Source organism: Pseudomonas sp. 3MA1 (genome assembly GCF_029237275.1).
In the GTDB taxonomy this organism is placed as follows: Bacteria; Pseudomonadota; Gammaproteobacteria; order Pseudomonadales; family Pseudomonadaceae; genus Aquipseudomonas; species Aquipseudomonas fluorescens_AP.
Genome location: NZ_JAACFX010000005.1, coordinates 226,771 through 399,143, shown reverse-complemented (window position 1 = coordinate 399,143; position 172,373 = coordinate 226,771). Strand labels below are relative to the sequence as shown.

At 61.9% G+C, this 172,373-nt stretch carries 164 protein-coding genes, 4 tRNA genes and 1 riboswitch (1 of these 169 running past the window's edge); of the genes, 91 read left to right on the top strand and 77 right to left on the bottom strand.

The features are described 5' to 3' along the window. Positions 1-508 precede the first annotated feature (508 nt). Genes GWQ44_RS17435 through GWQ44_RS17425 form a run of 3 tightly spaced genes read right to left on the bottom strand, consistent with a single transcriptional unit; the run spans position 509 to position 4,738 of the window. Entirely contained in the window at positions 509-1,168 is a 660-nt protein-coding gene (locus GWQ44_RS17435; RefSeq protein ID WP_275927865.1) for a DUF1266 domain-containing protein, read from the bottom strand. Positions 1,169-1,175: 7 nt separating this feature from the next. Continuing rightward, entirely contained in the window at positions 1,176-2,417 is a 1,242-nt protein-coding gene (locus GWQ44_RS17430; RefSeq protein WP_275927864.1) for a hypothetical protein, read from the bottom strand. After that, complete coding sequence (locus GWQ44_RS17425) at positions 2,408-4,738, bottom strand: hypothetical protein (protein ID WP_275927863.1); 2,331 nt, start codon at positions 4,736-4,738, stop codon at positions 2,408-2,410. The genes GWQ44_RS17430 and GWQ44_RS17425 overlap by 10 nt, the downstream gene beginning before the upstream one ends. Before the next feature lie 522 nt (positions 4,739-5,260). Here GWQ44_RS17425 and GWQ44_RS17420 point away from each other — a divergent pair. The 4 genes from GWQ44_RS17420 (at position 5,261) to GWQ44_RS17405 (ending at position 10,576) form a co-directional block, all read left to right on the top strand. Further along, positions 5,261-6,865, top strand: coding sequence for a tetratricopeptide repeat-containing response regulator (locus tag GWQ44_RS17420; protein ID WP_016967551.1), 1,605 nt, complete (start codon positions 5,261-5,263; stop codon positions 6,863-6,865). Then, complete coding sequence (locus GWQ44_RS17415; protein WP_016967553.1) at positions 6,862-7,551, top strand: HAMP domain-containing sensor histidine kinase; 690 nt, start codon at positions 6,862-6,864, stop codon at positions 7,549-7,551. The genes GWQ44_RS17420 and GWQ44_RS17415 overlap by 4 nt, the downstream gene beginning before the upstream one ends. Positions 7,552-7,889: 338 nt before the next feature. After that, entirely contained in the window at positions 7,890-9,131 is a 1,242-nt protein-coding gene (locus GWQ44_RS17410) for a glutamine synthetase family protein (RefSeq protein ID WP_275927873.1), read from the top strand. 74 nt (positions 9,132-9,205) lie between these two features. Then, positions 9,206-10,576 (top strand): MFS transporter, encoded by a 1,371-nt coding sequence (locus tag GWQ44_RS17405; RefSeq protein ID WP_016967555.1) that lies wholly within the window; start codon positions 9,206-9,208, stop codon positions 10,574-10,576. Positions 10,577-10,634: 58 nt separating this feature from the next. Here GWQ44_RS17405 and GWQ44_RS17400 read toward each other — a convergent pair whose 3' ends face one another. The 4 genes from GWQ44_RS17400 to flgA all read right to left on the bottom strand — a co-directional run bounded on the left by GWQ44_RS17400 (position 10,635) and on the right by flgA (position 13,224). Further along, positions 10,635-11,381, bottom strand: a complete 747-nt coding sequence (locus tag GWQ44_RS17400) for a flagellar brake protein (protein WP_016967556.1) — start codon at positions 11,379-11,381, stop codon at positions 10,635-10,637. Between the two features lie 96 nt (positions 11,382-11,477). Further along, positions 11,478-11,945 carry a flagellar protein FlgN gene (locus GWQ44_RS17395; RefSeq protein ID WP_016967557.1) on the bottom strand — a complete coding sequence of 156 codons (468 nt, stop codon included), beginning with the start codon at positions 11,943-11,945 and terminating at the stop codon, positions 11,478-11,480. A gap of 48 nt (positions 11,946-11,993) precedes the next feature. Beyond that, positions 11,994-12,311 carry a flagellar biosynthesis anti-sigma factor FlgM gene (gene flgM / locus GWQ44_RS17390; protein WP_016967558.1) on the bottom strand — a complete coding sequence of 106 codons (318 nt, stop codon included), beginning with the start codon at positions 12,309-12,311 and terminating at the stop codon, positions 11,994-11,996. Positions 12,312-12,462: 151 nt separating this feature from the next. Then, the gene (gene flgA, locus GWQ44_RS17385) at positions 12,463-13,224 is read right to left on the bottom strand and encodes a flagellar basal body P-ring formation chaperone FlgA (protein ID WP_179600263.1); all 762 of its coding nucleotides are present in this window, start codon (positions 13,222-13,224) and stop codon (positions 12,463-12,465) included. A 75-nt stretch (positions 13,225-13,299) separates the two neighbouring features. Here flgA and GWQ44_RS17380 point away from each other — a divergent pair, with 75 nt between their 5' ends. From GWQ44_RS17380 to flgE, 6 genes are all read left to right on the top strand, one after another. Then, on the top strand, positions 13,300-14,232 hold the full coding sequence (locus GWQ44_RS17380) for a chemotaxis protein CheV (protein WP_016967560.1): 933 nt from the start codon (positions 13,300-13,302) through the stop codon (positions 14,230-14,232). Positions 14,233-14,276: 44 nt separating this feature from the next. Then, positions 14,277-15,104 carry a protein-glutamate O-methyltransferase CheR gene (cheR, locus tag GWQ44_RS17375; protein ID WP_016967561.1) on the top strand — a complete coding sequence of 276 codons (828 nt, stop codon included), beginning with the start codon at positions 14,277-14,279 and terminating at the stop codon, positions 15,102-15,104. A 247-nt stretch (positions 15,105-15,351) separates the two neighbouring features. Continuing rightward, positions 15,352-15,759, top strand: a complete 408-nt coding sequence (gene flgB / locus GWQ44_RS17370) for a flagellar basal body rod protein FlgB (protein WP_016967562.1) — start codon at positions 15,352-15,354, stop codon at positions 15,757-15,759. A 3-nt stretch (positions 15,760-15,762) separates the two neighbouring features. Then, positions 15,763-16,206 (top strand): flagellar basal body rod protein FlgC, encoded by a 444-nt coding sequence (flgC, locus tag GWQ44_RS17365; protein ID WP_011062742.1) that lies wholly within the window; start codon positions 15,763-15,765, stop codon positions 16,204-16,206. A 15-nt stretch (positions 16,207-16,221) separates the two neighbouring features. Next, positions 16,222-16,953, top strand: coding sequence for a flagellar hook assembly protein FlgD (gene flgD / locus GWQ44_RS17360; protein ID WP_047305647.1), 732 nt, complete (start codon positions 16,222-16,224; stop codon positions 16,951-16,953). A 29-nt stretch (positions 16,954-16,982) separates the two neighbouring features. Further along, positions 16,983-18,326: a flagellar hook protein FlgE gene (flgE, locus tag GWQ44_RS17355; protein ID WP_275927862.1), complete on the top strand. Its 1,344-nt coding sequence runs from the start codon at positions 16,983-16,985 to the stop codon at positions 18,324-18,326. A 256-nt stretch (positions 18,327-18,582) separates the two neighbouring features. Here the strand turns inward: flgE and GWQ44_RS17350 are convergent, their stop codons facing one another. Continuing rightward, positions 18,583-21,474, bottom strand: a complete 2,892-nt coding sequence (locus GWQ44_RS17350) for a ribonucleoside-diphosphate reductase subunit alpha (protein WP_016967565.1) — start codon at positions 21,472-21,474, stop codon at positions 18,583-18,585. Positions 21,475-22,230: 756 nt separating this feature from the next. On the opposite strand from GWQ44_RS17350, the gene GWQ44_RS17345 reads away from it, so the two are divergent. Together GWQ44_RS17345 and GWQ44_RS17340 are read left to right on the top strand one after the other, a co-directional pair. Further along, positions 22,231-22,953, top strand: coding sequence for a response regulator (locus GWQ44_RS17345; RefSeq protein WP_103741343.1), 723 nt, complete (start codon positions 22,231-22,233; stop codon positions 22,951-22,953). Beyond that, positions 22,950-24,560 carry an ATP-binding protein gene (locus GWQ44_RS17340; RefSeq protein WP_016967568.1) on the top strand — a complete coding sequence of 537 codons (1,611 nt, stop codon included), beginning with the start codon at positions 22,950-22,952 and terminating at the stop codon, positions 24,558-24,560. Before GWQ44_RS17345 ends, GWQ44_RS17340 begins: the two co-directional genes overlap by 4 nt. A gap of 36 nt (positions 24,561-24,596) precedes the next feature. On the opposite strand, the gene GWQ44_RS17335 is transcribed toward GWQ44_RS17340, so the two are convergent. After that, positions 24,597-25,322 carry a 4'-phosphopantetheinyl transferase superfamily protein gene (locus GWQ44_RS17335; protein ID WP_275927861.1) on the bottom strand — a complete coding sequence of 242 codons (726 nt, stop codon included), beginning with the start codon at positions 25,320-25,322 and terminating at the stop codon, positions 24,597-24,599. A 222-nt stretch (positions 25,323-25,544) separates the two neighbouring features. On the opposite strand from GWQ44_RS17335, the gene GWQ44_RS17330 reads away from it, so the two are divergent. The 3 genes from GWQ44_RS17330 to GWQ44_RS17320 all read left to right on the top strand — a co-directional run bounded on the left by GWQ44_RS17330 (position 25,545) and on the right by GWQ44_RS17320 (position 28,287). Next, positions 25,545-26,147 carry a membrane protein gene (locus tag GWQ44_RS17330; protein ID WP_016967570.1) on the top strand — a complete coding sequence of 201 codons (603 nt, stop codon included), beginning with the start codon at positions 25,545-25,547 and terminating at the stop codon, positions 26,145-26,147. A 119-nt stretch (positions 26,148-26,266) separates the two neighbouring features. After that, positions 26,267-26,944 carry a response regulator gene (locus tag GWQ44_RS17325; RefSeq protein ID WP_016967571.1) on the top strand — a complete coding sequence of 226 codons (678 nt, stop codon included), beginning with the start codon at positions 26,267-26,269 and terminating at the stop codon, positions 26,942-26,944. Then, positions 26,941-28,287, top strand: coding sequence for an ATP-binding protein (locus tag GWQ44_RS17320; RefSeq protein WP_016967572.1), 1,347 nt, complete (start codon positions 26,941-26,943; stop codon positions 28,285-28,287). Before GWQ44_RS17325 ends, GWQ44_RS17320 begins: the two co-directional genes overlap by 4 nt. Before the next feature lie 14 nt (positions 28,288-28,301). Here the strand turns inward: GWQ44_RS17320 and GWQ44_RS17315 are convergent, their stop codons facing one another. Then, positions 28,302-29,300: an AraC family transcriptional regulator gene (locus GWQ44_RS17315; RefSeq protein WP_275927860.1), complete on the bottom strand. Its 999-nt coding sequence runs from the start codon at positions 29,298-29,300 to the stop codon at positions 28,302-28,304. 333 nt (positions 29,301-29,633) lie between these two features. Between GWQ44_RS17315 and GWQ44_RS17310 the strand changes: the two genes are divergently transcribed. Both GWQ44_RS17310 and GWQ44_RS17305 read left to right on the top strand, forming a co-directional pair. After that, positions 29,634-30,965, top strand: a complete 1,332-nt coding sequence (locus GWQ44_RS17310) for a dicarboxylate/amino acid:cation symporter (RefSeq protein WP_016967574.1) — start codon at positions 29,634-29,636, stop codon at positions 30,963-30,965. A 147-nt stretch (positions 30,966-31,112) separates the two neighbouring features. Then, complete coding sequence (locus GWQ44_RS17305) at positions 31,113-32,294, top strand: CaiB/BaiF CoA-transferase family protein (protein WP_016967575.1); 1,182 nt, start codon at positions 31,113-31,115, stop codon at positions 32,292-32,294. A gap of 34 nt (positions 32,295-32,328) precedes the next feature. Here GWQ44_RS17305 and GWQ44_RS17300 read toward each other — a convergent pair whose 3' ends face one another. Both GWQ44_RS17300 and GWQ44_RS17295 read right to left on the bottom strand, forming a co-directional pair. Further along, positions 32,329-32,823: a SprT family zinc-dependent metalloprotease gene (locus GWQ44_RS17300; RefSeq protein ID WP_016967576.1), complete on the bottom strand. Its 495-nt coding sequence runs from the start codon at positions 32,821-32,823 to the stop codon at positions 32,329-32,331. A 149-nt stretch (positions 32,824-32,972) separates the two neighbouring features. Continuing rightward, positions 32,973-33,575: a Yip1 family protein gene (locus tag GWQ44_RS17295; protein WP_016967577.1), complete on the bottom strand. Its 603-nt coding sequence runs from the start codon at positions 33,573-33,575 to the stop codon at positions 32,973-32,975. Positions 33,576-33,866: 291 nt separating this feature from the next. Between GWQ44_RS17295 and ttcA the strand changes: the two genes are divergently transcribed. After that, a complete protein-coding gene (ttcA, locus tag GWQ44_RS17290; protein ID WP_016967578.1) occupies positions 33,867-34,691 on the top strand; it encodes a tRNA 2-thiocytidine(32) synthetase TtcA in 825 nt (274 codons plus the stop codon). Between the two features lie 59 nt (positions 34,692-34,750). Here ttcA and GWQ44_RS17285 read toward each other — a convergent pair whose 3' ends face one another. The 7 genes from GWQ44_RS17285 to arsC form a co-directional block, all read right to left on the bottom strand. Further along, positions 34,751-36,286, bottom strand: coding sequence for a glycosyltransferase family 39 protein (locus tag GWQ44_RS17285; protein WP_275927859.1), 1,536 nt, complete (start codon positions 36,284-36,286; stop codon positions 34,751-34,753). A gap of 111 nt (positions 36,287-36,397) precedes the next feature. After that, positions 36,398-38,050, bottom strand: coding sequence for a lipid IV(A) 4-amino-4-deoxy-L-arabinosyltransferase (gene arnT / locus GWQ44_RS17280; RefSeq protein ID WP_275927858.1), 1,653 nt, complete (start codon positions 38,048-38,050; stop codon positions 36,398-36,400). A gap of 340 nt (positions 38,051-38,390) precedes the next feature. Then, positions 38,391-39,071 carry a histidine phosphatase family protein gene (locus GWQ44_RS17275; protein WP_275927857.1) on the bottom strand — a complete coding sequence of 227 codons (681 nt, stop codon included), beginning with the start codon at positions 39,069-39,071 and terminating at the stop codon, positions 38,391-38,393. 461 nt (positions 39,072-39,532) lie between these two features. Beyond that, positions 39,533-40,204 carry a DNA-3-methyladenine glycosylase I gene (locus GWQ44_RS17270; RefSeq protein ID WP_016965680.1) on the bottom strand — a complete coding sequence of 224 codons (672 nt, stop codon included), beginning with the start codon at positions 40,202-40,204 and terminating at the stop codon, positions 39,533-39,535. A 98-nt stretch (positions 40,205-40,302) separates the two neighbouring features. Continuing rightward, positions 40,303-40,725, bottom strand: a complete 423-nt coding sequence (locus GWQ44_RS17265) for a DUF2069 domain-containing protein (protein ID WP_016965679.1) — start codon at positions 40,723-40,725, stop codon at positions 40,303-40,305. Further along, on the bottom strand, positions 40,718-41,323 hold the full coding sequence (gene wrbA / locus GWQ44_RS17260; RefSeq protein ID WP_016965678.1) for an NAD(P)H:quinone oxidoreductase: 606 nt from the start codon (positions 41,321-41,323) through the stop codon (positions 40,718-40,720). The genes GWQ44_RS17265 and wrbA overlap by 8 nt, the downstream gene beginning before the upstream one ends. After that, a complete protein-coding gene (gene arsC / locus GWQ44_RS17255) occupies positions 41,320-41,673 on the bottom strand; it encodes an arsenate reductase (glutaredoxin) (protein ID WP_047305636.1) in 354 nt (117 codons plus the stop codon). The genes wrbA and arsC overlap by 4 nt, the downstream gene beginning before the upstream one ends. A 138-nt stretch (positions 41,674-41,811) precedes the next feature. Between arsC and GWQ44_RS17250 the strand changes: the two genes are divergently transcribed. Beyond that, positions 41,812-42,276: a TlpA disulfide reductase family protein gene (locus GWQ44_RS17250; RefSeq protein WP_275927856.1), complete on the top strand. Its 465-nt coding sequence runs from the start codon at positions 41,812-41,814 to the stop codon at positions 42,274-42,276. A 124-nt stretch (positions 42,277-42,400) separates the two neighbouring features. On the opposite strand, the gene GWQ44_RS17245 is transcribed toward GWQ44_RS17250, so the two are convergent. From GWQ44_RS17245 to GWQ44_RS17230, 4 genes are all read right to left on the bottom strand, one after another. Continuing rightward, positions 42,401-42,805 (bottom strand): META domain-containing protein, encoded by a 405-nt coding sequence (locus tag GWQ44_RS17245; RefSeq protein WP_016965675.1) that lies wholly within the window; start codon positions 42,803-42,805, stop codon positions 42,401-42,403. Further along, positions 42,802-43,239 (bottom strand): hypothetical protein, encoded by a 438-nt coding sequence (locus GWQ44_RS17240; protein WP_092311726.1) that lies wholly within the window; start codon positions 43,237-43,239, stop codon positions 42,802-42,804. The genes GWQ44_RS17245 and GWQ44_RS17240 overlap by 4 nt, the downstream gene beginning before the upstream one ends. 87 nt (positions 43,240-43,326) lie before the next feature. Next, complete coding sequence (locus GWQ44_RS17235; protein ID WP_016965673.1) at positions 43,327-44,316, bottom strand: 2-hydroxyacid dehydrogenase; 990 nt, start codon at positions 44,314-44,316, stop codon at positions 43,327-43,329. Positions 44,317-44,379: 63 nt separating this feature from the next. After that, positions 44,380-47,133, bottom strand: a complete 2,754-nt coding sequence (locus GWQ44_RS17230) for a response regulator (RefSeq protein WP_016965672.1) — start codon at positions 47,131-47,133, stop codon at positions 44,380-44,382. 219 nt (positions 47,134-47,352) lie between these two features. Between GWQ44_RS17230 and GWQ44_RS17225 the strand changes: the two genes are divergently transcribed. From GWQ44_RS17225 to GWQ44_RS17195, 7 genes are all read left to right on the top strand, one after another. Continuing rightward, positions 47,353-48,075: a response regulator transcription factor gene (locus tag GWQ44_RS17225; protein ID WP_179600287.1), complete on the top strand. Its 723-nt coding sequence runs from the start codon at positions 47,353-47,355 to the stop codon at positions 48,073-48,075. Next, on the top strand, positions 48,062-49,417 hold the full coding sequence (locus GWQ44_RS17220) for a sensor histidine kinase (protein ID WP_179600289.1): 1,356 nt from the start codon (positions 48,062-48,064) through the stop codon (positions 49,415-49,417). Before GWQ44_RS17225 ends, GWQ44_RS17220 begins: the two co-directional genes overlap by 14 nt. Before the next feature lie 118 nt (positions 49,418-49,535). After that, on the top strand, positions 49,536-50,438 hold the full coding sequence (gene cysM / locus GWQ44_RS17215; RefSeq protein WP_016965669.1) for a cysteine synthase CysM: 903 nt from the start codon (positions 49,536-49,538) through the stop codon (positions 50,436-50,438). Beyond that, positions 50,438-51,790: a 23S rRNA (uracil(1939)-C(5))-methyltransferase RlmD gene (rlmD, locus tag GWQ44_RS17210; protein ID WP_275927855.1), complete on the top strand. Its 1,353-nt coding sequence runs from the start codon at positions 50,438-50,440 to the stop codon at positions 51,788-51,790. The genes cysM and rlmD overlap by 1 nt, the downstream gene beginning before the upstream one ends. 122 nt (positions 51,791-51,912) lie before the next feature. Then, on the top strand, positions 51,913-54,156 hold the full coding sequence (gene relA, locus GWQ44_RS17205; RefSeq protein WP_016966214.1) for a GTP diphosphokinase: 2,244 nt from the start codon (positions 51,913-51,915) through the stop codon (positions 54,154-54,156). A gap of 24 nt (positions 54,157-54,180) precedes the next feature. Further along, complete coding sequence (gene mazG / locus GWQ44_RS17200) at positions 54,181-55,014, top strand: nucleoside triphosphate pyrophosphohydrolase (RefSeq protein WP_042941670.1); 834 nt, start codon at positions 54,181-54,183, stop codon at positions 55,012-55,014. 26 nt (positions 55,015-55,040) lie between these two features. Continuing rightward, complete coding sequence (locus GWQ44_RS17195) at positions 55,041-55,580, top strand: DUF2058 domain-containing protein (protein ID WP_016966216.1); 540 nt, start codon at positions 55,041-55,043, stop codon at positions 55,578-55,580. A 96-nt stretch (positions 55,581-55,676) separates the two neighbouring features. On the opposite strand, the gene GWQ44_RS17190 is transcribed toward GWQ44_RS17195, so the two are convergent. From GWQ44_RS17190 to purM, 4 genes are all read right to left on the bottom strand, one after another. Beyond that, positions 55,677-55,865, bottom strand: a complete 189-nt coding sequence (locus tag GWQ44_RS17190; RefSeq protein WP_016966217.1) for a hypothetical protein — start codon at positions 55,863-55,865, stop codon at positions 55,677-55,679. Between the two features lie 284 nt (positions 55,866-56,149). After that, the gene (locus tag GWQ44_RS17185) at positions 56,150-56,863 is read right to left on the bottom strand and encodes a DUF3108 domain-containing protein (protein ID WP_047305628.1); all 714 of its coding nucleotides are present in this window, start codon (positions 56,861-56,863) and stop codon (positions 56,150-56,152) included. 8 nt (positions 56,864-56,871) lie between these two features. After that, on the bottom strand, positions 56,872-57,534 hold the full coding sequence (purN, locus tag GWQ44_RS17180) for a phosphoribosylglycinamide formyltransferase (RefSeq protein WP_047305627.1): 663 nt from the start codon (positions 57,532-57,534) through the stop codon (positions 56,872-56,874). Beyond that, positions 57,534-58,592 (bottom strand): phosphoribosylformylglycinamidine cyclo-ligase, encoded by a 1,059-nt coding sequence (gene purM, locus GWQ44_RS17175; RefSeq protein WP_275927854.1) that lies wholly within the window; start codon positions 58,590-58,592, stop codon positions 57,534-57,536. Before purM ends, purN begins: the two co-directional genes overlap by 1 nt. 371 nt (positions 58,593-58,963) lie before the next feature. Between purM and GWQ44_RS17170 the strand changes: the two genes are divergently transcribed. The 6 genes from GWQ44_RS17170 (at position 58,964) to GWQ44_RS17145 (ending at position 64,277) form a co-directional block, all read left to right on the top strand. Then, positions 58,964-60,004 carry a DUF2066 domain-containing protein gene (locus tag GWQ44_RS17170; protein WP_275927853.1) on the top strand — a complete coding sequence of 347 codons (1,041 nt, stop codon included), beginning with the start codon at positions 58,964-58,966 and terminating at the stop codon, positions 60,002-60,004. Between the two features lie 38 nt (positions 60,005-60,042). After that, positions 60,043-61,116 carry an AI-2E family transporter gene (locus GWQ44_RS17165; protein WP_016966221.1) on the top strand — a complete coding sequence of 358 codons (1,074 nt, stop codon included), beginning with the start codon at positions 60,043-60,045 and terminating at the stop codon, positions 61,114-61,116. Between the two features lie 228 nt (positions 61,117-61,344). Continuing rightward, positions 61,345-62,049: a DnaA regulatory inactivator Hda gene (gene hda, locus GWQ44_RS17160; RefSeq protein WP_007898944.1), complete on the top strand. Its 705-nt coding sequence runs from the start codon at positions 61,345-61,347 to the stop codon at positions 62,047-62,049. A 223-nt stretch (positions 62,050-62,272) separates the two neighbouring features. Beyond that, positions 62,273-62,893 carry an NlpC/P60 family protein gene (locus GWQ44_RS17155; RefSeq protein WP_016966222.1) on the top strand — a complete coding sequence of 207 codons (621 nt, stop codon included), beginning with the start codon at positions 62,273-62,275 and terminating at the stop codon, positions 62,891-62,893. A gap of 165 nt (positions 62,894-63,058) precedes the next feature. Then, positions 63,059-63,592, top strand: a complete 534-nt coding sequence (locus GWQ44_RS17150) for a C40 family peptidase (protein WP_016966223.1) — start codon at positions 63,059-63,061, stop codon at positions 63,590-63,592. 22 nt (positions 63,593-63,614) lie between these two features. Next, positions 63,615-64,277 (top strand): class I SAM-dependent methyltransferase, encoded by a 663-nt coding sequence (locus GWQ44_RS17145; RefSeq protein ID WP_275927852.1) that lies wholly within the window; start codon positions 63,615-63,617, stop codon positions 64,275-64,277. A 1-nt stretch (position 64,278) separates the two neighbouring features. Here GWQ44_RS17145 and GWQ44_RS17140 read toward each other — a convergent pair whose 3' ends face one another. Beyond that, positions 64,279-65,598: a sorbosone dehydrogenase family protein gene (locus GWQ44_RS17140; RefSeq protein WP_275927851.1), complete on the bottom strand. Its 1,320-nt coding sequence runs from the start codon at positions 65,596-65,598 to the stop codon at positions 64,279-64,281. Positions 65,599-65,668: 70 nt separating this feature from the next. Beyond that, positions 65,669-66,250, bottom strand: a complete 582-nt coding sequence (locus tag GWQ44_RS17135; protein ID WP_179600300.1) for a hypothetical protein — start codon at positions 66,248-66,250, stop codon at positions 65,669-65,671. Between the two features lie 167 nt (positions 66,251-66,417). Continuing rightward, a riboswitch (cobalamin riboswitch) is annotated at positions 66,418-66,651 on the top strand. Between the two features lie 79 nt (positions 66,652-66,730). Between GWQ44_RS17135 and cobO the strand changes: the two genes are divergently transcribed. The 14 genes from cobO to GWQ44_RS17065 all read left to right on the top strand — a co-directional run bounded on the left by cobO (position 66,731) and on the right by GWQ44_RS17065 (position 78,024). Further along, on the top strand, positions 66,731-67,342 hold the full coding sequence (gene cobO / locus GWQ44_RS17130; protein ID WP_016966227.1) for a cob(I)yrinic acid a,c-diamide adenosyltransferase: 612 nt from the start codon (positions 66,731-66,733) through the stop codon (positions 67,340-67,342). Between the two features lie 10 nt (positions 67,343-67,352). Further along, positions 67,353-68,675: a cobyrinate a,c-diamide synthase gene (locus tag GWQ44_RS17125; RefSeq protein WP_275927850.1), complete on the top strand. Its 1,323-nt coding sequence runs from the start codon at positions 67,353-67,355 to the stop codon at positions 68,673-68,675. Further along, entirely contained in the window at positions 68,668-69,318 is a 651-nt protein-coding gene (gene bluB / locus GWQ44_RS17120) for a 5,6-dimethylbenzimidazole synthase (RefSeq protein WP_016966229.1), read from the top strand. Before GWQ44_RS17125 ends, bluB begins: the two co-directional genes overlap by 8 nt. Next, a complete protein-coding gene (gene cbiB / locus GWQ44_RS17115; RefSeq protein ID WP_016966230.1) occupies positions 69,315-70,223 on the top strand; it encodes an adenosylcobinamide-phosphate synthase CbiB in 909 nt (302 codons plus the stop codon). The genes bluB and cbiB overlap by 4 nt, the downstream gene beginning before the upstream one ends. Then, a complete protein-coding gene (cobD, locus tag GWQ44_RS17110; RefSeq protein ID WP_047305618.1) occupies positions 70,216-71,208 on the top strand; it encodes a threonine-phosphate decarboxylase CobD in 993 nt (330 codons plus the stop codon). Before cbiB ends, cobD begins: the two co-directional genes overlap by 8 nt. Continuing rightward, a complete protein-coding gene (locus GWQ44_RS17105; RefSeq protein WP_047305617.1) occupies positions 71,205-72,656 on the top strand; it encodes a cobyric acid synthase in 1,452 nt (483 codons plus the stop codon). Before cobD ends, GWQ44_RS17105 begins: the two co-directional genes overlap by 4 nt. Before the next feature lie 36 nt (positions 72,657-72,692). Continuing rightward, positions 72,693-73,214, top strand: a complete 522-nt coding sequence (cobU, locus tag GWQ44_RS17100) for a bifunctional adenosylcobinamide kinase/adenosylcobinamide-phosphate guanylyltransferase (protein WP_103742308.1) — start codon at positions 72,693-72,695, stop codon at positions 73,212-73,214. Beyond that, positions 73,211-74,266: a nicotinate-nucleotide--dimethylbenzimidazole phosphoribosyltransferase gene (cobT, locus tag GWQ44_RS17095; RefSeq protein WP_275927849.1), complete on the top strand. Its 1,056-nt coding sequence runs from the start codon at positions 73,211-73,213 to the stop codon at positions 74,264-74,266. Before cobU ends, cobT begins: the two co-directional genes overlap by 4 nt. Then, positions 74,263-74,835, top strand: coding sequence for an alpha-ribazole phosphatase family protein (gene cobC, locus GWQ44_RS17090; RefSeq protein WP_275927848.1), 573 nt, complete (start codon positions 74,263-74,265; stop codon positions 74,833-74,835). Before cobT ends, cobC begins: the two co-directional genes overlap by 4 nt. A 1-nt stretch (position 74,836) precedes the next feature. Beyond that, positions 74,837-75,568: an adenosylcobinamide-GDP ribazoletransferase gene (locus GWQ44_RS17085; protein WP_275927847.1), complete on the top strand. Its 732-nt coding sequence runs from the start codon at positions 74,837-74,839 to the stop codon at positions 75,566-75,568. A gap of 70 nt (positions 75,569-75,638) precedes the next feature. Continuing rightward, the gene (locus GWQ44_RS17080; RefSeq protein ID WP_016965798.1) at positions 75,639-76,043 is read left to right on the top strand and encodes a MarR family transcriptional regulator; all 405 of its coding nucleotides are present in this window, start codon (positions 75,639-75,641) and stop codon (positions 76,041-76,043) included. Positions 76,044-76,104: 61 nt separating this feature from the next. Further along, complete coding sequence (locus tag GWQ44_RS17075; RefSeq protein WP_161799188.1) at positions 76,105-77,298, top strand: MFS transporter; 1,194 nt, start codon at positions 76,105-76,107, stop codon at positions 77,296-77,298. Beyond that, complete coding sequence (locus GWQ44_RS17070; protein ID WP_256596705.1) at positions 77,295-77,417, top strand: hypothetical protein; 123 nt, start codon at positions 77,295-77,297, stop codon at positions 77,415-77,417. The genes GWQ44_RS17075 and GWQ44_RS17070 overlap by 4 nt, the downstream gene beginning before the upstream one ends. 55 nt (positions 77,418-77,472) lie before the next feature. Next, complete coding sequence (locus tag GWQ44_RS17065; RefSeq protein WP_103741907.1) at positions 77,473-78,024, top strand: redoxin domain-containing protein; 552 nt, start codon at positions 77,473-77,475, stop codon at positions 78,022-78,024. A 77-nt stretch (positions 78,025-78,101) separates the two neighbouring features. On the opposite strand, the gene GWQ44_RS17060 is transcribed toward GWQ44_RS17065, so the two are convergent. The 3 genes from GWQ44_RS17060 to GWQ44_RS17050 all read right to left on the bottom strand — a co-directional run bounded on the left by GWQ44_RS17060 (position 78,102) and on the right by GWQ44_RS17050 (position 80,505). Next, positions 78,102-79,382, bottom strand: a complete 1,281-nt coding sequence (locus GWQ44_RS17060) for an outer membrane protein transport protein (RefSeq protein WP_275927846.1) — start codon at positions 79,380-79,382, stop codon at positions 78,102-78,104. Between the two features lie 144 nt (positions 79,383-79,526). Next, positions 79,527-80,009: a hypothetical protein gene (locus GWQ44_RS17055; RefSeq protein ID WP_016967458.1), complete on the bottom strand. Its 483-nt coding sequence runs from the start codon at positions 80,007-80,009 to the stop codon at positions 79,527-79,529. Positions 80,010-80,280: 271 nt separating this feature from the next. Further along, complete coding sequence (locus GWQ44_RS17050) at positions 80,281-80,505, bottom strand: hypothetical protein (RefSeq protein WP_016967457.1); 225 nt, start codon at positions 80,503-80,505, stop codon at positions 80,281-80,283. An 878-nt stretch (positions 80,506-81,383) separates the two neighbouring features. Between GWQ44_RS17050 and GWQ44_RS17045 the strand changes: the two genes are divergently transcribed. Together GWQ44_RS17045 and rmuC are read left to right on the top strand one after the other, a co-directional pair. Beyond that, entirely contained in the window at positions 81,384-81,707 is a 324-nt protein-coding gene (locus GWQ44_RS17045; RefSeq protein WP_080963128.1) for a hypothetical protein, read from the top strand. Between the two features lie 175 nt (positions 81,708-81,882). Next, a complete protein-coding gene (gene rmuC, locus GWQ44_RS17040; protein ID WP_199011134.1) occupies positions 81,883-83,250 on the top strand; it encodes a DNA recombination protein RmuC in 1,368 nt (455 codons plus the stop codon). 12 nt (positions 83,251-83,262) lie between these two features. On the opposite strand, the gene GWQ44_RS17035 is transcribed toward rmuC, so the two are convergent. Both GWQ44_RS17035 and GWQ44_RS17030 read right to left on the bottom strand, forming a co-directional pair. Continuing rightward, the gene (locus tag GWQ44_RS17035; protein WP_016967455.1) at positions 83,263-86,736 is read right to left on the bottom strand and encodes a PAS domain-containing hybrid sensor histidine kinase/response regulator; all 3,474 of its coding nucleotides are present in this window, start codon (positions 86,734-86,736) and stop codon (positions 83,263-83,265) included. A 133-nt stretch (positions 86,737-86,869) separates the two neighbouring features. Continuing rightward, complete coding sequence (locus GWQ44_RS17030; protein WP_016967454.1) at positions 86,870-87,415, bottom strand: TetR/AcrR family transcriptional regulator; 546 nt, start codon at positions 87,413-87,415, stop codon at positions 86,870-86,872. A 92-nt stretch (positions 87,416-87,507) separates the two neighbouring features. On the opposite strand from GWQ44_RS17030, the gene GWQ44_RS17025 reads away from it, so the two are divergent. The 4 genes from GWQ44_RS17025 (at position 87,508) to GWQ44_RS17010 (ending at position 92,503) form a co-directional block, all read left to right on the top strand. Continuing rightward, a complete protein-coding gene (locus GWQ44_RS17025) occupies positions 87,508-88,710 on the top strand; it encodes an MFS transporter (RefSeq protein ID WP_275927845.1) in 1,203 nt (400 codons plus the stop codon). Between the two features lie 265 nt (positions 88,711-88,975). Next, positions 88,976-89,287 carry a cupin gene (locus GWQ44_RS17020; protein WP_103741781.1) on the top strand — a complete coding sequence of 104 codons (312 nt, stop codon included), beginning with the start codon at positions 88,976-88,978 and terminating at the stop codon, positions 89,285-89,287. Positions 89,288-89,393: 106 nt separating this feature from the next. Continuing rightward, positions 89,394-90,545: a TDT family transporter gene (locus tag GWQ44_RS17015; RefSeq protein WP_275927844.1), complete on the top strand. Its 1,152-nt coding sequence runs from the start codon at positions 89,394-89,396 to the stop codon at positions 90,543-90,545. A gap of 83 nt (positions 90,546-90,628) precedes the next feature. Next, the gene (locus GWQ44_RS17010; protein ID WP_275927843.1) at positions 90,629-92,503 is read left to right on the top strand and encodes an MFS transporter; all 1,875 of its coding nucleotides are present in this window, start codon (positions 90,629-90,631) and stop codon (positions 92,501-92,503) included. A 62-nt stretch (positions 92,504-92,565) separates the two neighbouring features. Here GWQ44_RS17010 and sugE read toward each other — a convergent pair whose 3' ends face one another. From sugE to rdgC, 3 genes are all read right to left on the bottom strand, one after another. Then, on the bottom strand, positions 92,566-92,883 hold the full coding sequence (gene sugE, locus GWQ44_RS17005; RefSeq protein WP_047305603.1) for a quaternary ammonium compound efflux SMR transporter SugE: 318 nt from the start codon (positions 92,881-92,883) through the stop codon (positions 92,566-92,568). 112 nt (positions 92,884-92,995) lie between these two features. Then, positions 92,996-93,967: a bile acid:sodium symporter family protein gene (locus GWQ44_RS17000; protein ID WP_103741784.1), complete on the bottom strand. Its 972-nt coding sequence runs from the start codon at positions 93,965-93,967 to the stop codon at positions 92,996-92,998. 75 nt (positions 93,968-94,042) lie between these two features. Beyond that, complete coding sequence (rdgC, locus tag GWQ44_RS16995; RefSeq protein WP_016967448.1) at positions 94,043-94,963, bottom strand: recombination-associated protein RdgC; 921 nt, start codon at positions 94,961-94,963, stop codon at positions 94,043-94,045. Positions 94,964-95,123: 160 nt separating this feature from the next. On the opposite strand from rdgC, the gene GWQ44_RS16990 reads away from it, so the two are divergent. From GWQ44_RS16990 to GWQ44_RS16975, 4 genes are all read left to right on the top strand, one after another. Next, a tRNA-Val gene (locus GWQ44_RS16990) sits at positions 95,124-95,199 on the top strand. Between the two features lie 19 nt (positions 95,200-95,218). Beyond that, a tRNA-Asp gene (locus GWQ44_RS16985) sits at positions 95,219-95,295 on the top strand. A gap of 187 nt (positions 95,296-95,482) precedes the next feature. Beyond that, positions 95,483-95,558 (top strand) — tRNA-Val (locus tag GWQ44_RS16980). Positions 95,559-95,577: 19 nt separating this feature from the next. Further along, positions 95,578-95,654 (top strand) — tRNA-Asp (locus GWQ44_RS16975). A gap of 139 nt (positions 95,655-95,793) precedes the next feature. On the opposite strand, the gene GWQ44_RS16970 is transcribed toward GWQ44_RS16975, so the two are convergent. Next, positions 95,794-96,963 (bottom strand): catalase family protein, encoded by a 1,170-nt coding sequence (locus GWQ44_RS16970; protein ID WP_016963893.1) that lies wholly within the window; start codon positions 96,961-96,963, stop codon positions 95,794-95,796. Continuing rightward, positions 96,960-98,768 (bottom strand): di-heme-cytochrome C peroxidase, encoded by a 1,809-nt coding sequence (locus GWQ44_RS16965; RefSeq protein WP_275927842.1) that lies wholly within the window; start codon positions 98,766-98,768, stop codon positions 96,960-96,962. Before GWQ44_RS16965 ends, GWQ44_RS16970 begins: the two co-directional genes overlap by 4 nt. Positions 98,769-99,037: 269 nt before the next feature. On the opposite strand from GWQ44_RS16965, the gene GWQ44_RS16960 reads away from it, so the two are divergent. From GWQ44_RS16960 to GWQ44_RS16940, 5 genes are all read left to right on the top strand, one after another. Next, positions 99,038-99,751 (top strand): FKBP-type peptidyl-prolyl cis-trans isomerase, encoded by a 714-nt coding sequence (locus tag GWQ44_RS16960; RefSeq protein ID WP_016963891.1) that lies wholly within the window; start codon positions 99,038-99,040, stop codon positions 99,749-99,751. 292 nt (positions 99,752-100,043) lie between these two features. Then, positions 100,044-100,499 carry a YkvA family protein gene (locus GWQ44_RS16955; protein ID WP_016963890.1) on the top strand — a complete coding sequence of 152 codons (456 nt, stop codon included), beginning with the start codon at positions 100,044-100,046 and terminating at the stop codon, positions 100,497-100,499. Positions 100,500-100,612: 113 nt separating this feature from the next. Then, positions 100,613-100,954, top strand: a complete 342-nt coding sequence (locus tag GWQ44_RS16950) for a helix-turn-helix transcriptional regulator (protein ID WP_047305658.1) — start codon at positions 100,613-100,615, stop codon at positions 100,952-100,954. Further along, the gene (locus GWQ44_RS16945; protein WP_003179080.1) at positions 100,951-101,322 is read left to right on the top strand and encodes a hypothetical protein; all 372 of its coding nucleotides are present in this window, start codon (positions 100,951-100,953) and stop codon (positions 101,320-101,322) included. The genes GWQ44_RS16950 and GWQ44_RS16945 overlap by 4 nt, the downstream gene beginning before the upstream one ends. Continuing rightward, complete coding sequence (locus tag GWQ44_RS16940) at positions 101,323-101,739, top strand: sel1 repeat family protein (RefSeq protein WP_253128086.1); 417 nt, start codon at positions 101,323-101,325, stop codon at positions 101,737-101,739. On the opposite strand, the gene GWQ44_RS16935 is transcribed toward GWQ44_RS16940, so the two are convergent. Both GWQ44_RS16935 and GWQ44_RS16930 read right to left on the bottom strand, forming a co-directional pair. Next, positions 101,690-103,516 (bottom strand): bifunctional diguanylate cyclase/phosphodiesterase, encoded by a 1,827-nt coding sequence (locus GWQ44_RS16935; protein WP_275927841.1) that lies wholly within the window; start codon positions 103,514-103,516, stop codon positions 101,690-101,692. The genes GWQ44_RS16940 and GWQ44_RS16935 overlap by 50 nt on opposite strands. 134 nt (positions 103,517-103,650) lie before the next feature. Further along, on the bottom strand, positions 103,651-105,735 hold the full coding sequence (locus tag GWQ44_RS16930; RefSeq protein WP_177435187.1) for a carboxy terminal-processing peptidase: 2,085 nt from the start codon (positions 105,733-105,735) through the stop codon (positions 103,651-103,653). 138 nt (positions 105,736-105,873) lie between these two features. Here GWQ44_RS16930 and GWQ44_RS16925 point away from each other — a divergent pair, with 138 nt between their 5' ends. Next, positions 105,874-106,836: an NAD(P)H-quinone oxidoreductase gene (locus tag GWQ44_RS16925; protein WP_103739890.1), complete on the top strand. Its 963-nt coding sequence runs from the start codon at positions 105,874-105,876 to the stop codon at positions 106,834-106,836. Positions 106,837-106,928: 92 nt separating this feature from the next. Here GWQ44_RS16925 and GWQ44_RS16920 read toward each other — a convergent pair whose 3' ends face one another. The 6 genes from GWQ44_RS16920 to GWQ44_RS16895 form a co-directional block, all read right to left on the bottom strand. Next, on the bottom strand, positions 106,929-107,582 hold the full coding sequence (locus tag GWQ44_RS16920; protein WP_047305598.1) for an HAD family hydrolase: 654 nt from the start codon (positions 107,580-107,582) through the stop codon (positions 106,929-106,931). A gap of 40 nt (positions 107,583-107,622) precedes the next feature. Next, positions 107,623-108,612 carry an ABC transporter ATP-binding protein gene (locus GWQ44_RS16915; RefSeq protein ID WP_016963884.1) on the bottom strand — a complete coding sequence of 330 codons (990 nt, stop codon included), beginning with the start codon at positions 108,610-108,612 and terminating at the stop codon, positions 107,623-107,625. Next, positions 108,609-109,409, bottom strand: a complete 801-nt coding sequence (locus GWQ44_RS16910) for an ABC transporter permease (protein ID WP_275927840.1) — start codon at positions 109,407-109,409, stop codon at positions 108,609-108,611. The genes GWQ44_RS16915 and GWQ44_RS16910 overlap by 4 nt, the downstream gene beginning before the upstream one ends. Then, positions 109,396-110,241: an ABC transporter permease subunit gene (locus tag GWQ44_RS16905; RefSeq protein WP_275927839.1), complete on the bottom strand. Its 846-nt coding sequence runs from the start codon at positions 110,239-110,241 to the stop codon at positions 109,396-109,398. Before GWQ44_RS16905 ends, GWQ44_RS16910 begins: the two co-directional genes overlap by 14 nt. Beyond that, a complete protein-coding gene (locus tag GWQ44_RS16900; RefSeq protein ID WP_016963881.1) occupies positions 110,238-111,044 on the bottom strand; it encodes an alkaline phosphatase family protein in 807 nt (268 codons plus the stop codon). Before GWQ44_RS16900 ends, GWQ44_RS16905 begins: the two co-directional genes overlap by 4 nt. A 136-nt stretch (positions 111,045-111,180) precedes the next feature. After that, entirely contained in the window at positions 111,181-112,248 is a 1,068-nt protein-coding gene (locus GWQ44_RS16895; protein ID WP_275927838.1) for an ABC transporter substrate-binding protein, read from the bottom strand. Between the two features lie 363 nt (positions 112,249-112,611). Between GWQ44_RS16895 and GWQ44_RS16890 the strand changes: the two genes are divergently transcribed. Next, positions 112,612-113,325, top strand: coding sequence for a UTRA domain-containing protein (locus GWQ44_RS16890; RefSeq protein WP_275927837.1), 714 nt, complete (start codon positions 112,612-112,614; stop codon positions 113,323-113,325). A 39-nt stretch (positions 113,326-113,364) separates the two neighbouring features. Here the strand turns inward: GWQ44_RS16890 and GWQ44_RS16885 are convergent, their stop codons facing one another. The 7 genes from GWQ44_RS16885 to minC all read right to left on the bottom strand — a co-directional run bounded on the left by GWQ44_RS16885 (position 113,365) and on the right by minC (position 120,055). Further along, complete coding sequence (locus GWQ44_RS16885) at positions 113,365-115,521, bottom strand: mechanosensitive ion channel domain-containing protein (RefSeq protein ID WP_047305594.1); 2,157 nt, start codon at positions 115,519-115,521, stop codon at positions 113,365-113,367. Positions 115,522-115,600: 79 nt separating this feature from the next. Beyond that, positions 115,601-115,807 (bottom strand): hypothetical protein, encoded by a 207-nt coding sequence (locus GWQ44_RS16880; RefSeq protein ID WP_016963878.1) that lies wholly within the window; start codon positions 115,805-115,807, stop codon positions 115,601-115,603. Positions 115,808-115,888: 81 nt separating this feature from the next. Beyond that, on the bottom strand, positions 115,889-117,178 hold the full coding sequence (locus GWQ44_RS16875; RefSeq protein ID WP_016963877.1) for a M18 family aminopeptidase: 1,290 nt from the start codon (positions 117,176-117,178) through the stop codon (positions 115,889-115,891). A gap of 145 nt (positions 117,179-117,323) precedes the next feature. Further along, positions 117,324-117,959, bottom strand: a complete 636-nt coding sequence (locus GWQ44_RS16870) for an RluA family pseudouridine synthase (protein WP_016963876.1) — start codon at positions 117,957-117,959, stop codon at positions 117,324-117,326. A 91-nt stretch (positions 117,960-118,050) separates the two neighbouring features. Beyond that, the gene (gene minE, locus GWQ44_RS16865; protein ID WP_007898843.1) at positions 118,051-118,305 is read right to left on the bottom strand and encodes a cell division topological specificity factor MinE; all 255 of its coding nucleotides are present in this window, start codon (positions 118,303-118,305) and stop codon (positions 118,051-118,053) included. Next, the gene (minD, locus tag GWQ44_RS16860) at positions 118,305-119,117 is read right to left on the bottom strand and encodes a septum site-determining protein MinD (RefSeq protein ID WP_011062650.1); all 813 of its coding nucleotides are present in this window, start codon (positions 119,115-119,117) and stop codon (positions 118,305-118,307) included. Before minD ends, minE begins: the two co-directional genes overlap by 1 nt. A 200-nt stretch (positions 119,118-119,317) precedes the next feature. After that, complete coding sequence (minC, locus tag GWQ44_RS16855) at positions 119,318-120,055, bottom strand: septum site-determining protein MinC (protein WP_016963875.1); 738 nt, start codon at positions 120,053-120,055, stop codon at positions 119,318-119,320. A 122-nt stretch (positions 120,056-120,177) separates the two neighbouring features. Here minC and GWQ44_RS16850 point away from each other — a divergent pair, with 122 nt between their 5' ends. Both GWQ44_RS16850 and GWQ44_RS16845 read left to right on the top strand, forming a co-directional pair. Further along, entirely contained in the window at positions 120,178-121,110 is a 933-nt protein-coding gene (locus GWQ44_RS16850; RefSeq protein WP_275927836.1) for a lipid A biosynthesis lauroyl acyltransferase, read from the top strand. A 49-nt stretch (positions 121,111-121,159) separates the two neighbouring features. Next, complete coding sequence (locus GWQ44_RS16845) at positions 121,160-122,353, top strand: patatin-like phospholipase family protein (RefSeq protein ID WP_199010653.1); 1,194 nt, start codon at positions 121,160-121,162, stop codon at positions 122,351-122,353. Between the two features lie 86 nt (positions 122,354-122,439). On the opposite strand, the gene GWQ44_RS16840 is transcribed toward GWQ44_RS16845, so the two are convergent. From GWQ44_RS16840 to puuE, 6 genes are all read right to left on the bottom strand, one after another. Continuing rightward, on the bottom strand, positions 122,440-123,225 hold the full coding sequence (locus tag GWQ44_RS16840) for an outer membrane protein OmpK (RefSeq protein ID WP_275927835.1): 786 nt from the start codon (positions 123,223-123,225) through the stop codon (positions 122,440-122,442). A gap of 640 nt (positions 123,226-123,865) precedes the next feature. Next, positions 123,866-125,224, bottom strand: coding sequence for a nucleobase:cation symporter-2 family protein (locus GWQ44_RS16835; protein ID WP_275927834.1), 1,359 nt, complete (start codon positions 125,222-125,224; stop codon positions 123,866-123,868). 172 nt (positions 125,225-125,396) lie between these two features. Further along, the gene (locus tag GWQ44_RS16830) at positions 125,397-126,719 is read right to left on the bottom strand and encodes a urate hydroxylase PuuD (RefSeq protein ID WP_275927833.1); all 1,323 of its coding nucleotides are present in this window, start codon (positions 126,717-126,719) and stop codon (positions 125,397-125,399) included. A 51-nt stretch (positions 126,720-126,770) separates the two neighbouring features. After that, a complete protein-coding gene (locus GWQ44_RS16825; RefSeq protein ID WP_016962791.1) occupies positions 126,771-127,274 on the bottom strand; it encodes an ureidoglycolate lyase in 504 nt (167 codons plus the stop codon). Positions 127,275-127,371: 97 nt separating this feature from the next. Beyond that, on the bottom strand, positions 127,372-127,887 hold the full coding sequence (gene uraD / locus GWQ44_RS16820) for a 2-oxo-4-hydroxy-4-carboxy-5-ureidoimidazoline decarboxylase (protein WP_275927832.1): 516 nt from the start codon (positions 127,885-127,887) through the stop codon (positions 127,372-127,374). Further along, positions 127,884-128,810, bottom strand: coding sequence for an allantoinase PuuE (gene puuE / locus GWQ44_RS16815; protein WP_016962789.1), 927 nt, complete (start codon positions 128,808-128,810; stop codon positions 127,884-127,886). The genes uraD and puuE overlap by 4 nt, the downstream gene beginning before the upstream one ends. A 425-nt stretch (positions 128,811-129,235) precedes the next feature. On the opposite strand from puuE, the gene uraH reads away from it, so the two are divergent. After that, positions 129,236-129,589 carry a hydroxyisourate hydrolase gene (gene uraH / locus GWQ44_RS16810; protein WP_016962788.1) on the top strand — a complete coding sequence of 118 codons (354 nt, stop codon included), beginning with the start codon at positions 129,236-129,238 and terminating at the stop codon, positions 129,587-129,589. A 246-nt stretch (positions 129,590-129,835) separates the two neighbouring features. Here the strand turns inward: uraH and GWQ44_RS16805 are convergent, their stop codons facing one another. Both GWQ44_RS16805 and GWQ44_RS16800 read right to left on the bottom strand, forming a co-directional pair. Then, positions 129,836-131,185: an NCS2 family permease gene (locus GWQ44_RS16805; RefSeq protein ID WP_179600358.1), complete on the bottom strand. Its 1,350-nt coding sequence runs from the start codon at positions 131,183-131,185 to the stop codon at positions 129,836-129,838. A 284-nt stretch (positions 131,186-131,469) separates the two neighbouring features. Further along, positions 131,470-131,913 (bottom strand): MarR family transcriptional regulator, encoded by a 444-nt coding sequence (locus GWQ44_RS16800; protein WP_047305586.1) that lies wholly within the window; start codon positions 131,911-131,913, stop codon positions 131,470-131,472. Between the two features lie 82 nt (positions 131,914-131,995). Here GWQ44_RS16800 and GWQ44_RS16795 point away from each other — a divergent pair, with 82 nt between their 5' ends. Both GWQ44_RS16795 and GWQ44_RS16790 read left to right on the top strand, forming a co-directional pair. Beyond that, the gene (locus tag GWQ44_RS16795; protein ID WP_199010650.1) at positions 131,996-133,162 is read left to right on the top strand and encodes a PLP-dependent aminotransferase family protein; all 1,167 of its coding nucleotides are present in this window, start codon (positions 131,996-131,998) and stop codon (positions 133,160-133,162) included. Positions 133,163-133,172: 10 nt separating this feature from the next. Beyond that, entirely contained in the window at positions 133,173-133,775 is a 603-nt protein-coding gene (locus GWQ44_RS16790; protein WP_275927831.1) for a glutathione S-transferase family protein, read from the top strand. A 55-nt stretch (positions 133,776-133,830) separates the two neighbouring features. Here GWQ44_RS16790 and GWQ44_RS16785 read toward each other — a convergent pair whose 3' ends face one another. From GWQ44_RS16785 to GWQ44_RS16765, 5 genes are all read right to left on the bottom strand, one after another. Further along, positions 133,831-134,202, bottom strand: a complete 372-nt coding sequence (locus GWQ44_RS16785) for a glutathione S-transferase N-terminal domain-containing protein (RefSeq protein ID WP_275927830.1) — start codon at positions 134,200-134,202, stop codon at positions 133,831-133,833. Positions 134,203-134,303: 101 nt separating this feature from the next. Continuing rightward, positions 134,304-134,849: a GTP cyclohydrolase I FolE gene (folE, locus tag GWQ44_RS16780; protein WP_011062625.1), complete on the bottom strand. Its 546-nt coding sequence runs from the start codon at positions 134,847-134,849 to the stop codon at positions 134,304-134,306. A 77-nt stretch (positions 134,850-134,926) separates the two neighbouring features. Then, positions 134,927-135,484 (bottom strand): Smr/MutS family protein, encoded by a 558-nt coding sequence (locus GWQ44_RS16775; protein WP_103739899.1) that lies wholly within the window; start codon positions 135,482-135,484, stop codon positions 134,927-134,929. A 74-nt stretch (positions 135,485-135,558) separates the two neighbouring features. Beyond that, the gene (locus GWQ44_RS16770; protein WP_016962782.1) at positions 135,559-135,879 is read right to left on the bottom strand and encodes a hypothetical protein; all 321 of its coding nucleotides are present in this window, start codon (positions 135,877-135,879) and stop codon (positions 135,559-135,561) included. 129 nt (positions 135,880-136,008) lie between these two features. Beyond that, complete coding sequence (locus GWQ44_RS16765; RefSeq protein WP_016962781.1) at positions 136,009-136,599, bottom strand: cysteine hydrolase family protein; 591 nt, start codon at positions 136,597-136,599, stop codon at positions 136,009-136,011. 240 nt (positions 136,600-136,839) lie between these two features. Here GWQ44_RS16765 and prmB point away from each other — a divergent pair, with 240 nt between their 5' ends. Then, on the top strand, positions 136,840-137,748 hold the full coding sequence (gene prmB / locus GWQ44_RS16760) for a 50S ribosomal protein L3 N(5)-glutamine methyltransferase (protein WP_016962780.1): 909 nt from the start codon (positions 136,840-136,842) through the stop codon (positions 137,746-137,748). Positions 137,749-137,798: 50 nt separating this feature from the next. On the opposite strand, the gene GWQ44_RS16755 is transcribed toward prmB, so the two are convergent. Together GWQ44_RS16755 and GWQ44_RS16750 are read right to left on the bottom strand one after the other, a co-directional pair. After that, positions 137,799-138,590 (bottom strand): hypothetical protein, encoded by a 792-nt coding sequence (locus tag GWQ44_RS16755; protein WP_103739901.1) that lies wholly within the window; start codon positions 138,588-138,590, stop codon positions 137,799-137,801. A 98-nt stretch (positions 138,591-138,688) separates the two neighbouring features. Beyond that, positions 138,689-139,687 carry an alpha/beta fold hydrolase gene (locus GWQ44_RS16750; RefSeq protein ID WP_199010660.1) on the bottom strand — a complete coding sequence of 333 codons (999 nt, stop codon included), beginning with the start codon at positions 139,685-139,687 and terminating at the stop codon, positions 138,689-138,691. Positions 139,688-139,784: 97 nt separating this feature from the next. Here GWQ44_RS16750 and aroC point away from each other — a divergent pair, with 97 nt between their 5' ends. Genes aroC through GWQ44_RS16735 form a run of 3 tightly spaced genes read left to right on the top strand, consistent with a single transcriptional unit; the run spans position 139,785 to position 142,604 of the window. Beyond that, a complete protein-coding gene (gene aroC / locus GWQ44_RS16745; protein WP_253128109.1) occupies positions 139,785-140,876 on the top strand; it encodes a chorismate synthase in 1,092 nt (363 codons plus the stop codon). Between the two features lie 28 nt (positions 140,877-140,904). Beyond that, positions 140,905-142,062, top strand: a complete 1,158-nt coding sequence (locus GWQ44_RS16740; protein WP_275927872.1) for an MFS transporter — start codon at positions 140,905-140,907, stop codon at positions 142,060-142,062. Beyond that, the gene (locus tag GWQ44_RS16735; protein ID WP_275927829.1) at positions 142,059-142,604 is read left to right on the top strand and encodes an acireductone dioxygenase; all 546 of its coding nucleotides are present in this window, start codon (positions 142,059-142,061) and stop codon (positions 142,602-142,604) included. Before GWQ44_RS16740 ends, GWQ44_RS16735 begins: the two co-directional genes overlap by 4 nt. Positions 142,605-142,676: 72 nt before the next feature. Here GWQ44_RS16735 and GWQ44_RS16730 read toward each other — a convergent pair whose 3' ends face one another. Further along, entirely contained in the window at positions 142,677-142,955 is a 279-nt protein-coding gene (locus tag GWQ44_RS16730; RefSeq protein WP_016964127.1) for a DUF3509 domain-containing protein, read from the bottom strand. A gap of 680 nt (positions 142,956-143,635) precedes the next feature. Here GWQ44_RS16730 and GWQ44_RS16725 point away from each other — a divergent pair. The 9 genes from GWQ44_RS16725 to GWQ44_RS16685 all read left to right on the top strand — a co-directional run bounded on the left by GWQ44_RS16725 (position 143,636) and on the right by GWQ44_RS16685 (position 154,806). Further along, entirely contained in the window at positions 143,636-145,474 is a 1,839-nt protein-coding gene (locus GWQ44_RS16725) for a long-chain-acyl-CoA synthetase (protein ID WP_275927828.1), read from the top strand. A gap of 97 nt (positions 145,475-145,571) precedes the next feature. Next, positions 145,572-146,090: an ankyrin repeat domain-containing protein gene (locus tag GWQ44_RS16720; protein ID WP_016964125.1), complete on the top strand. Its 519-nt coding sequence runs from the start codon at positions 145,572-145,574 to the stop codon at positions 146,088-146,090. A gap of 115 nt (positions 146,091-146,205) precedes the next feature. Beyond that, positions 146,206-146,736: a hypothetical protein gene (locus GWQ44_RS16715; protein ID WP_275927827.1), complete on the top strand. Its 531-nt coding sequence runs from the start codon at positions 146,206-146,208 to the stop codon at positions 146,734-146,736. An 84-nt stretch (positions 146,737-146,820) separates the two neighbouring features. Then, a complete protein-coding gene (locus tag GWQ44_RS16710; RefSeq protein ID WP_047305577.1) occupies positions 146,821-147,012 on the top strand; it encodes a PLD nuclease N-terminal domain-containing protein in 192 nt (63 codons plus the stop codon). A 313-nt stretch (positions 147,013-147,325) separates the two neighbouring features. Continuing rightward, on the top strand, positions 147,326-149,413 hold the full coding sequence (locus GWQ44_RS16705) for an LTA synthase family protein (RefSeq protein WP_275927826.1): 2,088 nt from the start codon (positions 147,326-147,328) through the stop codon (positions 149,411-149,413). A 343-nt stretch (positions 149,414-149,756) separates the two neighbouring features. Beyond that, a complete protein-coding gene (locus tag GWQ44_RS16700; RefSeq protein ID WP_275927825.1) occupies positions 149,757-150,278 on the top strand; it encodes a fimbrial protein in 522 nt (173 codons plus the stop codon). Positions 150,279-150,368: 90 nt separating this feature from the next. Beyond that, positions 150,369-151,109 (top strand): fimbria/pilus periplasmic chaperone, encoded by a 741-nt coding sequence (locus GWQ44_RS16695; RefSeq protein ID WP_275927824.1) that lies wholly within the window; start codon positions 150,369-150,371, stop codon positions 151,107-151,109. Positions 151,110-151,223: 114 nt separating this feature from the next. Further along, positions 151,224-153,833, top strand: a complete 2,610-nt coding sequence (locus tag GWQ44_RS16690; RefSeq protein WP_275927823.1) for a fimbria/pilus outer membrane usher protein — start codon at positions 151,224-151,226, stop codon at positions 153,831-153,833. Positions 153,834-153,840: 7 nt separating this feature from the next. Then, positions 153,841-154,806, top strand: coding sequence for a fimbrial protein (locus GWQ44_RS16685; protein ID WP_275927822.1), 966 nt, complete (start codon positions 153,841-153,843; stop codon positions 154,804-154,806). Between the two features lie 97 nt (positions 154,807-154,903). On the opposite strand, the gene GWQ44_RS16680 is transcribed toward GWQ44_RS16685, so the two are convergent. After that, positions 154,904-155,056 carry a DUF3309 family protein gene (locus tag GWQ44_RS16680; protein ID WP_007945780.1) on the bottom strand — a complete coding sequence of 51 codons (153 nt, stop codon included), beginning with the start codon at positions 155,054-155,056 and terminating at the stop codon, positions 154,904-154,906. A gap of 307 nt (positions 155,057-155,363) precedes the next feature. Between GWQ44_RS16680 and GWQ44_RS16675 the strand changes: the two genes are divergently transcribed. Both GWQ44_RS16675 and GWQ44_RS16670 read left to right on the top strand, forming a co-directional pair. Next, entirely contained in the window at positions 155,364-156,179 is an 816-nt protein-coding gene (locus GWQ44_RS16675; protein ID WP_016964116.1) for an SDR family oxidoreductase, read from the top strand. A 64-nt stretch (positions 156,180-156,243) separates the two neighbouring features. Beyond that, positions 156,244-156,576, top strand: coding sequence for a YnfA family protein (locus GWQ44_RS16670; RefSeq protein WP_016964115.1), 333 nt, complete (start codon positions 156,244-156,246; stop codon positions 156,574-156,576). 35 nt (positions 156,577-156,611) lie between these two features. On the opposite strand, the gene GWQ44_RS16665 is transcribed toward GWQ44_RS16670, so the two are convergent. From GWQ44_RS16665 to mnmC, 5 genes are all read right to left on the bottom strand, one after another. Continuing rightward, positions 156,612-156,839 carry a YheU family protein gene (locus tag GWQ44_RS16665; RefSeq protein ID WP_016964114.1) on the bottom strand — a complete coding sequence of 76 codons (228 nt, stop codon included), beginning with the start codon at positions 156,837-156,839 and terminating at the stop codon, positions 156,612-156,614. An 86-nt stretch (positions 156,840-156,925) separates the two neighbouring features. After that, complete coding sequence (locus tag GWQ44_RS16660) at positions 156,926-158,110, bottom strand: osmoprotectant NAGGN system M42 family peptidase (RefSeq protein ID WP_047305571.1); 1,185 nt, start codon at positions 158,108-158,110, stop codon at positions 156,926-156,928. 126 nt (positions 158,111-158,236) lie between these two features. Further along, positions 158,237-159,982 (bottom strand): N-acetylglutaminylglutamine synthetase, encoded by a 1,746-nt coding sequence (gene ngg / locus GWQ44_RS16655; protein ID WP_275927821.1) that lies wholly within the window; start codon positions 159,980-159,982, stop codon positions 158,237-158,239. A gap of 3 nt (positions 159,983-159,985) precedes the next feature. Next, positions 159,986-161,758 (bottom strand): N-acetylglutaminylglutamine amidotransferase, encoded by a 1,773-nt coding sequence (locus tag GWQ44_RS16650; protein ID WP_016964111.1) that lies wholly within the window; start codon positions 161,756-161,758, stop codon positions 159,986-159,988. A 203-nt stretch (positions 161,759-161,961) separates the two neighbouring features. Beyond that, complete coding sequence (mnmC, locus tag GWQ44_RS16645) at positions 161,962-163,938, bottom strand: bifunctional tRNA (5-methylaminomethyl-2-thiouridine)(34)-methyltransferase MnmD/FAD-dependent 5-carboxymethylaminomethyl-2-thiouridine(34) oxidoreductase MnmC (RefSeq protein WP_275927820.1); 1,977 nt, start codon at positions 163,936-163,938, stop codon at positions 161,962-161,964. A gap of 148 nt (positions 163,939-164,086) precedes the next feature. Here mnmC and pap point away from each other — a divergent pair, with 148 nt between their 5' ends. The 3 genes from pap (at position 164,087) to GWQ44_RS16630 (ending at position 168,017) form a co-directional block, all read left to right on the top strand. Further along, positions 164,087-165,610, top strand: coding sequence for a polyphosphate:AMP phosphotransferase (gene pap / locus GWQ44_RS16640; RefSeq protein ID WP_016964110.1), 1,524 nt, complete (start codon positions 164,087-164,089; stop codon positions 165,608-165,610). A gap of 103 nt (positions 165,611-165,713) precedes the next feature. Next, entirely contained in the window at positions 165,714-166,898 is a 1,185-nt protein-coding gene (locus GWQ44_RS16635; protein ID WP_047305567.1) for a thiolase family protein, read from the top strand. 159 nt (positions 166,899-167,057) lie between these two features. Next, positions 167,058-168,017 (top strand): DMT family transporter, encoded by a 960-nt coding sequence (locus GWQ44_RS16630; protein WP_047305566.1) that lies wholly within the window; start codon positions 167,058-167,060, stop codon positions 168,015-168,017. A 73-nt stretch (positions 168,018-168,090) separates the two neighbouring features. Here GWQ44_RS16630 and GWQ44_RS16625 read toward each other — a convergent pair whose 3' ends face one another. Further along, on the bottom strand, positions 168,091-169,485 hold the full coding sequence (locus tag GWQ44_RS16625; protein WP_016964107.1) for a class II fumarate hydratase: 1,395 nt from the start codon (positions 169,483-169,485) through the stop codon (positions 168,091-168,093). A 193-nt stretch (positions 169,486-169,678) separates the two neighbouring features. Here GWQ44_RS16625 and GWQ44_RS16620 point away from each other — a divergent pair, with 193 nt between their 5' ends. From GWQ44_RS16620 to GWQ44_RS16600, 5 genes are all read left to right on the top strand, one after another. Further along, positions 169,679-170,194, top strand: a complete 516-nt coding sequence (locus tag GWQ44_RS16620; RefSeq protein ID WP_042940787.1) for a DUF2059 domain-containing protein — start codon at positions 169,679-169,681, stop codon at positions 170,192-170,194. Between the two features lie 12 nt (positions 170,195-170,206). After that, a complete protein-coding gene (locus GWQ44_RS16615; protein WP_047305565.1) occupies positions 170,207-170,506 on the top strand; it encodes a BolA family protein in 300 nt (99 codons plus the stop codon). A gap of 104 nt (positions 170,507-170,610) precedes the next feature. Further along, positions 170,611-171,552 (top strand): rhodanese-related sulfurtransferase, encoded by a 942-nt coding sequence (locus tag GWQ44_RS16610; protein WP_016964104.1) that lies wholly within the window; start codon positions 170,611-170,613, stop codon positions 171,550-171,552. Between the two features lie 36 nt (positions 171,553-171,588). Continuing rightward, positions 171,589-172,191, top strand: coding sequence for a DsbA family protein (locus tag GWQ44_RS16605; RefSeq protein ID WP_177435195.1), 603 nt, complete (start codon positions 171,589-171,591; stop codon positions 172,189-172,191). A 28-nt stretch (positions 172,192-172,219) separates the two neighbouring features. Further along, on the top strand, positions 172,220-172,373 hold the 5' portion of the coding sequence (locus tag GWQ44_RS16600; protein WP_275927871.1) for an ABC transporter ATP-binding protein. The gene runs 1,631 nt beyond the window's last position; only the first 154 of its 1,785 coding nucleotides appear in the window; the start codon lies at positions 172,220-172,222; its stop codon lies off the right edge, out of view.

Here is a 172,373-nt window from a genome sequence, read left to right as displayed (position 1 = left end):
CCAGCTTCCTCATGCGCTACAACCGAATCAGGCTCCACAGCTACAACAACTACCTGTCGCCAATAGCTAGGGAGCAGTTGGCGGCTTGATCACCGTAAACGGTGTCCGGAAACACTTGACCAGAACAGGGCCAGCTCTGCCGTCACTGGGGTACATGGTGATGCAGGAAGGGGCGCGGTCGACTGAGTACACCAGAGTCGCTTTTCTCGCTCGCATCGAGCAGGTGGCCGATCAGACGATTGCCACCCAGCACGCACTCATGGAGTCACCCACGATTGTTCAGGTCGCGGTGAGCGGTGTTGTTGCTGATACTCGACGGGGAAGATGGAGGCGGCCTATGTGATGCTGGCCCCGGAACCACCCTGGCGGCTGGTGCGCTGAGCGGTTCATCGCCAACTACAAGGTTCCGAGCAGCGTGGAGTTCGCCCTGACGCCCCCTAGGATACTCAACAGACCTGCCATGCCATTCAATGACGCGTGGGCAGGGCCTCTGCCCACTTGAGTGATTTCAATCCGCCACTGGCGAAAACGCCGGCAACCCCGGCCAGGCGACCCCGGTCCAGGCGCCGCTGCCCGGCGTCAGTAGTCGGCCAAGGCTTGCTTCGTTGAACGCCTGCCCCAGTGAGTCGGCCCTGAATGCCGCTACCCACTGGCTGCGGCCGAGCATGAAGGCTTGGCCGAAGTCCTCCCAGTCGTTGAAGCAGTCCTGGGCTCGCTGGGCGTTGAGGAGCAGGATCCGCCAACCGCTCTCGGTTTCGATCCAGCCCATCAGCATTGCGCAGCGGACGAAGAAGGCGCTGCGCACGCAGGCAAAGGCCATGGCTGCTCGCGGATCGTCGCTGGCGTTCAGGCCGTGCAGGTCAACCCGAAACCATTGGCGTTCCAGGGTGTTGTTCAAGTGCTCACGGACTTCGTCATCTGTGGCATTGCTGCGAAAGCCGATCTGATGCAGCAGTGGGGCCCTGAGCGTGCTTTTCGCTTGATCCATGAAGTGGGTGGTCTCGGGGTCGAAGAAGCCCGTCATCCCCGTTGCGTCGACCATGGGTTGCGCCAGCGTCAATGCCCAGCGTTTACGCGGAGTGAACACCACCAGGGAGGTTGGCGATTGGCGTCGGTAGTAGCGCCAGACCAGCCAGGCGCCGAAGGCTACTGCTATGACTGTCATCATTTGCGGTTCACCGATTCCTGGCCTGCCAGGCCGCTATTTCCTCCGCCTGGAGCGGGGACATATCTGTCCATGTCACGCCTTCGGTCCGGTATGGCGGGGCGTCGACGTGGGGTTGTGGCCAGGGGCTCTTCTTGTAGATATGCCGGGTGGCGTACTTGACCGACGGCGTCTGGGGCGCCACCTCCAGCAGCAGGTCCGACTGACGGGCCGCCACCAGCCATTCGACCATGGCCGACGGGGCATCCAGCCGGTAGAAGAGTTGCGGGTAACGCGCCACCAGGCGCGTCTGGGTCTGGGCGTCGCTGACTTCCTCAATGCGCAGCCAGCCGGCTTCGGTGCGCACGATGCCGATGGCAATGCAATCGGCCGGGGTCTGCAGGTCGGTGTCCAGTGTGTTGAGGAACCGCAGTAAGTCCTGAAAGTAGCGTTCGATGGGGGGACGGTTCTGCTTGCCTTTGACTTGCTCGACGGTCATTGCGCCATCCTCCTGAACGATCAGGCTGACAGTGATGTGAGGCTGGCCTTGGGCATCACGCAGGCTGAACACGCGCATGCTCTGTTGTTCCACGGCTTCGGCGTAATGCTCGCCGTAGCCGCCGGTCAAGGCTCGGCGGTTGGCAAACTGTCCCAGGCAGTGACGCATCACATAGCTTTCGAAGGCCATCTCCGCCCGCAGCAACGGGCTTTGCGGGCGCAGCTCGACCCAGTTGTGATCGGCGCAGGCCAGGGTCAGGTCCAGGGCGTCGGCCGAGCTTTGACGCCAGCCCTGTTCGACCCGGGCTGCCATCTGCGCATGCTCTTTTTCCCACAGTGCCAGGGCCTGGGGGCAGGTGATGCGATCGAGTTTGCCTTCCAGTGCCGTGCCTCTGCGCGACGTCAGGAACTCCACGAGCACAGCCTCCTGGTGCAGCAGCTGTGGTTCCAGTGGATCGATCCATACCAAGGGCGCCACTGCGTTTGGGCTTTCTTCGCTCAGTGCTTTGGCCGCGGCCTTGAAGTGCCCGGCTACCCAGGCGGGCAAGGTATCGCTGCCCAGGGCGCTAGCGGCTTGCTCCAGGCTGAAAATGCGCCGTGCCGGCTCAAAGTTGCCGACCAGATGCCGGTAGAAGTGATTGAGCAACCAGCTCTGCACCGGTCCTTCATCGCCCCGGCCCTGACTGCGCTGGGCGATGCCGGCCTTGAGCTGGTCGGCATTGAGCAGATTGCGCGGGGCATAGCTGGAGGTGCGTGGGTCAGTGCCTATTTCCATATCTGCCACCAGCTTTTCTTGCCGACGGCTTGCGCCGGAGCCTGGAGCTGCGCCAGGAGCTGCTCGGTGCGGGCCCGGCACTTGATGTCGTAGTCGTCTTCGTCATTGCACAGGGCCAGGGTGCGCGTGCAGTAGTCGATGGCTTCGGCGGTGCGTCCCCGGGCGTGGTGGAAGTCCACCGAGGAGGACATCACCGAGACTTCGTTCATGGCCAGCACCAGTGGCTCATAGCGCTGCCAGAGGCTGTCGGCATTATCCGGGTGGGCATGGGCCAGGTAGCGCGCCACCTTGACGCGGGCAAACAGGGCCGAGCTGTCCAGTTGCTGGTCGCTGACGCCTTGTTCTTCCTGCCACGTGAGCAGGCGTTCGAGCCAGATGAGGATTTCGCTGTCGCGATCCAGGGAGTACAGGGCGTAGGCCACCGAGGCGATGTAGTCGTTCGGATCGTGGCGGCTGTAGCCGAACTGCGCCGAGTAGTGCCACAGCTGTTCTGCGGCTTCGACGATGCCGGGCTTGTCGTCCATGCGAATGCGCGCGCTGAGCAGGCCGTTGTAGTGCTCGGCGAACGAGCTGGCGGCGAGGCCCCGCAGGTGCAGGTCAATCGCCTCCTCGTAGCGGTTCTGTTCGTTGTAGTAGCGATAGTTGATCGCCAGGTTGTTGCAGAGCATGGAATACAGGTGGGCACAGGCATCGAACGGATGACCGCTGCCGCTGGCAAAGTAGCGCTCCATATGGGCCTGGCCCTGCTCGTAGGCATCTCTCTGTGCTTCGCGCAGCAACCAGTAGGCTTGGTCGCGGGCTTCTTTGGGCAGTTTGTCGGCCTCGGCTTCCACCAGGTCGTCGATGAACGCCGCGTAGTTGTAGCCATACATGCCACTGGCGAGGATCGGCTTAGGCTGCTTCAGGGCCTCGATCACACCCAGGCTCTTGACCTGCGCCGCAAACAGCGAAAAGGCGCTGCGGTTGTCCTGCATCCGGCCGGCCTGGATGGCCGCCTGCAGTTGGCTGACTTCGCTGGCGGCGTCGATCAGGCCGCGTTCAGCATCATGCACCGCGGCCAGACGGCGGATCCACGGGTGCTCGGGGGCGCGGCGCAGGGCTTCGGCCCGTGCTGCGGCAAACAGTGCTTCCAGCGGCTGCGGATCATCCATGGCTGCCTGCAGTGCCGCGAGCAGCGGGGAGGCGTCGGCCTCGCTGGCATCCAGCTCTGGCAGTGCCGAGAGAAAGCTCTGCAGGACCTCTTCATTGATGCAGGCGCGCATCACGCAAATGGGCCACCAGGGGTTGTGATCCTCGGGATCCTGCAAGCGGTTGAGGATCAGGCGCGCGGTGGCCGGCCACATTTCGGTTTGGCGCTCGTAGACATCGATGAAGGCGCGATGCCCGGCTTCCTCGATGCGTCCGGCCTCCATCAGCCAGGGCAGTTCGTATTCGATGAAGTTGCTACCGCCGTCAGAGTCCAGGCTCAGGGCGGCGGCGTTACAGATCTTCAAGGCTCCGGCCAGGTCACCCTGGGCGTGCAGCGCGCGTGCGGCCAGGCGTGCGGTGCGCACCTCCCATTCGCGACGCCTTGGCAGGGAGAGGTGGGCGGTCAGTTGGGCAATGGGTTGCTCGAACAGTGCCAGGCGCAGCGGGATGATCTCGATCAGCGCATTGCCCAGCCACAGCCAGTCGCCTTCGTCGACGTCCTGATCAGGTCCGGCGCTGCGCAGCGCATTGATCGCTTCCAGGGCGGCGCTACGGGCTTCTTCGTCACGCTGGTGATAGGCCAGGACGCGGGCGCGGCGCTGAAACTGATCGGCGGCATCCCAGGTGCGCAGTGCCACACGAGCAGGGTTGCCCAGGGTCAGGGCGTAGCGCACTTCGATGGTTTTCAAGGCGATTTCGAGGCTGCCGCCCTCTAGTTCGTCGAAGATCCGAAAGCGACGGTAATGCTCGACATTGAAGTCCAGGGTTTGCGTGGCCATCTGCTTGAGCTGTTCTAGTACCTCAAGCAGGGTTGCTTCGTCGTCCAGATAACTGGCGACCCGCAGGCGCAGGATGGCCAGGTTCATCAGCAGCTCGGCGCGGGCCGGTTCGGATGAGGTTTGCAGCAGGGCGTTGCCGTCGTTCTCGATCACCGCCCGGGCCGCCGCTGAGTCGCCGGCCTGCATCCACAGGGTGTGCAGGCGGTCGATGGACGCCAGAGAATCGGCCCGCAGAGCCTGTGCCTGCAGTTGGGCCAACAGGGTATCGCTGTTCTGTTCCTGCTGTTGCGCCTCAAGGCGGTCCATGAACTGTTCCAGTTCGATGCCGGTTATCACGCTGCTGTCATGCGCCATCTTTAACTCCATTTGATAATGACCTGCGCATCCCGTGATGCACTGCCTGGGGGCCGGCATTGCCTCGTCTTGGGTACTGTCTTGGGGTGTCATGCCGATCCTTCGACACCCGGGTAGCCAGCCGTTAGTGCCTGCTACTGATAGACCCTCTGCCTCTGGCCGACCCTGTGGGCAGCGTCGGTATTCCAGGCCAAAAACGATCGAGGCTTCAAGGCGCTGCACGCTATCAGGTGGTGTTTCGGAATCCAAGGTTTGCCCATGCAGCCACGCTGTTTTTCTGCGTGGAGCAGTCTAGGCTGGCAGCTGTTAAATCCTCTCGGGCCTCTATAAGGGATTGGCAAGTCCGGCCGATAACTTCAGTGGACAATTGTGTTCCCAAGCGGCGACCTGCATCACAGGTCGACTTGAAAGTGCTTGATAGCCTGTGGCCAGCAGCTATTATCTGCGCGCCAAAAACAGGCTGCGAAGCCGGGCGGGTCGTGCTGTCCCTGGATTGATCTTCTTACTTGCCTGGAATCTTCGATGCTGGCGTACCACCAAAAGAGCTTTTTGATCGTCGATGATTTCTCGGACTTCCGCAGTTCGGTGCGTTCGATGTTGCGTGAGCTGGGCGTCAAGGACGTGGACACCGCCGACACCGGCGAACAGGCCCTGCGCATGTGCGCGCAGAAGCGCTACGACTTCATTCTTCAGGATTACCACCTGGGCGACGGCAAGAAAAACGGCCAGCAGGTGCTGGAAGACTTGATGCTGGAAAAGCTCATCAGTCACGAGAGCGTATTTCTCATGGTGACTGCCGAGAGCAGTCAGGCGATGGTGCTCAGTGCCCTGGAGCACGAACCTGACGCCTACCTGACCAAACCGTTCAACCGTTCCGGCCTGGCCCAGCGCCTGGAGCGTCTGCAGCAGCGCAAGACCCTGCTCAAACCCATTCTCCAGGCCCTTGACCGCGGCAAGCCGGTGGAGGTGCTCAACGCCTGCATCGCCCTGTGCAAGCAAGACCCGCGTTACGCGCCACTGTGCCTGCGCTACCGGGCCGATGCCCTGCGCGACATGCATCAGAACGAAGCCCTGGAGCGTCTGTACAACAGCATTCTGGCCGATCGGCCGCTGCCTTGGGCCTATGTCGGCCTGGGCCGCTTGCTGTTCAAGCGTGGGCAGATAGGTGAAGCCAAGGCGGTGTACGAAAAAGCCCTGAAGGCATTCCCGATGATGCCGGGGCTGTACGACGGATTGGCCGATGTGCTGGTGGCCGAAGGCGATACCAAGCGCGCCCAGAGCGTGCTTGAAGAGGCCGTGCGCCTGTCGCCGCTGGCGGTGCGCCGTCAGGCGTTGCTGGGCAAGCTGGCCATGGCCAACGAAGATTTTGACAGTGCTTCCAGGGCCTATCGCCAGGCTGTCTCCCAAGGCGCGCAATCGCGCTTCAAGGACCCGGAAAGCAACCTCGGTCTGGCCCATGCGCTGATCAGCAAGGGCAGCGAAAAGGGCCTGGATACCCGCACCCGCCTGGAGATCAACCAGACCCTGAGTGCGGTGGCCAAGGAAAATCCCACCGACCCGGGTCTGCAGATTCGTGCACGTCTGATGAAAGCCACCAGTCTGCTGCTCAATGACGCGGAAACCGCGGAGAAGCTCACCGAGCAGGCGCTGATGCGCCTGGACGGCATGGAGCAGTTCATGAGTCCGGAAGCGGCATTGCTGGTGGCCAAGCAGTTGCAGATGCTCGGGCAGGCCAGTGCCGGCGCGACGATGTTGAAGAACTGTGCGGAGATCTACGGCGACGATCCGAAGGTCATGCAGAACATCGCCAAGCTCACCGACGATCCGACTATTCTCAGTTCGTCCAATGCGGCGGCCGACATCAACCGCCAGGGCGTGCGCAGTTACAAGGCCGGCAATCTGAGCGAGGCTCGCGAGTTGTTCCGCAAGGCCCTGGCCATGCAGCCCAAGAACATCAGTATTGCCCTGAACATGGCGCAGTCGCTGTTGCACGGCACAGACCCGAATACAGACGCGGCACTCCTGGAAGAATGCCAGGCGTGCCTGAAAATGGTCGGCATGATGCCCGATACCGATGCGCGTTATCCGCGCTACCAGAAGCTGCGAAGCAAGGCGTTTGGCGAATGAACGAAGAGCAACAGGCGCTGGATTTTTCCACGGTGATCGCCTCCACCGTACACGACATGAAAAACTCCCTGGCCATGCTGATGCAGGCCCACGACCAGTGGCAGGCTCGACTGTCCGAGGCGCAGCCGGCGCCCGAGCAGGGCGTGATCGACTACCACTTCGCCCACCTCAACGGCATGCTGGTGCAGCTCCTGGGGCTGTACAAGCTGGGTGTCAATCAATTGCCGTTGCAACCGGCCTACCATGAGCTGGACGACTTCATCGAGGCGCAGTTGGTGAGTCACCAGGAGGTGTTCAAGAGCCGCGGCATCTCGGCCACTTATGAGGTCGATCCCTTGAGCCCCCTGGGCTTTTTCGATCGAGAATTGATCGCTTCGGTGCTGGCCAATTGCATCAACAATGCGTTGCGTTATGCCCGTCAAGCGCTTTTGATCACGGTCAGCGACGAAGAGGGGCAGGTGGTGCTGTCCATCAACGATGACGGCGATGGCTACCCGCCGGCGTTGATCGAGCGCCAGGACGATTATGTGCAGGGCATCAACCAGAGCAGCGGCAGTACCGGGCTGGGGCTGTATTTTGCCGGGCGCATCGCCCAGCTGCACCAACGCAACGGTGTCTGCGGACACACCCGGATCAGCAACGGAGGCCCGTTGGGCGGCGGGCTGTTCAAGCTTTATCTGCCTTGAGTGTCTTGTCCGTCGGGGCAGAAGACGTTCTGAAAGGCATGAACTCGGGAGGCAGCGCTTGCAGGGGGCTGCTTTCTTTGTTCTTTGGGTTCGTGCCGAACCTGACTTTATCGGTTGTTCGCCAGGGGCTGGTTCCCTCCCGGGATTTTATTCTTGCCTGCTTGAAATCCTGAACGGGTGATGCGTATTTTGTACGGGTCGCCGTTCGCGGCTCGTATAACAACAAGGATTGAGTCATGACAACCGATGGCCACAGTTCACTCGCCGAGCGATTGACGGGCATTGATGAGATTGAATGCGTCACTGCGGATCTCAATGGCGTGCCGCGGGGCAAGGTGATGACCGCCGAGGGCTTCCTCGAAGGGCGGCGCTTGCAGATGGCTCGGGGGGTGCTGCTGCAATGCATCATGGGCGGGTATCCGCCGGCGCGTTTTTACGGCAGCGACGACGGCGACCTGGCGCTCAATGCCGATCCTCGGCAGATTCATCGCCTGCCCTGGAGCCAGACGCCGCGCGCACTGGCCATCTGCGATGCGGACGAGCTCAGTGGCGAAAGCTCGCGTCTGTCCACCCGGGGCCAGCTCAAGCAGGTGATCTCGCGTTATGCGGCCCTGGGCCTGGCGCCTGTGGTGGCCACTGAGCTTGAGTTCTTTGTGTTTGCGGCCAATGACGATCCCTCCCAGGCCTTCCGGCCGCCGGTTGGCCTGGATGGTCGACGGGAAGAGGGGTATTCGGCATTCAGTGTCAGCTCCAGCAACGGCTTGCGGCCATTCTTCAAGGAAGTCTACGAATGCATGGCGGCCCTGGGCCTGCCCCGCGATACGTTCATGCATGAGATGGGTGTGAGCCAGTTCGAGATCAATCTTCTGCATGGCGACCCGTTGCTGCTGGCGGATCAGACGTTCCTGTTCAAGCACCTGCTCAAGGAAGTGGCGCTCAAGCATGGGTTGATCGTGGTCTGCATGGCCAAGCCGCTGGCTCGCACGCCCGGCAGCTCCATGCATATCCATCAGAGTCTGGTGGAGATCGGCAGTGGGCGTAATGTCTTCAGTGACGAGGCTGGGCAGCCGACGGCGATGTTCCGTCATTTCATCGGCGGCTTGCAGGCCGGCCTGGCGGATTTCACCGCGTTGTTCGCGCCTAACGTGAACTCCTATCAGCGCTTGTGCCATCCTTACGCTTCGCCGAACAATGCCTGCTGGTCCCATGACAATCGGGCTGCGGGGTTGCGCATTCCGGCCAGCTCACCGGTGGCGCGGCGGGTGGAAAACCGCCTGCCGGGCGCGGATGCCAACCCGTATCTGGCGATTGCCGCGAGCCTGGCAGCGGGCTTGCACGGGATCGAGAACGAACTGGAGCCCACCGCGGCGATCCAGGGTGAGTTCGAAGTGCCGGACAATTTGTCCCTGCCTTGTACCTTGCATGCGGCGCTGGAGCGTCTGAAACGTAGTCAGTTGGCCAGGGAACTGTTCGGCACCGAGTTCATCGAAGGCTACATCGCTTCGAAGACCATGGAGTTGACCAGCTTCTTTGATGAAATCACTCCCTGGGAGCGGCGTGTGTTAGCGGCCCAGGCGTAACCTCACCCGTCGCTGGACGGGCCCCGATCTGTCTGGGGCCCGTCACCTCATTCAAGGAGCCGCTCGGAACGCCGATGCGCCAAATCTGGAAATCCTTTCGAGCGCTTTATTTCGCCTCGCTGATGATGTTGATCGGCTCGGGCCTGCTCAGCACTTATCTGGCCCTGCGCCTGGCTGCCGACCATGTCGATGGCCTGTGGGTGGGGGCCCTGATGGCGGCTAACTATTTCGGTCTGGTATTGGGGGGCAAGCTGGGGCATCGGCTGATTGCCCGGGTCGGGCACATTCGTGCTTACGCCACCTGTGCCGGGATCGTCGGTGCGGCCGTGCTTGGGCACGGTCTGGTGGATTGGCTGCCTGCCTGGCTGGTGCTGCGGATGATCGTCGGCCTGGGGATGATGTGCCAGTACATGGTCATCGAAAGCTGGCTCAATGAGCAGGCCGACGCCAATCAGCGAGGACTTGTGTTCAGCGGCTACATGATCGCTTCTTACCTGGGGCTGGTGCTGGGGCAGTTGATACTGGTCATGCACCCGGCGCTGGGACCGGAGCTGTTGATGCTGGTGGCCCTGTGCTTTGCCCTGTGTCTGGTGCCGGTGGCCATGACCCGGCGTATTCACCCGGCGCCTCTGCATCCGGCGCCGATGGAGCCGCGCTTCTTTATCAAGCGGGTGCCGCAGTCCTTGAGTACCGTGTTGGGCTCGGGCCTGATCGTTGGCTCGTTCTACGGTCTTGCGCCGCTCTACGCCTCGCAGCAGGGGCTGAGCACCGAGCAGGTGGGCCTGTTCATGGGCAGCTGTATCTTTGCCGGGCTGGTGGTGCAGTGGCCGCTGGGCTGGTTGTCCGATCGTTATGATCGGGCGCTGTTGATTCGTTGCTTTGCCTTGTTCCTGGCGGTGGTGGCCTTGCCCTTGGCGGTCCTGCCAGCAGTGCCTCTGGAGCTGCTGTTCGTCCTCGGATTCCTCTGTTCGCTGGTGCAGTTCTGCCTCTATCCGCTGGCGGTAGCTTTTTCCAATGACCATGTGGAAAGCGATCGACGGGTGTCGCTGACGGCGATGCTGTTGGTCACCTATGGCGTTGGGGCGAGCGTCGGCCCGTTGGTGGCGGGGGTGCTGATGAAGTTGTTCGGCAGTCAGATGCTCTATGCCTTCTTCAGTTTCTTTGCCTTGGTGCTGGTCTGGCGGATTCGGCCGAAGGCGGTGACCAATCTGCATCAGGTGGACGATGCGCCGCTGCATCACGTGGCGATGCCGGACAGTATGTCCAGTTCGCCACTGGTGGCTGCTCTCGATCCGCGGGTAGACGAGCAGGTGGTCCAGGACCAGATGCAGACCGCTCCCGCGCCGGACGCTGCGCCGGCTGCGGAGCCCGATACGCCGCAAGCGTCGGATGAGGTGCCGCCCGAGGAGTGCGCTCGGGATCACCTGAGCGGGGCCAGGCCCTAGAAACGCAAAACGGGTAGTTGCCGCAAGGCACTGCCCGTTTTCATGGGTGTCTGCTGAATCAGAGGTCGTCTTTGTCGAAGCGCCGTGCTTCGCGCTGCAGCTGATAGACGAAGCGCTCTACCTGGCGCTGGACCAGGCCGCTCATGTTATGAAAGCGCACGCCGGCAAAAGTGGTGTCGATGCGTTCTTCGTGATGCAGGTAACGCAGTTCGACCGGGGCGGTCATGTTGCCGAAGGGCAGGGCAGCAATGAAGCGTTCGTACACCTGGCCCAGTTGCAGGCGCGAGGAAATATCACCATCGAAGCGCAGCTTGCAGCCGGTGGCGGAGATATCCAGCAGCTTGCCGGTCAGCGGGGATTTGAGTTTTTCGCCGCTCAGTTCGATATCCACCAACTGCGCCAGTTTCAGTGCGGCACGGAAAGCATTGCGGCGCTGGTGGTAAACCACTTCGTCCGGCAGCGTGGTGCGGTAGCAGCGGCCGCCATTGGAATCGTCTAGGGTCGGAGTGCCATTGCTGTCCCAGGCGATGCGCACGCCTTCATGAAAGCCTTCAACACGAAATGGCTCGCCTGCCAGCAGGAAGCGCTCACCGTCGCGGGGAATCATTTCATCGAGAGCAATCATGTTGCTGTCGCGGTCCACTTCCACCAGATAGCTCTGGAAACGCTGGCTGCGCTCATGGAAAGTGATGATCAGCGGGTCGTGACTCTCTTGCAGCAACCGCAAGTTGGAGGAAATTTCCAACGCAGTGGTGAACACCTTGGGTGGCTGCGGAGCATCTTCCGCGTTTGAGGCGTTGAACACGGTTCATCAATCTCCAGACAAAATACAACTACACGCAGGAGCTGGCATTCTGCCAGCATGTTTCACGGCTTGGTAGCACGCGCTCATTTTTGGAGTTTAAGCCTGACTGAGTGGGCGGGGCTTCGCAAGCATAGAGGTAGAGCCGCGGGCGTCATAAAGGGCTGGGGGTTCGCCGCCGTTGAGGATTTTCAACTGGTTGGCAGTGGTGGCCTGCTGAATCTGGATCGAGCGGCCATTGAGTTCATTGGTGGCCTGGCAGTCGGCGAGCAGTTGGGTCAGCAGGCTGCCCTGTTCAAGCAACTGATCGCCCACACTCGAGTGACTGGCCAGTTGTTCGAGGCCGGCACGATTGGTTGGCAGGTTCAGGCTGGCGAGGATCTCTGTACGTTTGCGGCCATGCTGTTCCAGCAAAATGACCAGGGCCTGCTTCTGCGCCAGAATATCCTCCAGCAGCGGCATATCACGGCCGTGCAGGGCTACGGATTCGGCTCTGAGCAGTTCCAGCAGTTGTTGCGCTGGAGCAAGGTCATCGTTGATCAGTTGCAGTAGATTGGTGTCGTGCATGGCTGGCCTTGGGGGTTAAGCGTCCAAAAGCCTGGCGCAAGCCTGGGGCTAGCGCTGGGCTTCGAAGTTGAGCAGTTTGCTGGCTACACGGTTGCTGTCGACCTTGTAGCTGCCATCGGCAATGGCTTGCTTCAACTCGGCCACCCGGGCCTTGTCGACAGCAGGCTGATCGCGCAGCTTGTCGGTGATTTTCTGCAACTGTTGAGCCTCATTGCTGAGGTGTACCGATTCCCCGCTTTTGCTGGTCTCGGCTGCAGTTGCCAGCGGCGCGGACTTGCCGGCATCGCCGGTTTCCTTGCTGGTGCCGGTACGCGTACTGCCTGTCAGTAAAGGGGAGCTGTTTAAACGGCTGAAGTCGATGACCATGATGAAGAAAACCTCTGGGTATTTGGACGCTTGCCATGTTTTCGGCCATACCCTGAAAAACTTTAGGCTCGATTGTCGATAAGCCAACGCAGGTATCTGCGACCTTTGATTGGCCACAGTTTAGGGAACGAGCGGGTCGAGCGCCAGTTATCTACATAGCCACTTCCACCTGGCCGGGGGCGGTGACGCGAGCCTTGATCACCCGTTGCGAGTTCAGGTTCTTGACCCGAATCTGCTCGCTCATGCCGCCGTTTGACAGTGCTTCCCCCGGCATTCGTACATTCAAGGTGCCGCTGCGTGCCGAGATCACTACGTGATCGCCTTTGCGCACCACCTCTGCCTGCTCCAGATGACCCAGGGTAATCAGTTGGTCGGCGACCATTGGTCGGACAAGTTTCTGACCAATGGCCTGATCCACCGAGGTCAGGTAGCCCTGATTGCTCTGGCTGATGTCCCGTTCGCGCAGCACGACGTCTTCGGGCTCAATGATGCCGGCGCGCTTGAGTGGCCGTGAGCTGGTAACCACTTCGCGGAACAGTTTGACCTGAGCCGGGACGAACACGGTCCAAGGCGATCCGCCTTCGCAGCGTACCTTGACCGTGACCCTGCCCAGTGGCTGGGCAGGGCTTTCCAGGCTCGCTGTCAATTCCTTGTCGCACGCCGGCATGCGCATGCGGGGATCCAGTTGGTTGACCTGAATTTCATAGCGTCCTTCCGTTTGACTGGTAGCCAGGTAGTCTTCTACCGTGAATTCAAGAAACCCTTGAGTGACGCCGATAAGCAGATCAGGCAGGGTGACCGAATCAGCAACGGCAGGGCCGCCAGGGTTTAAGATACACAAGGCCGACAGCCCGCAGAGCAATGTGCGGTAGGGGGATGTCAGGCGTCGGGAAAATGTCGTTTTGGCGTTCATAACAGTTAAAAAGCAAGCGCCGTGCCGTTTAGCAATGAGCGTGCGTCGGATCTTAAAGCTTTGGGGAGTCTGGGCATGGCTGGTGTAATGGATTCGGTAAACCAGCGCACGCAATTGGTTGGGCAGAATCGCCTGGAACTGCTGCTGTTCCGTCTGGACGGTGAGCAGCTCTACGGGATCAACGTCTTCAAGGTTCGCGAGGTGCTGCAATGCCCCAAGCTGACCTTGATGCCCAAATCCAATCCTGTGGTGTGCGGTGTCGCGAATATTCGAGGGGCGACCATTCCGATCCTGGATCTGGCAATGGCCACCGGTGCTGGTGGACTGAAGGATCAGAGCAGTCCGTTTGTGATCATCACTGAGTACAACACCAAGACCCAAGGGTTTCTGGTGCGCTCGGTGGAACGCATCGTCAATATGAACTGGGAAGAAATTCATCCGCCACCCAAGGGGACCGGTCGCGATCACTACCTGACCGCGGTGACCCGGGTGGACAACCAGTTGGTCGAAATCATCGACGTGGAAAAGATATTGGCGGAAGTTGCGCCGACCTCGGAGTCGATTTCAGCGGGCGTGGTGGATCTTGAAACCCAGCACAAGGCCGTTTCCCTGCGAGTGCTGACCGTCGACGATTCGTCGGTGGCGCGCAAGCAGGTTACCCGCTGCCTGCAGACGGTGGGGGTCGAAGTCGTGGCGTTGAACGATGGCCGGCAAGCGTTGGATTACCTGCGCAAGCTGGTGGATGAGGGCAAGAAGCCGGAAGAGGAGTTCCTCATGATGATTTCCGACATCGAGATGCCCGAAATGGACGGTTACACCCTCACGGCCGAGATACGTAACGATCCACGCATGCAAAAGCTGCATATCATCCTGCATACTTCGTTGTCAGGGGTGTTCAATCAGGCGATGGTGAAGAAGGTCGGTGCCGATGACTTCCTTGCCAAGTTCCGTCCTGATGACCTGGCTTCCCGGGTAGTTGACCGGATCAAAGCAGCAGACCACAGCTGAGGGCATCAGCCCTCGGCGGACATTAGATTTAAGAGGCGGCAGCATTGTCTACGGGTAATTTGGATTTTGAACAGTTCCGGGTCTTCCTGGAAAAAGCCTGTGGTATTTTGCTCGGGGAAAATAAGCAATATCTCGTCTCGAGCCGTCTCAACAAACTGATGGAGCAGCAAGGTCTCAAAACCTTGGGTGAGCTGGTTCAGCGGATTCAGACCCAGCCGCGCAGCGGATTGCGCGAGATGGTGGTGGACGCGATGACCACCAACGAAACCTTGTGGTTTCGTGACACCTATCCCTTCGAAGTGTTGAAGAACAAGGTGCTTCCCGAAGCGATCAAGGCCAGCCCCAACCAGCGTTTGCGGATCTGGTCGGCGGCTTGCTCGTCAGGGCAGGAACCCTATTCGTTGTCGATGTCCATCGACGAGTTCGAGCGCAGCAACATGGGCCAGTTGAAGATGGGGGTGCAGATCGTTGCCACCGACCTGTCCGGAACCATGCTCAACAACTGCAAGACCGGCGAATATGACAGCCTGGCAATTGGGCGTGGCCTTTCTGCCGAGCGCCTGCAGCGTTATTTCGATCCCAAGGGGCCGGGACGCTGGGTGGTCAAGGCACCGATCAAGAGTCGAGTGGAGTTTCGCTCGTTCAACCTGCTGGACAGCTATGCCAGTCTGGGCAAGTTCGATGTCGTGTTTTGCCGCAATGTGCTGATCTACTTCTCGGCGGAGGTCAAGAAGGACATCCTGATGCGCATTCACAGCACTCTGAAACCTGGCGGTTATCTGTTTCTGGGGGCTTCCGAAGCGCTCAATGGCCTGCCGGACCATTATCAGATGGTGCAATGCAGTCCGGGGATCATCTACCAGGCGAAGTGATCGACAGTTGCAACGAAAAGGAGGCCATCGGGCCTCCTTTTTTGTGCGCGTCAGTTTCTTGCACACAGTGGCAAATGCGGCAGGACCCTTGCCGCTTTGTCGGCTATTCGCGGAAGGCCATTGCCGCTTTTCTGGCATTGCCGGCTTGCCGCTGTCGGCAAAGCCTTGATTTACGGGGCTTCAGGACTTGGCACGTAGCTTGCTATATCCAGATTACGAAAAATCAGGTCACCCAAAGGTTTCCGACATGAGCATCAGCTTCGATAAAGCGCTCGGTATCCACGAACAGGCTCTTGGCTTTCGCGCCAAGCGCGCCGAAGTGCTGGCCAACAACATCGCCAACGCCGACACCCCGAACTACAAGGCTCGGGATCTGGACTTTTCCGCCGTGCTCGCCGAGCAGAATGAAAAGGTCAAGAACGGCACCTTCGCGTTGAACATGACCAATACCCGGCACATCGAAGCCCAGGGCCTGAGCAGTGGCGACGAGTCGCTGCTGTATCGGACCCCGATGCAGCCTTCGATCGACCAGAACACCGTGGACGCCCAGCTGGAGCAATCGAGCTATGCGCAGAACTCGGTGGACTTCCAGGCCAGCTTCACGCTGCTCAACAGCAAATTCAAAGGGTTGGTAGCAGCCCTGCGCGGAGAGTAATCCATGTCCCTCGCCAGTGTTTTCAATATTGCCGGTAGTGGCATGAGCGCTCAGACCACGCGTCTGAACACCGTCGCCAGTAACATCGCCAACGCCGAGAGCGTGTCGTCGAGCATCGACCAGACCTATCGTGCGCGTCACCCGGTATTCGCCACCATGTTCCAGGGCGCGCAGAGCGGCGGCAGCGATTCGCTGTTCCAGAACCAGGACGCCGCAGGCCAGGGCGTGCAGGTGCTGGGTGTGGTGGAAGACCAGAGCAATCTGGAAGCTCGCTATGAGCCTAACCATCCGGCCGCGGACGCCAAGGGTTATGTCTACTACCCCAACGTCAACGTGGTGGAGGAAATGGCCGACATGATTTCCGCCAGCCGCTCGTTCCAGACCAACGCTGAAATGATGAACACCGCCAAAACCATGATGCAGAAGGTCCTGACCCTCGGTCAGTGATAAGGGGCGAAGCCAATGAGCGTTACTGATACCACCAGCGGCCCGTCCCTCAAGGACGTATTGGCCAACTCGTCAAAGAAAACCACGACCACGTCCAGTGCCGACGGCCTGGCGGCTGCTACCAACAGCGCCACTGGCAAGCAGTCCCTGGGCAAGGACGCGTTCCTCAAGCTGCTGGTGACCCAGCTGAACAACCAGAACCCGCTGGACCCTCAGGACAACAGTGCATTCGTTGCCCAGCTGGCGCAGTTCTCCACCCTGGAGGGTATTACCACCCTCAATACCTCGGTGAACTCCATCACGGGCAACTACAAGTCGTCTCAGGCATTGCAGGCTTCGTCCCTGGTGGGGCGTTCGGTGATCGTCCAGACCGGCTCTACCCAGGTGGACACCAGCAAGAGCATGACCGGTTCCGTGACCGTACCGTCCAGTGTGAGTTCGGTCAGCGTGACCATCACCGACAAGGATGGAAACACCGTCAAGACCATCGACATGGGCAGTCAGAAGGCCGGCAACGCCAGCTTTGTCTGGGATGGCACCAAGACGGATGGCACCAAGGCGGATCCGGGCACCTACAACTTCAAGGCCAGCACTACCATCGACGGCAAGGGGACTGATCTGATCACCTACCTGCCAGCGACGGTCAACAGCGTCACCATCAGCCAGACCGGCGGCGAGTTGATGTTGAACCTTGCCGGCATGAGCAGTCCGATTGGCCTGTCCAAAGTACAAACCATTGGTATCTAGAGCCGACTAACCGGCAAAAGGAGAGGAATATGTCTTTCAATATCGGCCTTAGCGGTCTCTACGCTGCCAACAAACAGCTGGACGTTACCGGCAACAACATCGCCAACGTTGCTACCACCGGTTTCAAATCCTCCCGTGCGGAATTCGCCGACGTCTATTCGGCCACCAAGCTGGGCAGCGGCACCCAGGTGATTGGTAACGGCGTGCGCCTGGCCAACGTTTCCCAGCAGTTCACCAACGGTGATATCAACAACACCGGCAACGTGCTGGACATGGGCATCCAGGGCCAGGGTTTCTTCGTGCTGAGCACCAACGGCTCCCTGACCTACACCCGTGCCGGTACTTTCAAGACCGACAAGGATGGCTTCATCACCAACAGTGACGGCACTGCGCGTCTGCAAGGCTATGCCGTGGATGCCAATGGCAAGATCATCAACGGTGTGTTGACCGACCTGCGGATCGATACCTCGAACCTGGCGCCCAAGCCAACCGACTCGATCTCCTCGACGATCAACCTGAACTCCGATTCGACACCGATCAATGTGGGCTCGACGTCGCCGGCCTACGTGTTCAATCCGACCGACAACACCACCTACACCAAGCAGTTCAGCACGCCTGTGTATGACACCCAGGGCAACAAGCACGTCATGGATCAGTACATGATCAAGACGCCGAATGCTAACGAATGGCAGACCTACACCCTGATCGATGGTCGCAACCCTGACGGCACCGCGTTCAGCATGGCCAATCAGTCGCCGATCACCATCACTTTCGATTCGTCGGGCAAGTTGCAGTCCGTTGTAGCGCCGACGCCGGCAGGCTCCAGTCAATTCACCGTGACAGGCAACAACATTGTCATGTCGGCCGCAGCCTGGACTCCGGGCACCGTCACTAACGGCGTGTTCACTCCCAATGGCGCCAAGGCTGCACCTAACGGTGTCAGCATCGACATGACCAAAACCGGTTCGGTGTTTGGCGAAAGCACCCGTTCGGTGATCGCGCAGAACGGTTACTCCACGGGCCAGATCTCCAGCCTGACCATCGATGGCACCGGCGTCATGCTGGCCAACTTCAGCAACGAGCAGACCAAGCCGATCGGTCAGATCTCCCTGGCCAGCTTCACCAACGAGCAAGGCTTGCAGCCGGTAGGCGGCACCCAGTGGAAAGAAACCTACTCGTCGGGTATTCCAGGTTATGACGCACCGAAGACCGGAACCCTGGGCGCGGTAGTGTCCAACTCCCTGGAAGAGTCCAACGTCAACCTGACCAACGAACTGGTGAACCTGATCAAGGCCCAGAGCAACTATCAGGCGAACGCCAAGACCATCTCCACTCAGAGCACCATCATGCAGACCATCATCCAGATGACCTGATGCGGGTTGGCTGACACGCTGTACGAAAAGCCCCTCCTTGAGGGGCTTTTTTGTGCCTGTTCGATGGCGCTGTTTACTCTGCAGGAGCCTCTGCCGCAGGAGCTGGCTTGCCAGCGAAGGCGCTCTCTGAAGTATTGCAAGGCTTCGGCCGGCAAGCCGCTTCCTGTAGCTGTGTTGCGGGCAAAAGAAAACCCCCGATAAACCGGAGGTCTATCGGGGGTTGTGGCAGGTGCCCGCGGGCACCTGTCAGCTCAGCTTATTGGCAAGCTTCGCAATCCGGCTCGTCGATGGCGCAGGCCTTCGGCACTGGAGCAGGACCGGCGGGAGCCGCCAGGACCGAGTCGTCACCGTGGTTGCCGCCGCTGGAAACAGCGTTCAGCTTGCCCGTGTTGATAGTCGACTTCTCGGTGCTGGTGGCGGCCAGGGCACGGAGGTAGTAAGTGGTTTTCAGGCCACGGTACCAGGCCATGCGGTAGGTCACGTCGAGCTTCTTGCCCGAGGCGCCGGCGATGTACAGGTTCAGCGACTGAGCCTGGTCGATCCACTTCTGGCGACGGCTGGCGGCGTCGACGATCCACTTGGTTTCCACTTCGAAGGCGGTCGCGTAGAGCTCCTTGAGCTCCTGCGGGATGCGCTCGATCTGCTGTACCGAACCGTCGTAGTACTTCAGGTCGTTGATCATCACCGAGTCCCACAGGCCGCGAGCTTTCAGGTCGCGTACCAGGTACGGGTTGATCACGGTGAATTCGCCCGACAGGTTGGATTTCACATACAGGTTTTGATAGGTCGGCTCGATCGACTGCGACACGCCGGTGATATTGGCGATGGTCGCGGTCGGGGCGATGGCCATGATGTTGGAGTTACGAATGCCTTTCTGCACGCGGGCACGTACCGGCGCCCAGTCCAGGGTTTCGTTGAGGTCCACATCGATGTACTTCTGGCCACGGGCCTCGATCAGGATCTGTTGCGAGTCCAGTGGCAGGATGCCCTTGGACCACAGCGAGCCCTGGAAGGTCTCGTAGGCGCCGCGCTCATCGGCCAGGTCGCAGGAAGCCTGGATCGCGTAGTAGCTGACCGCTTCCATGGACTTGTCGGCGAACTCGACGGCCGCGTCGGAACCGTAAGGGATGTGCTGCAGGTACAAGGCGTCCTGGAAGCCCATGATGCCCAGGCCGACCGGACGGTGCTTGAAGTTGGAGTTCTTCGCTTGCGGCACCGAGTAGTAGTTGATGTCGATCACGTTGTCGAGCATGCGCACGGCAGTGTTCACGGTGCGTTGCAGCTTGGCGGTGTCGAGCTTGCCGTCCTTGATGTGGTTCGGCAGGTTGATCGAGCCCAGGTTGCAGACCGCGATCTCGTCCTTGTTGGTGTTCAAGGTGATCTCGGTGCACAGGTTCGAGCTGTGGACCACGCCCACGTGCTGCTGCGGGCTGCGCAGGTTGCACGGGTCCTTGAAGGTCAGCCATGGGTGGCCGGTTTCGAACAGCATGGACAGCATCTTGCGCCACAGGTCTTTGGCCTGGACGGTCTTGAACAGCTTGATCTTGTTGTACTCGGTCAGGGCTTCGTAGTACTCGTAGCGCTCTTCGAAGGCCTTGCCGGTCAGGTCGTGCAGATCCGGCACTTCCGATGGCGAGAACAGGGTCCACTTGCCGTCGTCGAAGACGCGCTTCATGAACAGGTCGGGGATCCAGTTGGCGGTGTTCATGTCGTGGGTACGACGACGGTCATCACCGGTGTTCTTGCGCAGCTCGATGAACTCTTCGATGTCCATGTGCCAGGTTTCCAGGTAGGCACAGACAGCGCCCTTGCGCTTGCCACCCTGGTTCACGGCGACAGCGGTGTCGTTGACCACTTTCAGGAAAGGCACGACGCCCTGGGACTTGCCGTTGGTGCCCTTGATGTAGGAGCCCAGCGCACGAACCGGGGTCCAGTCGTTGCCCAGGCCACCGGCGAATTTCGACAGCATGGCGTTGTCATGGATGGCGCCGTAGATGCCCGACAGGTCATCCGGAACGGTGGTCAGGTAGCAGCTCGACAGCTGTGGACGCAGGGTGCCGGCGTTGAACAGGGTCGGAGTCGAAGCCATGTAGTCGAAGGACGACAACAGGTTGTAGAACTCGATGGCGCGGTCTTCACGCTGTTTCTCTTCGATCGCCAGGCCCATGGCCACGCGCATGAAGAAGATCTGCGGCAGTTCGAAACGCACGCCATCCTTGTGGATGAAGTAGCGGTCGTACAGGGTCTGCAGGCCCAGGTAGGTGAATTGCTGGTCGCGTTCGTGGTTGATCGCCTTGCCGAGTTTCTCCAGGTCGAACTCAGCCAGTACCGGGTTCAGCAGTTCGAACTCGATGCCCTTGGCGACATAGGCCGGCAGCGCCTTGGCGTACAGGTCGGCCATTTCGTGGTGGGTGGCGCTTTCGGCGACTTCGAGGAAGCCCAGGCCTTCGGCACGCAGGGTGTCCATCAGCAGGCGGGCGGTGACGAACGAGTAGTTCGGCTCGCGCTCGACCAGGGTACGGGCGGTCATGACCAGGGCGGTGTTGACGTCTTTCAGGGCCACGCCGTCGTAGAGGTTCTTCAGGGTTTCGCGCTGGATCAGGTCGCCGTCGACCTCTTCCAGGCCTTCGCAGGCTTCGCTGACGATGGTGTTCAGGCGGCCCATGTCCAGGGGCGCGAGGCTGCCATCGGCGCGAGTGATGCGGATCGATGGGTGAGCTTGTACCGGCTCTTCGCTGCTGGAGCGGGTGGCGCGTTCCTTGGCGCGGGAGTCGCGGTAGATCACGTAGTCGCGGGCCACTTTCTGTTCGCCGGCACGCATCAGTGCCAGTTCGACCTGATCCTGGATCTCTTCGATGTGGATGGTGCCGCCTGAAGGCATGCGACGCTTGAAGGTTGCGGTGACCTGTTCGGTCAGGCGCGCCACGGTGTCGTGGATTCGCGACGAGGCAGCGGCGGTGCCGCCTTCAACTGCGAGGAACGCTTTGGTGATAGCGACGGTGATCTTGTCGTCGGTGTAGGCAACGACAGTGCCGTTACGCTTGATCACGCGCAATTGGCCAGGGGCGGTAGCAGACAGATCCAGATTGGAATCGGCGGCCTGCGGCGCATTGGCCTGCGGGTTCTCGCGAGTTGTGTCGGTTTGCATGGGTGTCTCCACGTTCTCTATGTTTGTTTGGGCACCAATGAGGTGCCCACCGTTCCGTCCTGAAGCACTACAGCCGGCAGAGGCCGGGCATAACGACTTCGGGACAGTTCAGGAAGGGGGCTATGGGCGCCGCTTCCATGCCGAAGTCTTGGGCGTCGAGCCAGAGGCTCGGCACCTTATTCCTGGTGGGTGACAGTATTGTGGCTGCAACACCCGTACCGCTTTCTCCTGGGCAGGGTGGAAAACGATGCCATCCGCACGCGCGGTGTTGGTCTTTTGAAACAGCGATTGGTTCCACCAAACGGGGCAAGAAAAGGGCTTGAGTTTCTCGTCTGAATTGTGTTTGGTTTTTGGTGTAAAACCCTAGATATAGGGATTTTTAGCCGCCGGGCTACAAGATAATGCGTTTTGGGGACTGATTGCAACGTACTGCCTGTGGATAAGGTTGTGCGTAAATTGTGTATGGACTGGGTAAAACTCATGCAGCCCGCAGTCCCAGTGCATGCAACCGTTTGTCACTGTTTTTTATCCCTGGAAATTGCCTTGGGCGGATTTTTGCGGGCGCGAACCCTATCACAAAAAATCGCCCTGACCGAGTCGTTTTAGTCGCTTGTCCGGGGGCGCATGCCGGTTGCTACAATCCGCCGCGGTCCATGTAGTGACGACTGCGTTTTCCACGACACGTTATCCGCCTTTTTCATGACAAAAAAACGGGTGTCTTGTTTTCAATGAGTGCTGGCAATGAAGAGGTCGAGCGTGGAGCAAGAAGCCTGGCAGGTACTGATTGTCGAGGATGACCAGCGTCTGGCTGAGTTGACCCGTGAATATCTGGAGAGCAACGGTCTGCAGGTGGCGATCGAAGGCAATGGCGCCCTGGCTGCCGAGAGGATCATCGCCGAGCAGCCGGACCTGGTGATTCTCGACCTGATGCTGCCCGGCGAAGACGGCCTGAGCATCTGTCGCAAGGTCCGCGATCGCTACGATGGGCCGATCCTCATGCTCACCGCCCGCACCGATGATATGGATCAGGTCATGGGGCTGGATCTGGGGGCCGATGACTACGTCTGCAAGCCGGTGCGTCCACGCCTGTTGCTGGCCAGGATCCAGGCCTTGCTACGGCGCAGCGAGGCGCCTGAGCCCGCCCCGGAGAAAAGCCGGCGCCTGCGCTTCGGACCTTTGCTGGTGGACAGCGCCCTGCGCGAAGCCTGGCTGAGCGACGTGGGTATCGAGTTGACCAGCGCCGAATTCGATCTGCTGTGGCTGCTGGTGGTCAATGCCGGGCGGATTCTGTCCCGCGAGGAAATCTTCAATGCCCTGCGGGGGATTGGTTATGACGGCCAGGACCGCTCCATCGACGTGCGTATTTCACGCATCCGGCCCAAGATCGGCGATGACCCGGAACACCCGCGGCTGATCAAGACCATTCGCAGCAAGGGTTACCTGTTCGTCCCTGAAGCTGCCGCCGACATGCCCTCGTGAACTCGATCTTCCTGCGCATCTATGGCGGCATGTGTGCCGCGCTGATTCTGGTGGCGCTGCTGGGGGTGCTGGCCCTGCACCTGCTCAACCAAGTGCGCAGCGAGCAGTACCGCGAGCGGCTGGCCCACGGCACCTTCTCGCTGATGGCGGACAACCTGCAGCCGATGAGCGAGATCGAACGGCGCCGGGCATTGCTGGTGTGGCAGCGCTTGCTGGGCATTCCGCTGAGCCTGAAGACGTTCAGCCAGACCGACCTGGACAGCAGCCAGCGTGGCCGGGTGCTGCGCGGGCAGGCACTGGTGGAACAGACCGGGCCCTTCGCGGCCCGGGTCTACCGCCTGGTCAGCGAGCGGGAGCAACTGCTGCTCAGCGCCGAGGTGCAGCAGATCAGCGAACAACTGGCCCGGGCCACCATCTACCTGCTGGCGGACGAACTGGTGCGCTACCCGGTGGCCGAGCAGCCACAGCGTCTGGCGGCGCTCAAGCAGGCCAAGGGGTTTGGCTTCGACATGCACCTGGCGACCCTGGATGCCGCGGATATGGACGAGGACCAGCGCCGCCGGGTGGCCGAAGGCGATACGGTGATGGCCCTGGGCAAGGGCGGCGACTCGATCCGGGTCTTTGCCGGTTTGGTGGGCACGCCCTGGGTACTGGAAATCGGCCCCCTTTATCAGATGAACCCCTATCCGCCGCAATGGCTGGTGCTGATTGCCGTGCTCGGCCTGAGCCTGATCGGGTTGATCGTCTATCTATTGGTGCGCCAGTTGGAGCGCCGCCTTAGCGGTCTGGAGTCGGCGGCCACGCGGATTGCCAAGGGCAGCCTGGAAACCCGGGTGCCGGCTCGGGGCGCGGATTCGGTGGGGCGTCTGGCGGCCGCCTTCAATGGCATGGCCGAACACCTGCAACGGCTGCTGGCGATCCAGCGCGAGCTGGTGCGGGCGGTGTCCCACGAATTGCGTACTCCGGTGGCGCGCCTGCGTTTCGGCCTGGAGATGATCGCCTCGGCGAGCACCGATCAGGCCCGGCAAAAGTACCTGGACGGCATGGACAACGATATTCAGGACCTCGATCGGCTGGTGGACGAAATGCTCACTTACGCCCGCCTGGAGCAGGGTTCGCCGGCCCTGAACTTCCAGCGCATCGACCTCGATGCCCTGATCAATCAGGTGATCGACGAACTGGCGCCGTTGCGGGCCAATCTCAAGGTCCATCGTGGCTTGTGTCTGTCCGCCGCCGAGTGCGACGGTGCCTGGGTCGAAGCCGAGCCACGCTATCTGCATCGGGCGCTGCAGAATCTGGTGAGCAACGCCATGCGCCACGCCCATTCCCAGGTGACCATCAGTTATCAGGTGGGGCAGTTGCGATGTCGGGTGGATGTGGAGGATGACGGGCCCGGTGTACCGGAAAGTGCCTGGGAAAAGATCTTCACGCCTTTCCTGCGTCTGGACGATAGTCGCACCCGGGCTTCTGGTGGGCATGGACTGGGGCTGTCCATCGTGCGGCGGATCATTCACTGGCACGACGGCCGGGCCCTGATCAGCAAGAGCATCAGCCTGGGGGGCGCCTGCTTTAGCCTGAGCTGGCCGCGGCATCAAGAGCCCCGTTGAGGAGCTCTGTTGAGGAGCCCCGTTGAGGGGCGCCGTTCAGGGTTTGATGGCGATCAGGCTGAGTAACTGACCCGCCTCGACGACGAACTGCCCCAGCAATTCGCGGCCATGGTGCCATTCCTCGGACAGGTCGGTCAGCAGACGCATGCGCACCTGGCCTGTGGGAGTCCACTCCAGTACTTCGGCGTGTTCGAAATAGAAGCTTTTCTGCACCAGCGGATACAGCGCCTTGTACAGGCTTTCCTTGATCGAGAAAGTCAGGGTCACGGCCAGGGCGTGCTGGTCGGCCGGCAAGCGGTCGCGACGTTGCAGCTCCGCCGGAGTAAGAATCTGCCCGGCCAGATTGGCTGCACGCTCCTCGCCGAGGAGCTTTTCCAGATCCATGCCCAGGGCTCGCCAGTGCCGCTTGTCGGCGACGATGGCGGCGGCCCGTCCGGTGCTGTGGGTGATCGAGCCGCAGATATGTTCCGGCCAGACCGGGGCCCGGTCGGCGCCGATCGGCGGGACCCAGTCCAGCTGTTGCAGTTGTCGCAGGGCCTCCCGGGCACACAGGCGCCCGGCGAGAAATTCCGCCTGGCGCTTGGCGACCGAGCGCTGGATGCTGGGCGGTGCGGCAATGCCGCTGCGCTGGAAATCGTCCGCGGCCAACTGCCCGGGGTCGAACCGGGTGCTCAACCAGCGGGTGTCGGGCAAGGCTTCCGGCAAGGGCCAGGAGGCCTCCGGGTGGCTGCAACAGAGGGGGAGAGAAGGGCGTGCATTCATGGCCGCTAGTTTGCCGGGTTGGCGGGTTCGAGGGTAGCGCTGTGTGGCGCAGAATGAGGAGGTGGAGCTCTGTGGGGAACGCTTGTTGGGGTTAAGCACCGGTAAAAACAGGCGCATGGATCTGGTTCAGGCGAGGTTAAGGAGGTGTTCAGGGGGAGTTCAGGGCGGGCTGTTTACTCTGGCCCGGCACCCAAAAAGCCAATAGCGCAAAGGAAACTTCCTATGACTTCATTGAAAAAACTGATCCTCGCCTTTACCGTGCTCGGCGCCAGCGCCGCCGTTCAAGCCGCTGACAGCAACTTCGCCAGCCTGACTTTCGGCCAGACCAGCGACAAGGTTAAAAAGTCCAGCCAGCTCAACAGCAACCTCGGTCATCCGAATGCCGATGGCGTGATCGGCAAGGACAACACCTGGGGCCTGCGCCTGGGGCAACAGAACGACCAGGGCCGCTACTACGCCACTTACGATTATGTTTCCGGCTCTCACAACGGCATTAAGTTGCGTCAGCAGAACCTGCTGGGCAGTTACGATATGTTCCTGCCGGTGACCCATACCACCAAGCTCTTTGGTGGCGGCACGGCCGGCCTGACCAAGCTGACCCAGGAGTCCCCGGGCTTCAGTCGTGACAGTGACATCGGCTACGCGGTCGGTGTGCAGGCCGGTGTCCTGCAACAGATTTCACAGAACACCTCGGTGGAGCTCGGCTACCGTTACCTGCGCAGCAATGCCGGGACCGAGATGAGCGAACGGGGCGGCAGCAAGCAAGGTTCACTGAGCCTGACCAGCAGCGCCCAGACCTATCTGTCGGCCAACTACGCTTTCTGATAAGCAGCCTGGCCTGAACCACGCCGGACCATGCCTTGGGCAGGGTCCGGCGTTGGTGCATTGATCATCAGGGCGCAGGGGCGCCCCTGGAGATGTCGAATTTTGCCTGGGAGAGCGTTATGAAATTGCTGGTCGTCGAAGATGAGGCGCTGTTGCGCCATCATTTGCAAACCCGCCTCACCGACAGCGGTCATGTGGTCGAGTCCGTGGCGAACGCCGAGGAGGCGTTGTACCAGACCGAGCAGTTCAATCACGACCTGGCGGTGATCGACCTGGGCCTGCCCGGCATGGGCGGGCTGGATCTGATCCGCCAGCTGCGCGCCCGGGGCAAGGCATTTCCGATCCTCATCCTCACCGCTCGCGGCAACTGGCAGGACAAGGTCGAAGGTCTGGCCGCCGGTGCCGACGACTATGTGGTCAAGCCCTTCCAGTTCGAGGAGCTGGACGCGCGCCTCAATGCGTTGCTGCGGCGCTCCAGCGGCTTTACCCAGTCGACCATCGTGGCCGGGCCGCTGTTGCTGGACCTGAACCGCAAACAGGCGTCCCTGGATGAGCAGCCCCTGGCGCTGACCGCCTATGAATACCGGATCCTCGAATACCTGATGCGCCATCACCAGCAGGTGGTGGCCAAGGACCGTTTGATGGAGCAACTGTACCCGGACGACGACGAGCGCGATCCGAATGTCATCGAGGTGCTGGTGGGGCGCCTGCGGCGCAAGCTGGAAGCGCCTTCGGGCTTCAAGCCCATCGATACGGTGCGTGGCCTGGGCTACCTGTTCAACGAGCGCTGCCGATGATTCGATCGCTGCGCCTGCGGCTGATGCTGGCCGCCACCACCCTGGCGGTGCTGTTCATGCTGGCGTTGCTGCCGGCCATGCAGGGCGCGTTCAGCCTGGCGCTGCAGGACTCCATCGAACAGCGCCTGGCCTCCGACGTCACCACCCTGATTTCGGCGGCGCGGATCGAAAACAATCGCCTGCAGATGCCCGCCCAGTTGCCCGACGAGCGCTTCAATCTCGCCGACAGCCGCCTGCTGGGCTACATCTTTGATCGCGAGGGGCACCTGGTCTGGCGCTCCCGGGCCACCCAGGAAGAGAACATCAACTACCGTCCGCGGTACGACGGGCGTGGCAACGAGTTCGCCAGGATCCGCGAAGCCAATGGCCAGGAGTTCTTCGTCTACGACGTCGAGATCAAGCTGCTGGGGGGCAAGAACGCGGCCTTCAGCATTGTCGCGCTGCAGCCGGTGCGCGAGTACCAGCAGACCCTCGAAGGCGTGCGGGAGAACCTCTACCTGGGATTTGGCGCGGCATTGCTGGTGCTTCTGGCGTTGCTCTGGATGGGCCTGACCTGGGGCTTGCAGGCCCTGCGACGCCTGAGTCAGGAGCTGGACCAGATCGAAAGCGGCACCCGCCAGAGCCTGAGCGAGGAACACCCACGGGAGCTGTTGCGCCTGACCGGCTCCTTGAACCGTTTGCTGCAAAGCGAGCGCGAACAGCGCAGCCGCTATCGGGACTCCCTGGATGATCTGGCCCACAGCCTGAAAACCCCGCTGACGGTGTTGCAAGGGGTGAGCGAGGACATGGCGCAGCGGCCTCAGGACCGGGAGCAGGCCTGGGTCCTGCAAGCGCAGATCGAGCGCATGAGCCAGCAGATCAGCTATCAGTTGCAACGGGCCAGCCTGCGCAAGAGCGGCCTGGTGCGCCATCAGGTGCGGCTGCGGCCGGTGCTGCAAAGCCTGTGCGACACCCTGGACAAGGTCTATCGCGACAAACAGGTGCGGGTGTCATTCGATTTGCCCGAGCACTGCTATGTGCCGATCGAGCAGGGCGCCTTGCTGGAGTTGCTCGGCAATCTGCTGGAGAACGCCTACCGCCTGTGCCTGGGCTCGGTGCGCATCAGCGTGCGCGAGACTCTCGACGGCGCCGAATTGTGCGTGGAGGACGACGGTCCCGGCGTGCCGCCGGATCAGCGGGCGCGGATTCTCCAGCGCGGTGAGCGTCTGGATCGCCAGCACCCGGGGCAGGGCATTGGCCTGGCGGTGGTCAAGGACATCATCGAGAGTTACGGCGCGCAGTTGACCCTGGGGGACTCGGCCCTGGGCGGGGCGGCATTTCGCATTCACTTCCCGGCCCTCTAGCGCGAAGCGCTGGGCTAGCGGTCCTGGGCTCGATAGGCGCCCGGGGTCAGGCCGGTCCATTTCTTGAACGCCCGATGAAACGCCGACGGTTCGGAAAAACCCAGGTGCTCGGCGATCTGTTGCAACGACAGGTCGGCGCGGCCCAGGTGGAAGATGGCAATATCGCGGCGCAGTTCATCCTTCAACCCCTGAAAGCTTGAGCCTTCCTCGCGCAAGTGTCGGCGCAGGGTCTGCGGGCTGACGTGCAGGTGCTGCGCGACGCTTTCCAGGTCGGGCCAGCGCTCGCGGTCGTGGCTGAGCAGGCGGCGCAGTTGGCTGCTGAGGCTGTCGCCCTCGTCCGGTCGCGACAGCAGGTCGGCGGGGGAGCGTGCGAGGAAGTGCTTGAGGGTGCGTTCATCCTGCAGCAACGGCATGCCCAGGTAGCGGCTGTGGAACAGCAGGCTGCTGCGTTGCTGGGCGAACGCCAGGGGGCAGGGGAAAAGCAGGTCGTATTCCGCGGCGTGTTCGGGTTTCGGATAGCTGAAGCCGGCCTGCTCCAGGCGAATGCGCTGGCCGATCAACCAACTGCCCAGGCGGTGCCAGATCACCAGCAGGCTTTCGCTGAGAAAGTGCTCGGGGTCCCACAACTCAGAATCATCCAGGCTCAGTCGAGCCATTTCTCCTTCACGCGTCAGACTCAGACGCGGAGCTTCCGGAAACAAGCTATAAAACAATAAGCCGCGCTGCAGTGCTTTTTCCAAGGTGCGGCAGTGGATCAGGGCGTGGCACATCATGGCGAATGTCCCGCGCTTGCTGGGGCCATGGGCGAAGCCGAGGTATTCGTCGTCCAGTTCCAGCCACAGGTGTTGCAGCAGGCTGGTGAACTGCTCGGGAGCGATGCGTGCCTTGGGTTGGTTCAACAGCTCCGGGCTGATGCCCAGTCGCTGCAGCAGCGGCTCGCAATCGTGACCGCGACGGCGCGCCCCGCCTAGGGCGGCGCGGGCAAAGTGGCTGGCGATGGTGCGTTCGCGCATGAGGCTGGTCCGTCCATTGAGTGGCGGATGTTAGCCAGCCCCCTGATGAGGGAACAAGGCGGATATCCGCCAAATTGTAGGACGAGACCTGATGAATGGGCGGATATCCGCCAGCTTCGCCGGGTGCAATCAATGCAAGGATCGGCCCGTCCCCCTGATGTCTAAAGGCCTGCAGGGCTTTTGGGCAAGGTGGCACGGGCTTTGCGATAGAGCCGGAAGATCTGCCAGCACGCAGCTCGACACAACAAATCCCTCCAGTGCAGGAGGGTTCGCACTTTAGGCACCGCATGCATCGATGGAAGCTGCATGCCGGGGCTCTTGAGGAACTTTGCAATGACGACTCGTCAGCCACTGTACAAATCCCTGTATTTCCAGGTGATCGTTGCCATCGCCATCGGCATCCTGCTCGGTCACTTCTACCCTCAGACCGGCGTGGCCCTCAAGCCCCTGGGTGACGGTTTCATCAAACTGATCAAGATGGTCATTGCCCCCATCATTTTCTGCACCGTGGTGAGTGGTATCGCCGGCATGCAGAACATGAAGTCGGTCGGCAAGACCGGCGGCTATGCGCTGCTGTATTTCGAAATCGTTTCCACCATCGCCCTGCTGATCGGCCTGATCGTGGTCAACGTGGTGCAGCCGGGTGCCGGCATGCATATCGACGCTTCGACCCTGGATGCCTCGAAAGTCGCGGCCTATGTGACCGCGGGCAATGACCAGAGCATTGTCGGCTTCATCCTCAACGTGATTCCGACCACCATCGTCGGTGCCTTTGCCAACGGCGACATCCTGCAAGTGCTGATGTTCTCGGTGATCTTCGGTTTCGCCCTGCATCGCCTGGGCGCCTATGGCAAACCGGTGCTGGACTTCATCGACCGTTTCGCCCACGTGATGTTCAACATCATCAACATGATCATGAAGCTGGCGCCCCTGGGTGCGCTGGGCGCCATGGCCTTCACCATCGGTGCCTACGGCGTCGGCTCCCTGGTGCAGCTGGGCCAGCTGATGATCTGCTTCTACATCACCTGCGTGGTGTTCGTGCTGGTGGTCCTGGGGGCGATCTGCCGCGCCCACGGCTTCAGCGTGGTCAAGCTGATCCGCTACATCCGCGAAGAGCTGCTGATCGTGCTGGGTACTTCCTCTTCGGAGTCGGCGCTGCCGCGCATGCTGATCAAGATGGAGCGCCTGGGTGCCAAGAAGTCGGTGGTCGGCCTGGTGATCCCTACCGGCTACTCGTTCAACCTCGACGGTACTTCGATCTACCTGACCATGGCCGCGGTGTTCATCGCCCAGGCCACTGATACCCACATGGACATCACCCACCAGATCACCCTGCTGCTGGTGCTGCTGCTGTCCTCCAAAGGCGCCGCGGGCGTGACTGGCAGTGGCTTCATCGTGCTGGCCGCCACCCTGTCGGCCGTGGGTCACCTGCCGGTGGCCGGCCTGGCGCTGATCCTGGGTATCGACCGCTTCATGTCCGAGGCTCGCGCCCTGACCAACCTGGTAGGCAACGCTGTGGCCACCCTGGTGGTCGCCAAGTGGGTCAAGGAGCTGGACGAAGACAAGCTGCAAGTCGAACTGGCTTCCGGTGGTCGCGGTATCAGCGACACCCGCGAAACGGATGATCTGGGTGTGGCCGAAGGTCCGGCGCCAAGCATCAAGTAAGCCTGGCTCAACATAAGAAACCCGCTGCGGCGGGTTTTTTATTGCCTGGTGCATGAGCGCAACGGTCAGTCCGGCTGAGCGTTGTGGTAATTGTTGCACGGCTTGCGGCTGCCTACTCTCTGGCGGTCGATCAAGAGGAGCGGGCACATGCAAGGGCCGTTGGCGTCACTCAAGGTACTGGATTTCTCCACCCTGCTGCCGGGGCCGTTCGCCTCGCTGCTGCTGGCGGACATGGGCGCCGAGGTGCTGCGCATCGAGTCGCCGACCCGCATGGACCTGTTGCGGGTGCTGCCGCCCCACGATCAGGGGGTGTCCGCCAGCCACGCCTATCTCAATCGCAACAAGCGCAGCCTGGCCCTGGACCTCAAGCGGCCCGAAGCGCTGGAGGTGGTGCGGCAACTGCTGCAGGAGCATGACATTGTCCTCGAACAGTTTCGTCCGGGGGTGATGGAGCGCCTGGGGCTGGGGTACGAAGCCTTGAAGGCGATCAACCCGCGGCTGATTTACGTGTCCATCACCGGTTATGGCCAGACCGGGCCCTACAAGGACCGCGCCGGGCACGACATCAATTACCTGGCCCTGGCCGGGCTGGCCAGCCAGACCGGGCGTCGCGATCAGGGGCCCTTGCCTCTGGGCATTCAGGCGGCGGACATCGCCGGTGGCTCGCTGCACGGGGTGATTGGCCTCTTGGCGGCGGTGATCGCTCGTCAGCACAGTGGCCAGGGCCAGCACCTGGATATCAGCATGACCGACTGTGTGTTCAGCCTGAACGCCATGGCCGGCGCCGGTTATCTGGCGTGTGGGGTCGAGCCGGGGATGGAGCAGCAGGCGCTCAACGGCGGCAGTTTCTATGACTACTACCGCAGTCGGGATGGTCGCTGGCTGTCAGTGGGCAGCCTGGAGCCGGTGTTCATGCAGCAGTTGTGTCAGGCCCTGGGGCGACCGGAGCTGGCGGCCCAGGGCTTGTCGCCCGTTGCGGAGCAGCAACAGGCCCTCAAGCGGGCCTTGCAGAGCGAGTTTGAACAGCGCGACTTCGCCGAGCTCTGCCAACTGTTCGCCGGGCTCGATGCCTGTGTCGAACCGGTCCTGAGTCTGGCCGAGGCGGTGCAGCACCCGCAGTTGCAGGCCCGGCGACTGGTCAGTCAGGTGCCCCGTGAGGACGGCAGTCTCCAGGCGCAGATGGCCTGTCCGCTGAAGTTCTCCGAGGGCTTGCCCGAACCGCGGCATATCGGCGCCCGACTGGGTGCCCACTCCACGCAGGTACTGACAGAGCTGGGCTACAGCGCCGAGCGCATCGAGGCGCTTCGACGCGAGGGGATTGTCGGCTAGGCGCGGGCTTGCCGGCGAAGCTCTTCACCCACGGTCATTCGACTCGGGTTTCCCCGCTGTAAACCAGGGTGTGCCGGCAGCGCCGGCAGAGGTAGCGGCGCCCCTGCGCCACCAGCTTGTGGCGCTGGGCGGAAAACGGGAAATCGCTCTCGGCGCAGGGACAGCGATAGATGTAGCGGGTCACGCTGCGGCGTTTGATCGCATAGGTGTGGCAACGGTTGGGCGGCAGTTCATAGACCCCGCGCATGATCAGTTGCCATTCCTCGCCATGGGGCTGGATGCGCTCGCCGAACAACTGGTGAGCGATCAGGTGCGCGACTTCATGGGCCACCGTCTGCTTGAGGAAGTCTTCGGTGTTTTCCCGGTACAGCTGCGGATTGAAGCGCAGCAGGTTTTCATGCAAATGAGCGACCCCGGCTTTCTGGCCGCGCAACTTGAGGCTGACCACCGGGCGTTTGAAAGGACGTTTGAAAAAGGATTCAGCGAGTAGGAAACAGTCTTCGACGCGGGTATTGAGTTGCTCGGGCATGCTTAACGGCTCTCCAGAGTGGCTGAGTATGCCGCAAAGACCGGCGAATCCGAATCGTCCAGGTGCCGAATGGTCGCAGGATCGCCCATTAAGAAGGCCGCCTTGCGGCGGCCTGTGTTGGCAGATGGAGGATTATTATTGGTGCGGCGTCAGTTGGTGTACACGGGGCCGACGCCCAGGCCCCAGACAATCACGGTGAACGCCATGATCGCGACCAGCACCACCAGTCCCACCGCCAGGACCGAGCTGGAAAACAGGAAGCCCTCGTCGGACGGGATGTTCATGAAGGTCGGCAGTCCGACGTAGAGCAGGTACACGGTGTAGCAGATTGCCGCGGTGCCGATGATCATCCCCAGCCACATGTGTGGATACAGGGCCGCCAGGCCGCCGACGAACAGCGGAGTCGCGGTGTAGGTGGCAAAGGCCACGCAGCGCGCCAGACTCGGGCTGGCATCATAGGTCCGGGCCATCCAGTGAATGAACGCGCCCATTACCGCCACGCCGCAGAGCATGGCCAGGTACGACATGATGGTCATCCACAGGGCGCTTTCCATGGTCAGCATCACCGGCGCGCGGTTGCCGATGACCCAGCCGACCTGGGTGGTGCCGATAAAGGCCGAGACAGCGGGGATCGCCGCCAGAATCAGCGTGTGAGTGAGGTACATGTGACTGATGCTTTCCTCGGCATCGCCACGGATTTCTCGCCATTCCTGATCGGGGTGGGTGAAGAGTCCTACGACATGATGAATCATGGTCAGTCACTCCTTAAATGTTGCCATCGCCCCCCAACGGAGCGCTTACAGCCAAGTGGCACGGTCAGTATAGGTCTATGCGGGTGTGCGACCTTATGTCGCAGTATAGGAAGGAGTTCTCCTCAGATGTGCGCCGCTTTAGAGCAAATTGCGCTGTAAAACACTGGGGTAATCGCGGTCGTGTCTGTTACCCCCGTCCGGCCGGATAGCCCCTTGCGGCGCTTTCACGGGGCTGGGGTTTTGCTTAAAATGCCCGGCTTTTCGTCACATACCTCGCGGATTCCAAGCGCCATGGGCACTCTTACGGTCAACCAGAACAAACTGCAGAAACGCCTTCGCCGCCTGGCGGGCGAAGCGGTCGCCGATTTCAACATGATCGAAGAGGGCGACAAGGTCATGGTCTGCCTGTCCGGCGGCAAGGACAGCTACACCATGCTCGATGTGCTGCTGCACCTGCAGAAGGTGGCGCCGATCAAGTTCGAGATCGTCGCGGTGAACATGGACCAGAAGCAGCCCGGCTTTCCCGAGCATGTACTGCCGGCCTACCTCAAGGAATTGGGGATCGAGTACCACATCGTCGAGAAGGACACCTACTCGGTGGTCAAGGAGCTGATCCCGGAAGGCAAGACCACCTGCTCGCTGTGCTCGCGCCTGCGTCGCGGCACTCTGTACACCTTCGCCGATGAAATCGGCGCGACCAAGATGGCCCTGGGTCACCACCGTGACGACATCGTCGAGACTTTCTTCCTCAACATGTTCTACAACGGCTCGCTCAAGGCCATGCCGCCCAAGCTGCTGGCCGACGACGGGCGCAACGTGGTGATCCGCCCGCTGGCCTACTGCAGCGAAAAGGACATCCAGGCCTATTCCGACCTCAAGCAGTTCCCGATCATCCCGTGCAACCTCTGCGGCTCCCAGGAGAACCTGCAGCGCCAGGTGGTCAAGGAGATGCTTCAGGAGTGGGAGCGCAAGAGCCCGGGGCGTACCGAGAGCATCTTCCGTGGCCTGCAGAACGTGATTCCGTCGCAACTGGCGGATCGCAACCTGTTCGACTTCACCAACCTGCGCATCGATGACAACGCCACGCCGCGTTTCGTCAATGTGCTGAACCTCTGATCCGTAATCGCGGAACCAAGGTTGCGGCGCCATCCATACCGGGGCGCCGCGGCCGGCCTTCAGGCGCTCGGCACCCGCGGCACGAAGGCCACGCTACCCTCTGCGGATTTCTTCGCCAGGCGCTCACCGTGGGTGGGCAGTGTGCGGATCAGCTGATGGTCCTGGCCCAGGTATTCCAGGAGCACGGGCTGATCCTTGTCCTGCTGCACGAATATCAAGGTGCGCTGTGGGTCCCAGTGCTGGCCGCTGGTCTGGTCCAGCCAGGCCATGAAGTCGGCGCTAGTGCCGGTTCGCGGAAAATCCGCGGTTTGCGGCACGTAGTAGAAGGCATCTCCCTGGTTCTGCAGGTACATCGGCAATTTGTTGTCCGCCTCTACCAGCACTATGCGCCATTGATTCCAGGGCGCTATCCGGCTGGCCTCGGTTTTCACCTGGGCGCCGAACTGCATCACGCCGCCGCCGCCATTGCTCCAGGGATAGGCGACCCCCAGCACCAACAGCAGGACCGCCGCCGCGCTGGCAAAGCCCAGGGCCCAGCGCCGATCGCTCGGTTTACCGCTGGCGCGTTTTTGCTGCAGATGCCGGTTCAGCCACCAGGCCCCCAATAGCTGGGCGAAGGGCACCAGCGGCAAGACGTAATAGCTGCGTCGGCTGCCGCTGGCGGTGAAGAACAGGAACAGCAGGCCCAGGGCCCAGACCAGCCAGCGCTCATTGGGCTGCAACTGGCGCCAGTGGCGCACCGCAACCCACAGACCGAGCAGCCAGCAGGGAACCCAGGGCAAGGTATAGGCCGGCAGGTAGATCAGGTAGGTATAGATCGGCCCCTGATGGTCGAAGGGGTCGAAGAAGCGCACCACGTTTTCCCGAAACACCAGGCCCAGGCCACTTTGGCCGTAGGTCGGTGTGCCGTACAGGTGCGAGAGCAGGAACGGCACCATGTACACCAGGCCTGACACCACCACGGCCAGGCATAGACGCAGATTCAGGTGGCGTTTCCAGCGGCCCTGGCTGAGCAGGTGAGGCAGCAGGATCAGTCCCGGCAGGACGAAACCGATCAGCCCCTTGAGCAGCGATGTGGCCGCCAGCAACAGGAAGAACACCGTGTAACGACTCAGGCGGGTGTCGTCCGGATCTCGCCAGTACCACCAGACAGAGGCCAGTACGCCGCATACGGTGAGAATGTCGGCGGTGGCCACCCGCGCCCAGAACGCGAAATAGAAGGTGGTGGCCAGCATCCAGCCGGCGATCAGGCCGGTGCCTTTGTGGAACAGTCGCTCGCCGATCAGGTACACCAGCCAGATGCTCAGCCAGGCGGCGAGGACCGACGACAGGCGCAATGACCAGTGCCCCAGTCCGCCCATCAGCCAGGCACTGGCGGTGATCAGCCAGTAGGACGGCAGGGGCTTGTCGTAATAAGGCGCGCCTTTGAGATACGGGTCGAAGTAGTTGCCGCTCTGCAGCATCTGCAGCGCGATATTGGCCCAGCGGGTTTCCGGGCCCCACAGCTCGCGGGAGCCCAGGCCCAGCAGCAGGATCAGGGCCGATACGCCCAGAAGCAGGATCAGGGCCTTGCGCTCGCTGTGGTCGAGATTCATAGACGGATTTCCATGGGCTGACTCGAAAAGTTGCAGTGGCCCGGAGGGCCGGACAGCTAAAAAAACGTCAGCGCCGAACGGCTCGACGCTGACGCTGGCTCACCGGGCAGGCTAAGGCTGGCTCTGTGGCAGGATCAGGATCAGCAGATTGCCCTCTTCATAGCGCTTGCCCCCGGGTGGCAGCAGTGCGACTTCCTCGTTCTCCACCACGTTCTTGACCCGCATGACCACGCCCACGGAGCCCTGCTTGCGGGCCTCGGTCATCCATTGGCCGACGTCGGCCATGCTCACCTTGCGCTGCTGCGAATCAGGGTAGGCCAGGCCGTATTTCAGTTCGCCCTCGGTGTTGTACAGCGACACCTGCGGACGTTGCAGGCGCCAGGCCAGGGCCGAGGCCGCTCCCAGGTCATTGCTGAGCAGGGTCTTGGTCTGCTTGAGCTCTTCCAGGTGTTCCTTGATGAACTGGTCGGGCATCTCGTTGTGCACGATCATCGCGGGCATGCCGGCGGGCAGCAGCGCCACCAGCAGCCAGATCCCCAGTGCCGGCGCGGGCCAGTATTGCAGCGGCCTGGAGGCCGGCAGCAGGTTGGCGATGATCCAGCCCATCAGCATGATGAACACCAGGGACAGGCTGAGCATTTCGTTGTGACCGTAAACCGGCCGGGTCAGCTGGATCACCAGCAACGCCACCAGTGCCCCTGCGCCGATCAGCAGATTGAGCAGGCTGTTGAGGCGAATGGCTCGGCCCTGGCGCTGACCGATGCGGTCGATCAGGGCGCTACCCATGAGCACCGCCAATGGCAGCAGGCACGGCATGATGTAGGTCGGCAGCTTGCCCCGGCTCAGGCTGAAAAACACCAGCGGCAGCAGCAACCACAGCAGCAGAAAGCCGCTGTTTGCCTGGCGCTTGTCCTTCCAGGCCTGCATCAGTGTGCCGGGCAGCAGCAGTGCCCAGGGCAGGCAGGAGACGACCAGCAGAGGCAGGTAGAACCACCAGGGGCGGGTGTGTTGGGCGTTTTCGGCGGCAAAGCGCCGAATGTGCTCGTGCCAGAAGAAAAAGCGCCAGAAGTCCGGCTCGTGGGCGTGAACGCTGAGCACCCAGGGCAGGCTGATGCCGATGGCCACCAGTACCGCTATTGGCCCGTAGCGCAGCAGTTCGCCCAAGCGACGTTGCCAGAGCATATAGGGCAGGGCGATCAGTACCGGCAGCAGCCAGGCCAGAAAGCCCTTGGTCATGAAGCCCATGCCGCAAGCCGCCCCGAGCATCGCCCAGGCCAGGAGGCGCGCGCGAGTGGTTGAGCTGTCCAGGGCGAACCACAGGGCCACCAGACTCAGGTTGACCCACAGCGTGAATTGCGGGTCGAGGTTGGAGTATCCGGCTTGCCCGGCAATCAGGCCGAAGCTCATGTACAGCAGCGCCGCCGCGAAGCTCTTGCGCGGATCGTTCCACATCCGGCGAGTGATGAGATAAGCCAGCAGCACGCTCAAGCCGGTGCTCAGGGCCGAGGCGATGCGCACCCCGAACAGGTTGTCGCCAAACACCGCCTGGCCGATGGCGATCATCCAGTAGCCGGCAATGGGTTTTTCGAAATAACGGACACCCATGAAGTGCGGCGCCACCCAGTCGCCGCTGAGCAGCATTTCCTGGCTGATTTGCGCGTAGCGGGTTTCATCGGGAATCCACAGGCCATGGCTGGCCAGCGGTAGCAGATAGAACAGGCCGAAGGCCAACAGCAGAAATGGCAACGCCCAACGCTTGATCATGCCGTTGCTACTCCCACGCACAGTGTTGCCTGAAGGTGTGGCGCTCGTTCCATAAGCCGGGTGGGTAAAGTGCGGTGCATTTCTGTCCTCGAAGTCAGGTAAGGATTTCAACGTGCAAGTCTTGTTGCCGGAGCGGATTGATGGTCAGCCGATAACGGCATCGGCAAATCGCTTGGGAAGCTACGAGGTCTGTCCGGCTTTTAATAGCTGAATTTTTTATAACGCTTTTTATAAAAAACACTGCTTTTTAATAGTGCAAGTTGCAATAAAGTCAACTAAATGCGGGCTGTTAGTCTGTCCATTGGCTGAATGAAGTCTGTTGTTTTATTGTCAAAAAAAGTTACAAATTGTTCGGCGCTTCTTTAAGCACTTGTGGCCAGCTCTTTGCGTTCAGTATTCCCAGTATCTGCAGTTTTCCATCGGCACCCAGTGTCAGGAATAACGAGCTGGTGTACTCGGTGGCCAGGGCATGGGCGAAGCCCATGCGGCTCTCCAGATCACTGATGCAGCCGCTGTGGGTGACCAGGATCAGATTGCGCCCCTGAAGCTTGTGGGCCTTTATATCGTTCTCGAAGTTGTCTGCGCAGTTCAGCAACCAATCCTGGGTGCTGGTGGCCTGATTGAACATGGCCTGTGCGGTTTGCAGGGTGCGGGTCATGGGGCTGCTGATGACATCGGTCCGCTCCATGCCGATGGTCCGGAAGGCCTTGCCCAGGTCGGCTGCGGTGGCATTACCCAATCGGGTGATGCCATCTGCGGGGCCCAAGCAGGGGTTGGCCGACCGGTCACAGCGCTCGGCGTGACGCACCAGCGCGATGACTTCTCCGGCCCGCCAGTGTTGATAGATTCCGCTGCGTTGCATCTGCTGATTGCCAGCGAGATCCAGAGGCGTCGCCGGCCACAAGACAAAACCGCTTATCAGGACGATCAGGGTAGTAGTGACCGCACTGATGATGATCTTTCTGGAGCGTCGAATGCGGGCAGTATCAGCTCGGTGGCTGCTTGGTTTGTTGTTGTGCACGTCGCTTACCTGAATCTATTTTTGAGAAGTACTTTTAATTCGGGTTGGAACTAGTGTTCTGCAGCAGACCGACATGCGCACCGGCACCAGAGTAGTCACTGGCCTCAAGTTAAGGGAGTCCAGGTGGCGGATTGGTGAAAGCAATGTGAAAAAAACGAATGGCGCGACGCGTGCCTGTTTAAGAGCAGACCGCAATTGTTCAGCCTATTGGCTTGAAAAAACGTTGTTATTCGCTAGCCGACGGGCTTGGGGAACCTGCGCATGGCGGTTATTTAACGCTGCTGTTCCGGGTGTTTATGACAAGCCGATGAAACTGTAGCTGAGAAAAAAAACCGTGTGGAAAAACTACACATCAGTTCAGCGTTCTGTCAGCCAAAGGAGGGAGAAGGGCGATGCAAGACTGCTTCCAGCCACGGTCCGTGGCAGAAGCAGTCAAGGAGGAGCGGCAGAGGGAGAGGGGATCAGTGGTTGACGGTATAGGCCAGCATCGCTGAAAGCTGGCACAGGGGACGCCCGCTTTCCTCTTGCCACTGGTTGAACACCGACTGCACCAGGGCCTGGTCACGCTTGCTGCTGGGCACCTTGTCGATGATGTTCTGGGCATTCAGGGCGGCCACTACGTCCCAGGTGGGGATGAAGGTGTCCTTGCCCACCATGCGCAGGAAGCGTGGTGCCGACAGGCCGCCCATCTGGTTGCCGTGCTTGGCCAGGTACTGCCAGAGCCCGGTGATGTCCTGCACCGGCCAGTCGGCAATGAAGGCGCCGAAACTGCCGTGCTGTTGTTGCACGTCGAGGATCATCTGCGCATTGCGCGGCACGCTCTTGAGCTTGCCCAGGTGACGAATGATCCGTGTGTCCTGCATCAGCCGTTCCAGATGTTCGGCGCCCATGAGCACCACCTTGTCCGGATCGAAGCCGAAGAACACCTGTTCGAACGCTGGCCATTTGGCGTCCACCAGGCTGTGTTTCAGCCCTGCGCGAAAGACCCGCAATGCCAGTGTCGACAGGTAGCGATCAGCGCTCAATCCACGCAGATACTCGTTGCTTGCCGGGGTTGGCAGTTGGGCTTCCAGGGCTGCGGCGGAGCCGAAGCGGTTGAGACAGTATTCATTCAGCCATTTGTAATCGTGCATGCCTGCTCCTGGAGGGGCGGTCGGAGAGTCGGTTGAACAGGGTTGGGGTCTTGGGTGGCGATACAAGTTCCCCGTGGGGCGGGGAACTTGCGCCTGTGTCAGGCCGGGGTGGCGCCTTCGCCGGCGAGCCGGCGGTTGAGCTGGAAGCGCCAGCGCACGTAGAGCAGCGCCGAGGTGAACACCGCTAGGCTGGCGAACATTTCCAGCAGGCCGAACAGCTGGCGATTCGGATCATAGGCCGCCAGCGCGCCCTTGATGAAGTACAGGTTGACCACGAAACACATCCACGCGTGTCCCCGGGCGCTGCCGCTGAGCATGCCGGGCGCCATCAGCAGCAGTGGCACCAACTCGATCAGCAGGATCACCCAGGGCCGGGCACCGTGCAGGTCGGCCACCAGCAGGTAATACCCGCAGAGCAGCCCCACCAGGCCGAAGAAACAGACCAGGCTGAGGACCCGGGCCCAGCGGACCCGGGGTTCCAGCCATTGCACCGTCGGCAGGATCTTCGGCTTCTTAGCCACGGCCGTTCTCCAACTGCAGGGCGGTTTTCGCCAGGCGCAGGCCCAAGGCTCGGCACAGGGCGATTTCATGCTCGTCCAGCGGGCTCTTGCCGTCAGCTCCGGCGTGATGGCTGGCCCCGTAAGGGGTGCCGCCGCCGCGGGTTTCCAACAGCGCCGATTCGCTGTAGGGCAGGCCGGTGATCAGCATGCCGTGATGCAGCAGCGGCAGCATCATCGACAACAGGGTGGCTTCCTGGCCGCCGTGCAGGCTGGCGGTGGAGGTAAAGACACCGGCGGGTTTGCCCACCAGGGCGCCGGTCAGCCAGAGGTTGCTGGTGCCGTCGAGAAAGTACTTCAAGGGCGCCGCCATGTTGCCAAAGCGCGTCGGGCTGCCCAGGGCCAGGCCCGAGCAATGCTTCAGGTCGTCGAGGCTGGCGTACAAGGCGCCGCTGTCGGGGATGCTCGGGGCCACGGCTTCGCATTCGGTGGAAACCCCCGGGACGGTACGCAGGCGGGCTTCCATGCCGGCCTGTTCGACGCCGCGGGCAATCTGCCGGGCCATCTCGTTGGTCGAACCGTTGCGGCTGTAATACAGGACCAGGATGTACGGCGCGCTCAAGGCAGAATCTCCAGCACATGTTCCGGTGGACGACCGATGATGGCCTTGTCGGCGGTTTCGAGAATCGGCCGTTCCATGAGTTTCGGGTGTTCGGCGATGGCGGCAATCAATTGCTCTTCGCTGAGGCTGCTGTCGGCCAGGTTGAGCGCTTGGTACTCCTCCTCGCCGGTGCGCAGCAGCTGGCGCGCACTGATGCCGAGCTTGCCCAGCAGGCGCTGCAACTGGGCAGCGTCCAGGGGAGTTTCCAGGTAGCGGACCACGGTAGGAGCCAGGCCGCGTTGTTCCAGGAGTTCCAGCGCACCGCGGGATTTCGAGCAGCGCGGGTTGTGATAAAGCGTCAGATCGGTCATGTGCGGGTCGCATCTTGCGTAAGGTGGCGGCTATTCTACCCGCGCGACGGGCTCTCCTGAACCTTGGGAGTCGATAGGTCGCAGCGACCTGGGGTCGGCAGCGTTATTCAAGACATCTTTCAATACAGGACACAGCGCATGGCAAGGCAATTGGCGGCGGCATTGGCGATCATTACAACCCTGCTGCTGAGTGGCTGCGGCAATGACTACGGGGTCGACCAATATGGCCAGAAAGTCGCCGCCGAGCGTATCGACAAGCAGTGGCTGGTGCTCAATTACTGGGCCGAGTGGTGCGGGCCTTGCCGCACCGAGATCCCTGAATTGAACAGCCTGAACGAGCAGCTCAAGGGCCAGTCGGCCACCGTGCTGGGGGTCAATTTCGACAATGTGCAGGGAGAGGAGCTCAAGGGCGCCAGCGAGAAGCTGGGGATCAAGTTCACCGTGCTGGCGCAAAACCCCGCAGAACGCTTCGAACTGCCGCGCAGCGAGGCGCTGCCGGTGACCTACATCATCGACGACAAGGGCAAGGTGCGTGAGCAATTGCTGGGCGAGCAGACCGCTGCCGGCGTGCTGGCCAAATTGCAGGCCCTGCGCGGGCATTGAGAGCGTGGGGGCTGTCGCAGGCTGCGAAGGCCCTGAAGGCGTGCTGGGGGCCTGAAGCTCGCTGGAGATTCAGGCCTCCGGGTGTTGTTCGCAGCCTGCAGGCTCGACAGCCGCGACAGAAATATCAGCCTTCTTCCAGCCACCAGCGCAACGGCTTGCCTTCGGCAGGCCAGAAACGCACTTGCTCGATCGGCGAGACATCCCAGCGTTCGACGTTTTCCAGGGCCTGCAGAAAGCGGCGTTCCTGCTCCATCAAGGCCGGGGCACAGAGTTTGCGCGTGCTGCCGACCTTGCCGAAGCTGAGCTTCTCGCCGTCCAGGGTGTACGGCGCGAACCAATGGTTGCAGCCGCCATTGCCGTAGGCGCGGCCATCCTCGCCCAGGGTGATGGTCAGGTGGCTGTAATCGATCAGCGGACGCTCACCGATCCATTCCAGAACATAGCTGCGGTCCTGCTGCAGCTTCAGCGGCTCGGCGGCGCAGCCCAGCAGGCCGGCCCCCAGTGCCGCGGCCAGCATCAGGCGTTTCATTGGCCGGCCTGCTGGCATTTCGGGCAGCGGTGCTGCTCACCCTCGCTGCGCCAGCCAAGCTCGGCGATCCGCGCGCTGGCGGCGGGTTTCTGGGCCTTGTTGCCCAGCTTGGCATCCACCGCGAATTCGAAGTCGAGGGTGGCGGCGCAGCTGTCGCAGTTGACCTGCCACTGGTGAATCGCCAGTTCGCCGAATACCGGGCCGCGGGCCACGGCGACCCATTGGCCGACGGGATTGATCAGGTGGCGCACAGTCTCCACCGTCAGGCGCATGGACAGGTCCTTGCTGCCTTTGAGGGTGACCAACAGCACGTCGTCGGTGCGGATGGAGCCACCGTTGCCGGTGACTTGATAGCGGCCGGGCACCAGGGCGCGGCATTCGATCAGGGTGTGTTGCGGGTTCATCAGGTTGTAGCGGAAATCGTGTTCGACCATGGGTCCTCCAAATCTGCCGCGTATGCTAGCACGGGCCCCTGCGCCGCAGGTTACGGGCAGGCGACCTTCGATCAGCCCGTGCGGATTTCAGCCCAGGACCCGATTCTGCGCTTGCCCCGCGGCCCAGCTGGCGATGTTGTGCAGGGTGGTCTCGGCGATGGCGGCCAGGGCTTCGTGGGTCAGGAACGCCTGGTGCGCAGTCACTATCACGTTGGGGAAGGTCAGCAGCCGGGCCAGCACGTCGTCCTGCAGGGGCAGGTCGGAGCGGTCCTCGAAGAACAGCTGCGCTTCCTCTTCATAGACATCCAGCCCCAGGTAGCCCAGTTGGCCGCTTTTCAGCGCCTCGATCAGCGCCGGGGTGTCCACCAGGCCGCCGCGCCCGGTATTGATCAGCATGGCCCCGGGCTGCATGTGGGCCAGTGTTTCCTGGTTGATCAGGTAGCGACTGTGGTCATTGAGCGGGCAGTGCAGGCTGATGATCTGCGCCTGAGCCAGCAGTTGCGGCAGCTCCAGATAACGGGCACCGAGGGCTACTACGGCCGGATTGGGGAAGGGGTCGTAAGCCAGCAGTTGGCAGCCAAAACCCGCCATGATCCGGGCGAAGGTGGCACCGATCTGCCCGGTGCCGACAATGCCCACGGTCTTGCCCACCAGGTCGAAGCCGGTCAGGCCGTGTAGGGTGAAGTCGCCCTCGCGGGTGCGGTTGTAGGCGCGATGCAGGCGTCGGTTGAGCGCCAGGATCAGGGCCACCGCATGTTCGGCAACCGCATGCGGGGAATAGGCCGGGACTCGCACCACGTCCAGGCCCAGGCGCTGCGCCGCAGGCAGGTCGACGTGGTTGTAGCCGGCCGAGCGCAGGGCGATCAGGCGGGTGCCGCCGGCGGCCAGTTGTTCCAGCACCGGGGCGCTCAGGTCGTCGTTGATGAAGGCACAGACCACTTCATGGCGCTCGGCCAGGGCCACGGTGTCCAGGCTCAGGCGGGCGGCCTGGAACTGCAGTTCGATACCCGCCGGCAGGTTGGCGCCGAGAAAGCTCTCACGGTCGTAGTTCTGGCTGCTGAATAGAATCGTGCGCATGCTTGCATCCTTGTTCGGGGCGCCCAGCATGCCTGCCGGGCACTGTTCGGGTCTTGCCCTGGGTCAGGCGTTGATCCGCGCCTCGGCGGCCAGGCGGCCGATTGCGTGGTCCAGCTCGTCAAGGGCGGCAAAGGCCTTGGCGTCCTCCTGTTTGAGCAGGGTTTCGCTGCGTTGGCAGGCGGCACGCAACTGTGGCACCCCGCAATAACGAGTGGCGCCGTGCAGACGGTGTACCCGCTCGATCAAGGCGCTATGGTCGTTGGCCGCCCGGGCGGCGTTGATCGCCTCGCGATCGGCTTCGAGAGATGCCAGCAACATGGCCAGCATGTCCGCCGCCAGATCGGCCTTGCCGGCGGCCAGGCGCAGGCCTTCGTCCTGATCCAGCACCTGCAGTTCCAGGCTCACTTCAGAGCGCTCGCTGGCCCGTTCCGGGCCCTGGTTGCGCAGCGCCAGGCCGGTCCATTTCAGCACCACCTGGGCCAGTTGCCGTTCGCTGATGGGCTTGGTCAGGTAGTCGTCCATGCCGCTTTGCAGCAGGGCGCGTTTTTCGTTGGCCATGGCGTGGGCTGTCAGGGCGACGATCGGCAGCGGTGTCCCGTGGCGCTCGCTTTCCCATTGGCGGATCGCCTCGGTACTTTGTCGGCCGTCCATGCCGGGCATCTGCACGTCCATCATCACCAGGTCGAAAGGCTCGTTCTGGATCGCGTTCAGCGCGGCGTAGCCGTTGTCCACCGCCAGCACCTTGGCGCCCATGTCTTCCAGCAAGGTCTGGATCAGCAGCAGGTTGGCCGGGTTGTCATCGACACACAGCACCCGTGGTGCGCGGCTGGAGAGGGTTTCTTCCGGCTCGCTGCGGGGCCGGCGCGGGGTGACCAGATCGGACAGGGCCCGGCGCAGTTTGCGGGTACAGGCCGGCTTGGCCTGCAACTGACTGTGAGGGTTGGGCACCGAGAGGTGGAACAGCGTCTGTTCGGTGGTCGGGCACAGCACCAGGACCTTGCAGCCCAGATGTTCCAGGTCCCAGATGTGCTGGCTCAGGCGCTCGGGAGACATGTCGTTGCTGGTGATGCCGAGCACCGCCAGGTCAATGGCCTGATCGCTCTGGTGCACCCCGGTAATGCCATTGGTCAGGGCTTCCAGTGTGTTGAACGGGGTCACTTCCAGGCCGCAGTCTTCCAACTGGTGCTGCAGGGCCTGGCGGGCCAGTTCGTGATTTTCCAGGACTGCTACCCGCCGTCCCAGCAGCGGCGGGCCGGGCAGGTCCTCGGCGTCGTCGCGGGTCTTGGGCAGGTTCAGGCTGATCCAGAACTCCGAGCCTTCACCCGGGGTGCTGTCGACCCCGATCTCGCCGCCCATCTGTTCGATCAGGCGCTTGGAGATCACCAGCCCCAGCCCGGTGCCGCCGGGTTGGCGCGACAGCGAGTTGTCGGCCTGGCTGAAGGCCTGGAACAGGGCACGCACATCCTGGTTCGACAGGCCGATGCCGGTGTCCTGGATGCTGATGCGCAGTTGCACGCTGTCCTCGTGCTCCTCTTCGAGCATGGCCCGGGCGACGATGGTGCCTTCGCGGGTGAACTTGATGGCGTTGCTCACCAGGTTGGTGAGGATCTGCTTGAGCCGCAGCGGGTCACCGACCAGCGACAACGGCGTGTCGCGATAGACCAGGCTCACCAGTTCCAGCTGCTTGGCGTGGGCGGCCGGGGCGAGGATGGTCAGGGTGTCCTGCAGCAAGTCCCGCAGGTTGAAGGGAATGCTGTCGAGCACCAGCTTGCCGGCTTCGATTTTCGAGAAGTCGAGGATTTCGTTGATGATCCCCAGCAGGCTGTCGGCGGATTTTTCGATGGTGCCAAGGTAATCCAGCTGGCGCGGCGTCAGCTCGCTTTTCTGCAGCAGGTGGGTGAAGCCGAGAATGCCATTGAGGGGTGTACGGATTTCATGGCTCATGTTGGCCAGGAACTCCGACTTGATCCGGCTGGCTTCCAGGGCTTCCTTGCGCGCCAGGTCCAGTTCGATGTTCTGGATCTCGATGGTTTCCAGGTTCTGGCGCACGTCTTCGGTGGCCTGGTCGATGCTGTGCTGCAGTTCTTCCTGGGCATTCTGCAGGGTGCTGGCCATGCGATTGATGCCCGAGGCCAGTTCATCCAGTTCATGGCTGCCCAGGGGCGGCAGGCGGGTTTCCAGGTTGCCGTCCTTGAGTTGCGCCACCGCCTGCTTGATCTGGGTCAGCGGGTTGTTGATGGTGCGGCCCATGCGCACCGCCAGCAGGGCAGCACCGGCCAGGCCGGCGGCAATCAACAGCAGGCTGGCGAACAGGCTGCGGTAGCCACGCAGCAGCATGCCGCTGTGGGACAGCTCCAGTTCCACCCAGCCCAGCAGGCGGTCGGACTCATCGGGGATCAGGTCGCCGGCCAGGTTGCGATGACGGCCGAACACCGGCAGTTGGTAGCGGGTCGCGTCATTGCCGCTGCGTTGCATCATCTGCGTGCCGTTGCCGCTGGGTGGCGGGTTGAGCATGCTCGGTCCCGCGTGGGCCACCAGCGTGCGATCAGGGGCCAGGAAAGACACCGCGCGCACGTCCTGCTGTTCCAGGGCCTGGGTGGCGATGCGTTCGAGCATCGGCGCGTTGTGGTTGCCCATCGCCGGTGCCACCAGCGAGGCCAGTTGTTCGGCAATCATTTCGCCGCGCTGCAGGAGCTGGGCCTGCAGTTCCGAGAGCTGCATCCAGGTGAAATAGCCACCCAGCACCAGCGCCATGAGGCTGGTGGGCAACAAGGTCAGCAACAGTACGCGGCCTTTGATTCCCAGTTTCTTGAGCACGCCACTCTCCTGCTTCCACGCTGTTTTGAAAGGTCTACGGGCACGTCCGTGATGCGCCACCCGCGCAGTGTAACGATTTGCCGGAGGCTGATCTTGGCAAATTGCGCCCTGGCGGTCGGCGGCGCGAATGCCTGCGGCCAGGCTGCGACCAAGGCATTGGTTGCCGCGCTCCGGGCAATCTTGAATAATTGCCCAACTGAGAATGACTTGCAGAAGCTAATGACTCCCGTAGCTGTTGAGCCCCCCCGTATCCTGACCATTGAAGATGACCCGGTGCTCGGCGCCTATGTGCATGAGCAACTGGGTCGCTGCGGCTTCGCCGTGACCTGGTGCCGTAACGGCCAGCAAGGCTTGGGGATGGCCCGCAGCCAGAACTTCGATGTGGTGCTGATGGACATCCTGCTGCCCGGCATGGATGGGCTCACCCTGCTGACCCACTTGCGCCAGAGTCATTCCACGCCGGTGCTGCTGATGTCGGCCCTGGGGGCGGAGGCCGATCGCATCAGCGGTTTTCGCCTCGGAGCCGACGACTACTTGCCCAAGCCCTTCAGCATGGCCGAGTTGCGGGTGCGCATCGAGGCGATCCTGCGACGGGTGGCCCTGGATCGGCGGCCGATGTCGCCGCTGCTGAACAGCAACGCACAGAGCCTGGTTTTCGACGACGAGCTGTGCGATGTGCTGTTTGCCGGGCAGTGGGCCGGGTTGACCCGCAGCGAGTATCGCCTGCTGGAAACCCTGCATCGCAACCTCGATGAGGTGCTGAGCAAGGCCTTCCTTTATCAGCATGTCCTGCAGCGCGGCTACGCGGCCCATGACCGCAGCCTGGACATGCACGTCAGCCAGATTCGCCGCAAGCTCAAGGCGCTGGGCTACAGCGAGCGGGAGTTGCGCACCGTGTGGGGCAAGGGCTACGTCTTGAGTGCCGCCGATGAGCTGGCCTGAACTGCCCGGCCGGCATTCGCTGTTCTGGAAACTGGCCTGCCTGCTGGTGGCGTTCTGTTTGCTGATGATCTGGCTGAGCTGGTCCTGGGGGCGCTATGTGGAGCAGAGGAACCTGTACCTGTCCGATGAAGCCCGGGCGACCCTGGAGCATTACGCCGTCGAGGCCGAGCAAGCCTGGAAGAGCGGCCAGAGTGCCGGCGTCGATGCCTGGCTTGCGCAGATGGCCGGTCGTGAGCAGACCTGGGTTGGCGTCATCGGCAGCGACCTGCAGTCGCTGGGCAGTCAGCCGCTGACATCGGCCGAGGCCCAGCGCCTGACCTTTCTGCGCGGCGCGCACTGGCCGGTGAGCCGGCATGGCCGTGGTCTGCCGTGGCTGAAAATTCCATTCCCCGAGGATCCGTCCCTGGGCAGCCTGGTGATCGAGCTGCCGCAGCGCTTCATGCCCGGGCGCTATCGGGTGTTCTGGCAGGTGATCACCAATGGTGTGATCCCTGGCCTGTTCACCCTTTTGTTGTGTGTCGGTCTGTACCGCTTGCTGGTGGTGCCGCTCAACCAACTGCGCGAGCAGGCCAATGCCTGGCGCGCCGGGCAACTGAGTGTGCGTCTGTCCAGCGCAACCACTGAGCGCAAGGATGAACTGGGAGAGCTGGGGCGGGCCTTCGATCAGATGTCCGAACGCTTGCAGAGCACCGTGGCGGTGCAGCAGCAATTGCTGCGCGATCTGTCCCACGAGTTGCGCACGCCCCTGAGTCGTCTGCGGGTAGCGTGTGACAGCGAGCAGAACCTTTGGGCATTGCGTGAGCGCCTGGCTCGGGAGGTCGATGGCATGCAGCGTCTGGTGGAAGACAGCCTGCAACTGGCCTGGCTGGACACCGAACGCGGGCCATTGCCCGCGGAGCAGATTCAGGTCCAGGCGCTGTGGGAGATGCTCAGCGAGAACGCCTGCTTCGAAAGTGGCTGGTCGGCGGCGCAGTTGCGCTGTGAACTGGACGCCGATTGCTGGGTGCGCGGCCACCTCAATACCCTGGCCCAGGCCCTGGAAAACATCCTGCGTAATGCCATTCGGCATTCTCCGGCCGGCGCCCGGATCACGCTCGCGGGGCAACGGGAAGGCGAGTATTGGCACCTGTGGCTGGACGACCAGGGGCCGGGGGTGGCCGAAGAGGATCTGGAGCGGATCTTCGCGCCGTTCATCCGTCTGGATGGATCGCGGCCGGGGGATGGCGGCTTTGGCCTGGGCCTGAGCATTGCGCGCAACGCGGTGGTGCGTCAGGGCGGGCAGTTGTGGGCGCAGAACACCGCGCATGGCTTGCGTCTTCATCTGCGCTTGCCGGGAGCCTGATCGCGGGCCCTGGCCGGCCTTAGATCAATCAGCCATAAGTCCCGCACTTTGCGTGATATGGCGCTTGGACGTTTGCCGGTATGATAGGCGCCCCCGCAGTCTGGATTGCGAATACGCCATGACCTTGCAGTACCCAACCATCGCCGATTGCGTCGGCAACACCCCGCTGGTCCGTTTGCAGCGCCTGCCTGGCGCCACCAGCAATACCTTGCTGCTCAAGCTTGAGGGCAATAACCCGGCGGGTTCGGTCAAGGACCGTCCGGCACTGTCGATGATCACTCGCGCCGAACTGCGCGGGCAGATCCAGGCCGGCGATACCCTGATCGAAGCGACCTCGGGCAACACCGGCATCGCCCTGGCCATGGCTGCGGCGATCAAGGGCTACAAGATGATCCTGATCATGCCCGACAACTCCAGCGCCGAGCGCAAGGCGGCGATGACCGCCTATGGCGCCGAGCTGATCCTGGTCAGCCAGGAAGAGGGCATGGAAGGTGCCCGCGACCTGGCCGAACGCATGCAGGCCGAAGGCCGTGGCAAGGTGCTGGATCAGTTCGCCAACGGCGACAACCCCGAGGCCCACTACACCGGCACCGGTCCGGAAATCTGGCGCCAGACCCAGGGCAGCATCACCCACTTCATCAGCTCGATGGGCACCACCGGCACCATCATGGGCACTTCGCGCTATCTGAAAGAGCAGAACCCCGAGGTGCAGATCGTCGGTCTGCAACCCATGGAAGGCTCGGCCATTCCCGGCATCCGCCGCTGGCCCGAGCAATACCTGCCGAAGATCTATCAGGCCAGTCGGGTCGACCGCATCGTCGACATGGCGCAGAGCGAAGCCGAAGACGTGACCCGGCGTCTGGCCCGGGAAGAGGGCATTTTCTGTGGCGTGTCGTCCGGTGGTGCGGTGGCAGCGATGCTGCGCCTGTCCCGGGAAGTGGAAAACGCGGTCATGGTTGCGATCATCTGTGACCGTGGCGATCGTTACTTGTCGACCGGCATCTTCGATGCGCCCAACTGATGGCTAAGCAAGAGAGAGGCCTGCGCTTCCAGCCGGCGGGCGGCACTCGGGCTCCACAGATTCCCGTGGGCAAAAAGCAGCGCCTGAACATCCAGCGCCTGGCCAACGACGGTCGTGGCATCGCCTTTGTCGATGGCCGCACCTGGTTTGTCAGCGGTGCCCTGGCCGGTGAAGACGTCGAAGCTCGGGTATTGGGCAGCCATGGCAAGGTGGTGGAGGCCCGTACCGAGCGCATCTTCAACGCCAGTGAACTGCGTCGCCCGGCGGCCTGTGCCCACGCCGGGCGTTGTGGCGGTTGCAGCGTGCAGCACCTGCCCCATGCCGAACAGCTTGCCCTGAAACAGCGCATGCTCGCCGAGCAGTTGTCCAAGGTCGCGGGGGTTGAACCCGAGGTCTGGGCGGCGCCGTTGAGCGGTCCCGAGTTCGGCTATCGGCGTCGCGCCCGGGTGGCGGTGCGCTGGGACGCCAAGGGCAAGCAACTGGAGGTGGGTTTCCGTGCCGCTGGTAGCCAGGACATTGTCGCCATCGACGATTGCCCGGTGCTGGTACAGGCCTTGCAGCCCATCATGAGCCGCTTGCCCGCCATGCTGCGACGCTTGAGCAAGCCTCAGGCACTGGGGCATGTGGAGTTGTTCAGTGGTTCGGCGCTGGCGGTGCTGTTGCGTCACATGGCGCCGTTGTCCGAGAGCGACCTGACGATCCTCAAGGACTTCTGCGATTTCCATCAGGCGCAATTGTGGCTGCACGCTGAAGGCGAGCCGCAACCCTTTGATCCGTCGCAGTCGCTGGGCTATCGCCTGGAAACCTGGGATCTGCACCTGGCCTATCGGCCGGGGGACTTTGTCCAGGTCAACGCCGCGGTCAACGAAGCGATGGTGGCCCAGGCCTTGGAGTGGCTGGCGCCGCAACCTCAGGAGCGGGTGCTGGACCTGTTCTGCGGCCTGGGCAACTTTGCCCTGCCGCTGGCCCGGCAGGTGCGGGAAGTGGTGGCGGTGGAAGGCGTGGCGGCCATGGTGGCGCGCGCCGCTGACAACGCCGCCAGCAACAATTTGCATAACACGCGCTTTTTTCAAGCCGATTTATCCCAGCCTCTGAGTGCTGCCGAGTGGGTTGATGAAGGCTTTTCTGCGGTACTCTTGGACCCACCCCGTGACGGTGCTTTCGAGGTGGTTCGCCACTTGGCGAGCCTGGGTGCCAAACGGTTGGTTTACGTGTCATGCAATCCGGCAACTCTGGCCCGTGACACGGTCGAATTGATCAAGCAGGGCTACAGGTTAAAACGTGCCGGGATCCTCGATATGTTTCCTCAGACGGCGCATGTCGAGGCCATGGCGTTATTCGAAGCGAGCTAGGATGGCTTGTCTAATCCGACTGATCCTTCAGGTGTGGTTCGCTGGCCCCGCGAGCTGCCCCTGAGCGTTGAAGGTCAGCGATTTGACGCATTGAATGTGCGTCGTAGGGAAGGTAAAGCAAGATGGTACAGGTGAGAGCGCACCAGCCGATCAACACCGACGGCAGTATCAATCTCGAGGCATGGCTCGATCATACGGTCAGCGTCGATATGGCATTGGACCGTGAGGCCTTGAAAGAAGCCTGCGAGTTCGCTCGCGAGGCAGAGTTAAAACACATTGCCGCCAAGGGTCTGAGCGCCGAGGACGTGTCGAGTTTCAGCACGGGCCTGGAGATTGCGGAGATCCTTGCCGACCTCAAGCTGGACCAGGATTCCCTGGTCGCCGCAGTGCTGTACCGCGGCGTCCGCGAGGGCCAGATCCAGTTGCCGGCGGTCAGCCAGCGTTTTGGCCCGGTGGTGGCCAAGCTGATCGACGGCGTGCTGCGCATGGCCGCGATCACGGCCAGTCTCAGCCCTCGTCAATCCCTGGTACTCGGCACTCAGGCGCAGGTGGAAAACCTGCGCAAGATGCTGGTGGCGATGGTCGATGACGTGCGCGTGGCACTGATCAAGCTGGCCGAGCGGACCTGCGCCATTCGCGCGGTGAAAAGCGCCGACGAAGAGAAGCGCAACCGGGTCGCCCGCGAGGTTTTCGATATCTATGCGCCTTTGGCCCACCGGCTCGGCATCGGCCATATCAAGTGGGAGCTGGAGGACCTGTCCTTCCGTTACCTGGAGCCTGAGCAATACAAGCAGATCGCCAAGCTCCTGCATGAGCGGCGCCTGGATCGCGAGCGCTTCATCAGCGACGTGATGAACCAGTTGCAGAACGAACTGAAGGCCACCGGGGTCAACGCCGACATCAGTGGGCGGGCCAAGCACATCTATTCCATCTGGCGCAAAATGCAGCGCAAGGGCCTGGAGTTCAGCCAGATCTACGATGTGCGCGCGGTGCGGGTGCTGGTGCCGGAAATGCGCGACTGCTACACCGCGCTGGGCATCGTGCACACCTTGTGGCGGCACATCCCCAAAGAGTTCGACGACTACATCGCCAACCCCAAGGAAAACGGCTATCGCTCGCTGCACACCGCGGTGATCGGCCCCGAGGGCAAGGTGCTGGAAGTGCAGATCCGTACCCACGCGATGCACGAGGAAGCGGAGCTCGGGGTTTGCGCCCATTGGAAATACAAGGGCACCGACGTCAAGTCCGGCTCCAACCATTACGAAGAGAAGATCTCCTGGCTGCGCCAGGTGCTGGAATGGCACGAAGAGCTGGGGGATATCGGCGGCCTGGCCGAACAGTTGCGGGTGGATATCGAGCCGGACCGGGTGTACATCTTCACCCCCGACGGCCACGCCATCGACCTGCCCAAAGGCGCTACGCCGCTGGACTTTGCTTATCGGGTGCACACCGAGATCGGCCACAACTGCCGGGGCGCCAAGATCAACGGGCGCATCGTGCCGCTCAACTACAGCCTGCAGACCGGCGAGCAGGTGGAGATCATCACCAGCAAGCACGGCACGCCGAGTCGTGACTGGCTGAACCCGAACCTGGGCTACGTCACCACGTCCCGGGCGCGGGCGAAGATCGTCCACTGGTTCAAGCTGCAGGCTCGCGATCAGAACGTCGCCGCCGGCAAGACCCTGCTGGAACGCGAGCTGAACCGTCTCGACCTGCCTCAGGTGGACTTCGACAAGCTGGCCGACAAGGCCAACATGAAGACCGCCGAGGACATGTTCGCCGCCCTGGGCGCGGGTGACCTGCGCCTGGCGCAACTGGTCAACCTGGCCCAGCAACTGGTGGAGCCGGAGCGCGGCAACGAACAACTGGAGCTGATCCCGCGCAAGGCCGCCGGCTACAAGCCAGGCAAGCGCGGGGATATCCAGATCCAGGGCGTCGGCAACCTGATGACCCAGATGGCCGGCTGCTGCCAGCCGCTGCCGGGGGACGCGATCGTCGGCTACATCACCCAGGGCCGTGGCGTGAGCATTCACCGCCAGGACTGTGCCTCGGTGCTGCAACTGGCCGGGCGCGAGCCGGAGCGGATCATCCAGGTCAGCTGGGGGCCGGTGCCGGTGCTCACCTATCCGGTGGACATCATCATCCGCGCCTACGATCGTTCCGGCCTGCTGCGTGACGTGTCCCAAGTACTGCTCAACGAGCGGATCAACGTGTTGGCCGTCAATACGCGCTCGAACAAGGAGGACAACACCGCGTTGATGTCCCTGACCATCGAGATTCCGGGCCTGGACGCGTTGGGACGTTTGCTGGGGCGCATCTCCCAGCTGCCGAACATCATCGAGACCCGGCGCAATCGAACCCCGTGATGCCCGCATGAAATGGATGAACTGATGTACAGCCTTGAAGACCTGCTCCACCTGATGGCGCGCCTGCGGGACCCGCAATACGGATGCCCGTGGGACATCAAGCAGAACTACGCCAGCATCGTTCCCCATACCCTGGAAGAGGCCTATGAGGTCGCCGACGCCATCGAGCGCGGCGACTTCGACCACTTGCAGGGCGAGCTGGGGGACTTGCTGTTCCAGGTGGTGTATTACAGCCAGTTGGCCCGGGAGGAGGGGCGGTTCGAATTCGACGCGGTGGTGGACGGCATCACCCGCAAGTTGATCCGTCGGCATCCCCATGTGTTCCCCACTGGCGATCTGTACGCGCCGCTGGATATCCCGCGGCTCGATGAAGAACAGGTCAAGGCGCGCTGGGAGCAGATCAAGGCCGAGGAACGTGCAGAGAAGTCCGACGCTCCGCAGCAGTTGTCCCTGCTCGATGATGTGCCGGTGGCCCTGCCGGCGCTGTCTCGCGCGGCCAAGTTGCAAAAGCGCGCGGCGCAGGTCGGTTTCGACTGGCCGGACGCCCTGCCGGTGGTGGACAAGGTTCGTGAAGAACTGGACGAGGTGCTGGAGGCCATGGCCGACAACGACTCGGCGGCCATCACTGAGGAAATCGGTGACTTGCTGTTTGTCGTGGTCAACCTGGCCAGGCACCTGAAGGTCGACCCGGAAACCGCCTTGCGCGGTGCCAATGCCAAGTTCGATCGGCGCTTCCGATTTATCGAGCAGGCATTGCGCGACACCGGTCGTCCCGTGGAAGATTGCACCCTCGAAGACTTGGATGCCCTGTGGGGTGAAGCCAAACGTCAGGAAAAGAATTTGCCCAGCTGCGGCTGAGGCCGTTGCCTAAGTGAGTAAGCACCATGAGCCTTTCCCTTCGCGACCAGTTGCTCAAAGCAGGGCTGGTCAACCAAAAGCAGGCCAAGCAGGTCAGCAAAGACAAGCAGAAGCAGCAGCGACTGGCCCATAAAGGCCAGATCGAACTCGATGATTCCCAGCAGCGCGCAGCCCAGGAGGCCATGGCTGAAAAGGTCAAGCGTGACCAGGAGCTCAACCGTCAGCAGCAGGAGAAGGCCGAGCAGAAGGCCCGTGCGGCGCAGATCAAGCAACTGATCGAAGTCTCGCGCCTGCCCAAGCTGAACACCGAGGACTACTACAACTTCGTCGACGACAAGAAGGTCAAGCGCCTGTCGGTGAACACCCTGATGCGCAACAAGCTCAGCAGCGGTTCCCTGGCCATCGTCCACCACGCTGGTGGCTATGAGGTGATTCCGCGGGAGGCGGCGCTGAAGATCCAGGAGCGTGACCCGCGGCGCATCGTGCAACTGAACACGCCCACCGAGGCGCCGGATGAGGACGATCCATACGCGGCCTACCAGATCCCTGATGATCTGATGTGGTAAGCATCCAGTAACCACCAACCCCGCTCATGGCGGGGTTGGTGGTTTTTGGGTGGGGGGATTGGCGTGGAATCCCGGCACCGCTGTGTCGAGGTTGAATCAGGAACTCTGGGGCGCGCGGTTCTGCTCGAGTTTTTCCAGTTCGGCCTTGTAGCTGTGGGCGTCGCTCTCGGAGTGGAACATGCCCACCAGCATGCCTTGTTGATGCACATCCCAGATCCGTACACCCGCGGCTACGCCTTCATGGGACATATGTGAATCGTCGCGTTCAGTTACTTTTACAGTCATCTGCTAGCTCCAATCTCGGTTGATCTGCAGCAAGGCGTGTGCAGGCCTCTGTTATATGTTTTGTTAGCTTGCTAAGTAAATTGCCTGGATCTGCAACAGACCTTTGCAGGATTGGCGACAATCCTGCAGCCCGCGAAAACCGTGACATTTCGCCGCAGTCGGCGAAGTTTCATGACAAAAGTTTCATCTTGGAGGGCTTGCACTTGCGTCTGGCAAGCGGGCATGGAGTGGCATTTCGAGCAAAAAAAAGCCCCGCTTTCGCGAGGCTTTGATCGTGCTGCGGCTTAACTGCCTTTGACTGTCTTGCCGTTGACGGTGCCGTTGAGGAGCATGATGTTGTACTCCTTGCCGTCGGTTTCCACCTGCTGCAGGCGGACCAGCAGGTAATCCCAGTCCTTGGCGAACCACATCACGGTGATGCGTTTGCTCTGTGTCGGGTCGCGCACGCGCTCAACCTTGATGGCATCGATCTGGCCGGCCTTGGTGTCGACTTTTTCCGAGCCCAGGACGCGGAAATCGTAGGTGTCGACTTCACCGCCGTCGACCACTTGATAGCTCATGGTCTTCTTGCCGGCGGCCACGTCGTGCTGCAGGGCCAGCTGGTAGGTGGATTTGTCCACCATGCCGGTGTTCAGCGGCAGCTTGACCGCATCGCCACGGTCGGTGCCGGTGACCATCTTGGCGTTCCAGTCGAAATCCAGATCGGCTTTCTTGGCCTTGCCCAGACCGCCGCGCTCGAAGTGATAGGACTGGGGCACCAGGGTGTCCTTGTCCAGGGTCAGGGTGCTTTCCTCGCTCAGGCTGGCGATCATCATCGACGCCTTGAAGCTGAGTTTCCAGGCGCCATTGGCGGTTTTTTCCAGGCTGCGTTCAGCCGTGCCGCTCATGGGCAGTTGCTTCCAGTCGGCGGTGTAGCTGGCGGAGAACGGGTGAAGGTCTGCTGCCTGCACAACCGGCAGGGCGAACAGAGCGCAAGCGAAGAGCAGGGCGCGACGCATAAAATCTCCTAGGTTCGAATCAAATAGCCGCTGGCGGCCAGTAATTGACCATCCAGTAAAGCACCCTGATCGCCGAGCATCAGCCGACCTTCGGCAAACCAGCGTACAGCCATGGGGTAAATCCGGTGTTCCTGGATGTGCACTCGCTGCGCCAGGCTTTGCGGCGAGTCGTGCAACTCTACCGGGATCACAGCCTGTACGACCAGTGGCCCGCCATCGAGTTCCTCGGTGACGAAGTGCACACTGCAGCCGTGCTCAGTATCCCCGGCCTCCAGCGCCCGCTGGTGAGTATGTAACCCTTTGTATTTGGGCAGCAGCGAGGGATGGATATTCAGCAGTCGGCCCTGGTAGTGACGAACGAATCCGGCGCTGAGGATGCGCATGAATCCGGCCAGTACCACCAGTTTCGGTTGGAAGGTGTCGATCAGCTCGATCAACCCCTGATCGAAGGCCTCGCGGCCTTCGAAAGCGGTGTGATCGAGGAAGCGGGTCGGGATGCCCGCTTCCTGGGCACGCTGCAGCCCGTAGGCGTCGGCGCGGTTGGAGATCACGGCAGCGATGCGCACCGGACTGTCGTCGGTGCGCGCGTTGTCGATCAGGGCTTGCAGGTTACTGCCGGTGCCGGACAGCAGCACCACAACATCACAGGTCGGCGACGTCCGCTCTTGCATCAGTGAGCCTTGAGGTTCTTCAGCTCGACCTGGGCCGCGCCTTCGGCTGCGGTGGCGATCTGGCCGATGACCCAAGGCTGCTCGCCCGCTGCACGCAGGACGTTCAGGGCATTTTCAACCTGATCCTGGGCTACGCAGATGACCATGCCCACGCCACAGTTCAGGACGCGGTGCATTTCGTGCTCGTCGACATTGCCTTGCTCTTGCAGCCAGTCGAAGACCGCCGGGCGAGTCCAGCTGGCCACGTCAACCACGGCCTGAGCGCCTTTTGGCAGCACGCGCGGGATGTTGTCCAGCAGGCCGCCGCCAGTGATGTGGGCCATGGCCTTGACGGCGCCGGTGTCCTTGATCAGCTTCAGCAGCGGCTTGACGTAGATGCGGGTCGGGGCCATCAGCAGCTCGGTCAGCGGCTTGCCGTCCAGCTGGATGTTTTCGATGTCGGCACCGGCGACTTCGATGATCTTGCGGATCAGCGAGTAGCCGTTGGAGTGCGGGCCGGAAGACGGCAGGGCCAGCAGGGCGTCGCCGGCGGCGACTTTCGAGCCGTCGATGATCTCGGCCTTTTCCACGACGCCGACGCAGAAGCCGGCCAGGTCGTAGTCTTCGCCTTCGTACATGCCGGGCATTTCAGCGGTTTCGCCACCGACCAGGGAGCAGCCGGACAGCTCACAGCCGGCGCCGATGCCGGTGACCACCTGGGCGGCGGTATCGACGTTGAGCTTGCCGGTGGCGTAGTAGTCGAGGAAGAACAGCGGCTCGGCGCCGCAGACCACCAGGTCGTTGACGCACATGGCTACCAGGTCGATGCCGATGCTGTCGTGCTTGTTCAGGTTCAGGGCCAGGCGCAGCTTGGTGCCGACGCCGTCGGTGCCGGAAACCAGTACAGGTTGCTTGTAGCCGGCCGGGATTTCGCAGAGGGCGCCGAAACCGCCCAGGCCGCCCATGACTTCCGGGCGCGCAGTGCGCTTGGCGACGCTCTTGATGCGTTCGACCAATGCTTCACCGGCGTCGATGTCTACACCGGCGTCTTTGTAGCTCAGGGAGGGTTGCTTGCTCATGATCCAGGCCTTTAGGGGGGATTCAGGGGTATCGACCGAACCAGAGAGCCTGCCCGAGCACTGGGAAAGTGTTTCAGGGTGCCCAGCTGGTGCCGGTCTGCGAAGGCGCGCGATTTTATCAGGCTTGTGGGGCAGCGGCCATCCTCGGGCCGACGGGTAGAGGCATATCCGCCTAAAAAAAACCGCGATTGGCCGTGTTGGTGGTCCTGCCCATGCCTGTATAAGGTATAGCGCTCAAGTGGCTATCGTTATGACAGCGTGAAAACAGTCGGGCGACGGGTGAATGTTTTACCGGGGCTTGTGGTCACAGCCTTGCTCGCAGTGGTTCTTGCGCGCTGTTTCAATCGTTTTTTTGTCGTCGGGAATCTTCCATGCGTCTGGGTCAATTTCTGTTTGTGGGCTGTTTGTCATTGGTCAGCCTGGCGAGTCATGCCGAAACCCTCAATGGCCTGTATCAAGTGCGCGAGCCGGTGAGCAGCCAGTCGCCCGAGGAGCGCGACCAGGCCACGCAGCGTGCCCTGGAGACTCTGGTGCTGCGCCTGACCGGCGATGCCAAGGCGGCTCAGGGCGCGGGGCTGGCGGCAATTCGCAAGGATCCGCAGCAGATCATCAGCCAGTACGGCTATGACGCCGGTCCGCCGGAAAGCCTGCAAGTGGACTTTGATCCGGTCAGCACCGATCGCGCGCTGCGCCAGGCGGGCCTGCCGTTGTGGGGCAGCAACCGGCCATCGATCCTGGGCTGGTGGTTGAGCGACTCCACTGAGGGCTCGAGCCTGGTCGGTGATGGTCAGGCCAGTGCCGCGCCTCTGCGGCGTGCGGCGCAGCATCGTGGTCTGCCGCTGCGCCTGCCACTGGGCGATCTGGATGAGCAGATCGTTGCCACGGCGCCCAATCTTGAAGGCGCCGACCCGGCTCCTCTGCGCCAGGCTTCGGAGCGTTACGGCGCCGATGCACTGTTGGCGGTGCATGCCCGTGAAGAGGGCGGGCAATGGCAGGCCAAGTGGCGTTTGTGGCTCGGCGATCAGAAAGAGCAGGGCACTGTTCAGGGCGCGGATACGGCGGCGCTGGCCGATGGCGTGCTGCTGGCGGTGAGTCAGCGTCTGGCGCCGCGTTTCGTCACGCGCCCTGGAGCCTCCAGCGAGCAATTGCTCGAAGTGCAGGGCATGACCCTGGAGCACTACGCGGCGCTGGGGCATCTGTTGGAGCCTTTCGGTGCGCAGATTCAGAGCATCGACGGTGATCGCGTCATCTATCGGGTCAACGGCAGTGCGGAGCAACTGCGGGCGCAGCTGTCTCTGGCCAAGCTGCAGGAAATTCCTGCGGGCGAGGCGCCGGCCGCTGTGCCGGGGGCTGAAGGGGCGGCGCCGGCGGTGGCTGCGCCGCAGGCCGCGCAATTGCGTTTTCGCTGGTAGCAGATGGGTTTCCTTCTATATAGAAGCTGGAGTGGTTTATGGCTGATACGCGTCGTTGGGTCTGGTTGGGGGGCGTGCTCCTGGTCTGTGGGTTCGTCTATCTGCTGCATCCGATCCTCAGTCCGTTCCTGGTGGCGCTGTTGCTGGCGTATCTGTTCGACCCGCTGGTGGATCGCCTGGAGACGTGGGGGCTGTCGCGCACCTGGGGCGTGGTGGCGGTGTTTGCCTTGTTCACGCTGATCATCATGACCCTGTTGCTGGTCCTGGTGCCGATGCTGGCCAAGCAGTTGCTGCGCCTCTACGAGCTGGCGCCGCAGATGCTCGATTGGGTGCAGCACACCGCCATGCCTTGGGTGCAGGCACGCTTGGGGTTGGCGGATGGCTTCTGGAAATTCGACAAGGTCAAGGCTGCGATCAGCGAGCACATGGGCCAGACCACTGACATTGTTGGCGTGGTGCTGAGCCAGGCCACGGCGTCTGGGCTGGCGCTGATCGGTTGGCTGGCCAACCTGGTGCTGATTCCGGTGGTCAGCTTCTATCTGTTGCGGGACTGGGACCTGATGATGGCCAAGATCCGCAGTCTGCTGCCGCGCAATCGCGAAGAGCGGGTGGTGTCCCTGGCGGGAGAGTGCCATGAGGTGCTGGGGGCGTTTGTCCGTGGACAGTTGCTGGTGATGCTGGCCCTGGGAATGATCTACGCGGCGGGGCTGATGCTGGTGGGGCTCGAGTTGGGGCTGTTGATCGGCCTGATTGCCGGCTTGGCGGCGATCGTGCCGTACATGGGCTTTGTCATAGGGATTGGCGCGGCGCTGATCGCCGGCCTGTTCCAGTTCGGCGGCGACCTGTACCCCATGATCGGCATCGTTGCCGTGTTCATGGTGGGGCAGGCACTGGAGGGGATGGTGCTGACGCCGCTGTTGGTGGGCGACCGTATTGGGCTGCATCCGGTGGCGGTGATCTTCGCCATTCTCGCTGGTGGTGAGCTGTTTGGTTTTACCGGGGTGCTGTTGGCCTTGCCAGTGGCCGCGGTGATCATGGTGCTGGTGCGTCACATGCACGATCTGTACAAGGATTCAGACCTCTACAGCGGTGCCGAAGACCCTGATCTGTAGGCCGGTGGGCAACGAGTGGCGGCAATGAGCGCCTTGCGGGCGTGCGCTGGCTGGCGTTCATTGGCTGTTGCCGGGGCTGTCAAAATTCGCCCCTGAATGCTGTTTTGCTAACGCAAACCTTTGATTTTGCTTGTGGTCTGCTGCATTGTGCGCTCGGCGTCACGGGTATAAACTTTGCAAACTTTACACAGAGGCCACTAACGGTTCCTTTGGAACTGTTCAGTCAGCATGAAACCGATTCAGCTGCCCCTAGGTGTGCGTCTGCGTGACGACGCCACCTTCATCAACTACTACCCAGGCGCCAATGCCGCTGCACTCGGCTACGTCGAGCGCCTATGCGAAGCCGACGCTGGCTGGACCGAAAGCCTGATCTATCTCTGGGGCAAGGACGGCGTGGGCCGCACGCATTTGCTGCAGGCAGCCTGTTTGCGTTTCGAGCAGTTGGGGGAGCCTGCGGTTTATCTGCCGCTGGCGGAGCTGCTGGATCGCGGTATCGAGATTCTCGACAACCTGGAACAGTACGAGCTGGTGTGTCTGGATGACTTGCAGGCGGTAGCGGGCAAGGCTGATTGGGAAGAGGCGCTGTTCCATCTGTTCAATCGCTTGCGTGACAGTGGCCGGCGTTTGCTGATTGCCGCTTCAACCTCGCCCCGTGAATTGCCAGTGAAGCTGGCGGATTTGAAGTCTCGACTGACCCTGGCGCTGATTTTTCAGATGCGCCCGCTCTCCGATGAAGACAAATTGCGTGCCTTGCAACTGCGCGCCTCGCGTCGCGGTCTGCACCTGACCGACGAAGTCGGACATTTTATCCTCACCCGCGGGACCCGCAGCATGAGTGCTCTGTTCGAGCTGCTCGAACGTCTTGATCAGGCCTCATTGCAAGCTCAGCGCAAGCTGACCATTCCCTTTCTGAAAGAGACGCTGGGCTGGTAAAACCAAGGCCTGCAGCCGTTTTCTTGCCGGTCTTCGGCATATTTCAGGCGTCAGAAATCGCGCCTTTGGAAGGGTTTCCAAAGACCGTCGGACTTAAATTGGGCTTAAAGCCTTAGATGTACGGAAGAAACTCATAAGTCACATTCTGATCGATTGAATTTGCAAATGAGGGCGATAGAAGGCATAGTCGCGTCTTCATTTATTTCAAGCCACGGTCGTGCCCATGCTAAATCGCTTCGCACCCCTCGTGCCTCTCGCACTCGTTACCCTGTTGTTTGGTTGCGCTTCCCACACTCCAGTGTCGCAGCAGCAAACTGCCCAGCAGGCTCAAGTCTCCGTCAAAAACCAGTCTTCCGCTGTTTACCAGGAAGAGCTGGCAACTGAAAAGGAACTGGCAGAGTTCTCTGACAGCAAGCCTTACCAGTTGCCAGTTCTGGCTGACAGCATCCTCGAGCGCGGCATGTCCCTGATCGGTACCCGCTACCGTTTCGGTGGTACCTCGGAAGCCGGCTTCGATTGCAGCGGTTTCATCGGTTATCTGTTTCGCGAAGAGGCGGGCATGAATTTGCCGCGCTCCACTCGCGAAATGATCAACGTCAAAGCCCCTCTGGTGGCGCGCAACAACCTCAAGCCGGGTGATCTGCTGTTCTTCAGCACCAACGGTCGCGGTCGCGTCAGCCATGCCGGCATCTACCTGGGTGATGATCAGTTCATCCACTCCAGCAGCCGCCGCAGCGGCGGTGTGCGGGTCGACAGCCTGGGTGACAGCTACTGGAGCAAGACCTTCATCGAAGCCAAGCGCGCACTCGCCATGGCGCCAACCGTGGTCACTGCACGCAAATAAGCGGATAGTTTGTAGGGCGAAGTTAAAGTCTTACTTGAAGTTTGGCGCGTAGACGCTAGAATCCTGATCTATTGTTGAAACTAACCGCGTAAGCCCTGCTTACGCGGTTTTGTTTTCAGTATCAACGGCAGAGAAAGCCGCATCCCGATCAGGATTGTTCAGCTTATGTCGACCTCGGCCCGATTTGCCCTAATTGCCCTCGCCGCGCTGCTCAGCGCTTGCGCCAGCCGTACCCCGCCACCTGCGCCTGTGGTACGTGCACCGGTTTTCAACGCCTCCCAGGCTTTTTCTCCCGTCGCTGAAGATGTGCTGTTCCGCGCCTTGGGTCTGGTCGGCACACCTTATCGTTGGGGCGGCAATACTCCAGACTCCGGGTTCGATTGCAGCGGCCTGATCGGCTACGTCTACCGTGACGCCGCGGGTATCTCCCTGCCACGATCGACCCGGGAAATGATCGGCATGCAGGCGCCGGACGTGGGCAAGAATGCCTTGCAAACCGGTGACCTGATCTTCTTCGCCACCAATGGCGGCTCCCAGGTCAGTCACGCCGGGATCTATGTCGGTGAGGGGCGTTTTGTCCACGCCCCGGCCACCGGCGGCACGGTGAAGCTCGACAGCCTGTCCAAGGCCTATTGGCAGAAAGCCTATCTGAGCGCCAAGCGCGTGCTGCAGCCGGAACATCTGGCGCACAACCCATAATTCCACTCTGCTCGAGGTGTCTGTGACTGCGCGTACGCTCAACCTCGACGATGCCCTGTATAACTACCTGCTGGATGTGTCCCTGCGTGAAACGCCGCTGTTGCGACGTCTGCGGGATGAAACCCAGGCCCTGCCCACTGCCCGTTGGCAGGTGGCGCCGGAGCAGGGGCAGTTCCTTGCGCTACTGATCCAGTTGACCGCTGCTCGCCAGGTGCTGGAAGTGGGAACCTTCACCGGTTACAGCGCCTTGTGCATGGCTCAGGCCCTTCCTGCAGACGGCTCGTTGATCTGTTGCGACCTGCCCGGCGACTACAACGCTACGGCCCGCCGTTACTGGCAGGAGGCAGGTGTTGAGCGGCGCATTGACCTGCGCCTGGCTCCAGCGCTGCAAACCCTGGCTGACCTGGAGCAGGCTGGCCGGCTCGAATCTTTCGATCTGATCTTCATCGATGCCGATAAAGCCAACTACCCGGCCTATCTGGAGTCCGCGTTGCGTCTGTTGCGAGTCGGAGGCCTGGCGGTATTCGACAACACCTTGTGGAGCGGGCGTGTGCTGGAGGTGAATCCTGCCAGCGCAGATACCCGAGCCATCCAGGCGCTCAACCGGGCCTTGAGGGATGACTCGCGAATCGACCTGTCGCTGCTGCCCCTGGGGGACGGTTTGACCCTGTGCCGCAAGCGCTGAATCAGTGCGCTTTGGCGGCTGATACCCGCCAGACCTTGTTGCCGACGTCATCGGCCACCAGCAAGTCGCCTTGCTGGTCGATCACTACGCCAACCGGGCGTCCATAGGCCTTTTCATCGGCGCTGAGAAAGCCGCTGAGCACGTCCACGGGCGGACCCTGGGGCTTGCCGGCCCTAAAGGGGATGAAGATGACTTTGTAGCCGCTATGGGGCTTGCGGTTCCACGAGCCATGCTGGCCGATGAACGCGCCCTCGGTGAACGGTGCCGGGAGCTTGCTGCCCTGGGCAAAGGTCAGTCCCAAAGAGGCGGTGTGCGGGCCAACCGCGTAGTCCGGGGCGATGGCCTTGCTCACCAGGTCGAGGTTCTGCGGTTTGACCCGCACATCCACATGCTGCCCGTAGTAGCTGAAGGGCCAGCCGTAGAAGGCGCCGTCCTTGACCGAGGTGATGTAGTCCGGCACCAGGTCGCTGCCGATCTCGTCGCGTTCGTTTACCGCGGTCCACAGCGCCCCGCTGACCGGCTCCCAGGCCAGGCCGTTGGGATTGCGCAAGCCGGTGGTGAACAGGCGATGCTGCCCGCTGCTCCGATCCACCTCCCAGATCGCGGCGCGGCCTTGTTCCTGGTCCAGGCCATTTTCCCCGACGTTGCTGTTGGAGCCGACGGTGACGTAGAGCTTGCTCCCGTCCGGGCTGGCGATGACGTTCTTGGTCCAGTGGTGATTGAGCGTGCCGCCGGGCAGATCGACGACCTTGGTGCCGGTCGCGGTGATCCGCGTGTCGCCGTTCTGGTAAGGAAAGCGCAGCAGCTTGTCGGTGTCCGCCACATACAGGTCATTGCCGACCAGGGTCATGCCGAACGGCGAGTTCAGGTTGTCCAGAAACACGCTGCGGGTTTCGGCTACGCCATCGTGATCCTGATCCCTTAGCAGGGTAATGCGGTTGGCGCTGGGCACGGCAGCGCCGGCGCGGCCCATGATCTTTCCGGCGATCCAGCCGCGAATGCCCTGATTGTCGTCGGGTTTGGGCGGTGCGTTGGTTTCCGCCACCAGTACGTCGCCGTTGGGCAGGACATAGAGCCAGCGTGGATGATCGAGGTCTTCGGCGAAGGCATTGACCTGGGTGCCGGCTGCCGCCAATGGCTGGGTGCCCTTGGGCCAGCCAATCGCCGGGGCGATGTTCACCGTGGGGATCAGCGTCGGATTGGGCTCCGGCAGCTTGGGGCTGGGGCCGGTGCCATCGGAAACTTGCAGGCTGGAGGTTTCGCCGCAGGCCGTAAGGCCGGCGGCGATGGCGATAAGCAAGGCGTGTCGAGACTTGAGCATGCTGATTTCCCTATGAGTGCACGGACGTCCTAGTCATAGAGGAGCATAGCCGGCGTATGGTTCCGCCTGATCAGCGGGCTTCCTTGAACAGTACCGCGACCCCGGGATGGTAGTGGCCGGCTTCGTTGTGCAACTTGCGATAGGCGTAGGGAAAGTACCAGGCCACCGCGCAGCAGTGTTCCTTTTGCAGCTCGTCGAGCATGTCCTGGAGTTCTTCCGGGGTGGCGCTGTGCTGGGCTTTTTGCGGGCTGACGAACAGGCAGCCGAGCCGCAGGTCGCTGGGGTAGCTGATTGTTCTAGCGTCACTGGCAATGTCGAGCAGGGCCTGGGTCAGGCGCAGGCCGTTGACCTGGGGCCAGCGCTGGGTGGCCTGAATGTAGGCGCGCTCTTCCCGGGTGGCCAGGTACAGATCGGTGCGTGCGTTGCGGGCGCCTGCCTCCTGCTGTTTTTTGCTGGGGCTGTGTTCGAGGCTGACCATCTCCGCCATCCAGGCGGCGGCGGAAAGCAAACCCAGGTTGGCTTGTTCGTCGAACCAGTAAGGGGTTTCGCCATCGCCACGAACAGCGTTGTAGCGGTCAATGCAATCAAACCAGCGTTCCAGCATCGGGCGCAGGAATTCCAGCTTGGGATTGCTGATGATCATGCCTTGCATCGGGATCCGTCCTTGTTGTTGTCTGGTGGTGGGTGGGCTGAAATATGGCTATTTGATATCAATGTGCTCAGTGTGGCACAAGATTGGCGTCAGTTTGTTGATGCGGTGCAGTTTTGTGTGTCGCACGCCGGCTGGCTTTAATTGACGCTCCACCCCCAACCCTCTAACCTTCGCGACTTGTTTCAGGTGCTCTGTGGCCGCTGGTCGACAGAGTGAAACAGGGAAGCCGGTCAGGGCCTGTGCCAGCGATGGACATGGCTACGATTCCGGCGCTGCCCCCGCAACGGTAGATGAGTCAAGGCTGCGCCAGATGCCACTGTGTCCACGACATGGGAAGGCGCGCAGTCCGGCAGCAATGCCCCTCATGAGCCCGGAGACCGGCCTGATCCATCCAACGGCATCACGGTGGGCGATGCCAGGCTTGCGCCGTCTATTCCTTTTCCTGCCCGCCGTTCCCCAGCCCCAACGGAGAGCTGCCCCATGAGTGAATCCCCCGATCGTGACGAGCGCCACGTGGCGCGCATGTTGCGCAAGAAAGCCGTGATCGATGAGCGCATCGCCAACTCGCCCAACGAATGTGGCCTGTTGCTGGTGCTGACCGGCAATGGCAAGGGCAAGAGCAGTTCGGCTTTCGGCATGTTGGCGCGGTCCATGGGCCACGGCATGCAGTGCGGCGTGGTGCAGTTCATCAAGGGCCGTAACAGCACCGGCGAAGAACTGTTCTTCCGGCGTTTTCCGGAGCAGGTGCGCTTTCATGTGATGGGCGAGGGCTTTACCTGGGAAACCCAGGATCGCCAGCGCGATATCGCCGCGGCCGAAGCCGCCTGGGCGGTGTCCAGGGCGTTGCTGAGCGACCCGGGCATCGGTCTGGTGGTGCTCGACGAACTGAACATCGCCCTCAAGCACGGCTACCTGGATCTGGACCAGGTGCTCAGCGACCTGCAAGCCCGTCCGCCCATGCAGCATGTGGTGGTGACCGGCCGTGGGGCCAAGCCGGAACTGATCGAACTGGCCGATACCGTCACCGAAATGGGCATGGTCAAGCATGCCTTCCAGGCCGGCATCAAGGCGCAGAAAGGTGTTGAGCTGTGAGCGTGATTTCATGACCGATGTTCGTCATTGCCCGGCGGTATTGATCGCCGCGCCGGCTTCCGGCCAGGGCAAGACCACCGTGACCGCTGCCCTGGCTCGTCTGCACCGCAACCAGGGGCGCAAGGTACGGGTGTTCAAATGCGGCCCGGACTTTCTCGACCCGATGATTCTCGAACGTGCCAGCGGCGCTCCGGTGTATCAGCTGGACATGTGGATGGTGGGCGAACAGGAAAGCCGGCGCCTGCTCTGGGAAGCGGCGGCTGACGCTGACCTGATCCTGATCGAAGGGGTCATGGGGCTGTTCGACGGCACCCCCTCCAGTGCCGATCTGGCGCGGCATTTCGGGGTGCCGGTGCTGGGGGTGATCGATGGCACCGCCATGGCCCAGACCTTCGGTGCGCTGGCCCTGGGCTTGGCCCGCTATCAGCCGGACCTGCCGTTCGCCGGGGTGCTGGCCAACCGGGTCGGCACCTTGCGTCACGCGCAGTTGCTCGAAGGCAGCCTTACCGAGGGCTTGCGCTGGTACGGCGCCCTGTCCCGGGAAACCGATATCGAACTGCCCAGCCGGCACCTGGGGCTGGTGCAGGCCCGTGAACTGAATGATCTCGACCTGCGCCTGGATGCCGCCGCCGAGGCGCTGGCCAGCAGCTGTCAGGTGGAGTTGCCGCCCGCCGTGAGTTTTGCCGCGCCAACCCCAGTGATTTGCGAGCCCTTGCTGGAGGGGGTGCGCATTGCTGTGGCGCGGGACGAGGCGTTTGCCTTTACCTACGGCGCCAGCCTCGATCTGTTGCGGGCCATGGGCGCGCAATTGCATTTCTTCTCCCCTATCCACGACACGACACTGCCGCAGGCGGACAGCCTGTACCTGCCCGGTGGCTACCCGGAATTGCATCACCAGGCCCTGGCGCAGAACAGCGCCATGCTCGACGCCATTCGTGCCCACCATGCTGCGGGCAAGCCATTGCTCGCCGAGTGTGGCGGCATGCTGTACCTGCTCGACTCCCTGACTGACGTCGACGGCCGGTGTGCCGAGCTGCTGGGCTTGCTGCCCGGCGCGGCGGTGATGCAGAAGCGCCTGGCGGCCCTGGCCTTGCAGGCCGTGGAGCTGCCGGAAGGCAGCTTGCGTGGCCATACCTACCATCACTCCCTGACCACCACAGCCCTTGAGCCGATTGCCCGGGGCATCAGTCCCAACGGTGGGCGGGGGGCTGAGGCGGTGTACCGCGACGGGCGGATGACCGCTTCCTATGTGCATTTCTACTTTCCGTCCAATCCGGCGGCGGTGGCGGCGTTGTTCGCTCCGGCTCCTGCAGGGGGGGTGAGCGGTGAGTGAGCAGGCATTTTCTGCGGCGGAGCGTGCGGCCGTGTATCGCGCCATCGCCGAACGTCGGGACATGCGGCATTTTGCCGGTGGCAGTGTCGAGCCCGAGTTGCTGCGGCGCTTGCTGGAGGCGGCGCATCAGGCGCCCAGTGTGGGGCTGATGCAGCCCTGGCGTTTTATCCGCATCAGCGATCGCCCGTTGCGCGGGCGCATCCAGCAGTTGGTGGAGGAGGAGCGGGTGCGCACCGCCGAGGCGCTGGGCGAGCGTTCCGACGAGTTCATGCAGCTCAAGGTCGAAGGCATCCATGACTGTGCCGAGGTGCTGGTGGCGGCATTGATGGATGGCCGCGAGCGGCATGTCTTTGGTCGGCGCACCCTGCCGGAAATGGACCTGGCCTCGCTGTCCTGCGCCATTCAGAACCTCTGGCTGGCGGCCCGCAGCGAAGGCCTGGGCCTGGGCTGGGTGTCGCTGTTCGAGCCCCAGGCCCTGGCCGACCTGCTGGGATTGCCCGCCGGTGCCAAACCCTTGGCCGTGCTGTGCCTGGGCCCGGTGACCGAGTTCTATCCGGCGCCGATGCTGGCGCTGCAGGGCTGGGCGCAGCCCCGGCCATTGAGTGAGTTGCTGTATGAGAATTACTGGGGAGTGAGTCAATGAGCGTGGCGTTGCTGAGTGTCGCCGGGGTGGCGCTGGATGCGTTGCTGGGCGAGCCCAAGCGCTGGCATCCGCTGGTAGCCTTCGGCCGCATGGCGGATCGTATCGAGCAACGTTTCAACGCCGCCGGCCGGGGCTGGCGCAGTCATGGGGTCAGCGCCTGGGTACTGGCGGTGCTGCCCCTGACCCTGTTGGCCACGGCTCTGTCCTGGTTGCCCTACATCGGTTGGCTGGTGGAGATCGTTGCACTGTATTGCGCCCTGGGCCTGCGCAGCCTTGGCGAGCACGTCGAGCCGGTGGCCCAGGCTCTGCGCAGCGACGACCTGGATGAGGCCCGGCGTCGGGTCGGTTTTCTGGTGAGCCGTCAGACCAGTGAGCTGGATGCCACCGAAGTGGCGCGGGCAGCCACTGAGTCGGTGCTGGAAAACGGCAGCGATGCGGTGTTCGCCGCCTTGTTCTGGTTTGCCGTGGCCGGTGCACCCGGGGTGGTGCTCTATCGCCTGAGCAACACCCTGGATGCCATGTGGGGTTATCGCAACGAGCGCTTCGAGCGTTTCGGCTGGGCGGCGGCGCGGATCGATGATTTGCTCAACTATATTCCTGCGCGCCTGGTGGCCCTGACCTATGCCGTGCTGGGCAAGACTCGTCTGGCGCTCAAATGCTGGTGGCGCCAGGGGCCGACCTGGGACAGTCCCAATGCCGGCCCGGTCATGGCGGCCGGAGCGGGTGCCCTGGGTGTGGAACTGGGGGGCGCAGCGATTTATCACGGTGAGTTGCATCAGCGTCCGCAACTGGGCGAAGGCGAGCCGGCCAGTGCCGATTCCATTGATCGTGGCTGGCAGTTGGTGCAGCGGGGTGTCTGGCTGTGGTTGTTGATTCTGTGCCTGGGGGCTGAATTCTATGCTTGAGCACGGTGGAAGGTTGCGCAAGGCGGCCCAGGAATACGGGATCGCCGAAGAGGCCTGGCTGGACCTGTCCAGCGGATTGGCGCCCTGGCCGTTTCCTGTTCCGGACATTCCCTTGCGGGCCTGGGCGCGCCTGCCGGAAACCGATGACGGCCTGGAGCAGGCGGCCTGTGCCTACTACGGTGCCGGCGAGGTATTGCCGGTGGCCGGTTCCCAGGCCGCGATCCAATTGCTGCCGCGACTGCGGCGGGCGGGCAAGGTCGGGGTGTTGTCGCCCTGTTATGCCGAGCACGCCGAAGCCTGGCGCCGCAGTGGCTACCGGGTGCGGGAGGTGCTGGAGCAGGAAGTGGATTTCTTTCTCGACAGCCTCGATGTGCTAGTGGTGGTCAACCCCAACAACCCCACCGGCCTGAGCCTGACCCCGGAGCGCCTGCTGGACTGGCACGCGCGCTTGGCCCAGCGCGGTGGTTGGCTGGTGGTGGATGAAGCCTTCATGGACAACACCCCGGACCTGAGCCTGGCCCGCCATGCCCATCAGGTAGGGCTGATTGTCCTGCGCTCGTTCGGCAAGTTCTTCGGCCTGGCCGGCGTGCGCCTGGGGTTTGTCCTGGCCGAGCGCCGGCTGCTCAAGCTGCTGGCGGAGCAGGTGGGGCCCTGGGCGGTCAGCGGGCCGACCCGGGTGCTGGGGCAGGTGTGCCTGCGGGATGTCGACGGGCATGTGCGGCAGCGCCTGCGCAGCGAGGCGGCCAGCCAGCGCCTGAGTGAGGTTCTGGAACGCTTCGGCTTCAAGCCCCAGGGTGGCTGCGCCCTGTTCCAGTGGCTGATCACCGCCGAGGCCGAGCAGCTTTATCAATTCATGGCCCGGCGCGGCATTCTGCTGCGGCTGTTCGTCCACAACAGCAGCCTGCGCTTCGGCCTGCCCGCCGACGATGCCGACTGGGCACGCCTGGAGCAGGCGCTGCAGGCCTATCGCAAGGATCACCCATGACCACCCTGATGGTGCAGGGCACCACCTCGGATGCCGGCAAGAGCACTCTGGTGACCGCGCTGTGTCGCTGGCTGTTGCGCCAGGGCGTCAGCGTGGTGCCGTTCAAGCCGCAGAACATGGCGCTCAACAGTGCGGTGACCGCCGACGGCGGTGAAATCGGTCGGGCCCAGGCGGTCCAGGCCCAGGCGGCCAACCTGGCGCCCCACACCGACATGAACCCGGTGTTGCTCAAGCCCAACAGCGACACCGGCTCCCAGGTGATCATTCACGGTCGCGCCGTGACCACCATGAATGCCGTGGCCTATCACGACTACAAGGCCATCGCCATGCAGGCGGTGCTGGCTTCCCATGAGCGCCTGCGGGGTGCCTATGAGGTGGTGATGGTGGAAGGCGCCGGCTCGCCGGCGGAGATCAACCTGCGTGCCGGCGACATCGCCAACATGGGCTTTGCCGAGGCGGTGGATTGCCCGGTGCTGCTGATCGCCGACATCAACCGCGGCGGGGTGTTCGCGCATCTGGTGGGCACCCTGGAACTGCTGTCGCCCAGTGAGCAGGCGCGGGTCAAGGGCTTCATCATCAACCGCTTCCGAGGCGACCTGGCCCTGCTGCAACCGGGACTGGACTGGCTGGAGGCCCGCACCGGCAAGCCGGTGCTCGGGGTGCTGCCCTACGTGCTGGACCTGCACCTGGAAGCCGAGGACGGCATCGATCAGCGTCAGGCCGGCAAGGTCGAGCAAGTGCTCAAGGTGGTGGTGCCGGTGTTACCGCGGATCAGCAATCACACCGACTTCGATCCCCTGCGCCTGCATCCGCAGGTGGATTTGCAGTTCATCGGTCCCGGGCAGGCAATCCCGGCCGCCGATCTGATCATTCTTCCCGGCTCGAAAAGCGTGCGCGGCGATCTGGCCTTTCTGCGAGCCAACGGCTGGGAACGGGCCATCGCCCGGCACTTGCGCTATGGCGGCAAGCTGCTGGGGATCTGTGGCGGCCTGCAGATGCTCGGCAAGCAGTTGCACGATCCCCTGGGCCTGGAAGGCGCCGCCGGTTCCAGCCCGGGCCTGGGCCTGCTGGATTTTGTCACCGTGCTTGAGGAAGAGAAGCAGCTGCGCAATGTTCGTGGCCATCTGAGCCTGGAGCAGGCCGCGATCAGCGGGTACGAGATTCACGCCGGGGTCACCCGCGGCCCGGCCCTGGAGCAGCCGGCGGTGCTGTTGGACGATGGACGTCGCGACGGCGCTTGCAGCGCCGATGGGCAGATTCTCGCCACCTACCTGCATGGTCTGTTCGAAAGCCCGGCGGCCTGCAGCGCGCTGTTGCGCTGGGCGGGCCTTGAAGCGGTCCAGGAGGTGGACTACCACGCCTTGCGCGAGCGCGATATCGAGCGTCTGGCGGACCTGGTGGAACGGCATCTGGACACCGCCGCGCTGCTCACGCTCTGTGGTCGCTAGAACCGCGGTGAACATTCATTTCAAAGGTGCTCAAGCATGCTGCAACTGATTCTCGGCGGTGCCCGTTCCGGCAAGAGTCGCCTGGCCGAACAACTCGCCAGCGACAGCGCCCTGCAGGTCACCTACATCGCCACCAGCCAGCCCCTGGATGGCGAGATGAACCAGCGTATCGTCCATCACCGCGAACGCCGGCCAAGTCATTGGGGCCTGATCGAAGAGCCGCTGGAACTGGCCCGGGTGCTGCAGCAAGCCGCCGCCCCCGGGCATTGCCTGCTGGTGGATTGCCTGACCCTGTGGTTGACCAACCTGCTGATGCTGGACGACCAGGAGCGTCTGCTGGCCGAGCGCGACGCCTTGTTGCAGTGCCTGCCCGGACTGCCGGGAACGATCATTTTTGTCAGCAACGAAACCGGAATGGGTGTCGTGCCGCTGGGCGAATTGACTCGCCGTTACGTGGATGAAGCCGGTTGGCTGCATCAAGCTCTGGCCGAGCGCTGTCAGCGTGTGGTGCTGACGGTGGCCGGCCTGCCCCTGACTTTGAAAGGAACTGCGTTATGAGTAACTCCTGGTGGCTGAATCCATGCAAGGCGATCGATGCGCAGAGGGTCGAGCAAGCATTGGCGCGACAGCAGCAACTGACCAAGCCGGCCGGCTCGCTCGGCCAACTGGAGCCTTTGGCGGTGCGCCTGGCCGGTTTGCAGGGGCGGCTCAAACCTGGCCTGGAGCGGCTGTGGATCGCGATCTTCGCCGGTGATCACGGGGTGGTCGCCGAAGGGGTGTCCGCCTATCCGCAAGAGGTCACCGGGCAGATGCTGCTGAATTTTGTCAGTGGCGGAGCGGCGATCAGCGTACTGGCGCGGCAACTGGGCGCGCAACTGGAAGTGGTGGACCTGGGAACGGTGGCGTCCGGCTTGAACCTGCCGGGGGTACGCCACCTGAACCTGGGAGCGGGTACGCAGAATTTTGTCCAGGGACCGGCCATGACTCCGGATCAGGGCGAGCAAGCCCTGCAGGCCGGGCGCGACAGCGTGCTGCGGGCCCGAGCCGAGGGTGCCCAGCTGTTTATCGGCGGTGAAATGGGCATTGGCAACACCACGGCTGCCAGCGCCATTGCCTGTGCCTTGCTGTATATTCCGGTGGCGCAGTTGGCCGGTCCGGGCACCGGCCTGAATGCCGCCGGAGTCAACCACAAGGCTCAAGTGATCGAGCGAGCCCTGGCGCTGCATGCCGCCTCCCGTGGCGATGCCCTGCAAACCCTGTTCAACCTGGGCGGCTTTGAAGTGGCGGCGCTGGTGGGGGCCTATCTGGCCTGTGCCCAGGAAGGCATCGCGGTGCTGGTGGATGGCTTTATCTGCAGCGTCGCGGCGCTGGTGGCGGTGCGCCTGAATCCGGCCTGTCGCCCCTGGCTGCTGTTTGCCCACCAGGGGGCTGAGCCGGGGCACCGGCATGTGTTGCAGACCCTGGAGGCCGAGCCGCTGCTGGACCTGGGCTTGCGTCTGGGTGAGGGCAGCGGTGCGGCGCTGGCGGTGCCATTGCTGCGTCTGGCCTGCGATCTGCACGGGCAGATGGCGACCTTCGCCGAGGCGGCGGTGGCGGATCGCCCGGCATGACCTTGCACCTGGACCTGTTGCGCCACGGGGAAACCGAACTGGGCGGCGGCTTGCGCGGCAGCCTGGATGACGCCCTGACGGAGCGTGGTTGGCAACAGATGCGAGACGGGGTCCAGGGGCGCGGGCCTTGGGATCGGATCGTCAGTTCGCCGTTGCAGCGCTGTTCGCGGTTTGCCGAGCAATTGGCCGCGCAACTGCACCTGCCCCTGAGTCTGGCGCCTGATCTGCGGGAGCTGCATTTTGGCGCCTGGGAAGGACGCAGCGCGGCGGCGCTGATGGAAACCGAGGCTGAGGATCTGGGGCGTTTCTGGGCCGATCCCTACAGCTTCACACCGCCTGAGGGCGAGCCGGTGGCGGACTTTTCCCGGCGGGTGCTGGCGGCCATTGATGGCCTGTACCAGTCGTGGGCCGGGCAGCGGGTGCTGTTGATCAGTCATGGCGGGGTCATGCGCCTGCTGCTGGCTCGGGCGCGGGGGCTGCCCCGGGAGCAGTTGTTGAATGTCGAAGTCAGTCATGGCGCGTTGTTCAGCCTGAATGTCGCCCCGGGTCGGCTGAGCGAGGAGGGCTGAGATGCTGCCGTTCTGGATTGCCTTGCAGTTTCTCAGCAGCTTGCCGGTGCGCTTGCCGGGCATGCCGGAACCCCAAGAGCTGGGGCGCTCCCTGTTGTTCTATCCGCTGGTGGGGCTGTTGTTTGGCGTGTTGCTGTGGGCGGTCAATGTGCTGCTCGCGGGAACGCCGTTGCTTTTGCATGCAGCGCTGCTGCTGGCTGCCTGGGTCCTGCTCAGCGGAGGTTTGCATCTGGATGGTTTGGCTGACAGCGCCGATGCCTGGCTGGGGGGCTTTGGCGATCGCGAGCGTACCTTGAGCATCATGAAGGACCCGCGCAGCGGACCGATCGCGGTGGTGACCCTGGTGCTGGTGCTGCTGCTCAAGTTCACCGCGTTGGTGGCGCTGATCGAGCAGCAGCAGGCTTTCGCCTTGTTGCTGGCGCCGTTGATCGGGCGTGCGGCGCTGCTCGGTTTGTTCCTCAGTACGCCCTATGTTCGCGCCGGCGGTCTGGGGCAGGCTCTGGCCGATCACCTGCCGCGGCTAGCGGGGCGGCAGGTGTTGGGAGTGAGCGTGCTCGGTTGTTTGCTGCTGGGCGGCTACAGTGGACTCTGGGCGCTGCTGCTGGCGCTGGTGCTGTTTGTCTGGTTGCGACACTTGATGATGCGGCGTTTGGGCGGCACCACCGGCGACACTGCCGGGGCGCTGCTGGAGTTGCTGGAGGTGGCCGTGCTGCTGGCGGTGGTGGCATTTTGAGACAGATCCGGATCTGCCGATTGAGTTGAAAATTCTTGCCTTGAATTAATCGCGGGTATATACACGCACCATGCTTCCCTCTCAGTGTTTGTGCACCAATCTGCGTCGTGCCGCGCGTGGCGTCAGCAGGTATTACGACGGCGCCCTCGATGGCTTCGGGATCAACGTCGCCCAGTATTCCTTGCTGAACAATCTGCTGCGTCTCGATCAGCCGAGCATTTCCAGCCTGGCGGAGGCCATGGGCCTGGATCGCAGTACCCTGGGACGTAATGTGCGGGTGCTGGAGGCGGCCGGTCTGGTCCGCTTGCTGGAAGGTGACGATCAGCGCAATCGCCTGGTGCAACTGACCGAGGCGGGGCACGAGCGACTGGCGGCGGCCTTGCCGGCCTGGGAGGCCGCTCAGCAGCGACTGATCGATCGTTTGGGTGCGCAGAAGCGTGAAACCTTGTTGGCCTTGCTGAACGAACTGGCCTGACGCCGTTTCGTTCGATTATAAGCGGGTATATACCCGTAACTGGAGAATAAAAATGTCATCGATGTGGCGCACCAGCGGTTGGGTCCTTCTCGGCAGTGCATTGATCCTGGCGCTGTCCCTGGGCGTGCGGCACGGTTTTGGCCTGTTTCTGCCGCCCATGAGCGCGCAGTTCGGTTGGGGGCGTGAAGTGTTCGCCTTTGCCATTGCCCTGCAGAACCTGATCTGGGGGCTGGCCCAGCCCTTTACCGGAGCCCTGGCCGATCGCTTTGGGGCTGCCAGGGTGGTGTTGATCGGCGGCGTGCTGTACGCGGTCGGGCTGGTGTTCATGGGGCTTTCGGATTCGGCGCTGAGCTTGTCCCTGAGTGCCGGGTTGCTGATTGGCATCGGTTTGTCCGGAACCTCCTTCTCGGTGATTCTCGGGGTGGTCGGTCGTGCCTTGCCGCCGGAAAAGCGCAGCATGGGCATGGGGATCGCCAGTGCCGCAGGCTCCTTTGGTCAATTCGCCATGCTCCCCGGAACCCTGGGGCTGATCGGTTGGCTGGGCTGGTCGACGGCATTGCTGGTGCTGGGGCTGCTGGTGGCGCTGATCGTGCCGCTGGTCAGCATGCTCAAGGACAAGCCGCTGCCGGTGCTGGGGCATGAACAGAGCCTGGGCGAGGCCCTGCGTGAAGCCTGCTCTCACTCGGGGTTCTGGTTGCTGGCGTTCGGCTTCTTTGTCTGTGGTTTCCAGGTGGTGTTCATTGGCGTGCATCTGCCGGCCTATCTGGTGGATCAGCATCTACCGGCGACAGTCGGAACCACGGTGCTGGCGCTGATCGGCTTGTTCAACATCTTTGGCACTTACACGGCGGGCTGGTTGGGCGGACGGATGTCCAAGCCACGGCTGTTGACCGGTCTGTACCTGTTGCGGGCGGTGGTGATCGGTCTGTTCCTGTGGCTGCCGGTGACCCAGACCAGTGCCTACCTGTTCGGCATGGCCATGGGCTTTCTCTGGCTGTCCACCGTGCCCTTGACCAACGGCACGGTCGCCACCTTGTTCGGGGTCAGGAACCTGTCCATGCTTGGCGGCATCGTGTTTCTGTTCCATCAGTTGGGCTCGTTCCTTGGCGGTTGGCTGGGGGGCGTGGTGTATGACCGTACCGGGAGTTATGACTTGATCTGGCAGGTGGCGATTCTTCTGAGTCTGTTGGCCGCGGCTCTCAATTGGCCGGTGCGCGAGCGGCCGGTGGCGCGCTTGCAGGCGAGTGCAGCGTGAAGTCATGGCTGGGTTGGAGTGCCGGCCTGGGCGTCGGCATTGGGCTGCTGTGGCTGGCCTGGTGGGGATGGCATCGCGGCGGGCTGGCGCTGATGCAGTTGGGCATGGGTGCTTGCTAGGTGGGCAGAGGGGCGAGTAACGTCGATATCCGACGACTATTGAAGGACGCTGAACATGGCTAAGCGCTGGTTTGTGGTTCCGGCATTACTCACATTGTTTGCAGGTTCGGCCTGGGCGGCGGATTGTCCGGCGTTGCTGCAGGGATCTGTACCCAAGTTGCACGCCAAGGAGTCCATCGATCTGTGCCAGCGCTTTGCCGGCAAGCCGCTGGTGGTGGTCAATACCGCGAGCTTCTGTGGCTTTGCTCCGCAATTCAAAGGCCTTGAAGCGCTGTATCAGCGTTACAAGGAGCAGGGGCTGGAGGTGGTAGGCGTACCGTCCAATGACTTCAAGCAGGAGTCCAAGGACGGGGCCGAGACGGCCAAGGTCTGCTACGTCAACTATGGCGTGACCTTCACCATGACCGAGCCGCAGAAGGTCCTGGGGGCGGATGCGGTGCATCTGTTCAAGGTATTGGCGCAGCAGAGCAGCGCGCCGAAGTGGAATTTCTACAAGTACGTGGTGGATCGGCAGGGCAATGTGATTGCCAGCTTTTCCAGCCTGACCAAGCCGGATAATCCGGAATTCATAGAGGCGGTTGAGAAGGCGTTGGCGTCGAAGTCTTGAGCAAGCATCCATTGACCAATAAAAAACCCGCAGTAGCGGGTTTTTTATTGGCTTGAAGCTGAGCGGTCTACCGTTCGTTAGAACTTGTAGGTAGCGCCCAGGCCGTAGCCCCATGCGCTGTTCTGGTAGGTAGCGCTGTAAGCGTTGCCCTTGCCGGTTCTGTTGACGTTGACGTCTTCTTCCTTGAGGTAGGAAACCGCCAGGTCCAGAGTCAGGTCATCAGTCGGGCTGTAGCCGGCACCAAAGCTGATGGCCTTACGGTCACCGGTAGGGATACGAACCGAACGATCGGTGTTGTTGGTTGGTGCCTGGTCAACCGAGAGGCCGCTGCGCAGAACCCACTCTTTGTTGACTTTGTAGGAAACACCAATCGCCGAGGCCCAGGTGTCGTGCCAGTTCTGTGGTTCGGAAATGGTGCCGATCGGGCCGGCGGAGCCGCCGAGCAGGGCTGGAACGCCCTGGTTGTTTACGGTGATGTCTTTCAGGCGGCTCCAGCGAGTCCAGGTGCTACCTGCGTAGACGGTCCATTGGTCATCCAGTTTCTGGGTGACCGAGAAGTCGACGACTTCCGGGGTGGTGATGTCCAACGAAGCATCGTAACGGCCGCCGTTGAAAGGACCGAAGCCCGGGCCTGCGATGTCGGTGTGGCCGTCCAGCTTGTACTTGACCTTCGAGTGGTAGGTCAGGCCCAGGCGAGTGGCCTCGGTAGGCTGGACGATGATGCCGACGTTGTAGCCGATGGCGGTGTCGTCACCCTTGATCTTCACGCTGCCGTCATTGCGGCCGAAGAGCGCAGGGTTTGGAAACGGGGTCGCGGAAGTCAGTTCACCGCTCAGACGGTTGATGGTCGGGCCAAAGCCGATCGACACCATATCGTTGAAGGCATAGCTGACGGTGGGTTGCAGGGTAATGACCTTGACTACGCTCTTGTCGCCGTAATAACGGCTGGCAGAGGTGGACTCATAGTTGGTAACCAGGCCGAAGGGGGCGTAGGCGCCCAGACCCAATGCCCAGCCGTTGCCCAGTTGTTTGACGAAGAACCCCATAGGAACGCTGGTGAACGGAACCATGTCGCCATCGCTGGTGCCGCCGGGAGGGCCACCTTTGACGTTTTTCAGATTGGTCTTGGCATCGATTGCTGCTACGCCGACGGTTACTTGGTCGCGCTTCAGCAGGGACATACCCGCAGGGTTCCCGTAAACGGTGCTGGCATCTTCGGCAGAAGAGGAGCGCCCCGCGAAACCAGTACCCATGCCGCTAATGCTTTGTTCGTTAAGAGCAAAGCCGCTGGCAAATAGCTGGGTAGAGGCAAGTGCAACTGCGAGACTGATGGTTGATTTGAGCATTACTTTTTTCATTATTAGAACTCCTGGTGATCACCGAGGCGGAAATTACCAACATTTCGGCTACGGCGCTATAGGCTGAATCAGTAGATTTTCTGGGTTTTTGTAGGACAATCAGACCATAATCGGCTTTTTTCTCCGATTTTGTAAAAGCCGGTGTCAGCAGGCGACTTGGCTCAGCGGCGAAACGCAGGTTTGCCAGGCGCAGGCGAAATCTCTCAAACGTCCTTGTGGTTGAAAGGTCTTCCTCCAGATACGGGCCATGCCGAGCAGATCGTCGGCTGCGGGGAGCGGGGTGTGTTGTTGTTCCACCAGCAGCCAGGCGATGGCGGTGGCGTAACGCAGATTGACGGTCAGTTCCAGGTGCGGTCCGGCGAGGAACGCGTGCTGGCTGGCCAGTCCTCTCACCAGGCTGGCCCGTTCCGGGTCCAGCGCCAGGTAGTGATCCCAGAGGGCCTGGTGGCGCACTTCGGTGATGCGATACAGACCGTGGCCGCGGCGATCGTGCAGTGCCGAGCCCAGCGCCGATTGACTGGCGGCAATGCCCAGCAACAAGGCTTCAGCGGTTTTGCTATGACTGCCCAGGTACATCAGCGTCGGGCGAATGACATAGCGGCACAACTCGCTGGCGGCGATACCCATAATGCCCTCGAGGGGGGAAGGTGGCCGGCGAAACCCGAAGGTGCTTGGCAGCGATGAAAGGATCAGGTTTGCCGGAAGCGGCACGTGCCGCCTGACTTGAAGTGTAGTGTCATATCTACGTTGTAAAGGCCTGTTTTTAAAACATTTCCAAGCTCTTGTTATAAGCCTTATACCTATTGGTGCTTTGGCTGGAGGAGTGGATTGGCAAATCACAGGCAATAAAAAGCCCCGCGATCAGGCGAGGCTCTTGGGTTTTCAGCGTTGCGGCGTATCAGGCCACCAGGGCCTGGCGTGTACGCTCGATCACGGCCTGCAGCGGTTCGGCGCTGGAGTATTGATCGGGATACAGGCGTTCGCTGTGACGGGCGATGCCGTGTTCATTCACCAGGGTGAAGCTGAAGCAGCCTTTGCGAGTGGCCATGATCAGGCAGTTCAACGGAGCAAAAGCGTGGGTTAGGGTGCGAATGGCATCCTGAGTCTGGAGTTGAGTGGACATATTTATTAGGTGTTCCTACAAATGACACGGTTAAGAGCCGTGCAGCGTTAAAACGTTCCAGTAACGTCGACCACCATTGGTCAGACGAAGAACCCGACTGGAACAAAGCAGCCAGTTGCAGCGCTTTAATAAGGTTGCGCTAGGGGCTGGCAGGTAGGTACTTAGGAGGGCAGGCAACACAACAAGGGCAAAGGTTCTGTGCCCAGGGTGGCGATCCTGATCAATTTGCAGGTTGGTTCGGTCAGAGTAAGTAACTTGGGCACGGCCTTTGATCGTTTCAAGGGCGGTGTCAGTTTGAGAATTACCTGGAAACCAGCGAGGTGGTCGGTCCTTGATGTTCGACGTTGTTCTCGTTTGGAGAGGTGTCGGCGGGACTTGTTCGACCAGAATTGACTTTCAGCTTGGTACTAACGGGGCGGATTCTATTGGGTTGAAGGTAGGAATGCAAGTGTGCTAGGAAAAAATATGTCCTGGGCAGAGACATCGCAGGGAGGCGATTGTGTCACCTTCAACGCGGCGTGGTGTACGAAAGTGGTGCATTGCCGACGTTAATGTGCGCAGGGTTGTGCACACTTGTTGTGCCACATGTCACCCGGCTGTCACCTTCCCCAGTGCGCTTCCCATAGCCTGTCTCAAGAATTTAAGTCAATGATAAATATCGTCTTTTTTTGCTGGTGAAAAAATCGTCAGTTTGACTGGAAGGCCCGTCTCATGGGGCTTTGGGAGGGTTGTGGAGGGGTTGTCCACTGAGTTATCCACAGCTTCTGTGGATTGTCCCAAGCGCTTGCTCTAGCACGGGCATGCTGGCTCTTTTGGTCTTTACCCGAGCGAAAAAAGGAGTAGAGTGGCGCGCCTTCCGATCTGCCCCACAGTGTTTTATGAAGTTTCGCTCAGTATCACCCTCTGTTACCGCCCCCCTTGCCAGTGTTACCGAACCCAAGCGCTTTTCCCTGCGGGTTGCCCTGTGGCTGCTGGACAGTCCACGCCTGGGACACAACACCAACGTCAAGTACTTTGCCGGGCGTTTGCTCAAGCAGCCTGCGCGTGATGGCGTGGTGGCTGCACAGAGTCGCCTGGGGCAGTTGATGTGCCGCGAGTGCGGCAATGCCCGGGACCGTCGTATCGGTCACGATCTGTTGCGCCAGGCTGCCCGTGCCGGCGACCGCCGTGCGCAACTTGAGCTGGGGCGGATCGAAGACTGAGCTGTCCAACCTCCGGTGGCTTGGTTAACCTTCGTTCCTTATTTCGATGATAGGAATCGTTATGGCTATGGACTTGACCAGCCTGCTGCTCGGCCTGGCGGGTGCGGCGTTGCCGTTACTGATGCTGGCCTGGCAGCTGCAGCGGCGTGCCAGTTCCAGCCAGAGCGAGCTGTCTGTGCTGGAAGAGCGTCTGGCCACTGCTCAACTGGCTCAGGAGGGCCTGGCCGCGCAGTTGGATGCCAGCCGCGATGAAGTCAGTGATCTGAGTCAGGCCAACGCCCTCAAGCAGGCCGACCTGGCCGCCTTGCGTCGTGAAGTGGAACTGCTGCAGATCGAGCGTGACAACGCCCGTGATGCGGCCCACGCCTGGAACCTGGAGCGGGCAGCCAAAGAGAACGAACTGCGTCGTCTGGATGCCCAGGCCGCCTCGTTGCACGCCGAACTGCGCGAGCAGCAGGAAAGCCACCAGCAGCGCCTGAGTGATCTGCAGGGTTCGCGGGACGAGTTGCGAGCCCAGTTTGCCGAGCTGGCGGGCAAGATTTTCGACGAGCGCGAACAGCGTTTCGCCGAAACCAGCCAGCAGCGTCTGGGGCAATTGCTGGACCCGCTCAAGGAGCGCATCCAGTCGTTCGAGAAGCGGGTCGAGGAAAGCTATCAGGCCGAGGCTCGTGAGCGGTTTTCCCTGGCCAAGGAGCTGGAGCGCCTGCAGCAACTGAATCTGCGTCTGAGCGATGAGGCCACCAACCTGACTCGCGCCCTCAAGGGCCAGAAGACCCAGGGCAACTGGGGCGAGCTGATACTTGAGCGGGTCCTGGAGCACGCCGGCCTGGAAAAAGGGCGCGAATACCAGACCCAGGTCAGCCTTAAGGGGCCGGATGGCGAGCGTTTCCAGCCCGATGTACTGATCATGCTGCCGGGTGACAAGCAGGTGGTGGTGGACTCCAAAGTCAGCCTCACCGCCTATCAGCAGTATGTCGGCAGCGATGATCCACAGGTTGCCCAGGCGGCCCTGAAGCAGCATGTGCTGTCTCTGCGCAACCACGTCAAAGGCCTGGCCGGCAAGGACTACAAGCGCCTTGAAGGGCTGCACAGCCTCGACTTCGTGCTGCTGTTCGTACCCATTGAGGCGGCGTTTTCCGCTGCGCTGCAGGCCGAGCCCAATCTGTTTCAGGAAGCCTTCGACCGGCACATCGTGATTGTCAGCCCGACCACCTTGCTGGCTACGCTGCGGGTGATCGACAGCCTGTGGAAACAGGAGCGCCAGAGTCAGAATGCCCGGGAAATCGCCGAGCGCGCAGGCTGGTTGTATGACAAGTTCGTGCTGTTTATCCAGGACCTGGATGAAGTCGGCAATCGCCTGCAGCAGTTGGACAAGGCTTACTCGGCGGCGCGCAACAAGCTGACCGAGGGCCGGGGCAACCTGGTCAGCCGCAGTGAACAGCTCAAGTTGCTGGGCGCCCGTGCCAGCAAGAGCCTGCCGAGCGATTTGCTGGAGCGGGCGATGACCGATGCCGAAGGGCGCGAACTGGAGTGGCCGGAGTAATCCGGCACAGGTTCAGCCCAGCGGCAGATGCCGGCTCAGCAGGGCGCGCAAGGCGGCCGGTTTGACCGGCTTGGCTAGGTAATCCAGCCCCGCCGCGTGCACCTGGGCGATCATCTCCGGACGTCCATCGGCACTGATCACCACGCCAGGCACCGGTTCCCCCAGTTGGGTGCGGAGCCAGGCCATGACGTCGGTGCCGGTTTCGCCATCGTCCAGGTGGTAATCCACCAACGCCAATTGCGGGCGAATGCCTTCCTTGAGCAGCGCCGCGCACTCCTCGCGGTTGCGCGCGGTCCAGACCTGGCAGCCCCAGCGCGTCAACAGGCTATTCATGCCGATCAGGATGCTGTCTTCATTGTCCACGCAGAGCACTTGCCCGCCATTGAGCGACTGGCCGTTGACCTCGGCGGCCTTGCCCGGAGCAATTGCGCTGCTGCGGGCCAGGGGCACGCTGACACTGAACACGCTGCCCTGGCCGGGCCAGGAGCGTACCTGCAGAGGGTGGCCGAGCACCCGGCACAGGCCATCGGCAATCGCCAGGCCCAGGCCCAGGCCCTTTTCGGCGCGGGTCTGGTGGCTGTCCAGGCGCTTGAACTCCTCGAAGATCACCTGCTGCTTATCCTGGGGGATGCCCGGTCCACGGTCCCAGACTTCCAGGCTCAATGAATCGCCGCGACGGCGTACCCCCAGCAGCACCGGCCCCTTGGCGTAGCGGAAGGCGTTGGTGAGGAAGTTCTGCAGGACCCGGCGCAAGAGCTTGCTGTCACTGTCGACCCGCAAGCGACTGCCGCGCACGCGAAATTGCAGGTTCTGTTCCTGGGCCAGGGCCTTGAATTCCGCCCCCAGGGTGTCAAACAGTTCGTTGAGCACGAAGGGCTTGCGCTCAGGGGTGATCTTGCCGTTCTCCAGGCGCGAGATGTCCAGCAGGTCGCTGATCAGGTCTTCCGCGGAGCGCAACGAGCTGTCCAGGTGCTGCACCAGTTGCTGGGCTTCGGGCGAGAGTCCGTCGTCCTGATGGGAGAGGGCGGCGGAAAACAGTCTTGCAGCGTTCAGGGGTTGCATCAGGTCGTGGCTGACGGCGGCAAGGAAACGGGTCTTGGACTGGTTGGCGGCTTCCGCCGTGCCCTTGGCCTCGGTCAGTGCGGCGTTGAGCTGGGACAGTTCATGGGTGCGTTCTGCCACCCGCTGCTCCAGGCCTTCGTTGGCCTCGGTGAGCGCCTGCTCGGCCTCGCGGAAGGGGGTGATGTCGGTGAAACTCATGACGAAGCCGCCGCCGGGCATCGGATTGCCGATCAGCTCGATGACCCGGCCATTGGGGAACAGGCGCTCGGACGTGTGGGCCCGTCCCTGGCGCATCCAGTGCAGTCGCCGGGCGACATGGACTTCCGCTTCTCCCGGGCCACACAGGCCACGTTCGGCGTTGTGGCGAATGATGTCGGCAATCGGCCGGCCGACGCTGATCAGGCCGTCGGGGTAATCGAACAGCTCCAGGTAGCGACGGTTCCAGGCCACCAGTTTCAGCGACTGGTCCACCACGCTGATGCCCTGGGTGATGTTTTCGATGGCCCCTTGCAGCAGGGCGCGGTTGAACTGCAGCACCTCCGAGGCTTCGTCGGCGATGCGCACCACGTCTTCAAGCTGCATCTCCCGGCCTTCGATGGCGGCCTTGACCACGGCGCGGGTCGAGGAGGCGCCAAGGACACCGGCGAGCAGGCGTTCGGTGTGGGCGATCCATTCGCCATCGGCGTTTTGATTGGGGTTGAAGCCTTTGCCCTGGCGATAGGCGAAGCGAATGAAGCTCTGGCGGGCGCGCTCCTCGCCGACGAAGCGCGCGGCGAGTTTCAGCAGGTCGTCGATCTGCACCGCCAGCATGGAGCGCGAACTGAGGCGGCCGCTGATTTCCTGGCCGATGAAGCGTCCGGCCTGCCAGTGTTCGGAAACCCGCGTGCGTGACAGCACCGAAACCCAGGCGAACAGGGTGAAGTTGCCGGCCAGGGACAGCACTACGCCCTGGGTCAGGGGCGTGATCGGCAGGTTCAGCGGGTTGCCGTGCAGCCAGGCCAGGCCGGGGAAACTGCTCAGGGACCAGCCCAGGCTGTGGGCGGCGATGGGCAGGACCAGGGTGTAGAACCAGATGAAGGTGCCGGCGGCAAGTCCTGCGAACACCCCGCGGCGGTTGGCCTGTTTCCAGTACAGCGCGCCGAGCATGGCCGGTGCCAGTTGGGTCACGGCGGCAAAGGCGATCTGGCCAATGGTCGCCAGGCTGGCCGTGGAGCCCAGCAGGCGATAGCTGACATAGGCCAGCAACAGGATGACCACGATGCTGACCCGGCGCACCGAGAGCATCCAGTGGCGGAACACTTCAAAGGGCCGCTCGGCATTCTTGTGACGCAGCAGCCAGGGCAGCAGCATGTCGTTGGACACCATGGTCGACAGCGCCACGCTGGCCACGATCACCATGCCGGTGGCGGCCGAAGCACCGCCGATGAACGCCAGCAGGGCCAGGGCCGGATGGGCCTGGGCCAGGGGCAGGCTGATGACGAACGAGTCCGGCAATACGCTGCTGGGCAGGAGCATCTGTCCGGCCAGGGCAATGGGCACCACAAACAGCGCCGCCAGGGCCAGGTAGGCCGGGAACACCCATTTGGCCAGGCGCAGGTCCTGGGGTTCGATGTTCTCCACCACGGTGACGTGGAACTGCCGTGGCAGGCAGATGATTGCCATCATCGCCACTCCGGTCTGGACCACCATCGATGGCCAGTTGATGGTTTCCTTCCAGTACTGCTCCAGGCGCGGCGCCAGCATGGCCTGGTTGAACAGGTCGTCGAAACCGTCATACAGGCCAAAGGTGACGAAGGCGCCCACGGCGAGAAAGGCGAACAGCTTGACCAGTGACTCGAAGGCAATCGCCAGCACCATGCCGCGGTGGTGCTCGGTGGCATCCAGGTTGCGGGTGCCGAAGACGATGGTGAACAGCGCCAGGATCAGCGATACGATCAGCGCCGTGTCCTGGGCCCGGGTGCCCATGGCATCGGCCCCGGCGCCGATCAGCAGGTTGACCCCGAGGACGATGCCCTTGAGCTGCAGGGCGATGTAGGGCAGCACGCCTACCAGGCAGATCAAGGCCACCACCACCGCCAGGGATTGGGATTTGCCGTAGCGCGCGGCAATGAAGTCGGCGATCGAGGTGATGTTCTCCTGCTTGCTGATCATCACCATCTTCTGCAGCACCCAGGGCGCGAATACCAGCAGCAGAATGGGGCCCAGGTAGATCGGCAAAAAGGCCCAGAGCTGCTCGGCGGCCTGGCCGACGGCGCCGAAGAAGGTCCAGCTGGTGCAATAGACGGCCAGCGACAGGCTGTATACCCAGGCCCGTACCCGTGGCGGCAGGGGTGTGCTGCGACGATCGCCGTAGAAAGCGATGGCGAACATGATGGCCATATAGGCCAGGGCAACGGCGGCAATCAGCCCGCTGGACAACGACATGGAAACTCCGGAGCAAAGACACCGGGCACCTCAGCCCGGCCAGACAGTCTGGCACGATGTGTCGTTGGCGTCAGTGTCGACCAAGGTATCAGCGCGGTCTGATGTCGCAGGGCCTGGCTGCCTTTGCAACAGGCTAGGGCAGGAGGGCGAGCTCGATCAGGGCGTGCAGTTCCGGCACCGATAGCGGGGTGGCGGAGAACAGGATGCGGAACACCGTAGGAGCCACCATCAGGTTCAGTAGGCGGTCGATGTCCGGCAGGCGTGCCTCGCTGTCCCGATAGCGTTCGAGGATCGTCTGCAATTGAGCGCTGAGGATGGTCACGCAATAGCCTGGCGTGGCGCTGCTCTGCACGTCGCGCATCATGTTGCGTCCGGGTTCCGAGCTCATTTCATCCAGGTACTGCTCGGCCCAAGCGCGCAGGTCGCCCCGCAGGCTGCCGGTGTTCGCCGGTTCGCTGTCCGGGCGCATGCGCGCCAGGGCGACATCGGCCAGCAACGCCGAAAGGTCGCCCCAGCGCCGATAGATGGTCGAAGGCGTGACGCCGGCGCGGGTGGCAATCTGCGGCACGGTCAGGGTCGAGCGCTCCTGTTCTTCAAGGAGTTCGCGGACTGCCGTATGGATCGATTCCTGAACCCGGGCGCTGCGGCCGCCGGGGCGTAAAGCTTCTTTGATGGCCATGGGGTCGAACCTTAACACAAAGAATTTGCTTTAAGCCCCTGCCGGCAGCACACTGCGCAAAAGCAAAATATTAGCTTTAGTGGAGCGTGCTCATGTCCGGTGCAATCAATGCTTGTGGGTCCAGCCGTCGCAGTCTGGTGTTTCTGGCCGTTACCCTGCTGAGTTTCCTCGCCGCGTCCAGCGTGCCGACACCGCTGTATCACCTGTATCAGGAGTCCCTGCATTTTTCTCCGGCGGTGTTGACCCTGGTGTTCGGGGTCTACGCCCTGAGCCTGTTGGCGGCGTTGCTGACCGTGGGCTCGCTGTCGGACTACCTGGGGCGTCGGCCGGTGATTTTTGTCGCCCTGCTGCTCAATTGCCTGGCGATGCTGCTGTTCATCAATGAAAGCGGGGTGCAATGGTTGCTTGCCGCGCGCGTGATGCAGGGCTTTGCCACCGGCATGGCCACCAGCGTGCTCGGCGCCGCGCTGCTGGATGTCGATCGTCGGCAGGGCCCGTTGGTCAACAGTGTCGCGCCTCTGTTGGGCATGGCTTGCGGCGCCATGGGGGCCAGCCTGCTGGTGGAGTTCGCGCCCCTGCCGCTGCAGCTCAGTTACTGGCTGCTGTTGGGGGTGTTCGGCGTTCAGGCGCTGTATGTCTGGCGCTTGCCGGAAAGTGTCAGCCCGCAACCCGGTGCCTGGGCGTCCCTGAAGCCCACGCTGCATGTGCCGCCGCAAGCACGGCGGGCGTTATGGCTGGCGTTGCCGGTGGATGTGGCGGTGTGGGCGGTGGGGGGCTTCTATCTGTCGCTGGCGCCGTCGCTGGTTCGCGCCGCCACCGGCTCCACTTCGAACCTGATCGGTGGCGGCCTGGTGGCGGTACTGACCCTCAGTGGCGCGCTGATGATCTTTTCCCTGCGCCAGCGTCCGGCCGACAAGGTCCTGCGCTTGGGGGCCGGGTTGCTGGCGCTGGGGGTGATGCTGCTGCTCGGCGCCGTGCACAGCGCCAGCCTGACAGTGTTTTTCGTCGGCACCCTGGTGCTGGGCAGTGGCTTTGGTGCCGGTTTTCTTGGCGCGTTGCGCAGCGTGGTGCCGTTGGCACTACCCCATGAGCGTGCGGGCCTGATGTCGGCATTTTATGTCTTGAGTTATCTGGCGTTCTGCTTGCCGGCCTTGCTGGCGGGGAATCTGACCCGTCGCTTCGGTCTGATTGCCACTACCGATGGTTACGGTGCGCTGCTGATCCTGTTGTCCCTCGGCGCGCTCCTGGTGCTGGTGCGGCGTCCCCTGCCGTCCTGTGCGGCGCCGGGAGCCTGAGCAGGTGCTTGATTGCCCGGCGGTGGGTCGATGGTCCATGGGCCGGGTTGCTCTGGCGACTGAGTGCACGCCTGCCGGTTGGCGAAAGCGCCGCGCGTCTTCACTATGGGCGCCTGTTTCCTGCTGCCATGGAGTGCCTCATGTTCCCTGAGTCTGATCATCGTTTGTTCGATCGGCGGCCACGTCAGTGGTGTTTCAATTCCCCCACACCGATAACGGGCCGCCACGCGAGGAGCTTAGTCTCCTTGGGGTCAGGGAGGTGGGCATGAAGGTCATTCGCAGCGCTGACTTTACCGGCGAGCGGGCCTGGGCCGCCCTGGACATCGCCAACATGAACGGCATCACCACGCGCCTGCACTGGACTGACCAGCCTTACCGATGGCACGTCAATGACGGGCAGGAGGTGTTCGTGGTGCTGGGTGGCCAGGTGCAGATGCACTATCGCCTTGAAGGGGTCGAGCATTCGGTACTGCTGGAGGTGGGCGACATTTTTTATGCCGATCTGGGGACCGAGCATGTGGCTCATCCTCAGGGTGTTGCCAGGGTGCTGGTGATCGAATCCGCGGGCAGCGTCTAGCCTTATATCTGCTAAATAGATAACAGATAGAGAAATTACCCGTTATATAGATATTCGATTCGGTTCTACCATTGACTCCACCTCATCAGAGGACAGGAGACACGCCATGCCATGCACCCACAGCATCAAAGCCGGCCGCCGGCCCTTGAGTCATCTGCAACACCCGCGCGAAGCCATTCGTCAGTTCACGCCGAACTGGTTCGCCGCCACCATGGGCACCGGGGTTCTGGCCCTGGCGCTGGCCCAATGGCCGGCCCCGGTGCCGGGCCTGCATCAGGTGGCCGAAGGCTTCTGGTGGTTGACCATCATTCTGTTTTTACTCTTTACCGCGATGTACACCGCGCGCTGGGTGCTGTTCTTCGATGAGGCACGGCGGATCTTTGCCCATTCAACGGTATCGATGTTTTTCGGCACCATCCCCATGGGGCTGGCGACCCTCATCAATGGCTTGCTGCTGTTCGGCATGCCGCGCTGGGGTGAGGCGGCGGTGCATCTGGCGCAAGGGTTGTGGTGGCTGGACGTGGCCATGTCCCTGGCTTGCGGGGTGTTGATCCCCTACATGATGTTCACCCGGCAGGAGCACAGCATCGATCAGATGACCGCCGTGTGGTTGCTGCCGGTGGTGGCGGCCGAAGTGGCGGCGGCCAGCGGCGGCTTGCTGGCGCCGCACCTGGCGGATGCCCATGCCCAGCTGGTGATGCTCAGTACCAGCTACGTGTTGTGGGCCTTTTCGCTGCCGGTGGCCTTCAGCATCCTGACCATCCTGCTGCTGCGCATGGCCTTGCACAAATTGCCCCACGAAAGCATGGCCGCCTCCAGCTGGCTGGCCTTGGGCCCGATCGGCACCGGCGCTTTGGGCATGCTGGTACTGGGAAGCGATGCGCCGGCGATCTTTGCTGCCAATGGCCTGCCCGGCGTCGGCGAGATTGCCGCCGGCCTGGGGCTGGTGGCGGGCCTGACCTTATGGGGTTTTGGCCTGTGGTGGATGTTGATGGCCGTGCTGATCACCCGCCGTTACCTGCGCGAGGGCATTCCCTTCAACCTCGGCTGGTGGGGCTTCACGTTCCCGCTGGGGGTGTATTCGCTGGCCACTCTGAAACTGGGCAGCACCTTGCACCTGGGCTTTTTCAGCGTGTTTGGCGCGGTGCTGGTGGTGGCGCTGGCGGTGATGTGGCTGATCGTGGCCAAGCGCACGGTGCAGGGCGCCTATAAAGGCGAGTTGTTTGTCTCGCCGTGCATAGCGGGGTTACGGAAATAATCGCTAAAGATAGGTAAGGTTGTGGCCTGGATCGATATTCGACATTCCAATAACAGTATCCACGCCACTCAGGGACATGGACGATGAGTCACCCTTCGCAGTTCACCTTGCTCCGCAAGCGGCGGTTCCTGCCGTTTTTCATCACGCAATCCCTCGGTGCGTTCAACGACAACATCTTCAAGCAGTCGCTGATCCTGGCCATTCTCTACAAGCTGAGCATCGAGGGAGATCGCTCGATCTGGGTCAACCTCTGTGCCTTGCTGTTCATCCTGCCGTTCTTTCTGTTTTCGGCCCTGGCCGGGCAGTTTGGCGAGAAGTTCGCCAAGGATGCGTTGATCCGCCTGATCAAGCTGGGGGAAATCGCGATCATGGTGGTGGGGGCGGTGGGCTTTGCCTTCGATCACCTGTCGCTGATGCTGGTGGCGCTGTTCGCCATGGGCACTCACTCGGCGCTGTTCGGTCCGGTGAAGTACTCGATCCTGCCCCAGGCCTTGCACGAGGAGGAACTGGTGGGCGGCAACGGCCTGGTGGAAATGGGCACTTTTCTGGCGATCCTGGCAGGCACCATTGGCGCCGGGATCATGATGTCCTCGGCGCATTACGCGCCGATTGTCTCCACTGCCATGATCGGGGTCGCGGTGCTGGGCTACCTGGCCAGCCGGGCCATTCCCCGGGCGGCCGCTGCGACCCCGGACCTGCGCTTGAACTGGAACATCTTCAGCCAGTCCTGGGCCACTCTGCGCCTGGGCCTGGGGCAGACGCCGGCTGTGTCGCGCTCCATTGTCGGCAATTCCTGGTTCTGGTTTGTCGGGGCGATCTACCTGACCCAGATCCCGGCCTATGCCAAGGAGTGGATGCACGGTGACGAGACGGTGGTGACCCTGATTCTCACTGTGTTTTCGGTGGGTATCGCGGTGGGTTCGATGCTGTGCGAGAAGCTTTCGGGGCGCAAGGTCGAGATCGGTCTGGTGCCGTTCGGCTCCTTTGGCTTGACCGTGTTCGGCCTGTTGCTGTGGTGGCATTCCGGCGGTATCCCGCAGAGTGCCAGCGGACATGGCTGGCTCGAAGTCCTGGGCTTTGCCCACGCCTGGTGGGTACTGTTCGACGTTCTGGGTCTGGGGGTGTTCGGTGGCTTCTATATAGTGCCGCTGTACGCGCTGATCCAGTCGCGCACTCCGGAGAACGAACGGGCTCGGGTGATCGCCGCCAACAACATTCTCAATGCGCTGTTCATGGTGGTGTCGGCGCTGGTTTCCATCGTCATGCTGAGCATGGTCGAGCTGACCATTCCTCATCTGTTCCTGGTGGTGTCGCTGCTCAATATCGCGGTCAACGTCTACATCTTCAAAGTGGTGCCGGAATTCAGCATGCGTTTCATGATCTGGCTGCTCAGCCATTCCATGTACCGCGTCGAGCATCGCAATCTGGAGCAGATCCCCGATGAGGGGGCGGCCTTGTTGGTGTGCAACCACGTGTCGTTCGTCGATGCCTTGTTGATTGGCGGCGCGGTGCGTCGGCCGATTCGCTTCGTGATGTATTACAAGATCTACAACCTGCCCGTGCTGAACTTTATCTTCCGCACCGCCGGGACCATTCCTATCGCTGCACGGCATGAGGACCTGGACATCTACGAAAAGGCCTTCAAACGGATTGCCCAGTACCTGCGCGATGGTGAGTTGGTGTGCATTTTTCCCGAGGGCAAGCTGACGGCCGATGGCGAGATCAATGAGTTCAAGGGCGGGCTGACACGGATTCTCGAAGAAACCCCGGTGCCGGTGATTCCCATGGCCCTGCAAGGCTTGTGGGGCAGCTTCTTCAGCCGCGATCCGAGCAAGGGCTTTTTTCATCGCATCTGGTCGCGAGTGACCCTGGTGGCCGGGCCGGCAGTGGCGGTGGAAACGGCGGAGCCGGCGTACTTGCAAACCCTGGTGGCGCAGTTGCGCGGCCCACGGCGCTAGCCTCGGCCGGATACAAAAACGCCCGCATTGCTGCGGGCGTTTTCATTGCTGCGCGGTGGCGGTCAGCTGGCGCTGACTTTCAAGCCCACCAGGCCGGCGATGATCAGCGCCACGCTGGCCAGGCGCACCAGGGCCATGGATTCGCCGAACAGGATGATCCCGGCGATCACCGTGCCGATGGCACCGACTCCGGTCCAGATGGCGTAGGCGGTGCCCAGGGGCAGTTCCTTCATGGCCAGGCCGAGCAGGCCCAGGCTGATGACCATGGCGAGGATGGTCAGGGCGGTGGGCAGCGGACGGCTGAAGCCGTCGGTGTACTTCAGGCCGACGGCCCAGCCTACTTCGAACAAACCGGCAAACAACAAAATGATCCAGGACATGCTGACCTCATCGGTGGATGGGGTCGTCCCCAGAATTGATCACCCGATCGAGTGGCGAGGTCGTCCTCGCGCTGCGCAGTATACTGCCCAACTCTGCTTGGGTGATCAGTTTTTAAGCTCGGTCGCTCGGCTGTTGTGTTTCCAGTTTTTGCTCGTTTTCGTCGTTCATGCGGCGCAAGTAGGTCGAAAGCAGCGCCCCGGAAATATTGTGCCAGACACTGAACAAGGCACTGGGCACCGCCGCCAGGGGCGAAAAATGGGCGCTGGCCAGGGCTGCCCCCAGGCCGGAATTCTGCATGCCGACCTCCAGTGCCAGGGATTTGCGCTGTGCCAGGGGCAGTTTGAAGACCCGGCCGGTGAAGTAGCCCAGCAAGTAGCCGAAGCTGTTGTGCAGCATCACCACCGCCATGATCAGCAGCCCGGATTCGGCGATTTTCCCTTGGCTGGCCGCCACCACGGCGGTGACGATGATGACGATGCTCACCACCGAAACCAGCGGCAGCACCTCCACTGCGTGTTGAACCCGCTGGCCCAGCAGGCGTTGGGCCAGGACGCCGAGCGCGATCGGTAGCAGCACCACCTGCAGGATCGACCAGAACAGCTCCATGAACGACACCGGCAGCCAGGCCGAGGCCAGCAACCAGATCAGCGCCGGGGTCAACAGCGGGGCGAGCAGGGTGGTCACCGCGGCAATCGCCACTGACAGTGCCAGGTCGCCGCGGGCTAACCAGGTCATGACGTTGGACGAGGTGCCGCTTGGGCAGCAGCCGACGAGAATCACCCCGACGGCGATTTCCGGTGGCAGGTGAAAGACCTGGCAGAGCACCCAGGCCACGCCCGGCATGATCACGAAATGCGCCACCACCCCCAGGGCCACCCGCCAGGGATGACGCGCCACTTCGGCGAAGTCTTCGAGTTTCAGGGTCAGGCCCATGCCGAACATCACCAGGCCCAGCAGCGGCACGATGGCGCCCTTGAGGCCGATGAACCAGCCGGGCTGGAAGAATGCCAGGACGGCGAAGATCAGTACCCAGTAAGCGAAGGTGTTGCCGACAAAGCGGCTCAGTGCAGCCAGTGCGCGCATGACCTGTTCCTTGTTATGTGAAAACGCCACCGAAGGCGGTGGCGTCTAGTGCGGTGCGGCTTTCCGGGCAAAGCGTCAGATGCCTTGCGGAATCTCCTCGCCGCCCAGGGCTTCGAACAGCGCCGGCAGGAAGTCACCGAAGGTCAGCATCATCAGGGTGAAGCTGGCGTCCTGCTGACCGAGGGCTTCATCGCCGCCGTCCTGTTCCGCCTGGTCCTGCAGCAGGTCTTCGAACTTCAGGCGCTTGACCACCATCTTGTCGTCGAGCATGAAGGACAGCTTGTCCTGCCAGGCCAGGGACAGTTGAGTGACCACTTTGCCGGTGCTCAGGTGTAGCTGGATTTCCTCGCCGGTCAGGTCCTGGCGCTTGCAGCGCACGATGCCGCCGTCCTCGTGGGTGTCGCGCAGCTCGCATTCGTCGAGCACGAAGAAGTCGTCGGCGGCTTTCTGGGTCTTGACCCAGTCGGTCATGATTGCGCTCGGGGCGATCTTCACGGTCAGCGGACGTACTGGCAGGGTGCCGAGGACTTCGCGCAGGGTGGAGAGCAGGTCTTCGGCGCGTTTCGGGCTGGCCGAGTTGACCAGGATCAGGCCCTGTTTCGGGGCGATGGCGGCGAACGTCGAGGAGCGACGGATAAAGGCACGGGGCAGGAAGGCCTGGATGATTTCATCCTTGATCTGGTCGCGCTCCTTCTTGTAGACCTTGCGCATTTGTTCGGCTTCGATCTCTTCGACCTTTTCCTTCACCGCGTCGCGCACCACGCTGCCGGGCAGAATGCGTTCTTCCTTGCGTGCGGCCACCAGCATGAAGTCCTGGCTGACGTGAACCAGCGGGGCGTCTTCACCTTTGCCGAAAGGGGCGACGAAACCGTAAGTGGTCAACTCCTGGCTTGCACAGGGGCGCGCCAGTTTGGTCGCCAGTGCAGTTTCCAGCGCCTCAGCATCAAAAGGCAGATCTTGGGTCAGGCGATAGATCAGCAGGTTTTTGAACCACATGGGGTGAATCTCTCCTTTATACAAAGGAGGGCATTATTCTCTTCGCTGCTGCTCAGGCCAACCCTTCGCTAAGCCTTTGGAAGGCCTGAAAAAATTATTATAAAAAGTGCTTGCCAGAGTACGGACTGCTCCGTAGAATGCGCGCCACACCGAACGTGAAGGGTGATTAGCTCAGCTGGGAGAGCGTCTGCCTTACAAGCAGAATGTCGGCGGTTCGATCCCGTCATCACCCACCATTCGCATTCAGTGTTACGCGCAGCGGTAGTTCAGTCGGTTAGAATACCGGCCTGTCACGCCGGGGGTCGCGGGTTCGAGTCCCGTCCGCTGCGCCATATTCGGTAACCTGGAACACTGAACGCCAGGTCACCACAGGAAGCCCGCTAACGCGGGCTTTTTGCTGTAAAGAGTTGGCGGGTCGTGCGGCAAATCATGGAAATTCAGATTTTTTTGATAAATTTATCAATTAAATCAACACTTTAAGAATTTCTGTGGCATAATGCGCCCCGCAACGAAGGTAAAGGGTGATTAGCTCAGCTGGGAGAGCGTCTGCCTTACAAGCAGAATGTCGGCGGTTCGATCCCGTCATCACCCACCACTTACTTTCAACGCTACGCGCAGCGGTAGTTCAGTCGGTTAGAATACCGGCCTGTCACGCCGGGGGTCGCGGGTTCGAGTCCCGTCCGCTGCGCCATATTCGGTAACCTGGAACACTGAACGCTAGGTCACCACAGAAAGCCCGCTAACGCGGGCTTTTTGCTGTCTGGGATTTGGTTTGGCTCAGATCCTGTGCGAAAAAAAGCGGCCCGTGGGCCGCTTTTCTTGTTTATGGCTTACGGCTCGGCGTTTCGACTGTGCCGATAGTCGCTGACAGCTTCGTACACCGCCTTGCGCAAGCGGTTAATGCCGCCGATGGGGCGATGGGCTTCGATGCCGAACCAGGGGTTGAAGGATTGGTTGTCGCAGGCCAGGTTCTGCGCCGGGGTGTCGAAGTCCTGGGCGGGAATGGTCAGGCGGGCCACGGTTTCGAAGGGGGCGTCGCTTTCCTTCCATTCGATGCTGGTGTCTTCGATCGGCATGAACCGGCTCGGGTTCTGACGCTGGATCTGCAGGACGAAGCAGGCCGGAACCCGATCGGTGGACAGTTGTTGGGTCAGGGCGCTGCGCAGGAAGTTGGGCAGGTCCTGATTCTGCGCCGGCAGGCTGTAGGCCGGGCAGCTGCCAGGGTCCGGCATGACCCGGAACTTGGCATTGGCATTGCCGAACTTATAGGGCGAAACCGAGAAGTAAGTGCTCTGGGTCGGGCTGGCCGGTGCAGGTGACAGTGTGGCCAGGGCAATGAACAGATGGCGGATCTGCCAATGGCGAGGATCCCAGCCAGGAAAGAAGGCCCCGACTTTCTTTCCGTCCGCCTGGGCCGCGATGTTCTGCTGGTACTCGGCCACATCGCTGACGAAGAAGTTCGGATGGTTGAACATCACGAAATCCTGTTCGCGTCGCGCCGATTCCGCGGGTATCAGCTGTTGCCCTGGCACATCCAGCAGTTTGATTGCCATGCCGCGGGCGTCGCGAATGCGGTCGAACTGCGGATAGGCATTGCCATTGGACAAGCGCACCGTCGCTTGCCAGGTCTGGCCGGGACTGGCGAACACGCCCTGGCGCAGCTCCGGACTCAAGTCCTTGAGTACCTGGACCTCGGCTTTCACGCAGCCATGGGCCTTGGCATGGGCATCGCGCAGGTAGCGGGTGCCTTCCCGGTGCTGGTCGACGATGCGCACGGCGGTCTGGATGATGTCCTGGGTGCGTGCGGCCTCATCGGCGGGAATCTGCTCCTGTGCCGCCACCGGGCCGCGGTGCTGCCAGGCGAACCAGGCGCTGGACAGCGCCCAGGCCAGAAGGCCCATGACCAGCAGCAGTACCAGCGTCTTGCCCAGCAATGAGCCCAGGCGCAGCCACAGCCTGGCCAGCAGCGACGGTCGTTTTCTTGCGAGATCGAGTTTCATGGCAGTTGTGACTCCAGCGGTCCGCCCAGCACTTTCAGGTATTCCAGCAATGCCCAGCGCTCCTCAGGCTGCAGCAGCGGGCCGATAACCCCGTTGCCGCGCTGGCCTGCGCGGAATTCGTGACCGCTGTTGTGGTTGCCGCTGATGCGGGTATCGAATTCAAAGCCGTTCTTGAAGGCCTCCGGACGGTAGCCCAGATGTTTGGGGTCGTACTCGAAGGTGCCGCGATAGAAGGTCGTCGAGCGCTCCGATTGCGGAGACAGCAGTTGATACAGGTTGGGCACCGAGCCGTTGTGCAGGTAGGGCGGGGTTGCCCAGACCCCGGCCAGTGGCCGGGCCTTGTAGGCGCGCAGCTCGCGTACCCCGATTGGCAGGCCGTAGCCGTCCAGTCGTGGGCGCTCCGCAGGGCTGACCTTGGCGTCACGGTAGGCGCGTTCTTCGACGAAAGCGGTGATGTAGGCCAGGCCCTTGGCCGCCGAGAGTTGACGCAGGTCCAGCGGTTCGGTGGGCGTCGGGTGCAGCTCGACATTGGATTTTGCCAGCTCGGCGGTATCCCACTGCAGGGCGCTGAGGTCGTAGCGCAGGTCGGCGATATTGCTGGCGGAGTTCGGGTCGGTGCCGATCACCGCTACCGGAAGCATTTTCAATTGTTGTACGGGACGGCCATTGCTTTCGCTGACCGTGGGCACATGGCAGCTCGCGCAGTGGTTGGCAAACAAGTCGCGGCCCTTGGCGGCCAGCGGCTTGTCGACAGTACCCAGCAGCGCCTCCGGCCAGATGGGCGGCTTGAGGCGTTGCAAGGTCTCTTCTATATGGTTGAGATCGCGAACGCGCACGCTGGAGGGGTAGCGAGCGTCGCCAGTGAGAGGCTGGCCGGCGGCATCGAACAGGTTCAGCGTAGCGCCGACTCCCAGGGCTTCGCCGATATTGCGCGCCATGGGCTGCTGCGCCGACCCGTTCCACTGGACCCAGTCGAAGGTCCAGATATCCCACAGTTGCGGGTAATCGACCGGGGCGTTGGCGATCCGGTAGTTATCCGCAGATATGGCATCGCCGAAGCTGGCGTTGGCGATGCGGCCAAAGGCATCTGTACGGCCCGGACCTTCTTCAGTGGGGTAGAGGCCGCGATGGGTGTCGTTCCAGGCCACCCGCAGGAAGTTGTCCAGCGAGACCTTGAAGTCGTGGCGCAGCTGGTCGTGTTTCGCGTCGTAATCCGCGCCCAGCACCTTGCGTGCAAAACGCTCGAATTTCCACGGGTTGTAATAGGTGGAGGCCAGGCTGGCGACCAGGGCCTGGCCGAAACTGCCGCCGCGCAGGGTTGGTACGCTGGATGGCAGAACATGCTGTGCCGAGCCACCGTCGATACGCAGGGCTTGATGGTTGAAGCGCAGTTCGCCGGTGTGGCAGGCGGCGCAAGTGATGTCCAGGTATTGCTCTGAGCTGCCCGGATTCTGATGGCGGGCGAACCCGACAGGCAGATTGCCAGGGTTTTGCGCCGTGGCTTTCTGTCCTGGCTCCACCAGGAAACCGAAGCGGGCCAAGTACTCGGGGGCGGCAAAAGGTTGTTCGGAGAACGGCAGCTCCAGTGCGCTGAACCATTCGTAACGCAGGCCTTTGACCTGAGTGCCCTGGGGCGTGAAATAGTAGGTCTGGCGGTCGCTGGCATCCCATTGATCCAGGTAATGCACCTGTTCAACGGGTACATAGTCGGGAAGTTTCGGGTTGGCGATGTAGTACAGGACCACGGCCAGGACAATGCCGATCAGCACGGCAATCAACAGCAAAACACGGTAGATGAGGCGCAAGATGTACTTCCTTGTCGAATTTCGTTTCCTTATGCCTGAGCTCCTCTGACGCGGCAAGTAGCCATTACTTGCGCTATGGTTATTCGCGCTCGTTCCAGCGCCTCATTCAGCCGCCTGGGCGGGGCGTTCCTCACAGCACAAAAACGTGTTTAAAGACGTGAACTTATCGGACATTTACTACTCTTACGCCGGTAGCCATTGGTCGTGGTCGCCTGATAAGCTCGCGGCTTTATTCGATTGCCCTTTAGGCGCATGAACAAGGAAATAGCATGAAACAGCATCGGTTGGCGGCGGCGGTGGCCCTGGTTAGCCTGGTACTTGCGGGTTGTGATTCGCAGACCAGCGTAGAGCTGAAAACCCCGGCGCAAAAAGCTTCCTACGGTATCGGCCTGAACATGGGCAAGAGCCTGGCTCAGGAAGGCATGGATGACCTGGATTCCAAAGCCGTAGCCCAGGGCATCGAAGATGCCGTCGGCAAGAAAGAACAGAAGCTGAAGGACGAAGAACTGGTCGAGGCCTTTGCCGCGCTGCAAAAGCGTGCCGAAGAGCGCATGGCCAAGATGAGCGAAGAGTCGGCGGCTGCCGGCAAGAAATTCCTCGAAGAAAACGGCAAGAAAGCCGGTGTGACCACCACCGCTTCCGGCCTGCAGTACGAAGTGTTGAAGAAGGCCGACGGCGCTCAGCCAAAGCCGACTGACGTGGTGACCGTTCACTACACCGGTACGTTGACCAACGGCACCGTGTTCGACAGCTCGGTAGAGCGTGGCAGCCCGATCGACCTGCCGGTCAGCGGCGTGATCCCGGGTTGGGTTGAAGGCCTGCAACTGATGCACGTGGGTGAGAAGTACAAGTTGTATATCCCTAGCGATCTGGCTTACGGCGCACAAAGCCCAAGCCCGTCGATCCCGGCCAACTCGGTGCTGGTATTCGAGTTGGAACTGCTGGGGATCAAGGATCCAGCCAAGCAGGACGCCGCCAAGTAACCTGTCTTTGCGCCTGAAGCGACGCCCCGTTTTTACGGGGCGTTGTCGTTTCTGCAAGGCGCATCTGGCAATCAATGCGAACCAGCGGCATGGTCAGCGGTCAGAACAGGGTGTCAGTTGCGGCTAGTCGTTGAAGGCTGCCAAGTCAATGAAATTATGGGTTTTTTTATGTGAGTAAAAAACGCCCGATCTGAGCTCAGCCCTTGTGAAACGGGGCTTTCAGCCGTGAAAAATAGCTCTGTTCACAAGGTTATCCACAATTTGTGTGGATAACATTTCACTGGGAGTGATGATGAAAGCACCCTGGAACTTTGCTCGCTTCCTGCCTTTGGCGGGTCGATTGCTGAGCCGTGGTCGGTTGCCGACGCTATTGTTTGCTGTCGCCAGCAAGGGGGCCCTTCAGGGAGGGCGCTTGGGCAAGGTCAAGGAGGACCTGCGCCTGCTCCAGGCGTTGTGTCTGGCTTACTGGCGAGGCGAATATCGAGCCATCAGCTCCAAGTCCTTGTTGTCGGTGGTGGCGGGGCTGATGTATTTCCTCAGTCCGGTGGATGCGATTCCGGATTTCATTCCGCTGTTCGGCATGCTCGACGACATTGCCGTGCTGGCCTGGCTGATGAAGACCCTGGATGACGAACTCAGCGCCTTCCGCGCTTGGCGTGGCCGTCAGCGCCCGGAAAAACTGGCGCTAGTCGAGCGGCTGCCGGCTACCCCTGAGCAATTGCTGCTAGAGGGGCCGCAGAAAAACTAGGGCATTCACCGGCTCCCACAACAATCATGCTCCCCGCGACCGCAGCCGCTGTTAGGATTACACTTCAAAGGAAAAGTCCGACTCGATAAGTGTCGTTGTCCTACGGGGTAGTAATGGATATTCAGATTATTGAACGCGATGGCGAGCCCGAATACGCGGTTCTGCCGTGGGCTCAGTATCAAGCTTTATTGACAGCCGCAGGCCTCACCGAACCACTATCGCAAGCTGGCGCTACGTCTCAGGCAGCGCCGCCGCCCCAGAGTCTTCCGGGGTTGGATCAATTACGCAATCTGCGCGAAGGGAAGGGCATCGCCATCGAGGCGCTGGCCCGCAAAGTAGGTATCAGCCCGTCTTACCTGGCCCTGATTGAAAGTGGCGAGCGTCAACCCGACGCTGCGATTCGCCGCAGCCTGGCCTGGGAATTGACGGTGCCGGGGTGGAGGGAGCAATCGTGAGTGTAAGGATCAGTCGTCAGCACTGGGATGGGCTGTTGGGTGAGCTGGATCAAGCCCGTCGTCAACGTCACCTTTTAACCTATCGTGCGCTGCTGGAGCGATTGCAACTGCCCAGCCCGGCGATGCAGACCTTGACGGCCGCCCTGGAGCACCTGGCGGCCCTGGATGCCCGGGCCGAACAGCCACTGCGCAGCTCGTTGGTGATCAGCCAGGGAGCCAGTCGTTTGCCGCGTACCGGATTCTTCGAATGTGTTGAGCGCCTGGGGCGTTTTTCCGGGCCTTCCGATGGAGTGGCTGCCGCTTCCTGGCACGCTTCGGAAGTGGTGCGCGTGTTCGAGTACGAGTACCCCGAATCAGCGGAGGCCTGAATGTTCCTGCCACTCAAGGTGCGACTCGGTTATTGGCTGGCGCGCCGCTTGTTCCATTGGCCCTGGTTTATCCGTCAACCCCGTATCTGGCGTTGGATGGAAGGGCAATTCGCACGTATGGCCAATCTAGGTAATGTCGGTGCGCAGAGTTTCTATGGGCACATCCTGACCTTTCGCGGGCAAGGGCTTGGCGCGCGTGAGGAAGGTCAGCGCCTGTTGCGTCTGGCGGCATTGGCGGGTGATGGCAAAGCGGCCTATCAGCTCGGTGTGATCAGCCTTGCCGGCTCGCCCAGCAAGGCTCCCGATGCGGCCGAGGCTGCCCGTTGGTGGCGGCTCTCGGCGCAGGCCGGTCATCCTCTCGCGGAGCTCAAACTGATGCAGCTCGATCAATCGGCTGATCCTGCAGCGGCTCTTTGAGAGGATGGGCTCCCAGGCTGGCTGCGGCTTCCAGGCTGTCGATTACGTGGATGCTGTAGCCCTGGACGTTCTTGGCGTGATGCTTGGCCTGGGAGGCCAGTTCCGCCAGCTGACTGGAGTCCAGTTGTCCACAGGCCTCTGAATACAGATGCACCACGCCGATGGACAGCGATAACAGGGGAAACTCCTGGCGCACGCCCTGGCGGTTGGGTGCTACAAAACAGCCGGCTTCCAGGTGTTCGCTGCGGTAGAAGCGCCGGCACTGACTGTGAAAGTCGTCCAGCAGCTGATTCAGACGCCTGCGCCAGTCTTCCGGGCCCAGCACCAGCAAGAAATCATCGCCGCCGATATGCCCGACAAAGTCGCGGCTGGGATCGACCCGATCATTCAGGCACTGAGCCAGGCACAGCAGCACTTCATCGCCACGGCCGTAGCCGTAGATATCGTTGAAGGGCTTGAAGCTGTCGATGTCCACGTAGCAGATCACCGATTCCCGCCCCTGCTGCAGCAAGCGCGTCAGGCACTGCTGGATGGGCACGTTGCCCGGCAGCAGGGTCAGCGGGTTGGCGTAGCGGGCCTGCTGGATTTTCAGCTCGGTGATCAGCTTGAGTACGTCGATGACCCGCCCCAGTCCCAAGTACTGGCCGTTGAGGGTGATGATGAAGTCTTCCTCGATGCGTTGCCGCGCGCGACTGGTGATCAGGCGGCTGACCTGTTGCAAGGATTGGCTGAGTTCGACGGCGAGGAAATCGTCGTTCATCAGGCGACTGATGGGCTTGCGGGCAAACAGGTCGGTGGCGAAGGGTTTGAGCAGGGCGTCCGAGAGCGAGTGGCGATGAACGATCCCGCAGGGCTGGCCCTGCTCGTCAAGAACCGCCAGGGAATTGAGGTTGGCTTGCCGGCGAAAGGCTTCCAGGACGTTGGCCGTTGGGGTATTGCGAGCGACCGCCGGTTGCTCGTTGAGCAGGGCGCTGAGGTCGCTGCCTTCATCGTTGAGCGCCACGCTGGTGTTGTCGTGTTTGGGCATCATGGTCCGCGCATCGCGGGGCGGCTGCTCCTGCGGTCGGCACAGCAAGTAGCCCTGGACCAGATCGACCCCCATCTCGGTGAGCACCGCCAGTTCCTCGAGCATCTCGATGCCTTCGGCGATGACCTGGGCGCGGGAGGCCTTGGCAATCTGCAGGATCGAACCGACAAACTCGCGTTTGAGCGCGTCCTGATGGATGCCATCGATGAAGTGTCGATCGATCTTCACGTAATCCGGTCGCAACTCGGACCACAGGCGCAGGCTTGAATAGCCGGCGCCAAGGTCGTCCAGGGCGATGGAAAACCCCATGTCGCGGTAGTGATGCAGAGCATTCTGCAGCAGCTGAAAGTCGTCGATGGGCGTCTGCTCGGTGAGTTCGATCACCACCTGGCTTGGCGGGATGCCGAAGTCCTGCAGCAGCTGCAGGGTGCGTCCGGGCTGGTGGGCCGCTTCCAGCAGGGATTCGGGGGAGACGTTGAGAAACAGTTTGCCGGGCAGTTGCTGCTCGCTGAAGCGTTTGCAGGCGCTGTGGCGGCAGGCGATCTCCAGTTCGCTCAGGCGGCCGGCCTGGCGCGCCACCGCGAACAGGGCGACTGGGGAGTGCAGGGGGCTGTTGGAGGGGCCGCGACTCAGGGCCTCGTAACCCAGGATGCGCCGCTCGGAAAGGCTGATGATCGGTTGGAACAGGCTGTGCAAACCGCTTTGAGCCAGGATTGAACTCAATGCACTGAGCTGTTCGGTCGTGGTCATGGCGATCTCTGTCGATAAAAAAAGGACCGGGCGCCGCTCCAGTTCAAGAGCGGCGCCCGGTCCTTTATTTCACGACAGAATGATGACTGTTTAATGACGATCCGGGGAGCGATCGAATTAAATTGCCATCATCTTCAGTGCTTGGCCACCGAGGTGTTGAGCTTCAGATAGTCCAGCAGAATGCGCCCGGTTTCACTCAGGTAGGCGTCATCTTCCGGCTTGGTCTTGTCCGGCTCGGCAGCAGCCAGTGCGTCTTCGTCCTCTTTCTTCAGCTCTTTGAGCGGCTCTTCGCCCTTGGCCTTGCGACGGGCGTTTTCCAGGGCCAGTTGCTTGGCTTCGATATCGGCATGTTGTGCGCGACGCTCGGCTTCGTTGAGGCTGACGGTCTTTTCCGCCATCAGTTTCTGTGCCAGGGCCAGTTTGTCGCGGATGAACACGAACTCCGGATCTTTCGCCGAACGGCTTTCGTGTTCGGCCTTGAGCTGGGCCAGGAACGGTTTGAACGGGTCGACGGCGGGCTTGATGGCCGGGCGAATGGTGTCCCATGGCATGGCTTCAGGCAGGGCGCTCTCGCCGATTTCCTTGGTGTCGATGATCGATGGGTAACCGATATCCGGCAGCACGCCCTGATGCTGGGTGCTCTGTCCGGAAACCCGGTAGAACTTGGCCAGGGTCAGCTTCAGCTCGCCGTGGTTCAGTGGCTGAATGGTCTGCACCGTGCCTTTGCCGAAGGTCTGGCCACCGATGATCAGCGCGCGGTGGTAGTCCTGCATGGCGCCGGCGAAAATCTCCGAAGCCGAGGCCGAGAGGCGGTTGACCAACAGCGCCATCGGGCCCTTGTAGAAGGCACCGGGGTTTTCGTCTTCCAGCACATCGACACGACCATCGGCGTTGCGGACCAGTACGGTCGGGCCCTTGTCGATGAACAGGCTGGTCAGTTCGGTGGCTTCCTGCAGAGAGCCGCCACCGTTGTTGCGCAGGTCGATGACCACACCGTCAACCTTGTCTTTCTGCAACTCGGTCAGCAGTTTCTTCACGTCGCGGGTGGTGCTCTTGTAGTCCGGATCACCGGCGCGGAACGCCTTGAAGTCCAGGTAGAAGGCCGGGATTTCGATCACTCCGAGCTTGTAGTCCTTGCCGTCCTGCTTGAGGTTGAGGATCGACTTCTTCACCGCCTGGTCTTCGAGCTTCACCGCTTCGCGGGTGATGGGCACGATCTTGCTGGTCTGGTCGTTTGGCGCATTGCTCGCCGGAATCACTTCCAGGCGCACCAGGGTGCCTTTCGGCCCGCGGATCAGCTTGACCACTTCGTCCAGGCGCCAGCCCACCACGTCGACCATTTCCTTGTCGCCCTGGGCAACGCCGATGATCTTGTCCGCGGGGGCTACTTGCTTGGTCTTGTCCGCCGGGCCTGCTGGCACCAGGCGCACGACCTTGACTTGGTCGTTGTCGCTCTGCAACACGGCGCCGATGCCTTCCAGCGACAGGCTCATGTTGATGTCGAAGTTTTCCGCATTATCCGGCGACAGATAATTGGTGTGCGGGTCGTAGGACATGGCGAAGGTGTTGATGTAGGCCTGGAAGATATCTTCGGCCCGGGTCTGGTCCAGGCGCGCCAGTTGGTTCTTGTAGCGCTTGGTCAGGGTTTCCTGGATCTGCTTGGGATCCTTGCCGGCGATCTTCATCCGCAGCACTTCGTCCTTGACGCGTTTGCGCCACAGGTCGTCGAGTTCTGCGGTGGTCTTGAGCCAAGGAGCATCCTTGCGATCGATCAGCAAGGTTTCCTTGGTGGTGAAGTCGATCTTGTCGACGCCCTTGTTGAGTTCGGCCAGGGCGAAGTCCAGACGCGCTTTGACCCGGTCCAGATAACGCTTGTAGATGGTGAACCCGGCGTTCAGGTCGCCGCTCTTGAGGAAGTCGTCAAACTGGGTTTTCCATTTGTCGAATTCCGCAATATCGCTGGCCAGAAAGTAGCTGCGCGAGGGATCCAGCAGCTTCAGGTAGCTGTCATAGATGATCACCGAGCGCGCATCGTCCAGCGGCGGTTTGCTGTAATGGTGGCGTTTGAGCAGTTCTACAACATTGAGGCTGGCAATTACCTCATCGCGATCGGGCTGAAGGTTGTCCCAGCTATTGGCTGCGAACGTATTGGTCGACATCGGCAGTAAGCCGAAACCAATGAAAAGGGCGAGGGCGGTGCTGGGGAACAAATGCTTCATGCTGATTCGACGCGGGGGCAATTGATAACGCATATTAGGCCGTCTTTGAAGTCGCCGGTTCCATAAAGGCCGGTCGCATAATGCAAAAAGCCCGGTGCTACCGCTCCGGGCTCAGTCCAGACTCACTATGGAGGCACTGTGAAAGCATTGCAAGGCGTTGAAGGTCATGTGGAGTGGGTTGAAGAGCCAAGTCCTGCCTGTGATGTAGGGCAAGTTCGCATTCGGGTGGCGGCCGCGGGGCTCAATCGTGCCGATCTGCTGCAGCGAGCCGGACTCTATCCGCCGCCTCCAGGGGCCAGCCCGATCCTGGGCCTGGAGTGCTCCGGGATTATCAGCGAAGTGGGCCCGGGTTCGTCCTGGCAGGTCGGCGATCGTGTCTGCGCGCTGCTGGCCGGGGGCGGCATGGCCGAGGAAGTGGTGGTGGATGCACGCCATGTGCTGCCGGCGCCGGAAGGGCTGTCCCTGGTCGAGGCGGCGGCATTGCCCGAGGTCTATGCCACGGCCTGGCTCAATCTGTTCCAACTGGCGGCGCTCAAGCCCGGAGAGAAGGTGCTGTTGCACGCCGGGGCCAGTGGTGTCGGTTCGGCCGCCATTCAACTGTGCAAGGCGTTCGGCAATCCGTGCTGGGTCAGTGTCGGTTCCGCCGATCGCCTGGCCTATTGCGAAAGCCTGGGCGCCCAGGGCGGCGTGGTGCGTACCGATGGCCTGGAAGCGCTGCGGGACTTTGGCCCGTTCGACGTCGTCCTTGATCCGGTAGGCGCCAATTACGCGGCCAACAACCTCAAGTTGCTGGCCGTGGATGGGCGCTGGGTATTGATTGGCCTGATGGGCGGGCGCGAAGCGCAGCTGGACCTGGCCCAGGTGCTGGCCAAACGCATCCAGTTGCTGGGCTCGACCCTGCGCAGCCGCAATGAACAGTTCAAGGCCGACCTGCTGAGCGACCTCGGGCAGAATGTCTGGCCGCTGTTCACTGAAGGACGTTTGAGCCCGCAGTTGGCCAAGACCTTCCCGATTCAGGACGCAGAAGCCGCCTTTGCCGAGCTGGCGACCAACCAGGTGTCGGGCAAGCTGGTGCTGGTGATCGACCCCAGCCTGAACTGAGCCCTGTAGAAGCTGACCTGCCGGCGAAGAGGATTCAGTTCGCTGGCAAGCCAGCTCCTACACAAGCCAGCACCGGGGTTCTCGGGGACGGGTCACTTCCAGTGGTGGATCAGCCAGCCGGCCTTTTCTGCGTGTTCACGCAATACCGGGTCGGGGTTCACCACGCGCGGATGATCCACTCGCAACAGCAACGGCAGGTCGTTGCGCGAGTCGGAGTAGAAGGTCGCGCCCTCCAGGTTTTCTTCCTCGGCATCCAGCCATTCCAGCAGACGGGTGATCTTGCCTTCGCGGTAGGTCAGGGTGCCAACGGTGCGGCCGCTGTAGACCCCATGCTGCACCTCCAGCTCGATGCCCAGCACTTCGTCGATGCCCAGGCGGGCCGCAATCGGTTTCACCAGATGGGTGCCCGAGGCCGAGATCACCAGGATCCGGTCGCCGGCCTGGCGATGGGCGGCAATGGCCTTGCAGGCATCACTGAAGATGATCGGCTCGATCACCTCTTCGACCCAGGGCTCGACCAGGTGCGCGACTTCTTCCGGGGTACGTCCGGTCATGGGCTCCAGGCTGAAGTCCATGAACTCCTCCATGGCCAGCTTGCCGTGGCTGTAGGCGTCCATCAGTTCATGGTTGCGACGCATGAACGACTCGCTGTCGACCCAGCCCAGGCGGCCCATCTGTTCGCTCCAGAGGGTGGCGCAGTCGCCGTGAATCAGGGTTTCGTCCAGATCAAAAATTGCCAAGGCCATCAGTGCCGCTCTCTCTTGAGGATCAATTGCGTGAATGCCATCAGGCTACCTCACACAGGGCTGTCGGATCGATGCTCAATGCCAGACGCTGGCCGTCTGCATGAAGGTCATCGGCCGAACGATTGAGTACATCCACCACCAGTTCCACGCCACGGGCTTCGATCCGATAACGGATCACATTGCCCAGCAGGCTGTGACTGCGTACCAGGGCCTCCAGTTGCCCTTCCTTGCGCAGCTCGATGGCTTCCGGACGAATGGCGATGCGCCCGCTGACCGGCCGTTGCAGCAGCTTGCTGGCGCTCTCGGCGGACAGCAGGTTGTAGTTGCCGATAAAGCCCGCGGCGAAGGCATCCACGGGAGCGGTGTAGAGAGTTTCGGCGTCGCCGCTCTGGACGATCTTGCCCTGGTTCATCAGGAAGATCCGGTCGGACATGGTCAGCGCTTCTTCCTGGTCGTGGGTGACGAAGATGGTCGTCAGGCCCAGTTCCCGCTGGATATTGCGGATCTGTTCGCGCAGGTGCTTGCGGATCCGCGCATCCAGGGCCGACAGCGGTTCGTCCAGCAACAGCAGGCGCGGCCGGGTCACCAGGGAGCGGGCCAGGGCCACGCGCTGGCACTGGCCGCCGGATAGCTGGTGCGGGTAGCGGCTGGCGTAGTCGTTGAGCTCTACCAGTTGCAGGGCCTCCTGCACGCGCTTGTGGCTGTCGTCGGCGTTGACCTTCTGCATGCGCAGGCCGAAGGCGACGTTCTGTTCCACCGTCATATTGGGAAACAGCGCATAGCTCTGGAACACCATGCCGATCCCGCGTTTCTGCGGGCTCAGGGGCACGATGTCCTGGCCGTCGAGGAGGATCTTGCCGCCGTCCACCGGGGTCAGTCCGGCGATGCAGCGCAGCAGGGTGGACTTGCCGCAGCCGGACGGGCCGAGCAGGGTGACGAACTCACCTTTCTGGATCTCGCAATTGATGTCGCTGAACACCGTGGTGCCGGCGTAGTGCTTTTGCAGGTGTTGGACGCTGACGAAGCTCATTGGCTTTTGTCCTTGTTCAAGATGTTGGCGGCCCAGGTCAGAACCAGCACAAAGAAGAAGTAGGAAATCACCAGGGCGCTGGTGAAGTGGCCGCTGCTGTTGCGCATGTTGTTCAGGTAGACCTGCAGGGTTTCATAGCGGGTGCCCACCAGGATGTTGGCGAACACGAACTCGCCGAACAGGAACGAAAACGACAGCAACAGCGCCACCATCAGGCCCTTGCGCAGGTTCGGCAGGACCACCAGGAAGGCCGCCTGCCAGGTGCTGGCGCCGAGCAGTTGGGCGGCGTCCATCAGGTCCCGCAGGTTGATTGCCTGCAAATTGTTGGTGATGGCCCGGTACATGAACGGCAGCGCCACGGTGAAGTAGCAGCCGATGAGGATCCAGGGCGTGCCGACCATGGCCAAGGGCCCCGAGCCATAGAGTTGCAGCAGGCCCACCGAAGACACCACCGGCGGCACCGCGAAGGGCAGCAGGATCAGGATGTTCATCAGCGCATCGAGCCTGGGGAAGTGGTAGTGCACCACGAACAGCAACGGCAGGATCAGCACCACCGACAGCATCAGCGCGCCGACGCACACCAGCAGCGACTGGCCGAAGGCATTGAGAAAGCGCGGGTCGCTCCACAGCTGCAGGTACCACTTGAAGGTCAAGCCGCTGGGCAGGATGGTGGCCGACCAACTGCTGGCGATGGAATAGACAAAGGTCCCCAGCAGCGGCAGCAGCAGGATGGCGAACAACAGGTAGACCACCACCCGGTGGTAGAGCGCGGCGGAGCCGGGTTCAGCGCGAGACATGGTAGCTCCTCTTCAACAGCAGCTGATGGACGATGGTCACCAGGGTCATCAGGGCCACCAGCACCACGGCCAGGGCGCTGGCCATGTTCGGATCCAGGGAGATGTCCCCGGAAACCATGGCGGCGATACGGATCGGCAGCACGTTGAAGTTGCCGGTGGTCAGGGCATAGACCGTGGCATAGGCGCCCAGGGCATTGGCCAGCAGGATGACGAAGGTGCCGAGCAATGCCGGGGTCAGCACCGGCAGGCCGATATGTCGCCAGAACTGCCAGCCATTGGCCCCCAGCAGCGCGGCGGATTCACGCCAGTCTTCGCGCAGGGCATCAAAGGCCGGGTACAGCAGCAGCACCCCCAGGGGAATCTGGAAGTAGGTGTAGAGAATGATCAGCCCGGTCTTGGAGTACAGGTTGAAGTCCTGAATGATCCCCGACTGCTTGAGCATGATGGTGATGGTGCCGTTGAAGCCCAGAAGAATGATGAAGGCAAAGGCCAGGGGCACGCCGGCGAAGTTGCTGGTCATGTTGGCGAAGGCGTTGACGAAGTTGCGCAGCTTGGAGTCCACCCGGCGCAAGGAGTAACTGCCCAGCACCGCAATGATGATGCCGAACACGCTGGACCAGAAACTGATCTCCAGGCTGTACTGGATGGCCTGCAGGTAGAACTTCGAACTGAAGATCTTGTTGAAGTTGGCCAGGCCCCAGCCGAACTCTTCCGACTGCAGGCTGTTGATCAGCACCCACACCAGCGGGGCGATCTGGAACACGATGAAAAACAGAGCAAAGGGCACCAGGCACAGGGCCGCCAGCCATTTGCCGCGGGTGACTGAATTCACTGCAGCAGCTCCCGGCAGAAAGGTTTGTCATGGGCCACGCCCAGCAGTTGGCAGACCGTGCCGCACAGCTCGGTCTGTTTCGGCATGGCACCCGGATCGAGACTGAAGGCATCGCCGAGCACGAACAGCGGGACTTCCCGCTCCTCGGCCAGCAGGCCGTTGTGCGAGCGGTCGTTGTTCATGCCGTGGTCGGCCGTCACCAGCACCTGGTAGCCGGCGTCGAGCCAGCCTTGCAGGTAGTCGGCGAGGATGATGTCCGCCGAGCGCGCGCTGTTGCGGTACTGCGAACTGTCCAGGCCGTGCTTGTGCCCGGCATCGTCGATGTTCATCGGGTGCACCAGGAGCAGGTTCGGCTGGTAGCTCAGCCGCAGGTGCTCCGCATCGGCGAACAGGTGAGAGTCGGGGTAGTGATCGTTCCAGTAGAAGTGGCCGTACTGGATCGGCAGGTCCGGGTTGGCGGTATGGCGGTCCCGCGGAGCGTTGAACGGCGAGCGGTTGTACAGCTCGCTGACCCAGTGATAGGCCGCGGCAGCGGTGGTCAGGCCAGCATCGCGGGCGTAGTGGAACAGGCTGCGCTGGGTGGACAGGCGCGACACCTGGTTGTGCACGATGCCGCTGTCGATCGGTGCCACACCGGTGAGGATGCATTCGTACAGGGGCCGGGACAGGGCCGGCAACTCGCATTGCAACTTGTACAGGGCGGCGCGGCCTGCGCCGACGTAGGCCTGCAAGTGCCCCATGGCGTGGCGGGCGACTTCGTGGTTGAGGCCGTCGAGCACCACAAGGATGACGTTGTGCTTCATGAACGGGGAAACTCCGGGATCAGGCAGCGCATGGAACCTGCAGGAGCGGCCGGGCGGCACTGCGTTTGCCGGCGAAGGCGTCTGCACCTTGGTGCAGGCCTGCGCCGGCAAGCCGGCTCCTACGACTGATGCAGCGTTACGGCATGTTGATGATCACTTCTTCCTGCCACTTCTGCGGCAGGGCCTTGGAGGTTTTCTCCCAGGCGTCGGCGTCCTTGATCGGAGTCACGTGCTTGTACTGCTCGTTGGGCAGCAGGTTGGCCTGCACGTCCGCCGGCAGGGTCAGGTGCTCGGCGCGGATCGGCCGCGCGTTGCCGCGGGCCAGGTTGGTCTGGCCGGCATCGCTGAAGATGTATTCGCGGGTCAGCTTGGCGGCGTTGGGGTGCTTGGCGTACTTGTTGATGATGGTGGTGTAGCCGGAAATCACCGAGCCATCGGAGGGGATCAGCACTTCGTAGTCGTCCTTGTTGACCATCTTGTTGCGGTAGCTCAGGCCGTTGAAGTCCCAGACCACGCCGACTTCCACTTCACCCTTTTCCATGGTGGCGATGGTCGGGTTGGCCAGGGACAGGCGACCCTGCTTGGCGATCTCGGCGAACATCAGCAGCGCCGGCTGGATGTTCTTCTCGTTGCCGCCCTTGGCGATGGCGGCAGCCAGTACGCCGTTGGCGGCCTGGGCTGCGGTGCTCACGTCACCGATGGACACCTTGTACTTGCCCTTTTCCAGATCGGCCCAGCTCTTGGGAGCTTCGGAACCGTGCAGCAGCTTCTTGTTGATGATGAAGGCGATGGTGCCGGTGTAGGCCAGCGCCCAGTTGCCGTCCTTGTCCTTGGCCCAATCCGGGACCTGGGCCCAGGTGCTCGGCTTGTAAGGCTGGGCCACGCCCTGCTTGACCGCGATCGGGCCGAAGGCTGCGCCCACGTCGCCGATGTCGGCGCTGGCGTTGTCTTTCTCGGCAGCGAACTTGGCGATCTCCTGGGCCGAGCTCATGTCGGTGTCGATGTGCTTGAGGCCGTAGGTTTTCGCCAGGTCCTCCCAGGTGCCTTTCCAGTTGGCCCAGTCATCGGGCATGCCGACGCTGTTGACCGCGCCTTCTGCTTTCGCAGCGGCTTCCAGGGTTTTCAAATCGTTGTCAGCAGCCATGGCGGCGGTGCACAGGGCAATGGTCGAGCCTAACAGTGATGCCAGGAAAAGCTGTTTCATCCGAAGCTCCTTTGGGCGTGTTCAACGCTGCGTTGTTATCGACGGTCTTGCGGTGGGTTGGTCTAGGTCAGCAATACCTGAGCCAATTTAGGCGTGTTGGATGACACTTTGATGTCGGTGCCAACGGTCGGCGCATGGATTCGGGCGCAGGTCCGGCGCTGCGAAATAAGCGTAGACCATGGCCAAACACCCGTTCTGCAAGGTTCTGGCGGGCAATTTGCAGGTTCGCCGAGGGCCCGCTCGGCGGCTTTGTCATCTCTCAGTCATATGCATTGCCTAGGCTTTGGACACGGCTGCAGAGCGCTGTCCCGACCACTGCGCTGCCCTGAAACAGTGCTGGTCTAGTCCAGATAGGTAACGTTGATGCGTATTGATACAACCAAAGCGGTGACAGCCATCGGCCAGGTCCTGCAGGAGCAGATCGCCCACGGTCTGTTGGCACCCGGCAGCAAGCTGCCGGCCGAGCGCAAGCTCAGCGAGTTGTTCGCCACCACCCGCATCACCGTGCGCGAGGCCTTGCTGCAATTGGAGGCCCAGGGGCAGATCTACCGCGAGGAGCGCCGGGGCTGGTTCGTTTCGCCGCCGCGGCTGGCCTACAACCTGATGCAGCGCAGTCACTTCCACGCCATGGTCAGTGCCCAGGGGCGAGTGCCTTCCACTGAGGTGATCTCGGCGCGCCTGCAACCGGCGTCGGCGGCGGTCTGCGCCTGGCTGCAATTACCGGCGCTGTCCAGCGTGATCCAGATCTGCCGGGCGCGGCGCATCGATGAGCGGCTGGTGCTGTATGTCGAGCACTACCTGAACCCCAAGTACTTTCCACACATTCTCGACCTGGATTTGAACCAGTCGATCACCGAGCTCTATGCCCGGCATTACGACCTGCATTACGGGCGGGTGCGCTTCGAGATCGTGCCCACCTCATTGCAGCCGGAAGCGGCGGCGGCCTTGAAGGTGTCGGTGGGCAGCCCCGGGCTGCGCATCGCCCGGGTCAACTACGACCAGCATGAGCGGCTGATCGATTGTGATCTGGAGTTCTGGCGGCATGATGCGATTCATGTCGGTGTCGACGTTCTTTAGAGGCCAGTGCCGTTCGCCGGCAAGCCGGCTCCTTCAGGGTCATTGTTTTTCCGGGGCGCTGCCGGGGGTGATCACCTGGATGCTCATGCGCGGGGTGGCCAGGTCCAGTCCGGCTTCGTCCAGGTGACGCTTGAGGGACAGGTTGAACGCTCGGGACACTTCCCATTGCTTGATCGGCGCGGTCTTGAAACGGGCCCGTAGGATGGCGCTGCCGGACTCGAAGCTTTCCACGCCCTGAATCTCCAGCGGAGACCAGATGTTGCGTCGCTGCAAGGGATCGGTACGCATCTTCTGGCCGACATCGCGCATCAGCTTGATCGCATCGTCGATTTCCATGTTGTAGGGGATCGCCACGCGGAAGATCGCGTAGCCGAACTCCCGGGAGTAGTTCTTGATGCTCTTGATTTCGCTGAACGGGATGGTGTGCACGATGCCGTCGATGTCCCGCAGGCGCACGGTGCGGATGGTCAGGCCCTCGACGGTGCCGAGGTGGCCGCCGACATCCACGTAGTCGTCGATGGCCAGGGAGTCCTCGATGATGATGAACAGGCCGGTGATCAGGTCCGCCACCAGCGACTGGGCGCCGAAACCGATGGCCAGGCCGATGACGCCGGCACCGGCCAGCAGCGGCGTGACGTTCATGCCCATGTTGGCCAGGGCGACGATGGTGGCAATGATGAAGATCGCCACGAACAGCACGTTGCGGATCAGCGGCATCATGGTTTGCGCGCGGGCATTGGCCAGGCCCTTGCGCGAGCGAGTCAGGGCGTGATGCACCGCGGTGTCGCTCAAGATCCAGATCAGCCAGGCGAAGATCAGGGTGCCGGCGAGGCTGAACAGCTTGACGCTGACTTCATGGCCGTCGCCTTCGGTGAAGCGGATCAGCGACATGCCCCAGACCCGCAGGCCCAGTTCGATGAACGCCAGCCATACCGCCAGGTGGGCCAGGGTATAGAAGAAGCTTTTCAGTCGTTCGGAATACAGCGCATGGCGTTTGTGTCCGCGTTGCGGCTTGAGCGCATGGCGCCGCACCAGGCCGTTGATCACCATGCACAGCACCAGCAGCACCGTGCACAGCAGCGACTGACGCAGGGCGGTGCTGGTGTCGCCGGCGGAGACGAAGGTGGCGAACAGTGAAATGCCCACCAGCACCAGGGCCGGCAGATACCAGAAGGTGCCGATGATTTCGATGGTGTCGCTCAGGGCCCGACGCGTCAGGCGCCGGGACAGTGGCTGGTTGCGGATCAGGTGGGCGATTGGCCGGCGGAAGCGCAGGATGAACACCCCGGTGGACAGCGCCGCCATCACATTGGCGAAGGTTGCCGCAGTATGGGCCAGGTGCTGGCCGAGGCTGGCCACCATGCGCGGGTCGCTCAGGGCCTCGCCGAAAGCGGCGAAGCTGCCGATCCACCACAGCGGGCGGAAGGCCTGGCGGCGCAGGATGTACAGCGCGCGATGGCGGTGCGGGCCATCGAGCACGGAAAACGCCACCACACAGATCGCCGAGAAGCAGGTGCCCACCACCAGCGCGTAGGCCAGGACCATGGCCAGGTCCTTGCCCAGGGAGGAGGGCAGGGAATAGGTCAGGTACACGGTGATCAGCAGGGCGATCAGCCAGGGGCCGAGCTTGCGCAGGGCGAAACGCAGCAAGTCCCAGGTCTTGGGGTGCTGGGGCAGTTCGTCGGTGAGGCCAAAACGCAGGCGCACCCGGTGGCTGAGCCAGATCAAGGCCGCCGCCAACAGGCTCCAGACCATGAGGATCAAGGCAAAGGCAAAGATGATCGGCAGCCATTGGCTGGCCGGCAGCATCAGTGCCGAAAGCTCCTCCTTGGCCTGGTCGAACTCGTCGGACCAGCGGGTCACCGGGCTGTCGGCGCCGGAGAATTGTTTTTCCAGGTTCGACAAGGTGCCGCCGATCAGACCGAGCACGCCTTCTTCGGGAGTGGGTTGGGCTTTTTTCGTGGCGTCCCGCAGCTTCTTCAGGTCCGCCAGCAGCTTGGCTCGCTGCTGGTCGTTCTCCAGGGACTTGATCACCTCATCCAGGGATTGCCCCAAGGGTTCCTCGGCCTGGGGCTGCGCCTTGGTCTGGTTGCCCAGCAGGCCGGGCAGGCCCACCGCCTGAGCGCTGCTCAGCGGCAGCAGGGTCAGCAGGCAGACAAGTACATAGCAGGGCAGGGCGAAAAGACGAGCAAACACTGGGCGGTCAACCTCGCAGGCAAACGGATCGACCGAGTGTACGAGGCCACCAAATTCAATGCGAGGGCAGGCGCTGCATTTATTCAGCGAGCTTGGCCAGGATCTTGTAGACCACGGTGCCGAGAATCAGCAGCATGCCGACCCACATGCTGAACACCCCGAGGTTCTTGTCCCGGAAGTTGAAGCCGATGGCCAACAGGATCATGCCCGTGAGAATCGGGATGAGCATGGAATGGAACGAAGACATCGAGATCATGGCGACGGCCTTGTCAGAAAAGGTACTCATGAGTCTAGGTCGCTTTGTCGCGACCTGGGTTGATGTGCATCAGAAGCCGGCGGGCGTGGAGGTCCACGCCCGCCGCTTGCCTCATGGCAGTTCGCGGCTGGCGTAGAAGGCGCTCAGCACCTTCACCAGGTGGGCCAGGTCATGGCTGCCGCACAGTTCGCGGATCGAATGCATGGCGAAGGTCGGCAGGCCGATATCCACGGTGCGCACCCCCAGGTGGCTGGCGGTGATCGGGCCGATGGTCGAGCCGCAGCCCATGTCGCTGCGCACCACGAAGCTCTGCACCGGCACTTCTTCGGCCATGCACAGGTGACGGAAGAAACCGGCGGTTTCGCTGTTGGTGGCGTAACGCTGATTGCTGTTGACCTTGATCACCGGGCCGGCATTGAGTTTTGGGCCGTGGTTGGCGTCGTGCTTGTCGGCGTAGTTGGGGTGCACGCCGTGGGCGTTGTCGGCGGACACCAGCAGCGATTTCTGGATGGTGCGCACGAACTCGTCGCCTTCGGGCAGCAGGCGGCGCAAGGTCTGTTCGAGCATCGGACCGTCGGCGCCGCAGGCCGAGCAGGAGCCGACTTCCTCGTGGTCGTTGCACACCAGCACGCAGGTTTCTTCGCTGTCGGCGTTCAACAGGGCCTGCAGTCCGGCGTAGCAGGACAGCAGGTTGTCCAGGCGCGCACCGGCAATGAAATCACCGTGCAGGCCGATTACCGCAGCGCTCTGGGTGTCGTAGAAACTCAACTCGTAGTCCAGCACCACGTCGGCGTTCAGGCCGTGTTCCCGAGCCAACTGGTCGGTGAGTACCGCACGGAAATCCACGCGCTCGTCGCCAGCGAACTGGGCCAGGATCGGCGGCAGTTCATTCTGCGCATTGATCGCCCAGCCCTGGTTGGCTTCGCGGTTGAGGTGAATGGCCAGGTTGGGAATGATCGCGATCGGCGCCTTGAAATCGATCAGTTGGCTTTCCACCTTGCCGTCGCGGCGGAAGGTCACGCGGCCGGCCAGGGACAGATCACGATCGAACCAGGGAGCCAGCAGCGCACCGCCATAGACTTCCACGCCCAGCTGCCAGAAGCCCTGGCGCTGCAGCTCCGGCTGGGGCTTGACCCGCAGGCACGGACTGTCGGTGTGCGCGCCCACCAGGCGGATGCCGCCTTGCAACGGCGAGTGCCGCCCCAGCTTGAAGGCGACGATGGAGGAGTCGTTACGGGTGACGTAGTAGCGACCGTTGGCCTCGGTGGTCCATGGCTCGCGCTCGTCGAGGCGTTGATAACCGGCCGCTTCCAGACGTTGAACAAGGCTGGCAGTGGCATGGAAAGGGGTAGGGGAGGCCTTGAGGAAGTCGATCAGGCCTTGGTTCAACTCTTCGCGCATAAATAGCTCCAGACAGCAGTGGCGCGAGTTTAACGTATAGCCGGACGCTGTAGGAGCCGGCTTGCCGGCGAAGCGGCTGTCGATCCGGGGATCGCCTTCAGAGTGCTTTCGCCAGCAAGCCGGTTCCTACAAGAAAACAGGGGTATCAAAACGGCGCAGGGCATTCGAAGCGCAGGCGCTCACCGGTCTGGGGGTGGGTGAAGCTGAGCATGCTGGCGTGCAGGCACAGGCGTGGCCAGGCAGCCAGGGCTTGCGGGTGGGCGTAGAGGCCGTCGCCCAGCAGCGGATGGCCGATGGACAGCATGTGCACCCGCAGTTGGTGGGAGCGTCCGGTGATCGGCGTCAGTTCGACCCGGCACCAGTCGCCGCAACGCTCCAGCACGCGCCAGAAGGTCAGGGCGTGTTTGCCGAATTCGTGATCCACCACGTGCCGCGGTTTGGTTGGCGGGTCATAGCGCAAGGGCAGGTCGATGCTGCCGCTGTCCAGTTCCGGCTGGCCCCAGCACAGGGCGGTGTAGGCTTTTTCGGTTTCACGGTCATGAAACTGCCGCGACAGCTCGCGATGAGTGTCCGGGTCCCGGGCCAGGAGAATGATGCCTGAGGTTTCCCAATCCAGCCGGTGGACGATCCGGGCTTCGGGGTAACCGTTTTCCTGCAGGCGGGTGATCAGGCAGTCCTTGTTGTCATCGGCGCGACCAGGGACTGAAAGCAGCAGGGTGGGTTTGTTCACCACCAGGACGGCGGCGTCCTGATGCAGGATGTGGATATTCGACAACGGCATTAAAACAGCCTCGTAACAAACGCCAACGGCGGCTCGCCGACCCCATTCAATGCATGAGGCCTGCGAGCCGCCGTGGCTCCTGGCGGATCAATCAGCGATCAGGCAGGGTGATATTGAGTTCCAGGATCGAGCAACTGCCCTGGTTTTCCAGAGCGACGTGCACGTCGTCGGACCCGATATTGACGTACTTGCGGATCACTTCCACCAGTTCCTTCTGCAAGGCGGGCAAGTAATCAGGGGTGCTGCGCTGGCCGCGTTCATGCGCCACGATGATCTGTAGACGCTCTTTCGCTACCGACGCGGTGCTGACCTTTTTGCTGGCACGAAAGAAGTCAAAAAGATTCATTATCTACCTCCAAACAGGCGCTCGAAGAATCCCTTCTTCTCGACATCAAGGAACCGATGTTCCACGGTTTTGCCCAGCAGACGATCGACCGCGTCGCTGTAGGCCTGGCCCGCATCGCTCTGGTCGTCGAGAATGACCGGCACGCCCTGGTTGGAAGCCTTGAGCACCGCCTGGGATTCGGGAATCACGCCCAGCAGGGTTACTGCGAGAATTTCTTTGACGTCTTCAACGCCGAGCATTTCGCCATTGCTGACGCGCTCCGGGTTGTAACGGGTCAGCAGCAGGTGCTCCTTGATCGCATCTTCGCCCTTCTCGGCGCGACGGGACTTGCTGGCCAGCAGGCCGAGCATACGGTCGGAGTCACGCACCGAAGACACTTCAGGGTTGGTCACGACAATCGCTTCGTCGGCGAAGTACATGGCCAGGTGCGCGCCTTTCTCGATACCGGCAGGCGAGTCACAGACCACGAACTCGAAGGTTTCCTTGAGTTCCATCAGGACTTTTTCCACGCCTTCGAGGGTCAGTGCGTCCTTGTCGCGGGTCTGGCTGGCGGCCAGCACGTAGAGGTTTTCCAGGCGCTTGTCTTTGATCAGGGCTTGCTGCAGGTTGGCTTCGCCGTTCACCACGTTGACGAAGTCATACACCACGCGACGCTCGCAGCCCATGATCAGGTCGAGGTTACGCAGGCCGACGTCGAAGTCGACGATGACTGTTTTGTGACCACGCAGAGCGAGGCCGGTACCGATAGCGGCGCTGGTGGTGGTTTTACCCACGCCACCCTTGCCGGATGTAACCACGAGAATCTTGGCCAAGGTGTTTCACCCCTAAGGAAAAAGGACTTTTAGCCCCTGAAAAACATCTCTTGAAAACTACTGCAGTCGGACAGCCTTGGCTGGAGTTCGGTCAGCGGCAGGATTTATCGTCGATAAACACTGCTGATTGCCAATTTCCTACTTCGTTTGAGCCGTAATCGCTACGTTTTAGAGATGCTTGGAAAATGCGGCAGTATCCGTTAAAGACGTGTGATGTTCAACACGTCACCCGACAGGCTGACCTGGACTCCAGAGCCCCACAGAGGGTCGCGTCGCAGGTCCTCGGAAACCTTGTACTGACCGGCGATGGAGATCAGTTCAGCGCTCAATTGCTGACAGAAAATCCGTGCCTTGGTATCACCTTTGACGCCTGCCAGGGCCCGGCCGCGCATCGGGCCGTATACATGGATATTGCCATCGGCGAGAAGTTCCGCTCCGGGGCTGACCGAGGACACCACCACCAGATCGCCACCCTGGGCATAAATCTGCTGCCCGCCGCGTACTGGCGAAGTGATGATGCGGGTCGGTTTGACCGTGGGCTCCGGCGGCTTTTCCGGCACTTTCTTGATTTCGCTCTCGGGCGGTTCAAGTGGCCGTTCCCGGGCACCGGAAGGTGGCAGCACCGGCAGGTCGACGGCAATCGCCGCGGCAATGTCTTCGATGCGACTGGCACGAATGGCCAGGGTGCGCAGGCCGTGGTGGCGGCAGACGCGCATCAGCCCGGGCAGATCCACCGAGCCCTCGGCGGCAGGCAGCTTGTCCAGCGCCAGCACCAGTGGCGCATTGCTGAAGAAGTTCGGGGCCTGGGCGACTTTCGCGGCCAGTTGGCGATCAAGGCCTTCAAGGTCGTTGCGGGCCAGTTCCAGCACCGTGATGGCGAGCATGCTGCCCTTTAACTGGAACACAGGATCTTGGTCTAGCGATTCGGTTTGGCTCATGGTCTGCAGAAGGCGGCTTGTCACTAAAAGTGCCGAGACTTATAACGAGATCGCCCGCGCCCCGCAAGCCAGGTCGAACCGATGTAGAATGCGCGGCCTTGTTGTCTGTCCCGGAATCTGTAATGGATCGCCCGCGTTTTCGAGCTGCATTCTTGTCTCCACGTTTCTGGCCGCTGTGGCTGGGACTTGGCGTGTTATGGCTGGTCGTCCAGTTGCCCTATCCCGTGCTCCTGCAAATCGGTCGCGCCCTGGGGGCGTTGATGTGCCGGGTGGCCGGCGACCGGCGGGTGATCGCCCAGCGCAACCTGGAACTGTGCTTCCCGGAAAAGTCCGCCGCAGAGCGCAAGCGCCTGCTCAAGGAGAACTTCGCATCCACCGGGATCGCCTTCTTCGAAATGGCCATGAGCTGGTGGTGGTCCAAGCCGCGCCTGGCGCGCCTGGCCCATGTCGAAGGGCTGGAATACCTGAAACAGGCCCAGCGTGACGGTCATGGGGTGATTCTCATGGCCCTGCACTTCACCACGCTGGAGATCGGCGCGGCGCTGCTGGGCCAGCAGCACACCATCGATGGCATGTACCGCGAACACAAAAACCCGTTGTTCGACTTCATTCAGCGCCGTGGTCGTGAACGGCATAACCTGGACTCGCTGGCCGTCGAGCGTGAAGACGTGCGTGGCATGCTCAAGCTGCTGCGGGCCGGCCGGGCGATCTGGTACGCGCCGGATCAGGACTATGGCGTCAAGCAGAGCCTGTTTGTGCCGTTGTTCGGCATCCAGGCCGCGACCGTTACCGCCACCAGCAAGTTCGCGCGCCTGGGCAAGGCCCTGGTGGTGCCTTTCACCCAGGAACGCCTGGCCGACGGCAGTGGCTACCGCCTGGTGATTCATGCGCCGCTGACGGATTTCCCTGGCGCCACGGAAGAAGAGGATTGCCTGCGGATCAATCAGTGGGTGGAAACGGCCTTGCGCGCCTGCCCCGAGCAGTACCTCTGGGCCCATCGGCGCTTCAAGAGCCGGCCGCCGGGCGAGCCCAAGCTCTACACGAAGCGCCGTTGAGCTTACGGGTACTGAGCGGAGTCTTGTGCGCCATGGATGGAGTGAATTGATGAGTGCGGCGGAACCGGTCACCGGTTTGATTCTTTCTGGTGGTGGCGCCCGGGCGGCCTATCAGGTGGGCGTGCTGGCGGCGATTGCCGAATTGATCGGGCCGGGGGCGCGCAATCCGTTTCCGGTGATTGTCGGCACCTCGGCCGGGGCCATCAATGCGGTCAGCCTGGCCAGCGGCGCCACGGATTTTTCCGCGGCCATCAAGCGTCTCACGGCGTTCTGGAGCAGCTTTCGCAGTGATCAGGTAATGCGCAGCGATTGGCCCGGGGTGATTCGTCAGGCCAGTCGCTTTGTCGGTCACAGCCTGCTGGGGCTTGGCGCTCAGGTGCCGGTGGCGCTGATCAACAATTCGCCGTTGCGTGAACTGCTCAACCAGCACATGCACCTTTCGGGCATCCATCAGGCGATTGCCCAGGGGCAGTTGCACGCGGTGGCGGTAACGGCTTTCGGTTATGAATCCGGACAGGCGGTGACCTTCTATCAAGGGGGTGGGGTCATCAATCCCTGGTTGCGCCACCGGCGGATCGGCATTCCGACCCAGCTTACGGTGGATCACCTGCTGGCCAGTGCGGCCATTCCCCTGCTGTTCGCTCCAGTCAAGCTCGACCAGGAGTACTTCGGCGATGGCGCGGTGCGCCAGTCGGCGCCCATCAGTCCGGCCTTGCACCTGGGAGCCAGTCGCGTGCTGGTGGTGGGGGTCAGTGGCAACCCGCGGGGCAACGATCCGGACACTTCACAGCAGCGCACTTACACCGGGCAGCAGCCGACCCTGGCGCAGATCGGCGGCCATATGCTCAACAGCACCTTCATTGACAGCCTGGAAAGCGATATTGAACTGCTGGAGCGACTCAATCATTTCAGTCGCCTGTTGCCGGGCAGCGCGGCGGATCGCGGCCTGGGCATTGCGCCTGTGGAAGTGTTGGTGATTGCCCCCAGCCAACCGATCGACGAAATCGCGGCGCGGCACCGGCAGGAGTTGCCGGCGGCGTTGCGTTTGTTCTTGCGCGGGCCGGGGGCGACCCGCACCAGCGGTGCCGGGGTCCTGAGCTATTTGTTGTTCGAGGCGGCGTATTGCAGCGAGCTGATCGAGCTGGGCCGCAGTGATGCTCTGGCCAAGGGCGAGGAGTTGGCGCGGTTTCTGGGGCTCAATGGCCTCGCGGGCTGGCCCGCTCCTACAGAACCTGCGCGGTAGGAGCGGGCCAGCCCGCGAAGAGCGATGTACGCCGTCAACCGAACGTCGCCCAAGGCTGCGTTCGGCGTCGGCGGCTTGTCCTGCGATTAGAAGTGGTACTTGATCAACAGGCTGGCGGTGTCCTGGTTGGTCTCGAAGTTGCGCGAATCCTCGATACCGTACTTGTTCTTCCAGTAGTCGTACTCGAAACCGACGTACAACTGCTTGGCGCCCCAGTTCAGCGCCTTGCCCAGGTCGTACTTGACCTGCGGGTTGAAGTGCAGGTTGGCGTGGTAGGTGCCTTTGGCGTTCTGGTCGTTATCGACCACCCAGTCCATGTAGCCGTCGATCAGGATGTCCGAGCGGCCCACGGGAATGGTATACGACCAGACCGGGGTGATCTGCCAGACGTTGTCGCCCGGGCGGCTGCCTTCGGTGTGGCGCTGATAGAAGTTCAGCTGGAAGTAGTCGAAGCCGGGCACGGCCAGGTCGAAACCGGGACCGATCAGGTGAGACTCGTTATCGCCCTCGCCGAACTCGTAGGTGAAGGCCAGCAGCACGTCCTTGATCGGGCCGAACTCCAGTTTCTGATCAAAGATCTTGCCGAACGACAGGCGCGGGCTGAATTCGCCGTAGTAAGTGTCCGGGCCGACGTTGCCGTCTTCCTTGCCGTTGTAGAAGATCCGGTCGAGGAAGAAGAAGTTGTCGCCGTATTTCCAGGCGTCGGCATGTTCGAAGGTCACCGTCTGTTGAATCTGCGGGTTGACCTCGAAGTTCTTGCCGTACAGGTAAGTCAGGCTGTTGTTCTGCCACTGCAACAGGTCGCCAGCCACGGCCTGTCCCCCCACCAGCGCGCTGGCGGCCAACATCAGGCTCTTGCACATCGGTTTCATTCGGTTGCTCCCAAAGTAGGTAGTTCCACGTTTTTTTATGGCTCGGCGCTCTGGTATGGCGCCTTTTATCGTTACTGTAAAAAACCATCCGATCGGTCAGCTTTGTTGCTTTTAGCAAGAGCTGAGCCAAGGCCGAAAAAAAGCAAAAAACTCCCGTCCAGCTGTAGCGATACAGCCGGGCGAGAGTGTTTTCGCGATATTTTCGGGCGCCTTGTTACCTGTCCAGGCCGGGATAAGTTGGCTCTTGGGTCAGGTTTTTCATCCGGGCTTTTTTTTAGACCAGATTTGCGCGGCCGCGGAGAATACTGGCTCTCACGGCAGGGCTCAAGTGCGCCGCAACGGCGCACTTGCAACCACTTTGGGGCAGGCCGGCCGGCCATATCAGGTAGGTATCCGCAATGAAGGGCAGTAGCCGGGCAATGATCGCTGGCCATCGGGGCGATGGGCCGGCGCCAATGGCCGTGGAGCGGCCACCGTCAGAGGGGCCTGGGCAGGCTGCATAGGAGTGCTCCCTGTTTGTTTTTATTGTCAAGGCGCGGCGTCTGTGGGCGGCGCTCGGTCCTGGGGGCCGAGCGCCGCATTCAAGCGTGAACGGTGCAGCAGCCCCCGGGCGCCGAACCGGCGCCCGGGGGGGGGCGACTCAATGCTGATGAGCGTGGTGTGCGCTGTTGGCCGCGCGCTCGCTGCCGCCGAGGATGTTGAACAGCAGGTTCAGCACCAGGGCGCTCAAGGTCGCCATGGCAATGCCGCTGTGGGTGATGGGGCTCATCCACAGTGGCAGGTGGGCAAAGAACTCTGGACGCACCACGGGAATCAGGCCCATGCCGATGCTCACCGCCACCAGCAGTTGATTGCGCCGGTCGCCAATATCGGCTTCCTGGAGAATCTTGATCCCGGTGGCGGCCACCATGCCGAACATGGCGATGGCCGCCCCGCCCAGGACCGCCGGTGGAATCGAGGCCACCAGGAAGGCGGCCTTGGGCAGCAGGCTGAGAACGATCAGCAGAGCGCCGGCGACAATGGTCACCGAGCGGCAGCGCACCCCGGTCATCTGCACCAGGCCGATGTTCTGGGCGAACGAGGAGTGGGTGAAGGTGTTGAGGAAACCGGCGAAGAACGAGGCGCCGGCATCACACAGAAGGCCACGACGCAGCATGCGCGGGCTGACTTCCTGGCCGGTGATCTTGCCCAGGGCGAGGAACATCCCGGTGGATTCGACAAAGATGATCACCACCACCAGGCACATCGACAGGATGGGCGCCAGATGGAACTGCGGCATACCGAAGTGCAGCGGGGTGACGACCTGCAGCCAGGGCGCCTCGGCCATGCCGCTGAGGTCGACCATGCCGATCATGCCGCACAGCACGTAGCCCAGGCCCATGCCGATCAGCACGGAAATGTTCACCCAGAAACCACGCATGAAGCGATGAATCAGCAGGATGGTGCCCAGCACCAGTGCGGCGATGGTCAGGTAGATGGGCGAACCGAATTGCGCGGTACTGCTGCCACCGCCGGCCCAGTTCACCGCCACCGGAAACAGTGACAGGCCGATCGAGGTGATCACCGTGCCGGTGACCAGGGGCGGGAAGAAGCGCACCACCTTGGACATGAAGGGCGCAATCAGCATGCCGAAGAAGCCTGCGGCAATGGTGGCGCCAAAGATGCCCTGCATGCCGATGCCGGGCATGCCGGCCATGGCCACCATGCTGCCCACGGCGGCGAAACTGGCGCCCATCATCACCGGCATGCGAATGCCCATGGGGCCGATGCCCATCGACTGGACGATGGTGGCGATTCCGGCGACCAGCAGGTCGGCGTTGATCAGGAAGGCGATTTCTTCACGACTCAGGCCGGCGGCTTGTCCGATGATCAGCGGTACCGCAATTGCACCGCCATACATCAGCAGAACGTGTTGCAGACCCACCAGGATCAGTTGCAGGAAGGGCAAGCGCACAATGGCGGGCGCAGCGGGGACGCACTGTTCGGATGAATCGGACATGCAACACCTCGAATCTTTTTATTCTTGTGATTTAACCGCTGTGTCTTGGTGCGCAGCGGGTTTGTAGCAGACGAATCTTGGACGGCTGACGGCAATCAAGCCCGCCCCTACAGAAAAATCCGGTTCTGTAGGAGCGAGCTTGCTCGCGAAGCAGCCTGGGTGCAGGCACTGATCAGTGGGTCTGGGCCCCCTGGGCAATCCAGGCGCCGATCAGTTCACGTTCCTGCTGGGTCATCTGGGTGATGTTGCCCAGCGGCATGATCTGGCTGGTCACAGCCTGGGCCTGGATACGCGCGGCTTGCAGACGGATCTGCTCCGGCGTGTCGAACATCACTCCGGCCGGCGCTGCGCTGAACAGCGGGCTGGTGGGCTTGGCCGAATGGCAGACCGCGCAACGCTCCTGAATCACGCTGTGCACCTTGTCGAAGGCCGGGCCGGCATTCGACGCCTGCGCCGGGGCGCTGGCCGCAGCGGGCGCCGCTGGCGCTGGTGCAGGCTGAGCTTCGGCCGAGGTTGCCGGTTTGCCACCCAGGGCGGTTTCCGGCAATGGCTGGAATTGGCTCTGGGCAGGGGCCTTGGCCACTTCCGGGGCACTGGGTGCTGGCGTTGGGCCGGTCACATAGGCCAGGCAGATCATGCCCAGAGCCGCCACGGGCAGGGTCCAGGCGAACTTGTGGCTGTCATGCCGGGTGTTGAAGTAGTGCCGCACCAGCACTGCCAGGACCGCGATCCCGGCCAGGATCAACCAGTTGTACTGGCTGCCGTAGGTGCTCGGGAAGTGGTTGCTGATCATGATGAACAGCACGGGCAGGGTGAAGTAGTTGTTGTGACGCGAACGCAACAGGCCCTTGGCCGGCAGGGTCGGATCCGGGGTGCGGTTTTCCGCGATCGCTGCTACCAGCGCACGCTGGGCCGGCATGATGATGCGGAACACGTTGCCCACCATGATGGTGCCGATGATGGCGCCCACGTGCAGGTACGCGCCACGGCCGCTGAACACCTTGCTGAAGCCGTAGGCCGCGCCGATCAGCAGGAGGAACAGGATGAAGCCGAGCAGGGCGGGTTTCTTGCCCAGTGGCGAATCGCAGAGGAAGTCGTAGATGAACCAGCCGGCGATCAACGCGCCGATACCGATGGCCACGCCTTCAGGGCCGGTCAGGCCGCTGCCGGGAGCCACTAGGTAGAGCATCGGGTTGTAGTAGAACACCAGGCACAGCAGGGCAATCCCCGACATCCAGGTGAAGTAGGCTTCCCACTTGAACCAGTGCAGGTTCTCCGGCATCGAGGGAGGGGCCAGCTTGTATTTTTCCAGGTGATAGATACCGCCGCCGTGAATCGCCCAGAGGTCGCCGGACAGGCCGTCCTTGGGGTTGACGCGATTGAGGTTGTTCTCCAGCCAGACAAAGTAGAACGATGCGCCGATCCAGGCCACACCAGTGATCATATGTACCCAACGCACGCTCAGGTTGAGCCATTCCAACAGATGTGCTTCCACAGTCTTTACCTCTTGCCTGTCACCCTTGTTGTCGAGTGATCAGACCTTCTCTTATTGGTGGGGGGCGAGGATCAAACGCTCATCCTCTTTGAAGAAATGCTCATCGCAGTTATTGCCTTTGCCACTGCGATCAACCACCAGGAAGTCATCCCGCTTTTCGATCGTCAGCACCGGGTGGTGCCAGACGCCGCGATGGTAATTGATGCCCTGCCTGCCATTGCTGACGAAGGCGCGGACCAAGCCTGATACAGGTTCATCGCCAAGTGGCGCGACCACGATCAGAAAGGGGTTGCCGAGCAGCGGGATGAAGGCCTGGCTGCCCAGCGGATGGCGTTCCAGCATGCGAATGGTCAAGGGCATTTCCAACGCGTCGGCGCGGAAGATGCTGATGATCGCTTCGTCCTCCGGCTGGGCGGTTTCAACCGTCGCCAGGCGGTGGAAGCGCATGGTCGAACCATTGTTGATCATGAAGTGGTCGCTGCCGTCGGTCTCGATTACGTCACCGAAGGGGGCGAAGGCTTCTTTGCTCAGGGGTTCAATCACTAATGTGCGCATGCTGTTCTTCTTATGTTCTCTGATGAGGGTGTCGGTTCATCATCCATGGCTTGCCGGCGATCGCCGGCTCAAGAGGGGCAGGGATGCTGAGCTGCCGCTACAGGGCCTGTAAGCGGAACAAGGCGATCTTGTTGATCTCGGCCAGCGCGCATTTGAACTCGGTATACACGGCGTTGTGGATGCGGGTTTCGAACGCGGCGAGGATCTGGTGCCGGTTGCTGCCCTTCACCGCCATGATGAAGGGAAACTTGAACTTGGCCTTGTAGGCGTCGTTCAACTCGGTGAAACGCTGGAACTCTTCGGCGGTGCATTGGTGAATGCCGGCACCGGCCTGTTCGTTGGTGCTGGCTTCGGTCAACTGGCCCTGGACGGCGGCTTTGCCGGCCAGGTCCGGGTGAGCGTTGATCAGTGCCAGTTGGGCGGCGTGATCGGCGCTCAAGAGGATATCGCTCATGCGCTGGTGCAGGCCTTCGATCTGGTCGACGGAGGCGTCGAGGCCCAGGTCATAGGCTTTTTCAGCCACCCACGGCGAATGCTCGTAGATATCGGCGAAGGCCTTGACGAAGGCTTCGCGGCTCAGGGTCGAGGGCTTGAGGCTCTGGAAGGCAGTCATTTCGTCGCTCCCTGGTAAGGATGGGTCTGTTGCCAGTGGCGGGCGATGTCGACGCGGCGGGTGAACCATACCTGTTCATGGCCTTTGGCGTACTCGATGAAACGCTTGAGCGAAGCCAGGCGTGCAGGGCGGCCGATCAGGCGGCAGTGCAGGCCGATGGAAAGCATCTTCGGCGCTTCGGCACCTTCGGCGTAGAGCACGTCGAAAGCGTCTTTGAGGTAGTGGAAGAAGTCGTCGCCCTTGTTGAAACCCTGCACCTGGGTGAAGCGCATGTCGTTGGTGTCCAGGGTGTAAGGGATCACCAGGTGAGGCTTGCCGGTGGGGTTGTTGGGTTCCCAGTAGGGCAGGTCATCGTCGTAGGTATCGCAGTCGTAGAGGAAACCGCCTTCCTCCATCACCAGGCGCCGTGTGTTCGGGCCGGTGCGGCCGGTGTACCAGCCCAGGGGGCGCTCACCGGTGATCTCGGTGAGGATGCGGATGGCTTCGAGCATGTGCTCGCGTTCCTGGGCCTCGTCCATGTACTGGTAGTCGATCCAGCGGTAGCCGTGGCTGCAGATCTCGTGGCCGGCCTTGACCATGGCGCGGATCACGTCCGGGTGGCGCTGGGCGGCCATGGCCACGGCGAAGATGGTCAGCGGAATGTCGAATTCCTTGAACAGCTTGAGAATCCGCCAGACGCCGGCGCGGCTGCCGTATTCGTACAGCGATTCCATGCTCATGTTGCGCTCGCCCTGGAGTGGCTGCGCCGAAACCATTTCCGAAAGGAAGGCTTCCGATTCCTTGTCGCCATGAAGGATGTTGCGCTCGCCGCCTTCTTCGTAATTGAGCACGAAGGACAGGGCGATTCGGGCATTGCCCGGCCAGTGAGGATGAGGAGGGTTGGAGCCGTAACCGATCAGGTCGCGAGGGTAGTCAGCGCTCACTGCAGTCTTCCTTCTTGTTCGTGATAACGGTGGCGTGGCGGAACCTGAAGCCGGGAAGCCAGGTGGGCGTCACTGCGATGGAGCGATTGTATACAAGTTTATATTCAGTTTGTAAGCCCGTTTTTTTGCATTTTTCCGCTTTTGTCGCGATGCATCCCGCTTGCAAGAAACTTGCCCGGTTGGTCAGCTTATGCCTGGAAAGTCGTCTGCCGCTGAGGTTTAGAGGGCCATTCGCAGGTTGCCGGGGATGGCCCCGATTGTCGGCAGATTTGTGATTATTATTGTGTACAATTTTTTTGAAAAATGTCTTAATCGGAACCTCTCCGCAGCCTTTCCACTGCTGAAACGCCGCGGTCCCCTTTCAATCACTGACTCCGGGAGGCGCGAGGCCTGCTCACTCAATGGGCGACAGGCACGCAGAATCAATGGGACGTTTGACTACACATGTTTTGGATGCCGCACATGGCTGCCCCGGCAGCGCTATCAAGGTCGAGCTGTATCGGGTCGAGGGCGCGCAGCTGGAACTGGTCGCCAGCACCCTGACCAACAGCGATGGTCGCTGCGACAGTCCTTTGCTGCAGGGTGAAGACTACCGTTCCGGGGTCTACCAGCTGCAGTTCCATGCCGGTGACTACTACCGCGCCCGCGGCGTGCAACTGCCGCAGCCGGCCTTTCTGGATGTCGTGGTGCTGCGTTTTGGCATCAGTGCCGAGCAGGAGCACTACCACGTGCCGCTGTTGATCTCGCCTTACAGCTATTCGACCTACAGAGGAAGCTAGGACTACCCCCAAGAATCCTGCGCAAATAGCTTCTTTTGGTCCTTGCCCGCTCACACTGCGGGCTTTTTTTCGTCCCGCAGAAGGTGCTTGCCGGTTCAGGCGGCCATGGGAAGGCTGGCACAAACCCTGTCAACGACCTGGCAGGGATGCGGCTCCGGCAGCGCTGAACAGCCGCCAGGTTCATCAGGTTCTCTGGATGTACAAAAGCCCCATCCGGCGGGATGGGGCCGGTGAGGCCGGGGCAACTTACAAGAAAATGAACTTGGCGATGAAGATCGCGCACAGCACGTACAGGCTGATGGAGATTTCCCTGTGCTTGCCGGTTCCGGCCTTCAGCACCACATAGGTGATGAAGCCCAGGGCAATGCCGTCGGCAACGGAGAAGGTCAGGGGCATCATGATTGCGGTGACGATGGCCGGGATACTGTCGGTGGCTTCGTCCCAGTTGATGTGGGCCATGCCGCCCATCATCAGCATCGCGACATAGATCAGGGCGCCGGCGGTGGCGTAGGCGGGGATCATGCCCGCCAGCGGCGCAAAGAACATGGCGGCTATGAACAGCACGCCCACGGTGACGGCGGTCAGGCCGGTGCGCCCGCCGGCCGCCACTCCGGCGGCACTTTCCACGTAACTGGTCACCGGCGGTACACCGACCACGGCACCAAAGACGCTGGAGGCGCTGTCCGCCTTGAGGGCTCGGGAAAGGTTCTCGATCTTGCCGTCCGGGTTGACCAGGCCGGCACGCTGCGCCACGCCCATCAGGGTGCCGGCGGTGTCGAACATGTGCACGAAAAGGAAGGCCAGGACCACGCTGATCATGCTGACGTTGAATACTCCGGCGATATCCATGGCCATCCAGGTGGGCGCCAGGCTCGGTGGGGTGGAGAGAATACCGTTGTAGTGCACCAGGTCCATGCCCCAGCCGGCCAGGGTCACGGCGATGATGCTGATCAGGATCGCGCCGAACACCCGGTGGTAGCTGAGCACCGCAATCATTAGAAAGCAGATCGCCGCCAGCAGCGGGCCGGGTTCGCGCAGGGAGCCGAGCTTGATCAGGGTCGCTGGGCTATCGACGATGATGCCGGCGGTTTTCAGGCCGATCAGGCCGAGAAACAGGCCAACCCCGGCGCCCATGGCATAGCGCAGGCTCACCGGAATGCTGTTGAGCAGCCACTCACGGACCCTGGACAGGGTCAGGATCATGAACAGCACGCCGGAAATGAACACGGCGCCCAGGGCCGTTTCCCAGTGGTAGCCCATGGTGCCGACCACGGTGTAGGTGAAAAAGGCATTCAGGCCCATGCCTGGGGCCAGGCCCACCGGCCAGTTGGCGTACAGGCCCATCAACAGGCAGCCCAGGGCGGCGGCGATGCAAGTGGCGACGAAGGCGGCGCCATGATCGATACCGGCGTCGGCCATGATGTTGGGGTTGACGAAGATGATGTAGGCCATGGTGATGAAGGTTGTCAGACCGGCGATCAGCTCGGTCTTCACCGTGGTGCCGTGCAACCTGAGTTTGAAGATGCGTTCCAGCCAGCCGCTGTTCAGCGAGGGCGAGAGGTCCAGCGGAGAGGCTTCGGATTTGCGGCTTTCCACAGCGAGTACTCCTCAAGAGTTTTATTGTTTTTTCCAGAACCGGGCATCAGAGGGTGGGCGGCGGCTCTTTGAGGCAGGCAGGGCTTGTGGGGATTGTTGACTTTTAGGTCAAGAACTCACACGGGCGAATTATGCTTTTGTATACAAAGAAAGCAAATAATGTTTTTGCTTTTGTGTGCGAAAAATCTGAGGGTGCGGCTATATGCCGGCCCCTGCTTATGCCTTGGGGTCGACTGCCGTGTGTGCGGTGGACGCCGCCCGAGCGGGCGGCGAGGGCGGGCAGGTCAGTGGTCTGCGGTTTTTCCGGCCAGGGCCTGGTTCACCGCCAGCCAGCCGTCGACGGCGCTTTCTCCAGCTTCGCTGAAGGCGCGCTGCAGCAGCTTGACCTGCTCGCGGCGCAAGGATTGTTCGAAACGCGCACCATCGGCGCTCAACTGCAGCAGGCGTTTTCGTTTGTCGCTATCCGGGGCAACGCTGTCCACCAACTGCATTTCCATGAGTTGGCGCAACGGCGTGTTCAACGCCTGCTTGCTCACACCCAGCAGGTTGAGCAGTTCTTTCACGCTCAGGCCCGGGTAGCGCGCAATGAAGAACACGATGCGTTGGTGCACGCGACTCAGGCCGCGGCGTTCGAGCATTTCGTCGGCCTTGGCGGTGAAGGCTTGATAGCCAAAGAAGAAGGCCTCCATGGCGGCCTGTTGCGAGGTCTGGTTTTTAAGGTCAAGCATATTGACGTATCTGCGAGAGTCGGCGTAATTTCGGTCAAGCAGTTTGACGTATTTTCTCCCTCCTTCGCTAGCGGTGATCTCCATGGCTTTCTCCGAACGTGTATCGCGCCTCAAAAGCTCCCTGATCCGTGAAATCCTGGCAGCGGCCCAGCGCCCGGAAGTGATGTCGTTCGCTGGAGGCCTGCCGGCCGAAGTGATGCTGCCCAAGGTGCAGTGGCAAGATATGCCGCTGTCCATGGGGCAGTACGGCATGAGTGAAGGCGAGCCGCAGTTGCGCGAGGCCCTGGCCGCCGAGGCGCGCAAGCTGGGGGTGCCCTGTGAGGCGGGTCAGGTCCTGGTGGTCAGCGGCTCCCAGCAGACCCTCGATCTGGCGGCCAAGCTCTACATCGACAAGGGCACGCGGATCATGCTGGAGGCCCCGACCTACCTGGCGGCCCTGCAGATCTTCCAGCTGTTCGGTGCCGACTGCCTGACGGTGCCTCTGGAGGCTGACGGTCCGGACCTGGCGCAGATGCGCGCTGGCCTGGAGCAGCATCGTCCGGCGTTCGTCTACCTGATTCCGACCTTCCAGAATCCGTCGGGCGTGCGCTACAGCCAGGGCAAGCGCGCAGCCGTGGCGGCGTTGCTGGACGAGTTCGGGGTCACCCTGATCGAAGACGAGCCCTATCGCGAGCTGACTTTCGATGCTGGCAGCGCCACGCCGATTGTCAGTCGTCTGCAGAAGGCCAGCTGGATCTATACCGGCACGGTGTCGAAAACCTTGCTCCCGGGATTGCGGGTCGGCTACCTGATTGCCAGCCCGGACCTGTTCCCCCATCTGTTGCGTCTGAAACAGTCCGCTGACCTGCACACCAACCGCGTCGGCCAGTGGCAGGCCATGCAATGGATCGGCAGCCAGCAGTACCAGCAGCACCTGGACGAGCTGCGCAGTTTCTACCGCCAGCGCCGGGATGCTTTCCAGGCGGCCTTGCATGGCCATTTCGCCGATCTGGCGGAGTGGCAGGTGCCCGAGGGCGGTCTGTTTTTCTGGTTGAGCTTGAAACAGCCCCTGGATACCCGCACGTTGCTCAAGTCGGCGTTGGAGCAGGACGTGACTTTTATGCCTGGCGAACCGTTCTTCACTGAACCGGAGCGCAATCATGGGCATCTGCGGCTGAATTTCAGCCATATCGATCCGGCGCGGCTGGACGAGGGCCTCAAGCGGCTGGCCACCGTGATACGTCAAGCACAGGCTGCACAGGCAGCCTAAGGGGAGGGCCATGTACAAGGTTCACGGCGATTACCGTTCGGGCAACTGCTACAAGATCAAGCTGATGCTCAATCTGCTGGGGCTGCCTTATGAATGGCAGTCGGTGGACATTCTCGGGGGCGATACCCAGACCGAGGCTTTCCTGGCGAAAAATCCCAACGGCAAGATCCCGGTGTTGGAGCTGGAGGACGGCACCTGCCTGTGGGAGTCCAATGCGATTCTCAACTTTCTCGCCGATGGCAGCGAGTTCCTGCCCAGCGAACCGCGCCTGCGTACCCAGGTTCTGCAATGGCAATTCTTCGAGCAATACAGCCATGAGCCCTATATCGCCGTGGCGCGTTTTATCCAAGTCTATGAAGGCTTGCCCGAAGCGCGCCGGGAGGAATACCTGAAGTTGCACAAGCGCGGCTACAAGGCACTGGATGTGATGGAAAAGCAGTTGAGCCGCACGCCTTACCTGGTGGGCGAGCACTATTCCATTGCCGATATCGCGCTCTATGCCTACACCCATGTGGCCCATGAAGGCGGCTTCGACCTGGCCCGATACCCGGGCATCCAGGCCTGGATCCAGCGAGTGCAGAGCCATCCGCGGCATGTCGGGATGTTTGATTGAGCGGATTTTTCGAAGGGGCAACTGACCCGGGACTGCATCGTCCCGGGCAGTGGCTTCAGGCCGCCGAGAAACGCTGCTTCAGGTAGTCGATGATCACTTTGGATTCATACATCCAGGTGGTCTGGCCGTTCTCTTCGATCCGCAGGCACGGCACCTTGATCTTGCCGCCCTGTTCCAGCAGGGTCTGGCGATCCTGCTCGTTGTTCTTGGCGTCACGCAGGGCCACCGGTACGTTCAGGCGGTGCAGGGTGCGGCGGGTCTTCACGCAGAACGGGCAGGCGTGGAACTGATACAGGGTCAGGCCCTTGGCCGCCGCATCGACGCTCGCCTGAGCGGCAGCTGTGCGCTGTTGCTTGCGCGGGCGGGTGATGAAGTCGATGAAAATGATGAGTTGACCCAGGCCGACTCGCAGCGCTTTGACGATCACGGTATTGCCTCTTGCCCATGAATGAAGGGGCGGCAGCTTACCTGATTTTGCCGGGCGAAAAAAAACCGGCGATCATCGCCGGTTTTTTTACTTGCAGCCTGTTACTTGATCAGGCTGAGGAACTCGCTGCGGGTAGCGGCATTCTCGCGGAACTCGCCCAGCATCACCGACGTGATCATCGACGAGTTCTGCTTCTCCACACCGCGCATCATCATGCACATGTGCTTGGCCTCGATCACCACGGCAACGCCCAGGGCACCGGTCACTTGCTGAACGGCGTCGGCGATCTGCCGGCTGAGGTTTTCCTGGATCTGCAGGCGACGGGCATACATGTCGACGATGCGCGCTACTTTCGACAGTCCCAGGACCTTGCCGCTGGGAATGTAGGCGACGTGCGCCTTGCCGATAAACGGCAGCAAGTGGTGTTCGCACAGCGAGTAGAGCTCGATGTCCTTGACCAGCACCATTTCGCTGTTGTCGGAGCTGAACAAGGCACCGTTGGTGACCTCTTCCAGGGTTTGGGCATAACCGCGGCAAAGGTACTGCATGGCTTTGGCGGCACGCTTGGGCGTGTCGAGCAGGCCCTCGCGGGAGACGTCCTCGCCCAATTGGCCGAGGATCGCGGTGTAATTCTGTTCCAGGGACATGAAACTACCTGTGGGATTTTACGCAAAGGGCAAGGGTACGGTGGCGGACCCGACGCTGCAAGCGTGATGCAGCGGCTTTATTCGTCACGGCCTTCCATCATGGTGCGTTTGAGCATCACGTAAAGTGCACCGGTGCCGCCGTGTTTGGCCTGGCACGAGGTGAAGCCCAACACCTGGGGATGCTGGCGCAACCAGGTGTTGACGTGGCTCTTGATCATCGGGCGCTTGCCGTCCAGACGCACGGCCTTGCCGTGGGTGACCCGTACACAGCGGATTTCGAATTTGGTGGCTTCAGCGAGAAATGCCCAGAGGGTTTCCCGGGCCTTTTCCACGGTCATGCCGTGCAGGTCGAGGCTGCCTTCGAAAGGGATCTGGCCGATTTTCAGCTTGCGCATCTGGCTTTCCTGAACCCCGTCGCGGGCCCACATCAGCTCATCTTCCGGCCCCACATCGATGACGAACTGATCGGACAGCCCGTCCACCGTGGTGGTTTCGCTGCGCACGGTGGCGGCCTGGCGCAGCTTGGCGATCTGCGCGCGGTCAGCCTTGGGTTTGCCTGTGTCGGCACGGTCGTGCTTGATCGGCTTGACGCCGCGGATCTCGTTTTTGAACAGGGAAAAATCGTCGTCTTGCATGTCAGCCTCCGCGAAGGGCGGCTAGTTTACCCAACTCGGTACACCTTCAGGCGTGCAAATCGCGCCCAGATTCGTCAGTCGTGTTTTTTCATCAGGTGTGGCGCCATGTTCAGCGCCAGGGGCTGACGCATGCGCCGCCGGCAACGCCGCCACAGGCGAACCCCGACATACAGCAGTAACAGGCCAACCGCCAGAATCACCGCCGACCCCGCCGGGCTGGCATTGAGCTCTCCCAGCGCCGGAGCGCGGCCCAGCAGGCTGGCCGCACCCGCCATCGCCAGCAGTACGCCGAATGTCGCCAGCAATGCGGAGAATCCCGCCCCCAGGCGCAATCGCCAGTTTCGCGGGCTTTTGGGCCGCAACCGGCGTGCGTCAAAACCATCGGATATCTTCATTCCGACCTTCCTCAATGGGTATCGGCCCTTCGACCGGGAGTTGACCGGGTGGTTCCTGAGGCTAAGGCAATTGCTGCAAATGCGAGGCGTTTATGGATGAGCGGCCCGCCAGCCGCTCACCAGGGCTGATCAGATCAGGCTTGCGGTCTGGGCGAGGGTGGCGAAGTTGTCGGCCATGATCGCCATTTCGGTCTGCTGAACATGCTCGGCACTGAGGATGCCGCCCTTGTAGGGCAGGTCGCGGGTGGCGCAGGCGTCTTCCACCAGGGTGCAACGGAAACCCAGGTTCTTCGCAGCCCGCACGGTGGTGCTGACGCTGGAGTGGCTCATGAAACCGGCAACGATCAGGTCCAGGGAGCCGAGGTCTTGTAGGCGTTTTTCCAGTTCGGTGCCGTGGAAGGCGCTGGGTAGCAGCTTGCCGATGATGGTTTCGTCGCCTTGCGGTTCAAGCCCGGGGATGAATTCGCCGCGTTCGCCCTGGGGGTCGAACAGGCCGCCGACGGTGCCGAGATGGCGCACGTGCACGATGGGCCGGCCGGCAGCGCGGGCTGCGGCCAGCAGTTGACCGATGTTGGCCACTGCCTTGTCCATGCCGGACAGGGCCAGGGGACCGCTGAGGTACTCTTTTTGGGCGTCGATGATCACAAGGGTCGCGTGGCTCAAATTGGCCGCGGCGTAACCACGACCGCTGAGTTGAAACATCGTCTTTGGAACGGACATTCTGGGGCTCCTGTGAGTGGGGCTTTTGCGACATTGTCCTCTGGCAGAGCGCTTCTGTGAATCGCTACTAACGTAAGGTGCGCCGTTGTTGGCCTGCAGCCTTGTCAAGAGGGGCAAGGTATTGACCTTCGAGCGGCAAAACCTGCGCAGCGGCCGCTTGCCCGGCTGCGGTTTTTCATTCGTCGTCGGCGGGCGTTTTGGCTGGTAGTATTGCCGGTCGTTTTGTCAGGAGTCTGTCCCGTGATCACTTCCCGCCTGCGCACCTTGCGCGACCATATCCGCTGGGCTGTCAGCCGCTTTCATGGGGAGGATCTGTTCTTCGGCCATGGCACCGACAATGCCTGGGACGAGGCCCGCCAACTGGTGCTCGGTGCCTTGCACCTACCTTGGGAAATTGCCGACAGCTACCTGGACTGCGCGCTGGAAGAGGACGAGCTGGCCCATCTGCAGCATCTGCTCAAGCGCCGTATCGAAGAGCGTGTGCCCACGGCCTACCTGCTGGGCGAGGCCTGGTTCTGCGGCATGTCGTTCATTGTCGATGAGCGGGTGCTGATTCCACGTTCACCCATTGGCGAACTGATCGAAAAACGCTTTGAACCCTGGCTGGGCAACGAGCCGGCGCGGATTCTCGACTTGTGTACCGGCTCCGGTTGCATCGGTATCGCCTGCGCCTACGAGTTCCGCGACGCCGAAGTGGTGCTGGCCGACCTGTCCTTCGAAGCGCTGGAAGTGGCCAACCAGAACATCGAGCGTCACGGCGTCGACGAGCGAGTGTTTACCGTTCAGGGCGATGGCTTCGATGGCTTGCCGGGGCAGCGCTTCGACTTGATCGTGTCCAACCCGCCTTATGTCGATGCCGAAGACTTTGCCGACATGCCGGATGAATACCAGCATGAACCCGAGCTGGGCCTGGCTTGCGGCGACGATGGCCTGAACCTGGTGCGACGCATGCTGGCCGAAGCCGCCGATCATCTGACCGAGAAGGGCTTGCTGATCGTCGAAGTGGGCAACAGTCAGGTTCATGTCGAGGCGCTGTACCCCGAAGTCGACTTCGCCTGGCTCGACTTCGAGCGCGGCGGTCATGGCGTGTTCATGCTCACGGCGGAGCAGTGCCGCGAGCATCAGGCACTCTTTGCTTCGCGCGTTTGAGTGATGAGCGGCCCGCGTAAGGCGGGCCTTGAGCAATCAGCGGGTGCGACTCAGCGGTGCGTCGCAATCCAGATCAGCAGCCCCGCCTGGAAGACCGCGAAGGCCACCAGGCAGGTGATGGTGAAGCGCAGGCCGGTGTCTTCACGTTTGTACTTGGTGACTTTCTCTTCCTGCTTGCGCAGATTGACTTCCAGCTCTTCCAGGTTCTGCTCGGCCTGCTGGAGCATCTGCGCCGCTTCCAGAATTTCCACGAACTGCAGTTTCTCGGTGTTCCACTGGCTCAGCAACTCGCCGACCTGGACATCCTTGACGCTGCCCTTGAGGTGCTGGGCATCGGCATACACCACGTCGAAGCCCTGGATGCGCAACACATGGTCGCGACGCAGGCGAGTGTGTTCATTGAGGGCGTCCTTGTTGGCGAGGTCGAAGCCGTCCACCCGGTAGTGCGGCCACTTCTTCTGTGCCCACTGCGCGGCCTGGGCCAGCAGGAAGCGCCCGATGCCCCGGTTCAGCGGTTCGATCTGCAACCCGCCCTCGGGCTCGAAGTACACCCGACGGGCCTCGTGTTCGACCCAGACATCCAGATGATTCTGTTCCTTGCGCACTCGCTGGCCGGGCAGGCGGACGGTCATGCGCAGCAGGCTGTGCTCTTTGTTGTTGCGCTCGGCATAACCGAACTCGACAAAGCGCAAAGGTCGCACGCCGGTGGCGCGATCGGTCTGCAGGGGCGCCAGGCGCAGCATCTTGTGATGTTCGGCCTGCACATCCGCCCACGGCAACGGCGGCGCTTCCGGGGCGGCGGCTTCTTGCTCGGAGGCGGGTGAATTCGGGGTATCAGTCATAACGGCAAGTCCTGTCCAATCGCTGCGCGCCGACAGCAATCGAACGGCCGGCAAAGACTTATCGGCCGTTTCTTTCAGGACTGGAGGGTAAAAACAGCCTAACGGGTGTGAAGTCCGTCAATAAAACTGATGATCGACCGGCCCAGTTCTGCTGCCAGGGGCAGTTGCGGGTCCTTGTAGGACGCCAGTTGGCGCTTGAGATCGTTGGGCACGATGCGCATGACGTGGTTCATGCCGTCGATCAGGGTCAATTGGGCGTCCGGTTTTGCCGCCTTGAGCACCCGGGCGTCGTCGACGCTGACCTGGATGTCGTTGCTGCCCTGAATGATCAGCGCCGGCATTTTCAGGCGGGCGAAGGCGGCGGCCGGGTCTTCGCGGAACAGGGTGATCAGATAGGGCTGCACGCTGGGGCGGAAGATCACTTGCAGGGCCGGCGGCACATCGGTGTCCACCTGGCCGGCCTTGAGGCTGTCCAGCAGTTCGTTGCTGCGCACCATCAGCGCAGGCGGCAGGCGATAGCTCAATTGCTGGCGCAGCACCTGATCCACGGGGCGGGCGGTGCCGGAGATGGAGATTACCCCGGCGGCATCCAGTTGCGGTGCGGCGAGGCTGGCGATCAGCGCGCCCTCGCTGTGGCCCAGCACGATCAATTGGCCCAGGCGCGGGTCGGCCTTGAGCTGCTTGCCCCAGGCCACGGCGTCGGCCACATAGGCATCAAGCGTCAGGTTGCGTTCATCCGGGGTCGCCGCGAGGCTGGCCGCCACGCCGCGCTTGTCGTAGCGCACGCTGGCGATGTTGTGCTTGGCCAGGACCCAGGCCAGGCGCTTGAGGCTGTCGTTGCGTCCGCCGTCGGGATTGTTGCCGTCGCGGTCGGTGGGCCCCGAGCCGGAAATGATCAGCACCACCGGCACCGGCTGTTCGGACTTGGGCAGCAGCAACGAGCCATACAGCTCGCCGTGGCCGGTGTCCAGGCTGACTGGGCGTTGCAGGACGGCGGCCTGGACCAGGCCGGTGAACAGGGAAAGGCTCAAGAGAAGGGCTCGCAGCATTATCACGCCATCATGGATAAGGTGCCGGTTGGACTCAGGCAGCGGCAGAAGGTTCGAGGATGAACTAGTTGGGTAGCCTGCGTATACTTGCGCCCTTCAGTAATCCTGATCGAGTTATTTCGGCTGATTTCACGGAGCTCCCCGCATGTCCGGCAATACCTACGGCAAGCTGTTCACTGTCACCACCGCGGGCGAAAGCCATGGCCCGGCGTTGGTCGCCATTGTCGACGGCTGCCCGCCGGGTCTTGAGCTGTCCCTGGAGGATTTGCAGCGTGATCTGGACCGGCGCAAGCCCGGCACCAGCCGTCACACCACCCAGCGCCAGGAGCCCGACGAAGTCGAGATCCTTTCCGGGGTGTTCGAGGGCAAGACCACGGGCTGCTCCATCGGCCTGCTGATCCGCAACACCGACCAGAAGTCCAAGGACTACTCGGCGATCAAGGATCTGTTCCGTCCGGCGCATGCCGACTACACCTATCACCACAAGTACGGCATCCGCGACTACCGTGGCGGCGGTCGCAGCTCGGCGCGGGAAACCGCCATGCGCGTGGCGGCCGGTGCCATTGCCAAGAAGTACCTGGCCAGCCAGGGCATCGTGATCCGTGGCTACATGAGCCAGCTGGGCCCGATCGAGATTCCCTTCAAGACCTGGGATTCGGTGGAAGACAACGCCTTCTTCAGTCCCGATCCGGACAAGGTTCCGGAGCTGGAGGCCTACATGGACCAATTGCGCCGGGATCAGGATTCGGTGGGAGCGAAGATCACCGTGGTCGCCGAAGGCGTGATGCCGGGCCTGGGCGAGCCGATCTTCGATCGCCTGGATGCCGAGCTGGCCCACGCGTTGATGAGCATCAATGCGGTCAAGGGCGTGGAAATCGGCGCCGGTTTCGCCAGCGTCGCCCAGCGTGGGACCGAGCACCGTGACGAGCTGACCCCGCAAGGGTTTCTCAGCAATAACGCCGGCGGCATCCTGGGCGGTATTTCCTCGGGGCAGCCGATCATTGCCCACCTGGCGCTCAAACCAACGTCCAGCATCACCACCCCTGGGCGCTCCATCGATGTCGATGGCAATCCTCAGGACGTGATCACCAAGGGCCGCCATGACCCATGCGTGGGGATTCGCGCCACGCCGATCGCTGAAGCAATGATGGCCATCGTGCTGATGGATCACCTGCTGCGTCATCGCGGCCAGAATGCCGACGTGCGCGTCAGCACGCCGGTACTGGGTCAGCTGTAATGGCGGTTCTGCCAGTCGCCACGGCCTGATGGCCGGGGCGGCGCTGCCGTACTGGCGGCTTTCCAGTTTCTACCTGTTCTACTTCGCCCTGCTGGGGGCGACCGCGCCGTTCCTGGCGCTGTATTTCGATCATTTGGGTTTTTCCAGCGCGCGGATCGGCGAGCTGGTGGCCATTCCCATGCTCATGCGTTGCGTGGCGCCCAACTTGTGGGGCTGGCTCGGTGATTACACCGGCCGGCGCCTGGCAATCGTGCGTTTTGGCGCAATCTGCACCCTGATCTGTTTCTCCCTGATCTTCGTCAGCAAGAGCTACGCCTGGCTGGCGATGGTCATGGCGCTGCATGCCTTCTTCTGGCACGCGGTACTGCCGCAGTTCGAGGTGATCACCTTGGCGCACTTGCACGGGCAGGCCTCTCGCTACAGCCAGATCCGTCTCTGGGGCTCCATCGGTTTCATTCTGACGGTGGTGGTGCTGGGTCGCCTGTTTGAGTGGCTGAGCCTGGATATCTATCCGCTGGCGCTGGTGATGATCATGGGAGGGATTGTGCTCAGCAGCCTGTGGGTGCCCAATGCCCGCCCCCTGGTGCAGGGGCCGCGACTGGCCGGGGACGGATTTCTCAAGCAGTTGCGCGGTCCCGGTGTGCTGGCGTTCTACCTGTGCGTGGCGTTGATGCAGATGAGCCACGGGCCGTACTACACCTTCCTGACCCTGCATCTGGAACGCCTGGGCTATACACGCGGCCTGATCGGCATGCTCTGGGCCCTGGGAGTGGTGGCCGAGGTGCTGATGTTCCTGGCCATGAGCTGGATTCTCGCGCGGTTTTCCGTGCGTCGGGTGCTGTTGGCGAGTTTTCTGTTGGCGGCGCTGCGCTGGTTGCTGTTGGGCAGTCTGGCGGAGCATCTCTGGGTGCTGTTGTTGGCCCAGGTGCTGCACGCGGCGACCTTCGGCAGTTTTCACGCCGCGGCCATTCATTTTGTCCAGCGCAGTTTCGGTGCGCGCCAGCAAGGTCAGGGGCAGGCGTTGTATGCCGCGCTGGCGGGAACCGGTGGCGCCTTGGGGGCCTTGTATGCCGGCTACAGCTGGAACGCCCTGGGCGCCACATTGACCTTTAGTATTGCCAGCGTCGCCGCCATGGCCGCAGCCGTTATCATTGCCACCCGCATGCAAGAGGAGTTGCCGTCATGAGCAGCCTGTCCGTCTACCACGTATCCAGCCCGGACCTGCCGAACAAGGTTCTGACCCATTTCGACGATATCGCGGCGACCCTGGCCGAGCAGGGCATTCGCTTCGAACGCTGGTCCGCCGCCACGCGCATCGAGCCGGGCGCCAGTCAGCAGGAGGTGATCGAGGCCTATCGGGAGCAGGTCGACCGGTTGATGACCGAGCAGGGCTATCTCAGCGTCGATGTGATCAGTCTCAATCGCGACCACCCAGAAAAAGCCGAGCTGCGCGCCCGTTTTCTCGACGAGCATCGCCATGGCGAGGATGAGGTGCGATTTTTCGTGGCCGGACGCGGTCTGTTTTCCCTGCACATCAACGACTATGTCTACGCCGTGCTCTGCGAAAGAAACGACCTGATTTCGCTGCCTGCGGGCACCGCGCATTGGTTTGACATGGGCGAGGAACCACACCTGGTGGCCATCCGCCTGTTCAGTAGCCCACAAGGCTGGGCCGCCCAACCGACCGGCGACGCGATCGCCAGCCAGTTCCCGCGCCTGGAAGACTAGGGACGCTGGGCGCAACGGCAACCGGCCGGTCCCACGCAAGGTGGGCCGGCCAGTCGAAGAACGGCGGCAGGCTTACGCGCTGTGGTAGGTCGGCAAGGCAAAGCGGTTCTGGCTTTGCAGCAGGGAAATCTGTGGCAGCTCACTGGCCTGTTCGGCCAAATCCCGACGAATCGCGCTGATGACCCACGACAGTTGGTCGGCGGCATGCAGCTGCGCGTAGGAAATCGAACGCTTGAACTGTTTGCCTTCGCTGTTGCGCAGGGTCAACAGGATGCCGCCGTCGGGACGAGGTTGGGTGGTGACTTCGAAGTTGGAGAACAGGGAGGAGAATTTTTCTTGGATCAGGCTCATGTCTATCAGCTCCGTTGGCTCTTGAATGGCAAGCGTGAACGGATAGTTGCAGCGATTGTGCCAGCACTGTCGTTTTAAAAAATCCTTTAAAATCAATTACTTATATTTTTCAGTGGAATCGTGACTCGTGCAAATTGCATGAAAGGCTATCGTGCATCCTGCATTTTGCAGGTTCGCGGCGGCGCAGGGCAGGCGTAGGTACAGAGGTGTGACCACAGGCTCCGGCGGAAAATTCAATCGCTGACGCAGGGGTTGCAAGGCTCGGCAGAACGTCGCGGGCGAGATACAAAAGTTTGCAAAAACTCCATGTACAGTCCGGCGACGGCTGACGTATTTTCCAGCCAGTCGCGCCGTTTCAAACCGGCCTTGGCACTTTGCCGAAGACCTTTGCGAGGCGTGTCTGTGACATGGAATGGTTGTGGTGCGATCCAGCGATCCAGCCCGCCAGATAATAAAAATACCAGGACGCCCTCCATGAACGCTCCCACCGTACCGATGCCGGTGCTGTCAGCAGCGCTGCACTCGTTGTTTTTCCGTCCCGTCCCGGGAGCCATCCTCCCTCTCTGCTTGCCCGTTGCCGACACCAGGGGCGCAGCGCCCGGTTGAGCCTTGTTCCAGGCCTTGTCACGTCCGACCCGTGTGGTCGGGGCACAGACTTTTGTCTTCGAAGCGGAGCAAGCATGAACAAGCACAATAGCGACATGATCACCTGGGGCATGATGCTGCGTAAGCTGCCCTCCATTGCCAGGGCGTTGCCGCGGGTGGTGCGCGGCGTCAAGGCGGGCAACATCGACAAGCCTGATCAGGCCTGTGGCCTGGGCTGGAGTTTCGAGCAGGCGACCCGGCGCAATCCCGATGGGCCGGCCTTGTTGTGCGGCGAGCGGGTTCTCAGCTATTCCCAGGTCAATCAGTGGGCCAACCGTATCGCCGCCTACCTGCACGACCGGGGCATCGGCAAGGGCGATGTGCTGGCGATTTTCATCGAGAACCGCCCGGAACTGCTGGTCACGGTGCTGGCGGTGGCCAAGCTCGGCGGGATCTGCGCCATGCTCAACACCGCCCAGACCCACAACGTGCTGGCGCATAGCCTGCAGCTGGTGAAACCGGCGGGCATCATGCTGGGCGGTGAGTTGCTGGCGGCCTATGAAGCGGTGCGCGAGCAGGTGGGGATCGATCCGCAGCGCACCTGGTTCGTGGCCGACCAGGATACCCTCGCCGATCCGGGCAGTGCCCCGGACGGGATGCTCAACCTGATGCGCGAGAGTGCCGCTTATCCCGCGGACAATCTGCAGCAGACTCAGCAGATCTTCTTCAATGATCCCTGCTTCTACATCTATACCTCCGGCACCACCGGCCTGCCCAAGGCGGGGATCTTCAAGCATGGGCGCTGGATGCGCACATCCGCCGGTTTCGGCACCATCGCCCTGGATATGCGGCCCGACGACGTGGTGTATTGCACCTTGCCGCTGTACCACGCCACCGGATTGTGCGTGTGCTGGGGCTCGGCCATCACCGGTGCCTCGGGGTTCGCCATTCGCCGCAAGTTCAGCGCCAGTCAGTTCTGGGACGATGCGCGCCGCTACAAGGCGACGACCCTGGGCTACGTCGGTGAGTTGTGCCGCTACCTGATCGATCAGCCAAGCAATGCGCGGGACACCGAGCATAGTGTGCTGAAGATGATCGGCAACGGCCTGCGCCCGGGAGTGTGGAGCGAGTTCAAGCAGCGTTTCGGCGTCGGTCATGTCTGTGAGCTGTACGCGGCCAGCGACGGCAATATCGGTTTCAGCAATATCCTCAACTTTGACAACACCGTGGGGTTTTCCCTGATTCCCTGGGCGCTGGTGGAATATGCCCACGACACCGGGGCGCCACTGCGCAATAGCCAGGGCTTCATGCAGAAGGTCGCCAAGGGCGGTCAGGGTCTGCTGTTGGCGAAGATCGACGACAAGGCGCCGCTGGATGGCTACACCGATCCGGAGAAGAACCTCAAGGTGATCCTCAAGGATGTGTTCGAGAAGGGCGATTGCTACTTCAACACCGGTGATTTGCTGCGCGACATCGGTTTTGGCCATGTGCAGTTCGTCGATCGGCTGGGGGACACCTATCGCTGGAAAGGGGAGAACGTTTCCACCACTGAAGTGGAGAACATTCTCCTGGGCCATCCACAGATTGCCGAAGTGGTGGCCTATGGCGTTGAAATCCACAACACCAACGGCCGGGCGGGGATGGTGGCGATCACGCCGGCGCAGTCCCTGGCGACCCTGGATTTCAGCGAATTGCTGCAATTTGCCCGGCAGCAGCTGCCGGCCTATGCCGTGCCGCTGTTTCTGCGGATCAAGGTGAAGATGGACACCACCGGCACGTTCAAATACCAGAAAAGCCGCCTCAAGGAGCAGGCATTCGATCTGGAGCAGGTGGCCGATGATCCGGTCTACGCTTGGTTGCCGGGGTCGGACACCTACGTGCGGCTGACCCCGCCGATTCTGGCGGACATTCAGGCCGGACGTCTGCGTTATTGATTCTGTCTATGGCGGTTCTTGGGAAAAAAGGGATGACAGGCCGCGGCCGGCTTGGGGAAACTAGCGCCTTTCCGATTTGCCGAACCTGGAGTTTCCGATGACCGACAAAAGCCGCCAGATGACTGAGGAAGAGGCCGCCCAGTTTGTCGAACAGGTATTCAACGTGGCCCGTCAGGGTGACGCACAGATGCTCGACAAGCTGGCGGCCAATGGCCTGCCGGTCAACCTGCGCAATCACAAGGGGGACACCTTGCTGATGCTGGCTGCCTATCACGGGCATGTGGACGCCGTGCAGGTGCTGCTCAAGCACCAGGCCGATCCCGAGATCCGCAACGACAATGGCCAGAGTCCGATCGCCGGAGCCGCCTTCAAGGGCGACCTGGCGGTAGTCAAGGCCCTGGTGGAGGGCGGCGCGCAAGTGGAAGGTTCGTCCTTTGACGGGCGTACCGCGCTGATGATGGCGGCGATGTTCAACCGCACGGAAATCGTCAGCTACCTGATCAGCCAGGGCGCCGATCCCAAGGCTCGCGACAGCAATGGCGTGAGTGCCCTGGAAGCCGCCAAGACAATGGGTGCGCAGGACACGACCGCACAGCTGGAAAAACTCCTGGCCTGAGCCGTCAGGGTCCGAGGGGGCGAGGGCGCCAGGCCCGTGTCACAGGCGTAGGTCTGGGCGCGCACTTTAGGCTATCCTTCGCGCCCTCGAATTTCCTTGCCTTCAGGATGTCCCCATGAAAACCGCCCTTATCGAACTCATCAGCAAAATCAGCTCCGGGTGCATGGGCGACGCCGAGATCCAGCAGATCGCCGACGAAGCGGCCCAGGCCTACGCCGATCCCCAGGCGTTCCTGGCGGCCAACCCGGACATCAACTATGACGACAGCTTTCCCATTCCCCTGGGCGAGTGGGTGGTGGTCGGCAGCCTTCCGGAGACTGTGCTGTTTCAGGCCGACACTTATGTCGATCTGTTTGCTCAGATCGTCGCGTCCTTCGGCAAGGACGTGCCTTTCAACATCAAGCCCAAGCAACTGGCGAAGATCGAAGCCTTGACGGCCTTGAACCGCATCCAGATCCAGATGGGCAGCATGAACCCGGAAAACGGTGGCTATGTGCTGATGAATTTCAGCCAGTTGCTGGATGACGAGCTGCAGATGGTGTTGGTCTACGGCAATGACCTGCCGCGAGTGCTGGAGCTGTGTGCCGAAGTCGGTATCGCCGCGGCGCCGGCCCTGGAAGCCCTGAAGATTGCCGTGCACGCCTGAATCGCGGCTCCCCGCGCAATACAGCGGAACCCCGAAGGCGGGCGGCTATCCTAAAGAGGCACACCATCATTTGGGAGCGACACCATGGGTTCCACCTTCAATGGCCTGATTGGCCTGATCATTCTGGCCCTGGATATCTGGGCCATCATCAACGTGCTGAAAAGTGGCGCCGAAACCGGGATGAAGATCCTGTGGGTGCTGTTGATCCTCTTCCTGCCGGTTTTGGGGTTGATCATCTGGGCCATTGCCGGGCCGCGAGGCAATGTGCGGCTCTGACCTGCGAAGGTTGCAAGATCGATAAAGGGCCGTCAGGCCCTTTTTGTGTGACTAAACATGCGTTGGACGAAATTTTCACAAAGCCTCAAAGACAATTCGCCAGCGTTTTTCCACGGGTGTAAATACCTGCAATTTGTTGTTCCAGAGCCTCAGGGGCTGGGCTTGTCGGTAGTGCCCACTAATCAATGGCAATGCCTTCAGTGATCGTGCAACATCTGCGCACCGCGTAATCCCCGTCGCCCTGGCGACAAAAAAGAGGGCAGAACGCCGCTTTTTCTTTGCAACTTAAACTTCCAATGGGTCCTAAAACGACATGGCAAACTCGGATGCCCTGAGTCAGCAGCGATCCTCGAATCGCCTGCTGCAACCGACCGTTAAATCCCATCTGGCCTACACGCTGCTGTGCGCGCTGGTCGTGATGGTGATGCTCTCTTTGTTGCGCGTTGCGCTGCTGATCTACAACCGCGAGATGATTCTCGACACTCCGGCTTCGACCTTCCTTGAGGCGTTCGCCAATGGGCTGCGTTTTGACCTGCGGCTGGTGGTCTATCTCAGTGTGCCGCTGATCCTCGCGCTGACCAGTGCCCGGGCCATGGCGGCGCGCGGACTGTTGCGCTTCTGGCTGACGGTGACCTCCAGCATCGCGCTGTTCCTCGGCCTGATGGAGATGGACTTCTACCGTGAATTCCACCAGCGCCTCAACGGTCTGGTCTTTCAGTACGTCAAGGAAGATCCGAAGACCGTAATGAGCATGCTCTGGTACGGTTTTCCGGTGGTTCGCTACCTGTTGGCCTGGGCTGTGGGGACCTGGATTCTCAGCCTGGCATTCAAGGGCGCTGACCGCGCTACCCGGCCTCGTGGCCCGTTCAGCGGGGGCAATGTCGGCACTCGGCAGATTGCGCCCTGGTATGCGCGCATCGCGGTGTTCGTGGTCTGCCTGCTGATCTGTGTGGTCGCCGCTCGTGGCACCTTGCGTCAGGGCCCGCCGATGCGTTGGGGTGACGTCTACACCACCGAATCGAACTTCGCCAACCAATTGGGCCTCAACGGCACCCTGCAGTTGATGGCGGCCGCCAAGGATCGCCTGTCCGAAGACCGCAACAATATCTGGAAGGCGACCCTGCCTCAGCCACTGGCTCAGCAGACCGTGCGCGACATGTTGCTGGTGCCCAACGACAAGTTGGTGGATGCGGACATCGCCGCCGTGCGCCGTAACTACACGCCGGATGCGGACAAGACCCTGCCGATCAAGAACGTCGTGGTGATCCTGATGGAAAGCTTCGCCGGGCACTCGGTCGGGGCGCTGGAGCGTCCGGGTCAGATCACCCCTTATTTCGACAAGCTGTCGAAGGAAGGCCTGCTGTTCGATCGCTTCTTCTCCAATGGCACCCATACCCACCAGGGCATGTTCGCCACCATGGCTTGCTTCCCCAACCTGCCGGGCTTCGAATACCTGATGCAGACCCCGGAAGGCAGCCACAAGCTGTCCGGCTTGCCGCAGTTGCTCAGTGCCCGCAAGTACGACGATGTGTATGTCTATAACGGTGATTTCGCCTGGGACAACCAGTCGGGGTTCTTTGGCAACCAGGGCATGACCAACTTCGTCGGCCGCAATGACTTCGTCAATCCGGTGTTCTCCGACCCGACCTGGGGCGTGTCCGACCAGGACATGTTCAACCGTGGCCTGGAAGAGTTGAAGGCCCGTGATGGCAAGGGGCCGTTCTACGCCCTGCTGCAAACCCTGTCCAACCACACCCCCTATGCGTTGCCGACGCCACTGCCAGTGGAGAAGGTCACCGACCGTGGCAGCCTCAACGAGCACCTGACCGCCATGCGCTACTCCGACTGGGCCCTGGGCCAGTTCTTCGAGAAGGCGCGCAAGGAGCCGTACTTCAAGGAAACGCTGTTTGTCGTGGTCGGCGACCACGGTTTCGGCAATGAGCAACAGATCACCGAAATGGACCTGGGCCGTTTCAACGTGCCGATGCTGATGATTGCACCCGGTATCCAGGAGAAGTTCGGCCAGCGCGACCACACCGTGGGTACGCAGATCGATATCGTGCCGACCATCATGGGCCGCCTCGGTGGCGATGTGTTGCACCAGTGCTGGGGGCGTGACCTGCTCAACCTGCCCGAAGGCGACAAGGGCTTTGGCGTGATCAAACCGTCGGGTAGCGATCAGACCGTGGCGCTGCTGACGGCGGATCGGGTGCTGGTATTGCCCAAGGAAATGCCGCCCAGGCTGTACAAGTACGAACTGGGTGCAACCCCTGGCGGCGAGCTGATTTCCGGAGCCGCCGATGAGGCGCAACTCAAGCAGAAGCTGGAGTCGTTCCTGCAGACTGCGACCAAGAGTCTGATCGACAACACGGCCGGCGTGGTCAACGGCAAGCCGGATTGATCGTTGGACTTGCCGCTATCTGGGCAAGGCTGAACTGAAAAAACACCCCATCTGGGGTGTTTTTTTTTGCCTGCCGACTGACTTAGACCGCTCAAAGCTTTCTAAGGCGTTTCCTACTTTTCTTGGGAAAAGTTCCCATGTGGGTAGTCGATTTCTTGGGTTATTACAGGAAGTTTCTTGTTTTTTAGGATTCATCTGATGTTAGCCGATACAACAGACTGTAATGATCGCATACGCTTCGGCCTGGACGGATACGCACAAAACTCCAGATCTGGCTCGCAGCATTGATTGTTAAATGGTGTGGTCGGTAGTACGCCACGATGATGGGTAAATGGAGAATCAAATGAAAAAGTCTTGGTGGGCGGCGGGTCTCGCATCTTGTCTGTCTCTGGCAGTAAGCAATGCTTATGCGCATGATGTAGAGCTAAACTTTCAAGGTAAAGTCACACAATCAACGTGCGTTGTTGATAGTGTGAAAAATGTCAATCTTGATAGTGTTAGTACCAAAGCCTTTCAGGCAACCGGTGATGTTGCAGCTATTAAGCCTTTTGCTGTCACTGTTGCTGGATGTGATGGTACTAAGATCGCTGGGAGGTTCAATGCTCCATTCAGCGACATAGACTCTTCTTCCGGGGCACTGCTTAATGCCGATCCTGGTGGATCTACGGTACGAGTACAAATACTGGACAAAGACTATAAAGCTATCAATCTAGCTATGGCCCAGTTGGAAAAACCTATGAATCCAGATTTTGCTGATGGATCAAGTGCAGGCTTTCACTTCTACGCGCAATACCTTGCTGGCGCTGAGGCTGTTACCGCAGGTGATGTTAAAGCCAAGTTAATGTTTGACCTTGTGTACGAATAAAAAACAGGTCAATATTTTAATTTATATGTGAGTGAAGTCAAAGCCTTGAAGCGCGAGCTTCAAGGCTTAACGTTTTGAGCGATTGAACCCATGTCCTGTCGTTTACTCTTGCGAGTATTTTCTTGTGCCGTGTTTCTGTGGTGGTCCATCTCCGCACAGGCCAGCATAGTGATTGATGCAACTCGGCTTATCTATTCGGCCAAAGAGCGCGAAGTCTCCCTTAGACTCAGCAATCAAGGGCAAAAAGCTGCGCTGGTACAAACCTGGATGGACGATGGTAATCCGGATGCAAAGCCTGATGATGTAGATGTGCCATTTGTGGTAATGCCGCCTATGGCCCGTATCAATCCTGACAAGGGCCAGTCTTTACGCATCGCCTATAGCTCCTCATCAAGCGTACCGAAGGATCGTGAGTCGGTGTTCTGGCTCAACGTACTGGATGTGCCGCCAATGCCCTCCGTGCAGCTTAGCAACCATATGCAGCTGGCATTTCGGACACGTATTAAGCTGTTTTTCCGTCCTGTCGATCTACCAGGCAGTGCGACTGAAAGTGCAGAAACACTACGCTGGAGTTTGTTGAAGTACGGCACAAGATCCGTTTTGCAGGTGCGCAATGACGGTGCCTTTCATGTGTCTTTCAATTCGGTTGAGGTGATACTCAAGGACGGTCGTAGTTTAAAGGTTAAAAGTCAGATGGTTGCGCCAAAAACTTCTGCAGATTTTGTGCTCGAGCAAGCACTGAGTGCCTCGGATGTTGAGGCCAGTGTTATTTATGAGTGGATCAATGATTACGGATCCAATGTGCGTAGAGAAGCCAAGCTGCAGTTTTAGAGTTATTTAAGACAAGCTTTTGTTGGTTGTATCGCTCACTACTTGCTCGTGCCAAGGCAGTTGTTTCGGTATTCAGGTCACTGCTCCATCGTGCTGGTTGTTCGGAAAGGCGAGATGAGTGCTTTGTCAAATTTTATTCTTTTAGTTATGGCTCGTGCACTTGTAAGCTTGAGCAAGCTTGTTGTTGTGCGTGATGTTTTTGTTTTGGGAAGTATGGCACTTGTGTCATGGATGGTAAGTGATCTCTGTGAGGCTGAAGACCTGATTCGTTTCAATCCCGCGTTCTTTGACAACGGTCGTGGAGAAACGGTTGACCTGTCCCACTATGAGCGGGGCAACTCGGTGATGCCTGGCATCTATCGTCTTGATCTTTACCTTAATCACAACCGCGTGGGATCTGAGGAAATCCTGCTCAGGACCGTGGCCAATGGCTCGAAGGTCGAGCCTTGTCTGCCGCCCGCTTTGCTGGAGCAACTTGGCGTTGATTTCATCCGGCTGCCCGAGGAACAGGCCGCCCGGGCTCGGGCGGCCGAGTGCCTGGGGCCTGATGAAATCGTGCCTCAGGGGCGTCTGGAAGTGGACATGGCCGACTTGCGCGCCGATCTTTCCATTCCTCAGATGTACCTGAGCCGGACCAAGCGTGGTTATGTGTCTCCCAAAGAATGGGATGCGGGAGTCAATGCAGGCTTTCTCGGCTACAGCAACAATCTGTCCGAGAACCGTAGCAACGGACAACGCAGTCGTCAGTTCTATAGCGGCCTGAACACGGGGCTGAACCTCGGCCAGTGGCGCCTGCGACACAATGGTTCCTACAGCTACGATAGCCAGTCAGGTTCCGGTCGTCGCGGTCAGTACAACGCCTTGAGTAGCTATGTGCAGCGCGATATCACTGCGGCCCAGGCCCAGCTGACCCTGGGTGAGTTCTATACCCCCGGCAATCTGTTCGACAGTTTTTCCTTTACCGGCATACAACTACGCAGTGATGAGCGCATGTTGCCTGATTCGATGCGCGGGTTTGCGCCTGTGGTGCGTGGCGTCGCCGATACCACCGCCAAGGTCAGCGTGCGCCAGGGGCAGAATCTGTTGTATGAAACCACGGTATCTCCCGGGCCATTTGCCATTGACGATCTGAACAGCGCCGGTTACGCCGGTGATCTCAGTGTCACCATCACCGAGGCCGATGGGCGGACCAAAAGCTTTGTGGTGCCTTATGCCTCAATGGCCCAGCTACTGCGTCCCGGCAGTTCGCGCTTCAGCTTGAGCACCGGACGCTACCGCGATGACAGCCTTGATAGCCTGCCCGGTTTTGTCCAGGGAACCTATCAGCACGGCTTGTCCAACCTGTGGACCGCTTATGGCGGCAGTCTTCTGGCTCAGGACTATCAAGCCTGGCAGGGAGGGGCGGCCTTGAGCACTGCTTTGGGGGCGGTGGCAATGGACCTGACCCATTCCCAGGCTTCAGGCTTGAGCGATGCGCCCGCAGGTGGCCGCGCGCAACTGAGCGGCCGCAGCCTGCGCTTGTCCTACAACAAACTGATTGAAACCACCTCCACCAACTTCAGCGTAGCGGCCTACCGGTTTTCCAGTGAGGGCTATCTGAACTTCGACGATTACGCTCGCCTGCAGGACAGCCCGTCGCAAAACCTGTCGTTCAAGCAACGCAGTCGGCTGCAGTTGAGCTTGAGCCAGCCGATAGGCGAGCGTCTGGGGCAACTGAACTTTTCCGGTTTGGCGCAAAACTATTGGAATCGCGATCAGGGGCGGGATCTGAGCTATCAGGTGGGTTACTCCAACAGCTTCAACTGGGGGAGCTTCAGTTTTAGCGCCAGCCGTACCCGCAGTGGTACTGGCAGCATGGACAATCAGTACCTGCTGAGTATCAGCTTGCCCCTGGGGCGCGGCCAGTATTCAGCCTTTCTGAACTCGTCCATCAGTTACGACGGCAGGGGCAATCACGGCGTCAATACCTCCTTGAGCGGCAATCTCGGCGACGGCGGCCAGGTCGGTTACAGCCTCTACGATTCACGTGACCTTTATGAGGGGCAGGGCAACAGCAACTATGGCGGGAACCTGCGTTATGACGCCGCCCATGCCAATTACACCCTGGACGCCAGCCGCGGACAGAACTATCAGCAAGCCAACGTTGCCATGCAGGGCACTCTGGTCGCGCACCCGGGAGGCATCAACGCAACCTCGGGTCAGGGCGAAACCATGGCCGTGCTCGAAGCCGCCGGGGCCAAGGGCGCTCAAGTGCTCAGCAACGCGACTACCCGAATCGCTGATAACGGCTATGCGGTGGTGACGGGGTTGACCCCTTATCGACGCAACGACATGGCCCTGGACCCCAAAGGCACGTCCCGGGATGTCGAGCTGGAGATGACCTCGCAGCAGGTCGCCCCGCGTGCAGGCGCCGTGGTCATGTTGCGTTATCCGACCGTGGTGGGGCGGGCGATGCTGCTCAAACTGGTGCGCGACGATGGCGAGATGATCCCCCTGGGGGCGCAAGTCCTGGGGCCTGCGGGTGAGGTGTTGACTCAGGTCGGACAGGGCGGTCGAACCTTTGTCCGAGGGCTGGAAGGTCAGGGCCAGTTGTTGATTCAGTGGGGAGCAGGGCAGAGCTGCCTCGCGTCGTATCGCATGCCCAGCGATCCCTCCCCGAACGACGAGTTCTACCGGCAATTGGAGTTGCCCTGCCATATGGGTAGCCGAATCTTAAACAGGTAGGTAATGGATGAATATCAATGTCCGGCTAAACAACCGATGGTCCTTGGTCGCGTGTTTTTTGTTGACGGCTCTGCACGGCAATCCGGTTTGGGCCAACACATGCACCGGAAAGCCATTGTCGACACCCTTTACCAGTGCTGATTTCGCCATGCTCAAGCCTCCTCGCGATCTTCCGGTGGGCAGCACTATCTTGGTCAAGGAAATTGATCAGGGCAAAACAACCATGAACTGTAGTGGCAATGGACTCTGGTTTGACTACGGCTTTGTTGGGGGCGCTACCAAGACAGCTTACGAACATGTCTATGAAACGGGAGTACCGGGAATTGGCATGCGTATTTACTGGTACAACGAGGGTGGAGTGTACATGGAGTGGCCAAGGTTTGAGCGTCGACTAAGCCCCAACACCTATTCACCACCGCACAAGTTCAAGTTGGAGCTGGTAAAGACTGGCGCCATCAGTTCGGGAAAGTTCCTCGATCACAAGATCAGGATTTATTATCACAACCAATTGAGCAATGAGATTGTGTTCAATAATGTGTCGTACAACGCTCAACGCAGTGGTTGTACGGTCGCCCGGCCGGTGGAAACGATCATCTTGCCCACCGTCCCTCTGGGCAAGCTCAAACCGGACGGCGACCCGATAGGCCCCAAGTCTTTTGCGATCGATCTTAAGTGCGACAAAGGAGTCAAGGTTGCCTATTACATCAGCGGGCTCCAAGCTGACATGTATATTCTTAAAAATAGCTCGGGGAGGGGCATGGCCAGGGACGTGGGGTTGATCATGGTACAAGGCGACGCCAGTAGCAAAACTCTGCAAAAGCTAGGCACTCGCACTGAATTCAAGACTACACAAACTACTGTTGATGACGAACGACTCAGCATTCCGCTAACCGTCTTTTATATACAGTACGGTCCGAAAATTACAGCAGGTGATGTCCTGACCAACGCCGCAGTGACTTTTATTTATGAATGAACGGGCTTTTCCATTGACATCTGAACTGTGCTAAGCGTCCTGCCAGTCAGGACGCTTGTTGCTTCAGCAAGCCCCGCGATAAAGCTGTTTTACTGACTCAAATCCTGCCCAGTAGCAGTAAAACCAAGAGCACCACCAGCACGACACCGATGATTCCCGAAGGGCCATAACCCCAACTTCTGGAGTGGGGGAATACCGGCAGGCCGCCAATTAGCAGCAAAATCAGAATAACGATCAGAATGGTGCCCATGGTGGTTTCCTTAAATTGAAGAGTGTTGAACAACGCGGTTGTTCAAAGACAACTTGGCTTTATGCATAAAGCCAGGCGCTTAATAAATCCGACTCTGCGCCTATCGAGAAAATTCCAAATTTTTTAATGCACTGCGCCGCCATGGTTATTTCCTTTGCGTCTGTCATGGGTTGCGCCGCGCTGGCGCGCCAGTGTTCACCCGGCCAGCGGTTTGCCCGGGGCATTCAGCATTCTGATGGTGCGTGGGTGGCGCAGGGGCCTTCGCTACACTGCGGCCCATCTTCCCCGGAACAACAAGGCAACTCTTATGCAAAATCGCATGATGATCACTGGCGCCGGCTCCGGCCTGGGTCGCGAAATCGCTTTGCGCTGGGCCCGCGATGGCTGGCGGCTGGCCTTGTCCGATGTCAGCGAGGCGGGCCTGCAGGAAACCCTGAAGCTGGTACGCGCCGCCGGTGGCGACGGCTTCGTGCAGCGCTGCGATGTGCGTGACTACAGCCAGCTGACTGCCTTCGCCCAGGCTTGCGAAGTGAAGTTCGGCGGCATCGACATCATCGTCAACAACGCTGGCGTGGCGTCCGGCGGGTTCTTCAGCGAGCTGTCCCTGGAGGATTGGGACTGGCAGATCGCGATCAACCTGATGGGCGTGGTCAAGGGCTGCAAGGCCTTTCTGCCGCTGCTGGAACAGAGCAAGGGCAAGATCATCAACATCGCCTCCATGGCCGCCTTGATGCAGGGCCCGGCCATGAGCAACTACAACGTGGCCAAGGCCGGAGTGGTGGCGCTGTCCGAGAGCCTGCTGGTCGAGCTGGCGCAGCAGGAAATCGGCGTGCACGTGGTCTGTCCGTCGTTCTTCCAGACCAACCTGCTGGACTCTTTCCGTGGTCCGACCCCGGCGATGAAGGCCCAGGTGGGCAAATTGCTGGAAAGTTCGCCGATTACCGCCGCCCAGATTGCCGATTACATCCACACCCAGGTCAATGCTGGCCAGTTCATGATCCTGCCCCACGAACAAGGGCGCATGGCCTGGGCCCTGAAGCAGAAAAACCCTCAGGCGCTGTACGACGAAATGACCCTGATGGCCGACAAGATGCGCGCCAAGGCCAAACAAGGCGCCCACTGAGCTTGCTCCACCGCCATGGCCTCGTTAGGGTTGCCGGCACCTGGCAATCCTGACGAGACCTTGCATGCTCAATTACCTGTGGTTCTTCCTCGCCGCGCTGTTTGAAATCGCCGGCTGCTATGCCTTCTGGATGTGGCTGCGCCAGGGCAAGAGCGCCTTGTGGGTGATTCCCGCCCTGATCAGCCTGACCCTGTTCGCCCTGTTGCTGACCAAAGTCGAAGCCACTTACGCCGGGCGCGCCTACGCCGCCTACGGTGGCATCTACATCGTTGCGTCGATTGGCTGGCTGGCGGTGGTGGAGCGGGTGCGGCCCCTGGGCTCGGACTGGCTGGGGCTGGCACTGTGTGTGATCGGGGCCAGTGTGATTCTGTTTGGCCCGCGCTTTTCCAACGGTTGAGCATCCCGGCCCAAGGGCTTGGGCCGGTCCCGGTATCAGTCGAACAATTCCTTGGGCACATCGTGCTTGAGCATCAACTGGCACTGCTCGCTGTCGGGGTCGAAAACGATCACCGCCTGGCCCTTGCTCAGGGCCTGACGCACCCGCAGCACGCGGGTTTCCAGAGGCGTCTCGTCGCCGTTGTCGGTGCCCTCGCGGGTGACGAAGTCTTCGATCAGACGGGTCAGGGTGTCGACTTCAAGTTGCTCGTGGGGAATCAGCATGGGGGGCCTCCGAAAAACAATCCCGGATGCTACTGCGCCCGGGGGCGTGCCGCCAGTTGTAGCGCGCACAAACCCCGGGTCGCGGTTCAGGACCTGTTGCCCACCAGGCTGTCCACCGAAGGCACCCGAGTGTCGCTCTCCATCTGCGTGTCGTGTTCCAGTTGATGACTGAAGCGGTCCAGGGAGCCCTGGGCCGGCTGTGCATCGCTGGCGAATACCGGCGGGCTGAGGATATAGGCGCTGAGCAAGCGGCTGAGTGCCGCCAGGCTGTCGATATGGGTGCGCTCGTAGCCGTGGGTGGCGTCGCAACCAAAGGCCAGCAGGGCGGTACGGATGTCATGGCCGGCGGTGACGGCCGAGTGGGCGTCGCTGAAGTAGTAGCGGAACAGGTCGCGGCGCACCGGCAGTTCGTGCTCGGCGGCCAGACGCAGCAGGTGCCGGGACAGGTGATAGTCGTAAGGGCCGCCGGAGTCCTGCATGGCCACGCTCACCGCATGCTCGCTGGAGTGCTGGCCCGGTGCGACCGGAGCAATGTCGATGCCGACGAATTCACTGACATCCCAGGGCAGGGCCGCCGCCGCACCACTGCCGGTTTCCTCGGTGATGGTGAACAGCGGGTGGCAGTCGATCATCAAGCTTTCACCGCTGTCGACAATGGCCTTGAGCGCCGCCAGCAAGGCGGCGACGCCGGCCTTGTCATCCAGGTGCCGGGCGCTGATGTGGCCGCTTTCGGTGAACTCCGGCAACGGGTCGAAGGCGACAAAGTCGCCCACGCCTATGCCTAAGGATTCGCAGTCGGCGCGGGTGGTGCAGTAGGCGTCCAGGCGCAGTTCGATGTGGTCCCAACTGATGGGCAACTCGTCCACCGCGGTGTTGAAGGCGTGGCCGGAGGCCATCAGCGGCAGCACGCTGCCGCGCAGTACGCCGTTGTCGGTGAACAGGCTGACCCGGCTGCCTTCGGCAAAGCGGCTGGACCAGCAGCCCACCGGGGCCAGGGTCAGGCGGCCGTTGTCCTTCACGGCACGGACGCTGGCGCCGATGGTGTCCAGGTGCGCCGAGACGGCCCGGTCGGGGCTGTTCTTCTGGCCCTTGAGGGTGGCGCGGATGGTGCCGCGCCGGGTCAGTTCGAAGGGGATGCCCAGTTCTTCCAGGCGTTCGGCGACGTAGCGCACGATGGTGTCGGTAAAGCCGGTGGGGCTGGGAATGGCGAGCATTTCCAGGAGGACTTTCTGCAGGTAGGCGAGGTCCGGTTGGGGAATCGGGCGGGTCATGGAAACTCCTGATGAAAAAAGGCCATCGATGGTTTCGATGAGGGCATGGATGGAGGGCCTGGGGGGCGCCTTCGCTGGCGAGCCAGCTCCTACCAATGGGGCAGGAGCCGGCTGGCCGGCGAAGGATCAAGGCGCCGGTTGGCTGTGGGGAAACAGCAGGTCGATAAAACGCTCGGCGGTGGGCTGCGGTTCGTGGTTGGCCAACCCGGCGCGTTCATTGGCTTCGATGAACACGTAGTCCGGCTGGTCTGCTGCCGGCACCAGCAGGTCCAGGCCGACCACCGGAATGTCCAGGGCCCGGGCCGCGCGGATGGCGGCGTCGGCCAGGGTCGGATGGAGAAGGCCGGTGACGTCTTCCAGGGTGCCGCCGGTGTGCAGGTTGGCGGTGCGCCGGACGAACAGCCGTTCGCCGGCCGGCAGCACGCTGTTGTAGTCGTAACCGGCGGCATGCAGGGTGCGCTGGGTTTCCGCGTCCAGGGGGATCTTGCTTTCCCCTCCGGTGGCCGCCTGGCGTCGGCGGCTGCGGGCCTCGATCAAGGCGCCAATGGAATGCCGACCGTCGCCGATGATCTCGGCGGGACGGCGGATGGCCGCGGCCACTACTTCAAAGCCGATCACCAGGATGCGCAGGTCCAGCCCTTGGTGGAAGCTTTCCAGCAACACTCGGCTGTCAAAGCGGCGGGCCTGGTCGATGGCGCGCTGCACCTCTTCAATCGTGCTCAGGTCCACGGCCACGCCTTGTCCCTGTTCTCCGTCCAGCGGCTTGACCACCACCCGCTGGTGCTCGTCGAGAAACGCCAGGTTGTCGTCGGCGTTGCCCGCCAATTGCTGGGCGGGCAATTGCAGGCCGACGCCCTTGAGCACCTTGTGAGTCAGGCTCTTGTCCTGGCACAGGCTCATGCTGATGGCGCTGGTCAGGTCGCTCAGGGATTCCCGGCAACGCACCCGGCGCCCGCCGTGGCTCAGGGTGAACAGCCCGGCGTCGGCGTCGTCCACTTGCACATCGATGCCACGGCGATGGGCCTCCTCAACGATGATCCGCGCATAAGGATTGAAGTCCGCCTGGGGGCCGGGGCCGAGGAACAGCGGCTGATTGATGCCGTTCTTGCGCTTGATGGCGAAGGTCGACAGGGTGCGAAAGCCCAGCTTGGCGTAGAGATTCTTGGCCTGGCGATTGTCGTGCAGCACCGACAGGTCGAGGTAGCTCAGGCCGCGGCTCATGAAGTGTTCGATCAGGTGCCGCACCAGCACTTCGCCGACGCCCGGACGGCTGCAATCGGGGTCCACCGCCAGGCACCAGAGGCTGCTGCCGTGCTCCGGGTCCTGGTAGGCCTTGTGGTGGTTCAGGCCCATGACGCTGCCGATCACCGCGCCGCTGTCTTCGTCCTCGGCCAGCCAGTACACCGGACCGCCCTGATGGCGCGGAGTCAGCAGCTGCGGATCGATGGGCAGCATGGCCCGGGCCTGGTACAGCTGATTGATGGCCTGCCAGTCGGATTCGCTCTGCGCCCGACGGATGCGGAAGCCGCGAAACACCCTGGTGGCCTGGCGGTAGTCGCTGAACCACAGGCGCAGGGTGTCGGAAGGGTCAAGGAACAATTGCGCCGGTTCCAGGCCCAGCACCTGCTGCGGCGCGGCCACATATAGAGCGATGTCGCGTTCACCGGGCTGCTCGTTGAGCAGCTCCGCGGCCAGGCTGCCGGGATCGGGAAAGGTGTGGCCGATCAGCAGTCGGCCCCAGCCGCAGTGCAGCGCAATGGGAACGTTGCCGGGTTCGCTGCCGTCCTCGGCGAAGCGCGCTTGCAGGCGTTCATAGGACGGCGCCTGGCCACGCAGCAGGCGTTGGCTGTAAGCCGTGGCATTCGCTTTCATCGGTCAGATTCCTTGTTCGCTGAGCCACAGGTTCAAGGCCGCCAGTTGCCACAGCTTGGAGCCGCGCAGGGGCGTCAGTTGGCCCTGGGGATCGGTCAGCAGGCGATCAAGCATGGCCGGGTTGAACAGGCCGCGATCCTGGCTCGGGTCCAGCAGCAGTTCACGCACCCAGTCCAGGGTGTCGCCCTGCAGGTGCTTGAGGCCCGGCACCGGGAAGTAGCCTTTCTTGCGGTCGATCACCGCGCTGGGGATCACCCGCCGCGCCGCTTCCTTGAGCACCTGCTTGCCGCCGTCCGGCAGCTTGAAACGCGCCGGCACCCGGGCCGACAGCTCCACCAGGCGGTAGTCGAGGAACGGCGTGCGCGCCTCCAGGCCCCAGGCCATGGTCATGTTGTCCACCCGTTTGACCGGGTCATCCACCAGCATCACCGAGCTGTCCAGGCGCAGGGCCTTGTCCACCGGCGCATCGGCGCCGGGCTGGGCGAAATGCTCGCGGACGAAGTCACCGGCGGCGTCGTGGGCGGTCAGCCATTGCGGCTGCACGGTGGCCGCGTAGTCGTCGTAGCTGCGATCGAAGAAGGCCGCGCGGTAGGCGGCATACGGGTCGCTGGCGCCGTCTACCTGCGGGTACCAGTGGTAGCCGGCGAACAGTTCGTCGGCGCCCTGGCCGCTTTGCACCACCTTGCAGTGCTTGGCCACTTCCCGGGACAACAAATAGAAGGCGATGCAATCGTGGCTGACCATCGGCTCGCTCATGGCGCGGAACGCCGCCGGCAACTGCTCGATGATCTCGCGCTCGTCGATGCGCAACTGGTGATGCCGGGTGCCGTAGTGGCGGGCAATCAGGTCCGAGTACTGGAACTCGTCGCCGCGTTCGCCGCCGGCATCCTGGAAACCGATGGAGAAGGTCGAGAGATCGTCTACCCCTGCCTCCCGCAGCAAGCCCACCAGCAGGCTGGAATCGACACCGCCGGACAGCAGCACGCCGACATCCACCGCCGCCCGTTGCCGGATGGCCACCGCCTCGCGGGTGCTGTCGAGCACTCGGTCAGTCCAGTCTTCCAGTGTGAGCTGGGCTTCGTCGGCACGGGGGCCGTAGGGCAGGGACCACCAGGTCTGTTGTGTGGTGCGGCCGTCGGCCTCGATGCGCATCCAGGTGGCCGGTGGCAGTTTTTCGATGCCCGCCAGCAAGGTGCGCGGCGCCGGCACCACGGCGTGGAAGTTCAGGTAGTGATTGAGCGCCACCGGGTCGAGGATCGGATTGATATCGCCGCCCTTGAGCAAGGCCGGCAGGGCCGAGGCGAAGCGCAGCCGCTGGCCTGTGCGCGACAGGTACAAAGGCTTGACCCCGAGGCGGTCGCGGGCGATGAACAGGCGCTGTGCATCACGCTCCCAGATGGCGAAGGCGAACATGCCGTTGAGCTTGGGCAGCAGGTCGGCGCCCCAGGCGTGGTAGCCCTTGAGCAGCACTTCGGTGTCGCCGCCGGAATGGAAGGCGTAGCCCTGGGTTTCCAGTTCGGCGCGCAATTCGGGGAAGTTGTAGATCGCGCCGTTGAAGGCCAGGGACAGCCCCAGTTGGTTGTCGATCATGGGCTGCGCCGAGCCATCCGACAGGTCCATGATTTTCAGCCGTCGATGGCCCAGGGCAATCGGGCCCTGGCTGTGAAAACCCCAGGCGTCGGGGCCACGGGGGGCCAGGTGATGAGTGATTCGTTCAACCGCTGCCAGGTCGGCAGGTTGATGATCAAAGCGTAATTCGCCAGCTAATCCGCACATAAGTCCTTACCGGTTTTTCCGTTGGGGAGAGTCAATCCGCAGTCGCCAAAAGGGCGGCTACCTGGAAACTGACCTGTGCATAACTCGGGAGTTTTAGATCGATCGGTTATAAGCGGTTGGGTGGGGCTGGACGGTTGGATGCAGCGCTTCGTGCTGGCCAGCGGCTATTGGCGGCGCTGAAAAGTCAGCGCCGCCGCTCTGCCTCAGGCCTGGCCGCGAATCAGGCGGCGCAGGGCAAAGCGATTGGGATGGCAGGCCTCGGCCACGCTTCTGGGCAGTGGCAATGGCTCGTTTTCCAGCCAGGCGGCCAGCAGCTCGCCGGATAGCGGCGCGGTGATCAAGCCGCGAGAACCATGACCGCTGTTGATGTACAGGCCGTGTAGCCAGGGGCAGGGCAGGTCCGGCACCTGGCGCGCGTCCTTGCCCAGGGCGGCGTAGGTTTCAGCGAACGCTGCCGGGTCCGCCAGGGGGCCGACGATGGGCAGGTAGTCCGGGCTGGTGCAGCGAAAGGCCGCACGACCTTGCAGGCTGTCCAGGGGTAACTGCTCGGCGTTCAGGCGTTGCAGCAGGTCGCTGGAGATTTCCCGCAGCATGTCCAGGTTGCCGGCATGTTCCTCAGCGGTTGGGGTCAGGTCCTGGCTGTTGAAGTCGAAGCTGGCGCCCAGGGTGTGCTCGCCCAGGCGCGGCGGCGCGACGTAGCCCTCGGCGCAGACCACGGTGGCCAGGCTCTGGCTTTGCGCGGTCTGCGGCAGGCGGGTGATTTGCCCGCGAATGCGCTTGAGGGGCAATTCGGCGCTGGCCGGGAAGCGTTTGATCTCTGCGGCCCCGGCAAGGATCACCACCGCCGCGCTGGCCAGCATCCGTTCGCCGTCCCAGGCTTGCCATTGCTGATCGCCCCGGCGCAACTCCAGCACCTCCCGGTGCGCCAGGACCTGGATCTGCGGATGCCCGGCCTGCCACTGGCACAGGGCTGGCGGATGCACCCAGCCGCCTTCGGGATAGAACAGGCCGCCGTGGTCCAGGCCGATGCCGGCCAGGGCCTGGGCCTCTGGCTGATCCAGCTGCCGCAGCAGGTCGGCGGGGAAGGCCGCGGCCAACTGCGCCTGACGCTCGGCTTCCTTGGGATTGAACGCCAGTTGCAGCACCCCGCAGGCGTCCCAGTCCTGGCCGCGTTGCAGGTGTTCCAGCTGGCGCCGGGTGTAGCCGAAACCGCTGAGGATCATTTGCGACAGCGCCGTGCCGTGGGCTGAAAGCTTGAGGTAGAGCACCCCTTGCGGATTGCCCGAGGCTTCCTGGGCCAGTTGCTCATGGCGCTCCAGTAACTGCACCTGCCAACCGCGGGCAGCGAGGCTGGCGGCACTGGCGCAACCGGCCAGCCCACCGCCGATCACCAGGGCGGTTTTGGCCTGGGCCGGCGGGCGGGCGAACCAAGGCTTGGCCCGGGCTGGCGGCGGCGTATCCTCCGGCCAGCCGAGGAATTCGCCGCGCAGTACTTCCCATTTGCGACCGATGCCCGGGGTGCGCTTCATCTTGAAGCCCGCCGCGTTCAACAGGCGGCGTACCCAGCCGGTGCTGGTGAAGGTGCTGAGGGTAGAGCCCGGCGCGGCCAGGCGCGCCAGTTCGGCGAACAGTTGCGGGGTCCACATGTCGGGGTTTTTCGCCGGGGCGAAACCGTCGAGAAACCAGGCGTCGATCTGCGCGTCCAGTTGCGGCAGTTGCTCCAGGGCGTCGCCGATCAGCAGGGTCAGGGTGACCCGGCCGTCGTCCAGCACGATGCGCTGGAAACCGCCGTGCACGGCGACGTAGTGCTTGAGCAGCTGCTGGCTCAGGTCCGCCAGTTCCGGCCACAGGGCCAGGGCCCGTTGCAGATCGGCCGGGCTCAGGGGGTACTTTTCCACGCTGACGAAATGCAGCCGGGCAGTGGCCGGCGCCTGCTCCTGGAACAACTGCCAGGCGCAGAGAAAATTCAGCCCGGTGCCGAAGCCGGTTTCACCGATGACAAATTTTTCGCCCGCCGACAGTGCGGCAAAGCGTTCGCGCAGGCGGTTCTGTTCGATGAATACATGGCGGGTTTCATCCAGGCCCGAGTCGCTGGAGAAATACACGTCGTCGAAGACCCGCGAGCGCGGGCGTCCTTGGTCGTCCCAGTCGAGCTGGGCGTGGGGCAGTTCAGGTGTCATGTTCGGCTCATGTTGCGCAAGGCGGCCATTCTAGCCGATCGCGCAGGCAGCGCCTGATCCATGGCAAGCCGCCGCCGGTTCGGGGATTTGTTTTCCCTGGCCAAGGTCGATCCGCTAGTCTTGGACAATTCTTGGAAGGGAGCCACCCATGTTCGAATCCGCTGAAATCGGTCACGCCATCGACAAAGAAACCTACGACGCCGAAGTGCCTGCCTTGCGTGAAGCCTTGCTTGAAGCCCAGTTCGAGCTGCGCCAGAAGGCGAGCTTTCCGGTGATCGTGCTGATCAACGGGATCGAGGGCGCGGGCAAGGGCGAGACGGTCAAGCTGCTCAGTGAATGGATGGACCCACGCTTGATCGAGGTGCGGACTTTCGACCAGCAGACCGACGAGGAACTGTCGCGACCGCCGGCCTGGCGCTACTGGCGGATGCTTCCGGCCAAGGGCCGCATGGGGGTGTTCTTCGGCAACTGGTACAGCCAGATGCTCCAGGGCCGGGTGCATGGCGAGATCAAGGATCCGCGCCTGGATCAGGCGATCAATGGCGCCGAACGCCTGGAAAAGATGCTCTGTGATGAAGGCGCGCTGATCTTCAAGTTCTGGTTTCACCTGTCCAAGAAACAGATGAAGGACCGCCTCAAGTCGTTGCAGGATGACCCGCTGCACAGCTGGCGCATCAGCCCGCTGGACTGGCAGCAGTCACAAACCTACGACAAGTTCGTCAAGTACGGCGAGCGGGTGTTGCGCCGCACCAGTCGCGACTACGCGCCCTGGCATGTGATCGAGGGCGTCGATCCGCATTACCGCAGCCTCACCGTGGGCCGGATCCTGCTGGAGGGGTTGCAGAATGCCTTGAACCGTCAGCCGCTGAAGCCGACCCAGGTCAACGCCGCACCGCTGCCGACGGCGGTGGATGAGCTGAGTCTGCTGGACAGTCTGGACATGACCCAGCACTTGGACAAGGACGACTACGAGGAACAGTTGATTACCGAGCAGGCGCGCCTGGCCGGTCTGCTGCGGGACAAGCGCATGCGCAAGCACGCTCTGGTGGCGGTCTTCGAGGGCAATGATGCGGCGGGCAAGGGCGGCGCCATTCGGCGGGTCGCGGCGGCCCTGGACCCGCGCCAATACAGCATCGTGCCGATTGCCGCGCCCACCGAAGATGAACGGGCGCAGCCGTATCTCTGGCGTTTCTGGCGGCATATTCCGGCGCGCGGCAAGTTCACCATCTTCGACCGCTCCTGGTATGGCCGGGTGCTGGTGGAGCGGGTCGAGGGGTTCTGCCAGCCGGCGGACTGGCTGCGGGCCTACAGCGAGATCAACGACTTCGAGGAGCAGTTGGCCGATGCCCGGGTGATCGTGGTGAAGTTCTGGCTGGCGATCGACAAGGACACCCAGCTGGAGCGTTTCCAGGCGCGGGAGGCGATTCCCTTCAAGCGTTTCAAGATCACCGAGGACGACTGGCGCAACCGCGACAAGTGGGGCGACTACCGCATCGCCGTCGGCGACATGGTCGACCGTACCAGCACCGAAGTGGCGCCCTGGACCCTGGTGGAGGCCAACGACAAGCGCTGGGCCCGGGTCAAGGTCCTGCGCACCATCAATCTGGCCCTGGAGGCCGCCTTCGAGCGTTCCGACAAGCACGACAAGAAAGACAAGAAGGACAAGAAGTAGACCGATGGTCGCGCATACGCCCAGTGAATGATTGTCGCGGTGGTGGGCGAGGGGCCTCTATGCTCGAGGCTCTTTCCTGCCGCCAACAACAATGAGGTGCGTCATGCGTGAAGTGGTGATCGTCGACAGCGTACGGACTGGCCTGGCCAAGTCCTTTCGCGGCAAGTTCAACCAGACCCGTCCGGATGACATGGCCGCTCACTGCGTCAATGCGCTGCTCGCCCGCAACGGCATCGACCCGGCCAGCGTCGAGGACTGCATCGTCGGCGCCGGCTCCAACGAAGGGGCCCAGGGTTTCAACATCGGCCGCAACGTCGCAGTGCTCTCGGCCCTGGGCACCGGCACGGCGGGCATGACCCTCAACCGTTTCTGCTCCTCGGGCCTGCAGGCGATCGCCATCGCCGCCAACCAGATCGCCTCCGGCTGCAGCGACATCATCGTCGCCGGCGGTGTCGAATCCATCAGCCTGACCATGAAGAGCGTCAACACCGACAACCTGATCAACCCGTTGCTCAAGGAGCAGGTGCCGGGCATCTACTTCCCCATGGGCCAGACCGCCGAAGTGGTGGCCCGGCGCTACAACGTCAGCCGCGAAGCCCAGGACCTGTACTCCCTGCAAAGCCAGCAGCGTACCGCCCAGGCCCAGGCCGCCGGTCTGTTTCGCGACGAAATCGTGCCGATGACGGTCAAGTACAAGGTCGAGGACAAGAACACCGGGCAGGTGCAGATCCTCGACGGCGTGGTGGATCGCGACGATTGCAACCGCCCCGACACCACCCTGGAGAACCTCGCGGCCTTGAAGCCGGTGTTTGCCGAGGACGGTTCGGTGACGGCGGGCAACTCCTCGCAGCTCTCCGATGGCGCCTCCATGACCCTGGTGATGAGTCTGGAACGGGCCCTGGCCCTGGGGCTCAAGCCCAAGGCGTTCTTCCGTGGCTTTACCGTGGCTGGCTGCGAGCCCGACGAGATGGGCATCGGCCCGGTGTTCTCGGTGCCCAAGCTGCTCAAGGCCAAGGGCCTGAGCATCAACGATATCGATCTGTGGGAACTCAACGAGGCGTTCGCCTCCCAGTGCCTGTATGCCCGTGACCGGCTGGAGATCGATAACGCCAAATACAACGTCAACGGTGGCTCGATCTCCATCGGCCACCCGTTCGGCATGACCGGTTCGCGCCAGGTCGGGCATCTGGTGCGTGAGTTGCAGCGGCGCAACCTGAGGTACGGCATTGTCACCATGTGCGTGGGCGGTGGCATGGGGGCAACGGGACTGTTCGAGGCCGTGCGCTAGGTTTCGGGTTTGGCCGGCAAGCCGGCTCCTGCGGGAGACGGCTTGGGTTTTTTACGACCTGCACAATCTTGTTTGCGCTTTGCTGGCAACTGTCTCTGTGTCGGCCCCTGGCCCGGGCCTAGAATGCGCACCTTGCTCGTCAGGCTTTGTGGGGTTCGCATGCACGTCTCGTCCGGTCGTTGGGTCTATGGCTTGTTCCTCGCCTTATTGACCGCGCTGTTGTGGGGCATCCTGCCCATCAAGCTCAAGCAAGTGCTGCTGGTGATGGACCCGGTGACCGTGACCTGGTTTCGCCTGCTGGTGTCCGGCGGCTGCCTGTTTTTCTATCTGGCGGCGGTGGGGCGCTTGCCGCGCTGGCGCGCGCTCGGCCCGAAAGGGGCATGGCTGGTGCCGATCTCGGTCTTGGGGCTGGTGGGCAATTACGTGCTGTACCTGATGGGCCTGAACCTGCTGAGCCCGGGCACCGCGCAACTGGTGGTGCAGATGGGGCCGATCCTGCTGCTGATCGCCAGCGTCTTCGTGTTCAAGGAGCGCTTCAGCCTCGGGCAGGGCCTGGGCCTGCTGGTGCTGCTGCTCGGTTTCGGGCTGTTCTTCAATCAGCGCCTGACCGAGCTGCTGACCTCCCTGAGTGACTACACCGCTGGAGTTCTGACCATTCTCGCGGCTTCGGCGGTCTGGACCTTTTATGCCTTGGGCCAGAAGCAGTTGTTGAGCGTGTGGAATTCATTGCAGGTGATGATGGTGATCTACCTGTTCTGTGCACTGTTGCTCACTCCGTGGGTGCATCCCCTGGAGGCCCTGGAGCTGAGTCCGTTGCAGGGCTGGCTGTTGCTGGCCTGTTGCCTGAACACCCTGATTGCCTATGGCGCCTTTGCCGAAGCCCTGGCCCATTGGGAGGCGTCGCGGGTCAGTGCGACCCTGGCGATCACGCCGCTGGTGACCTTTGCCGCGGTGGCCTGGGCGGCCTGGGTCTGGCCGGAGTACGTGCACGCCGAACAGATCAATGGCCTGGGTTATGGCGGGGCGTTGCTGGTGGTACTGGGCTCGGCCTTGACGGCGTTGGGGCCGTCGCTGATGGCGGGGTTGCGCGCCCGGCGCCAGCGGGTTGCTGCGGGGTGAACTTCGCTGGCAAGCCAGCTCCTACAGAGGTGTGGCGGCAGGAGCTGGCTTGCCCGCGAATAAAGACGCCGCGCTAGCCCTGTTTCCCGGCCTCCAGCATGTTTTCCGGGCGCACCCAGGCATCGAACTGCTCGTCGGTCAGGTATCCGAGTTCCAGCGCCGCTTCGCGCAGGGTCAGGTTCTCGGCATAGGCCTTCTTGGCGATCTCGGCGGCCTTGTCGTAGCCGATGTGGGTGTTGAGTGCGGTCACCAGCATCAACCCGCGTTCCAGGTGCGTGGCCATCTGCAGGGGATCGGGCTCCAGCCCGGCGATGCAGTGCCGCTGGAAGTTGCTGCAGCCATCGGCCAGCAGGCGGATCGATTGCAACAGGTTGTGGATGATCACCGGCTTGAACACGTTCAGCTGCAGATGGCCCTGGCTGGCGGCAAAGCCGATTGCCACGTCGTTGCCCATGACCTGGCAGGCCAGCATCGACAGGGCTTCGCATTGGGTCGGGTTGACCTTGCCGGGCATGATCGAGCTGCCCGGCTCGTTGGCCGGCAGCTTGACTTCGGCCAGTCCCGCCCGCGGACCGGAGCCCAGCAGGCGCAGGTCGTTGGCGATTTTCATCAGGCACACGGCGAGGGTTTTCAGCGCGCCGGACAGGGTGGTCAGCGGCTCGTGGCCGGCCAGCGCCGCGAACTTGTTGGGGGCGGTGACGAAGGGCAGGCCGGACAACGCGGCCAGTTCGGCGGCGATGGCTTCACCGAAGCCATGGGGCGAGTTCAGTCCGGTGCCCACGGCGGTGCCGCCCTGGGCCAGCTCGCATACTGCAGGCAAGGCGCTGCGGATGGCCCGCTCGGCGTAGCCCAGTTGAGCGATGAAGGCGGAGATTTCCTGACCAAAGGTAATGGGCGTGGCATCCATCATGTGGGTGCGTCCGGTCTTCACCAGCTTCATGTGCCGGGCCGACAGTTCGGCCAGGCCGCCGGACAGCTCGGTGATCGCCGGCAGCAGTTGGGACTGCACGGCCTGGGCCGCCGCGATGTGCATGGCGGTGGGGAAGCAGTCGTTGGAGCTTTGCGAGCGGTTGACGTGATCGTTGGGGTGCACCGGCGACTTGCCGCCCCGGGGATTGCCCGCCAGTTCGTTGGCCCGGCCGGCCAGTACCTCGTTGACGTTCATGTTGCTCTGGGTGCCGCTGCCGGTCTGCCACACCACCAGGGGGAACTGATCGTCATGTTCTCCGGCCAGCACTTCGTCGGCGGCCTGTTCGATCAGCCGGGCGATGTCGGCGGGGATATCGCCATTGCGATCGTTGACCCGGGCGGCGGCTTTCTTGATCAGGGCCAGGGCATGCAGCACCGCTAGAGGCATGCGCTCGTTGCCGATGGCGAAGTTGATCAGCGAGCGCTGGGTCTGCGCGCCCCAATAGGCTTGTTCCGGGACTTCAACCTGGCCCAGGCTGTCGGTTTCGATTCGATTCATCGTGACATTCCTCCAAGTCTGACTGGCCAGTTTAGGCCCTGATCTGCGGCTCGGGTTCCGTGGAAGGGGTTTTCCGCCCGCCGCACGGGCAAAACCAGGGGGCGCCAGGGGGTGGGGTTGAGGGACGCGGATTAATAGGCGCAGAATGGGCGCCCTTGGGGTTCTACCTCGCCTGCTAGATAAAGGAAACTCGATGACCCGTTTTCGTGCCATCTGTACCGCGGTTGTTCTGGTGTGTGCCAGCGGCCAGGTTCTTGCCGATACCGCCAGCCACAACGCCAGTGCCGAGGCCTTCCTGACCCTGGCCCATGCGGACAAGCTCGGTACGCCGGTGTACATGCAAGTCCAGCAAATGTTCGCCCAGCGTTTTGAACAGACCAAAGCCCCCGAATCCAAACGTGCCCTGCTGGAAACCTACCAGGCCAAGGCCAACGCCGCCCTGGACCAGGCCATTGGCTGGAACAAGCTGAAACCGGACATGGTCAAGCTCTACACCAGCAACTTCAGCGAGTCCGAGCTCAAGGACCTGGTAGCGTTCTACCAGTCGCCACTGGGCAAGAAAGTCCTGGAAAAAATGCCCCAGCTGACCCAGCAATCGGCGCAGATGACCCAGGCCAAGCTGGAAAGCGCGGTGCCGGTAGTGAACAAGCTGCTGGCCGACATGACCGCCGAGCTCGAGCCCAAGGCTGCACCGGCGAAGAAGAAGTAAGCGGAGCCCGCAATGACCATGCAACAACGTATCGAAGCGGCGCTCGGGGCATTGCAGCCCGAGCACCTGCAAGTGCTGGATGAAAGCCACATGCACAGCCGTGGCCTGGAAACCCACTTCAAGGCGGTACTGGTCAGCGAGCAGTTCGCCGGCCTCAACAGCGTCAAGCGCCACCAGAAGGTCTACGCCACCCTGGGTGAGCTGATGGGCCAGTTCCATGCGTTGGCGCTGCACACTTACACCCCCGAGGAGTGGTCGAAGATCGGTGTGGCTCCGGCTTCACCGACCTGCGCTGGGGGCAGCAAGCATTAATAGCGGTTTTTTTGATAGAATCCGCAACGCGCCGCTTACGTCGGCGCGTTTTTTTTTGCATCCGGTTCACCCTTTACGAGGGTAGCCACCTGGAGAGATTTCCCATGACACAACCCATTGTCGTGGCGGCACTGTACAAGTTCGTCACCCTCGAAGATTACGTCAGCCTGCGCGAGCCCCTGCTGCAGGCCATGCTCGATAACGGCATCAAGGGCACCCTGCTGATCGCCGAAGAAGGCATCAACGGTACGGTTTCCGGCAGCCGCGAAGGCATCGATGGGCTGCTGGCCTGGCTGAAGAACGATCCGCGCATGATCGATATCGATCACAAAGAGTCGTATTGCGACGAGCAGCCGTTCTACCGCACCAAGGTCAAGCTCAAGAAAGAGATCGTCACCCTGGGCGTGCCCGGCGTCGACCCCAACAAGAAAGTCGGCACCTATGTCGAGCCCCGGGACTGGAACGCCCTGATCAGCGATCCGGAAGTGCTGCTGATCGATACCCGTAACGACTACGAAGTCTCCATCGGCACCTTCGAGGGCGCCATCGACCCCAAGACCACCAGCTTCCGCGAGTTTCCGGACTACATCAAAGCCAACTTCGACCCGAGCAAACACAAGAAGGTGGCGATGTTCTGCACCGGCGGCATCCGCTGCGAGAAGGCGTCGAGCTACATGCTCAGCGAGGGTTTCGACGAGGTGTTCCACCTCAAGGGCGGGATTCTCAAGTACCTCGAAGAGGTGCCGCAGCAAGAGAGCAAATGGCAGGGCGACTGCTTCGTGTTCGATAACCGCGTCACCGTTCGCCACGACCTGAGCGAAGGCGACTACGATCAATGTCATGCCTGCCGCACTCCGGTGAGCGTTGAGGATCGCGCTTCCGAGCACTATGTGCCCGGTATCAGTTGCCCGCATTGCTGGGACAAACTGAGCGAGAAGACCCGCCGCAGCGCCATCGACCGGCAGAAGCAGATCGAATTGGCCAAGGCGCGCAACATGCCGCACCCGATCGGTTACAACTACAAGCAATCTTCCTCCGAGGCTTGAGCCATGTCTGCCCGCCTGCTCTATGTGATGGACCCGATGTGTTCATGGTGCTGGGGTTTTGCGCCCGTGGCCCAGGCCCTGGCAGAGCAGGCCCAGGCCGCCGGCGTCGAGCTGCATCTGGTGGTGGGCGGCTTGCGCACCGGCAGCGGCTCGGCGCTGGAGCCCAACACTCGGCGCTATATTCTTGAGCACTGGCAGGCGGTGCAGCAGGCTACGGGGCAGCCGTTCACCTTCGCGGGCGCCTTGCCCGATGGCTTTGTCTATGACACTGAACCGGCTTGTCGGGCGATCGTCACCGCCCGGAGCCTGGCCCCGGACTGTGCCTGGAAACTACTGGGGCTGATCCAGCGGGCGTTCTATGTCGAAGGCCGTGATGTCACCCTGGCCAGCGTGCTGGTCGAGCTGGCGGAGCAGGCCGGGGTGCCGCGGATCGAATTCGCCGAAGCATTCGACCGGGCCGAGCAGCACGCGGCCACGGCGGCGGACTTCACCTGGGTCCAGGACCTGGGGATCGCTGGATTTCCCACCTTGCTGGCGGAGCGCAACGGCCAGTTGGCGCTGCTGACCAATGGTTATCAGCCGCTGAGCGAGTTGTCGCCGTTGCTCGGCCGCTGGCTGGAGCGCGCCGCCTGTGCCTGAGCCGGTCGAATCCAGCGTACCCGGCAAAATCGTCGATCGTCTGAGCTGGGGTGAAATCCGTCGTCTGGCCTTGCACCACCGGAAATCGCTGTGGATCGCCAATGGCGTGGCCGTGCTGGCCACGCTGTGCAGCGTGCCGATCCCGCTGTTGCTGCCATTGCTGGTGGACGAGGTGCTGTTGG

Bases quoted from the DNA above. Each gene is read 5' to 3' on its own strand.
- GWQ44_RS17435 (WP_275927865.1), bottom strand. From the start codon at position 1,168: ATGATGACAGTCATAGCAGTAGCCTTCGGCGCCTGGCTGGTCTGGCGC.
- GWQ44_RS17430 (WP_275927864.1), bottom strand. From the start codon at position 2,417: ATGGAAATAGGCACTGACCCACGCACCTCCAGCTATGCCCCGCGCAAT.
- GWQ44_RS17425 (WP_275927863.1), bottom strand. From the start codon at position 4,738: ATGGCGCATGACAGCAGCGTGATAACCGGCATCGAACTGGAACAGTTC.
- GWQ44_RS17420 (WP_016967551.1), top strand. From the start codon at position 5,261: ATGCTGGCGTACCACCAAAAGAGCTTTTTGATCGTCGATGATTTCTCG.
- GWQ44_RS17415 (WP_016967553.1), top strand. From the start codon at position 6,862: ATGAACGAAGAGCAACAGGCGCTGGATTTTTCCACGGTGATCGCCTCC.
- GWQ44_RS17410 (WP_275927873.1), top strand. From the start codon at position 7,890: ATGACCGCCGAGGGCTTCCTCGAAGGGCGGCGCTTGCAGATGGCTCGG.
- GWQ44_RS17405 (WP_016967555.1), top strand. From the start codon at position 9,206: ATGCGCCAAATCTGGAAATCCTTTCGAGCGCTTTATTTCGCCTCGCTG.
- GWQ44_RS17395 (WP_016967557.1), bottom strand. From the start codon at position 11,945: ATGCACGACACCAATCTACTGCAACTGATCAACGATGACCTTGCTCCA.
- flgM (WP_016967558.1), bottom strand. From the start codon at position 12,311: ATGGTCATCGACTTCAGCCGTTTAAACAGCTCCCCTTTACTGACAGGC.
- flgA (WP_179600263.1), bottom strand. From the start codon at position 13,224: ATGAACGCCAAAACGACATTTTCCCGACGCCTGACATCCCCCTACCGC.
- GWQ44_RS17380 (WP_016967560.1), top strand. From the start codon at position 13,300: ATGGCTGGTGTAATGGATTCGGTAAACCAGCGCACGCAATTGGTTGGG.
- flgB (WP_016967562.1), top strand. From the start codon at position 15,352: ATGAGCATCAGCTTCGATAAAGCGCTCGGTATCCACGAACAGGCTCTT.
- flgC (WP_011062742.1), top strand. From the start codon at position 15,763: ATGTCCCTCGCCAGTGTTTTCAATATTGCCGGTAGTGGCATGAGCGCT.
- flgD (WP_047305647.1), top strand. From the start codon at position 16,222: ATGAGCGTTACTGATACCACCAGCGGCCCGTCCCTCAAGGACGTATTG.
- flgE (WP_275927862.1), top strand. From the start codon at position 16,983: ATGTCTTTCAATATCGGCCTTAGCGGTCTCTACGCTGCCAACAAACAG.
- GWQ44_RS17350 (WP_016967565.1), bottom strand. From the start codon at position 21,474: ATGCAAACCGACACAACTCGCGAGAACCCGCAGGCCAATGCGCCGCAG.
- GWQ44_RS17335 (WP_275927861.1), bottom strand. From the start codon at position 25,322: ATGAATGCACGCCCTTCTCTCCCCCTCTGTTGCAGCCACCCGGAGGCC.
- GWQ44_RS17330 (WP_016967570.1), top strand. From the start codon at position 25,545: ATGACTTCATTGAAAAAACTGATCCTCGCCTTTACCGTGCTCGGCGCC.
- GWQ44_RS17325 (WP_016967571.1), top strand. From the start codon at position 26,267: ATGAAATTGCTGGTCGTCGAAGATGAGGCGCTGTTGCGCCATCATTTG.
- GWQ44_RS17320 (WP_016967572.1), top strand. From the start codon at position 26,941: ATGATTCGATCGCTGCGCCTGCGGCTGATGCTGGCCGCCACCACCCTG.
- GWQ44_RS17315 (WP_275927860.1), bottom strand. From the start codon at position 29,300: ATGCGCGAACGCACCATCGCCAGCCACTTTGCCCGCGCCGCCCTAGGC.
- GWQ44_RS17310 (WP_016967574.1), top strand. From the start codon at position 29,634: ATGACGACTCGTCAGCCACTGTACAAATCCCTGTATTTCCAGGTGATC.
- GWQ44_RS17305 (WP_016967575.1), top strand. From the start codon at position 31,113: ATGCAAGGGCCGTTGGCGTCACTCAAGGTACTGGATTTCTCCACCCTG.
- GWQ44_RS17300 (WP_016967576.1), bottom strand. From the start codon at position 32,823: ATGCCCGAGCAACTCAATACCCGCGTCGAAGACTGTTTCCTACTCGCT.
- GWQ44_RS17295 (WP_016967577.1), bottom strand. From the start codon at position 33,575: ATGATTCATCATGTCGTAGGACTCTTCACCCACCCCGATCAGGAATGG.
- ttcA (WP_016967578.1), top strand. From the start codon at position 33,867: ATGGGCACTCTTACGGTCAACCAGAACAAACTGCAGAAACGCCTTCGC.
- GWQ44_RS17285 (WP_275927859.1), bottom strand. From the start codon at position 36,286: ATGAATCTCGACCACAGCGAGCGCAAGGCCCTGATCCTGCTTCTGGGC.
- arnT (WP_275927858.1), bottom strand. From the start codon at position 38,050: ATGATCAAGCGTTGGGCGTTGCCATTTCTGCTGTTGGCCTTCGGCCTG.
- GWQ44_RS17270 (WP_016965680.1), bottom strand. From the start codon at position 40,204: ATGCACGATTACAAATGGCTGAATGAATACTGTCTCAACCGCTTCGGC.
- arsC (WP_047305636.1), bottom strand. From the start codon at position 41,673: ATGACCGATCTGACGCTTTATCACAACCCGCGCTGCTCGAAATCCCGC.
- GWQ44_RS17250 (WP_275927856.1), top strand. From the start codon at position 41,812: ATGGCAAGGCAATTGGCGGCGGCATTGGCGATCATTACAACCCTGCTG.
- GWQ44_RS17245 (WP_016965675.1), bottom strand. From the start codon at position 42,805: ATGAAACGCCTGATGCTGGCCGCGGCACTGGGGGCCGGCCTGCTGGGC.
- GWQ44_RS17240 (WP_092311726.1), bottom strand. From the start codon at position 43,239: ATGGTCGAACACGATTTCCGCTACAACCTGATGAACCCGCAACACACC.
- GWQ44_RS17235 (WP_016965673.1), bottom strand. From the start codon at position 44,316: ATGCGCACGATTCTATTCAGCAGCCAGAACTACGACCGTGAGAGCTTT.
- GWQ44_RS17225 (WP_179600287.1), top strand. From the start codon at position 47,353: ATGACTCCCGTAGCTGTTGAGCCCCCCCGTATCCTGACCATTGAAGAT.
- GWQ44_RS17220 (WP_179600289.1), top strand. From the start codon at position 48,062: ATGAGCTGGCCTGAACTGCCCGGCCGGCATTCGCTGTTCTGGAAACTG.
- cysM (WP_016965669.1), top strand. From the start codon at position 49,536: ATGACCTTGCAGTACCCAACCATCGCCGATTGCGTCGGCAACACCCCG.
- rlmD (WP_275927855.1), top strand. From the start codon at position 50,438: ATGGCTAAGCAAGAGAGAGGCCTGCGCTTCCAGCCGGCGGGCGGCACT.
- relA (WP_016966214.1), top strand. From the start codon at position 51,913: ATGGTACAGGTGAGAGCGCACCAGCCGATCAACACCGACGGCAGTATC.
- mazG (WP_042941670.1), top strand. From the start codon at position 54,181: ATGTACAGCCTTGAAGACCTGCTCCACCTGATGGCGCGCCTGCGGGAC.
- GWQ44_RS17195 (WP_016966216.1), top strand. From the start codon at position 55,041: ATGAGCCTTTCCCTTCGCGACCAGTTGCTCAAAGCAGGGCTGGTCAAC.
- GWQ44_RS17190 (WP_016966217.1), bottom strand. From the start codon at position 55,865: ATGACTGTAAAAGTAACTGAACGCGACGATTCACATATGTCCCATGAA.
- GWQ44_RS17185 (WP_047305628.1), bottom strand. From the start codon at position 56,863: ATGCGTCGCGCCCTGCTCTTCGCTTGCGCTCTGTTCGCCCTGCCGGTT.
- purN (WP_047305627.1), bottom strand. From the start codon at position 57,534: ATGCAAGAGCGGACGTCGCCGACCTGTGATGTTGTGGTGCTGCTGTCC.
- purM (WP_275927854.1), bottom strand. From the start codon at position 58,592: ATGAGCAAGCAACCCTCCCTGAGCTACAAAGACGCCGGTGTAGACATC.
- GWQ44_RS17170 (WP_275927853.1), top strand. From the start codon at position 58,964: ATGCGTCTGGGTCAATTTCTGTTTGTGGGCTGTTTGTCATTGGTCAGC.
- GWQ44_RS17165 (WP_016966221.1), top strand. From the start codon at position 60,043: ATGGCTGATACGCGTCGTTGGGTCTGGTTGGGGGGCGTGCTCCTGGTC.
- hda (WP_007898944.1), top strand. From the start codon at position 61,345: ATGAAACCGATTCAGCTGCCCCTAGGTGTGCGTCTGCGTGACGACGCC.
- GWQ44_RS17155 (WP_016966222.1), top strand. From the start codon at position 62,273: ATGCTAAATCGCTTCGCACCCCTCGTGCCTCTCGCACTCGTTACCCTG.
- GWQ44_RS17150 (WP_016966223.1), top strand. From the start codon at position 63,059: ATGTCGACCTCGGCCCGATTTGCCCTAATTGCCCTCGCCGCGCTGCTC.
- GWQ44_RS17140 (WP_275927851.1), bottom strand. From the start codon at position 65,598: ATGCTCAAGTCTCGACACGCCTTGCTTATCGCCATCGCCGCCGGCCTT.
- GWQ44_RS17135 (WP_179600300.1), bottom strand. From the start codon at position 66,250: ATGCAAGGCATGATCATCAGCAATCCCAAGCTGGAATTCCTGCGCCCG.
- cobO (WP_016966227.1), top strand. From the start codon at position 66,731: ATGAGTGAATCCCCCGATCGTGACGAGCGCCACGTGGCGCGCATGTTG.
- GWQ44_RS17125 (WP_275927850.1), top strand. From the start codon at position 67,353: ATGACCGATGTTCGTCATTGCCCGGCGGTATTGATCGCCGCGCCGGCT.
- cbiB (WP_016966230.1), top strand. From the start codon at position 69,315: ATGAGCGTGGCGTTGCTGAGTGTCGCCGGGGTGGCGCTGGATGCGTTG.
- cobD (WP_047305618.1), top strand. From the start codon at position 70,216: ATGCTTGAGCACGGTGGAAGGTTGCGCAAGGCGGCCCAGGAATACGGG.
- GWQ44_RS17105 (WP_047305617.1), top strand. From the start codon at position 71,205: ATGACCACCCTGATGGTGCAGGGCACCACCTCGGATGCCGGCAAGAGC.
- cobU (WP_103742308.1), top strand. From the start codon at position 72,693: ATGCTGCAACTGATTCTCGGCGGTGCCCGTTCCGGCAAGAGTCGCCTG.
- cobT (WP_275927849.1), top strand. From the start codon at position 73,211: ATGAGTAACTCCTGGTGGCTGAATCCATGCAAGGCGATCGATGCGCAG.
- cobC (WP_275927848.1), top strand. From the start codon at position 74,263: ATGACCTTGCACCTGGACCTGTTGCGCCACGGGGAAACCGAACTGGGC.
- GWQ44_RS17085 (WP_275927847.1), top strand. From the start codon at position 74,837: ATGCTGCCGTTCTGGATTGCCTTGCAGTTTCTCAGCAGCTTGCCGGTG.
- GWQ44_RS17080 (WP_016965798.1), top strand. From the start codon at position 75,639: ATGCTTCCCTCTCAGTGTTTGTGCACCAATCTGCGTCGTGCCGCGCGT.
- GWQ44_RS17075 (WP_161799188.1), top strand. From the start codon at position 76,105: ATGTGGCGCACCAGCGGTTGGGTCCTTCTCGGCAGTGCATTGATCCTG.
- GWQ44_RS17065 (WP_103741907.1), top strand. From the start codon at position 77,473: ATGGCTAAGCGCTGGTTTGTGGTTCCGGCATTACTCACATTGTTTGCA.
- GWQ44_RS17060 (WP_275927846.1), bottom strand. From the start codon at position 79,382: ATGAAAAAAGTAATGCTCAAATCAACCATCAGTCTCGCAGTTGCACTT.
- GWQ44_RS17055 (WP_016967458.1), bottom strand. From the start codon at position 80,009: ATGGGTATCGCCGCCAGCGAGTTGTGCCGCTATGTCATTCGCCCGACG.
- GWQ44_RS17050 (WP_016967457.1), bottom strand. From the start codon at position 80,505: ATGTCCACTCAACTCCAGACTCAGGATGCCATTCGCACCCTAACCCAC.
- GWQ44_RS17045 (WP_080963128.1), top strand. From the start codon at position 81,384: ATGAAGTTTCGCTCAGTATCACCCTCTGTTACCGCCCCCCTTGCCAGT.
- GWQ44_RS17035 (WP_016967455.1), bottom strand. From the start codon at position 86,736: ATGTCGTTGTCCAGCGGGCTGATTGCCGCCGTTGCCCTGGCCTATATG.
- GWQ44_RS17030 (WP_016967454.1), bottom strand. From the start codon at position 87,415: ATGGCCATCAAAGAAGCTTTACGCCCCGGCGGCCGCAGCGCCCGGGTT.
- GWQ44_RS17025 (WP_275927845.1), top strand. From the start codon at position 87,508: ATGTCCGGTGCAATCAATGCTTGTGGGTCCAGCCGTCGCAGTCTGGTG.
- GWQ44_RS17020 (WP_103741781.1), top strand. From the start codon at position 88,976: ATGAAGGTCATTCGCAGCGCTGACTTTACCGGCGAGCGGGCCTGGGCC.
- GWQ44_RS17015 (WP_275927844.1), top strand. From the start codon at position 89,394: ATGCCATGCACCCACAGCATCAAAGCCGGCCGCCGGCCCTTGAGTCAT.
- GWQ44_RS17010 (WP_275927843.1), top strand. From the start codon at position 90,629: ATGAGTCACCCTTCGCAGTTCACCTTGCTCCGCAAGCGGCGGTTCCTG.
- sugE (WP_047305603.1), bottom strand. From the start codon at position 92,883: ATGTCCTGGATCATTTTGTTGTTTGCCGGTTTGTTCGAAGTAGGCTGG.
- GWQ44_RS17000 (WP_103741784.1), bottom strand. From the start codon at position 93,967: ATGCGCGCACTGGCTGCACTGAGCCGCTTTGTCGGCAACACCTTCGCT.
- rdgC (WP_016967448.1), bottom strand. From the start codon at position 94,963: ATGTGGTTCAAAAACCTGCTGATCTATCGCCTGACCCAAGATCTGCCT.
- GWQ44_RS16970 (WP_016963893.1), bottom strand. From the start codon at position 96,963: ATGAAACTCGATCTCGCAAGAAAACGACCGTCGCTGCTGGCCAGGCTG.
- GWQ44_RS16960 (WP_016963891.1), top strand. From the start codon at position 99,038: ATGAAACAGCATCGGTTGGCGGCGGCGGTGGCCCTGGTTAGCCTGGTA.
- GWQ44_RS16955 (WP_016963890.1), top strand. From the start codon at position 100,044: ATGAAAGCACCCTGGAACTTTGCTCGCTTCCTGCCTTTGGCGGGTCGA.
- GWQ44_RS16950 (WP_047305658.1), top strand. From the start codon at position 100,613: ATGGATATTCAGATTATTGAACGCGATGGCGAGCCCGAATACGCGGTT.
- GWQ44_RS16940 (WP_253128086.1), top strand. From the start codon at position 101,323: ATGTTCCTGCCACTCAAGGTGCGACTCGGTTATTGGCTGGCGCGCCGC.
- GWQ44_RS16935 (WP_275927841.1), bottom strand. From the start codon at position 103,516: ATGACCACGACCGAACAGCTCAGTGCATTGAGTTCAATCCTGGCTCAA.
- GWQ44_RS16930 (WP_177435187.1), bottom strand. From the start codon at position 105,735: ATGAAGCATTTGTTCCCCAGCACCGCCCTCGCCCTTTTCATTGGTTTC.
- GWQ44_RS16920 (WP_047305598.1), bottom strand. From the start codon at position 107,582: ATGGCCTTGGCAATTTTTGATCTGGACGAAACCCTGATTCACGGCGAC.
- GWQ44_RS16915 (WP_016963884.1), bottom strand. From the start codon at position 108,612: ATGAGCTTCGTCAGCGTCCAACACCTGCAAAAGCACTACGCCGGCACC.
- GWQ44_RS16910 (WP_275927840.1), bottom strand. From the start codon at position 109,409: ATGTCTCGCGCTGAACCCGGCTCCGCCGCGCTCTACCACCGGGTGGTG.
- GWQ44_RS16900 (WP_016963881.1), bottom strand. From the start codon at position 111,044: ATGAAGCACAACGTCATCCTTGTGGTGCTCGACGGCCTCAACCACGAA.
- GWQ44_RS16895 (WP_275927838.1), bottom strand. From the start codon at position 112,248: ATGAAACAGCTTTTCCTGGCATCACTGTTAGGCTCGACCATTGCCCTG.
- GWQ44_RS16890 (WP_275927837.1), top strand. From the start codon at position 112,612: ATGCGTATTGATACAACCAAAGCGGTGACAGCCATCGGCCAGGTCCTG.
- GWQ44_RS16880 (WP_016963878.1), bottom strand. From the start codon at position 115,807: ATGAGTACCTTTTCTGACAAGGCCGTCGCCATGATCTCGATGTCTTCG.
- GWQ44_RS16875 (WP_016963877.1), bottom strand. From the start codon at position 117,178: ATGCGCGAAGAGTTGAACCAAGGCCTGATCGACTTCCTCAAGGCCTCC.
- GWQ44_RS16870 (WP_016963876.1), bottom strand. From the start codon at position 117,959: ATGCCGTTGTCGAATATCCACATCCTGCATCAGGACGCCGCCGTCCTG.
- minE (WP_007898843.1), bottom strand. From the start codon at position 118,305: ATGAATCTTTTTGACTTCTTTCGTGCCAGCAAAAAGGTCAGCACCGCG.
- minC (WP_016963875.1), bottom strand. From the start codon at position 120,055: ATGAGCCAAACCGAATCGCTAGACCAAGATCCTGTGTTCCAGTTAAAG.
- GWQ44_RS16850 (WP_275927836.1), top strand. From the start codon at position 120,178: ATGGATCGCCCGCGTTTTCGAGCTGCATTCTTGTCTCCACGTTTCTGG.
- GWQ44_RS16845 (WP_199010653.1), top strand. From the start codon at position 121,160: ATGAGTGCGGCGGAACCGGTCACCGGTTTGATTCTTTCTGGTGGTGGC.
- GWQ44_RS16840 (WP_275927835.1), bottom strand. From the start codon at position 123,225: ATGAAACCGATGTGCAAGAGCCTGATGTTGGCCGCCAGCGCGCTGGTG.
- GWQ44_RS16835 (WP_275927834.1), bottom strand. From the start codon at position 125,224: ATGTCCGATTCATCCGAACAGTGCGTCCCCGCTGCGCCCGCCATTGTG.
- GWQ44_RS16825 (WP_016962791.1), bottom strand. From the start codon at position 127,274: ATGCGCACATTAGTGATTGAACCCCTGAGCAAAGAAGCCTTCGCCCCC.
- uraD (WP_275927832.1), bottom strand. From the start codon at position 127,887: ATGACTGCCTTCCAGAGCCTCAAGCCCTCGACCCTGAGCCGCGAAGCC.
- uraH (WP_016962788.1), top strand. From the start codon at position 129,236: ATGGGACGTTTGACTACACATGTTTTGGATGCCGCACATGGCTGCCCC.
- GWQ44_RS16800 (WP_047305586.1), bottom strand. From the start codon at position 131,913: ATGCTTGACCTTAAAAACCAGACCTCGCAACAGGCCGCCATGGAGGCC.
- GWQ44_RS16795 (WP_199010650.1), top strand. From the start codon at position 131,996: ATGGCTTTCTCCGAACGTGTATCGCGCCTCAAAAGCTCCCTGATCCGT.
- GWQ44_RS16790 (WP_275927831.1), top strand. From the start codon at position 133,173: ATGTACAAGGTTCACGGCGATTACCGTTCGGGCAACTGCTACAAGATC.
- folE (WP_011062625.1), bottom strand. From the start codon at position 134,849: ATGTCCCTGGAACAGAATTACACCGCGATCCTCGGCCAATTGGGCGAG.
- GWQ44_RS16775 (WP_103739899.1), bottom strand. From the start codon at position 135,484: ATGCAAGACGACGATTTTTCCCTGTTCAAAAACGAGATCCGCGGCGTC.
- GWQ44_RS16770 (WP_016962782.1), bottom strand. From the start codon at position 135,879: ATGAAGATATCCGATGGTTTTGACGCACGCCGGTTGCGGCCCAAAAGC.
- GWQ44_RS16765 (WP_016962781.1), bottom strand. From the start codon at position 136,599: ATGTCCGTTCCAAAGACGATGTTTCAACTCAGCGGTCGTGGTTACGCC.
- GWQ44_RS16755 (WP_103739901.1), bottom strand. From the start codon at position 138,590: ATGACTGATACCCCGAATTCACCCGCCTCCGAGCAAGAAGCCGCCGCC.
- aroC (WP_253128109.1), top strand. From the start codon at position 139,785: ATGTCCGGCAATACCTACGGCAAGCTGTTCACTGTCACCACCGCGGGC.
- GWQ44_RS16740 (WP_275927872.1), top strand. From the start codon at position 140,905: ATGGCCGGGGCGGCGCTGCCGTACTGGCGGCTTTCCAGTTTCTACCTG.
- GWQ44_RS16735 (WP_275927829.1), top strand. From the start codon at position 142,059: ATGAGCAGCCTGTCCGTCTACCACGTATCCAGCCCGGACCTGCCGAAC.
- GWQ44_RS16730 (WP_016964127.1), bottom strand. From the start codon at position 142,955: ATGAGCCTGATCCAAGAAAAATTCTCCTCCCTGTTCTCCAACTTCGAA.
- GWQ44_RS16725 (WP_275927828.1), top strand. From the start codon at position 143,636: ATGAACAAGCACAATAGCGACATGATCACCTGGGGCATGATGCTGCGT.
- GWQ44_RS16720 (WP_016964125.1), top strand. From the start codon at position 145,572: ATGACCGACAAAAGCCGCCAGATGACTGAGGAAGAGGCCGCCCAGTTT.
- GWQ44_RS16715 (WP_275927827.1), top strand. From the start codon at position 146,206: ATGAAAACCGCCCTTATCGAACTCATCAGCAAAATCAGCTCCGGGTGC.
- GWQ44_RS16710 (WP_047305577.1), top strand. From the start codon at position 146,821: ATGGGTTCCACCTTCAATGGCCTGATTGGCCTGATCATTCTGGCCCTG.
- GWQ44_RS16705 (WP_275927826.1), top strand. From the start codon at position 147,326: ATGGCAAACTCGGATGCCCTGAGTCAGCAGCGATCCTCGAATCGCCTG.
- GWQ44_RS16700 (WP_275927825.1), top strand. From the start codon at position 149,757: ATGAAAAAGTCTTGGTGGGCGGCGGGTCTCGCATCTTGTCTGTCTCTG.
- GWQ44_RS16695 (WP_275927824.1), top strand. From the start codon at position 150,369: ATGTCCTGTCGTTTACTCTTGCGAGTATTTTCTTGTGCCGTGTTTCTG.
- GWQ44_RS16690 (WP_275927823.1), top strand. From the start codon at position 151,224: ATGAGTGCTTTGTCAAATTTTATTCTTTTAGTTATGGCTCGTGCACTT.
- GWQ44_RS16685 (WP_275927822.1), top strand. From the start codon at position 153,841: ATGAATATCAATGTCCGGCTAAACAACCGATGGTCCTTGGTCGCGTGT.
- GWQ44_RS16680 (WP_007945780.1), bottom strand. From the start codon at position 155,056: ATGGGCACCATTCTGATCGTTATTCTGATTTTGCTGCTAATTGGCGGC.
- GWQ44_RS16675 (WP_016964116.1), top strand. From the start codon at position 155,364: ATGCAAAATCGCATGATGATCACTGGCGCCGGCTCCGGCCTGGGTCGC.
- GWQ44_RS16670 (WP_016964115.1), top strand. From the start codon at position 156,244: ATGCTCAATTACCTGTGGTTCTTCCTCGCCGCGCTGTTTGAAATCGCC.
- GWQ44_RS16665 (WP_016964114.1), bottom strand. From the start codon at position 156,839: ATGCTGATTCCCCACGAGCAACTTGAAGTCGACACCCTGACCCGTCTG.
- GWQ44_RS16660 (WP_047305571.1), bottom strand. From the start codon at position 158,110: ATGACCCGCCCGATTCCCCAACCGGACCTCGCCTACCTGCAGAAAGTC.
- ngg (WP_275927821.1), bottom strand. From the start codon at position 159,982: ATGAAAGCGAATGCCACGGCTTACAGCCAACGCCTGCTGCGTGGCCAG.
- GWQ44_RS16650 (WP_016964111.1), bottom strand. From the start codon at position 161,758: ATGTGCGGATTAGCTGGCGAATTACGCTTTGATCATCAACCTGCCGAC.
- mnmC (WP_275927820.1), bottom strand. From the start codon at position 163,938: ATGACACCTGAACTGCCCCACGCCCAGCTCGACTGGGACGACCAAGGA.
- pap (WP_016964110.1), top strand. From the start codon at position 164,087: ATGTTCGAATCCGCTGAAATCGGTCACGCCATCGACAAAGAAACCTAC.
- GWQ44_RS16635 (WP_047305567.1), top strand. From the start codon at position 165,714: ATGCGTGAAGTGGTGATCGTCGACAGCGTACGGACTGGCCTGGCCAAG.
- GWQ44_RS16630 (WP_047305566.1), top strand. From the start codon at position 167,058: ATGCACGTCTCGTCCGGTCGTTGGGTCTATGGCTTGTTCCTCGCCTTA.
- GWQ44_RS16625 (WP_016964107.1), bottom strand. From the start codon at position 169,485: ATGAATCGAATCGAAACCGACAGCCTGGGCCAGGTTGAAGTCCCGGAA.
- GWQ44_RS16620 (WP_042940787.1), top strand. From the start codon at position 169,679: ATGACCCGTTTTCGTGCCATCTGTACCGCGGTTGTTCTGGTGTGTGCC.
- GWQ44_RS16615 (WP_047305565.1), top strand. From the start codon at position 170,207: ATGACCATGCAACAACGTATCGAAGCGGCGCTCGGGGCATTGCAGCCC.
- GWQ44_RS16610 (WP_016964104.1), top strand. From the start codon at position 170,611: ATGACACAACCCATTGTCGTGGCGGCACTGTACAAGTTCGTCACCCTC.
- GWQ44_RS16605 (WP_177435195.1), top strand. From the start codon at position 171,589: ATGTGTTCATGGTGCTGGGGTTTTGCGCCCGTGGCCCAGGCCCTGGCA.